At 61.4% G+C, this 230,686-nt stretch carries 178 protein-coding genes, 20 pseudogenes and 1 riboswitch (1 of these 199 cut by a window edge); of the genes and pseudogenes, 106 read left to right on the top strand and 92 right to left on the bottom strand.

Features of this window, described 5'->3' with window-relative positions:
* The 4 genes and pseudogenes from CI41S_RS12510 to tnpA (CI41S_RS12525) form a co-directional block, all read right to left on the bottom strand.
* Window positions 1-483 (bottom strand): annotated as a pseudogene (locus CI41S_RS12510) (integrase); the annotation flags it as partial.
* Between the two features lie 152 nt (window positions 484-635).
* Window positions 636-2,051 (bottom strand): annotated as a pseudogene (gene tnpC, locus CI41S_RS12515) (IS66 family transposase); the annotation flags it as partial.
* Window positions 2,052-2,103: 52 nt separating this feature from the next.
* The gene (gene tnpB / locus CI41S_RS12520) at window positions 2,104-2,457 is read right to left on the bottom strand and encodes an IS66 family insertion sequence element accessory protein TnpB (RefSeq protein WP_139859324.1); all 354 of its coding nucleotides are present in this window, start codon (window positions 2,455-2,457) and stop codon (window positions 2,104-2,106) included.
* Window positions 2,451-2,873, bottom strand: coding sequence for an IS66-like element accessory protein TnpA (gene tnpA / locus CI41S_RS12525; RefSeq protein WP_139859326.1), 423 nt, complete (start codon window positions 2,871-2,873; stop codon window positions 2,451-2,453). Before tnpA (CI41S_RS12525) ends, tnpB (CI41S_RS12520) begins: the two co-directional genes overlap by 7 nt.
* A gap of 98 nt (window positions 2,874-2,971) precedes the next feature.
* Between tnpA (CI41S_RS12525) and CI41S_RS12530 the strand changes: the two are divergent.
* Window positions 2,972-3,507, top strand: a pseudogene (locus tag CI41S_RS12530) (IS3 family transposase); the annotation flags it as partial.
* A gap of 1,000 nt (window positions 3,508-4,507) precedes the next feature.
* Here CI41S_RS12530 and CI41S_RS12535 read toward each other — a convergent pair.
* Window positions 4,508-5,641: an ABC transporter substrate-binding protein gene (locus CI41S_RS12535; RefSeq protein ID WP_172628011.1), complete on the bottom strand. Its 1,134-nt coding sequence runs from the start codon at window positions 5,639-5,641 to the stop codon at window positions 4,508-4,510.
* A gap of 249 nt (window positions 5,642-5,890) precedes the next feature.
* Here CI41S_RS12535 and CI41S_RS12540 point away from each other — a divergent pair.
* Window positions 5,891-6,099: pseudogene (locus CI41S_RS12540) on the top strand (transposase domain-containing protein); the annotation flags it as partial.
* A 361-nt stretch (window positions 6,100-6,460) separates the two neighbouring features.
* Here the strand turns inward: CI41S_RS12540 and CI41S_RS12545 are convergent.
* The 6 genes and pseudogenes from CI41S_RS12545 to CI41S_RS12570 form a co-directional block, all read right to left on the bottom strand.
* Window positions 6,461-7,906, bottom strand: coding sequence for an amidase (locus tag CI41S_RS12545; protein WP_139859331.1), 1,446 nt, complete (start codon window positions 7,904-7,906; stop codon window positions 6,461-6,463).
* A gap of 258 nt (window positions 7,907-8,164) precedes the next feature.
* Window positions 8,165-8,325: pseudogene (locus CI41S_RS45285) on the bottom strand (IS66 family transposase); the annotation flags it as partial.
* A 24-nt stretch (window positions 8,326-8,349) separates the two neighbouring features.
* Window positions 8,350-8,822, bottom strand: a pseudogene (locus CI41S_RS45290) (ISAs1 family transposase); the annotation flags it as partial.
* 871 nt (window positions 8,823-9,693) lie between these two features.
* Entirely contained in the window at window positions 9,694-10,500 is an 807-nt protein-coding gene (locus tag CI41S_RS12560; protein WP_244626491.1) for an enoyl-CoA hydratase, read from the bottom strand.
* 1 nt (window position 10,501) lies between these two features.
* Complete coding sequence (locus tag CI41S_RS12565) at window positions 10,502-12,019, bottom strand: class I adenylate-forming enzyme family protein (RefSeq protein WP_139859335.1); 1,518 nt, start codon at window positions 12,017-12,019, stop codon at window positions 10,502-10,504.
* Between the two features lie 141 nt (window positions 12,020-12,160).
* Window positions 12,161-13,408, bottom strand: a complete 1,248-nt coding sequence (locus tag CI41S_RS12570) for a serine hydrolase domain-containing protein (protein ID WP_139859337.1) — start codon at window positions 13,406-13,408, stop codon at window positions 12,161-12,163.
* 533 nt (window positions 13,409-13,941) lie between these two features.
* Between CI41S_RS12570 and CI41S_RS44260 the strand changes: the two are divergent.
* Window positions 13,942-14,299 (top strand): annotated as a pseudogene (locus CI41S_RS44260) (transposase); the annotation flags it as partial.
* Window positions 14,300-14,420: 121 nt separating this feature from the next.
* Here the strand turns inward: CI41S_RS44260 and CI41S_RS12575 are convergent.
* From CI41S_RS12575 to CI41S_RS12585, 3 genes are all read right to left on the bottom strand, one after another.
* Window positions 14,421-15,770: a CapA family protein gene (locus CI41S_RS12575; protein WP_139859339.1), complete on the bottom strand. Its 1,350-nt coding sequence runs from the start codon at window positions 15,768-15,770 to the stop codon at window positions 14,421-14,423.
* Between the two features lie 235 nt (window positions 15,771-16,005).
* Entirely contained in the window at window positions 16,006-17,454 is a 1,449-nt protein-coding gene (locus CI41S_RS12580) for an amidase (protein WP_139859341.1), read from the bottom strand.
* Window positions 17,455-17,944: 490 nt separating this feature from the next.
* The gene (locus CI41S_RS12585; RefSeq protein WP_139859343.1) at window positions 17,945-19,462 is read right to left on the bottom strand and encodes a porin; all 1,518 of its coding nucleotides are present in this window, start codon (window positions 19,460-19,462) and stop codon (window positions 17,945-17,947) included.
* Between the two features lie 505 nt (window positions 19,463-19,967).
* On the opposite strand from CI41S_RS12585, the gene CI41S_RS12590 reads away from it, so the two are divergent.
* Window positions 19,968-20,450 carry a MarR family winged helix-turn-helix transcriptional regulator gene (locus tag CI41S_RS12590; protein ID WP_139859345.1) on the top strand — a complete coding sequence of 161 codons (483 nt, stop codon included), beginning with the start codon at window positions 19,968-19,970 and terminating at the stop codon, window positions 20,448-20,450.
* A 197-nt stretch (window positions 20,451-20,647) separates the two neighbouring features.
* Here CI41S_RS12590 and tnpC (CI41S_RS12595) read toward each other — a convergent pair whose 3' ends face one another.
* From tnpC (CI41S_RS12595) to CI41S_RS44265, 11 genes and pseudogenes are all read right to left on the bottom strand, one after another.
* Entirely contained in the window at window positions 20,648-22,300 is a 1,653-nt protein-coding gene (gene tnpC, locus CI41S_RS12595) for an IS66 family transposase (RefSeq protein WP_139859347.1), read from the bottom strand.
* 45 nt (window positions 22,301-22,345) lie between these two features.
* Complete coding sequence (gene tnpB / locus CI41S_RS12600) at window positions 22,346-22,693, bottom strand: IS66 family insertion sequence element accessory protein TnpB (RefSeq protein WP_038936775.1); 348 nt, start codon at window positions 22,691-22,693, stop codon at window positions 22,346-22,348.
* Window positions 22,690-23,091: an IS66-like element accessory protein TnpA gene (tnpA, locus tag CI41S_RS12605; RefSeq protein ID WP_139859349.1), complete on the bottom strand. Its 402-nt coding sequence runs from the start codon at window positions 23,089-23,091 to the stop codon at window positions 22,690-22,692. Before tnpA (CI41S_RS12605) ends, tnpB (CI41S_RS12600) begins: the two co-directional genes overlap by 4 nt.
* Before the next feature lie 215 nt (window positions 23,092-23,306).
* Window positions 23,307-23,852, bottom strand: a complete 546-nt coding sequence (locus CI41S_RS12610; protein ID WP_139859351.1) for a tetratricopeptide repeat protein — start codon at window positions 23,850-23,852, stop codon at window positions 23,307-23,309.
* 31 nt (window positions 23,853-23,883) lie between these two features.
* Window positions 23,884-26,001, bottom strand: a complete 2,118-nt coding sequence (gene sctV, locus CI41S_RS12615) for a type III secretion system export apparatus subunit SctV (RefSeq protein WP_139859353.1) — start codon at window positions 25,999-26,001, stop codon at window positions 23,884-23,886.
* Between the two features lie 8 nt (window positions 26,002-26,009).
* Window positions 26,010-26,435: a type III secretion apparatus assembly chaperone SctY gene (gene sctY, locus CI41S_RS12620; protein WP_139481149.1), complete on the bottom strand. Its 426-nt coding sequence runs from the start codon at window positions 26,433-26,435 to the stop codon at window positions 26,010-26,012.
* Window positions 26,436-26,437: 2 nt separating this feature from the next.
* Window positions 26,438-26,974 carry a hypothetical protein gene (locus CI41S_RS12625; RefSeq protein WP_139859355.1) on the bottom strand — a complete coding sequence of 179 codons (537 nt, stop codon included), beginning with the start codon at window positions 26,972-26,974 and terminating at the stop codon, window positions 26,438-26,440.
* A gap of 33 nt (window positions 26,975-27,007) precedes the next feature.
* Window positions 27,008-27,898, bottom strand: coding sequence for a SctD/MshK family protein (locus CI41S_RS12630; protein ID WP_172628012.1), 891 nt, complete (start codon window positions 27,896-27,898; stop codon window positions 27,008-27,010).
* A gap of 116 nt (window positions 27,899-28,014) precedes the next feature.
* Window positions 28,015-28,248, bottom strand: a complete 234-nt coding sequence (locus CI41S_RS12635; protein ID WP_139481146.1) for a nodulation protein NopA — start codon at window positions 28,246-28,248, stop codon at window positions 28,015-28,017.
* Between the two features lie 1,242 nt (window positions 28,249-29,490).
* On the bottom strand, window positions 29,491-31,179 hold the full coding sequence (locus CI41S_RS12640) for an HrpF/NolX family T3SS translocon protein (protein ID WP_139859878.1): 1,689 nt from the start codon (window positions 31,177-31,179) through the stop codon (window positions 29,491-29,493).
* A gap of 1,503 nt (window positions 31,180-32,682) precedes the next feature.
* Window positions 32,683-33,322: pseudogene (locus tag CI41S_RS44265) on the bottom strand (nodulation protein NolW).
* Between the two features lie 481 nt (window positions 33,323-33,803).
* Between CI41S_RS44265 and CI41S_RS12650 the strand changes: the two are divergent.
* Window positions 33,804-34,757: a class I SAM-dependent methyltransferase gene (locus CI41S_RS12650; RefSeq protein WP_172628039.1), complete on the top strand. Its 954-nt coding sequence runs from the start codon at window positions 33,804-33,806 to the stop codon at window positions 34,755-34,757.
* A gap of 13 nt (window positions 34,758-34,770) precedes the next feature.
* Here CI41S_RS12650 and CI41S_RS44270 read toward each other — a convergent pair.
* Window positions 34,771-35,060: pseudogene (locus tag CI41S_RS44270) on the bottom strand (DDE-type integrase/transposase/recombinase); the annotation flags it as partial.
* Window positions 35,061-35,175: 115 nt separating this feature from the next.
* Window positions 35,176-35,391: riboswitch (cobalamin riboswitch) on the top strand.
* Between the two features lie 295 nt (window positions 35,392-35,686).
* Here CI41S_RS44270 and CI41S_RS12655 point away from each other — a divergent pair.
* Both CI41S_RS12655 and CI41S_RS12660 read left to right on the top strand, forming a co-directional pair.
* Window positions 35,687-37,432: a ribonucleoside-diphosphate reductase subunit alpha gene (locus CI41S_RS12655; protein WP_244626493.1), complete on the top strand. Its 1,746-nt coding sequence runs from the start codon at window positions 35,687-35,689 to the stop codon at window positions 37,430-37,432.
* Complete coding sequence (locus CI41S_RS12660; protein ID WP_172626714.1) at window positions 37,423-38,496, top strand: ribonucleotide-diphosphate reductase subunit beta; 1,074 nt, start codon at window positions 37,423-37,425, stop codon at window positions 38,494-38,496. The genes CI41S_RS12655 and CI41S_RS12660 overlap by 10 nt, the downstream gene beginning before the upstream one ends.
* 1,005 nt (window positions 38,497-39,501) lie before the next feature.
* On the opposite strand, the gene CI41S_RS12665 is transcribed toward CI41S_RS12660, so the two are convergent.
* Complete coding sequence (locus CI41S_RS12665; protein WP_139859883.1) at window positions 39,502-40,662, bottom strand: IS630 family transposase; 1,161 nt, start codon at window positions 40,660-40,662, stop codon at window positions 39,502-39,504.
* Between the two features lie 43 nt (window positions 40,663-40,705).
* Here CI41S_RS12665 and CI41S_RS12670 point away from each other — a divergent pair, with 43 nt between their 5' ends.
* Window positions 40,706-41,002: a LexA family protein gene (locus tag CI41S_RS12670; protein ID WP_139481143.1), complete on the top strand. Its 297-nt coding sequence runs from the start codon at window positions 40,706-40,708 to the stop codon at window positions 41,000-41,002.
* Between the two features lie 678 nt (window positions 41,003-41,680).
* Here the strand turns inward: CI41S_RS12670 and CI41S_RS12675 are convergent.
* Complete coding sequence (locus CI41S_RS12675) at window positions 41,681-44,083, bottom strand: site-specific integrase (protein WP_139859361.1); 2,403 nt, start codon at window positions 44,081-44,083, stop codon at window positions 41,681-41,683.
* A 1,015-nt stretch (window positions 44,084-45,098) separates the two neighbouring features.
* On the opposite strand from CI41S_RS12675, the gene CI41S_RS43400 reads away from it, so the two are divergent.
* A complete protein-coding gene (locus CI41S_RS43400; RefSeq protein ID WP_172628013.1) occupies window positions 45,099-45,848 on the top strand; it encodes a hypothetical protein in 750 nt (249 codons plus the stop codon).
* Between the two features lie 621 nt (window positions 45,849-46,469).
* Here the strand turns inward: CI41S_RS43400 and CI41S_RS12690 are convergent.
* Window positions 46,470-47,099 carry a secretin N-terminal domain-containing protein gene (locus CI41S_RS12690; RefSeq protein WP_430650019.1) on the bottom strand — a complete coding sequence of 210 codons (630 nt, stop codon included), beginning with the start codon at window positions 47,097-47,099 and terminating at the stop codon, window positions 46,470-46,472.
* Window positions 47,100-47,339: 240 nt separating this feature from the next.
* On the opposite strand from CI41S_RS12690, the gene CI41S_RS43405 reads away from it, so the two are divergent.
* The 11 genes from CI41S_RS43405 (at window position 47,340) to CI41S_RS12745 (ending at window position 55,767) form a co-directional block, all read left to right on the top strand.
* Window positions 47,340-47,858, top strand: a complete 519-nt coding sequence (locus tag CI41S_RS43405) for a nodulation protein NolB (protein ID WP_244626494.1) — start codon at window positions 47,340-47,342, stop codon at window positions 47,856-47,858.
* Entirely contained in the window at window positions 47,859-48,734 is an 876-nt protein-coding gene (gene sctJ / locus CI41S_RS12700; protein WP_172628015.1) for a type III secretion system inner membrane ring lipoprotein SctJ, read from the top strand.
* A gap of 23 nt (window positions 48,735-48,757) precedes the next feature.
* Window positions 48,758-49,378: a nodulation protein NolU gene (locus tag CI41S_RS12705; RefSeq protein ID WP_139859363.1), complete on the top strand. Its 621-nt coding sequence runs from the start codon at window positions 48,758-48,760 to the stop codon at window positions 49,376-49,378.
* Window positions 49,375-49,998, top strand: coding sequence for a type III secretion system stator protein SctL (sctL, locus tag CI41S_RS12710; RefSeq protein WP_139859366.1), 624 nt, complete (start codon window positions 49,375-49,377; stop codon window positions 49,996-49,998). Before CI41S_RS12705 ends, sctL begins: the two co-directional genes overlap by 4 nt.
* A complete protein-coding gene (gene sctN / locus CI41S_RS12715; protein ID WP_139859368.1) occupies window positions 49,995-51,350 on the top strand; it encodes a type III secretion system ATPase SctN in 1,356 nt (451 codons plus the stop codon). Before sctL ends, sctN begins: the two co-directional genes overlap by 4 nt.
* Window positions 51,326-51,862, top strand: a complete 537-nt coding sequence (locus tag CI41S_RS12720; RefSeq protein ID WP_139859370.1) for an HlyD family secretion protein — start codon at window positions 51,326-51,328, stop codon at window positions 51,860-51,862. The genes sctN and CI41S_RS12720 overlap by 25 nt, the downstream gene beginning before the upstream one ends.
* 113 nt (window positions 51,863-51,975) lie before the next feature.
* A complete protein-coding gene (sctQ, locus tag CI41S_RS12725) occupies window positions 51,976-52,965 on the top strand; it encodes a type III secretion system cytoplasmic ring protein SctQ (protein ID WP_139859891.1) in 990 nt (329 codons plus the stop codon).
* Window positions 52,958-53,623, top strand: a complete 666-nt coding sequence (gene sctR / locus CI41S_RS12730; protein WP_028343882.1) for a type III secretion system export apparatus subunit SctR — start codon at window positions 52,958-52,960, stop codon at window positions 53,621-53,623. Before sctQ ends, sctR begins: the two co-directional genes overlap by 8 nt.
* Window positions 53,624-53,625: 2 nt before the next feature.
* Window positions 53,626-53,901, top strand: a complete 276-nt coding sequence (locus tag CI41S_RS12735; RefSeq protein ID WP_016844749.1) for an EscS/YscS/HrcS family type III secretion system export apparatus protein — start codon at window positions 53,626-53,628, stop codon at window positions 53,899-53,901.
* Between the two features lie 10 nt (window positions 53,902-53,911).
* A complete protein-coding gene (gene sctT / locus CI41S_RS12740) occupies window positions 53,912-54,733 on the top strand; it encodes a type III secretion system export apparatus subunit SctT (protein WP_139859372.1) in 822 nt (273 codons plus the stop codon).
* The gene (locus CI41S_RS12745) at window positions 54,730-55,767 is read left to right on the top strand and encodes an EscU/YscU/HrcU family type III secretion system export apparatus switch protein (RefSeq protein WP_139481136.1); all 1,038 of its coding nucleotides are present in this window, start codon (window positions 54,730-54,732) and stop codon (window positions 55,765-55,767) included. Before sctT ends, CI41S_RS12745 begins: the two co-directional genes overlap by 4 nt.
* A gap of 136 nt (window positions 55,768-55,903) precedes the next feature.
* On the opposite strand, the gene CI41S_RS12750 is transcribed toward CI41S_RS12745, so the two are convergent.
* From CI41S_RS12750 to CI41S_RS12765, 4 genes are read right to left on the bottom strand one after another with little or no spacing between them, the layout of a single operon-like run.
* Complete coding sequence (locus tag CI41S_RS12750) at window positions 55,904-56,542, bottom strand: CpaD family pilus assembly lipoprotein (RefSeq protein ID WP_139481135.1); 639 nt, start codon at window positions 56,540-56,542, stop codon at window positions 55,904-55,906.
* 10 nt (window positions 56,543-56,552) lie between these two features.
* Window positions 56,553-58,007 (bottom strand): type II and III secretion system protein family protein, encoded by a 1,455-nt coding sequence (locus CI41S_RS12755; protein WP_139859374.1) that lies wholly within the window; start codon window positions 58,005-58,007, stop codon window positions 56,553-56,555.
* 28 nt (window positions 58,008-58,035) lie between these two features.
* Entirely contained in the window at window positions 58,036-58,725 is a 690-nt protein-coding gene (locus tag CI41S_RS12760; protein ID WP_139481133.1) for a response regulator, read from the bottom strand.
* A gap of 41 nt (window positions 58,726-58,766) precedes the next feature.
* Complete coding sequence (locus CI41S_RS12765) at window positions 58,767-59,072, bottom strand: hypothetical protein (protein ID WP_139481132.1); 306 nt, start codon at window positions 59,070-59,072, stop codon at window positions 58,767-58,769.
* A 1,104-nt stretch (window positions 59,073-60,176) separates the two neighbouring features.
* Here CI41S_RS12765 and CI41S_RS43410 point away from each other — a divergent pair.
* Entirely contained in the window at window positions 60,177-60,533 is a 357-nt protein-coding gene (locus CI41S_RS43410) for a hypothetical protein (RefSeq protein WP_172628016.1), read from the top strand.
* Window positions 60,534-61,180: 647 nt separating this feature from the next.
* Here CI41S_RS43410 and CI41S_RS44275 read toward each other — a convergent pair.
* A complete protein-coding gene (locus tag CI41S_RS44275; RefSeq protein WP_244626495.1) occupies window positions 61,181-61,750 on the bottom strand; it encodes a hypothetical protein in 570 nt (189 codons plus the stop codon).
* Between the two features lie 686 nt (window positions 61,751-62,436).
* Here CI41S_RS44275 and CI41S_RS12775 point away from each other — a divergent pair.
* From CI41S_RS12775 to CI41S_RS12790, 3 genes are all read left to right on the top strand, one after another.
* Window positions 62,437-62,877, top strand: coding sequence for a VirK family protein (locus tag CI41S_RS12775; RefSeq protein ID WP_139481131.1), 441 nt, complete (start codon window positions 62,437-62,439; stop codon window positions 62,875-62,877).
* A 1,900-nt stretch (window positions 62,878-64,777) separates the two neighbouring features.
* Window positions 64,778-65,467: a 50S ribosomal protein L11 methyltransferase gene (locus tag CI41S_RS12785; RefSeq protein WP_139859377.1), complete on the top strand. Its 690-nt coding sequence runs from the start codon at window positions 64,778-64,780 to the stop codon at window positions 65,465-65,467.
* Window positions 65,468-65,607: 140 nt separating this feature from the next.
* Window positions 65,608-66,891, top strand: coding sequence for an NAD(P)/FAD-dependent oxidoreductase (locus CI41S_RS12790; protein WP_139859379.1), 1,284 nt, complete (start codon window positions 65,608-65,610; stop codon window positions 66,889-66,891).
* Window positions 66,892-67,031: 140 nt separating this feature from the next.
* On the opposite strand, the gene CI41S_RS12795 is transcribed toward CI41S_RS12790, so the two are convergent.
* The gene (locus CI41S_RS12795) at window positions 67,032-67,916 is read right to left on the bottom strand and encodes a radical SAM/SPASM domain-containing protein (RefSeq protein ID WP_244622139.1); all 885 of its coding nucleotides are present in this window, start codon (window positions 67,914-67,916) and stop codon (window positions 67,032-67,034) included.
* Between the two features lie 399 nt (window positions 67,917-68,315).
* Between CI41S_RS12795 and CI41S_RS12800 the strand changes: the two genes are divergently transcribed.
* From CI41S_RS12800 to CI41S_RS12810, 3 genes are all read left to right on the top strand, one after another.
* Window positions 68,316-68,519 (top strand): hypothetical protein, encoded by a 204-nt coding sequence (locus CI41S_RS12800; protein WP_139859382.1) that lies wholly within the window; start codon window positions 68,316-68,318, stop codon window positions 68,517-68,519.
* 433 nt (window positions 68,520-68,952) lie between these two features.
* Complete coding sequence (locus CI41S_RS12805) at window positions 68,953-70,194, top strand: cytochrome P450 (RefSeq protein ID WP_139859384.1); 1,242 nt, start codon at window positions 68,953-68,955, stop codon at window positions 70,192-70,194.
* A gap of 264 nt (window positions 70,195-70,458) precedes the next feature.
* Complete coding sequence (locus CI41S_RS12810; RefSeq protein WP_244626496.1) at window positions 70,459-70,866, top strand: hypothetical protein; 408 nt, start codon at window positions 70,459-70,461, stop codon at window positions 70,864-70,866.
* A 45-nt stretch (window positions 70,867-70,911) separates the two neighbouring features.
* On the opposite strand, the gene CI41S_RS12815 is transcribed toward CI41S_RS12810, so the two are convergent.
* A complete protein-coding gene (locus tag CI41S_RS12815; protein WP_172628017.1) occupies window positions 70,912-71,313 on the bottom strand; it encodes a hypothetical protein in 402 nt (133 codons plus the stop codon).
* Window positions 71,314-71,509: 196 nt separating this feature from the next.
* On the opposite strand from CI41S_RS12815, the gene CI41S_RS12820 reads away from it, so the two are divergent.
* The gene (locus CI41S_RS12820) at window positions 71,510-73,780 is read left to right on the top strand and encodes a hypothetical protein (protein WP_139859388.1); all 2,271 of its coding nucleotides are present in this window, start codon (window positions 71,510-71,512) and stop codon (window positions 73,778-73,780) included.
* 1,147 nt (window positions 73,781-74,927) lie between these two features.
* A complete protein-coding gene (locus tag CI41S_RS12825; RefSeq protein ID WP_139859390.1) occupies window positions 74,928-75,503 on the top strand; it encodes a hypothetical protein in 576 nt (191 codons plus the stop codon).
* Window positions 75,504-75,789: 286 nt separating this feature from the next.
* Here CI41S_RS12825 and CI41S_RS45295 read toward each other — a convergent pair whose 3' ends face one another.
* Entirely contained in the window at window positions 75,790-76,113 is a 324-nt protein-coding gene (locus tag CI41S_RS45295) for a recombinase family protein (protein ID WP_139481276.1), read from the bottom strand.
* A gap of 628 nt (window positions 76,114-76,741) precedes the next feature.
* On the opposite strand from CI41S_RS45295, the gene CI41S_RS12835 reads away from it, so the two are divergent.
* Window positions 76,742-76,948, top strand: a complete 207-nt coding sequence (locus CI41S_RS12835; RefSeq protein ID WP_139859393.1) for a hypothetical protein — start codon at window positions 76,742-76,744, stop codon at window positions 76,946-76,948.
* 327 nt (window positions 76,949-77,275) lie between these two features.
* Here the strand turns inward: CI41S_RS12835 and CI41S_RS12840 are convergent, their stop codons facing one another.
* Window positions 77,276-78,862 carry an asparagine synthetase B family protein gene (locus tag CI41S_RS12840; RefSeq protein ID WP_139859395.1) on the bottom strand — a complete coding sequence of 529 codons (1,587 nt, stop codon included), beginning with the start codon at window positions 78,860-78,862 and terminating at the stop codon, window positions 77,276-77,278.
* Between the two features lie 784 nt (window positions 78,863-79,646).
* On the opposite strand from CI41S_RS12840, the gene CI41S_RS12845 reads away from it, so the two are divergent.
* Both CI41S_RS12845 and CI41S_RS12850 read left to right on the top strand, forming a co-directional pair.
* The gene (locus CI41S_RS12845; protein WP_244626497.1) at window positions 79,647-81,068 is read left to right on the top strand and encodes an ABC transporter ATP-binding protein; all 1,422 of its coding nucleotides are present in this window, start codon (window positions 79,647-79,649) and stop codon (window positions 81,066-81,068) included.
* Between the two features lie 562 nt (window positions 81,069-81,630).
* Entirely contained in the window at window positions 81,631-83,169 is a 1,539-nt protein-coding gene (locus CI41S_RS12850; protein ID WP_172628018.1) for a S10 family peptidase, read from the top strand.
* A 549-nt stretch (window positions 83,170-83,718) separates the two neighbouring features.
* Here the strand turns inward: CI41S_RS12850 and CI41S_RS43415 are convergent.
* On the bottom strand, window positions 83,719-84,015 hold the full coding sequence (locus CI41S_RS43415; protein ID WP_172628019.1) for a hypothetical protein: 297 nt from the start codon (window positions 84,013-84,015) through the stop codon (window positions 83,719-83,721).
* Window positions 84,016-85,502: 1,487 nt separating this feature from the next.
* The gene (locus CI41S_RS12875; RefSeq protein WP_172628020.1) at window positions 85,503-86,810 is read right to left on the bottom strand and encodes an MFS transporter; all 1,308 of its coding nucleotides are present in this window, start codon (window positions 86,808-86,810) and stop codon (window positions 85,503-85,505) included.
* A gap of 904 nt (window positions 86,811-87,714) precedes the next feature.
* On the opposite strand from CI41S_RS12875, the gene CI41S_RS44955 reads away from it, so the two are divergent.
* Window positions 87,715-87,846, top strand: coding sequence for a hypothetical protein (locus CI41S_RS44955; protein ID WP_283813104.1), 132 nt, complete (start codon window positions 87,715-87,717; stop codon window positions 87,844-87,846).
* A gap of 376 nt (window positions 87,847-88,222) precedes the next feature.
* On the opposite strand, the gene CI41S_RS12880 is transcribed toward CI41S_RS44955, so the two are convergent.
* The 6 genes from CI41S_RS12880 to CI41S_RS12905 all read right to left on the bottom strand — a co-directional run bounded on the left by CI41S_RS12880 (window position 88,223) and on the right by CI41S_RS12905 (window position 97,930).
* On the bottom strand, window positions 88,223-89,308 hold the full coding sequence (locus CI41S_RS12880) for a cache domain-containing protein (RefSeq protein ID WP_139859407.1): 1,086 nt from the start codon (window positions 89,306-89,308) through the stop codon (window positions 88,223-88,225).
* A 10-nt stretch (window positions 89,309-89,318) separates the two neighbouring features.
* Window positions 89,319-91,289: a glycosyltransferase family 2 protein gene (locus tag CI41S_RS12885; protein ID WP_139859409.1), complete on the bottom strand. Its 1,971-nt coding sequence runs from the start codon at window positions 91,287-91,289 to the stop codon at window positions 89,319-89,321.
* The gene (locus CI41S_RS12890; protein ID WP_139859410.1) at window positions 91,289-92,494 is read right to left on the bottom strand and encodes an HlyD family secretion protein; all 1,206 of its coding nucleotides are present in this window, start codon (window positions 92,492-92,494) and stop codon (window positions 91,289-91,291) included. Before CI41S_RS12890 ends, CI41S_RS12885 begins: the two co-directional genes overlap by 1 nt.
* Window positions 92,495-93,677: 1,183 nt before the next feature.
* Window positions 93,678-95,300 carry a putative bifunctional diguanylate cyclase/phosphodiesterase gene (locus CI41S_RS12895; RefSeq protein WP_244626498.1) on the bottom strand — a complete coding sequence of 541 codons (1,623 nt, stop codon included), beginning with the start codon at window positions 95,298-95,300 and terminating at the stop codon, window positions 93,678-93,680.
* A gap of 642 nt (window positions 95,301-95,942) precedes the next feature.
* Window positions 95,943-97,331 (bottom strand): GGDEF domain-containing protein, encoded by a 1,389-nt coding sequence (locus CI41S_RS44960; RefSeq protein ID WP_283813105.1) that lies wholly within the window; start codon window positions 97,329-97,331, stop codon window positions 95,943-95,945.
* Between the two features lie 314 nt (window positions 97,332-97,645).
* Window positions 97,646-97,930 carry a hypothetical protein gene (locus tag CI41S_RS12905; RefSeq protein ID WP_139859414.1) on the bottom strand — a complete coding sequence of 95 codons (285 nt, stop codon included), beginning with the start codon at window positions 97,928-97,930 and terminating at the stop codon, window positions 97,646-97,648.
* A gap of 572 nt (window positions 97,931-98,502) precedes the next feature.
* On the opposite strand from CI41S_RS12905, the gene CI41S_RS44965 reads away from it, so the two are divergent.
* From CI41S_RS44965 to CI41S_RS12920, 4 genes are read left to right on the top strand one after another with little or no spacing between them, the layout of a single operon-like run.
* Window positions 98,503-98,793 (top strand): oleate hydratase, encoded by a 291-nt coding sequence (locus tag CI41S_RS44965; protein WP_283813107.1) that lies wholly within the window; start codon window positions 98,503-98,505, stop codon window positions 98,791-98,793.
* Window positions 98,717-100,120, top strand: coding sequence for an oleate hydratase (locus CI41S_RS12910; RefSeq protein ID WP_283813108.1), 1,404 nt, complete (start codon window positions 98,717-98,719; stop codon window positions 100,118-100,120). Before CI41S_RS44965 ends, CI41S_RS12910 begins: the two co-directional genes overlap by 77 nt.
* A 26-nt stretch (window positions 100,121-100,146) precedes the next feature.
* The gene (locus CI41S_RS12915; RefSeq protein WP_139859415.1) at window positions 100,147-100,905 is read left to right on the top strand and encodes a glucose 1-dehydrogenase; all 759 of its coding nucleotides are present in this window, start codon (window positions 100,147-100,149) and stop codon (window positions 100,903-100,905) included.
* A gap of 42 nt (window positions 100,906-100,947) precedes the next feature.
* Window positions 100,948-102,693: an oleate hydratase gene (locus CI41S_RS12920; protein ID WP_139859417.1), complete on the top strand. Its 1,746-nt coding sequence runs from the start codon at window positions 100,948-100,950 to the stop codon at window positions 102,691-102,693.
* Between the two features lie 644 nt (window positions 102,694-103,337).
* Here the strand turns inward: CI41S_RS12920 and CI41S_RS12925 are convergent.
* The 5 genes and pseudogenes from CI41S_RS12925 to CI41S_RS12945 all read right to left on the bottom strand — a co-directional run bounded on the left by CI41S_RS12925 (window position 103,338) and on the right by CI41S_RS12945 (window position 109,010).
* A complete protein-coding gene (locus CI41S_RS12925; RefSeq protein WP_139859419.1) occupies window positions 103,338-103,724 on the bottom strand; it encodes a hypothetical protein in 387 nt (128 codons plus the stop codon).
* 1,194 nt (window positions 103,725-104,918) lie between these two features.
* Window positions 104,919-105,471 (bottom strand): annotated as a pseudogene (locus tag CI41S_RS44285) (transposase family protein); the annotation flags it as partial.
* 62 nt (window positions 105,472-105,533) lie between these two features.
* Window positions 105,534-106,330: pseudogene (locus CI41S_RS12935) on the bottom strand (YopJ family acetyltransferase).
* Window positions 106,331-106,767: 437 nt separating this feature from the next.
* Window positions 106,768-107,319: pseudogene (locus tag CI41S_RS12940) on the bottom strand (NEL-type E3 ubiquitin ligase domain-containing protein); the annotation flags it as partial.
* 386 nt (window positions 107,320-107,705) lie between these two features.
* Window positions 107,706-109,010, bottom strand: a pseudogene (locus CI41S_RS12945) (MFS transporter).
* Between the two features lie 313 nt (window positions 109,011-109,323).
* On the opposite strand from CI41S_RS12945, the gene CI41S_RS43420 reads away from it, so the two are divergent.
* The 3 genes from CI41S_RS43420 (at window position 109,324) to CI41S_RS12960 (ending at window position 114,152) form a co-directional block, all read left to right on the top strand.
* Window positions 109,324-109,647: a hypothetical protein gene (locus tag CI41S_RS43420; protein WP_172628021.1), complete on the top strand. Its 324-nt coding sequence runs from the start codon at window positions 109,324-109,326 to the stop codon at window positions 109,645-109,647.
* A 270-nt stretch (window positions 109,648-109,917) separates the two neighbouring features.
* Complete coding sequence (locus tag CI41S_RS12955) at window positions 109,918-113,325, top strand: autotransporter outer membrane beta-barrel domain-containing protein (RefSeq protein ID WP_244626499.1); 3,408 nt, start codon at window positions 109,918-109,920, stop codon at window positions 113,323-113,325.
* Between the two features lie 632 nt (window positions 113,326-113,957).
* On the top strand, window positions 113,958-114,152 hold the full coding sequence (locus tag CI41S_RS12960) for a hypothetical protein (protein ID WP_139481120.1): 195 nt from the start codon (window positions 113,958-113,960) through the stop codon (window positions 114,150-114,152).
* Here the strand turns inward: CI41S_RS12960 and CI41S_RS12965 are convergent.
* From CI41S_RS12965 to CI41S_RS12985, 4 genes and pseudogenes are all read right to left on the bottom strand, one after another.
* Window positions 114,149-114,556, bottom strand: a pseudogene (locus tag CI41S_RS12965) (PIN domain-containing protein). The gene CI41S_RS12960 and the pseudogene CI41S_RS12965 overlap by 4 nt on opposite strands.
* A 125-nt stretch (window positions 114,557-114,681) precedes the next feature.
* Window positions 114,682-115,570, bottom strand: a protein-coding gene (locus tag CI41S_RS12975) for an IS630 family transposase (protein ID WP_244626514.1) whose coding sequence is annotated in 2 segments (ribosomal slippage) — window positions 114,682-115,288 and window positions 115,287-115,570 — 891 coding nt in all. Because the reading frame shifts where the segments join, the coding sequence is not laid out codon by codon here.
* Window positions 115,571-115,723: 153 nt separating this feature from the next.
* A pseudogene (locus CI41S_RS44290) lies at window positions 115,724-115,866 on the bottom strand (FitA-like ribbon-helix-helix domain-containing protein); the annotation flags it as partial.
* 193 nt (window positions 115,867-116,059) lie between these two features.
* On the bottom strand, window positions 116,060-116,305 hold the full coding sequence (locus tag CI41S_RS12985) for a hypothetical protein (protein ID WP_172628022.1): 246 nt from the start codon (window positions 116,303-116,305) through the stop codon (window positions 116,060-116,062).
* A 246-nt stretch (window positions 116,306-116,551) separates the two neighbouring features.
* On the opposite strand from CI41S_RS12985, the gene CI41S_RS12990 reads away from it, so the two are divergent.
* The 9 genes and pseudogenes from CI41S_RS12990 to CI41S_RS13035 all read left to right on the top strand — a co-directional run bounded on the left by CI41S_RS12990 (window position 116,552) and on the right by CI41S_RS13035 (window position 123,079).
* Window positions 116,552-116,812 (top strand): hypothetical protein, encoded by a 261-nt coding sequence (locus tag CI41S_RS12990; RefSeq protein ID WP_139859427.1) that lies wholly within the window; start codon window positions 116,552-116,554, stop codon window positions 116,810-116,812.
* An 8-nt stretch (window positions 116,813-116,820) separates the two neighbouring features.
* A complete protein-coding gene (gene dcd / locus CI41S_RS12995; RefSeq protein WP_139859429.1) occupies window positions 116,821-117,375 on the top strand; it encodes a dCTP deaminase in 555 nt (184 codons plus the stop codon).
* 305 nt (window positions 117,376-117,680) lie between these two features.
* Window positions 117,681-117,854: an RNA-binding protein gene (locus CI41S_RS13000; protein WP_244626500.1), complete on the top strand. Its 174-nt coding sequence runs from the start codon at window positions 117,681-117,683 to the stop codon at window positions 117,852-117,854.
* A gap of 477 nt (window positions 117,855-118,331) precedes the next feature.
* A pseudogene (locus tag CI41S_RS44295) lies at window positions 118,332-119,120 on the top strand (SDR family NAD(P)-dependent oxidoreductase).
* A 279-nt stretch (window positions 119,121-119,399) separates the two neighbouring features.
* On the top strand, window positions 119,400-119,723 hold the full coding sequence (locus CI41S_RS13010) for a helix-turn-helix domain-containing protein (protein ID WP_139481118.1): 324 nt from the start codon (window positions 119,400-119,402) through the stop codon (window positions 119,721-119,723).
* Window positions 119,698-120,975 carry a type II toxin-antitoxin system HipA family toxin gene (locus CI41S_RS13015; RefSeq protein WP_139859433.1) on the top strand — a complete coding sequence of 426 codons (1,278 nt, stop codon included), beginning with the start codon at window positions 119,698-119,700 and terminating at the stop codon, window positions 120,973-120,975. The genes CI41S_RS13010 and CI41S_RS13015 overlap by 26 nt, the downstream gene beginning before the upstream one ends.
* Window positions 120,976-121,066: 91 nt before the next feature.
* Window positions 121,067-121,755: pseudogene (locus CI41S_RS13020) on the top strand (amino acid ABC transporter permease).
* A gap of 491 nt (window positions 121,756-122,246) precedes the next feature.
* On the top strand, window positions 122,247-122,522 hold the full coding sequence (locus tag CI41S_RS13030) for a hypothetical protein (protein ID WP_139859435.1): 276 nt from the start codon (window positions 122,247-122,249) through the stop codon (window positions 122,520-122,522).
* 8 nt (window positions 122,523-122,530) lie between these two features.
* Entirely contained in the window at window positions 122,531-123,079 is a 549-nt protein-coding gene (locus CI41S_RS13035) for a GNAT family N-acetyltransferase (RefSeq protein WP_139859438.1), read from the top strand.
* Window positions 123,080-123,173: 94 nt separating this feature from the next.
* On the opposite strand, the gene CI41S_RS13040 is transcribed toward CI41S_RS13035, so the two are convergent.
* Both CI41S_RS13040 and CI41S_RS13045 read right to left on the bottom strand, forming a co-directional pair.
* On the bottom strand, window positions 123,174-123,491 hold the full coding sequence (locus tag CI41S_RS13040) for a hypothetical protein (protein WP_244626501.1): 318 nt from the start codon (window positions 123,489-123,491) through the stop codon (window positions 123,174-123,176).
* 168 nt (window positions 123,492-123,659) lie between these two features.
* Window positions 123,660-123,851 (bottom strand): phospholipase effector Tle1 domain-containing protein, encoded by a 192-nt coding sequence (locus tag CI41S_RS13045; protein WP_244622133.1) that lies wholly within the window; start codon window positions 123,849-123,851, stop codon window positions 123,660-123,662.
* A 246-nt stretch (window positions 123,852-124,097) separates the two neighbouring features.
* Here CI41S_RS13045 and CI41S_RS13050 point away from each other — a divergent pair.
* The 11 genes and pseudogenes from CI41S_RS13050 to CI41S_RS13100 all read left to right on the top strand — a co-directional run.
* Window positions 124,098-124,243, top strand: a pseudogene (locus tag CI41S_RS13050) (cytochrome P450); the annotation flags it as partial.
* Window positions 124,244-124,336: 93 nt separating this feature from the next.
* The gene (locus CI41S_RS13055) at window positions 124,337-125,626 is read left to right on the top strand and encodes a cytochrome P450 (protein WP_139859442.1); all 1,290 of its coding nucleotides are present in this window, start codon (window positions 124,337-124,339) and stop codon (window positions 125,624-125,626) included.
* Between the two features lies 1 nt (window position 125,627).
* On the top strand, window positions 125,628-125,936 hold the full coding sequence (locus CI41S_RS13060; RefSeq protein WP_139859445.1) for a ferredoxin: 309 nt from the start codon (window positions 125,628-125,630) through the stop codon (window positions 125,934-125,936).
* Window positions 125,923-126,768, top strand: coding sequence for an SDR family oxidoreductase (locus tag CI41S_RS13065; protein ID WP_139859447.1), 846 nt, complete (start codon window positions 125,923-125,925; stop codon window positions 126,766-126,768). Before CI41S_RS13060 ends, CI41S_RS13065 begins: the two co-directional genes overlap by 14 nt.
* Window positions 126,768-128,111 (top strand): cytochrome P450, encoded by a 1,344-nt coding sequence (locus CI41S_RS13070; protein WP_139859449.1) that lies wholly within the window; start codon window positions 126,768-126,770, stop codon window positions 128,109-128,111. Before CI41S_RS13065 ends, CI41S_RS13070 begins: the two co-directional genes overlap by 1 nt.
* Window positions 128,112-128,262: 151 nt before the next feature.
* Window positions 128,263-129,261, top strand: coding sequence for a polyprenyl synthetase family protein (locus CI41S_RS13075; RefSeq protein WP_172628042.1), 999 nt, complete (start codon window positions 128,263-128,265; stop codon window positions 129,259-129,261).
* Between the two features lie 260 nt (window positions 129,262-129,521).
* Window positions 129,522-131,072 carry a hypothetical protein gene (locus CI41S_RS13080; protein WP_139859453.1) on the top strand — a complete coding sequence of 517 codons (1,551 nt, stop codon included), beginning with the start codon at window positions 129,522-129,524 and terminating at the stop codon, window positions 131,070-131,072.
* Window positions 131,069-131,956, top strand: coding sequence for a terpene synthase family protein (locus CI41S_RS13085; RefSeq protein WP_139859455.1), 888 nt, complete (start codon window positions 131,069-131,071; stop codon window positions 131,954-131,956). Before CI41S_RS13080 ends, CI41S_RS13085 begins: the two co-directional genes overlap by 4 nt.
* A gap of 576 nt (window positions 131,957-132,532) precedes the next feature.
* Window positions 132,533-132,818: pseudogene (locus CI41S_RS13090) on the top strand (transposase); the annotation flags it as partial.
* A 275-nt stretch (window positions 132,819-133,093) separates the two neighbouring features.
* The gene (locus tag CI41S_RS13095; RefSeq protein ID WP_244626502.1) at window positions 133,094-137,713 is read left to right on the top strand and encodes a Ulp1 family isopeptidase; all 4,620 of its coding nucleotides are present in this window, start codon (window positions 133,094-133,096) and stop codon (window positions 137,711-137,713) included.
* A gap of 65 nt (window positions 137,714-137,778) precedes the next feature.
* Entirely contained in the window at window positions 137,779-137,991 is a 213-nt protein-coding gene (locus CI41S_RS13100; protein ID WP_172626705.1) for an IS66 family transposase, read from the top strand.
* Here CI41S_RS13100 and CI41S_RS13105 read toward each other — a convergent pair.
* The 5 genes and pseudogenes from CI41S_RS13105 to CI41S_RS13120 all read right to left on the bottom strand — a co-directional run.
* Window positions 137,958-138,128: pseudogene (locus CI41S_RS13105) on the bottom strand (IS630 family transposase); the annotation flags it as partial. The gene CI41S_RS13100 and the pseudogene CI41S_RS13105 overlap by 34 nt on opposite strands.
* A 186-nt stretch (window positions 138,129-138,314) precedes the next feature.
* A complete protein-coding gene (locus tag CI41S_RS13110) occupies window positions 138,315-139,508 on the bottom strand; it encodes an amino acid aminotransferase (protein WP_139859459.1) in 1,194 nt (397 codons plus the stop codon).
* A gap of 1,173 nt (window positions 139,509-140,681) precedes the next feature.
* On the bottom strand, window positions 140,682-141,062 hold the full coding sequence (locus tag CI41S_RS45485) for a hypothetical protein (protein ID WP_488226184.1): 381 nt from the start codon (window positions 141,060-141,062) through the stop codon (window positions 140,682-140,684).
* 1,500 nt (window positions 141,063-142,562) lie between these two features.
* Window positions 142,563-142,772 carry a hypothetical protein gene (locus CI41S_RS44300; protein ID WP_244622131.1) on the bottom strand — a complete coding sequence of 70 codons (210 nt, stop codon included), beginning with the start codon at window positions 142,770-142,772 and terminating at the stop codon, window positions 142,563-142,565.
* A 233-nt stretch (window positions 142,773-143,005) separates the two neighbouring features.
* On the bottom strand, window positions 143,006-143,425 hold the full coding sequence (locus CI41S_RS13120; protein WP_244622130.1) for a phasin family protein: 420 nt from the start codon (window positions 143,423-143,425) through the stop codon (window positions 143,006-143,008).
* A gap of 315 nt (window positions 143,426-143,740) precedes the next feature.
* On the opposite strand from CI41S_RS13120, the gene CI41S_RS13125 reads away from it, so the two are divergent.
* The 5 genes from CI41S_RS13125 (at window position 143,741) to CI41S_RS13145 (ending at window position 150,697) form a co-directional block, all read left to right on the top strand.
* Window positions 143,741-144,847: a tyrosine-type recombinase/integrase gene (locus CI41S_RS13125; protein WP_139481103.1), complete on the top strand. Its 1,107-nt coding sequence runs from the start codon at window positions 143,741-143,743 to the stop codon at window positions 144,845-144,847.
* 352 nt (window positions 144,848-145,199) lie between these two features.
* Entirely contained in the window at window positions 145,200-145,979 is a 780-nt protein-coding gene (locus tag CI41S_RS13130) for a DUF5131 family protein (protein ID WP_139481102.1), read from the top strand.
* A gap of 190 nt (window positions 145,980-146,169) precedes the next feature.
* A complete protein-coding gene (locus CI41S_RS13135) occupies window positions 146,170-147,429 on the top strand; it encodes a three-Cys-motif partner protein TcmP (protein WP_139481101.1) in 1,260 nt (419 codons plus the stop codon).
* A gap of 302 nt (window positions 147,430-147,731) precedes the next feature.
* Window positions 147,732-149,642 carry a ribonuclease H-like domain-containing protein gene (locus CI41S_RS13140; RefSeq protein ID WP_139859462.1) on the top strand — a complete coding sequence of 637 codons (1,911 nt, stop codon included), beginning with the start codon at window positions 147,732-147,734 and terminating at the stop codon, window positions 149,640-149,642.
* On the top strand, window positions 149,627-150,697 hold the full coding sequence (locus tag CI41S_RS13145) for an adenylosuccinate synthetase (protein ID WP_139481099.1): 1,071 nt from the start codon (window positions 149,627-149,629) through the stop codon (window positions 150,695-150,697). The genes CI41S_RS13140 and CI41S_RS13145 overlap by 16 nt, the downstream gene beginning before the upstream one ends.
* Here CI41S_RS13145 and CI41S_RS13150 read toward each other — a convergent pair.
* Together CI41S_RS13150 and CI41S_RS13155 are read right to left on the bottom strand one after the other, a co-directional pair.
* Complete coding sequence (locus CI41S_RS13150; protein WP_139481098.1) at window positions 150,661-151,410, bottom strand: hypothetical protein; 750 nt, start codon at window positions 151,408-151,410, stop codon at window positions 150,661-150,663. The two genes, CI41S_RS13145 and CI41S_RS13150, sit on opposite strands and share 37 nt — an antisense overlap.
* A 27-nt stretch (window positions 151,411-151,437) precedes the next feature.
* On the bottom strand, window positions 151,438-152,601 hold the full coding sequence (locus CI41S_RS13155) for a dCTP deaminase domain-containing protein (protein ID WP_139859464.1): 1,164 nt from the start codon (window positions 152,599-152,601) through the stop codon (window positions 151,438-151,440).
* Between the two features lie 96 nt (window positions 152,602-152,697).
* Here CI41S_RS13155 and CI41S_RS13160 point away from each other — a divergent pair, with 96 nt between their 5' ends.
* Entirely contained in the window at window positions 152,698-152,946 is a 249-nt protein-coding gene (locus CI41S_RS13160; RefSeq protein ID WP_139859466.1) for a hypothetical protein, read from the top strand.
* Window position 152,947: 1 nt separating this feature from the next.
* Here CI41S_RS13160 and CI41S_RS13165 read toward each other — a convergent pair whose 3' ends face one another.
* Both CI41S_RS13165 and CI41S_RS13170 read right to left on the bottom strand, forming a co-directional pair.
* Window positions 152,948-153,769, bottom strand: coding sequence for a 23S rRNA (adenine(2030)-N(6))-methyltransferase RlmJ (locus tag CI41S_RS13165; RefSeq protein ID WP_139481095.1), 822 nt, complete (start codon window positions 153,767-153,769; stop codon window positions 152,948-152,950).
* Between the two features lie 348 nt (window positions 153,770-154,117).
* Window positions 154,118-154,450 (bottom strand): hypothetical protein, encoded by a 333-nt coding sequence (locus CI41S_RS13170; protein ID WP_139481094.1) that lies wholly within the window; start codon window positions 154,448-154,450, stop codon window positions 154,118-154,120.
* On the opposite strand from CI41S_RS13170, the gene CI41S_RS13175 reads away from it, so the two are divergent.
* Together CI41S_RS13175 and CI41S_RS13180 are read left to right on the top strand one after the other, a co-directional pair.
* The gene (locus CI41S_RS13175) at window positions 154,450-155,592 is read left to right on the top strand and encodes a dCTP deaminase domain-containing protein (RefSeq protein WP_139481093.1); all 1,143 of its coding nucleotides are present in this window, start codon (window positions 154,450-154,452) and stop codon (window positions 155,590-155,592) included. The genes CI41S_RS13170 and CI41S_RS13175 overlap by 1 nt on opposite strands.
* 291 nt (window positions 155,593-155,883) lie before the next feature.
* Window positions 155,884-157,164, top strand: a complete 1,281-nt coding sequence (locus tag CI41S_RS13180; RefSeq protein WP_139859468.1) for a hypothetical protein — start codon at window positions 155,884-155,886, stop codon at window positions 157,162-157,164.
* A 180-nt stretch (window positions 157,165-157,344) separates the two neighbouring features.
* Here CI41S_RS13180 and CI41S_RS45300 read toward each other — a convergent pair.
* Window positions 157,345-158,108 (bottom strand): IS5 family transposase gene (locus CI41S_RS45300; RefSeq protein WP_139859470.1). Its coding sequence is split into 2 segments (ribosomal slippage): window positions 157,345-157,770 and window positions 157,773-158,108, totalling 762 coding nucleotides; the frame shifts between segments, so codons are not numbered across the junction.
* Between the two features lie 849 nt (window positions 158,109-158,957).
* On the opposite strand from CI41S_RS45300, the gene CI41S_RS13190 reads away from it, so the two are divergent.
* From CI41S_RS13190 to CI41S_RS13335, 29 genes are all read left to right on the top strand, one after another.
* Window positions 158,958-160,208, top strand: coding sequence for an ABC transporter substrate-binding protein (locus CI41S_RS13190; RefSeq protein ID WP_139486252.1), 1,251 nt, complete (start codon window positions 158,958-158,960; stop codon window positions 160,206-160,208).
* Window positions 160,209-160,358: 150 nt separating this feature from the next.
* On the top strand, window positions 160,359-161,177 hold the full coding sequence (locus CI41S_RS13195; RefSeq protein ID WP_139859472.1) for a helix-turn-helix domain-containing protein: 819 nt from the start codon (window positions 160,359-160,361) through the stop codon (window positions 161,175-161,177).
* A 133-nt stretch (window positions 161,178-161,310) separates the two neighbouring features.
* Complete coding sequence (locus CI41S_RS13200; protein ID WP_139859474.1) at window positions 161,311-162,321, top strand: branched-chain amino acid ABC transporter permease; 1,011 nt, start codon at window positions 161,311-161,313, stop codon at window positions 162,319-162,321.
* Between the two features lies 1 nt (window position 162,322).
* Window positions 162,323-163,405 (top strand): branched-chain amino acid ABC transporter permease, encoded by a 1,083-nt coding sequence (locus tag CI41S_RS13205; protein ID WP_139859476.1) that lies wholly within the window; start codon window positions 162,323-162,325, stop codon window positions 163,403-163,405.
* The gene (locus CI41S_RS13210) at window positions 163,398-164,180 is read left to right on the top strand and encodes an ABC transporter ATP-binding protein (RefSeq protein WP_139859479.1); all 783 of its coding nucleotides are present in this window, start codon (window positions 163,398-163,400) and stop codon (window positions 164,178-164,180) included. Before CI41S_RS13205 ends, CI41S_RS13210 begins: the two co-directional genes overlap by 8 nt.
* Window positions 164,173-166,386 carry an ABC transporter permease gene (locus CI41S_RS13215; protein WP_139859481.1) on the top strand — a complete coding sequence of 738 codons (2,214 nt, stop codon included), beginning with the start codon at window positions 164,173-164,175 and terminating at the stop codon, window positions 166,384-166,386. The genes CI41S_RS13210 and CI41S_RS13215 overlap by 8 nt, the downstream gene beginning before the upstream one ends.
* Before the next feature lie 3 nt (window positions 166,387-166,389).
* Window positions 166,390-167,223: a phosphoenolpyruvate hydrolase family protein gene (locus CI41S_RS13220; protein ID WP_139859483.1), complete on the top strand. Its 834-nt coding sequence runs from the start codon at window positions 166,390-166,392 to the stop codon at window positions 167,221-167,223.
* Between the two features lie 24 nt (window positions 167,224-167,247).
* Complete coding sequence (locus CI41S_RS13225) at window positions 167,248-170,142, top strand: flotillin family protein (RefSeq protein WP_139859485.1); 2,895 nt, start codon at window positions 167,248-167,250, stop codon at window positions 170,140-170,142.
* A gap of 9 nt (window positions 170,143-170,151) precedes the next feature.
* Window positions 170,152-170,589, top strand: coding sequence for an SRPBCC family protein (locus CI41S_RS13230; RefSeq protein ID WP_139859487.1), 438 nt, complete (start codon window positions 170,152-170,154; stop codon window positions 170,587-170,589).
* 225 nt (window positions 170,590-170,814) lie between these two features.
* Window positions 170,815-171,258 carry an SRPBCC family protein gene (locus CI41S_RS13240; protein WP_139486261.1) on the top strand — a complete coding sequence of 148 codons (444 nt, stop codon included), beginning with the start codon at window positions 170,815-170,817 and terminating at the stop codon, window positions 171,256-171,258.
* Window positions 171,259-171,270: 12 nt separating this feature from the next.
* Window positions 171,271-172,089 (top strand): FAD binding domain-containing protein, encoded by an 819-nt coding sequence (locus CI41S_RS13245; RefSeq protein WP_139859491.1) that lies wholly within the window; start codon window positions 171,271-171,273, stop codon window positions 172,087-172,089.
* Between the two features lie 6 nt (window positions 172,090-172,095).
* Complete coding sequence (locus CI41S_RS13250) at window positions 172,096-172,575, top strand: (2Fe-2S)-binding protein (RefSeq protein WP_139486263.1); 480 nt, start codon at window positions 172,096-172,098, stop codon at window positions 172,573-172,575.
* 12 nt (window positions 172,576-172,587) lie between these two features.
* Window positions 172,588-174,177: a xanthine dehydrogenase family protein molybdopterin-binding subunit gene (locus CI41S_RS13255; protein WP_139859493.1), complete on the top strand. Its 1,590-nt coding sequence runs from the start codon at window positions 172,588-172,590 to the stop codon at window positions 174,175-174,177.
* A gap of 2 nt (window positions 174,178-174,179) precedes the next feature.
* The gene (locus CI41S_RS13260) at window positions 174,180-175,202 is read left to right on the top strand and encodes a xanthine dehydrogenase family protein molybdopterin-binding subunit (RefSeq protein WP_139486265.1); all 1,023 of its coding nucleotides are present in this window, start codon (window positions 174,180-174,182) and stop codon (window positions 175,200-175,202) included.
* A 9-nt stretch (window positions 175,203-175,211) separates the two neighbouring features.
* Complete coding sequence (locus tag CI41S_RS13265) at window positions 175,212-176,093, top strand: AAA family ATPase (protein WP_139859495.1); 882 nt, start codon at window positions 175,212-175,214, stop codon at window positions 176,091-176,093.
* On the top strand, window positions 176,090-177,208 hold the full coding sequence (locus tag CI41S_RS13270) for a vWA domain-containing protein (RefSeq protein WP_139859498.1): 1,119 nt from the start codon (window positions 176,090-176,092) through the stop codon (window positions 177,206-177,208). The genes CI41S_RS13265 and CI41S_RS13270 overlap by 4 nt, the downstream gene beginning before the upstream one ends.
* Window positions 177,205-178,095 (top strand): amidohydrolase family protein, encoded by an 891-nt coding sequence (locus CI41S_RS13275; RefSeq protein ID WP_139859501.1) that lies wholly within the window; start codon window positions 177,205-177,207, stop codon window positions 178,093-178,095. The genes CI41S_RS13270 and CI41S_RS13275 overlap by 4 nt, the downstream gene beginning before the upstream one ends.
* A gap of 45 nt (window positions 178,096-178,140) precedes the next feature.
* Entirely contained in the window at window positions 178,141-178,989 is an 849-nt protein-coding gene (locus tag CI41S_RS13280) for an MBL fold metallo-hydrolase (protein WP_139486269.1), read from the top strand.
* A gap of 16 nt (window positions 178,990-179,005) precedes the next feature.
* Entirely contained in the window at window positions 179,006-180,577 is a 1,572-nt protein-coding gene (locus CI41S_RS13285; protein ID WP_139859504.1) for an isochorismatase family protein, read from the top strand.
* A 10-nt stretch (window positions 180,578-180,587) separates the two neighbouring features.
* The gene (locus CI41S_RS13290; RefSeq protein ID WP_139859506.1) at window positions 180,588-181,214 is read left to right on the top strand and encodes an FMN-dependent NADH-azoreductase; all 627 of its coding nucleotides are present in this window, start codon (window positions 180,588-180,590) and stop codon (window positions 181,212-181,214) included.
* A gap of 372 nt (window positions 181,215-181,586) precedes the next feature.
* Window positions 181,587-181,799 (top strand): hypothetical protein, encoded by a 213-nt coding sequence (locus CI41S_RS13295; RefSeq protein ID WP_139859508.1) that lies wholly within the window; start codon window positions 181,587-181,589, stop codon window positions 181,797-181,799.
* A gap of 169 nt (window positions 181,800-181,968) precedes the next feature.
* Window positions 181,969-182,604 (top strand): HD domain-containing protein, encoded by a 636-nt coding sequence (locus CI41S_RS13300; RefSeq protein WP_139859510.1) that lies wholly within the window; start codon window positions 181,969-181,971, stop codon window positions 182,602-182,604.
* 133 nt (window positions 182,605-182,737) lie between these two features.
* Entirely contained in the window at window positions 182,738-183,829 is a 1,092-nt protein-coding gene (locus CI41S_RS13305) for a mandelate racemase/muconate lactonizing enzyme family protein (protein WP_139859512.1), read from the top strand.
* A gap of 302 nt (window positions 183,830-184,131) precedes the next feature.
* Window positions 184,132-185,550: a M20 family metallopeptidase gene (locus CI41S_RS13310; protein ID WP_139859514.1), complete on the top strand. Its 1,419-nt coding sequence runs from the start codon at window positions 184,132-184,134 to the stop codon at window positions 185,548-185,550.
* A gap of 312 nt (window positions 185,551-185,862) precedes the next feature.
* Window positions 185,863-187,653 (top strand): peptide ABC transporter substrate-binding protein, encoded by a 1,791-nt coding sequence (locus CI41S_RS13315; RefSeq protein WP_139859516.1) that lies wholly within the window; start codon window positions 185,863-185,865, stop codon window positions 187,651-187,653.
* Window positions 187,654-187,896: 243 nt separating this feature from the next.
* Window positions 187,897-188,856 (top strand): ABC transporter permease, encoded by a 960-nt coding sequence (locus tag CI41S_RS13320; RefSeq protein ID WP_139859519.1) that lies wholly within the window; start codon window positions 187,897-187,899, stop codon window positions 188,854-188,856.
* Window positions 188,822-189,745 carry an ABC transporter permease gene (locus CI41S_RS13325; RefSeq protein WP_139859521.1) on the top strand — a complete coding sequence of 308 codons (924 nt, stop codon included), beginning with the start codon at window positions 188,822-188,824 and terminating at the stop codon, window positions 189,743-189,745. Before CI41S_RS13320 ends, CI41S_RS13325 begins: the two co-directional genes overlap by 35 nt.
* Window positions 189,742-190,722: an ABC transporter ATP-binding protein gene (locus tag CI41S_RS13330; RefSeq protein ID WP_139859523.1), complete on the top strand. Its 981-nt coding sequence runs from the start codon at window positions 189,742-189,744 to the stop codon at window positions 190,720-190,722. The genes CI41S_RS13325 and CI41S_RS13330 overlap by 4 nt, the downstream gene beginning before the upstream one ends.
* The gene (locus CI41S_RS13335; RefSeq protein WP_139859525.1) at window positions 190,719-191,687 is read left to right on the top strand and encodes an ABC transporter ATP-binding protein; all 969 of its coding nucleotides are present in this window, start codon (window positions 190,719-190,721) and stop codon (window positions 191,685-191,687) included. The genes CI41S_RS13330 and CI41S_RS13335 overlap by 4 nt, the downstream gene beginning before the upstream one ends.
* A 440-nt stretch (window positions 191,688-192,127) precedes the next feature.
* Here the strand turns inward: CI41S_RS13335 and CI41S_RS13340 are convergent, their stop codons facing one another.
* Window positions 192,128-193,096 (bottom strand): LysR family transcriptional regulator, encoded by a 969-nt coding sequence (locus tag CI41S_RS13340; RefSeq protein ID WP_139859527.1) that lies wholly within the window; start codon window positions 193,094-193,096, stop codon window positions 192,128-192,130.
* A 100-nt stretch (window positions 193,097-193,196) separates the two neighbouring features.
* Here CI41S_RS13340 and bla point away from each other — a divergent pair, with 100 nt between their 5' ends.
* Entirely contained in the window at window positions 193,197-194,096 is a 900-nt protein-coding gene (gene bla / locus CI41S_RS13345; RefSeq protein ID WP_139859529.1) for a class A beta-lactamase, read from the top strand.
* A 277-nt stretch (window positions 194,097-194,373) separates the two neighbouring features.
* Here bla and CI41S_RS13350 read toward each other — a convergent pair whose 3' ends face one another.
* The 6 genes from CI41S_RS13350 to CI41S_RS13375 form a co-directional block, all read right to left on the bottom strand.
* On the bottom strand, window positions 194,374-195,870 hold the full coding sequence (locus CI41S_RS13350; protein WP_139859531.1) for an ABC transporter substrate-binding protein: 1,497 nt from the start codon (window positions 195,868-195,870) through the stop codon (window positions 194,374-194,376).
* Between the two features lie 56 nt (window positions 195,871-195,926).
* Window positions 195,927-196,955: an ABC transporter ATP-binding protein gene (locus tag CI41S_RS13355; RefSeq protein WP_139859906.1), complete on the bottom strand. Its 1,029-nt coding sequence runs from the start codon at window positions 196,953-196,955 to the stop codon at window positions 195,927-195,929.
* A gap of 2 nt (window positions 196,956-196,957) precedes the next feature.
* Window positions 196,958-197,968 (bottom strand): ABC transporter ATP-binding protein, encoded by a 1,011-nt coding sequence (locus tag CI41S_RS13360; protein WP_139859533.1) that lies wholly within the window; start codon window positions 197,966-197,968, stop codon window positions 196,958-196,960.
* Window positions 197,969-197,970: 2 nt separating this feature from the next.
* Window positions 197,971-198,867 carry an ABC transporter permease gene (locus CI41S_RS13365; protein ID WP_139859535.1) on the bottom strand — a complete coding sequence of 299 codons (897 nt, stop codon included), beginning with the start codon at window positions 198,865-198,867 and terminating at the stop codon, window positions 197,971-197,973.
* A complete protein-coding gene (locus tag CI41S_RS13370) occupies window positions 198,864-199,814 on the bottom strand; it encodes an ABC transporter permease (RefSeq protein WP_139482158.1) in 951 nt (316 codons plus the stop codon). Before CI41S_RS13370 ends, CI41S_RS13365 begins: the two co-directional genes overlap by 4 nt.
* 76 nt (window positions 199,815-199,890) lie before the next feature.
* On the bottom strand, window positions 199,891-201,315 hold the full coding sequence (locus CI41S_RS13375; RefSeq protein WP_139859537.1) for an amidase: 1,425 nt from the start codon (window positions 201,313-201,315) through the stop codon (window positions 199,891-199,893).
* Window positions 201,316-201,436: 121 nt separating this feature from the next.
* Here CI41S_RS13375 and CI41S_RS13380 point away from each other — a divergent pair, with 121 nt between their 5' ends.
* Entirely contained in the window at window positions 201,437-202,324 is an 888-nt protein-coding gene (locus tag CI41S_RS13380; protein ID WP_139859539.1) for a LysR family transcriptional regulator, read from the top strand.
* A gap of 24 nt (window positions 202,325-202,348) precedes the next feature.
* On the opposite strand, the gene CI41S_RS13385 is transcribed toward CI41S_RS13380, so the two are convergent.
* From CI41S_RS13385 to CI41S_RS13450, 14 genes are all read right to left on the bottom strand, one after another.
* A complete protein-coding gene (locus CI41S_RS13385; RefSeq protein ID WP_139482160.1) occupies window positions 202,349-203,287 on the bottom strand; it encodes a carbohydrate kinase family protein in 939 nt (312 codons plus the stop codon).
* A gap of 12 nt (window positions 203,288-203,299) precedes the next feature.
* On the bottom strand, window positions 203,300-204,955 hold the full coding sequence (locus CI41S_RS13390; RefSeq protein WP_139859541.1) for an FGGY-family carbohydrate kinase: 1,656 nt from the start codon (window positions 204,953-204,955) through the stop codon (window positions 203,300-203,302).
* Between the two features lie 27 nt (window positions 204,956-204,982).
* On the bottom strand, window positions 204,983-205,756 hold the full coding sequence (locus CI41S_RS13395) for an SDR family NAD(P)-dependent oxidoreductase (RefSeq protein ID WP_139859544.1): 774 nt from the start codon (window positions 205,754-205,756) through the stop codon (window positions 204,983-204,985).
* Window positions 205,757-205,834: 78 nt separating this feature from the next.
* A complete protein-coding gene (locus CI41S_RS13400) occupies window positions 205,835-206,842 on the bottom strand; it encodes an ABC transporter ATP-binding protein (RefSeq protein ID WP_139482163.1) in 1,008 nt (335 codons plus the stop codon).
* Between the two features lie 16 nt (window positions 206,843-206,858).
* On the bottom strand, window positions 206,859-207,689 hold the full coding sequence (locus CI41S_RS13405; RefSeq protein ID WP_139859546.1) for a carbohydrate ABC transporter permease: 831 nt from the start codon (window positions 207,687-207,689) through the stop codon (window positions 206,859-206,861).
* A gap of 4 nt (window positions 207,690-207,693) precedes the next feature.
* Entirely contained in the window at window positions 207,694-208,566 is an 873-nt protein-coding gene (locus CI41S_RS13410) for a carbohydrate ABC transporter permease (RefSeq protein WP_139859548.1), read from the bottom strand.
* Between the two features lie 249 nt (window positions 208,567-208,815).
* The gene (locus CI41S_RS13415) at window positions 208,816-210,129 is read right to left on the bottom strand and encodes an ABC transporter substrate-binding protein (protein WP_139482166.1); all 1,314 of its coding nucleotides are present in this window, start codon (window positions 210,127-210,129) and stop codon (window positions 208,816-208,818) included.
* 591 nt (window positions 210,130-210,720) lie between these two features.
* Entirely contained in the window at window positions 210,721-211,671 is a 951-nt protein-coding gene (locus CI41S_RS13420; RefSeq protein ID WP_139482167.1) for a sugar-binding transcriptional regulator, read from the bottom strand.
* Window positions 211,672-211,683: 12 nt separating this feature from the next.
* Entirely contained in the window at window positions 211,684-212,349 is a 666-nt protein-coding gene (locus CI41S_RS13425; protein WP_139859550.1) for an HAD family hydrolase, read from the bottom strand.
* A gap of 107 nt (window positions 212,350-212,456) precedes the next feature.
* Window positions 212,457-212,867 (bottom strand): thioesterase family protein, encoded by a 411-nt coding sequence (locus CI41S_RS13430; protein ID WP_139859552.1) that lies wholly within the window; start codon window positions 212,865-212,867, stop codon window positions 212,457-212,459.
* Window positions 212,868-212,976: 109 nt separating this feature from the next.
* Entirely contained in the window at window positions 212,977-213,210 is a 234-nt protein-coding gene (locus CI41S_RS13435) for a hypothetical protein (protein ID WP_139482169.1), read from the bottom strand.
* A 49-nt stretch (window positions 213,211-213,259) separates the two neighbouring features.
* Window positions 213,260-213,532 carry a chaperone modulator CbpM gene (locus CI41S_RS13440; RefSeq protein ID WP_139859554.1) on the bottom strand — a complete coding sequence of 91 codons (273 nt, stop codon included), beginning with the start codon at window positions 213,530-213,532 and terminating at the stop codon, window positions 213,260-213,262.
* Complete coding sequence (locus tag CI41S_RS13445) at window positions 213,529-214,431, bottom strand: DnaJ C-terminal domain-containing protein (protein WP_139859556.1); 903 nt, start codon at window positions 214,429-214,431, stop codon at window positions 213,529-213,531. The genes CI41S_RS13440 and CI41S_RS13445 overlap by 4 nt, the downstream gene beginning before the upstream one ends.
* Before the next feature lie 102 nt (window positions 214,432-214,533).
* Window positions 214,534-215,004: a DUF992 domain-containing protein gene (locus tag CI41S_RS13450; protein ID WP_139859558.1), complete on the bottom strand. Its 471-nt coding sequence runs from the start codon at window positions 215,002-215,004 to the stop codon at window positions 214,534-214,536.
* A gap of 219 nt (window positions 215,005-215,223) precedes the next feature.
* Between CI41S_RS13450 and clpB the strand changes: the two genes are divergently transcribed.
* The 4 genes from clpB (at window position 215,224) to CI41S_RS13470 (ending at window position 220,190) form a co-directional block, all read left to right on the top strand.
* Window positions 215,224-217,836, top strand: a complete 2,613-nt coding sequence (clpB, locus tag CI41S_RS13455; protein ID WP_139859561.1) for an ATP-dependent chaperone ClpB — start codon at window positions 215,224-215,226, stop codon at window positions 217,834-217,836.
* 229 nt (window positions 217,837-218,065) lie between these two features.
* Window positions 218,066-219,106, top strand: coding sequence for a Dyp-type peroxidase (locus CI41S_RS13460; RefSeq protein WP_139859562.1), 1,041 nt, complete (start codon window positions 218,066-218,068; stop codon window positions 219,104-219,106).
* Between the two features lies 1 nt (window position 219,107).
* Window positions 219,108-219,923 (top strand): family 1 encapsulin nanocompartment shell protein, encoded by an 816-nt coding sequence (locus CI41S_RS13465; protein WP_139859565.1) that lies wholly within the window; start codon window positions 219,108-219,110, stop codon window positions 219,921-219,923.
* Between the two features lie 72 nt (window positions 219,924-219,995).
* Complete coding sequence (locus CI41S_RS13470; RefSeq protein ID WP_139482176.1) at window positions 219,996-220,190, top strand: hypothetical protein; 195 nt, start codon at window positions 219,996-219,998, stop codon at window positions 220,188-220,190.
* Window positions 220,191-220,199: 9 nt separating this feature from the next.
* On the opposite strand, the gene CI41S_RS13475 is transcribed toward CI41S_RS13470, so the two are convergent.
* Both CI41S_RS13475 and CI41S_RS13480 read right to left on the bottom strand, forming a co-directional pair.
* A complete protein-coding gene (locus tag CI41S_RS13475; protein ID WP_430650017.1) occupies window positions 220,200-221,498 on the bottom strand; it encodes an MFS transporter in 1,299 nt (432 codons plus the stop codon).
* A gap of 241 nt (window positions 221,499-221,739) precedes the next feature.
* Entirely contained in the window at window positions 221,740-222,555 is an 816-nt protein-coding gene (locus CI41S_RS13480; protein WP_139482288.1) for a WecB/TagA/CpsF family glycosyltransferase, read from the bottom strand.
* Between the two features lie 489 nt (window positions 222,556-223,044).
* Between CI41S_RS13480 and CI41S_RS13485 the strand changes: the two genes are divergently transcribed.
* Complete coding sequence (locus tag CI41S_RS13485; protein ID WP_139859569.1) at window positions 223,045-224,178, top strand: GNAT family N-acetyltransferase; 1,134 nt, start codon at window positions 223,045-223,047, stop codon at window positions 224,176-224,178.
* A 225-nt stretch (window positions 224,179-224,403) separates the two neighbouring features.
* On the opposite strand, the gene CI41S_RS13490 is transcribed toward CI41S_RS13485, so the two are convergent.
* Complete coding sequence (locus CI41S_RS13490) at window positions 224,404-225,624, bottom strand: FAD-dependent oxidoreductase (protein ID WP_139859572.1); 1,221 nt, start codon at window positions 225,622-225,624, stop codon at window positions 224,404-224,406.
* A gap of 571 nt (window positions 225,625-226,195) precedes the next feature.
* Between CI41S_RS13490 and CI41S_RS13495 the strand changes: the two genes are divergently transcribed.
* Window positions 226,196-227,545 carry a lipopolysaccharide biosynthesis protein gene (locus CI41S_RS13495; RefSeq protein ID WP_139859575.1) on the top strand — a complete coding sequence of 450 codons (1,350 nt, stop codon included), beginning with the start codon at window positions 226,196-226,198 and terminating at the stop codon, window positions 227,543-227,545.
* A gap of 122 nt (window positions 227,546-227,667) precedes the next feature.
* Here the strand turns inward: CI41S_RS13495 and CI41S_RS13500 are convergent, their stop codons facing one another.
* Window positions 227,668-229,752 (bottom strand): GumC family protein, encoded by a 2,085-nt coding sequence (locus CI41S_RS13500; protein WP_139859578.1) that lies wholly within the window; start codon window positions 229,750-229,752, stop codon window positions 227,668-227,670.
* A gap of 282 nt (window positions 229,753-230,034) precedes the next feature.
* Between CI41S_RS13500 and CI41S_RS13505 the strand changes: the two genes are divergently transcribed.
* Window positions 230,035-230,686, top strand: the 5' portion of a protein-coding gene (locus CI41S_RS13505; RefSeq protein ID WP_139859581.1) for a glycosyltransferase family 4 protein. It continues 539 nt past the right edge of the window; 652 of the gene's 1,191 nt are visible here — the first part of the coding sequence; its start codon is at window positions 230,035-230,037; the stop codon falls past the right edge of the window.

Consider the following 230,686-nt stretch of genomic DNA (forward strand, 5'->3'; position numbering starts at 1 on the left):
GCCCAGAGCGGCGGCGCCGCCGGAGCACACCTCGTGCAGGAACCTGCGGATGACTGGGAGATGGCGGACGATGGACCTCGGGGCCAGGCCGCGCTCTGATCGCAGGTAGGCATCGAACTCCTTGAAGATCTGTTCGTGCGGGGTGAGAGGCGGCAGCACCAACGGCGCGATCACGCCTTCCTCGCGCAGCACCAACAGCCATCGCTTGAGCGCGGCCCGGTCACCGGGTTGGATAGACTGCCTCCCGCCTCGATGTCGGAGGTACCGCTCAACGACCTGCTCATCGAGATCGACCAGCTCATAGCGACGGCCTGCCATCCAACTCAGGAGCCCGCCAACCACGTTGAGGCAACGCCATGTGCCGTGCCGAACGAGCCTCTCTTCGATGAGACGAGCGGCGTAGCGCTCGATGAGTTGTCTGTGCGGCCCGCTTCTGAGACGCCGGCACAGCCGGCTTCTGCCCAAGTACTCTTCAACTTCCATCTTCCTGTTCTCCGCTGTTGAAAGCGGAGGCACAGAACGAACTATGCCGAACCGACCAAACGCCGGTCAGCGAGAAATCTGGGGAAAACGACCCGACTCGGCATAGTTCGGCGGGCGGCATAAACGGCCCTATGCCGCACTCGGCATAGGGCGGTCTCAATCAGCGAAGCCAGCAATGCCCAATTCTCGGCACCCTCGTCGCAACCAGCGAACAGAGCGTTCTTGGCATTGAGCTTGATCGGCCGCATCGCACGCTCGACCGCATTCGTGTCCATTTCGATGCACCCGTCATCAAGGTAGAGCGTCAGGCCGTCCCAATGACGCAGCGCATAGCGCAAAGCCTTCGCTGTCTCACTCTTCTGCGCGAGATCACCAAGCTTCGCCTCAAACCACTGTTTCAAGGCTACGGCCAAAGGCCGGGCATGCGCCTGCCTGCCGGCGCTGTGCTCGGTAGCAGATCGGCCGCGTAGTGCCTTCTCGATCGCGTAGAGCTGGGCGATGCGCTCGAGGGCCTCGCGGGCAACCGGAGCCGGCGCTGGCGCCGCCTCGCGCTCGATCTTCACAAACTGGCGTCGCAGATGCGACCAGCAGAAGGCAAGCGTCCCGGACAGTGCGTCCGCACGCGTCACTCGGGTCATGGTCTTGTAAGCCTCATAGCCATCGCAATGGATGATGCCGCGATAGCCCTCAAGCAGCCTCAAGCCATGAACGGCCCCCCGGCCCGGAGCATAAGCGTAAACCACGCCAGGCGGATCAGGTCCGGCCCAAGGCCTGTCATCACGCGAGAGCGCCCAGAAGTAGCCGGTTTTGGTCCTGCCGCGCCCCGGATCCAACACCGACGCCGGGGTCTCATCGACACAGAGCTTCGAGGACGCGAGCAGAATCTCGCGCAGACGATGCCACAAGGGCTTCAATTCCTGGGCGGCATAGCCGACCCAGAAGGCGAGCGTGGAACGGTCGATGTCGATACCGTGCGTCGCCAGCATCTGCGCCTGGCGATAAAGCGGCAAATGCCAATGATACTTGGCGTCGATCACATGCGCGACGAGCCGCTCGGTGGGCAGTCCACCCCTGATCAGTCGCTCGGGAGCGGCTTGTTGGAGGACGACACCGTGACAGGCGCGGCAAGCCAGTTTGGGCCGGCGGGTGACGATCACACGATATTGCGCCGGTACCACGTCCAGCCTCTGGCTCTCATCGCGCCCAATCTCAAAGAGGACGCCTTTGCAGCACGGGCAGCAGGTTTCAGCGGGCATCAGGGTTTCGACGATGCGTGGCAAATGCTCCGGCAGCTGACCACGATTGGCCCTGCGCTCGGCAGTTCTCCTCTCGCGTATTTTGGGATCGGCGCGATCCTCGGCTGCTTCGAGAGCCGCAACGGCCTCACCGATATCCTCCAGAACAAGCTGTAGCTGATCAGCTTCAAGCTTTTCCGACGATCGACCGAACTGCGCATCTTTTGCAAGCTTGAGTAACCGCTCGAGCCTGGCGCAGCGATCCAGCAGAGCCGCGGCAAAGACACGCAGCTCGGCTGGATCGCTCGGCAGCTCATCAGGCAAATCACTCATTGCCCCGAGTCTGCCATGCTTCGCGCCCCGATGCAGCGAAGATTTTATATCCTTACGCGAGCGCTTTCGGCTGCGGGATTCGAGGTGCGTGCATGCGTGTCCAATCCATGCCAGCCAGAAGCGCCGACAGCTGCGCGGCGTTCATCCGCACCACGCCGTCAACAACAGGAGGCCACTTGAAGCCGCCGCCCTCAAGCCGCTTCCAATACAGCACAAGGCCACTGCCATCCCAGACGACAATCTTCACCCGATCGGTGCGCTTCGCACGGAAGACCACCGCCACGCCCTTCATCGGATCGTGGCCCAGCGCCTCCTTCGCCAAGAGCGCCAGGCCATCCGCGCCCTTCCTGAAGTCCACAGGTCGGGTCGCAACGTAAATCATGAGGCCAGCGGGAGCCGTCAGCATGAACGTGTCCGGCGCAATGCCATGAACACATCACTCAGCACCGCAAGCCCAGGCGTTCCGCGCACCTCTACCCGCGCACCCAGGAACTCAACCGTAACAGTGGCTGCTTCTGGCGATCCGGAGGGCTCCGCAGCCGCCGGTAACGACACTTCCGACACCAAAGGCACGAATGACACTGTGTCCGCCGAAGCCGGCAGCACCAATTGACCTAGACGCGTCCGGCGCCGCCAGTCATGCACCTGCTGGGGCCGGCAGCCATGGCGGCGTGCGATATCCGTGACAACCGCGCCTGGCTCGAGGCTTTCCGCGACAATTTGCGCCTTCAAATCATCCGGCCAGTGCTTTCGACCTACGCCAGCATACACTTCGATGCGCGGCGACAGCGGTCGTCTTATGTCGTCCGAATGGTCGTCCATTGTGAGCACCCTTGCCGAAGATGACTCTTCTAACGGTGCTCCCAAGACTGCGCACAAACAATCTGAAGGGCCTCGGCGCCACGCTTACGCTCGAGACCGTGCGGGCGAACCTCCTTGACCGGCAGTTCGCCGACGAGCGGCCGAACCAGAAGTGGAACTCCGATTTTACGTATCTCTGAACCGGCTGAGGGACTGAGGGCTGGGTCTGTGTCCCAGCGGTGATCGACCTGTCCTCATGCCGGGTGGTGGGCTGGTCGATGAGCGCCGCCATGGCGGCACAACTCGTAGCAAACGCACTTCTGATGACAGTCTGACGGCGGGGTAAGCCCGATGCGCTGTTGCACCACTCGAACCAGGGCAGCCAATACACAAACGAGCAGTTCCAGCGCCTAATAGCCGACCATGACATCGTCTGCAGCATAAACCGTTCTGGCAACGTTTGGGACAATGCGGCGATGGAGAGCTTCTTCTCGCCGCTCAAGACCCAACGGACGGAGAGCAAAAGTACAGGACCACTGACCAGGCGCGAGCCGATGTGTTCGACTCCATCGAGAGATTTTACGAACCGACCCGCAGGCACTCGACCATCGGCTATCTCAGCCCGGTTGAATTCGAGCGCAAGGTGGGATTGGCTTCACCGGTGTCCATCAAACGGGCAGCAGCTCAGTTCTCCCAGATCTTTAGTGGCAAGGGGATCCACTTACCATCGCGAGCCTGTTTGAGCTGCGACGATAGCGTGGAATCGTTGCGTCCAAGCCATGTCGCGCGACGGGGAGTGGCAAGAATCGCTCGATTCCGGGCGGGTAAGAAATTGCACCTGACGCGGCGCTTGCTCTGAGATCGCGAGGACAAGCTGGATCAGCGCGCTATGGACGGGCTCCTCGAAGGCGCGAACCGGGAACAAGAGCGAATGGCTGTCAGGCGCAAGTTGTGCGTCCTGACATTGGAGCCCCGCTTCGTCTCGAGATCGGGGAGGAATACGCAGAATCAAAAATCACCGCGGTCCAGGCCGATGGAGACTTGCGGAGCCGCGCCCGTGGTGATCCTGTCCTTGGCCCTCATGAGGGAAACGAAATCGCAGAGTCGTCGGGCCTGATCTTGGTACTCGCATCTAAAGCCCTTGCGGCGTGCTTGGACGTCCCTCGAGCGCCGATCGCAGAGTAGTCTTTGTACCCTCCTCGGCCACGGCAACAGATGCGCGTCTTGTTATAGCTCTCGTCGTTTCTCACCAATTGGCCAATCTTTGACAGGGTCGCGCCGGATCGGAGAAGCTGTTGGGGCTATGTCGCAAGATATGGGTTCCGTAGTTGGAGGAGCCACGAACGCCAGCGCGCTCCAAGGCGCTCTTGGCGAGCATCGTAATCGCACAACCGATGCAAAGGCGACGTTAGGGGCCAGCGTGCGTAGAAACTGCCGGCGGCACGACGACCTCGGTCGGCGATCACGCAGGTACGCAACGACAGAGCACCAACGTATCGGCACTCGCCCTCGCTGCCGATCTTCGCGAACGGAGAGCGGGACTTTCTCCAACGAACCGCAATCGCAAGAAGGACGCTTCGCGGCAAAAGCAGCCCAGCCCACACTGTGGGCCTGGCAGCTCGTGAACGTTGCGATCACTGGTTAAACGCCCGGAATTATTTCGCCCGCCAAGCCAGCCAACGCTCCTGCAGATGATCGTTATTGGTCTTGCCGTCAGGGCGTTTCGCCAAGAGCCAAGCGTTGTCAGTGATAATGCACTTCCAAGCGTTCTCGGGAGCTATGCTGAGCAGCGGGATCAAGTCCGGCGGCAAGTACTTGAGCTGGTTTGTATTCGGCGCGGGATAGCCCGTGCCCTGAGTAAAAGCGGCAGCAACTTGCGCGCGGTTCAAGAAGGCAATAAACTTTTGCGCATTCGCGGTATTGGGCCCGCCTTTCAGCACAGCAGCGCGAACGAATCCCAAGGCCGCCCCGTCCCAGACCATCTTGATGGGCGCACCTTGGCGGATCGCTGCTAATATACGTCCATCGTACGCGGAAGTCATAGCGTACTCACGATTGATCAGGAGTTGAGGCGCCTCCCCACCGGCCGACCACCATTTCGCAATGTGAGGTTTGATCTCATCAAGCTTCTTAAGCGCGCGATCCACTTTGTCATCTGTAAGCGGCCAGATGTCCGTCTTCGCAACACCATCGGCAAGGAGCGCAAATTCCAGATTACGCGCCGCCTGGGGACCAAGGAACCCACGGGGCTGTGGGAACTTTTTAATATCCCAGAAATCTGCCCAGTTTTGTGGCCCTCCCTTCGGGAAAGCTCGCTCATCATATGCTAACAGCAACGCGACTCCGAATATTGAAACGGCCTCTTCGAGACGAGCGTGTTGGGGGGTACCCTCGATCGATTCTTTGTCCCAAAGGCTGTAATCAATCGGCTCGAATATCCCAGTTCCGCGCAATTGCTCGAAGGTGTCTACGTAGGCAACATCCCAATCAATTCGTCCCGCCCGGCTCATGGCCTTTATCTGCGGCTCAGCGGTGTCCCCCACCACATCAACGACTTTTATTCCTGTGACCTTGGTGAACGGCTCATACACATATCGCCGGATGTTTTCGGTGAAAGAGCCGCCGTAACTAAAAACTACCACCTCGCCACTGCCGGCGAGCCTTTCTTGCGCCCAAGCGCTGTTGGCTTTGGCTACGATTGACGCGCTGGTCAAAGCCGCCGCTGACCGAAGGATCGAGCGCCGATTCACACGACGTAGTGAAACACTAGTGAAACTCCGATCAGTCATAAAACCCTCCTGCTCCCGAGAAATGTCATTTGTTGGCCTATCGTTCCACACCCGCTCGGCAGAAAAATTCCGAAAAGTCGACATGCATCGCACAAATTCTGCGAACTGGACCGGCATTTTAGCTATCTTTGCTGCGCGACTCTCGCCGTCTTGACCAAAAGGCATATTAGTGCCCTTGTCGACGCAAGGCGAAAACTCGACGTACCGCACCTCGCCATATTAATGCCCGCTTGAACTGTGACGAGGACTGCAAACGAACGGCGTGGGGCCGACCGTGCCGCCATCATTCTGACCATGATCGCGACGGTCGTCTCAATGACGTCGATCCAAAGACCTGGCTAGCCGATGTCCTCGCCTGTATCGCCGATCTTCCTACAACACGGCTGCACGAACCACGGCCCTGGGATTGGAAGCTTCTGCGCCGAGCCGGCAACTCCGACGATCAGCAAGCCGCCTGACCTTCACCCAACGCATCATATAGCTCGCCGACCCCGCGCGCACGCGTCAATCCGGCCGCCCTCATCGTAGGCGTACCGACTGTGTCTCCTGCTCCTGTGTGTATACTCCGTCGGAGCAGCGAAGCACGCGAGCGCTGGGTGGGTAAGCTCATGACCGGGAACGCACTGCTGTGCAGAATGCGCGCTGCCCAATGCTCCTCATCAAAGATTCAGCGTTTGGTCCTTGTCTACCCCAATATCGGATTCGCGGCGACTCCGCCGCCGCCGCTGCGGAACGCGTCGCACTGGTCGCAGCGACTCCAAGACTAAGTCTGAATGCGACCTGCGATTATGTAGCCCGACTGATCGATGATCGAGGGGTTCAGGCCGCTCCTGCCAGAACATTTGGCCGCCGACGGCTCCAAGGTCGAGCTTCCTCCAGGTCCCGCGCGACACGGACCAAGTTGGCCTCGTCACCAAAGCGGCCGACGACCTGAACACCAATTGGCAATCCTCTGTGACCATGCTCCATTGGTAAGGTTACAGATGGATGACCAGTCACGTTGAATACTCCAAGGAATTGATATAGCGCCTCGTTTGCTTCCATGAACTCGTGCGCGGAAAGCGTCGGATTGGTTGTCGAGTAGACGCCACTATGCGGCAGTGCGACCGTTGGCATCGTGGGAGTCAATAGAATGTCATAAGGATCTATCGCCTCGCCGATTTGGAAGCGCAATCTCCTGAATGCCTCGTTTACGTCCCTGTGGGGAAATTCCGCCTTTCGACAATGTTCGTAAAGCTTCAGGTTGATTGGCTCCAACGTGTCCGCGTTGATTGCGCGTCCCATAGCCAAGGCGCCGCTTTCGAGCCAAGACGCACTGAGATTGAATCTGCCGAGCAATATTGCCATGCGCAAGTTTTTGCGCTCAGTAGGCTCGCAAGGCGGTCCGACTTCCGTGACCACGTGCCCCATTTCCTCGAGCAGAGCGGCCGTCGAATTAACGGCATGCAGCACTTCCGGCTCGATCTCAACGTCCCCCCATTTGGTGCGCGCGACGCCCACTCTTAACTTACCGGTTGGCTGGGAAAGTTCTTCTTTGTATGGCCGCTTCGGCTGAACGATAATGAAAGGATCGCCAGGGTGCGGACCGGAAAAAACATCAAGAGCGGCCGCCATGTCGCGCACGGTTCGACATAGAACGAAAGTGTAACCGAGACCAAAGCCCGCATCCTGCTTGTCCGGCCCGCCAGAGACACGTCCACGAGATGGTTTTAGCCCGACGAGGCCGCACCAGGCGGCTGGGATGCGAATGGACCCACCGCCGTCGCTGCCATGTGCGATCGGAATGATGCCGGCGGCTACCGCAGCCGCTGCTCCGCCCGAGGATCCACCCGCGGAGCGCGCCAAATCCCAAGGGTTGCGGGTGACGCCATGTAGAATGGATTCGGTGAATCCGGATGTACCAAGCTCAGGTGCCGTTGTTCTTCCGAGAGTCCGGAGGCCAGCTTCCCGAGCGCGACGAAAAAAATAGCTGTCTTTGTTCGGGCAATAGCCTTTGAATAAACGGCTTCCATTTTCCTGTAGACGGCCAGCTTCGGCAGCTCCGGTATCTTTGCGAAGGAAGGGCACTCCGTGAAACGGACCTCCGTCCGCACCCGCGACACTCTCAGCATCTTCGTAAAATTGTATGACAGCATTAATGTGAGGATTGACTTGGTCGTGTGCCTCTCGAGATAACTGCGCCAATTCTAACGGCGTCACTTCGCCTTTTCTCACAAGAAAGGCCAAACCATTCGCATCGTAATTGACATATTCGCTCAATTTCATTTCCAGAATTTCTCCGAGCTGATCTACGATGCTAAACCTCTCCTTGCGATTACGTCATGCGTTTCTTCGACTAAGCCGCAGTATTTCTGCGTCGAGCTGGACAGACCGCACGAAAGTGGCCTGATGCGAGCGGCAGTCGCTCTTAGCATGCCTCGGCTATGCTAGCGCATATCGCCTTGATGAGCCATTCCCCCGATTTTCACAGTAGCAGACGCGGAAACAACGGGCGGGCAAATGCGCCGGAGAGCCTGGCAGGTTGAATGTCAGCGCCAACTGCTCGATCAGGCGGGAAGAACGCTCCGACCGTTGCCCATAGATCTGATGCTTTAGCTTGGCGATCTGCAGCTTCTGTTGTGCGATCAGCGCCTCGTTCCGACGCTTTCTCAACGGATGACAGCGAACTCGGCAGCGACCTCCAAACGCTTCGCGCGCGCCGCAGTCAGCCCGTCCAGATCGAGCAGCGCGAGGACTCCAATAGCCCCGGCGACCTCGTTGCGGTTGGTGGCCTTCCGCTGAGCCAGCTCCATACGAATGCCAGCCGCCCAGACATTGACCATATGCAGCGGCGTGGCCTGGCCACGCGTGGAGGCTCTGCGCAGAGCCTTGCCATCGATGCTGACCACCCCCTTGATGCCAAAGCTTTTGCTGAACTTGCGCAAAACCGCCTCCAGGCCTTCGGGTCCAACGCACGGAAGACGTTGCTCAACGTATCGTGGCTCGGAATCCGCTGCCTGAGCTCCAGAAATCGCAGCAACAGCTCCTCGCGGCCTTGGCTAAAGAACTTGAACTCGGTGCAGGTCTTGGCGCCAGCCAGCGTAGCCGCCAATGCAATGACAAGGACATCCATCAGATCGTGTCGAGCGTTGCTGGCGCGCGGATCCTTGAGCGATCGCAACAGGCGCTTGAGCTTGCGCATTTAGGTCTCCCTCGGGAATCGAGAGATACCCAAAGAATCCAATAACAATCGCTTGGCAACACCTCCGGCGTCATATGCGATTCCTCTACCGCACGGAAGGCCGTTCTCTCGGATCAGGCAACTATGGCGTCTTCGAGAACATTCCTCGTGAGCCAATAAGCGCTTCTGTTGTCGCGTAGCGGCCTACGCCAAGTGAACAGCAGGCTTTGAGCGAGTCCGCACACAATTTCCCCAGACGCAATGCCTCCTCGGCCAGACGAGCCTTCTCGTCGCAAATCCAGCGCCGCCGACTCTCGGAGCCTGACACTTTGACCTGCATTCGCCAGAGACCTTGACGCAAGGGTTTAAGGCCAGATCATGGGGCCTCATCTCAAAATACACAAGGCGCCCGCGGCGGGAGGGATACGATCTGACCGGTCGCTGACGGCGCTGGATGCGACCGGGTGCGACGCGAAGCGCACGATCACCATCCCGCCCACGGAGGGACATACCGGCTGGCCATGGATGCTCCGCTCTGGGAGGGTGTCACTAGCCTAGCCGCCAAGTCGGGACATGCCGCCGTTGCTCTGGCGCCCAGAGACGTTGGTGCAGGAACTGCTGCAAACCAGGAGCCGGCCACACGTAACTAACCCACCCGCCACATCCGCATCGAGCTCTTGTACCCGAAGCTTGGGCGTGGCTCCCTCAGTTTGCACAGTGCGCATAAGCCGGTACGAAACGCGCGATTTTGATACAAGGATTCGTCGGAGCGCTTAGGTGTTCTTCGGCTTGACGCTTGCGCCGCCCGGAGATCCCAATCTGCGTTCACGCTCTCATCTTGTCGCTCAGGCCGAATGGGAACAGTCGCTGCGTCACGAAGTCTAACGAATTCCTAGGTTGCGGCCTTTTTCACCTCGCGACGTGACTCAATGAATTTTCGGAGATACCGCTGTGGCTCGCCCGAAGAATAGGCGTGCGCGAAAAGCGGAATACTGGCAGAAATCGCCTCATCGAGCGGCTGATTTTCCCAACGTCGAAGTAGACGCTTCTGTTCTCGCACGCTTTCGGGACCGCATCGACGAATAGCTGCGACGACATCGGCGATGGCCGAATCCAGTTGCATTTTAGGAGCCACACGGGTTACAAGGCCGCTGTGGAGCGCTTCTTGGGCACTGATCTGCTCCCCAGTGAGAAGAAGCCAATTCGCCTCGCTCTGCCTAGTCAGTCTGGGCAGCAGCGCCGAATGGACCATCGACGCCATGCCGATGCGCACTTCTGGCATACCGAACCTAGCTTCCTCAGCAGCCATGCGGATGTCGCAAGACGCCGCGAGCTGCAGGCCGCCACCGAGACAATATCCGGGCAATCGCGCGATCACTGGGACCGGGCAATGACGCACCGCTTCGCATAGAGCATACAGGTGTGTGATAAAGGGCGTCGCCGACGTCTCATCGAGATCCACCATTTCGTAGATGTCGGCACCCGCAACGAATGCCTCGTCTCCCTCTCCGCGGACAATCAGGACGCGAAGTTTCGCCGCTCTGCCGACCTCCTCGATCGCAAGGCGGAGATCATTCATCACCGCAGAGGTCAGAATGTTGAGGGGGCCAGCGTTCCGGATTGTTACAATCGCGGCATCAGAACTGGGCCAAGCAATCGAAGCGTGTTCCATTTCCAGATCTGTATCCGTTCTCTTCAAGCTAGCGCTCCTCGCCAATCGCAGTAAATTGCTTCAGCAACTTGTGCTTCTCTACTTTTCCCGAGGGCGTTCGAGGCAATGCATCAACGAGGCGGACATACTGTGGCGCCTTATATCGGGCGAGGTGCATACGGCAGGCGGAGCGCACCTGCTCCGCAGAGACCTCAATATCCTTCTTAGGCACGACCAGCGCCAGGCCAACTTCTCCCCATCGCTTATCTGGTACCCCGATGACAGCGGCCTCCGCGATGTTGGGCAACGTGTAGAGGAAGCTCTCGATCTCGGCGGGATAGACATTCTCACCACCCGAGATATACATGTCCTTTAGGCGATCGATGATGAATATGTCGCCGGACTCGTCCCGCATCGCGACGTCGCCGGTACTCAACCAGCCATTCTGAATTGCAGCTTGTGAGGCTTGAGGCCTGCGCCAATAGCCCGGCGTTAAGACCGGACCTCCGATCTGGAGCTCTCCCTTTGCTACACCGGTGAGTTCACGACCATCGCGATCAACGATGCGGACCAGTGCCGACCCGACCGGCTTCCCAACGCAAGTAGGCTTCCTTGTGGCGGTGTTCAGATCAGCTGTGAAGATCATCGGCCCTGCTTCGGTCATTCCGTAGCCTGGTGTAACGACTACACCTTTTCGAGCGAACGCTTCGGCGATGCTAGCTGGAATAGGCGCACCGCCAACCGAGAGATTGCGGAGTCGCGGAAACGTGGCGGCCGCAAAATCGGGATGATTCAAAATCGCAAGATAGATGGCCGGAACGCCGAACATCGATACGACGTCACGCGACAGACGCTTCATCGTTGCTACTGGATCGAAACGCCGCGCGATGATCACCCTACCGCCGCACATGAGGACGGGCAGCGTGTAGAGGTTGAGCCCGGCGGTGTGGAAGAAGGGAAGAACATTCAGATGAACATCTCCCGGTGCGACGTTACCTGAGACGAACGTGTTCATTGCATTGACGAAGACCATGCCGAAGGTCTGCATCACCCCTTTGGGTTGCCCGGTAGTACCCGACGTATAGAGCAGCATCCAAACGTCGTCGCTAGAGCGTGACACTATGGACGACAACGTGCCGGCCGCCGTCGACGTCATCGTGTCATAGCCCTTCGGCTCGTCCAAGGCTATCGGAAGGCAACGCGTCTGTTGCACAAGACATGCCGCGACAACTGCAAAATCGTTCTCGTAGATAAGAACCGACGGTTCGAAGTCCTCAACAATAGCCAGAAGCTCCGATGTCGAGAGCCGCCAGTTAAGTGGAACGGCAACGAGGCTCGCCCGTGCGCAAGCAAAAACCAATTCTATGTGGGCAGCACGATTGTGCGAAAGGATCCCCACACGAGCTCCGGGCGGCAACTTGAAATGTTCCTTGAAAATCCATCCAAGGCGGCCTGCTCGTGCATCCAGTTCGCCATAGGTTCGTCCGGCGCCTGTTTCCAGTTCTTCGAGCGCAATGCGCTCGGGATACTGCTCCGCTGCCCGGCGCAGCCAATCGATCACCTGCATAAGGAACTCTCGTATTCGTTCTAGAACAGTATCGGTCAGACTTGTCTTCAGGATCGCAAGACTTATTCCCAGCCCTCAAGGCAGATCGGTATGTAATGTTACCATTCGGTCCAGGCGGCGCGTTTAAACGAGAGTTGATCGTCACACGGATGACTCGCGCAACATCCGCCCTAGAGCCAGCATCTGCGGCGCCGTGATCGGATAGTGGGCAGCACTGGATGCGATGGGGTGCGATGCGAAGCGCGCTACCACCATGTTTGCTTTTGGCGACACATACAGACGCTGGCCATGAATCCCGATGGCTGTGAACGTCCCCAACTCATCGAACGTTACCCACCACATGTTGCGGTACGAGTAAGCGGGCTGTCCGGCGGGCGCCTCAAATTTCCTGAGATCGTCTCGGCCTATGTCAAGCACGACAGATGCAGGAATGAGCTGCTTACCATTCCACTCGCCTTGACGAAGCATGAGCTCCCCGAAACGAGCAACGTCGCGGAGGCTCGCATTCAGGCCACCGCCGGCGAAAGGCGTACCGGCCGCATCGACAATGACGTACCCACTCTCTTCGCAACCGAGCGGCGCCCACAGGCGCTCTTGCAGCAATTGCGCGAACGATTGGCCGGTCACCCGCGCCATTACCCAAGCCATCACCTCCGTGTTGACGCTCTTGTACGCGAACTCTTCACCGTGCTGCCCCGCCTTACGCACAGTCCGCAGATAATCATACGTCGTCCGCGGACTATCGTGGCCGCCCCAAGGTCGAAGACCGCAGGCGCGCATGCAGGCCCGAACACCGGAGCCCGGATCAGCATAGTCCTCGTCGTAAGCTAAGCCGGTCTGCATATCCATTACCTGACGCAGCGTGGCATCTTCCCAAGCGGTACCACGTAGCTCGGGCAGGTAGTGCTGGATCACTTTGCTATCATCCAGTAGGCCTTCATGCACTAAAGATGCCGTCAACGTGCCCGCATACGATTTGGTGATCGACATACACGCATGCGGCAGGTGCGGCTCGAGCGCCCCGAAATAGCGCTCGTACACAATGTGCCCACGATGCAGCACCACAATTCCATCCGTATAGGTATCGAATAGGGCCTCGTCAAAGCGACGGACGCGCCCGGTCAAGTCAGTGAAGTTTAGCGACTCAATCTCGGCGGTCCTGTCATGCCGCTCAAGATGCGAAGGTGAGCCGCCGCGCCACACATTCACTGTTGGCGTGAGCTCACGCATGTGGGACAGCGACCAACGGATCTGTGGAAAATCGAGAAACGTGTCGCTCTCGAATCTAACTTGCTTGTCTACGGACGGCGTCCCCCCCTGCATCCAACCGAGTTCGCGCGGATCGGAAGCGTGACCGTCGAGGTAGCTACGTCCGTCGAATTCAAGCATGTCTGTTGGCTCCCGCCTTTAGTTGCTCGTAGCAGGCCTTCGAGGACCGTCTGGCATACCTACGGCGAAACTGTTTTCCGTACAGGAGACCATAACCGGTCTCTAGCGCCGGATTTGCCCAAGTATGGGCTCGCCGGGCCGCGATCCTGCGCGAACACGCGAGTTTTCCACGGTCGGCACAGGGGGCGATTCGACAGGTTTGCGCTTGTCTCGACTCACCGGGACGTCAGGCGCGTCGACGTGGGAAACGCAGCTGAAAATGAGAAGCGCGGAAGAGCCTCCAATGATGGAGCTGAATGGCTGAAAGCTGTCGTAGTTCCAACCTACAGTGCTCCCGCGGCGCAGCAATTGTTGAGCCCACCCGAGCGTCAGGTGCGAGTGCCGGCCCTTGCGGAACCGGCAATCGCTCAATGCAGCTCTCAACTGTAAGCCGAAGTTTGCGTCGCCCGCCGATCCGGCGGCACGCTGGATGGTCGCGGATGCTGACCACAGCCGGAACACTGGTGAAACGATGGCGCAACGATGCTTTACCGGCGAGCAAGCACGATTGCACCGACTGCGCCTCGAAGGTTCCCTGCTTCCCGAGGACTTGGTCCGCAAAATGTCTCGCTCGATCTACAAGGGCGCTCGGGGCATGGCGCGCGAGATAGCACGATCATGGGAGAGGTTCACTGCACGCCGGCTGCGAAAGAAGATCGAGATGCTGTTCGCGCACTTCAAGTGCAATTCTCAAGCTCAACCGTTTACGGTTACAAGGCCCAAACGGCCCACGCGACGAGTTCACTCGCAGCCGCCGCGCAGAACCTTCGGACGACGGCCAAGCTGATCGCGATGCCTATCGCAAGTCCAGTACAGGACCACCTCGATCTCATCCCGGCTCAACGATTATAACGAAATGCTGTCGCTCTTTTTTCAATCGAATCGATCCAGATCAGACTCTGCGATATTTCGACAACTACGATTTTCGGAAGACGCAGAGCTTGCTTAATTGAGACGAAGATCTCTGCTACGGTTAAGTTGGTTGAAGCCTCATCACCCCAATCTCGTTCTCGATCGCGATTTGGGTGCCGAATGGCTTCGAGAGCCTCTGAAGACGCTCTAGGATAGCTATTGCTTTCCGCCTGGGAGCGAAACGCGGAATCCCCCGGTTGGCAAGCCTCTTTGAGTGACCAAGTTCTATAGGCAAGAGTCTCAACTCGGCAAGCTGGTTCTGCTCAAATCGGCTGACAGTGACAATGCTCTCATAAAAGATTGGGTCCGAAAACCCTGGACCATCTTCGTATCCGGTTGCCATCTCGTCCGCTGTCACTTCTGGATCAGTATCAACTCGAGGGTCCTTGTTATAGGCATCAAACATGTCAGCCCCCACTGGCGTTCGGAGGTCGTCCATAATGAAGTTTCCAAGGCTATAAAAGATGGGCCTTCCCTTGTAGATTTCTATGCCTCGCAATTGGTGCGGTCCGTGGACGACATAGGCGTCTGCTCCCGCGTCAATCAGTAGATGCGCAAACGACCGCTCATAGTCAGCCGGTTCCTGGCTCAAAGTGCCGGGCTGGTGGCCGTGGTTAGTCGCGATGCAAAAGTCGGCAAGCTGCTTACCCTGGCGCACATTTCTTATGATAGCAGCCACATCGCGGGGCTCGGCCTCGTAGCTGTAACGGACTCGGTCACCGCTCTTAAATGTGACGTCGGCCAAAACGACGCGGTTTTGACCATCGTCGAGATGCGAATCACTTCGCAATGCATTTCTGACCCGCCTTAAGTTCTCAAGCATGTCGGGCAACACTACCACGCTTCGCGTCAAACGAAGGCTATTGACTCCCGGTCTACCGGGCGCCTCTCCTGCGGGATCGGCGGCACGAGATAGCGGCGTAAACGATGAAGCAAACGAAACTAAAGCGACGCGACCGCGGGGGGTCTCCAGAAAGCGGGCGGCAGCCGCCTGTGCGAGATTCTCGCCCGCTCCCGCATGCACGATCCCACTCAGATCGAGAGCCCGACTGGTCTCCCGCATTCCCTCAACGCCCCAATCCAACGAGTGATTATTCGCGCGACTAAGAAGGTTAAAACCCATCGCTTTCAGATCAGGGCCGACTTCTGGCAAACTCACGTGATAAGCACCGCCGTATTCCGCTTGCGGGCTGCCCGTAAACGATCGAATATCAAAGATATTGGTTTCCATGTTGCCGAAGGCCACATCGGCTTCACGAAGACTTTCGACCACAGCGCCAAAGCTTGCGTCTTGGTATTTGGTCAGCGGTCGCGTTATGATTAGGTCGCCGACTGCTACAACACTGAAATTGTCCGCAACATTCGTCGCGATCGAACCAACCATATCGTAGCCATCACTCTTTCGCGTCATTAGTCGCTCCTAGCGCGCAGTTCTACGCTCTTCAGCTGCTCTTACTTACCACTTCACCAGCGCCGATATCGATGTCATAGTACCTAAAGTTACCTGTGCATCGAATCTTCTCGAGGTCAGCTATTTTATTGATGGCTCTCAGTTCGAGCTGGCAGCCAACCAGGTTTGATGGTTGATCATGCACCAATGCATTCAGGGGGCTAAGAAATAGACGTCGGTGCCGGCAAATTAACCGTCAGACCGCTCCGGCTCGGACACTTGCTAGCCGGCCGGTCCACGGTCTTGCTTCCTCCAGATCGCGGGCAACACGGACCAACGTGGCTTCATCACCAAAACGGCCGACAACCTGAATACCGATGGGCAGGCCGCTTTTGCTCTGAACCAAAGGCAACGACACCGATGGTTGTCCGGTGACGTTGAATACTCCAAGATACTGATATAGCGCTTCGTTTGCTTCCATAAATTCCGTGGCAGAGAGCGTCGGATTGGGCGTGGAGTATATACCAGTGTGTGGCAGCGCCGCTGTCGGCATCGCAGGGGTCAGCAGAATGTCGTAGGGATGAATTGCCTCCCCTACGCGGGCCCGCAAAGTCCGCAGCGCCTCATGAAACTCTCCAGCTCGAAACAATGATGGATTTCTGCAATACTCGTGAAGCTTAAGATTGATTGGCTCAAGGGTATCCGCGTTGATTGCGCGCCCCATGGTCCGCGCCGCATCTTCCAGCCAAGACGCTCTGAGATTGAATCTGCCATGCAATATTTTTAGACGCAGTCTTTTGCGCTCAGCAAGCCCGCAGGGCGGCTCGATTTCGGTGACGATGTGGCCCATTTCCTCGAGGAGTGCGGCAGTCGAATCGACCGCTGCCAGTACCTCCGGATCGAGATCGACTTCGCCCCATTTCGTCCTCGCAACCCCTACCCGCAATTCACCGGTGGGTCGCGAAAGCTCCTCTCTATACGGACGGTTCGGCTGGATGATTATGAAAGGATCACCAGCGTGGGGACCGGAAAATACGTCCAGTGCAGCGGCCATATCGCGCACAGTCCGACAGAGAACAAATTCGCGGGGAATCCCAAATGATTCGTCCTGGCTGTCTGGCCCGCCAGAAACACGTCCGCGAGATGGATTTAGCCCGACGAGACCGCACCAGGAGGCAGGGGTGCGAATTGACCCGCCGCCATCGTTACCATGCGCGAGTGGGGTAATACCGGCAGCCACCGCCGCTGCGCTCCCCCCCGAGGACCCACCTGCGGAGCGCTCTAAATCCCACGGATTGCGTGTGATACCGTGGAGAATGGATTCGGTGAACCCAGACGTGCCAAGTTCGGGTATGGTTGTTCTTCCAAGAGTCCTAAGGCCGGAGTCGCGGGCGCGACGAAAGAAATAGCTGTCCCTATTTGAGCGACAGCCTTTGAACAGACGGCTTCCTTCTTCTTGAAGGCGGCCAGCTTCTGCCGCCCCGGTATCCTTGCGAAGGAAGGGCACCCCACAAAAAGAGCCTTCGTCCGCGCCCACAATGGCCTCAGCATCCTCATAAAACTCGATAACGGCATTGATGCGAGGGTTGACCTCGTCGTGCGCCTGTCGGGCTAACCGCGTCAGTTCCAACGGTGTCACTTCGCCTTTTCGCACGAGGGCGGCCAGACCGGTGGCGTCGTGACCGACATATTCGCTCAATCTCATGTTTCGTAGATTCCCTGGCTCAGCGAGTTGCTTCAGAATGCTAAACCTGCTCTTGCGCTGGGATGGTGCGTTCTTTCGGAGGGGTCGCAGTATTCCTGCATCTTTAGGGATGCGGCGCGGCAAAGCATTTGTGCTTTTGATCAGCGCCCCTTAGATGACAGCAAATCTTCATAGCGTCTTTAGTTAGAAGCAAGAGCTGCGAGGCGGCCTCCTATTGGACGTCCGGGGCTGCGCAGTTGTAAAGCGCTATGCTCGGCGGGCTCACCAAAATTGGACATGATTTGCAGAGCCGAACTCGTAAGAACATGGCTTTGGTCTAACTGCTAGCAATGATCGTCAACTGAACTTGCCAGTGTCATACGTCAGTTTTAAATTGGACCTGAACCTTAGAAAAAGGCCTCCGGTGGGCATACCGGAGGCCTTCCTTGGAGCTAACACTTAGATCGTTAGAGCCGCTAATTTTCTCCTTCTGCTAGTCTTTACAGAGATCTTAGAAGTTTTTCTGAGCACGGAGCAGCAGCACAAGGCTGTTCTGGTCTTTCAGCTCATATGTAGCAGCAGGCTTTGCGATACCCGCTTGCAGCGGGAGGGTCACCGTGCTTCCGCCGGCGTATTTCTGGTCAAGCATCATGTAGGCGAGCTCGGCCGAGAAGGTTAGGTCTTTGACCGGAGTCCAACCCGTTCTCGTACCAACAACCGCGTAATTGAAGTCAGGGTTGCAGCCCGGGGCACCGTTGGAGAGCGCGAGAGTTGTGACGAAGGCTCCGCAGATGTAGCCCTTGGCCGTGTTGTTGTACCGCACAGCAGCCCACGCACCGAAAATGGACGTGTTCCAGTATGGATCCCAGTTGTGGGTATAGCCACCATTAAAGCCATACGTCGTGGTCATCTCTTGACCAGCACCCGTTACGAACACGCTGTCCGAGACACCGGCAAGCCCGAGACTTTGATAAGCGCCAGCCACGTTTGTACCCCCGTACATGGCGAACGAGTAGCCGAGGTAATCGTGGAAGTTGTAGCTGCTTGCACCATTCGTGTACACACCCGTCAAGTTGATGCTGTCACCCGCCCCGGTTGGGAGGTTTTTGATCGACAACGCCAACTGTCCAGCCCAGCCCCATTTGTCGCCCGGATGGCCCGTCACTTCGGACGCGCCATAGTAAGCTGCGTGGTTCTCGTGGGCCGCGAATGAAGCCTGAAAGAGACCCCAAGCCTGGTCAACACGAACCCTCGCAACGAGATCTGGAGCTCGGGAGCCACTGATATCGGTAGCGCCGTAAACGCCAGCGGCAAGACCGGCTGCAGTTGCACCGCTCACATTCCAGACGTTGGTCGTGTAATTTTGAACCTGATCCTGAGCGGAGATGGAAGCCGTGATGCCCTGGCCGAAATCGGCAGTGTACGAGATTTGGTTCACAGGATCCCACCCGGCGCTGCCGGGCAGCTCCATGCTATTCGCCGGATATTCGGCCCAGGGCGTCCTGAACTGGGACTCCGCCTTGCCAAACGTGAACCCCCCGAACTGGATGAATGCGTAGTAGAGACCGAGCGAACCACCAGCGACTTGAGAGGCGGCAGCTGTCGTATAGGACGTGGCGCCATTCACGCCAGTTGTGCCAGCGCCGGCATATGTACCGGTCCTCCAGGTGAACACCAGCTCGGCGAAGGTCCGGACCACGCCGTACTCGGTCGCGGTGCGCGTATCGATTTTCAGATCTTGACGGGATTGAGTCGTATAATAGTTGCTGAGACGGTTCTGCGCGCCACCAAGGCCGCGATTTGCCGCGTCGAAGTCGGAGCTACTTCCAAAGACCGCGTCGATACGCATGTAGCCGCCGAGCTTGATACAAGTGTCGGTGCCAGGGATGTAGTAGAAGCCCGCCCCATAAAGCGAGCAGATTTTCACATACTCGATCGCCTTCGCTTTTACGGGAAGGTCGGCCGCTTGCGCCCCGCCCCCCAGAAGCATTGCCGCAAAACCGAGAACAAGAGTCTTCGTTAGTCTCATTGATGAACCCTCCAAGCTGGAAACGCCGTTTCCGTCTTTCAAAGATCCGCCTCTGATAGCCGCGCCAACGGGCGATGCTTGACGGAACGACTTCGAGGCGCCCCTCGCCGTCAGTCGATCCATAGCTCGCCCATATGATTGCATCAATTAATTAATGACAGCAATTATCACAGGGATCTCCGGTGTTGTTTTTCGACAACAGCCCCTACCGAAAAGGTGCGATACTACTCCCGCAAAGCGGAGTTCAAAGTAAAAGAGCCCCTAGGGGGCATCCCGGGGGCTCTTACTTGGAAGTTTCACATGACCGCTGGTGAGGAAATAGAAGAAACGGCCTGCGACCGACATGGCACATTCAATTGCATTAATCAATTGATTTTTTGCATGACCGGTCTGTCTTCTGGGCTCTTTTGCGTACTTCGTGGGCAGTATAGGTAAGGCCGCTGGGTGGAGCTAATCAGCTGGGCACGCCTTATCAGCGGCGCCAAGACTTAGCGGAAAGAGCAACATGGCCGAGAAAGAACACGTCAACAGAGCCGTCGCCGACTTCATGTGGAACATTGTCGAAATTCACTCTCAGCTTGAGGAGATTCGTAAGAGCTGGGCACAGCTCCTGGGCATAAGCGAACCACAGTGGCTGATCTTGATGGCAATCGACGAACTGGACGAAGGTCGCGGCGTTCCGGGGATTGCCGTCGCAAACAAGCTGCGAATCCATCCCGCCTTCGTTACGAACCAAACAAAGAAGCTTGAGCACTCGGGCTTCCTCACGCGTATAACCTCGCCAGAGGACGCAAGGTTCCTACAAATCTCGCTAACCGAAAAAGCGCGCGCGGAAATCGCGAGTCTTTCAATGAAGAGGGAGGCCCTCAACTCGACGATGTTCAGCGGGCTCGACCGGGAATCGCTTGAGTACCTCAATAAGCGCCTAGCCTCTATTGCGAAGAACAGCCGCTTCGCATCTCAGAAGCTGAGCATAGGTATCATGTAGTGAGAGCGATGCGGGCGCCATTGCCGGCGCAACCGCAACGTTAGTTGCTGCCAGCAACGTCCTGTCGCTAAGTCGCCAGCAGCTCGGGCTATCTTCCAAGTAGCGTCTATTAGATCGGCCGTACACATACGATGAAGACCGCCCGATTGACGCGTGCGCGCGGGCCCGGCGAGCTCTATGATGGCGTTGCGTGAAGGTCAGGCGGCCTGTTGACCGGCGGGCTTGCCGGCTTGGCCCAGGAGCTTCCATTCCCAGGGCAGCAGTTCGTGCAGATGCGATGTGGAAAGATCGGCGATACGGGCGAGGACGTCGGCGAGCCAGGCCTTGGGATCGACCTCGTTGAGGCGACAGGTCGTGATCATCGTCAGCATGATGGCGGCACGGTCGGCGCCACGCTGGCTACCAGCGAAGGTCCAGTTGCGCCTTCCCAAGGCGATGCCTCTCAATGCGCGCTCAGCGCAATTGTTGGTCAAGCAGATCCTGCCATCGTCGAGGAAGCGGCCGAAGTCGTCCCAGCGCCTGAGCATGTAGTTCATAGGCTTCAGGACCTCGGAGGAGCGCGAGAGGGTTTCGCGCTCGCGCAACAACCAGGCGTGCATGTCCTCGAGAAGCGGCTTGCTCTTTTCCTGGCGCACGGCGCGCCGCTCGTCGGCGTCGCGGCCGTTGATGGCGCGCTCGATCTCGAACAGCGCATCGAGGCGCCTGACCGCCTCCAGCGCGATCGGAGAGACCGGTTTGCCCTTGTTGCCTTCCCGGGCAGTTTTCTCGATGTCGGCCAGCTCGAAGAAGCCCCGTCGTGCATGGGCAAAGCAAAACGCCGGGGTGATCGGCAGCACCTTCTTCCGCGGGTCGAACAGCGGCTCGAAGCCGTTGTAGCAATCGGCTTGCAGGATACCGGCGAAGGCGGCCAGATGCTTCTGGGGATGCTCGCCTCGTCGGTCGCTCGAGGCGTAATAGACCGCCGCCGGCGGCGCGGGCCCGGCGAAGGGCCGATCGTCCCGCACATAAGTCCAGATCCGTCCGGTCGTGCACTTGCTCTTCGCCAGGATACGGATGGTGGTGTCATCGCCATGAAGGCGCTCGGCCGCAAGCACATGGCGTTCGATCAAGTGGTAGAGCGGCATGACGGCAAAGGTGCCGTGGCCGACCTGGTCGGCCAGGGTCGACAACGACAGGTCGATCCCCTCGGCCTTGAAGCGCGCACTCTGCCGGTTGAGCGGGATATGCATGCCGAACTTGTCGAACAGGATGGTCGCCAGCAATTGTGGGCCGATGAAGCCGCGCGGCGTGGCATGGAACGGCGCGGGCGGCTGGCTGATCTTCTCGCAATCGCGGCAGGTGAACTTCTCCCGTACCGTCTCGATCAACTTGAAGCGGCGTGGGATCTCCTCCAGCGTCTTGGTCACATCCTCGCCGATCTTCGCCAGCCGCGACCCGCCACAGCAGGCGCAGCTCGTTGGGGCCTCAATGACGACGCGCTCGCGTTCGATGTCATCCGGCCAGGGCTTGCGCACCGGCCGCTTGCGCGTGAAGGAACGGACGTTCTGCGTCTTTGCTGCTGCAGCCTGCGCGGCAAGCTCATCCTCGCTCGCCGTGGTGACGAGTTCCTCGAGCTCCAGTTCCAACTGCTCGAGCAGCCGCGCCGTGCGCTCGGAGCGCGGCCCGTACAGTTCGCGTTTGAGCTTCTCGATCCGCAGCTCAAGATGCGCGATCAGCGCCTCGTTGTCCGACAGCTCCGCCCGCACACTGGCAGCCACCGCCTCAGCATGTAGCCGCGCCTCACGCTCGGCCTGCAGCGCCGCCAGGGCACTGGCAAGGTCCGATGGAAGGTCGTCCGGCTTCGATATCATGAAGCCAGTGAATCAGATCAAGCCGCAGATTCAAACCACAAAACGCTATCCGACCCGCGTTGGACGCTGGGTTTCTTGTGGGTTGCGCCAATCGATCCCGGACAACAGATAGCTCAACTGCGCCGGCGAGATCGTTACCGATTCACCGGCAACCGATGGCCAGATGAACCGGCCTCTCTCGAGCCTTTTGGTAAACAGGCATGCTCCCTGGCCATCGTGCCAGATCACCTTCACAAGATCGCTGCGGCGACCGCGGAAGACGAACAGGTGACCGTTGAGCGGGTCTTTGTGCAGCACCTCCTGTACCTGGAGTGCCAACGACGGAAAGCCTCTGCGCATATCGGTGTAGCCTGTTGCGAGCCACACTCGCGCGCCTGTCGGAACCGGGATCATCGGCGCACCAGGGCGTCGAGAACGCGACGCAGCGCGTCTCCATCAACGTCGCCATCGACCCGGATGCGGTGTCCGCTACCAAGGTCGATCTCGATGATGCCCTGGCCCTTCCGTCGACGCGCCGACGCCGTCGTCGATCGTACTTCGGTCACATCCCGCGCCGGCACAGACGGCCCAATCTCGACCGGCACGAACGGCGCCACGCTCGTCTCACCGTGCTCGCAAAGCTCTTTACGCCACCGGAACAGCTGGCTCACATGAAGGCCGGCCATGCGAGCCACCTCGGAAACAGTGGCTCCTGGCTCGAGTGATGCTGCAACTAGCCGTTCCTTCTCATCTCGCGACCACCGCCGCCGCCGCTCTACCGATGTGATCACCTCTGCCCGCGATATCGTCATAGCGCTTCTCCTAGGACTACCCCTAGGACCTGCAGCGCTCGCCTCCGTCAAACAAGGCGGCCGTCAGCGGAGGCGTACCTCTTAGAGGTTTGGTGGCGGTGTATAGTGCGGCAGCTTAGGGCGAGCCCAGCTATCGGCAAGTTGGCGATTCAGGCATCAAGCTCTGCACGCTATTGTTCGCTGCGCCATCTTGCTCGGGCCAAGGCGCAATCTATCTACGGTTGTGGTCCGGCATCCTCGGTCTCCGTCTTACTTTCTAGCGCAAGCGACAGTTTGAGATTGTTGCGCAACATCGCATTTGAGGGCTCTCTTTCGAGAGCTTTGCGGTATAGCCCTTGCGCCTCATGATGGTGCCCCTTCTGATCGAGGACAACACCCTTGGCATTCAGTGTGCGCAGATCGGCGGGAGCCGCCAAGAGGACATTATCGAGAACCTCAAGCGCTTCATCGGGCGATTTGCGGGCCAGCAGGACCCGCGCAAGAGGGATCGCCGCATCGACGTTGCCCGGTTGTTGCTTCAATGTATCGCGCAGAGTTTGCTCATCAGCATCCCGGCCGAGGCTGTATGGAATTCGTTCGCGCACAGCGGGATCGATCGCCTTGGCGTCAGCTAGGTCTGACAAGGGCGTCTGCCGCGATGAAAGGGCCGACCTGTCCGGATTAGCGCAGCCTGCGAGCAGAACGATAGCGAGCGAGCCCAAGCATAAGACCGAGTGAAAAAAGCGCGCGTGTCGCCAGAGGCTTATCTCATAGGAATTCATAGGCTATCTCACGACGAGCTGCTGTGCTCTGTTAGCTTGCGGCGGGAAACAGCCCGCCACGCTCCGGGGAAGGAGCCCTTTCCTTGGCAGCTGGAAGCTTCACGGATCCAATCGGCTGGACTGTGAAATCCGAGGCGAGATCCTGATAGGACAGAACGGGCAGATCGATCCCGTTGCGGGTGAGAAAGCCGCGTACGAAGCGCCGGATATCCATCGAACCGAGAATGACGGGCTGGCTTTGACTTTGTGCGATTGTCGAATGGATCTGACGAAATTGTAAAAGCAGCTTCTCGCTCTGCCAATCGTCCAAAACGAGATATGGTCCGACAGCGGTTTCGCGCACCGAACCGCGCACTATCTCTTCAGTCTCACGCTCGATGATAAAGGCGGCCACAACACGGTGGGCATTGGCGTAGCGAAAGCAGATCTGCCGCTTCAGCGTGCCACGAACATATTCAGTGAGCAGGACGGCGTTCTGCTCGCGTTCACTCCATTCTGCAAGGGCCTCCAGGAGGAGGCGAGTGTTGCGAATGGGTATCCCCTCATCGAGCAGACGGCGCAGGACCTCTGCGATCCGAGGAATGGTCGCCGTACGAAGCACTTCCTTCACCAGATCGGCGTACTCCTGCTCCATTCGGGCAAGCAGTTGACGAGTCTCTTGAATGCCTACCAAGCGCTGTGCGTAGCGTGTCAATGTGGAATGGAGACGTAAAGCAAGAATTTCGACCGGACGGTGGTGTCCGATCCCGGCGGCTTTGAGCGTAGCTGCATGGCGTTCTTCGATCCATACGCGAGCCGTCTCCGGATCTTGCCGAAATGGGATGCCGCTCAGTTCAATGTTCGCAATATCATCGTTGAGCGCGAGTTGCGTCGGATCGATCACATCCCCTTCAACCGGCACGCTATCGACATCTATCCTGAACTGCGACTTAGACAGGGTCTGGTCAATCTGGGCCGGGATACGCGGAACCGTGATTCCAAGGTCTGCCGATACCGACCTTGAAACGCGCGCGATGCTTTGTTCCAACTCGTCTTTGTCGATTGAATGTGTCAGGTTCGGCGCAAGGAATAACGCAATCGGAAGTGCTTCCGCATGAGCGGCTTGCTTCTGTGCCTGTGCTGGAGCCGGTGCCGAAGCGGCCACATTTGTTCCTGTCTTCGCGGCAGGCTTGTCGCCTTTCGCGCCGACCTTGACATAGCTTGCGGCAGCGAAGAGCACGGCCAAGATGACGAACGGGGGCAAGGGGAAGCCAGGAACGAGTCCCATTAACAACAAGACGCAGGCCGCCAGCCGAAGCGCTTGTGTGCTCGCCGTAAGTTGGCTGACAATATCGGCCCCAAGCTTGAGCTTGGAAGGCCCGTTGACCCGTGTGACGATGGTCGCGGCCGTAATCGACAGCAACAGTGCCGGAATCTGTGAAATGAGCGCATCACCTATCGTCAGCAGCGTATAGTGATGCATCGCGGCATCGAGCGACATACCCTTGGAGAGCAGGCCGATGCTGATTCCGCCCAGCATATTGATGCAGATGACGATCAGCCCGGCGATCGCGTCGCCTTTCACGAATTTCATGGCGCCATCCATTGCACCATGAAGTTGGCTTTCTTGCTCAAGTGCCGCGCGCCGGCGGCGTGCTTCCTGTTGATCGATATGGTTGTTGCGCAGCTCCGCATCTATCGCCATCTGCTTGCCTGGAAGTGCATCGAGCGTGAAGCGCGCTGACACCTCTGCGACGCGCTCGGCGCCTTTGGCAAGGACCATGAACTGCACCATGGTCACGATCAGGAAGATGACGATTCCGACAGCGATATTCCCCGAAATGACGAAGTCGCCAAAGGTGTGGATGATGCTGCCGGCGTCGCCCTCCGCAAGAATCAGGCGCGTTGTTGCGATGGTCAGCGCCAGACGGAAAACCGTCGAAATCAGAATGACGCCCGGCAGCGACGAAAAATCAAGCGGCGTGCTGAGATAGAGGGCAACCATCAGCAGCAATATGGCGAAGCCGAGGTTGAAGCCGATAAGCATGTCAATCACGATGATCGGGATCGGCATGATCATCATACCGATCGCCAGAAGTAGCATCAGTGCGACCATGATATCCGGATGTGCCGGTGCGCGGGCGACGAGATTTCGTAGGTGCCTGGCCATGCAAAGCCTTATTGTTTGACCGGAGCCGAGCTGCCCCGCAAGGAAACATAGCGCTTGAAGGTGGCCTGCGCCTCTGCCATGCGGCCAGCGTGACGCAGAGCATGGCTGCGCAGCAGCAGCAATGGCAGACGCGACGATGGCTGATCATCAAGCATGTCCAGCCTGTCCAATACCGATAGCGCTTCCTCGCCGAGGCGCTCTGAGATGAGAGCATAGGCAAGGATGCGAAGCAGCTCGACGTCTTGAGAATGTTCGTGAACGACGAGCCGCAAGAGAGCCAGACTGTGTGCGCTCTGCCCGCACGCAAGGTGGACGTAGGAAAGCGCGCAGAGAAAATCGCGTTCGGGCCCAGAGATCGGAACTACCAGATCGGTTTTGGAAACATTCGACGACTGGGTAGGTGTGAAGTGCTGCACTTCGTGCGGATCTGGCATTGCTAGCCTTGGATCAAGCTGTTGTGATTCTGCCGGAGCAGGATTAACCGCCGCAGCTCCAGCCGCAGAAGCGCGGCCCCTTCGCCTGCCACCGAGCCCTCTGGCGCGGCTGACAGCGCATCGACCAGACGCTCAAGGAGAAGGCCGTGTTGCTCTGGACGTACAACATGCGAATGACGCAGGCGGGGCGTGACGAAGGAGAGCAGGCTATGCGCGAGATTGGCGCCCTTCAGCCAGGCAAGTTCCGAACTCGTTTCGATCCTACCTGCGTGCTCGGTGGCATCGGTGGGATTGATCCGCGAGATTGGATCGATTGACTTGAGCTCGAGCGCGTTATCGATCGGGCTGGCAGCCAACCGCTCCTGCGTTTCGCGCTGTTGGACAACTGACGTGTGACCCTTGCCGTTTCCATGGACCTTGTCGATGCCGATGCTGCTGGCCCGAGGTGTGGCCGGGTCGATGACAGGTGCATGATGCTCGTTGTTGATTCCCTGAAAGGCGATGCCAGGCTCTACGGACCGCTGCGGCAGCCTAGTCATGAAACGTTCCTTCGTTGGCCGCGGGCTAAAACTCTAATAAGACAAAGCCGCAAGCTGGCCATTGCGTGTCAGCAGCACATGTCCGTCGTCGATCTCCTTTACGGTCCATCCATTACTCAAGAGTGCACCCGCGAAGTACTTTTGACCAGCAATGACCAGATAAGGGTCGTTTCCGCGCCAAACTGCCTGGACGGCAATTGCGGGGGGCGCCTTCTCCTCCTTGATGGCGACCGCGCTGACGAGCGTATAAGCACCATTGCTTTGGACATCGAACCGCTGCTGGACTTCTCGCCATTTGGCGAGCGAGGCAGGCGTAATGGTGCCATCGGCGGTCACAACGCCCGGCCCAGAACCGACTTTGATCCCGAGTAGGCCCGCTGCGTCAACTTCCCCTTGCAGCCGTTGAGCCGCTGCGTCGGTGGCCGGAACATCAGGGGCCGCAAGTGCGATTTTGGGGCCAATGTCCGTGGCGGGGGACGAGGTGCTCAGCGTTGCGGCGCTGTCGAACTGGACAAGTGTCGTTGAAAGGGTGCCAACTGCGGCAGAGCTGATGAGGACCAAGGCGAGGGGGATAATCGGTACATGCCAGCGCCCGGTAGAGCCGGCTTGCTGAGTGCCTTCGATCGAGCAGCGAATGGACATCGCGCCCATATGGATGACGGCAGGAAGAGGGACAACAACGGTCTCATTCGGCGAAATTGGGCCGCGGCCCTCGATCGCGACATCCGCGGCAAGGGCCTCGATCTCGATCGAGCTGACATGCCAGCTGACGCGAAGATGGTGCGGTTCGAGGCCTTGCTCGATGAAGACCAAATCAGCATCGAGGCTGCTGCCGATCAAGCAGGAGCCGCTCCCCGCTTTGCCGGTCAGCCCGGAATAACACCCCGACAACACTTCGAATAGCGGGGAAGCTGGTTCATTCACGATCGTCTCCTGAATGAAGAACGAGACCGTACGGCAAAGCCGTACGGTCTGTTGCGACTTCACAGATCATGCGGCCGGCAAAAGCGGGAGGATATAATTTCGTCCCGCTTCATCCGTTACTGCACCCGCTCGTCGGCCACTTTCTTGACGGTCGAGAGCTCTGTCGAGACGACGCGAAGTTCTACATCCCTTTCAGCAGCCTTCGTGCTGCTGGCAGTCAGGGCGGCGAGCTGCCTATTGAATGCCGCTTCTCCCGCAGCTTCAGCAGCGGCGGAACCTGCAGCTGCAGCACCAGTACCAACTGCACCACCCGCCGTCGAGGTATGAGAAGCACCAACCTTATCAGCCATATTGTTTCTCCTGTTTATTTGAAGATTGCCGCGCCTTGCGGCTCCGATTTTCCTGACGCCGCAACATGCGAGGTCAGGAATCCTCCTCTGTCTCGGCCATGGCATCGTCGAAACGACCCATTGCACTACTTACAAACTGGATAGCGACGGCGCCGAGAGCGACGTTGAACGCTTGCTGCATAGCAGCGGCTTGCGAGTCAGCGTCTGGACCAGACGCGCCGCCATTTACGGGAGCTCCTGCACTAGGCGATTTGCCATGATCATCGTGCTCGCCAGGCGCCCGAGATCCCTTTTTGCCGCCGCCAGTCGCGTGGAGGTCAGAATCAAAGTGCCCAGCGGCGCTAGAGCTGGAAATGCGCATCGGGTTCTCCTACTTCAAGACTTCGTTCGTGCGGAGGGAGCGGTCGCCGTCACGTCGATTATGGAAGCGTTAGCTTTCGACAAGCTGACGAGCCTCAGAAATACAGTGAGCCGATCTCTTTGAGGTTGCCTCTGGACAGGCCGCCTCATATTTCGGCAGTGTGTCGGCTAAAGCTGCAGATCACAGCGTTGGTACAAGACCTCGCCTATATGGCACTTGATCAGGCAAGCCGTTGTTCATCAAAGCGCAGCTTTGATAAGCGGAATGTAAGCGCCGGACGGATAAAATGGGCTTAAGCTTTGACGTGGCCCAATCTCGGGGCCCGCCCGGCCGGGACCCCTCGCAGCTCGTTCGCCAATTTAGTTACCTCGAACCACGCAGCGATTTGTCTCGATCCTGCCCCGGGCAGGCGGCAGGTGAAAGTTGCTCATGCGAGTCAGCGAAGAAAGAGCGATCTTCCATTCCCGCTCGTAGCCATAAAAATGGATCACTTTCGTGGACAGCGATCAGGAGGCGCTGGAGACAAGGACCTTGAGCGTCACGTCCGCTAATGGCTCTCGATCCGACGACGTAAACCGGTCAGGTACGCCACTCCATCCGGTTCCGTCGCGGCGTGAAGGCATCAACAAGCTAACCGTCCGTGATGGGTGGCGCAATTGGCCCGTCGAAATCTTCGCGGTGGCCCACGCGATGTGAGAACGCCCGTCGGGCGCTCGAGTGCAGCCGACAAAGCGCTGGTTTAGCTAGCGACAAACACGCTCGTCGGTGTAAGCATCGAATATGCTTGCGCGACCTGCGCGGCGGGGACGACCCTACCGCGTGGTGGCCTCGCAAGCTAGCCTTTCGTCCAGCTTTATCCTGTGTCGATAGCGCCGCTACGACTAGGCGTAGGCACCTGCAGCTTGCGTGCGCTCGGCTTCAATCCGTGCCTTGAGGTTATTCAGATAGTCCTCCACGTAGGACTGGGCCATCGACACCGGCAGGTTGATTCCGGCCGTCGCCGCTTCTTGAATTGCCTGCTTCACCAAGCCTTCTCGAATCGCTATCTTGACCTCGGGGCCGGCGATGCAGCCCACGGCCTGCGCCGCAAGACTGAGCCCGGCTTCCTCCAGCGCCTTCTTCATGTTGCCGCCGCTGATCGCGGTGTGCAGAAGATTTGCAGCTTGCGCTTCGGCCTCGATCACCATTGAAGCAAGATCGGCCAGTTCGCCCAGCCCTGGAATGAAGCCGAGTACACCAACGGCCGTCGCTGTCCAGTCGAGCACCTTCGAGCCTACCTTAAGCACGTCATTAAGTGCGTGCATGAGGGCGCCACCGTTCTTCTTGGGAGACTTGATGTCGGGCTGGTCTGCCACGCCAATCATCATGTCCGCGGTGGCCTCCTGTTCGGCCGGCGTTTGAGCGGCATGCGTTTTCAATTGCGGAGCGGCGCGGTTCGCACCAGACATGTTGTTGAAGAACTGGTTGAAATCGTTTCTGCTGATGTTTCCGGAATCGACCGTATGGCCGCCGCCGAAGTCGAAAAACTTGTGGTGGGTTTTGTAACCAGTAATCGCGTTGTTCATCAATCCGAACAGCACAGGATCCGAGAGCAGCTGGGAAGCCGCGCTTCGCACCTCAGGGGAAAGGCTCTTGTCGTCCACCATACTCACGAGCTTTTCCCGGGTCAGATCGCCATTTCCAAAGAAAGCGTCCTGGTTCTTGTTGACCGTGTTTAGTGTGCTCAGCTCGGGTCGAGTGAGACTCATCGATGACGAAGCGACCTGCAGGAAGTCCTCTTTGTGGACCTTATCTATCGAGCCGCCGTACAACTGCTTCCATTGATCCGGGTGGTCGAGAAAATATTGAGCCGCCGCGAGGACCTGTGGGGGGCATTTGCCAATGTCGGCGTTGCCGACCACGATGCGCTTGAAATCCGCAAGGCTCAAGTTCTTGGGCAGGTTATCGGAATAGCGGTAGAGTTCGCGCACGGCATCGGTCAGTGTCATGACCGATGGCTCACCGTTCCCGGTACCGTCGGAAGGCATGTAGTTCTGCTCGTAGGTCCGCGCCCGCTGCTCCTGGAACGCGGCAACTTGAGGGTGATGGTCGGAAAAGCCGCTGAGATCGCCCGCTTTGATCCTGCCGCCACAGCGGCCGTCGCCTTGCGAACCGATCGCATAGAAGAGCTCCGGGTCCTGTTGCAGTGCCTCGATCGCCGCCTTTAGATCCGGCGGTGTCGAGGGATCGTTGGCCAAATCTCCCAGAGACTTCCAATCAAGCGGGCATTTGTCCTTATGGCGGTTCAGCACAGAGACAATCTGCAGTTCCGCATTAGTGAGCGTGCCGCCGTTCCAGGTGATCCTTGAGCTTTGTACGGGCGCTTCCGCAATGATTGGGCTGCCGGCAGCACAGGACGGCTGTGGGTCATCCTGATATGCATCCAATGCTGCCCTTATCTCTGGTGGCAGGATATTCCGCGCCTCCTGCGTGAGTTGATCAGTCAGTTGCTTGGTTGATTCTGTGGAGGCCGCCACTTGCGGTGCTGAATGATCGTTGGTCGTATCTTTCGAGGAGAGGCTGGCCAGCATCGCCTGAAAGCTGGAAAAGTCCTGCGCCGAAGAGGGCGGGGCGGGCATTCCGGGGAAAGCCACAGTTGAGTTGGCGGTTGGCGATAGGTCGACTGACATTACACGTCCTCCGATGTAAGTGTGCACCACAAGACGGTCACCGGCGCGGCCCGAGATCGCGACGAACAAGGAGTGTTGATCGGCAGAGTTCAACAGGTCCTACCACTTGCACCTGTTGCTCAGTGCGCCTTCAGCGCTCAGTTTCGCGACTATCCATGGGAACACCGCCGTCTAGATATTCACGCCGTATGGTAAAACGGACAACCTTTCGAGAAGCTGACGGCGCTCAGACGATTTCAAGGTGGTTGATGAAATAGCCTTGCCAGCAAGGGCCTGGACGTATTTCAATGCCGGTGCCAGCTTCGTTTGGTTGCGTTCGCCTGGCCTGGTGCCATGTCAGCGAGTTACAGCTTTACGTCTGCCTATCAGGAGCATTCGTTGATTTGGTCCAACAGTCTCGCTAGAGCTCCGGAACATCTTAAGGTGGGCGCTGATTTCGCAGTAGCCACCCCGCGCCTGCGCCAAAAAAGTGCTGGCGCCTTCTGAGCTGCGCATCCAGCATGGTCGGCTCAGATACCGGTCGTCGACTAACTCCTCGAAAAACTCCATCGTCAAACGCGTTGAGCGGACCCAGGTTGCACTGACAAACATCAAAGCTCAGACGCCCCGGCCTTTGTCCTTTATTCGTCCTTGGCCGCCGCGCTCTTCGACCCCGCATCGAATCCACGTCGCGGGCTCAGTACGAGATAACAGTTGGATCACGCGGTTACGAAGGGCGGAGCACTGGCCCCAAGAGCAGGTTTAGCGACTTGTGAGACGAATAAGTCTTCTCCTCGCCATTCGGCCGTGTGCGGCACACCCGCGATGGCGAAAGTTGTTGTCCGGAGGGTGCCTGCCTGACATCACATTGCAGGTTCTCAGCATGTCGATCTAAGAAATGTGGCGGCTTGGCGAGTGAAGACCTGTGGTCCTTGGCGGCACGTCCGGGAACTCGACCGCTCGCCGCCATCCAATGATAGCTCGGCGCGTGACGGCGCCGCTCCCAGCTTCGGCCAAATCAGATGCTAGTTAGTTAGATTCGTTCGCTTCATGCGGTCCCGTCAGTTCCTGCTCAAAGCTCCTTGGATTGGCCGCGCATGTCTGCTTATTGGCGGTTGAGGTCCGTTTACTTCTGACAGCGGAACGTCTCTCATCCTTACTCGTCGAATTTCATCCTTATGACGTATCTTTTAGAGCAGTTCAAAGGTTCGCATCAGAAAGAAATCCGCAAGCCGCGATGTAGGATACCGCTACCTCCCTCCTAGCTCGGACAGCTGTTGCTCGAAGCCTGTGGCGTCGTTGCGATACTGGCTTCGCCGTCTCAATACCGGCCCGCTCATGCCGGGCAGCACCAGCTTTCGAGAACCTGACGAAGAGTATGCACGACGCACTGAATTTCTTCGCAAGCGACTTTTTGTGATCGAGTCATTGTTGACCAGAACTGGTCGCATGGACAGGGCTGTCTTGATGCGGTGCCTGCGGCGAAGCAGGGGCATCCGGTCGGCCGTCGCGAATGACCGTGCCTGAGGATCCCCCAAACAGCATCAGAGCGGACGCGTGTCGCCACTTGTCGACACCGGCCGTACTCTGCCGTGCCTGTGTCTCCGCCAGCAGCCCTTCCAGCGTTTGCACCACAAGTGTGATAAACTGCGGGGGGACCATAAAGCGAAGACCAGACCTTCTCCCGGTGTAGCTCTCACGATTTAACGCTCATCTGAGATGCTGAGTGCATCGAGTGCCGCTTGAATGCATCAAAGCTGATCGGATTCAAGATCAGCAGTCGGCTTTGCGCCTCGTGCGCGTCGGATATGTAAAGCACCCGCCCATCGAAGTACCATTGAAGATTATAGAGATTGATCAAGCGGTCGAGAAACTCTCGCGGTGGGAGTTCCGGTAGCCGCCCGCGAATCCGCCCCTTCACCTCAGTACTTACATTGACCCGGATATTCCGATTGTGACCGAACTCCTGCAGTGCGGTCGCGAGGTCCTGATCCAGAACCGTGTAACTGTAAGGCGTCGATGGCAGCGTCAGCGGCGCGCCGAGCGTGCTGACGACGTCAGTCAGGTGAAAACAGTAACACTTAGCACCTTCTTCAAGACGACAGCCTCCGAGATCGGATGAGTATACCTGCTATTTTTCACGATAGGATCGACACCAAAATTCGTCCCAAATTTGGAGGCCGATGCGTCTTTCCTAAATGGAAGCCCGCCGCGATCATCAGGTAACGAACGCTCGTCAGCTTTCGGTCAGCTCGCTTCTCTAAGGTGCTGGCCCATTCGCGCTCACGAATGCTGCCAATCTTATCACGCGACAGAAACGGTTCTTCTCATGTTGCCTGCCGTTGCCTCGACCGCTCTCAACTCGGCCGAATGTATCTCCAGCGGCTGTTCATCGGTGTGGGACCAGTTTCATGATAGTCTTACGCAGGCGGATGCTCTTGTCCGCTTGCCGCTTCTGCTGTCGCATCGGCGGGTGTAAGACCGACCTGTATACCAATGTGCGGGCGAGTACGAAGGCACCTGCCGTCGACTCGCTTACAAATGAGATGGGAGAAATTGCGTTGCGGATAGATTTTTCGCATATTAATCGGTCTAAAGCTATATTCTATGATATTTATGCTTCTGATGATCCGAGGGCATATTTCTCGATCCTCGGAGACCTGGATTATATGATCCCGGACGTGGCTGAGCCGGTTGTGCGCCAAATCCTGGCAGCGAAAGCTTCGGCAACCGGCCTTAAGCCCGTCGTGCTCGATGTTGGATGTTCATACGGCATCAACGCAGCGGTGCATCGCTTTCCGCTGACCTTCGGGGGCTTGCGTCACCGCTACGCCCGTCGTGAGATGAGAGCGATCAGTTCTGAGACACTGGTGAGTCTCGATCGCAGTTTTTATGCAGCCTGGCCTGATGTCGGGTTGGCGCGCTTTATCGGCCTCGATGTGTCGGCACGGGCGATCAGCTATGCAAAGAGTGTTGGCCTCTTGGAGCAGGGCATCGTGGCTGACCTTGAAAAGGAGGCGCTATCGACGGACAGCGCGCGCATTCTCCGCTCCGTGGATGTTATCTTGTCAACCGGATGCATCGGCTATGTTACCGAGAAGACGTTCAGCGAGATTCTCGATGCGACAGAGAAGCAACCATGGATCATCTCCTTCGTGCTACGAATGTTCCCATTTGAATCGTTGGCCGAGGCGTTTGCAAAGCGTGGTCTTGTGACAGAACGTCTTACCGGCGCGACGTTTATCCAGCGTCGCTTTCGCGATGCTGAAGAGTTTGAAAGTTGTTTGGCCAGCTTGGCGGCCCTTGGCGTGGATGCGACCGGCCTCGAATCAGAAGGGTTGTTTCATGCCGATCTGATCTTGTCTCGCCCAGAGGCGGATGCGCGGGCCACGCCTCTGGAAGACGTTGTCACCGTCGCCAGCGGCAGGGGACGGCCGATTGGACCCCGTTACGTTCATGTTGAAAGCAACGAGGGCTTGCAGGTCGCGCTGGAGCCCTGACAGTTAAGGACCACTGTGCAGCGCGCGAGTCTCTTCGGCGCTGGATCAAGAAGTCGAAAAACAAGGCCATTCTGGTCGAAGGCGCGCCAGAGCCGATGTTGTTCGCCGACGATGGATAACGACTTCGTCCAGATGCCATTTGTCGCGGCGAGCGGGAGCGCTGCGATTCAGATCGGAGAGCGGCCTTGCCGAATTCCCTCTCCACTGACGCGCGGTTTCATAGATCCATCAATGCGACACGTGGGCCAGAATTTCCTCGACTATGCGCAAGCTTAACGGAAACCGGAAAGGCAGCCCAACGGATCTCCAATCATCTGCAGCGGAAGTGACAGCGGCGGTAGAGTGGTCCGGGCGGTCGGTATGTTTTTGCCTTCTAAATCTTGACCTTCTCCAGTTGACGAATCCCGACGGGTAGTGCCTATCTCTAGTTAGTCACGGTCTTCCGTTCCCCACACCTTGTAGGTCGGAAGCTAAGAGGGAACCCGGTGCGCCGAAACGGCTACTCCGGGGCTGCCCCCGCAACTGTAAGCGGCGAGCGGTTGTCATCATGGTCACTGGCGCGACACAGCGCCGGGAAGGCCGACGGCCGCAGTGACCCGTGAGCCAGGAGACCTGCCGCGACTGAACGAAAGTCCTCGGGCGGGGTGCCCCGGTGGTCGCTTGCAGCCGGGACATTTGCCCGGATTCCTCGCAAGTCGTCCGCCCGGCCCGCGCCTAACATCGCGGGGTCGCCGATGTCGCCGTCTTACAATTTCGATCAGCATGGTCATCTCATTGAGCCGTCGGACGTGCGGCCGCGCCCAGCTCAGGCAAGGCCTACCCCGCCTGAGTTGGGTCTTGTGTTGCCATCGCCGGCTCCGCTGCCGCGTCCCCTTGCGCCATCCCCAAGGCCGGCCGATCTCAAGCTCGATCGGAAGCGCGACGACCTGTTGACGCCGTTCGGTAAGCTGACGGCGACCGACCGATATCTGCTCGCCGGCGAAATGCTCCAGGACATGTTCGCGCGGGTGTCTTGCGCCTTCGCGGATGACGTTGCGCATGCCCAACGTCTCTATGATGCGATGTCTCGGCTGTGGTTCATGCCGGCCACACCGGTGCTGTCCAACGGCGGCACCACGCGTGGTCTGCCGATCTCCTGCTTCCTTAACTCGGTGTCGGACTCGCTCGAAGGCATCGTCGGTACCTGGAACGAGAATGTCTGGCTTGCCTCTAACGGCGGCGGCATCGGCACCTACTGGGGCAATGTTCGCTCGATTGGCGAGAAGGTGAAGGGCGGCGTTACCTCAGGTATCATCCCGTTCATCCACGTCATGGACGGCCTGACATTGGCGATCAGCCAGGGCTCGTTGCGGCGCGGTTCGGCGGCGGTCTATCTCGATATCCACCATCCCGAGATCGAGGAGTTCCTCGAGATCCGCAAGGCGTCCGGCGACTTCAACCGCAAGAGTCTCAACCTGCACCATGGAATCAACGTTACCGACGCGTTCATGCGTGCCGTGGGTGCTGGCACCGCGTTCGCTCTGCGCAGCCCGAAGACCAACGAGGTCATCCGCGAGATCGACGCCCGCCAGCTGTGGCAACGCATCCTGGAGAACCGGCTGCAGACCGGCGAGCCTTATCTGCTGTTTATTGACACCGTGAACCGGTCGCTCCCCAAGCACCAGCGCGAGCTCGGCCTCAAGGTCTCTACCTCCAACCTGTGCAGCGAAATTACCCTGCCGACCGGCATCGATCATCGCGACGAGGAGCGCACCGCGGTGTGCTGCCTGTCGTCGCTCAACCTCGAGACCTGGGACCAGTGGAATGAGAAGCCAGGCTTCATCGAGGACGTCATGCGCTTCCTCGACAACGTGCTGACCCACTTCATCATGGTGGCGCCGGACGGCATGAAGCGTGCCCGCTACGCCGCCTTGCGTGAGCGCTCCGTCGGCCTCGGCGTCATGGGCTTCCATTCATTCCTGCAGGCCAAGGGCATTCCGATGGAAAGTGTCGTGGCCAAGTCGTTCAATTTGAACATGTTCCGGAAAATCCGTCGCGATGCCGATGCGGCATCCGTGACGCTCGCGCGCGAGCGTGGGCCGTGCCCGGATGCAATGGAACGCGGCGTCATGGCGCGCTTCAGCCATAAGATCGCGATCGCGCCAACCGCCTCGATCAGCATCATCTGCGGCGGCACCAGCGCTTGCGTCGAGCCGATCCCGGCCAACATCTACACCCACAAGACCTTGTCCGGCGCCATCTCGGTGCGTAATCCGCATCTCGCCAAGCTGCTGGCCGCCAAGAGCGCCGATACTTCGGCGACCTGGCAGTCGATCATCGCGCACGAGGGTTCGGTCGCCCATCTCGACATCCTATCGGAGCACGAGAAAGCGGTCTTTCGCACCGCCTTCGAAATCGACCAGCGATGGATCGTCGAGCTTGCCGCCGACCGCGCCGCGTTCATTTGCCAGAGCCAGTCGATTAACCTCTATCTGCCGGCTGACGTGGATAAGTGGGACCTTCACATGCTGCATTGGACGGCATGGAAGCGCGGGGTGAAGAGCCTCTACTACTGCCGTTCAAAATCGATCTCGCGCGCGGCGTTCGCCGGCAACATCGCTGACGGCGACAAGGCGGCGCCGCCGCAGCCGCCGCAGCAGCGCACTGACTATGAGGAGTGCCTCGCATGTCAGTGATCGATCTCTCATCCGTCGATCCACGCACGCTGATCGGCAAACAGCGCGTCGGCCTCCTCGACTCGACCGGCAGCTATGACGTCGATCGCTACGCCTGGGCTTACGAGTTCTGGAAGCGCCAGCAGCAGACCCATTGGATGGGCGAGGAGGTGCCGCTCGGCGCAGATCTCAAGGACTGGGCGTCGGACCGCGTCACCGACAGCGAGCGCGCGCTGCTCACCCAGATCTTCCGTTTCTTCACTCAGTCGGACATCGAAGTCGGCGACAATTATCTAAAGCGCTACATCCCGATCTTCCAGCCGCTCACCGTCCAGATGATGATGGCGGCCTTCACCAATATGGAGACGGTCCACATCGACGCCTATGCGCTGCTGCTCAAAACGCTCGGCATGCCCAAGACCGAGTTCGAGGCATTTCGCGGCTATGGCGAGATGCGTGCCAAGGCGGACTACATGCACGAGTTCGGTGTCGACACAGTAGCCGATGTCGCCCGGACCTTGGCGATGTTCGGGGCCTTCACCGAAGGCATGGCGTTGTTCGCGAGCTTCGCGATGCTGCTCAATTTCCCCCGCCACAACAAGATGAACGGCATGGGACAGATCGTCAGCTGGTCAGTGCGCGACGAGAGTCTGCATTGTGAGGGCATCATCAAGCTGTTTCACGAATGGAACTGCGAAACCGGCGCAGTGACGCGCTCCGTCCGTGACGATATCGTCGACGTCGCCAAGACCATGGTGAAGCTGGAGGAGAACTTCGTCGATCTTGCCTTCGGCCTCGGCAAGATCGAGGGCATGAGACCTGAGCAGATCCACGCCTACGTCCGCTATGTCGCCGACTGGCGACTGACCCAGCTGCGGATTGCCCCGGTCTTCGGCTTCTTCGAAGCCAAGGAGGGCGGGTTCGCCCAGCTCAAGGCGCATCCGCTGCCTTGGCTCGTCGAGATTCTCAATGGCGTCGAGCACGCCAATTTCTTCGAGCAGCGCGCCACGGAGTACTCCAAGGCGGCGAGCCGCGGCAGCTGGGACGGCGAAGACGGGGTGTGGGCAGCTTTCGGCCGGATGTAGCCAGACGGAGCAGCGCTTTGGAGCGCCCGCCCGCGCATTTTCGGACGTTGCGAAAGTCGGCTCTGCCGCGCCTTGGCGGGGCCGCAGCGGACGTCAAGTGGCATGATCTATGCCGCTCGAAATCATGGTCGCGGCCTTCGGGACAGACCTGCCAAAGTGGAGGTGTTGAGCACAGCTAAGGGTCCGCCAGTATCGGAGTTTATCAAAAACGCTCCGGGCGGGATGAGCAAAGGCAGCGCGGTATCGGGCAACCGATCGAAGAAAACTGCGCCCGTAGATGCGCCGATGCGCAAATGACCTCAATCCCGGTTTCACGAGGCGCGCGAGGTAATCGATGTCCACACGGTTTGCGTCAAGGCCGCCTGCAATGCGGCTTGAGAAGAATTGGTCACACGCTCGCCGTCCTTTTGGGAAGGGCGGACGGTAACCTGACTTGAATGCCGCGGGACGGCGGCTGTGTACGTGACAATCGTGCGTGATGGTCAAGGTGGCCGACTCCGTGACGTCGGTCCATGCAAAGTGCAAGGAGGAGAAGGCAAAAGTGAGAAGAGGGCGCACTGGTGATCGTTTGTCTCGCGCCGTGCGGCTATCTTGACGTGACCAGGTCTCTGCACTGATCGATTGGGCCTTAAAGAGGGAGCTTGGCAATTTTCCGCCGGCCTGGGGCGGTCACCAACTGCTGTTGCCGTCCGCAATTTCAATCTATCGGCGCCAGGGACATGGCCCTGCCGAGGCGCGGGCCATGGTCGCTAACGGGGAGGCGGATCTTCCCCAGAGTCCGCAGGTCGATCTTCAGCCAGCTCTTCGGGCCAAAGGGTTGGGTCCAGCGACGGTGTGAGACGAATGAAGCCCTCTTCTCTGCGTCCGGCTGTGTGAGGCACCCCGAGAAGAGTGAAAACCTTTGTGGGGTGGTCCTTGCTCGGCCTCACTCCGCTGCGCTCCAGCATATCGATCTGATTGCCTGTGGCTGTTTGGCCAACGAAAATCCAGTAATCCTTGGCTAGTCTAGTACCTCGACACAGAGGTTTTGACTCGTTGAAATTGGCCTGATTTGGCTGATGGCTTTGGATAGGCGCGCGCCATTTTGGCGCGCGCCTTTTCGCTTGTGAACATCCATTTGACGCGGGCGCGTTCGGCATTGCGCCGTTTCTCCCAGGCGGCAGTGTCGACGACGAGGCGGGCGAAACTGTCGATGCGTCGATCGAGGCATTGGCGGGCGAGGACGCCGATCTCGATCTCGACCATGTTCAGCCAGCTGGCGTGCTTTGGGACGTAGTGGAACTCCAATCGGCGCAAGACCCGCCGGGCTTCGTCGGCCGGAAAGGCCTGGTAGAGCGCCGCGGCCGAATGGGTTGAGAGATCGTCGAGCACGAGGCGGATGCGCTCGGCTCGGGGATAATGGATGTCGACGAGGTCGCGCATGCAGGCCGCAAAGTCTTCCGCGGTCCGTCGCTCGGTCACCTTCACCTTGCGCCAGGAGCGATACGCGTTGAGGAAGACGAACAGGTTTGCGGTGCTATTGCGCCGATACTCGCAATCGTAGCGCTCGATCTGTCCCGGCGTGGCCGGGATCGGCTGGCGCACCTCGCCGATGAGCTGGATCGGGCTCTCGTCGAAGCAGACCACCGGCCGCTTCGGATCAGGCGCCTCAGCATAGAGATCGAGCACGTCCTCCATGCGGGCGACGTAGTCCGCGTCGATCCGGGGGATGCACCATATGTCCTTGCGCCACGGCTTGAGATCGTTCTCGGCCAAGCGTCGGCGCACCGTCTCGCGCGACAGGCACTCGTGGAGCGTCAGCTTGACGATCGCATCGGCCAACAGGTCCAAGGTCCAACGGGCGCGGCCTGCGGGAGGGCTTGAGCAGGCGGTGGCCACCAGAAGCGCTTCTTCCTTGCCACTGAGCTTACGCTTCGCCCCAGGTCGCGGCTCCTCGCTGAGAGCCGCCTCCAAATTGCCAAGAACAAAACGTCGTTTGGTGCGATAGACGGTGGACCCGCCGATGCCGACGGTTCGGGCAATCTCCTCGTCGCTCGCCCCGGCATCAGTGGCCAGCAAGATCTGCGCCCGCTTGAGCTTGCGGGCCGCGTGCTTGCCTCCGCTCAAGAGCGCTGTGAGTTCGGCGCGCTCGGTTTGGCTGAGTTCGACCCGATAGCGTACATTCATCCGTGCCTCCTCCTGTCGAGGCACGGACGAACAGCTGAATCGGATGGCCAAGGTGAGTCATTCTGCAAAAGCCTTCACGCCCAAGCAGGGCCAGTATCTGGCCTTCATCGATGCCTACACGCGCGTGCATCGCCGACCACCGGCCGAATGGGAAATGCAACGGCACTTCGGCGTCACCCCGCCTTCCGTCCACCAGATGGTGTTGACCCTCGAACGCGCGGGCCTCATCAGGCGCCAGCCCGGTTCGCCGCGCAGCATCGAAGTGCTGGTCCCTCCTGACCAGCTACCCGTCTTGGAAATCCCAAACCAATCAGTCAAAACCTCTGTGTCGAGGTACTAGACGTCCGTCCAGCATACGGAACTCGGAAAGTTCCGATGGTGGGCATCGGAAGGACCTGGCTGAGACGGTCCGGCTTGCAATGGTCGAGCGTGGGAGGGGCCGGCGTGCCACGGCCGAGCGTGCGAAGGGCCGAGCCCGGCATCCACATCCTGCCATATGAGATCCTGATCGATGCCAGGATGAGCCTCGATCGCCTGAGCGATCGTCTGCTGGGAGAGATACTGGGGGGCTTTCCGGTTCTGGCGCGGCGTGCAGCCAGCGTATGCGAATCATCTTCCCAACCCAAGTCGGGCGATGGATGCGCTAAATCCAGGTACGGCGAATAGGGATGGCCTGCGTCCAAATATGGCGAATAGGCATCACCCTGCGGACCGGCATGTTGTGGCGGAGCACTAGGGCGCTGGCGGAGTTCATGTCTAGGACCGTCCGGGCGTTCCCTATTCGCTGGCACGTCAGACCCCAATCCCGTGCGGCTTGCTCGGAGCCAGAAGCATCCGCAGAAGAGCCTCCACGCCCGGCGAGATCATCCCGGAATGGTGGCGAAATCATCTCGGAATGCGCAGGCCGCAGCGCGTCGGCACACGCGCGCGAGATCGTCGGAATTCGCAGTTTCGCTGCCATGGGATGTTGGGCGCATCGAAACGAAGAACTCGGGGACTCCCAGCCCAAGCGCGTTCTTCAGTCACTTTGAGGGTGATAGATGAGATAAACGACGTGGCCGGACCCCAAGATCGCGTTACTTTGCCTGCTCCTCAACTCGGCCGTGTAGAGCACACCGTTTATGGTGAACTGTATGCGTCGGTTCTGCGGGGTCGGAAGTAGGTTCCATGTGTTTAGTATGTACATCATGCCGCTGTGCGAGACCTCTCGGCCCTGGCCTTGATTGTCCCAGCGGCTGTGGTTCCAATCGTCGCCGAGAAAAGGTCCGATATCCGGTAACTCCGCTCGGCGGCGATAGGCCCCTGATGATCCGGGAGACGACGAGCCGGCGCCCCGCACCGGCTGAGCATGGTCACGCAACTCGAACCGTGTGATTGGATTGAGATCAACCAATGATTCAACACTGCCATAAATATCTGAGGGAGCGCTGGCTGACGACGATGACGCAGGCTCGTGGAGCGGCTGACGGGATCTCCGGAATTCACTCATCTGGCTGGCGCGCGGATGATGGACGAGTTGAACGTCCCTGCGTCCTCCCGGTCCCAATGTGGCCGAGTAAAGCTGACTCTCGATGGTGAACTGTGTTGGGCCGAACTGATTCGGCAAGAGACCGACGTTACCGAGTATGTCTATCAGGGCGTCCGAGGCAGGTTGGGAACGGTGGCTCCAGTTGTCGACCATATGTCCGATTTCCGGTAGCTCTTGAGGGGGCAATGATGGCCCGATGAACGACGGGGGTTTTGCGACACCACGCGCCGGCGCAGAGTGCGCATAGTCACGCAACTCAGACACTGTGGGCGCATTCGGATGAGGCACTGGCTCAAGGCCGCCGTAGATATTTGACGCCGCAGCCCTAGTAGACGACCATGGCTCGGGTTGTAGTACCTGTTCGCTAAGCCAGTTCCGATTGGCGGGCCGCGAGCCAGGATACGGCGTGGGCGACGTCGGAGTGGGTTCTTGCATCTGCTCTCTGAACCAATCCCAAGCTCCCGTGCTCGGGGTAGCCGTCGTTGCCGGAAGCTCCTGATACGAGCTGGGCTGCAGGCCACGATGTGGTGTGGACGATGGAGTGGGTTCTTGCATCGCTTCCCTAAACCAATCCCACGCTCCCGCGCTCGGGGTGGCTGGCGTTGCCGGAAGCTCCTGATATGAGCTGGGCCGCAGGCCACGGTGTGGTGCGGACGATGACGGAGCTGGTTCTTGCATCACTTCCCTAAACCAATCCCACGCTCCCTCGCTCGGGGTAGCGGGCGTTGCCGGAAGCACATGAAGCGAACTCGGCTGCGGAGCGCCTTGCCCGGCGAGCGAGCCCGCTTGTCCCGTTGGACCCAAACCCAGCGCTCGGTTCGCCTCGACAGCCTGTTGATATTGCCAGAGCCTTGGCAACGCCGTCCTGAGAAGATTCCGCAAGCGAACGTCATCGCCCGCAAACTCGTCGGCCTCGGCACGTAAAGCCTCTAGATTCTCAATCCGACCGGTGATTGACGGCTTCTGTGTCGCCTGAAGCCAGGCGCTGAACTGGCGAAGTGCCCACAGGTTCACGCCGATGTTCGGGGCCACCTCGTTGAAGCCGAGAAAAAGCGCCTCGTCATCCGCGCTGGCGGAAACTTCCTGAGGCGGGAACGGCTGCGGCGCGTTGGCGCGTTGTCGGTAGTTCTGAAGAAGATTCCACGCGCGTGGAAACTCTCTAAGATAGGAGCCCTTCCCAGAGTTAATATAGCGGTCTCGCTTCTCGGGATCAGCCTGAGTAATACTCACCCCGCGCTTGTTGAGCCACCTACCGAAGCTGTTAAGAGCCCTACGGTACTCCTGCATGGTTACCGGCGCAAAGCCACGCTTAACGCCTTCGTCACACGCAGCGTTGATGAGCGCCTCGTCTTCGGGGAAGAGAGCCTCGACCCGCCGGCCGCCCCGCGGCAATGTCATCACCGACGGTCCGACTGCGGTGACGGGATCCTCAACTGGCCGGCCGCCTCGCGTCAACGTTGTCACAGGCGCTCCGACTGCGAATTGCTCGAGCCTTGTCAACGCTGCCTCGATACGAGCGCCCAAGCGAACATCATTGGCCGCATACTCGATCCCCGCGGCACGCAATGCTTGAAGATTCTCTAGTTGGCTGCTGATTGGTGGCTTCTGCTTCGCCTGAAGCCAGGCGCTGAAGTTGCGCAGTATCTCTTGATCCCTTCGGATCGTGCGATCGCTTGGTCCGCTTTTCTTGGCTTCCTCGCGGATAGTGCCATCGCTGGCTCGGCTTTTCTTTGATGCCTCGCGGAATCTAGAAAAAAGCTCCTCGTCCGGGCCATCGTTCTCGCGGCTTCGCTTGGACGGCACTTCAGCCGAACGGCCGAAGGGGGTATGGGGTATGTCCACGCTTTGGCGCGTGCTGCTGAATGAGTGGCTCTCAATGGACGGCACCTGCATCGAGCCGCCGGCATCAGTGCGCCGAATCGCTTCACCTCCGTCTGCGGTTTGTCCATCAGGCGAACCCGCTTCTGCGGAGCTGCTCTCATAAAACGCAGTGTGTTGCAGCTCGCTCAGCTGCTGCTCAAACCTCGCTTGCTGGCTCGTATTGCCCGGCTCTTGCTCCTGCTGCTCCAGCGGGGCGCCTGAAACTCACCAGAGCTGAATGGGTTGATGTTGTTCCGGTCCACTCTAATCGTCCTTGAGAATGTCGATTGTGCGCAAATCCGCCACTCGGACGTGTGCACGCAGCAAAGCTCGTTGTCCACTCGAAAACAGCAACAAACAAGAAATTGGCGCAGCTGCAAGCCGCGATGCTCCGATTAATCGAGCCCGTCCGACCACACGGAGAACCGCGCGCTGCCACGTCCATTCCATTTGCGCCCGCTAGGCGGCCTCGCCCTCGAGGATCCGGTTCTCATATTAGGATGGTTAGCTTTCTAGAAGCTGACGAGTTCTCAGGATGATTCAACTGTGTGGTTCTGCTTCTTCGTCTGTACTGAAGAGCGGTGACAGCGAAAGGCATAACGGTTTACCCGCGACAAGCCAATCCTACTCGACGATGGCCAATGCGCGATGATCTCGCCTGACGACATATCTATGACGGGAGCTCGCTGCATCGATCAAGCTCGGTCACCAATGGGCGCATCAGGTAAGTGTCACGTCCTTGGACGTATCAACTGAAAATGCGCAGCAGCTCTCGCGGAGGTCAATGCCTTCTCCATTGGCTCATTGCGAATCCTTTTGACGCCCGTCAGCTTCTCGAAAGCTAACTCTCTTAGCATGAGAGAGCGGATGTCTAGAGGGCGATGCCGCCTATCCATCTTAATGGAGATGCACGTCGGGCACCAGATGCTCTGCCGGCAGCTCGGAGGCTGCACTCCACACGAGCCTTCGAAACGGTTCTCTGGAGGTCGCAATGCAAATGGCCTTCGTCGAACTATGGCTCGAGCCAAACTGTCAAAGGAGGAACAGGATGGATTTCAACTCAATCAGCACAACGAACACAAGCCCGCAGCCCGATTCACCATCACCGCCCGCGGGCCCAGCGGGCTTTGAGCGCCAGCTGCGCGAGGTCGAAGACAGTGCTCTGCCACCTGCTGCGGGATCTCCCGTGCAGCAGGGCAAAGCCTACTCGCCATATCCGGACGCCCGGCATCCCTATTCGCAATATTTGGAGTCGGGGTATCCCTATTCATCACTGTTGGATTGGCACGATGATCTATATGCGCCGGCTGCGCGCTCCCCCGGGCCATTGGTGGCCGCCAGAGAAAGCTCCCCGCAGCCCGGCTCGCAGCAGCCAATTGCTCAAGCCATCGCGGAACTCCCAGAGTTTGATCCTGATCTGATTTGGCAGAATGTGGAAGCCGGACCATCGCAGGCTGGACCATCGCAAGCTGGACCGTCTCAGGCCGGACCTTCGCAAGCCGGGCCGTCCTCGTCCGCCGGGGCTGCGCTGCCGGAGCTCACAAATTTCATTCCCGAGAACGAGCGTCTCATAGCCGACCGCTGGGTCTTCCTTCCCCATACGGCCTCGGATGCCCAGATCAACATACTAAGGAGGGCCGGCCGCTTGCCTAGCAATACCTCCCGGACCACAACTTTCACCATGCTGGGTATGCCCCACACAGCCGAATTTCGACAAGAGGGGTTCGTTCGTATCAAACCGTCGATGGACGCGGGCGTTTGGCCTGGACAATCGCGCGGCGACGCGCCCACCGGGTAAGCATTCCATAGCCCAGCCCGCGGAGCGGACATACTCGCGCCGCCAGCAGACCTTCGCGACGTCGCCGACGGCAGGAGCACTTGGCGACGTCCTTTCTGGCCGGCGTCGACGATCTTGGCCATCTTGGCCTCCCGCCAAGATGAGTGTAGTCAATCATGAGTTATGCGTCCTTTCAGAGAATTGGTCAGGTATTGGCGGCTCATCGGAATACCAGGAGTCCGCACGACCTAGCGTGCGCGCCACTGAGCCGCTGCTCAAAGCCGGTCGCGTCCGTAGACGGTTCTGGTGAGTCGGGCTCTCGGCTCATATTCGCTGGACCGATTGCATTGAAATCCATCCTGTCACTCCTTTCCCATAATGAGCGGATCGAACAATACGAAGACTCATGCCCTGCGGCTCCGACGCAGTTGGTTCGGAGGCTCGCGTTGACCTTTAAGCCTCGAGCTCGCTCGCGCCTAGGGTGGCTGGTTGCCCACGTCCGTTGCGTTCGGTAGCAGGCGCCGCTGTCCAGACATCCGCACGCTCATGCTGGGCGCATTAGCTTTCGAAAAGCTGACATCGGACGGATTGAGCGAATGCAGATCGGATCGACCTTGGCTGAAGGTTTCTCGCATCGGTTGGTCACCTCTGGCCCGTGCCAGCTTCGCGCACGGTGCCGTCCGGATGCCCCGCGTCGGGCGAATAATGCCCTTCCGGGCGTCCGTCCCGAATAACCACGCTCGAGGAGCCGCGAAACAACATCAAAACCGAATCCCGCGGCGGCCTTTCGGCGGTGGCGGGATTTCGCCGCGCCTGCGCCTCCGCCACAAGGCCCTTCAGCGTCTGGTCCACCAGCGCGATGAAGCGTGGCGGGCCCGAAGCCAGGACGAGGCCATCTCCCGGGGCCGGTTTCACGATATAGCGCTCATCGGAGATGTTGAGTGCATCGAGCGCGGTCTTGAACGCATCGAAGCTGATTGGGCTCAACACCACCAGTCGGCTTTGCGCCTCGTGGGCCGCGGATATGTAAAGCACGAGGCCGTCATAATACCATTGAAGATTGTACAGGTTGGTCAAACGCTCGAGGAACTCGCGCGGTGGTAGGTCCGGCATTCGTCCGCGAATCCGGCCCTTCACTTCAGTGCTGACATTGACTCTGATGTTGAGATTGTTGCCAAACTCCTGCAGCGCGGCAGCAAGGTCCTGATCCAGAACCGTATAGCTGTAAGGGGTCGATGGCAGCGAGAGGGGCGCGCCGAGCGCCCTGACCATTCCAAGGTAGATGAAACCTCCTGCGTAAAGAATTCTCTTCAATACCATCGTGGATCGGACAAACATTCCTGAAGGCCTTCCGCCTGAGAATTAAACCTGGATTTTCGGTCCAGCCTGGAGGCCAAACGTGATCTTTAAATGACGCAAGGCGGCGCTTCCTCGTCAGGTTTTCGTCAGCTCACCGCTCTACGATCTTGATCCGTTCAGTGTCGACAACGCCTGGTTTCATCAACGAGCGCAATGACTCCTTATATGATGTTAGGCGCAACGCCGATCTCACCCAATTTAGCCGACTGTCTTGCAAATGCCTGCTCGGCGGCAGCTCCCAGCGAGCAGGCGCACTTTGAGCAGTCTCTTGCGCAGGCGGCCTCCAATCCGGGGGGCACCTCATCGGTCGTAGATAGAGCCGCAGTCGTTCCGCCGGTATCGGAAGTGCAGCGCGCGAACACGCTGGCGAATCCGCCGGGCGATCGCATCCTTCAAGTGCTTTCTACCATGTACCACAGCCATGTCGGTGCTCCGGCGGTCGGTAGTGTGTCGTCTGCGCCGAGCGTCATCCAGCCTGGACCCGCCGCGCAGCCGTTGTTGCAGCCGCTCGACATCGGCGCGCATGCGACGGTTAAACCGGTAGCGGTAGATTTCGATTCGATGATGGTGAATCTGCGGAATGTCTACCGGGACGTCGTTCAGGTGTCCCTTGTTTCTAAGAGCACCAGCGCCGTGAGTTCGTCTCTGAACAAGCTGCTATCGGCGGGCTGAATGAAGCTGATGCCGGGTGTGATGTGCAGTGCGGGCAGCGGCAGCCGTCAATCGTGGCGACGGCTTCGCGTTTGCCTTGCTCTACCCCTTCTTGTTCCGTTGATCGGCTGCAAAGCTGATCTTTACAGTAAGATTCAGGAGCGTGAAGCCAACGAGATGCTTGCGCTTCTCCTTGGCAAGGGTGTCGATGCCGTTCGTGTTGTCGCCAAGGATGGGACCAGCACGATCCAGGTCGAGGAAAGGCAACTCGCCTATTCGATTGACTTGCTGAATGTTGAGGGGTTGCCGCGCCAATCTTTCAAGAATCTTGGCGAGGTGTTCAAGGGATCGGGCCTCGTTGCCTCTCCGATTGAGGAGCGGGCCCGTTACGTTTACGCCCTCAGCGAAGAATTATCGCGCACCATTAGCGATATCGATGGCGTCCTTTCCGCCCGGGTCCACGTGGTCCTTCCTAAAAACGATCTGTTGCGGCAAGATGCGACCCCGTCCTCAGCGTCGGTTTTCATCCGACATGGCTCCAACGCAAAGCTCTCGGCGCTGTTGCCTCAGATCAAGATGCTCGTAGCCAACAGCATCGAAGGGCTGTCCTACGACAAGGTGGCCGTGGTCTTCGTGCCGGTTGAGCGAACTCCGCTTGAGCAGCCAGCGTCGCCGGCAGCGGCTTCAGTTCAATCCGCAAAATCTGCTTCAACGCCGTGGCTTGCGCTTGGGGTTGGAGGCGCCGGCGCCGTATTCGTCATTGCGTCTTATCTGTTGTTCGGTGCGCGTCTTCGTCAGTTCGGGCAATCATTGCGCAACCTGATCATGTTCAGCAGGCGTTCGAATGTGCCCGCCGTTCAGGCTGCTGGTAAGAAGATCACGCCTGATGCGACATAGCCAGGACGCTCGTGTCGGTATCAATGTCTCCCACTGAACCCAATCGTTCGTTCACGCTGGCTTCCGATCGATTGCGCGAGCTTACTGCCTCGATCCATCCGAGCCGTTTTGCTGCCTGTCTTGATCCGCTGCTGTCGCATGCCACGTTGCTTCGACTACAGCAGAGTTTTAGGCTGCAGCCAAGACTGGCCGCACTGTTGGTCGGCCACGAAGTCGATGTGAGCGGAGCTGGCTGGAACGAGGATCCTTTGCTCGGGCATGATCCGCGGCGGGCTGCCCTCCTCGCCGGCAGTATCTGGCATGCACGCTCCGTCCTGACGCTGGTTTCAAAGCACGATCTGTCAATTTTGGTCAAAATGATCGGCGCTGAAGCGCATGCTTTCGCCATCCGGCATTTATCCAGTGCGGTCGCAACATCGACCATTGCCGATCCGGAACACCTGTTGCGACAGATTGAACATGATGGACATGCCTGTCTTGGCGCCTGGCTCGACGAGGCTCCAGCGCTCGACCGTATCCGCGTGCTTCTACGCCTGCCCGTTGGGACCGCTGCGGAGAATCCGGCGGCTGAGCACCGTTGTGCCGCAGGCCCGCTGCTCTCCTTGGTTATCGCCCATTTGCGGGCGGAGGCTGTCACGGTATGACAGTCGACGTCCCAGCATTGCCCGTGACCCCGCAGATCTGCCCGCTTGGACCCCTGATCCCGGCAGCCGAGCTCAAGATTTGGTATGACGCCGTAGACGCGCGGGCCGCTGCCGAACGGCACCTGCAGCGTGTTCGCAGCTGGGGACGCAAAGCTTATGAGCGGGAACGGGGGCGCGGCCATGCCGAAGGCGTCAAGGCGGGCGCAGAGGAAATGACGCGGCTGATTGCGCAGGCTGCGTGTGAACTCGCGCAGCGAAAGGCCGTTCTGGAGCAGCAATTGCCCGAACTGGTCATTGAGATCGTGCGCGATTTACTTGGCGCCTTTGATCCGGGCGAGATGCTGGTGCGCAGTGTTCGTCACGCGATCGAGCAAAAATACAAGAACACGGAAGTGTGCCTTCACGTATCGCCCTTAAAGGCCGATCTGCTTGCCAGAGAATTCGCAGCCTACAACGGACAGGATGGCCGGCCCAAGGTCAGGATCGAGCCGGATCCGGCGCTCGCGGCGAACCAATGCGTTTTGTGGAGCGAGTTTGGCAATGTCGACCTCGGACTTGCCGCGCAGCTCCGCGCGCTTCATTTGGGGTTTGGCTTGCCTCCGCAGGAAGGTGAGCCATGACCACGCAACGACCGACGCATAATGCTGCGTCTGAAGAAGGGGCCGTCCACGCCGCACTCTCATCCTTGAGATATTCCGCTAAGCATATCGACACGCGTGCCGTCCGCGGTCGGATCACGCGGGCGATCGGTACACTGCTCCATGCTGTCCTGCCGGAGGCCCGGGTTGGGGAACTATGCCTCTTGCAGGATCCCCGCAGCGGATGGTCGCTCGAGGCCGAGGTGATCGGTCTGTTGCCGGACGGGGTATTACTCACGCCGATCGGTGATGTGGTCGGCTTGTCCAACCGTGCGGAAGTCGTCACGACCGGCCGAATGCAGGAAGTGCCGGTCGGCCCCGATTTGCTCGGCCGCGTGATCGACAGTTTCGGTCGTCCGCTCGATGGTAAGGGCCCAATAAAGGCTGGCGAAGTGCGCCCGCTGCGCGGCAAGGCGCCCAACCCCATGAAACGGCGCGGTATCGAACAGCCTTTTCCGCTCGGCGTTCGTGTCCTGGATGGGCTCCTGACATGTGGAGAAGGCCAGCGGATCGGAATCTATGGAGACGCCGGGTGCGGCAAGTCGACACTGATGTCGCAGATCGTCAAGGGTGCAGCCGCCGACGTCACGATTGTCGCGTTGATCGGTGAACGCGGCCGAGAGGTGCGTGAATTCATTGAGCGCCATCTTGGCGAAGCGCTCCGCCGCTCGGTCGTCGTTGTTGAGACCTCCGACCGTTCGGCCATGGAGCGGGCGCAGTGCGCCCATATGGCGACGGCGCTGGCCGAATATTTTCGTGATCAGGGGCTGCGCGTCGTTCTGATGATGGATTCCTTGACGCGCTTTAGCCGCGCGATGCGCGAAATCGGTCTTGCCGCAGGAGAGCCTCCGACTCGGCGCGGATTTCCACCCTCCGTCTTTGCGCTGCTGCCGGGCCTGTTGGAGCGGGCCGGCATGGGTGAGCATGGCTCCATCACGGCCTTCTATACCGTGCTTGTCGAAGGTGACGGCACAGGCGACCCAATCGCCGAAGAATCACGCGGCATTCTCGACGGGCATATCATTCTCTCGCGTGCGCTAGCCTCGCGAGAACATTTTCCGGCAATCGATGTGCTGTCGAGCCGAAGCCGCGTCATGGATGCCATCGTGTCTGTTCAGCATCGCAAGGCCGCTTCCTTCTTCCGTGATCTGCTCTCGCGCTACGCCGAGGCCGAGTTCTTGATCAAGGTCGGCGAATACAAGCAAGGCTCCGATCCCCTGACCGACCGGGCGATCGCCTCGATCGAGGAATTGCGAACGTTCCTGTGCCAGGGACAGGACGAGGCATGCAATTTTGAGGAGACGGTGGCATGGATGTCGCGTCTTACCGCTTGAACGGTGTTCATGCGTCGAAATTGCGGCTGGTGAAGGACATGAGGGAGCGGAGTGCCCTTCATGAACTGTCCAACATGGAAGCCAAGCGCCGCATCGCAGGTGAGGCCGTCGCACAGGCTTGCGAGCAGCTTGCAAATGCCGAAAGACACCGTGCAAGGGTCGAAGCCGAGCTCTATCGGCAGATGTTATCGGACGATGCGATATCCGTCAGCGAACTCGAGCGCCGCCATCATCTCATCATCGGGCGGCTCACAGAGGACATCGCGGCGGCCCAGCGAATTCTTGACGAGGCGCGCACCGCTCAAGATCAGGCCGAGACAGCAGTCCGTGAGGCGCGGACGCTTTGGGCCAAACGTTCGGCGGCGTGCCACAAATGGCAAGAGATCGAGCGTGACGTTGAGCGCAGCACCAATGCTCATGTTGAAGCCGCGGCGGAAATCGAAGCCGATGATGAGGTGTTGCTTCGCTACCGCAGAGGTGCGCCCAACCAAAGGGGAGGCGAGCCGAGCTGATGGCCGATACTCCTACCTTAGCGCCAGCGTGCCGTGAGGGGCAGGCGCCGCCTGCGACCCAGAGGCCGGATGGATCGGTGCCATTCAGACCGCAACTGACCCTCTCGCATGCTGTGGTCTCTTGGCTCAATGAGATCGCAGTCTTTCGCGGACCTCTGCAAAGCCGTCTCGGCGATAAGCCGCTATCGCTGCGTATAAATCGGCTTGTCTGGCAGGTCGAGCCGACTGAGACATCGATGCTCGATTGCGTCTTTGACGCCGGCGGCGAAATGCTCGTCCTGTCCTTGCCCGTCCCGCTTGCTGAAGCGCTGGTTGCGACCGTACAGAACGGCCTGAGCTTACCTTCCGAGCCGACGCGTTCGCTGGTCCTTGAACTTGCGCTAGAGCCGTTGCTCGCTCCACTGGAGCGACTGATGCAGCGGCATTTGCAGCTTCTCCGCACCGATGAAGCGGCGACATCAGGTCCATACCTGGAATTCGACGTCGCCTATGGTCAGCTCACGAGCAAGGCTCGCCTGCTTTTATTCTCGTCTCTTGACGCTCTGGTTCCACCAGCGTTCAGCGTCCTGGGCGAACTGCTTGGCCGATTGCCGCGACAGACGCCCAAGCTTCGTTCTGAACTGCCTGTCATTGTCGCAGGCCAAGTTGGCTCGCTCCGCATCACGATCGGCCTTGTTCGTCAGGCACAGCGAGGCGATGCGCTGTTGCCGGACGCTATTCCGCTTGCTCGAGGCCAGGTCATCCTCACTGCGGGCGCATTGTGGGCTCCTGCCGAGATCGCCGGCGAAAGGCTCGTCCTGCGGGGGCCATTCCGCTCGCAATCCCACCCCTTGAAAAGTAGACACATGACGACACAACAGCTCCCCTCCGAGGCCGATATCGACAGTCTCGAGATCACGCTCGTATTCGAATGTGGCCGCTGGCCGATGTCGATTGGAACCTTGCGGAGCATCAACGAAGGCCATGTGTTCGAACTCGGCCGTTCGCTTGACGGCCCCGTCGATATTCTTGCCAACGGACAGCGTATCGGCCGCGGCGATATCGTGCGGATCGGCGAGGAACTTGCCGTCAGGTTACGCGGCAGGTTGGCGGTCAATGACTGAGATTCAACCCAGCATCCTGGCGCTTCTTGCGATCACGGTCGGACTCGGCCTGCTCGCCTTCGCAGTCGTTACAACGACCGCTTTCATAAAGGTCTCCGTTGTGCTTTTCCTGGTACGCAACGCGCTCGGAACCCAATCAATACCGCCCAACATTGTCCTGTATGGGGCGGCACTGATCCTGACGGTCTTCATCAGCGCGCCAGTGTTCGAGCAGACCTACAACCGCTTGACGGATCCGCAACTCCGCTACCAAACGTTCGATGACTGGGTGACGGCCGCCAAGGAGGGGCAGGAGCCGCTGCGCGCCCATCTGAAGAAGTTCACCAATGAAGAGCAGCGTCGGTTTTTCCTGTCATCAACCGAACATGTCTGGTCGGAGGAGATGCGCGGCAGTGCCACGGCTGATGATTTTGTGATTCTTGTGCCGTCGTTCCTGATCTCGGAGCTCAAGCGCGGCTTCGAAATCGGCTTTCTTCTCTATCTTCCCTTTATCACCATCGACCTGATCGTCACGACGATTTTGATGGCCATGGGGATGTCGATGGTATCGCCGACAGTAATATCTGTTCCCTTCAAGCTCTTTCTGTTTGTCACCATCGACGGCTGGTCACGTCTCATGCACGGGCTGGTACTAAGCTACACGACGCCCGGAGGTTGACAATGAACGAAGCCAGCATCCTCATGCACCTGAGCCAATCGCTCGTGCTTTTCATGATCTGGGTTCTGCCGCCGCTCCTCGCAGCTTTGATTTCGGGATTGATCATTGGCCTCATCCAGGCGGCAACCCAGCTCCAGGATCAAACCTTGCCCCTGACGGTGAAGCTTCTGGTCGTCGTCGCCGTGCTCGCCGGCTTCTCTCCTGTGCTCAGTGCACCGCTCATCGAACAGGCCGAGCGCATTTTCAGCGAGTTTCCTGCACTCACCGCAAGATACTAGCGGGATCTGGATGGCTGGCCTGTCACCCACCGATGCGCATGCTCTCGTCCAGGGCGGCATCGAACTTGTCGCGGCAACCGGCCTAAGCGCGGCTCGCGCCTTAGGCATCATGCTTGTGCTTCCCGTTTTTACGCGGCCGCGTATCAGCGGCCTGATTCGCGGCAGCCTGACGATAGCGATCGGACTACCGTGCCTCGCGCAGATCAAGCTGGGCCTGGAGACGCTCGACCCGAACACGCGCCTGCTCAATGTCACCATGCTCGGTTTGAAGGAGGTCTTCGTCGGCCTTCTGCTCGGCATCCTGCTCAGCATTCCGCTATGGAGCATCCAGGCAGTCGGCGACATCATCGATACCCAGAGAGGAATCTCGAGCCAGGTCGCGGCGGAAGATCCTGCAACGCACAGCCAGGCGTCGGGAACCGGGCTTTTTCTCGGTGTCACTGCGGTCACGATCTTCGTTCTGGTCGGCGGCCTTCAGACCATGGTGAGCAGCCTTTATGGCAGCTATCTGATCTGGCCCGTGTATCAGTTCCTGCCTGCGGTCACGGCACAAGGGGCAATGGAATGCCTCACCCTTCTCGATCATATCATGCTGACGACGCTATTGGTCGCCGGGCCCGTGCTGGCCCTGCTGTTGCTGATCGACGTGTCGGTCATGATGCTCGGCCGCTTTGCATCGCAGCTCAAGCTGAACGATCTTTCGCCTACGATCAAGAATGTCGCCTTCGGCGTCATCATGGTCAGCTACACCGTCTATCTCCTCGAATATGCGGGAGCTGAAATCCTGACGTCGAACAACGTGCTCGAGCATTTCAAGAAGCTCTTGAAATGAGCGGCACGAGCGAGGAGAAAAAGCTTCCTCCGACACCGAAGAAGCTGCGCGATGCACGCAAGAAGGGGCAGAGCGCGCGCAGTTCGGATTTGGTGAGCGGGGTCAGCGCCTGCGCCGGTTTTTCCTGTCTGTGGTGGAGAGCGGGAGCGATCGAAGACAAGTGGCATGAAACAGTCCGGCTGATCGACAAACTGCAGGAGCAGCCTTTTACGAGCGCTGTTCCGCAGGCGCTCAGCGGCTTACTGGAACTTTCGATCGCAACGGTCGGGCCTTTACTCGCGGCTGCCGTGGCAGCTGCCCTTCTGGCTAATGTTCTGGCCAATGGTGGCTTCATGTTTGCTTTGGAGCCACTCAAACCGAAACTTGAGAAACTGGATCCCTTCAAAGGCTTGGCGCGGATCGCATCGAAACGATCGGCCATCGAGCTTGGCAAGACGCTGGTTAAGGTGGTGCTCCTCGGGACGTGCTTTTTCCTCACAGTGACCGCAAGCTGGAAAGCGCTGGTGTACTTGCCGGTCTGCGGCATGGGCTGTCTCGGAACAGTCTTCACCGAGGTCAAGCTGCTGGCCGGGATTGCGGCCGGGGCGTTTCTCGTCGGCGGATTGACTGATCTTCTGATCCAGCGCTGGTTGTTCCTGCAGGAGATGCGCATGACCGAAACCGAGGCCAAGCGCGAGAACAAGGAACAGCAAGGCAATCCGCAGGTGAAACGCGAACACCGGCGTCTGCGCCAGGAATCCGCGAACGAGGCTCCGCTTGGCGTTCATCGCGCCAACCTGATCCTAAGGGGGGCCACAACCTTGGTTGGGCTGCGCTATGTTCGCGGCGAAACCGGCGTGCCGGTCCTGGTCTGCCGTGGCGAGGGCGAAACTGCTTCCACATTGCTTGGCGAGGCGCGCGCGCTGGGCCTCAAGATCGTGGATGAGGACGTCCTGGCGCGACAGCTGCTCGGCAAAGCAAGGCTCGGCAACCCGGTTCCTTCGCAATATTTCGAGGCGGTCGCAAAAGCACTTTACGCTGGCGGGCTGGTCTAGAGTGCTTTCGAGCGAAGCGGGTACCGGTTCGCGTGAAGAAAACGCGTCAGACCGAAAATCTAGAGAACCGTTCCCAATCCATCGGATCGGAAAAAACGCTAGATCATCTTGACGGTGGCGCTAGGTGGCGGCCCCCTCATCGAGGAGGGGCTTCCAGTGTCGCCCTGTTGCTCGCTCCATCTTCCCCTTTGTCCTTGTTGGGCGGGGCGAAGGTGCCGTAGCTGGCAACAGGAATGGCGGCGCGATCGCCACTACCTGTCATGACAGATCGATTGTCCAGCAAGTCGAGTGGATCGTTGACCATGACTGCCAGGTTGTTTCTGGTCGAGCAGCCGAGCGTCGGATCGAATGAATTGTCGTTTACTGCAGGCCCGACGATGGAAAGCGACGGACAGACAGGAGGATGGGCTTCAAAGGTGATCGCCTCGATCCGTACCCCGAAACGGGCGGGCAGATCGAGCGGGGAGGCGGCCAGGCGGATGTTATAGGGGGCAATGCCCATGGCACGCGCCTCGTGGGCCACTTGTGCAATAAGCCGGGGTGAGCCGCTGACATCGACATGGAGTGCATCCCGCCGGCCGCCACTGGCACTCGCAATGAAACTCCGCAGCCGATGCCTTTCAGAGCCACGAAGGCTCTGCAGGAACAAGACGTTGCTTTTCTGCTCCACCTGGATCGCTTGCTCAGCTGGCTCGGAACGGACCGAAGCGCTATTTGCGCATCCACCTAGTGTTGCCGCCATAACGATCAAATGGCACAGACGTCGCAAGGTCATTTGACGATCCTCATTCGATGATAAAGCCGGCGCTGCCGGTCAATCCTGGTGCGCTGGTGCGGGGCGCATCGCGGTCTTTTGGCGGCCGCGCCAGCGTGTTCGTCAAAATGCGGCCCGTGTCCGACGGCGGTGCGATGCGATCGCTCGGCGCACTAATCCGGCTCGGGTTCGATCCGGGCCGCACGATGTAGGGCGTGACAATAATGACAAGTTCGGTTTCGCGCTTTTGAAACGATGAGGAGCGAAACAGCGCGCCGAGGATCGGCACGTCGCCGAGCCAGGGAAATTCGCCGATGTCGTTGTTGAAGTTGCGCCTGATCAGTCCGCCGATTGCAAAGCTCTGACCGCTGGCGAGCTCGACCACGGTGCTGGCCCGCCGCGTCGAGAGGGCGGGGACTTCCATGCCATTGATCTTGATCTGGCCTTCGCTCGACAGTTCGCTGACTTCGGGCTTCACACGGACATTGATCTGATTATTGTTGAGAACCGTCGGAACGAATTCGAGGCTCACGCCGAACTGGCGGAATTGGACCGAAACCTGGCGATTATCCTGCATCACAGGAATGGGGAATTCGCCGCCGGCCAGGAAGCTTGCGGACTCGCCGGACATCGCCGTCAGATTCGGCTCAGCCAGGATCGAGGCGAGGTGTTCGCTGGCGAGCGCATCGAGAACAGCGCTGAGGTTGGTATTGCCGGCGCTAAACCCGATGCCGATCGTGCCGCCGCCGCCGGCCGCCCCGGACCCGCCATCTTTACCGCTGATCAGAAAAGCGCCGTTCGGGCTAGATGCGGTGAAATGGATATTGAGATCCTTGACGGCGCTGCGGGAGACTTCCGCGACCCGTACGCTGAGGTTCACCTGCAACGAGCCGGCGACCTGGATCTTGTTGACGACCAGCGCCCCCGCCCCAAGAAACTGCTCGGTGACCTTCTTGGCGGTCTCGACGACCTCGGCATTGGGCGCCGTACCGCTTAGGATAGCGCCGCGTGGGGTATAGCTGACCTGGATCGGATAGTCGCCGACCTCGGCTCGAAGCGTTGCTCGCAGGTCCTCGATCGGCTGTGTAACGACCACGCGCAGCTCGGCGAGAGCCTCGCCGTTTTCGTTCAGGGCAAAGAGGCTGGTCCGTCCGGATTTCTTACCAAACACGAAGATCGTCGTGTTCGACGGCGCCTGATAATCCGCAATCGTCGGGTCGGCAACAAAGATGCTCGCCGCCGCAGCGGTCAGATGAACTGTCTTGCCCTGTGAAGAAGTCAGGTTCAGCGTGCCGGAGGTGCCGCCGGGCGCCGCGCGTGGCGGTTCTCCTTTGCCATCCCGCTTGATCTCGGCTGCCGCAGCAGCTGGAAACAGCAGAGCAAGTCCGCACAGGACGTAGCAGAGGCGAGATAACACGGCAGTGCGCGACGCCCTGGCGACCGTCGACGGCTCATCAGCGCCGGCAGCATTGTAGATGACCTTCAAGGGATTGTTGCTTTCAAGTTCGATTTGGTCAGGCAGCCGAGGCTGCGCCAATGAGTTCAAGGGTGTAACCGACGCCGCGCGCGGTCTTGATCCTGAGCGTTGCACCCGACTGGCTCAAATGCGTGCGCAAGCGATAGATCCCGACTTCCAGCGCATTGGTCGAGACCTCATCGTCGAACGCATAAAGGCTATCCTCCAGCGATGCGCGCGGCACGGTGCGTCCGGCACGGCTGAGCAAATGCTCAAGAATGCACACTTCGCGGCGAGCGATCTTCAGTATCCGACCGCCGACCGCGACTTGCCTTGCAATGGGGTCGAAATGCAGATTGCCGAATGTCACGAGCGGCGCCGTCATTTGCGTCGACCGCCGCAGAATGGCCCGCATGCGTGCGATGAGTTCGTCTGTCGACACGGGTTTCGGGAGGAAATCGTCCGCGCCCGCATTGAAAATCGCAATCCGCCGGCCGAGATCATTGAGACTGCTCATCATAATGGCCGGCATCGAGCGTCCCTCGCGCCGCAGCTGCTTCAGCCAATCCAAGCCGTCTCCATCGGGCAGCACCAATTCGAGCAAAAGAATGTGGTAGTTGGCGCAATCCAGCGCGGCCGCCGCCTCATCCAGCGTGCGTGTCACGTCAACGGCGAACCCGCAACAAAGGAGCGCTTCCTTCACAGCACGGGCAAAGTCCGCATGATGATCAACCAGGAGAATTCGCATGTCATCGCCTCTCGTCCATCCACGCCCAGACCTTAAGTGCGTCACGGTTGACCTAGAGGTTCGACGAAACTGACAGACGTTCGCTTTGGCGTGTGCGCCAAAGTGTGGCAGCGATGAAGCGGAGCGTGGTGGCGGGCGATCAATCCCGCTGACTTCCTTTTTATAAGATTGAAAAATGCGATGACCTGACGGCGACGGCATGCGTCGTCGGCGATGCCGAGCAGGCCCCTTGTGACGGGAAGAATCGCGAAATCATTCACGAGGCCGCAAGCAGTTGCAGCAGATCGGCGGATCTGCGCATCGATCGCAGCGATGTCTGCACGCACGGAGTAGCCGTCTTCGATCATAATAGCGCTAGAGCGCGCAATCGAAGCCCAAGCGCAGGAGCGAGCGGATGGATTTGTGGTTGACCAGCCTGGCGAAACCGACATTGTTGGAACTCCCCACCTTGCCCCAGTCTCGCGGTCAATCTTGCTATGCTGTCGAGCCTGTGGCGTCGCCAAGTCACGATAAGGCAAGGTTTTCCGCGTGAATGATAATTTCACGCTAAGCGTCTGGACGATGCCTCCAGAGCCGCGATGTGCGACGAACAGATCGATGCGCCTCCCGGCTATTGAGAAAATCGCTCCCTAGCCGGCGATAGACATGCAGTACGCCAACGATCCCGATGTTTTGCCGCGTCGGATGCTGCGCCCCATCGACAGTAGTGAATGAGAGGCAGATAGGGGCGCCGCTCATCGGGGCTACGACGCCTCTGATTGAGGTCATTGCGCCAACTGCATCTCATCTTGGATGAGCGGCGGCGGAATGATCGAAGCGCGAATTTGTGGTTACGTGGTGCACTCACAGCGCGAGGTAAACATACCCCGCTTTCTGCCCAACTGCTAAATCCTGATCCGGCTGCAGCAGGGGTGGAACCGATTCCTTTGCGCTGAACGTGAGCGGTGTTGAGAACACGCCGTCGACAGGAGTGATCGATCCGCGTGGCGGAGCGAAGCGGCGCGGCGTTGAGTTTGAGAGACGTTCGCAATTCTTGCTACCTGTCAGGAAGTGTTCGCGCGAGCGCTGTTGTGTGTCGCGAGGTTGTCGGAAATCCTACAATCTGACGTTAGGTGAGATTCAAGTGTCTTTAACAGTTGGTTACACGTACCCTCAAACTTGTGCGCGTCTTGAAGCGACGGCGACGCAGTCTGGACACGGTCATAGGTTTGAGGATCGCGGTCGGTCTTACTTTCTCCAACGTCGTGAGCATTTCGTCTCTCCAAATCGTACGAGGCGCAGGCGGACCCGCAACGATGGCGTGAGGCAGTCGTTCTTGCTGCGCGTTAAAGGGGAAGCCATAGCGCGCGTAAGCGTGGGATTGCCGGATCGCCTCACACCCGGCGAGTGGCAGGCAGACTATGGCTGGCGGCAAGATGCGTTGATCTGACCCGTGGGGCTTAGCGTCATGGATGCAGACGCGCGATTGCCAAAGTCGAATTGACCGGCAAGGGATTGAACAGAGAATCGAACGTCACACCACATTCTTGAATGCTGCCTCCAAAGACCGCAACCCTTTATGGGGGCTTCATGCAGGATCGGAAAAATCAATTGTTTTGATGGAACGCATTCAAGCGGCAGATAGGTGTAGGGCGGCTGCGCCGCTTGCCGTGGTTGATGCAGGTGTTTACTGCGCTCAGTCATGCGATCGTGTTGGCGGTCTTCTGATCAAGCGCGCGTCTCGCATCACGCCGAAGGCGTTCTCCGGTTCACCACACGAGTTCGGTATCGAATATGTACGCGGCGATCGGATCGATGTCGGGCATTAGCCGAAGCTCTCCCGAATGAGTGACGTCAAACAACGACTTGGAATGGCTGGTCGAATGGGCGCCACGCGTCGGACCCCGCTCTCGGGATGTTGGCGTCGATTGAGTCATTTGAAGGCCGCTTGATGCGCATGCTGCGGTGGCTGTTGTTCGCGATGTTTGCGCGTATCCTCGAGCTCGCCCTAGGCTTGCTGCCGCGGTGTTTGCACATGGATGCACGTTTTCGCGATAGAGCACGATCGGTAGCTTATCTATTCAGCGCCATCACGCCTGTACGGATTGTCTTCGCGGGCGGTCCGGTAGTCGTCGAGATTGCCGCCTAGAAACAGGCGTTCGGTCTCTCGGGTTGGGGCTCTGCCCAGGGAGCACATCAGATCCACATCTGCATCGATGTTGTCCTGATCCCCGACATTGATTCGAAGCCCAATACTGCTCAGGACGTCGTCTGGCGTCCAAGCCGAGGACTTCGGTACGGTGTAAGTGTGCAACGTGCTCGCATTGTTGGCGATCGCTCGTGCCCAGTGGTCGCGCGAAACGACGAGTTTTGACGGATCCTCAAACTAACGACACGAAAGGAGAATCTTGTTGTCGTGCCGCGCATATGCCATCCAGCCAGGCGCGCAAGGTCCATAGGATATCGTTCCAGAGGATCACCAACGGGAGGAATGATCTCCTGCCGTGTTACGAACATGCGATATTGCGCTCGTGTCGGCTTTCGTGCGCAGCTTGGAATCGCTGTCTTGGTTCTGAAAGCGCCGCAGTGTGACGTATGACGACCCCGCTACACCGTCGAAGATGCGGTCCCGATCGACTCTGGCATCGAAAGCAGCGGTCGCTGGCGACCAACGTGCTGATTGCTGGTCGGCAAGATCGATCTCGCTTCTGAGCGCATCAAGCGCACCTGTCAGCGTTGCGGCAAGCTTAGCGCGGGCGCTGACAAATGATGTGGCTGGATAGCGACCGGTTTCCGTGGCGACCTCGTCCGGCGCAGACGTGGCCGTCCCGGGATTTGCCGCAAGGCAGACTGAATCGGACGCGGGGTTAACCGAATCCAAGTCATTTAGCTGCTGCTCGAAGCTTGCTTGATCCTCGGACCGGTGTGCCGGCGCGTCGGTGTGTGCGTTCAGCTCGGCTGGCTGCCGGTCCACCCGGTGCGGCTGCTGCAAGACGTCGTGAGCCTCAAAGGGAGTATCTGCGGGATTCCGTGGATCAACATTCATTTCTCTTCCATCACCCCTGGAGTGCCGGCCGTTGGCATGGAGTGTTGCAGGTGCAGCTTTCGAGAAGCTGACGGACCAGGAAGGAAGCCAGTATCCGTTTGAGGGGCGCCGGATGAATTCAGTTCAGCGAGGCGAGCGGTCCGCCAGACGGAAGCTGCGCAAAGCGATATAACAAAAGTCGACGCTGCTTTGTGCCATCTGGCATTCCTGTTTCGACGAGGGAGAGATCCGGTGCCTTGACTGAGCTTGTTCGCCCGGCCATCCATTGCCGGCCTATCGTCTGGGTGGCAGAGAGTCCTTGCCAGGTCTCAACGTGGACAAGCTGGCAGATGCGGTTGGTCGACGTGTTCTTTCGGAAATCGTCCGCTTAGGCACATGTGAGAGCCGCATTCTCTCGTTCATATCGGCCTCCGTTGGATTAGCGCGGCCGGTTGCCGTTTGTAGTTCCAAGCGGCCGCCGCTCGATCAAATCGTTCCAGCGATGTTGCATGAGGCCAGGCCACTTTAGCGAACCTGACCTACGAGGTTGTGACGTCGGAATAGCCGTCACAACCACTTGCGCCTGGTTGCGACAGGTTGTTTTTGTCACAAGCGCGGGCGTGCTTGATGTCTGGAATCCGCCAAACGGCTTGCTAGGACGACGTCTGCAACATGCGATCTGTGGTACTTATCGAGGAGAAGAGCATATGAAGTTTACTGGCAGAGGGCTGGCGATCCTGTTGTCCTTGCTTTCGGCCGCAAGCATGAGCACGATGGCGAGAGCCGACGAGCCGTCGCCGAAATACACCGAGGTGCTCAATGCCCTGCAGACCGGAAAGAATGTGAAGCTCATCCTGGACATGAGCCGCTGTGCCACCGCGGAGGGTAGCAAGCCTGCGTCGGCGACGCAGGCTGGTCTGGTCATCAATGCCTTCAGGGTGACGCCCCAGAACGGCATCAGCTTCGCCAATGCGCACCAAACGGTGGACAGTTCCGGGCATGCCGTGACCGAATACATCCGCCATAGCCTTAGCCGCGAAGGCAAGCTCACGGTTCGGGCCTCGAAGCTTGTCGTCGGGACCACCGAACTCGTGAACCAGGGCGAATTCATCTGCGATCTGCCTGATGGCGCAAGGTTCATCTGGTAAACCAAGAGCACTGCCCAGGGACAGCACTTCGAAGCCGTTTCCTTAACGCGTGGATGCTTCACCGAACATGGCACGATAATCTAGATCGTGAAGACGGCCAGATTGTTTTTGACCGTCTTTTCGTCCGGCGCCCGAGTTGTACGAAGTTGCGCCAGTTCGCTCAACGCCGCCGTATGAGGGCTGACGATCCTCATCGGATCTTTGTGATCGGAAGATCGGCAGTTCCGGCTATGCTCGTACGATCAGGAGCCAAGGAGCCTCATTAAACCAAAAAACGGGTCGCCAAAGTACGTTCGCATCATTGTCCGAGACTCTTGTGAGACATTCCTTCCAATCCGATTAATCTGCCGGCCCGCGATGATTGGCGCTTGACCTCGGCCAAGCCATCGTCTTGTAGCGCGTTCGCATCTTGTATCCCGATGGTGCTCGGATCTGGTCGTCTGAAAGATAGATCCTGCTTGAGATCATGCTGTGACTGGCATGGTCAGGTTTGGCGGACAGCGCTGGAACGCAGTTCTAGGACGTCTGGAAGCAAAAGATCTTCGTGGCTTCGGGAGCCCCTTGGGAAGCTGTCCCAACGTGCCGACGAGCCCTTCGTTCAGCCAAATAGCGGCCGATGGAAGAGAAGAACGCCGCCTCCGGGTAGGCTTTCGGCCGTGTAGGGCTGACCGTGGATCAAGAAACGGGTCATTGGGACATCCTGGCTCGGCAGAGAGCTCTATGATGTTACTGAGGAGGACGATCGCCTCATCCAGGCAGCGTCCGGTGCTGCTCTCGAGCGAGGCCCACCGCCGAGCTCTGTCACCATCAGTATTTATGATCGTCGGCTTCGCAAATTGGCTGAGGAGCTGAAACGGTCGGGCAAATCAATGGCTAGCCTGGATGACGATAAGTTACTCAGTTACGCCAGCAAGCTGCTGCCAAACGACAAGATCAAAGCGCCGCTCAGGAAGAGCTTTTCGATGCCGCGACCTGGCAGCCTAGCTCGCGGCCGCAGAATTTCGCCTCTGAAGACTATTTTGGACGGATGATGAACCAAGGCGCTGCGGCCCAGAGCACAGTGGGACTTCTTGCCTGTTGCGGAACATCCGGTCATGAACTACGAGATTGCCGGCGAACGCTACACGGCCATGTTGGGACCGGGAGGACCCAACGACGTTCACTGCGCGGAGGCGCTGCAGCATGGGGCGGGGGCCCCAAAGAAAGTTCGTAACAAAAAAGGGGGACGGTTGAAAAGTTGAACTGCAAGAGGGGTGTGCCGCTCCATTGATGATCGTGGTCCGTCAGCTTTCGATTGAGGCGATCCGCGGTATGATCGCGACGACGGGTATGCCATTCGGCGAGTTTCGATGATCCGAGACCTGCGCAGGGCGAAGTAGCACTCCTTTAGATCAGCTAGATAGTCATTTGGGCGGCATCAAAACCGTGAATAGAGCGGAGTTTTGTCCGTTCCTGACGCGATTTCATCGAAACGTGAATTCTAAAAGACCGTCGAGATTTTTGCGCTCTGGTCGACTGCCCTGAAACTCGCCGGGACACGAAGCCATCCGTACACCAACTCGGTCATACGTGTTCGGAGTCCGACACTCGCGCCGACACGCTCGCCGGGGCGGCAGAACACCCCAGGGCTGCCGGCGCCCGTTCTCCAAGGAAATCAGAAGCCGAGCGCGATTTGAATTCCGATGGCACGGCCGTTGCTATTGAGAGGCAACGATAGTCAGCGAAGGCGCAAAGTGCATCAGACCCGTTGGGACAAACCTGCTCGAAACTTCTTTAAACCAGTAGGCCTTGTACAGTGCACCGAGCGTGAACAGCTGCCGCAGTTGCTCAATAGGGCGTTCCATCGATTGGATGGCAGGACGATGAGGCAAAGCGCGCGCTAGCGAACTGGAGAGTTGAAATGACTGCCCCCCAAGCCATATCGGCGCGACGCCAAACGACCGATGTAGACGCTATGATCGCGGATCTGCGGTCATGCGAACACCCGCACGACGTGGAAGTGTGCGGTATGCTCTTGCACATTCTCCCCGGCGTTCTGTCGCCACGCCTAAGTCACGCTCCCGATGCCTTGATATCGAAGTGGCACATCCAATCTGGAGCAACAATATTGGATCTGGGATGCGGATCAGGCGTCCTGGGGTTGGCGGCACTTCGCGCTGGGGCAGAACACCTGGTGGCTCTCGATATCAATCCGCAAGCCGTTCTCACCACAAAGTTAAACATCGAGCGGTTAGGTTATACCGAGCAAGCAGAAGCGCGCCTCAGTGACATTTATTCTGCCCTGCTGCCTGAAGAAAAGTTCGACCTTATTCTGTTTGCCGCTCCGTACTGGAACCGAAAAGCAAGGGACGACCTGGAGCGTTCTTGTTTTGACGAAGACCACAGAGCGATGGCCACAGCTCTCGGGGGAGCGCATAATTGGCTCAACGCCAATGGCCTGATGTATGTCGTCTTTTCTGATCAGGGAGATATTGGGCACGTCCTGAACTTGATCGAAAACAGCAAGCTGCGTGCTAGAAATATGCATATTTTCCGACCATCGATTCATGGGGGGCATATCCGGATCATCTGGGAGCTAACGGTTCGGTGAAGCCTCTTCCGCTCCTGGATCCCGCCAAGCGCTGCTGCTGGTCAAACTGTTAAAGTGCCGGTTCAGGACTCGTTCGGATCGGTAGTTCGATAACGAAGACCGCCGGCCGAGCCTGATGCGTTGCAGAACGAGTTCGTCGGATGCAAGGCAATCGCAAGTCGCACGGGTTATGGGAGCTGACGGCGCCAGCGCCGCCGTATACCGGCCCTCTCGTGGGTGATTTGCAAGCCGATGTCGTTGTGATCGGCGGTGGATATACTGGACTCTCTGCGGCTATCCACCTCGCGGAGGGCGGCGTGCGCGTCCTCCTGCTGGAGGCATCCGAAATTGGATTCGGCGGTTCCGGGCGCAACGTCGGGCTCGTCAATGCGGGCATGTGGGTCATGCCCGACAAGCTCTCAGACACGCTTGGCCCTCCGTTTGGAGAGCGGCTCATCGAATTACTGGGTGGAGGACCGCAAGAGGTTTTTGAACTGATCGAGAGACATGGGATCGACTGTGAAGTTGAGCGCACGGGGACCCTGCATTGCGCGGTCGGCCGCAGGGGCTTAGAGGAAATCCAGATTCGTGCCGAACAGTGGCGGAAACGCGGCGCTCCGGTCCTGGTGCTTGATGCGAAGGAAACGCGCAGAAAGGTCGGTGGTGGCAACTATACCGGCGCGCTGCTCGACACGCGCGCCGGTACAATACAGCCACTGGCCTATGTGCGCGGCTTGGCACGCGTTGCGCTTGCAGCGGGCGCGAGGATATTCGCGCAGACCGAGGTCCTCACAGTCAGCGACATGGGGTTGCGCTGGAGGGTCGGCACGGCAATGGGATCTGTATGTGCTGAGTGGGTAATCGTCGCCACCGACGCCTACGGCAAAAGACCTTGGCTGCAGGTTCAGCGAGAGCAGATCTGTCTACCCTACTTCAATTTGGCAACGCGGCCCTTACCAGATCGTCTCAGGACCTCAATCTTGCCCGAACGCCAAGGAGCATGGGACACCCGCGAGGTCCTTTCCTCGTTTCGCTGCGATCAGTCCGGCCGTCTGGTGTTCGGCAGCGTTGGCGCTCTGGAGGGTATCGGCGCCTTGGTTCACCGAGCCTGGGCGATCAGGTCGCTACGCAGGCTGTTTCCGCAGCTCGGCGACGTCGAGTTCGAAGCCGGCTGGTTCGGGATGATCGGGATGACTCCCAACCATCTGCCGCGCTTTCACAAGCTCGACCGTAACCTCGTCTCCTTCGGTGGTTACAACGGGCGCGGGATTGCACCGGGGACCGTCTTCGGCCGCGTGTTGGCGTCCTACGTCCTCGGCCGCCTTGCGGAAAAGGATTTACCACTTCCAGCCGCGCCGGTTGAATATCGGCGGTTTCGTGCCGCCCGTGAGGCCCTCTACAGAGCAGGCTCTCAACTGGTTCACCTCACTGAAGCGCGGCTCTGATCCGCCTAGTGTCATCGTATATCCGATCTAGCGGGTTTACCATCGGTTTGGGCATTTGCGGCACGAGGCGAGTGAATTGGCTTTGGTTGTATGTCGTTCTTCAGAGAAGTCTTGACCTCCTCACTCGCGCGATGCGGCCGTCACGACTGTTGGTCGGCATCCATATCGCATCCCGACGGCCGCGGACTGGCAAACTCACACATCCTGCAGAGCAGAAAGCCATTCATTCCGTTCATGCGATCGACGATTTCGTGAAAAGTTGGGCTTTCGAAGAGATATGCGTATTCGTCGCGCAAAAGATTACCCAGGACATGACGGCGCTCAAAATCCATCCCGCACAGAGTAACGTCGCCGTTTGGGAGAAGGACATTCCGATGTTGTTGTTTACCAACACACGTCAAAGTTCCGATGGCCGGCTGTCGTGGTTTGATGATATTCGAATCTAGACATCCTCGCCTGCTACTCAGCGGCCGCAACCGCTCTAGCGTGTTGGCGGGAATGATGTCGGCGAGGTCGGGATGGACTTTGCCCAGGACGATGAATCGAATCGAGGGAATGTTCGCCTCGACGAGTCGGCGCATGACATTGAGATAGGACTTTCCGACGAGCCGGCTGTTCATATAAGTGCCGTCATCAGGAACGTGGACGACGAAAGCCCTGAACTGCAGCATTTGCAAGCGCCGAACGTCACTCCCGTTCATTCCGACGAGGGTCGTGAAAATTCGGATGTCATGGCCACGTGCGAAAGCGTGCTCAACCATCCTGGTGCACTTCGGATGGAGCCAAGGCTCCGAGTAGCCGGCAAAACTGATGTCGGTAGCCGTCGGCACGCGTGCAAGACACCGCTCGAAATCCTGAAGACCTAGGTATTTCGCTTGAGAAACGGGTCTTTGCCGATCGGCGAACTTGTCTTGGGGGCAATAAGAACACCGGACGATGCATCCTGCGGTCGTGGTTATCTCCAATACCCTGCGACCAGGATTGGCGGCGCGTAAGTTTTGTAACACCATGGGATATGCCGTCATATTGTCGGGTCCTTTCAGGCGCCGGAGCAAAAAACTGCTGGAGAAGGAGCGCAGCGTTCGATGAGGAGGCGCTAGCTTTGCTCCTCACGGATTGCAAATACAGGATATGCACGTTGGCGAAATGACCTACACCAAACTTCTATCTCATCGTTGGCAATGCGCCGATCTCGACCATGCGATACCGAAGTTGGGATAGGCCTAGCGTGCCAACCCGGCTCTCTACGCGTTGGCCGCTGCGTAGCACCATTGGCTGTCACTAACATCTTCGTTCCGAGTCGGCGCACGCCGAATGCTGGGCTGGGTGTCCTCGCTAGAAGGATCTGCGCAGATGCTTCCGCAGCCGTAGCGATGCGGAACCAGCGCCGGATCCGCCCAAACGGGACATCCTAAGGCCTCCCGATGGCAGCGCAGGTTCTGGACCATCTTTCTATTTGTCGCGCAAGCGATTGCGCTCGCGAACTGTTCGAGCACCATGAATGCGATGGACAAGCGATCGAGCATCGCAAGCTCTTAGCGGCGATCGTCCGCGAAAGCTTCCTGTTCCGGTTAGATGGCAAGTTGCTGGTCAGGATGATGGATGAAGCAGGCTTCTTGCCATATTGAGGACAAAATGGGCCTTTCTCGGCGGAGCGGTGCTAACCGATTTCGCCGACGACCAGCGCGGCTCGTGCTCTCCGCCCGATTCTGCGGCCAAGGTGCGGCTGTGAGCAGCCGAAGACGTCGCATCTGCCATCTTAAAGAAGTAGGAGGTCGCCCCTCATATTGCACTGTTTGGTGGCTCGAGCAGCGATCTCGCTGGCATTGGGCGACGTCTGTGTAGCGAGGATTGTTCTCATCGATCCACTGGGCAGTTCGAGTTGGAAAGTCAATGCGATCTTTACCTGCAGGAACTGGTAGGGGTGACTGCCCGCGCTTTGGCATATTCTGTTGGGGCGATGATCCGCTCGCAACAAAACGCCACGGCAGCTCGAAACGATGGATCGCGACCTGTGGATCTCCAAGCTCTCAAGAGAGCAAAATCTGCGGAGACACGATCATGAAAACACAATTGGCAGACTACAGAACCGACGGCGCGTGTAAGATCCCGCTGAGCAATCTGGATGTAAGCGAAGGCAAGCGCTTTCAAGATGGTAGCATATGGGGTTACTTCGAGCGGCTGCGAAGGGAAGATCCCGTTCACTACTGCCAAGATAGCCCCTATGGTCCATATTGGTCCGTAACGAAATACCGCGATATCGTGGAGGTAGATACCAATCACAAAACATTCTCGTCGGAGCAGGGCGTCACCATTGTCGACGTGCCTGACAAGCACTGGACGCAGAGTTTCATCAAGATGGGTCCGCCCAAGCACCGCGAGCAGCGTGATACTGTAAGTCCGATAGTCGCGCCGGAAAACTTGACGAAGCTCGGGAGCTTGATCCGTCGTCGCGTCAGGACGATTCTGGACGGCTTGCCGCGTAACGATGACTTCAATTGGGTGGATAGGGTCTCCATCGAGTTGACGACGCAGATGCTTGCCACGCTATTCGACTTTCCATTTGAGGATCGGCGTCTCTTGACCTATTGGTCGGATGTAGCTGTTGCAATGCCGAGAACTGGCCAGCCGATCGACAGCTGGGACAAGCGAAGTGCGATCTTGTCCGAGTGCTTGGCGTGTTTCGCGCGGCTTTGGAACGAGCGCATCAATGCCAAGCCGCGTCTCGACCTGATTTCCATGATGGCACACTCGCCTGCAACTCGACACATGGAGCCGAGTGAGTTTCTTGGCAATCTGATTCTGCTGATTGTCGGTGGAAATGACACCACGCGCAATTCGATTACCGGCGGCCTCCTGTTCATGAACCAGCACCCCTCCGAGCTGCAAAAGCTGCGCGATAATCCCAAACTGGTCTCGAGCGCCGTGTCCGAGATTATTCGATATCAAACGCCCATCGCACATATGCGCCGCAACGCCGCGGCCGATACCATCATCGGTGGGAAAAAAATCAGGAAGGGCGACAAGGTCGTCATGTGGTACATCTCTGGAAATCGCGATGATGAGGTCATCGAGGACGCCGACAGCTTCGTCATCGACCGCAAGAACGTGCGGCAGCATCTTTCGTTCGGATTCGGGATCCATCGCTGTGTTGGTCGACATCTTGCGGAGCTGCAGCTGAAAATCCTCTGGGAGGAAATCTTGAAGGCGCGACTGGAAGTCAAGGTTGTCGGCGAACCCCAGCGAATTGCGTCGAACTTTGTGCACGGTTATTCCGCTCTTCCTGTGCGGATTACAGGTTAGGTCGTGATGCTCCGGCTTGGCAGCCGCCAGCAGCGCGGTTTGGTCTGCCTCTTTGACCTCTCTCTTCGCTGCACAGTCCGCGAAAGCGGTTGATCGGCGTGAAGGAATTTCCGGCACCGGGCTGTCGGCCAAATGCGAGGAGGCCGGCGGCGTCGACCATCTCGGGAGCTGGGCAGCATTCAGCAGGCATTGAGTGCCTGCGAGGGGAATGAACGGGGTGCACGGCCGAGGCTCTTTGCGTTTCCAGCTGTCAAAGGCAGCCAGATGGATTCCAATTTGGAAGCGACCTTTGACTTAGCGTTTTCGGTACGTCAGGCAATGAGCTTAACATTGAAGATTGTTGCGGTGGGGGCGATTTTCCTTGGAGAGGCGCTTTCGATCATCGCAGAGTTGATTGCCTCAAAGCAGTTTGGAAAGGCCGGCGGAGATCTGACAACGCTCCTGCCGATGTGTCTGCTGATATCCGTCGGCGGCATCCTGCTCGTCTTCGGATATGCACTGGGCTACATGCATCTTGAGAACATCTGGATCATCATCGCGATATCGGTAGGAGCTATTTTAGTGGTGGAACCGACTCTAACCCTGCTGCTGTTTCGAGACGTGCCGACGGCAGGCTCGCTGATCGGATTGGCGCTCGGTGCGCTGGGCACGCTCGCTGCGATATTTTTATGAGCGTATTCTAAGTACGCTTGGATGGACGGCGTCTTCAGCGAGATCCTATTTTGGAGTTGCGCAACGTCGGTTCTGCTCAATTTGAATGCAGGAAGAAGATGTTGCTTTGACGAATTGTCCACATCCAGCCGGGATTTGCGCATCGTTGGATCCGTGAACGTTTCGATCGAAGATCAGCATCTCCTGCCCGGAAACAGGACGCTTGCGGCTGCCGAAGGTCTGCCATCCGGCGGTACTTTCGTTCGCCACCAATCTCCAGTCCGTTGCACGATACGGGCATGCTTGTGACGGCTCTTCAGTATTCGGGATAGCCCTTGGCAAGGCTGTTCCATAGACAAAGCCGCCGGCATCGGCCGAGTTCTTAAGCATCGCCGTCACGGCCATTCTGCGCGGCTGGCAGCGCACATGGCTCTCACGGCGGGGTAACGCCAGGCTGCGGCCCTGCACGGCACGGCACTATCCTGCGGCGTCGCGTTCTTCGCTGCGTCGTAGTCTCCCGTGCCACAGCAGCTTCCATGGAATCGGAAACTCGGGCGACTCGGATTTTTCTTGTGCATCCGAAGAGCGCCCTTCGTCAGCCAGTCGTCAGCTAGGCGGTCTATCCAGTCCGGCTGCGCATTGTTGACTGTATCGGAGATGGAACATGACGGGCATAGGCCGACCTGGCGAACCGCACATTGGGGCTGCAGGAGCCGACAGCACGTCGGGATCGAGCAGTTCGCGCTCGGAGTCCGGTCTCATCCCTGCGGAAGGCAGCCAATTTTTCGACTCCGTCGTGGAGCGGATGAGCTCTGTGCCTGAAGATGGAGCGGCGGTGCTCGCGAGCCAGCCGTCCGGTTCTGGTGTGGCAGTCCCCATTTCCTCAGGAGGTGAGGGGATCAACACAGCAAGGCGAAAAATGGACAGCCTGCTTGAGGAACTTGATACTTGCCGCAATGCGGCCATGAACGCCCAGAATTCGTCGGAGGAGCAAGAACTGATCGATCAGTTCGTCAAGGCGGGCTCAGCAGTTCTGGACTACTACACGAACCTGCCCTCACATGTAGCGCGCAGCATTCTGTCTGACGATCAGGCTCGTCGACTTCGTGACGAGACACTCGAGGCAGCGGACCGATGCAATGCGCTAGGCACGCCGACGACCTACGCCCTGGAGGGGAGCAGGAAGAATGCGGCGGAGGTGCTTGAGAGGATCCGCCAATCCAACGCTCCACAAGACCAGCTGATCCGAGCGGCGTCCAGTGTGGCAAAACACTATTTGGCTTGCGTGGAGTGGTGGGGAAAGAAGGCATTGCGCTCGGAACGGATGCAGTCCGTCTGCGCGGCCACTGCCAACTTGCCAATCACAACGGCCGAGATGCGGCAGGCCGAACAGGCTGCACTACGGTTGCACACCGGCTGGGCGCTGTTTACCAAGAACATGCATCTGCAATCGCAGGTGGCTCTCGCGCGGGTCATGATCGAATCGCAGGCGAGCACATTCGAGCCGGCCGTCGGGCAAATCCTCTTGGGTGAGAACGGTCGGGCGCGCCTACTCGGAACCTTCATCCAGGACGTTGTTCCGGCATTTCTCTCGACGGGCGATGCTGTTCTAAACAGCAAAGGACGGGCGCTCGACGCAGAGCCCTGCGCCGTTCTGGAAGGGGTCATGGAGCGGCTATCGGAATTTGCGTCGGCTTTGCACGACATGGTTGCCGAGCTAAGGAATGTCGGAGCAGGTGGGAACCTGCCGCTGCAACTGTTGGATCAGATCGAGGAAGCCGCGTGGGTCACTGCCCATGAGATCATGCGTCTTCTGGCAGTACAGCCGAAGATGCCCGCCGTCATTGCGCCTCCAGCCGAGACTGACGCTGCGCTGCCTGTCAAAACAACCGGCAACGCTGCGGTGGCTGAAGGCACTGCGGCGCGCAGGAAGGGGAAAGGCAAGCGCAGGCCGGCCGCTGGTGCGGGCAGTTCGGCCGTCGGGCGGCCGGAGCTGCAGCCCTCTGGGCCAGACGCCGACACGGCGCCAGCGGCCAAGGTTATCGTGCTTTCGGATCTGGGCACCAAGAAGCTCGCGACTGCAGAGGAGGCACATGCGAGGGCGTCGTCGGCGACGGAACACTTGGCGATGTGGCAGGCCCCGCCATCGAAAGAGGCTCTGACACGACTGCTCCAGCGGTTGGACGAACTCCTGCAATTCGATCTGGCCGGTCAGCAAAGGACTATCTCGCAAGCGCGCCACATGAAACCCGAAGATGCCGGTCACGTCGTGGACATCGTCGTCGAGCGCCTGCAGAGCCATGCCGCCGAGACTGAGGCCTGTGTAGCCGCGCTGCAGGAGCCTCGTCGACGCGGCCTACTCACGCCTGTGCAAGTACCCGAAGTGCACGACAAAATAGTCCGCCTCAAGGCAATGTTGTCCGAGGTGCAGGGGCAGGCAAACGCTTTGAAGGCGCGAAAGGCCATGATCAAGATGGATTGCATGAAAACCTACGCCTTCCCCTCGCAGCAGTACATAGAACGCTTGCAGGCGGCCGAGGAGGTGGCGCCCTTGGAGCCACCGCGCGCGTTGAAGGGCGAGCCAGGGAGGCTGTTCGAGATCAAGCTGCAGCCGAAGGCACTGGGCAATGGTGCAATGCCAAGTCCGATGTGGGTGCACATCCATACGAAGCGGCCGGTATATGCGTGGCAGCTGGCGACATTGGACGACGCCGAATTCGCCGCTAGCCACGTGAAATCCAATGAACAACGCGGCTACAATCGCCTCTGGCAGAATGCCCGAGCTGCAATGGGCCACGAAGACGTCGTGATTCACCGCGGCAAGCTTACGCCGGCGTTCTGCAAGTCCTTGTTGAGCACAGTTGATGGCCAGGCAGGGTATCCCCGTCTCGAGGCGGAGTTCGGCTCGATGCAGCTCGCTCGACACGGGATGTAGTGCGCGTATCTCGTAATAGAGTGCTGCTTGCGCCGACACCACCAATAATGCCTCCGATTCCGGATACCAGGCGGGCCGCTGATCCGCTCCAGGACGTCCGAGGCGTCCACTCAGGCGAGGATGGAGCGAGGAGACCACGCTCTTCGTCCACTGCAGGCTGGCGAGCGGACGGTCCGGATGGTTTTCGATCACCGAGGCGGGGACGTCTTCCGCGATCAGGAAATTCGGCCGATTGCGGCGAAGTCAGCCGCTGGGCGAGAAACTGTGCACCACTGAACGCGGCAGGCGGAACGCGAGGTGTCGCTCGCTCGTGGGCTACCGCGGGGGCACCTCGTCCTGCTTGAGCTCGATCAGGAATTCGCGTCAACATTGGTGCGAGTATGCAAGCATGTCCATTCGGCCCGCGTAGGCGGACCGCTGCGCTGAGTAGTGGTTCGGCTGGCGGAAGCCGACGAATCTCGAGCGATTTCCGAGTGATGGGCATCTCGCGAGAATACGCACCTTGGGCCGATTTGACGAATCGAATTGGCGATGCACAATAAGCTGGCCTGTCCACCTGCTACCCTCGGATATGGCGACGACGGTCCCAGCATCGGTCTCCATGGCCCCCAGAAGGTGCTGGGACCTGTTCGTTCTGTACCCCTCAATCAGGTGAACAGTTCGTTTCTCGCTTGCCGCGGTCTCGTTTGTTCTTTGTCGCGCTGGCCGGGCTGTCCCGCTCATTCGTAGTTGGCAACCCGAGTGTAGGCTCGAAGTGTAAGGCAGAACGACTGGTCGCGGGCTGAGATCGAGATGCACATATGCGGTGCAAGACTGTGCCCGGCGTCTGCCCGCATCGCCTAGACCTCCGAACCATCCACCACCAGATGGAACGCGATGTACCACTCAGACGCGCGCACCGACTGCGAAGGTCAGGCGGAACGAGACTTGGCTCGGAGATGGTCGCCTCAGACGTGGCAGATGTGGCCCGCGGTTTTATTTCCGTTCTTCGACCTTCGTCAGTTTCTCGAAAGCCAGCCTTTTTAGCATTCGAACTTGGCCTCTCGATGACGAAGCCGCACATGTCTGAATTCGTGATGAGCCTCAGCTCACTCGCCGGCAAGATTCTTCAAGAGGCCGTTGTTCTCATAACAGATAGGAGAGCTGAATGGATCCCAATCCGATCGATAATGCCCGCTCACCAGGATCACCGACGGCGCACGTCTGGACACAGGAAGATCATGACTTGTTCAGTCAGATCATGAATGAAGCCGGACCATCATCATCTGCCGCGCCTGAAGCAGCGATAGATGTCTCATTCGCCGTCCCCCAAAGATTTTCCCATGGTTCGCAAATCGCTCCTGACTCAATGGTCGAGCGGCTGTTCCATCGTGGTCTCTTGCCGGATGCGGACCAGCCGACGATGACCTATGAAATCCAAGGTCACCGCTACACGGCCGGTTTGGAGGGGTCCAATCGCGTTCGTCTTGTTCATAACCCTGCGGAGGACCAAGTGGTTGGGGCAGGCCGGGCGGGGATACCGGACTTCGGAGCCTTCTTCACCGTTCATCGGCGCTTCGGAACGCCGCTAGCACAGCAATGGGCCACACCTGCCCTCATGGACAAGTTGCGCGAAGAAGGCTTCATGCCGACCGCAAACAACCCCACAACAATCGAGCTTAACGGAAGGGCTTACCAAGCCGAGTTGGCCGAAGGAGGGTTCGTTAAGCTTACGCGGGTATGAGACGCACCCCACTTTGACCGATCGCGCCGGGCTGGAACCCTGCGATCGCTTCGGTCGTTACCGACATTGGCAATTCATCGCTCTGCAGTGAATTGTTCGCGCCGCCAGTAGGTACGCATCGTCGGACCCGCTGGCAGGCTGCGAGACCCGATCGACGCGCGATTGTGGCAAGCTGCGTCGTTGCGCAAGGCCGAGCATCCCTCGACAGTGCTTTCAACATTCCTATCCGCTGACGGCAAGGCAACCGCAACCGCGTCGCTCCTAGGCGACGTGCGAGTGACCAGCGCTATCGCCGAGCAAGCGGAATGCAGCACAAGCTTTGCCTGTGCGTTCGATCAAGCTCATTCAGCTGGCGGGTGCTGCGGCCGAGCCGGTCCAGCTTCGTCACCAGCACCACGTCACCGGGTTGGAGGCGCACCATCAACTTGGCGAGTTGCGGCCGATCGGCGCGGGCACCGCTGATCTCCTCGCGGTAGATCGAGGTCGCCCTGGCCGCCTTTAGGGCGTCGAACTGGCGGGTGAGATGCCGTTCCTGGATGCGAACGCGGCATATCCGTGAATGGTCATTTGGTGCTTCTACGTTCGCAGCAGCTATCGCCTTGGTGATAATCCGTTTGTTCCATTAATCTTCCCATTCCCGGAGAGCGCCGTGTGGATCTTGCTAGGAGACAACCGCGATCAGGAGCTTCGAGGAAGTCCAACGCTGACGGCTGCAGCCAGCGGCGCCGTCGCTGCGAGACGACGTCGGCCGCGCGCTCAGCAACCATATCGCCCTATGTGGCAAGTTCTGGTCAGGAATGCTCTCCCGCTTCATCGGCAGCATGCCGCCGTACTTGAACGGGTCGAAGCCCTGCGGTGTGGCCTGCAGCGTAGCCGAACAAGCGAATGGATTTCAGCGATCGCCGCAGTCATCCCTCACGAAGAGATCGCTTCTGCACCCATCAGGAATGTGACGGACCGCACGGGCAGCACACATCCGGTATCCAAGCACTGCAAGTCGTTGCGCCGGGACTGTGTAGTCACCGCGTTGTTCGATTGCTTCGATCTATGCGGACCGCTTCGAGGTCGGTGCCGGATCAAAAACGGCTTCTCCGAGCGACTCGTAACCGAGCCCGCGCAGATGTCAAACTCATCCATTCCGTAGATAGACCTGATCAAGAAAATCAATTTTACCACTTATGGCGCCGTCATATATCCATGAGGACGGCTTGGGGCCGAGCTAAGGGAGCGACTCTGGAATGAAAAAATTGCTGTTTGTAACTGCGAGCGCCGTCGCGCTTGCAACGGCGGCAGTGCCGGCCTTTGTTGCTGAGGCCGCCGCTCAACCCGTCGCCGCCAAGGTGCAGGTAGCCGATACGTCATATCCTCAATGCGCGGACGACCCGTTGAATGGTATCTGCGATCTGTTTTTTTGTTTGACCGATCCGGCGTGCGTACAGCACTAACCACGGGATACAAACCAAGCAGAAAATGAGGATCGAGGCCTCGCATCCCGGCCGCTCGAGAGAACAGCGGCCGCGTCCTCTTGCACAACAGATTTGCGACCAGGCTCTGCCGCTCCAGTTTCGTCGCTGGAGCATGATCGCGTGGAAAACTACATAAAGCAAACGGGTAGGCAGTGGCGTCTAGTGTCGCGTTCTCTGCTGAGAGCCCCGTGCCGATGCACGCCGACACTGTCACGTTCCATCGCGCCGATGGGCGAGAACGTCCAATTTTCAACCTTCCTCTGCTGTAGCAGGTGTTCTGACAGGTGATTGTTGATGGTGGCGCGCTCAACAGAGTTGCCGAACGAAGCGCTCCGCCCAGAGGAAGCGAACCAAGGCGCTTGTTGCAGAAAACTCGTGCGTTGTTAACACCCTATTCAACAGCGTCATAACGGACTCTCGCGAAACCAAGCCAAAGTCGGCCAGGGCGCAAGAGGAAAGCTGCGATGAAATTGTGTCTGCACGAGCCGCAATCGCCTCTGGTAACACAAGCGCGAAGGTCTCCTTTACATAACCGTGCGGAAACACATCACAGCCCAGCCGATTACGCAGGTAGGAACGGAGTACCTCCTTGTCCGCGCGAAGTGCAAGCGGAAGCTTCGCTGCAGTATTAATCAATCTCGGATCGCCTAGCGGGCGAACGGGCCAAAGTCCTCGCTTTGCGAGTGGGCGAGCATGACAAAGGCTTGCGAGCAGAAATGTGGACACAGTCGCGCTAAGCGGCGCGCTAAAAAGGAAAGATGAACGAGCCGCGTCGAGCGCGCGCCTTGTCAACAGGCCTTCTGCGAGTTCAACGGCGATCTCCAGGTGACGTGACGACGAAGATCTGGGCTCTCCCTCTTCGGCGGTGGAGCAAGCGCAAAGCTCGTCGCCGCCTATGCCGGACCAGATGAGTTCGCAGCCGTCAGCACGAAACCTGTCCCAGAGCGACTCAAACGCCTCAAGGTAATACTCTGAATTGAGTGGCAGGCGTCGTTCCGGGGCAAGATTCAGATCAATCGCCGGCATGTGGGCGTGCATTTCAAGGGAGTGATCGCGGCAATTCAGTGCGCTCAAAACACGCGCTCGCCGATCGGACTGCCTGGGGCTACTCCCGTCGCCCAGCAGTATGCCGCCACATGTTAGCGTTTCCACGCTTTTGCCAACAGCAATCGCGACGGAAGCGGAATCCATACCTCCGCTCAGTTCCACAGCGCTGGCACAAATGCCCGTTGGCCGCGAAAGAACAACTTCCTGCAAAGTATCCGCAAACTCTAGGAGACCATTGCTCTGCTCCCGCCCAGAGAGCTCGTCGGTAAACGGATTTAATGAACCGTACTCAAAAGAAGTTTCCGCTCTCTCGACGTACAAGGTTGCGCCGGCAGTCAGTAAGTTAATTCCCATGCAGGGCTGCCGCGCAGAGTAAAACGTTCTCATCGACAGGTGATGAGCCATAATCTCTGCATCAATGGCTCGCGATGAACTCAAAAAGTCGACGAAATCCCAGGAGAGCGTAACCGTACGAGTGCGTTCCTCCACGTGGAAGTAGATCGGCAGGCTGCCGATATGGCCAGCTCGTACCCGCAAGCGGGGACCTCGACGGGCGGCCTCGATCACGACAAAGTCGAGCGGCCAGTGCATGCATTGTTGGTAGTGCTGACGAAGCTGATCCGCAGCAGCGTTTTCTGTGGCGATGGAGTGGGTGCCGAACTCGTCTGCAACTCGTTGACGCTCCCGTATGACGAAGAACCATTGCTCAGAGTTCTTCACCAAAGAGCTCTCGAGACTCTTATGCTGGAATGGCCGGATGTAGCTTTCACCAATTGCTATTGAGCAGCCTTTGACGGCAGGATCGAAGTTTTCCAGATTACCTATTCTCAGAGTAGCCTTGAGCATTGTGCTTTATGCAAACTCAAGCGCCCCTCGTGTGAGGGGCGCTAACAGAGAGTGAAGAATGATGCAATCAGTCTTAAAGCCAGCCCTCCGTGGCGCTGTCGTTAGGCAGAGGTCCCTTTGGCGTCTTAATGGTGGGGGGCGGCAGAACTGGTAGGGGAAGGTCAGTTGCATCAGACCCGGGTCGTTTGCGCGTGTCTGCAGTTGCACTCTTCATGTCGTATTCCTTACAGGTCGGGCTTCTCGTCGTCTCGATATCACATGCTTCAGTAAGAAGCCGGATAGTGTGGCGCGGGTGTCGTCGGCCACAACATGACGTATTTCATGTGAGAAGCCGGGCGACAACCTACCAAGACTGGCGGGGCTAAATGACAGCGCTGGACAGAGCCCCTTTGAAGCCTACTGGCGGTAAACGATTAGCAAATTCCGGTGAGCCCGCATCGAGCATCTTTACGCGAGTTCGTTTCAAATCTAGATCCTGCGAACAAGGCCATGCCGCTCTCTGCGCAAAGCAAAGCGCCGTTCCCTCGACTCGTCGCAGATATGTCAAAGTACACAGCGTTGTCGCCGATTTCCGAAATCTTGCATGCGTACTGGCGGTCCGATCGGTGCCTGCTTCTCGTCGTTGCCACGGTGGTGCTGATCTCAAGCGCGAGCAGCGTCGCAGCCCCCTATGTATTTTCGTCTCTGATTGATCGTCTGCCGCGGAGTGAAGGCACGTCGGTGCTCGCCTGGGGTTTCGCTGGCTTATGCGGTCCTGCTTGGCATAGCTTCCGCATTTCAGCGTATGCTGCAGTATCTTTCCTTTATGACAGCAGAGAACCTGGGTTTCATCGCTGCAACTCGCTTTTTCGATCGCATCCTGAGAAAAACCGCAGCCTTTTTTCTTGAGCACAATCCCGTGGAAATACAGAGTGCGGCCGCGCGCGGGCGCAGCGCGTTGATCACGATGGTCCAGCTTGGAACTACGATCTTTTTCCCTGCTGCAGCGCAGCTTTTGCTTACGATCGCTACTCTAGGTGCGCTCGTCAATATTCAGATCGCCGCAATCGTCGTCGCCTATGGGGCTGCCGCGATTACATTGACCTGGAGTTCGACGCGTCGGGCGCGCGTATTTCTGGACCGGGCCGTCGACGCCGGACAGGAGAATGCGCGTTTCGTGGGCAACGTCATGAACGCCATGGACACGTTGCGCCATTTTGGCAGTCATGCCTGGATGAGCCAGCGCTTTACGATGAAAGCGCGGGAGGTGCGCGATAACTGTCGAGCCTACGTGCTTCAACGACTGCCCTACATCGCCGTGCTCGGCTTAGCCGTCGCGCTACAATTCGCCGTCACTCTTCTCCTTCTAGTTCCTGACTACCAGGCCGGCGTGGTCACGATCGGCGACATTGTGCTATTCAACACGCTTATACTCCAACTCAGTATGCCCTTCGAGATGGTCGCGCGCGCGATCTCTGACGCGTCGAGGTCGCGCGCCGACCTCATTCCTCTCACCAGACTGTGGGGCGCACCAGAAGAGCGGCGAACGTCCCATACTCATGATTTCACGCCCTCCGCTGGCCAGCTATCTTTCGAGGACATTGGGTATGCCTACGAAAACGGTCGTGGCGTTACGAACGTCTCGTTTTTGGCTGGACGCGGCGGGATTACCTTTCTGGTCGGCGAAACAGGATCGGGGAAGTCGACAATCTTTAGGCTCGTCCTGAAATCAATCGCGCCAGACTGCGGCCGTATTCTGGTCGACGGAACCGATATAACGGGTATCGATCGCACGGATTGGTATGCTGCAGTTGCGGTCGTGCCGCAGGACGTGATGTTGCTCAATGAGTCGCTGGCCGACAACATTCTGCTAGGTCGGCCCCGCGATGAGGTGCGCCTTCGCGCCGCGTCGGAAAAAGCCGCTATTCTCCCTTTCATCGAGGCGCAGCCGGAAGGATTTGAAACAACTGTTGGAGAACGCGGTTTGAAGCTTTCAGGCGGGGAGCGCCAGCGTATTGCTATTGCCCGTGCGCTCTATGGCGAGCCGGCGATCCTTCTTCTCGACGAGGCCAGCTCCGCCCTTGACGAGCGAACCGAGCGGGACATCATGGACCATATTCGGAGCCTGGCGGAAGACGTGACCGTGCTGGCGATTACGCATCGCAGAGGCGTCATCTCTACAACCGACGTCGTGGTCGATCTGACACCCTGCGCTTGTCAGACATAGGCAAGGCGGATGCTCAGGCCGCGCGTCTGCCGGTCTAAGAATGCCGATTGCGGAATGTCTTCAAGTTAGACGAACCAAGCCACTGCCAACAGCCGGCCGGCGAATCTGGTGGCTAAAGCTGGACAGAACGGGACGTTCGAGCCGTCACGTCGTCTCGAGAATTCCCTGCCAAGGCTCATGTCAGCCGACTTGCGATTCAAAGGCCGCGAAACCCCGGCCTGGAATAGGTAACAGGTGAACAGCTGGTTCAGTCGAGCTCAATTCGATCTGAGTCAGCCGAGTGATGCATCTTATCCAATACTATCCAACGCTCGTTTGAAAAGCCGCTCAAGAGGAAAAAAATAAGGGATTAGCACAAGTGGAAAGAGATCGACTTCAATGGACCGCGGGTGCTGTTAGGCCGCCCAGCTTCCGGAAGAGGAAATCTCCTTCTAGCTCGCGGCACGGTGGCCGCCACTACTGGATTGAGTGGGTTTGCAGTTCCCCGGCATGAGCTACTGGTAAGGCCGTTTTGACGGCACGTCTCGCGTACCAAGGTGCGCGCCGGACCAGGAAAACCCCGATGCAACTGATCGCACTGTACCGTACTTCTCTCGCACTGATTCTGTTTGCCTGCGGGGTAATTGGGAGCGCGCAAGCCGACGATCCACCGCGGCCCGCGCAGGTTACGACGCCGTCCGGCCAAAAGAGTAGCGCCGGCCAAACGCCGAGTATGCCGTCTGCTGCTGAGCCGCATCGCCTGCCGCCGGACTCCAGCACCAGGCACACGCTTGAGCTCCCTGGACGGACGCTCGCTTTCGTCGCGACCGCCGGCTCCATCCGCCTGTTCGACGACAAGGGCGAGCCGCAGGCCGACATCGTCTATACCTCCTATCAGCTCGACGGCACCGATCGCGGCACACGCCCGGTGACGTTCTTCTTCAACGGCGGACCGGGCTCATCATCAGCCTGGCTGCAATTCGGCAATGCCGGACCGTGGCGGCTGCGGATCAATGCTGACGAGGTCACGCCATCGACATTTCCGGAGGCGAGGCCAAACGCGGAAACCTGGCTCGATTTCACCGATCTGGTGTTTCTCGACCCCGTCGGCACCGGCTACAGCCGTTTCGTGGGGACCAGCGATGACGTGCGCAAGCACTTCTTCTCCGTTGAGGGCGACGTCAACTCGCTCGCGCTGGTGGTCCGCCGTTGGCTCGAAAAGCATGACCGGCTGTTGTCGCCGAAATACATCGTGGGTGAAAGCTATGGGGGCATTCGCGGGCCAAAGGTAGTGCACCAGTTGCAGATGCGGCAGGGCATAGGCGTCAAGGGCCTGATCATGGTCTCGCCAAGACTAGACTCCAGCCAGTTTGCCCGCACGAGCTTGCTGCAATACGTCGCAAGACTGCCGAGCTATGTCGCTACCCTGCGTGAAGCAGAGGGTCCGGTCAAGCGAGCCGATCTCGCCGACGTGGAAGCTTATGCACGCGGCGAGTATCTGGTCGACCTTATCAAGGGCCAGGCAGACAAGGAAGCAACCATGCGTCTGGCCGACAAGGCTGCGGCGCTGACCGGCATCGACCGAGCGGTGAGTCGCCGGCTTGCGGGCCGCTTCGACCTAGCCGAGTTCCGCCGTGAATTCGATCGTAAGAACGGAAAGCTCATCGGCAATTATGACGCCTCGGTGCGTGGTCTAGATCCATATCCGGAGTCGGATCTTCACGTTTCCGGGGATCCGTCGAGCGATACACTGCTGGCGCCTCTGACCAGCGCCACTGTCGATCTCCTGACCCGCAAGCTAAACTGGCGGCCCGACGGCTCCTATGAGCTATCCAACCGCACCGTCGTCCAGGCTTGGGACTTCGGCCGCAGCCCTCCCGAATCGCTCTCGGAGCTACGCCAAATCCTGGCAACGGATCGGACCATGAAATTGCTGGTCGGGCACGGCCTGTTTGACCTCGTCACGCCGTATTTCGAAACACAAATCCTGCTCGATCAATTGCCGCCATTTGCCTCGGCTCCGCGCGTCAAACTTGTCGTTTTTCCCGGCGGCCACATGTTCTATTCGCGGGACAATTCGCGGCAAGCTTTTCGTACAGAGGTCGAAGCGATGATGAAGTAGTGCCGGCGACGAACTTGATCACAAGCAAGCTCGTATTCCGGCGCGCGCAGTCACATTCTCTCAACGAGTGCAGAAGAAATCCTAGCGCCGGTTCGAGGTGCGAGATGCCGGCCACGATTCGTCGTATGCGCCGTTACTTACGATGGGGCAAGCACAATGAGACGATATTTCTGACAACAGGCTCTGGACTTGGAAGATTGCACGTTGGGCTTCTATCGCCAGCATTCTTGCAGCCGCAGTCGGCTTTTCATGGAATCCAAGTCCGCTCGCGCAAGCGCTCGCGGCAATCTTCATCGCCTGTGCGCAGATCCATGCCGCTCTTGCCTATGGTTCGGCCGAGCCTCAATTCTGTTTGCTTTGTGCAGCGCGATTGCATTTATGATGGAAGCCTTGGCACCCCTACGGGCATTCCATTTCGGCAGCTATCATTTCGAGCTGAGCGCGGATCTCCCCCATATCGGCCTCGTTCCACTCGTCATCGGACCGTTCTGGTTCGGGCTGGCTTATTTTCGTGACAGTGACGTCGATCCTACTTGATGGCGCCGATCGTCAGCTCGATCGGCCTTTCAACTGATCGCTCTGCCAGTCGTCGTTGCGTTCGTCGTGAGCCAATTGGACAAATTGACCATCGCGCTCGCGGAGAAGTTCGGGCCCGGGGTTTTGCTTTGGCGCCGTCAAGCGCGGGATGGCTAACTGGATCCCCCGGGCGGGCACGGCCTGCGAGCTTGCTCCAAGCAGGATTGGACATGAGGCGTACTTCTGTCCCTGCAGGTTCTTAGAAACGCCTAGATCAATATTCTCGGCAAATGCCTTCCTTGAAGAAAATTCGCCTTGCTGTGCGAGCATTGCGGAATGGCCCAGTTCAGGCGGCTGCCTTCGGCTTGTTCAGATGCGGTGCAAGCTGGCTTCAACGCTTCCGCGTCGTGAGGATTCCAGCCTTGAAGAATATTCTCGATCTTGCGTCCATTCGCCCAGCATCGCTCCAGGGCGAGATGAGAATCGTTTTGTACAGCACTTTCTTACACCACAGCGGCACGATGTCGAAAAATGCACCTACTAGGCGTCGCCATAATATCCGGTCAGCTTGAGTGCCGCGCATTCACACATGCGGCCAATGCGGATTTTGCGATTCGTCCCTGCCTTCAGGCGTGCTGACGAATCCTGTTGTGTGCGCATGCGACCTCGTCCGTGCATCAAGCGAGCGGCGTAAGCATTGCGGCGATAGCGGCTGTGAAGATCCTGTCTTTTCGGGGGCGGTCTGGCTCCATAGCTAGATGTTTGTGCCCCTCATTTTTCTTCTTCATTGGCTGGCCGAGCCTCCAGGTCCTTCGCGGGAGATGTTTCAGTAGGCCGCGCTTTCTTGTGCTGCTCTCTTGCGTTCGGGGATTTTGGCGGCTCGCTGGATCCGGACACATCTTCTTTTGCTTGCGCTGCGTGGCGTCTCTCAGGACGTCGGCGCCGCATGATGCCGATGAGGCCGACAAGCACCAGCGCGAGGCCGGCAGCGATCACGATAACCGGGACTGCGTTTGCCCAATTGAGGCTCAAGGATTTGACCCTTACTAGATTGCGGGCGCCAACCGGGCACCATGGACGACGAAAGACTAAGTTTGGTGGTTGCCCCGAGTATTCGTCAGGCCCTCTTTTATGTGTTCAGCCTGTTCCCTTGTCAGTTTTTCGGCCAGGCGGCTGTCTTTTATCAGCGCTGGCCCCTTGCGTTCTCGATCATAAACCATCCAGCCAGAGGTCCCCATTCGAACGACAAATCTGGCCTGCGCAGGCGTTCCAAAATTCACTGGTGCTCTCCATAAGCTGCAACCCATCAATTAGGCTCGCCATCGGCATGCATGTCAATTGTACTGTGTGAATCTGCGCATCGGGTTGAGCGAGCAGTCTGCCGAGACGTTCGTTGCATCTATCATCCCTTGAAATTCGAAGCCGGGTTTGGAACGATCCTGCCGATCGATCCAATGAACGAGAATGGTCGAAGGGCGTGGCGGTCGCGGTCGATGCGGCAGGAGCCGCGCGGGCTGCCTATGAATTCACCGACATAGCGACGAAGAGGCAAGAAGCGGGCCGAGGGGTATTTAGAGGCCCACGATGCCATCGAGACTTGGATCGACCATAGGTTGGTCGGCAGCTGAAGCGTGGCTAAGTGGGCGGTCAATGCCCTGCTTGCGTCACGCCTTACCCCCATCTGGACCAAAAGCGGACGCCCTCGAGCCCTTTTGCTGGAAGCTGTTGGAAGGTCGTGCAAGGCAATCATGAGGTGAGCCGGACCTGGGTTTTTGGCTAACTGCCCGCAACCAAATCGTCCAGCGCTATGACGGACGTTACCTGAGCGCAGCGTTCTGAATCTTGAGCGGCGCAGTCTCGGGAATCATGAGCATGGCACAGAACCCGGCCGCGCTAGCGACAAGCATGTACCAGGCCGGCGCCAGCGCGCTCCCGGTCAGGTGGATCAGCCACGTGACGATGGGTTGAGCTGTACCTCCGAAGATCGCAATGGCAAAAGCGTAGGTCGTCGCAAAGGCGCCGCCACGAATGTTCTTGGGCAAACGTTCGGCCATGCTCACATAGAAGGCGCTATACGGAATCGTTCCGATCAGGGTGAGCGCGCCGAGGCCTCCGAGAAGTGCGAGAGCACTGCGGCTCTCCGAGATCCAGAAGAACACCGGATAGGTCATCAGCAACGCAGCGATCTGCGGCCAAATCATGGTGTGCCGGCGGCCCGCGCGGTCGGCGAGCCAGCCGCCCAGCAGTGCGGCGGCAATTCCTATCGTATTGCTGATGAGTGTGGCGCCAAAGGCGAGAGGCGCGGAAACCTGCAAGGTGTTCAGCGCATAGGTGGTCATATATCCCGTGACGTAGGTGATGATCGTGCAGCTGGCCAAAATGACAAATCCCAGAGCCATGATGCGGCGAGCGGTTGGCGATCTCCGTACAGGCTGAACGTCGGGGGCCTGCGCGTCGGGGCGGTGCAACGTTTCGGGCAGGGCGCTCCGCAACCAGACACCGAACGGCAGCGTAGCGGCGCCGAGCAAAAGCGCGATCCGCCATCCGTAAGCACTGAGTGCCTCGCTTGTCAGGGTGAGGGAGAGTATTTCTCCCACAAGCGCTCCGGCCGTCGCAGCAATCTGTTGGCTGGCAGGCTGAAACGAGACAGCAAGACCGCGCCGTTCGGCCGGGGCCGCTTCCATCAAATAGGCGGTTGTCGGACCAACTTCACCGCCCAGTGCGAAGCCTTGCACCAAACGTGCGAAAATCACCAGTAGCGGAGCGGCAATTCCTATTGTCTCGTACGAAGGCGTAACCGCCAACAAAAGGATTGCGGCGCTCATCATGGCAAAGCTCGCGGTCATGGCGGGCCGGCGGCCGGCCCGATCCGAATACGAGCCGAGCACGATGGCCCCGATCGGTCTGGTCACAAAACCAGCGCCGAAGGTTGCGAGCGACAGCATGAGGCTGGCGAAAGGGTCGCTTGCCGGGAAGAACGCCCGGCCGATGTGGATAGCGAAAAAGCTATAGGTCCCGAAGTCATAGAATTCAAGAATATTGCCGATGGTTGCGCCCAACACGGCGCGGCTGGTCAAGCGTTCGTCTGCCGCAACGAGGACTGTCTCCGGCTTCTTTCGAGTCATTGGTCTGGCCATCCTCGGTCCGTCTGAAGCGCGATGGCTGACTTGAGCATCTCGATCAGTGAGGCCGCGCGCACTGCACTCCACTTGCTCCATACGCCGTTTAGCATGAGGTGGCCGGCCCGCGTCTTGGTGCTCTGCATGTGCCTGGCCCACCAGGACAAGAGCTCACAACGATGAGTGCAATAAAGGTGAGTGCAATAAAAATGCCTGCCTCTTGCAGCCCCATTCAAAACTTGAACTGATCGCGGCAATCGCCAGCAAGGACGAATGAAAGAACGTCGCGACGTGGTGGTTGCGATCCAGTGCAGTGGCGGCTTTGAGACAACATTGGCGGACGCCGAACAGGCGGAACGTTTTTCACACACAAGGCAGCCACGCGTGGATGCTGCGTTCAGCTGGTTGCGCGTGAACAGACGCATCAGGTGATTGGCCCAGCTTTGCTCTGCGGCTTGTCTGTTGCGCGCGAGCCGCCTGCTTCCTCGGGAGTGGTCCGCTGCAGAATGCAAGATCTATGTGCGATCAAAAGACAATAGGAACTCGCATTGTTGAGGGTACCATCAAAGCGATCGATATCGCCCGGCGCCGCGAGGCAACAGGCGGCAATGTTCGCTCAGGCGAGCCGCGGCTCGGCGGGTTGCAAATGGAAAGCATCACGCGCCAGCGCTTGAGCTCCAGGAATTCGAAACCAAAGTCACCAGCAACGCAGACACTTGAGTGGACTTGGTTTCACCAAGGACGAGCCAAGGAAATACCTTCCTTTCGTAATGAAGTGTTGGCGTCAGGGGGCGTGTCGCTTGCGGTGTAGCTCGGTAGAGGAAAGCCGCCTCCACGTCCGCGGTCGACAGCCAGCTTTGCTGCAGGTTCCAGCGCGTTTGCAGCTTCAGGCGTATCCATTGGAAAGGATGTGGCACTCGTGGAATCCGGCCTGGACTTCCAGCTTTCGAGCAACAGAACCCTTGGCATCGCCTATCAAGGCCAGTTCGGTTCTGGCCTCACCCAGAACGGACTGAATGCCACCTTCAACGTGAAGTTCTGATACGCATGCTCAATCCATCGTGGCCCGGCGCGCTGCGCGCGATGGACCAAGTTGGCTTCGATCCAGATCTCGTGGCCAGAAACCTAGCCGGCGAGGTTGGCCCGCTTGAACGCCGCGCGGGCCTGAGCAAGATATCTAAAGCGAGCCTGCGCCAGGGGACGCTCATCAAACGTGAGGCTCACTAGGACGCACCGGCCGCCCGGCGGAACCGGAACGGACAGCGCGATCGCAAAGCCCTCGTGCTGGCATAGATCGGATACGCTTCCTGGTGGTGCTTGCAGTCGATACAGACCCTATCTTGCCGCCGAGTTGTCAGCGGATCTATGCCGAATAGCCTTCAGCATTTGTTCTGCTGCCTTTTGCCCGGTGCTTGGATTCAATTGCGACCAGAGTGCCCCATCAGCTTCGACTGGATACGAGCTAGCGCGTCACTGAGCCTCGCCGCTTCGTTAAAGCGTGTTTCCGAGTATGGCGGGCGCGCGGATGGATCATGCAAGAGGGACTCCGCTGTGTTCGAGAGCCGGCGGAGCGGCGTTCTCAGCCACTGCGCCGCACAGAAGAGTAGTGCTAGTGTGGCAATGGCACAAACACCGAAGCTACTCCAGAATGATCGGATTAAATTACGGGTGGACGCAAGCGCCTCGTCGGTACTCTGCCGAACCAGAAGAGACCAACCGAAGCTTGGAAGGTTTGCGAAACCGACCGTCGGAACGATTACTGTGAAGTAGTCCCTGCCGTCAGGCCAGCGCTCGCGTAGAGACGCAGTCGTCACGCGACTAGCCGCAAGCGCGGAGCCGATGTTGAGCGGCTTGTTGATGAGATCGGGCGGGCCAAACAGGACGGTTCGATCACCCGAAAGCAGCAGCACGTCAATACCGGGCACTTGTAACGAGTCCATGCCTTCTGCGACCCATTTCCAGTCAAGGTGAGCGCCGATAACCCCGGCAATGGAGCCGGCGTGGCGCAACGGCGCTGCCAGGTCGATAAAACGATAGGGCTCACGAGATGCAGGCAACTGGGTGGCCAGTAGTTGAGCTGCATGCACATCGATAGCCGCCGGCGAGACAAGGCCCCGCCTAAACCAAGGTCGCTGTGCAACGCTTACTCCTTCGAGCATGCCGTTTTTGGCCGCGAGAATGGTCCCTTCGAGATCCGCGACGCCGAGCCAAGTGTAGCGTCGATCAAGCCGGCTCAAGAAGCCGATGTGTTCTCGCGCACTCTTAAGATCTGTCGGGTCAATGAGCTCAGCGGACCGAGCTACATCCATCCAAACTCCATAGAGCCGGCGGGCCAACAGCGCGGAACTCATTTCGCCGCGAATCCTTAGCGCGTCGAATTGCAGCTGCTCTCCCCGTTGCTGTAGCAGGGCTGTGTAGATCGTCGCGGTCACCACGGCAGGCACCAATAAGAGCAAGGCGCCTCCACAGAACACCAAGGAGAGTAGGCTCGGTCTTTTCGGCATCTCACGCTCCTCAACTCGTTAGAGCTCGCGCCAACTCGCGGATCATTTGCAAGATGTTCCCTCGATCGGCCCCTGGCATGGCCGATTCGGTGTGAAGCTTCTTGATAATTTTCGCCCTTTGCTCGGGAGTTGGAGAGAACTTGATTCGATAGCCATCACGAGTAGTCGCAGCAACATGCGCGTCGACTCCGCCAATCCCGGGCAGGTCGAGCTTCCCTGCTGCTCCGGCGGAAAGTCCGGATGGACCGCTGATTCGAGCGCCCCCTCGGCCCAGATTGAGAAGCCATCCGCGGTGCTTCTCACCTTGGATCACCAACGTGATGGGTTCTGGGACCTGGCGCTGAGGTCGGTCGTATCGCGGTCGTTCGATGCACACCACGACTGCCACGAACAGCACCAGAATGTTGTAAACTGTCCAGAACATCACGATCGCCGTGCCGTCGCCCGCTGTTGGGGACGTATTGAAAACGAAATCGGAGTTCAACGGCACGATCAGGCCGCCGATCGTCAGTGTGAGCAGGAGTAGAAACGGTCGCATCAACGCCCATTGAACAACGACCTTGGTGCGGTCGCCGCCTTTGGCCGTCACCGAGAATTTATGCGATCCGCTGGTCAGAAGCCCGAGAGCGGCTGCCCGGCTGATGGGCCAGGCCGCGATCAGTTGAGCCGTATCGTTGAGAAGCGGGACAAACAACCCTTTTGAAAGCCAGTTCAGGGACAGCAGAACCATTAGGTAATAGGGTACATAATAACTGATAATTTCCACCAGCGACGCGTTCACGATGGTGATACCGAACCACCAGTACAACAGTGGGCAAATCAGGCTGGCAAGCCTGAAGGGAAAGGTGCTGAGCCAGTAGAGCAATGAATCGAGGATGCCGATTCGATGCATCAGCCCAAGGCCTCGCATGCCAAAGGGGCTGTATGAGCTGCGGACAATCTGCATCAGGCCAAGGCACCACCGTCCACGCTGAGTAATATATTCTTCCAATCCTTCGGGAGCCAAACCTTCAGTCAATGGCTCGTTAAGGTACACAGTTTGCCAACCGTTTTCCGCAAGCTTAAGCGTGAGCAGGAAATCCTCGGTTACGCTTTGTGTTGGAATCCAGCCAATCTGCTCGACGGCTCGGACCCGCATTACGGATGATGTCCCACAGCAGATGGCAATCCCCCAAGCGTCCCGCGCTGGCTCGACGTTGTCAAAGAAATGACGTTGTTCATCGGGATATGCGGTGCTTATTCCCAGGTTATGTTGGATCGGATCAGGATTGAAGAAGTGCTGCGGGGTTTGCACGAGCGCGACGCCTGGCTCGTGAAACAATGCTAGTGTCCGCTCGATGAAGTCCGCATGGGGAACGAAATCTGCGTCAAGTACAGCGACAAAGACGGGGGGAGCTGGATCGCGGGCGTGCACGCGAAGTGCATGGTTGATGTTCCCCGCTTTAGCGTGCTCCTTATCCGAGCGTGCGAGATACCCGATTTCGTGCAGCTCGCAAAGTTGCCGCACCCAATTCCTGGCGCCGTCGTCGAGAATAAAAATCCGAAGGCGTGGATAGCGGATTTCGGTCGCGCCAATGATCGTGCGCTCAAGCACTTCCGACGGCTCGTTGTAAGTCGTGATGAAAACATCGACGCGCGGCGCTTCTCCAGGCAGCCACCATTCGGAGTACTGGTCTGCTTCTGCCGACCGCTCTTTCACCCGCGACAGTATGAAAAACGCGACGGTGGAGGAAAGCATCGTCAGAGCTTCGAGCATCGCGAATCCCCAACTGAACAGCGCGTCCGCAGTCCAGTCGAGCGGTGCCAGCGTTTCCGTGAAGCGCCAAGCCATATAACGCCAAGACAGTACGGCAGCCGTCCCCAGGAGAAGCGCGCGCCAATACCACTTCATCGGATCAAGCAGCGGAAAGACGGTAAGACGAACCCCAATTAAGAAGGCGGCGCCTGCGAAGGCAGCAACGAGTGGCGACAGCACAAGCATCAGAGTCCGTACCGCGTGATAAAGCGACGGAATTGTGCGATTGGGCCAGCTGTGAAGATAACGCGTCCAGTACGTCCAATCGCGCAGCCGAAATCTGCCTCTCCTGCAAGGTCTGGAACAGTCACGGTAACATCAAAGCGCTGTAGATGTTGTGCACTTGGACCCACAGCAAGATTGGTGTAGAGCGAGGCCGCACCGGATCCGCCAAGGCGGGTTATGGTGCCATTGAAAATACGATCATCTCGAAACAACCGAAATTGCACGGCCGTTCCCACCGAGAGACCATCGTAGAGAGATTCGCTGACGCCCGCGGTGACGATCAGTGTACTGCAGTCGACGATCTTGACGAGATCCTGGCCGCGACGCGCGTATTGGCCATCGTCCACTAGTATGTCCCAGACCAGACCAACGACGCTGGCATTAAGAGTAGCGAAGCTCAAACTATTGACACGAAGGCGCTCGGCATCGATTTGCCCGTCGAGCTGGACAATACGTGCTTTCACCTGCTCCTTGTCGACATTCAGCTCTGCCAGCCGCTGCTCGAGCTCTCGGATACGCTGGGCCGAGGAGGGAGCGTCGTTATAGGACTCCCCGATGAAGACGCCGTCGCGAGCGGAGGTAAGTTCTGTCTCTAGATAGTTTACTCGCTGCTGCGCACTCTCCAGTTCTTGCTGCGCCACGTCGTAAGTTGCGCGAGCGCGATCCAGATTCGCCGCCGTCTGTACACCACGCGTGTTTAGTTCGTTTGCTCGCGTGAATTCTGCGTCCGCTTGACGAAGGCGCGCAGCCGCAGCGTCTTGAGCTGCTTTCGTTTCGGCAATTCGAGCCTCAATCTGCCGAACCCTGCCGCGCTGGTAATCAGTGGATTGAACATCGAAGCGAGACCTGGATACGGACAAGGCCTCTCGCTGGCCGACGAGACGGTTGAGCTCGATCTGCTGGTTTGTGCGATCGCGAACAAGCTCTAGAAGCCTCACCGTATCGAAGCGTTGGTCGTTGATTTCTGCTATGAGTTCGCCGGGACTGATGCGCGCGCCGATACTCTTTACGGCAAGCGTTACCTTTCCTTCGATCGGGGCGCGAACGATGTAGAGTCGAGCATTGAGTGTAGCATCCGCCGATGTTCCAGCGAAGTGCTCACCGATAATAACGTACAATCCAATTGCCAACAGGGCCAAGCCGACGGTTGCACGTACGAGCCTCATAAGAACATTCCAACTGCATTTATGATGGGAAGGTCCCGTAGCTTATTCCCCATCCGGGACAAGCATACACTGAGCAGCCTACGGTCGAATCGTTTTCGCCTAAGCGGACCCTCCGCCCCGCTTTGAATTGCCAGGTCCGGTACCACTCGGATGCAAGTGTTAGCGGCTCAGGCGTCATGATCAGACTAACAGGCTGGTAAAGAATAGCTTCGTGATCTCAGCGGCAGGAGGATCCGTATCGTCAGACGCGGCAACGGTTATAAATTCGTTCCTGCAGTTCCAGCAGCGCCAGAGATCTTGAACTTCCCGCTCACCGATGCGTTCATGCCACTCGAGGTGGACCAATGCAGAACCACATTGAGGGCAGTTTTTGTGACGTGCTATTGAGACCGACTCCATGTGGCAGCCCCGTGTCATTACGCCAAAAGACATAGCCGAAAAAGCATTATTGTAGCCGCCGCTTCGTGGGCGGCTGCGGTGGACGGACCTCTCTGTTCAAACCCTGTGCCAACTGCGACAGCTTGATCAGTAAGGGATATTTTTCAAGGAAGTGTACCAGACCGACTGCATGTCAGGAATCGGACAGCTAGGTCACGTTCTCGCAAATCGGGCTAAGTCTCTCGTTTGGAAGCCTTGGGTGGATCGTTTGGCGTTGAGTAGTGCGGCGGAGGGACGGGACAAGCGGATGCTTGTGGAAGTGTGCTTTGGATCTTGTGCTTCCGGCACTCGCTGGCGCAACCAGGAGCCGTTAGGAGACCAGAACGGTCGGCTCCGGCGCTTCAGTCGGAGGGGCATTGGGGATTTGGTGACGGATCTTCGAGACGATATCCAGACTTCGGATATTTGATCGCCGTTATTTCGCCCCATCGTGTATCTGCACGCCACCAGAGCGAGGAGGAGTAGTTAAAGATCAGGCGCTGGGCCGCTCGCTCACCCTGAGCGCATAGGGCCGTTCGGGGATGCCCCTGTGCGTTGACGTTCGAGCAGGTCAATACGGTGATGCACGACAGGCCGCTGCCAGTGATCTAGCCAATGTAATCTCTCAAGACTCTGCGCCTTGTCCAAGTGAATGCGCCCGCCCCAAGCAACAATGCGGGGGCATGCGTCTAGTGCACCGCGGCAAATTTAGACGCTTTATTCTAATCGAGCGCCTGCCGAGCACGCTTGAAATTGGCGCGTCGACTCATGCATGTAGACTTCTTGCTCCATCTCCAGTAACAGGTCCGTCGCTGGCTTCGCGATCAAGCAGCGCCGGGATGCCGGCGGCTGGAACAGGACCACTGAACAGGTAGCCTTGTCCTTCTGTGCAACCATTGGACACCAGATAAACGAGCTGGCCTTCGTCTTCGATTCCCTCGGCCGTGGTCGTCAAACCAAACCCATTAGCAAGGCCGAGTATAGCACGAACGATCACCCGGCTGTCGGTGCTGTCGTCGAGATGCGAAACGAAGCTGCGATCGATCTTGATCTTGTCAAGACGAAACGAAAGCAGCTGGCTAAGCGTAGCATAACCGGTTCCGAAATCATCAAGCGCGATGCGGACGCCGGCTTGACGAAGCCCGTCAATCACGGTCTTCGCAGCCCCGCTTCTTTCCACGAACGCGCTCTCTGTAATTTCAATCTCCAGGCGGTGTGGACTAAAGCCGGTTTGCTCAAGGATCGATATAAGGCGCTCTCCAAGCGCGGAATCCCGCAATTGAACGGGCGAAATATTGAAGGCGAGCGAGAACGCCTTCGGCCACGCAGTGGCATCAGAACACGCGCGGCGAAAAAGCTGATCTCCAAGAGCGTTGATGAGGCCGGTTTCTTCTGCAATCGGAATAAACACGTCGGGCGGGATATGCCCTAACGTCCTGCTTTCCCAACGCGCTAATGCCTCGAACCCGACGATGCGATTACTTACGAGCGAAACCACCGGCTGGTAATGGGGCTCGATAATATCCGCCGCGATAGCGCTCCGAAGCTCACGCTCAATATTGATGCGCCGCTCGACATGCATGTCCATGTCCGGTTCGAAAAAGCGGACCCGCGACCTGCCGTCGCCTTGGGCGCGATAAAGTGCGCGTTCTGCGCGCCTGACCAATTCGTGGGGAGTGACGCCATCAAGCTGAGCGATGGCGATGCCAATTCCAAGACTGAGCTCGGCTGCGCCAGTCTCAATCGCGAAACTGTCGGCGGTAGACGCCACGATACGGCGCGCCAGATTGGCGGGATCTTCGAGGGAGCTAATGTTGGGCAGGACGATCCCGAATTCGTCGCCTCCGATCCTCGCCAGGAGGCCGTCCTTGCGCAAGATGTCGGCAAGCCTTGTGGCAAATTCGCAGAGTGCCTTGTCCGCCGCTGCATGGCCGTGCGTATTCTTGATCCGCTTTAAGCCGTCGAGGCCGAGCATCAGAACAGCGACTTGATGCGTGTCGGTGGCGAGGCCAACGCAAAGATCAAGTTTCTCATCGAACAGGCGGCGGTTTGGCAAGCCAGTCAATGGATCGTGTCGTGCCAAATCGCGGACTTCTCCTTCGGTAATGGTTCGTGCTTCAGTTCCGCGAGCGAGTTTTCGGTAGCGCCGAACACTAAAGACTGTGAGCCCAATGCTCAGGAAGAATGCAACGAACACGATGAATATGATGTCGTCGAGTACCGAATCCACATAGCGCTGTCCCAGCCGCGCCAAACGAGTGCCAAGCCCATAGAGATGCGCTAAGAGCGAAACGAGAACGATGCCGCCGAAGATGGCAATGAAGTCCCTCGTGGCAGAACTACGCCAATCGAAGTGCAGTACGCGCAATCGTGGAGTTGAAAGTCCCATCTCAGTCGAACCGTCGCAACGCAGATTGGCCCAGGGAGGTTCTTGCCCGCAGCATGATTGTTAGCTGAGAGCCAGATTTTGCGCCAAGCTGCAATAAGCCATCGGGTCGCGATAGTTGTTCCTCGCAAAAGTTGTATTCGAGCGACCGGCAAGTTCGCACTCGTTAGCACGGCCGAAGCAACAAGGTATATCCTGAATATGCCGCTTCAAAACTTTGAACACTCTTGAGCGCGAGCGCCAAGGGGGGGGCGCTAGTTCACGTGCGATAGCAATCAGCGCGACTAGGTTCCTGCCAGTAGTGCCTCCTGATCCGGAACTTCTGCCAAGTGCCTGGCGAGCGGATTGGTGATCGCGGCGCGCGCCAAGGGGCGGCGGCCTTGGCGAGATGAGACGACCGCCAGTTGAGCGCTCGACGGAACGACGGCTGTCAAGCGACGCCGTTGTAGCTAGCAAGGACATTACGGCTCCCGACAGCTAGTGGCCGCAGCCTATTGCGGTGCGAACCTGCCTGCAAACATTGCAATGGATGGACCATGACCGAATAGTTGGTTAGTAGAGTTGCGGTTTTGACTCGGAGAATAACAGCGAGAACGGGCATCGGGGCCCAGAGCACCAGAGACGAAGTGAGCGATTAACGATAACCTAGGCGACAACCACACGGTTGCGACCTTCAAATTTTGCGCGATAGAGTCGCTGGTCGGCGACGTTCAAAAACCCGTCGAGCGTGTTTCCATCGCGCCCGAACTCGGATACTCCAACACTGATGGTGACGCCGATCGACGGTTCGGCTCCGACGTCGAACGCAGTGCGTTCGATAGCCGATCGAAGCCGCTCGGCGACCGCGCACGCCGCGTCGAGCGTCGCCCCCGGCAGCAGTACCATGAATTCCTCGCCGCCCACGCGCGCGACAGAGTCGTAAGGGCGGATCGCCTCCAGACACTTTCGCACGAATACGCGCAGGACCTCATCGCCGACGCTGTGACCACGTGAGTCGTTGATACCCTTGAAATGATCTAGATCGAGCGACAGCAGAGACAACGGAGCTCCGGTCCGCTTGGCCCGTGCGATCTCCGCGCCGATATGCTCGATGAAGTGGCGTCGATTCCCGGCACCGGTTAGTGGATCGGTTGCGGCGAGCCGCTCCAGCCTTTGATTGCTCAATTGCACTTGCTGGAGTGCCTTTTGAGTGTCGGCCATCGATTCGGCCAGGCGAGCGGTCATTTCTTCCTGGCTATAGATGGTCGCGAACGATTGCGTTGTTCGGAAAGCCTGGACGACGCCATAGCTGAGCAGAAAAAATCCGCCAGCAAAGATTGCGTGGGCCAGCCACCACATATGGTTCCACGGCGCGGCCAAAATGAATGCGAGCGACGATAGCGCAAACCATGCGACAGAAACGCCAAAAACAAGCATGAGCGGCGAGTGAATCCGTCGCATGAGCAAGACCGCGACGTTCAGCGCACTAAATAGCAATGCGCCGCCCTCCATGGACAGGCGGACCACCGGGTGCCCAGCATAGGGTGAATAGGCGACCATTGCGACAGCTAGGTCCATCGTAAGGAACAGGCCAATCCACATCAGCCATGCGCGCGTGTCCGAGCGCTTCTCAAGCCCGTCTGACGGCCGGTTGTAGCTGAGTAGCCCGACAAAGAGCAAAATCGACATCGCCAGACGCGACGCTGGCCCATAGAGCAGAAACAGCCAAATGTTGCGATGTGCCATCCCGGTGAAGGCGCCGTGCAGCGTATAGATCAGCACGAAGGCCAGAAAACCAAGGGTCAACCACCGCAACAGGGGCTCGCCTGAAGACCGATAGCAACGCCACGTCACATATGTGACGAACAACCCCTCGAGGGTGGCGACGGCAATGGCGAATTCGTGGAACAGATGGTCTTCAAACTTCAGCGCGGGATCTTGCTGGAAATAGAGGTAAGCGATGAACTGAGTGGGCAGCAGGGCGAAGCCGATAATGAGAAGGCTAGTATACGCCTGTGTGATCAGCCGCAGCGCGTTGGGCGGCTCGTGCAACATTAGATTGGTACTCATATGCTATACCGTCATTCCATGATGATCCCACACGGTCCTTTCATGAACTCGTGGGCCTTTCTTCAGAGCACCTTGGAGTCCTGCTGTACAACCAATGTGAAGGGCATCATGGGTCGTCTTCGCCGAAGGTCATCTAACACCCCGGCACGGGTGATCGCCGCCGCACGGGCGCGGAAGTCACAAGAGTTGCCTTCCCGTCCATCGGCTGCACTCATCCGAGCAGGGCGGCGCCGCCGCGGGATCGGCTTGCCATCCAGGGAGCGGCTAAGTCCCGCCACCGCGGGATCGTCGGTGGTCCGCTAAAGGAAAGGGTATCGTACGTGTTCAGTACAGTATCCCCAGCTGCTGCCCCGAGTCGGCACGATCTGCGACCCGTTCGAAAACGCGCCATCGGAAGATGAGGAAATCACGAGCCCGTTGAGGAAAGGATTCTGCGCATTACCGTACTCAATCGTCTGCTTGCCACCGACCGGTAGCGCCGCTGCGACGATCGGTCCGGACTGGTTCGGCTCTGAGCCAACGCGCGTGATGAGCAACACCGTAAGTGTCAGGCCGCTTTGATTGACGAGTGTCTTGTACGCCATCTGTGACCTCCGTTATCTGCTGGGTGGCCCCACGCCGAATTGCGGGACAGAGGTTCCGCTATATACATAAGCTGGTTGAGCTACGCCCCTGTCAAATCTTGTAGGCGGCCAATATTCGGAACCTGTCAGATAGTTTTCAGCATATAGAGAATGCGGTGCCGCTTCGGTGTAACGCGCTCATGGCCGTGTTGCAGGAATAGGCAACATCCCCGCTTACTCGGCACTGGCCAAACTGGTCGCCTGGAATGTTAGCATAGTAGTCGGCACAGGCCCCACCGGCACTATATGAACTTCCCTTTTGCCCTGTCTGGTTGAAGACGGCGAAGTCAGAAACCCGACATGACGATGCTTCCATTCCGTATTCAAGCAAGGCCTCTAATCGGTTTTTGCGTGCTGCGAAACTCGGCGGGCATGACTTTGATTGGTCTCGGTCAACGCGGCCGCAGTTGCTGCTTATGATCTTTGCAGTGATTGTCCCGGAGCTGTGCTTCGCGAACATTGTTTGCACGCGCCGTTATCGGCGCGCCGATTGCACTGACTGATATTCCAACCGCTACATGCCGGAGAACGTTATGCGCTCTGCCTCTCCCTCTTCCCGCCTGGATTCACCTAAGGCGGCTCCTCGCAACGCCTATTTGATCGGAACAGGCATTGCCGCCTTGGCCGCAGCGGCCTACCTGCTCAAGGAGGGCGGCCTGCCGGGCCCAAATATCGTCCTTTTCGAACAAATGGAGCAGTTCGGCGGAAGCCTCGACGCACATGGCAATCCGAAGGAATGGATATGTCATGCGTGGCGGGCGCATGTTCGAGGAGAAGTTGAACTGCACCCACGACTTGTTGTCCTTCATTCCTTCGATTGCTGACCCGACGAAATCGGCCAAGGACGAACTGATGGAGTTTCATCAGGAATTCTTCTGGAACGACAAGGCGCGCTTGGTTTCCGGCGGCCAGATCGTCGACGTTTCCGATCTGGGTTTCAGCGAGAGAGATCGGCTCGACCTGATCGCCCTTTGCGCGACGCCAGAATCGGTGCTTGGCGTCAGGACGATCCAAGACTGGTTCGAACCCCGTTTCTTCCGCAGCAACTTCTGGCTCATCTGGTCCACGACGTTTGCTTTTGCGCCTTGGCATAGTGCGGTCGAGTTCAAGCGCTACTGTCTACGCTTCCTGCATCTGTTCTCGACGATCGATACGATGGGTGGAATCTATCGCACGCAGTTCAACCAGTTCGATGCAGTGGTCCGCCCGATCGTCGCATGGTTGAAGGCACGCGGCGTCCGGCTCGAGATGTCGGCGGAAGTGACCGATGTTGATGTCGTGGTCGAGAGCGGGCAGAAGACCGCGACCCGTTTGCACTATCGGAAGGGCGGCGAGGATCGCACCGTCGATCTGGCCGAACGGGATGTTGTGTTCGTCACCAATGGGTCAATGACATCCGACACCAGCTACGGTTCTATGGACACGGTTCCGGTGCTGAATACGCAGCGAAGTGGAGGTTCCTGGCGACTTTGGGAGCGCCTGGCCGCTAAAAGCCCAGACTTCGGTCGGCCTGCTGCTTTCATTTCCAACATCGACCAGTCCAAATGGGAGTCATTTACCGTCACTGCAGACGACTCGAGCTTCTTCGACCGACTAGAAGCCATCTCTGGTAGTCGAGCCGGCAAGGGCGGGCTGATAACGATCAAAGACTCCAGTTGGCTCCTGACCGTCGTCCTTAATCATCAACCGCACTATTACCAACAGCCGAAGGATGTCTGGGTCTGGTGGGGATACGGACTTTTCCCGGACAAGCCGGGTCAATTCGTGCATAAACCTATGGCGGAGTGCACGGGGCGTGAAATCCTCACCGAGTTGCTTTCGCACCTGCGATTTACAGAGAGCATTGCGCACATTCTCGACACTTCGCGCGTCATGACGTCGCTGATGCCTTACGTTACGGCCCAGTTCATGCCGCGCGGGAGGTCCGACCGACCGAAGGTCATTCCGAACGGATCGCGCAATCTCGCCTTCATCGGCCAATTCTGCGAGATCCCCGACGACGTAGTCTTTACCGTCGAATATTCCGTGCGCGCGGCGCAGATCGCCGTTTTTGGCCTACTCGACGTGCAGCGTCCGGTCTCACCCTTTTACAAAGGCCAACATGATCCCAGCGTCCTCTTCGATGCCTGGAAGACGCTGCACCGTCACTGATCAAGGGCAGGAAGCAAGGAGCTGCCATGGGACGTGTGAACAACAAAGTCATTCTGGTGACGGGCGGGGCTCGTGGGATGGGTGCGGCTCATGCGCGCCTATTGGTGGCTGAGGGGGCCAAGGTCGTAATCACTGATATTCTGGATACGGAAGGCGGAGCTCTTGCCGCTCAACTTGGCGGATCCGCCGTGTATGTCCGTCAGGATGTTACCCGGTCGGAGGAGTGGGCCGAGACGGTCGCAAGCACCGAACGGCGGTTCGGCGCGCTGCACGGGCTGGTGAACAATGCTGGGATCGTCAACATGGCCTCCCTCGAGCAGCTCGCGCTCGACCAATGGAATAAGACCCTCGCCGTCAATCTCACCGGTGTATTCCTCGGAATGCAGGCGGCCTTGCCGGCCATCAGGCGCGCCGGCGGAGGTTCGATTGTCAACATCTCGTCGGTCGAGGGGCTGCGAGGCAGTGCCGGGCTCCACGCCTACGTCGCTTCCAAGTTCGGCGTGCGGGGCATAACCAAGTCCGCCGCGCTGGAAGCCGCGGCCTCGGGGGTCCGCGTCAACTCGATCCATCCCGGCTTCATCGCCACTCCGATGAGCGAGAGCTTCGAGTCCTCTCTTTTCCCCATTCCGCTCGGCCGGCCAGCCGAGCCGCAGGAAGTGTCCCAGGCAGTCTTGTTCCTACTCAGCGATGAGTCCAGCTACCTCACTGGTTCTGAGATCGTCATCGATGGCGGCCTGACGGTCGGCGTCCCGCGCAAATGCCCGGCGCCCGAGAACATCTTCTGATAAGCCCAACTGATCGTCAATCCCACCCGGACGGAGTGTTCCATGTATCATGGTAGCGGAAATTACGAAGCATTTGCCCGCCCCCGCAAACCTGAAGGAGTGGACAATAAGACGGCGTGGTTCGTTGGTGCAGGCCTGGCAGCGCTTTCCGGCGCAGCCTTCCTGATCCGCGACGGCCATATGCGCGGCGATCGGATCACCATCTTCGAACGGCTCAAGCTACCGGGCGGGGCGCTCGACGGTGGCCAAGACCTGGAAAGGGGATTCGTGATCCGGGGAGGCCGCGAAATGGAGGATCATTTCGAGTGTCTATGGGATTTGTACCGGTCGATCCCTTCGCTCGAAATAGAAGGTGCCAGCGTCCTCGACGAATTCTACTGGTTGAACAAGGATGATCCGAACTACTCGTTGCAGCGGGCGACTGTGAACCAGGGACAGGATGCGCGCACAGACGGCCTTTTCAGGCTGAGCGAAAGGGCGTTCAAGGAATTGATTGCAGTCTTTCTTGCCTCCCGTGAGGAGACGGAAAACAAGCGCATCGACGAAGTGTTCGGAAGTGATTTCCTGAACAGCAATTTCTGGCTTTATTGGCGAACGATGTTCGCTTTTCAGGAATGGCATTCTGCTCTCGAGATGAAGCTTTATCTGCATCGGTTTGTTCATCATATTGGCGGCCTGCCGGATTTCAGCGCGCTGAAGTTTACCAGGTACAATCAGTATGAATCGCTGGTTCTACCGCTGTGCAAATGGCTGTTGGAGCAGGGCGTTAACTTCCGCTACGGCGTCGAAGTCACCAATGTCGATTTCGACATCAAGGCCGGATGCAAGCAAGCCACGGCCATTCACTGGCTGGAGGACGGCGTCGCAGGCGGTATCGGCCTGGGCGCCGACGACCTTGTATTCATGACGATCGGCTCGCTCACCGAAAACTCGGACAAGGGAGACCATCACACGCCCTCTAGGCTCGACCAAGGCCCGGCGCCTGCTTGGGATCTGTGGCGACGTATTGCTGCCAAAGACGCGGCCTTCGGCCGCCCGGACGTCTTCGCCGGCAACATCCCTGCAACCAAATGGGAATCGGCGACCATCACGACTCTGGACGCGCGCATTCCGGCATACATCCGTAAGATCGCTAAACGTGACCCGTTCAGCGGCAAGGTCGTCACGGGAGGGATTGTCACGGCGAAGGACTCGAGCTGGCTGCTCAGTTGGACCGTAAACCGCCAGCCGCATTTCAAGCACCAGTCCAACGATCAGATCGTCGTCTGGCTCTATTCGCTTTTTGTTGATAGGCTCGGTGATTACGTGAACAAGCCAATGCAACATTGCACGGGCGAGGAAATCACGCAGGAATGGCTTTATCACCTCGGCGTGCCAGTCGAGGACATACCGGGACTCGCCGCGACGGCGGCAAAAACAGTGCCGGTGATGATGCCCTACGTCACCTCTCTCTTCATGCCGCGCAAGGCGGGTGATCGGCCAAATGTTGTGCCGAACGGCGCCGCCAACTTTGCTTTCGTCGGCCAGTTCGCTGAGTCGGCGGAGCGCGATTGCGTCTTCACGACGGAATACTCGGTTCGCACGGCGATGGAGGCCGTATACACGCTCATCAACGTCGAACGTTGTGTGCCGGAGGTGTTCAATTCGACCTATGATATCCGCAAGCTGCTCGCGGGAATCCGCGGGCTGCGCGATGGCAAGGAAGTCCAGATCCCGGAACAGGCGTTCTTGCGCAAGCTGATGCTGAAGAATATCGGCGCTACAGAGTCCGGCAAAACCGCTCTATGAATATCATCTGATCGCCGGGTGACCATCCTGCGGTCGCCATGGGTTGATCGCCCGGTCGTTGAAAAGACCCTTCGTGCTGTCCCTACGCTCTGCTCCGGAGGGGCAAGCGCCGCCTCGCCGCGCGCGCCAACCGTCGAGCCCAGCAACGCAAAGCTTGAACCATGAGCGAACTCGCGGACGAATAGCGGCAACCATCACCGCTGCAGGCTGCGAATATAAACCGAAATATAGACAACGTCGATCATTCGCATGATCACCACACCGCCTCAGTGTATCCCTAACGGCTGGCCCACAGAAATCAATGCGCTCATGCCATAGAACCACGCCGCCAGCGGCCTTTAGCTCGCGGCCTCCCGCGTTCTTTCGCCAGCAGCCGCGGCACGGACCGGAACATAAGCGATGCGGTTCTCTATTTCGATCGTGGCCTTATGCAAAATACGGGCACTAATGCCTGGCCGGCCTTGCTGCCTTTACACCCGCATCCGTTTTCAGCAAACGGCGGCAATGAGCTGGCCGCTGGCGGCTCGAAAATTCTTCGCTTCTACCGAAAGCGCATTGCCATCAGAACTGGCCGATCAGACGATCTTGGGGAAGTATTGCGCGACCGCCCCAAGCTCGTCGCTCATATCGATCGACTCGACCGCTCACCGCTGATGTTGTTGTATCTTGAGATTATCCAACAATTTCGAGCCTTCACTGAACGATCTCGACCAGGATCGCTCTGCAAAGTCCAGATAGATTTTCAGCAACTCGGAGGGATTTTTGACCTCGGCAACGACTTTTAGAAAATTGGCCTGATCGTGCAAAGAGGAAGCAGCCAATCTCAATCCGTCTTTCAAAGCCGCCGCGAAGAAGTTTGTCGTTGCTTCGATCGACTTCTGCCATTCTGGAAACACAAATGAGCCGCGCGCGGCTGCGGTCGACTCCTTAGTGTGCTCGGCGGCGCCACCTAGCCCAGCGGCCGATGCCTGGGCCACTTGCGGCCCTTGTTGTGTACGGCGTTTCTCGTCTTCGGCTACACTCGATGCCATTGCATGTCTCCTCACTGAAGGACTGTAACGTTATGATTGGTTTCGCGGCTCAGCTCCCATCAACCGTCAGAGCCTAACACGATCTCCAATATGTGATACCTACCTCTTTTGGTAGCTTCGATCGCAAGGACTGACTTCACGACGACATACAACGCGAGCATGCTAGCGGCGGATTATTTAGCTTGCTGGACTCTGGTAGGCGCCCGACGGCAAATTGCGGCGATAGTATTCGCGAGCAGAGGCGATACAGATCGCTGAGCGCCGGATTGTGTAGGACGCGAACGGCAGGGCCGCCACGATGACGCCATCGCGGTCAATCAGCGATTGGTTCGAAGAGGCGGGGCGCAGAAGTACGATGCGCGTTCGCTTGCATGGTGGCGACTTTGGTCTTCTAGGGGGCTCGATTTGGGCGGCCGAGAGTGTGTGGTGGATTTTGCGACGATAGATGCGCGAGGGGAGATTGCCGGCTCATACGGTCATTGGCCGTGCTTTGAGGTTCCGAGGCTGTATTTCACGAAGAGCAGCTTTTGCAGACCGGGGGAAGCGTCTGCAAATGGCATGTCGCAAAGCCGTTGAAGGGGCTAAGCAGCATCCGGGGTAAAAAAGCAGGTGGATTGAATCGGGAGGTTTTCAAGAGAGCTCGACTATGCCGACCTCACCGAACGCTGTCAGGGTTTGGAGCGCCTTGCACTCGAAACGGCAGGCACGCTTGAGAATAATGCTTAACGTCAAATGTGTGCGTGATGTGCTGGCCCAGAGATCTGGAAGTGATGCGCGATGACTAGCTGCAGTCGCTCCCAACGGAAGCCGTGAAGCTCGAGCTCAATCCGGTCCACCGCAGTCGTCGGGCCACTAAGGGCTTAGGTCTGACCTCAATCAGTAGCGTCCGGCTAATGACACATCTGTCCGGAACCCATCACCACCGTACAGGTAGCCTAGTGTAAAGCGTTCTTTCTTCTCTTTATGGCCTGACTCTCGCACGCTGGTTGCTGATACATGTATGGTTTGGTTGCTTAGATGACGGCACTCGTTAAACAGCCCAGCCGCTTCTTAGCGCACGCTCGTCCGGGTGGCGCCTCGAGCTGTCCGTTTTTCCATGGTGCGACCCTCAGGCGCGATCGGCGTTCCGATATTGGAACGATGCTACCTTGGTCCGCTGACAAGAACGCACGCCGCGTCGAATCCTCTCGCCCTGTTGCCGGTCAGTACAGTGTGGATCTGGTAAGGGACAACTGCCGCCAACTCGTCGAGGAGGGCTCTGGCCGCGGCGCCCGTGGCCTTTCTCACCAGCCATGCAAAGGCATACTTGGCGGTCCGGTCCACCGCCACGAAGAGATAGAGTTTGCCTTCCTCGGTCGAACCTCGGCGATGTCGATGTGGAAGTAGCCAATGGGGTAGCGCTTGAAGGGTTGCCTGGCTGGCTTGTCGCCGGCGATCTCGGGCAAGCGGCTGATCCCGTGGCGCTGCAGGCAGCGGATCGTTGCCTGCAATGCGTAGAGACAGTCATCCAGAGGCAGCAACGTGTGCTTGCGGAAGGCGACGACCATCGCCTCTTCTGCGGTCGAGAGCGCACGGTCTTGGGGCCCATCGGCGCATTGTGGACGAAGGCGCGTTTACGCCACTTGGCGACGGGCTTCTGATTGAGACCGTGCTGGGCGGCTAATTTTTTGAGCGAAGCCTTCGATCGTTGTATCGCCGCTCGGGTGGCGTGCGTGGTCGTGGCGCTGCCATGGAGTATCTGGCCCATAGGTCCTCCCGGAATGAGGACCAGCACGGCTGATTCCCCGCACTCCGGGACTAGGCACCTAATCAGATAGCATGCTGTCCAATGCCCTGCGGATCTTGGTCGCCCGCGACGTCTCGATTAGATGCACTGTAATTTAGAGGGCCGCGCTGGACAGCAAAGGCTTCGCGCCTTTCGGCCAACGATTCCGATTTGGGGGCGCGACTGCTGGTACTCACATCTTCGTCTCTGAAACCAAACCGGTTGCTTGCAGCTTCCTCGATGACTTTGCCCGAGTGGGAGTGCTTGTAAAACAACGCCGGGAGGACCTTTTCCCGTGAAACAGATTGATCTCAGCATGTTCGAGCATCGCGTCCGCCAGTGCAGATTGCATGCTGAACATCAGGCAATCGCTAGCAGATTTCTGCGCGCCAACCCCGATAATGGCCCACTTCGGCTCCGTCCCCAGCTGTTGTAGCGTTTCCCGTCGCGGTTGGGAGTATGGGGCGATGAAGGTGTAAAGGTCGGCCGGCTCCATCACGATGACCGTCGGAGCCGCCGCGGCCCGGGTTCGAACATCAGCAGCAAAATGGTGCGCCTCGCCATCTGCCAACCGCACGATAGCACGCCAGGCACCGGTCGATGATCGGTTTGTCAACGCTTCGAGAAAACTGGCAGGCGAACCCATGTATCTGAGATTAAGATCCGGGTAACGCTTGTTGTAGCTGTCAGCTAAGCGATCAATATTGTCGACATCGAGGGAGAGCAGTTTTTCGTCGGTCTGGATGTTGGCGGCCAGATTGCGAGCGACTTGCTGACCGTAGTCGACTAGGCCGGGCGAAATTCCCGCCTGGCTGGCACGCTGAAGTGTTCGCCTAAGCAACTGGAGTTTTTCGTCAATGCGGGCCGGCCGAATAGGTTGCGACGTGGTTCCGCGATCGGTCTCACGAGATGGCCCGGCCGAGTGCTACCATTCGTCAATGGATCGAGGCGGGTCCGATCGCACGGAATCCAGCTGAGCAGCAAAATCAGCTTCCTGGGTCGGTCCGTCGTCCTGAGAAGTCTCGCGCCGTACGCTCAGTCGTGAAATGCAGCCGCCCATTCTTACCTCTTGTTGAAAGGAACCCGACCGGGCTCGCCACGAGCTCGCCCGCAAGGGCTGATATGAGTCTAAATCGCGCATTGAGCGCCGTCGAAGGTCCGGGATGAGGCTTCTCGCTCGATGGTGCGAGCGCTTGCCACGGTTGACTAAGGTTCCTGAGGATTAATGATGAGAGCTGCATCAGGAGTCCCTGATGTCTCTTAGTTCAAGGGCGCGCTTCATAGCGCGAGGCCGCGGTCTGCGAGCAACTGATGCATCAGTGCGCCCTTGATCTCGCGGGCGATTTCCTTATTGATCTGGGCACCGAGCTCCCGCTCGGCATCGGCGTCGCCGTCAGGCCATGCTCGGCAAGCCGCTGCGCCAGGCGGCTGTTGAACTCGTCGCCCATCGCAGCGAGGAGCCGCTCCTGCATTACTTCATAGGCTCGGGGCGCAATGCGGCTCACCACCGTCTCCCGGGGTTGCCAGCGGGTCGCCAGATAGTCGGCGAATCCCGTCGCCTCCTGGTTTCGCACCGACGTCTCGGCCGCAGCAATGTCGTGCTCGGTGACGTGCGAGACAGCGAACAAGCGCATGTTCGGAGCGATGTGCAGCAGCTGCAGCACATCGCGCAGCTTGACTTGATAGGCGAGATAAACCTCGATCGTCGTCGACGAAGCGGAGCGAGCTGACCTTGTCGCGCGCAATTCCCTCCAACGCGTCCAGGCGAAACATGACGCGGCCCTGCTGCAGGAGCTCGTCGAGCCGCTCGTCATAGGCTCCATTATCCACCGTCAAATCGAGGAGAGATCAGCGGGACCCGTCAGTGTGGATAGGCATGCGACGTTATGAGGCTTAGCTGTCGATAAGCTGACGGGCCTCGGAAGAATTCCTTTGCAGCATGAGCGGGCAATAGACTGTCGAGAATTTTGAGCGCCCAAGACGATAGCGGCGATCTGGGTCGGAAGAGCGCGGTAGGCAGGTTCTTCCGAGTCAACCCAAACCCGACAAGAAGGCGCGGCGCAACACCAGAGCTTCCTTAAAAAGATCGAACGCTTCATCGAGACAACTGTTGCCCATCGCTCAGGCCGATCTACTTCCTTGCCGGAAGACTTGACGCGCGATATGACCGGGGAGTGACCTGTGATCAGATCGTCCAGCGCTGCGATAGGCTTCGCTTATTCGCAGCGCTTTGAATTTTTCGGCGGCGCGGTCTCGAGCATCATCAGCATGGCGCAGAGTCCGGCCGCGTTGGCGACAAGCATGTACCAGGCGGGCGCCAGCGCGTTTCCGGTAACGTGGATGAGCCAGGCGACGACGGGGTTGAGCTGTGCCTCCGAATATCGCTATCGCAAAAGCGTAAATCGTCGCAAAGGCGCCACCGCGAATGTTCTTGGGCAAACCGTCGGCCATACTCACATAGAAGGCGCTATACGGGATCGTTCCGATCAGGGTGAGCGCGCCGAGGCCTCCGAGAAGTGGATGGCACTGCGGCTTTCTACGATCCACAAGAACACCGGATAGGTCATCAGCAACGCAGTGATCTGCGGCCATATCATGATGTGCCGGCGTCCGGCCCGATCCGCGAGCCAACCGCCCAGCAGTGCGGCAGCAATTCCTACCGTATTGCTGACGAGCGTGGTGGCAAAGGCGAGAGGCGCAGAAACTTGCAGGGTGTTCAGCGCATAGGTGGTCATATATTCCCTGATGTAGGTGATAACCGTGCAGCTGGCCAAAACAACGAATCCCAAACTCATCATGCGGCGAGCGGCAAGCGATCTCCTTACAGGCCGGACTACGGGAGCCGGCGCTTCGGCGCGGTGCAACGTTTCGGGCAGGGCGCTCCGCAACCAAAGTCCAAACGGCAGCGTAGCGGCGCCAAGCAAAAGCGCGATCCGCCATCCGTACGCGTGCAGTGCCTCGCTTGTCATGGTGGGGGAGAGTATTTCTCCAACCAACGCTCCGGCGGTTGCAGCTATCTGCTGGCTGGCAGGCTGAAACGAGACAGCAAGACCGCGGGCCTCAGCCGGGGCCGCTTCCATCAAATAGGCGGTCGTCGGGCCAACCTCACCGTCCAGCGCGAAGCCCTGCACCAAGCGTGCGAAAATGACCAGCAACGGAGCGGCAACTCCTATTGTCTCGTACGAAGGCGTAATCGCCAACACAAGGATCGCGGCGCTCATCATTGCAAAGCTGGTGGTCATCGCGGGCTGGCGCCCGACCCGATCCGAGTACGAGCCGAGTACGATGGCCCCTATCGGTCGCGTCACAAAACCCGCGCCAAACGTCGCGAGCGACATCATGAGGCTGGCGAACGGGTCGCTTGCTGGGAAGAACGCCTGACCGATCTGGATAGCGAAAAAGCTGTGGGTTCCGAAGTCGTAGAATTCAAGAATATTGCCGATCGTTGCACCCAACACGGCGCGTCCGGTCAAGCGTTCGTCTGCCGCAACGAGGACCGGCTCCAGCTTCTTTCGAGTCATTTGTCCGGCCATCCTCCATCCGTCTGAAGCGCGATGGTTGGCCTGAGCATTTCGATCGGTGAGGTCGCGCCACATTCCACTTTACCTACTCTTATGCCGTCTAGTTGAGGTGGCCGGCTCCGCGTCTTGGTGCTCTGCATGTGCCTGACGCATGCCGGACCGAAGCTCACGACGGTGAGTGCAGTAAGAATGCCCGCCCTCGCAACCCCATTCAAAACTTGAACTGATCGCGGCAATCGCCAGCAAGGATGAATGAAGGAACATTCCAACTGCCGGAGGGGCGCTCCAATGCAGTGGTGAGTTTGCGACAACAATGGCCGTCGTCGAACAGGGCAGTGTCTGTTTTACACGAAGAGCCGTCGCGCATGTTGCTGCGTTCAGCTGGTTGCGCACGGCGGACGCACCAGGCGATTTGGCCCGACTTTTGCTGCGCTGCTTGTTGGTTGCGCGCAGCCGCCGCCTTGTCGGATTGGGTCTGCTGCAGAGTGCAGGACCTTCGTGCGATCAAAAGACAATAGGAGTTCGCATTGCTGAAGGCACCATGAAATCAATCGATATAGGCGCGGCGCCGCAGGCATCGGGCGGTCATATTCGGTCTGACGAGCAGCGCTCGGCAGGTCGCAAATGGCAAGCGTGATGTGCCAGAGTCTGAGCTCCAGGAATGTGGAATCAAAGTCAGCAGCAATGGGGGCACACCTCCTTGAGTGGACTTGGTTTCATCAAAGCCGCCCCAGGGAAATGGCTTTCCTTTCGTATTGAAGTGCTGACGTCAGGTATCGCGCGCGAACGACGTACGCCGACGTCTGACCAATGACGGTCGCGCTTCATTCGCCCATCTGCGTGCACCGGTGCTCAAGTTAGATGGCAAAGCACGCCTGTAATCAATGCATCGAATAGAATGTGTAGTATGAAGACGAAGACGAAGACAGTTACGGCCATCGTACTTGCGGTTAGTGCGTCGCTGGGTTCGCCCAGTAGGGCCATTGAAACTTTCGATGTCACGGACACGAACGGCGTGACCTTCATGCGAACGCAGATATTCGGACCCGGCGATGGCCCTTATTGGGAAGGTGACGGGGCTTCAACGAGGAATTTGCAGAAATCGGAAATAGATCATTCATTGGCGGGGATTCAGTATTGGGCAGAAATCATCAAGGTTATGCCGGGTCACGCGCCGGCCATTGTCAACTTCGGGGGAAATAGCGAGAAAAACGCATCTGCCTATAGTGGTATGTCCCCCGGTGGCGGCACCAAGGTGCAGGCGGCACTCATGGGCCAGGATCCAGGCGAGCTGCACCACGGCGCGCATGGCATGGTTACAATTGGCCTGATGGGGTTTTCGTCCGAAGCATACATCCCTTCGCAATTGCCGACGACTCCAGAGATTGGTCTTACGCCCGTAGTGATCCATGAGCTCGGCCATGCACACGGTATGCTCAGCACTATCAACTATGAACCATCTCCGTATTTCCCTGGGCCGATATCAACGTATTTCCCTGAAAAGATAAATGCGTGGACGGAGCATTTGCGCGACGACAATGGCAAACAAGCCAAGCCCGGACAGACGATCTATTGCTCCGTCTGCACGAACTTACCAGCTGACGACGTTTTCGATCTGCGCCGCGATCGGGGCTATTTCGCCGGGAAGCACGTGAGTGAAGTGCTGGCCGGTGCCATGCCGGGTATTCCGGTGCGCGTGATGAGCGAGGATGGTCGACGGGATGCGCCCTTCGTCTCGCATAGCGAGCTTAAGAACAGCCTGATGAGCCACCAGGGGTACCGGAACTACACCGCCCTGATGGAGGCGGAGATCGCCGCGTTTCAGGATATGGGCTACAGCATCGATCGGCGCAACCACTTCGGTTACTCCATCTACGGCAATGGTCAGACTCTGGTAAACGACAATCCCTTCTTCGCTCGTAATGCTGACGGCACCGCCTATCTGCCGAATACGTACAATACGGCTACGCTCGGACTTGGGCTGCACGTCTACGGCAGCGGCAATACTGTGGTCCAGCGTGCCGACCTGCTTTCGAGGGGAGCAGGGGGCGCCGGCATCCGCGTCGACGGCGAAAACAACCAGGTCATAATCCCGCCCGGAACCCGCGTGTACGCCGATGGCGCCTATGGGCGCGGCGTCATGTTCGCCTATGGCAAGGATCATACGTTTACTCAGCGCGGGGACGTGCAGGCTCTCGGCGAGCATGGCATCGCAGCAAGTTTCGATTTTGGTAACAATGCGATGGGCAATGACCTTGAATATCGTGGCTCGTATATTCGCACGATTGGCAATAACGCGGCCCCGATGCTGAACGAAATCGACGGTCCCCTCGTCAGCAAGTTCGATCTGACCGGGCGCCTGACTGGCCGTCATGCAGCGATGTACATGTCGAACAATGGCTACGTCAGCGAGATCAATGTGATGCGTGGCGCAATGCTGTCAGGGGACATCCTGTCCGATTACGCCCAGCTTGACGAGAACGGTACTCCCCGCCTGACCAAATTAACGTTCGGTATGATGCCGGATGCAAACGGTCACTCAACGCAGGAGCCCGACGGAAGCTTTGCGACCCGCTATGAAGGAAATATCGTTGGACGCAACCTGTCGCTGCAGCTGTCCGGTGGCGACACTTTGTTGACCGGCAATCACGAAGTGTATGACGCAACTGTTGCGCAAGGCGCAACCTTGTCCGGCAATGGCAGTTATCTGCTCAGTACTGACGGGCGCTTCACCAATAGCGGTGCTGTCGCGCCGCTTATCGGTCGCCTTGATAACAGCATAACGGTGGATGGCGACTATCTGCAGACCTCGACCGGTCGCTTGCAGGTCGCGGTGAATGATAGCGGTGCGTTCAGTCGTCTGGTGGTGAACGGCAATGCGACGCTCGACGGCACGCTCACGATCACCCCGCAGCGCGGCTGGTATGGCAGCGGCTTTAGCTTCTCCTCCAACCAGTGGCTGAATGCAACAAATCTCACGGGCTCGTTTGCGAATGTGACGACATCGTTGCAATCACCAACCTTGCTGGCGAGTGCTACAGCCGAGGGCGGCAACACCTATGCGTTGACGCTCTCCCGCCCATCCGATGCTTACTCGCGGTATGGGGCCGATGCCAACAGCCGCAAGGTGGGCGCGGCGCTCGATCAGGTCGCCGGCAACGCCGCGTCGGGGCTGCACCCGCTCGTCGCGGCACTCGACTTCTCCTCGCCCGACGGCACGGCGGTGACATCTGCGCTGCGACAGCTCTCGCCCTCGATCTATGCGTCCGAACAGGGCAGACGTATCAATGACAGCTTCTATGCGCGATCGGCGGTCTACGACCGCCTGGAACAGGCGTTTGGCGGGGCGCCATCATCAGCGATGGCGGCAATCGGTTATGGTTCTGAGCAGAAAAGGCCAGCTGGCGATTCCGTCCCTGCCATCGGTGCCATCGCCGCGGCGTCTTCTGATCCGCCATCCTATGACCTGCAGGGTTATGCCGCGTGGGCTTCTGCCTTTGGCGGATGGACGACCCAATCAGGTGACGGCAATGCCGCAAGCACCAGATCCAGCATCAGCGGCTTCATGACCGGTATCGACAGGCCGGTATTTGAGGACTGGCGCTTCGGTGTTCTTGCGGGCTATAGCCGCTCCACTTTCAAGACTGGCGCTGCTTCTTCGTCAGGCCGCAGTGACAATTACACGTTCGGGACCTATGCAGGCACCGAGTGGATCCTGCCGGAAGGAACCCTCGCCTTCCGCTCAGGCATTGCCTATACATGGCACGATCTTGAGATGAGCCGCAACGTTCGGTTCCCCGGGTTCAACGACAACTTGATCTCGGATCACGATGCAGGCACTTCCCAGATCTTTGGAGAACTGGGTTACAAAGTCCATCTCGGCAAGTCTTCTGTGATCGAACCCTATGCCAATCTCGCCCATGTTCGCGTCGCGGCGGATGCTTTTTACGAAAGGGGATTGAACGGGGCGGCGCTTGATGTTTGCGCTGACACGATGGATACGACGCTCTCCACGCTCGGGGTCTACGCGACCACCCGTTTTCAACTTGGCCACATTGCCACGACTGCGCGCGCTGATGTTGGCTGGCGTCATGCCCTAGGTGACATTATTCCGCTGTCGACAGCCAGCTTTGCTGCAGGTTCCGGCGCTTTTGCAGCTTCAGGCGTATCCATTGGCAAGGATGTGGCGCTCGTGGAATCCGGTCTGGACTTCCAACTTTCGAGCAACAGCACCCTTGGCATCGCCTATCAAGGCCAGTTCGGTTCTGGCCTCACCCAGAACGGACTGAATGCCACCTTCAACGTGAAGTTCTGATACGCATGCTCAATCCATCGTGGCCCGGCGCGCTGCGCGCAATGGACCAAGTTGGCTTCGATCCAGATCTCGTACCCAGAAACCTGACTCCGGGGTCTCCGTTGTCAATTGTGGTCCTGCCGAGGCCCCGGTCGCCCCGGGAATGTTCTCTGCTTGAATATAAGGGGGAACTTGAACTTTAGGGCTGGCGGAGTGGGCCCGACTGGACCTCGTCGGCGAAAGCGGGAGGAGCACCAGAAGTGAACGGGGGCACACTCGAGGGGGGCGGACGCCTCCAGCCGGTATTCCCGCCGACGGAGTGCCTCGTTACAGGGCCATTTACCGGGAGGCGTGGTGGGCCGGACAGGTGCCGCGTCGGTCCAGAGCGTCGTGCACTTCATCGAGCTTGATGGAGGCCTGCTTCGCGACGAGCTGCCGTAGGAACTCCTCATGATCGTCGATCTGTGACTGGACTGCGAACTTGCGCGGCGCGACGACACCGGTCTTCCGGCAGACCTCGGCCCACCGTTTGGCCTAGCGGTAGGGTAGGTCCAGAGCAGGGTGGGATAATGTCAGGATGGCGAGTGTCCGTCTTACGTTTTGTGGATCTGCCGTGGCCTGGTTGATTTCTCGCCGGGACAGGGGAAGCAATCGTGGACGCCGAGGGCGCAGTGCCAGAAGAGGGGACCGGCTGGACGGCCGAGCAGGTCGCCATCGTGGTCGCCAATTATTTCCTGATGCTCGAGCGGGTAGCGGGCCGGCGAGAAAATCAGGCTATGCGGATCACGGTGTGGAGCAGGTCCAATTCTTCGTTCAATCCGCAGCCGAAGCGTCCGGACGCCTATTAGCTGGTCGCGGTCCAGGGATTGATTGTCGTCAGACCGCCAGCATTGAACGCAACCCGTATCGCGCGATGCCACGGCGAAGGCGTGTGCGGCGGCGATCGCGGCAATGTAGCCATCGGACGTGGGGAAGCCTTTTCCGGCCGCGCGCGCCTTAACGGCGAGTTCGGCATAGCGCCGCGCCGCGGCGGCATCGAAGGGCAGGATGCGGGCCGTGAACAGGTCCAGCACGCCGTCGAGCGCAACTGCCAGCCCGTCTTGCGCCTGCCGCGCCGCAGCGCGCCGATACCGAACAAAAGTTCGGCGACGGTAACGCTAGAAAGAAACACCGTCTCGGCCGCTTGGGCGTCGAGCCAGTGGCGAACCGATGGATGTGGTTCGGGCCTCAGAGACCACATATCGGGCAGCATCACTCGATTTGCATCGGCTCAGCGGGACGCACGTCGCGTCCATGTTCAAGTGCCTCGACATCGGCATTGGTGAGGCCAATCTTGCGGCTCATCTCCGAAAGGGCGGTGCCTAGAGCAGATTCTGATCAGACGCGATCATAGCCGGCAGCGGCGAAGAAGTTCAGACACTCTTGGGGGATGAAGGCGGCCAAGGCGAGGGCGATAGCGTTGACCAAAGCCTCGATAGATCTGGCGGCCGCCTTTCGAAGGGCGGCTTTGAGCTTGGCGAAGGCCATTTCGATCGGATTGAGGTCGGGCGAATAAGGCGGCAGATAGAGGAGCCGAGCGCCCGCTGCATCGATTGCGATGCCGACCTCGGCCCGCTTGTGTGCTGCGAGATTGTCCATCACCACGATGTCGCCGGGCCTGAGTGTCGGCACGAGGACTTGCGTCACGTAAGCCTCGAACGCCGAACCATCCATGGGGCCATCGAGGACCATCGGCGCCGTCATGCCAGTCGCCCTGAGCGCGCCGACGAAGGTCGTCGTCTTCCAATGACCATGCGGGAGCGCTGCAACACAGCGCTGGCCGTACGGCGAACGGCCATAGAGCCGCGCCATCTTGGTCGAGGCTCCGGTCTCGTCGATGAACACCAACCGGTGGATGTCGATCTCAGGCTGGGATGCCTTCCACGCCGCGCGTTCAGCGGCGACGTCCGGCCGATCCTGCTCGCTGGCGTGCGATGTTTTTTTTGAACGTGATGTTGCGGCGATCGAAGAACCGCCAGACCACGCTCGGCGCGAAACGCTCGCCGTGGACTTTGAAGAGATGATCGGCGATCTCGGCCAGCGTCATGTCAGGCGTAGCCTCGACCAGGGAGAGGATCTCTGCAGCATGCCCCTCGATCCGAGCCGAACGCCGGTCGCCACCCTGCGCTCCCGCCTCACAGGCGCCGGTGCTTCGCCACTCGCTGACCAGTTCGATCGCTGTCGACGGCGCCACGCCGAACCGGCCGGCGGCGCCCCGACAGCTCATGCCTTCATCTTCCACGGCCCGAACAATGCGAAGGCGAAGGTCCGGCGAGAGGGTTTAGCCATGGGGGCTGGCCTCCATCACCAGCCCTCAGGGTGAATCACGATTTGCCCCGGAAGGGAATCCCTTTCGATTCCGCCAGGTCGGAAAATGCTCTAGCCGCAGCCGGCCCTGGGGACGCACGGCGGCCTCCAGAATGGCGCGCATTTCCGCTTCCGCGCTGCGATTGTGCTGCGCCGCACGGACTTCAGGGCGCGATGCGCCTCCTCGGAGAGGTTGCCGATGGTGACAGCGGGCATGATAGCGTCCTTCGGAGATTGATTGCGATGATATCAAAATCGAGCTCTTGATGGCATTTTTCAGGGGTGATCGCGGTGCTCACGCGCCGGGCCCGGGAAACCTAAGATGAGCACGGCTGTCCCGACGGCGACATGCCCTCTCTCTGCGGATAATCCGATTTTTTCCAACATCCGGTAGTGTCTCAGTTTGAATTTAGTCCCAGTCGTTATCGCCGATTTTTGTAAAGCCGACGCCGGTACGATCAAAGACGGAATCAAAGACGCGGGCATCAGAGCATCTGGGGCAGTAGTTTTCCCATTTCCCCTCGTGCTCCACGCTCTCCCAACCTTCGGCTCGGCTTAGTAGGTCGACTGCCTGTTGGAACACTTTCAGGCCGGTATTGTGCTTGTTGGGGCAGCGGTCGCAGTAAGCCACTACATTGCCCTTGATGTATCTCATCATTGATGTGCCCTCCGGTCGCCAATGGACCTTTGCCGGTGGAACCTCATATAGGAACTGCTTCAGGGGAGCCCACGTTGCCGGGCGGACTCATCTGGCTAAAAATCTTAACCTTATCCCCAAAATGTTCTTTCTTTGTTCTCATTTGTGCATAAGTTATTAGAGCGTCGGAAGTTTTTCCGACCAAAAATGCAAGGCTAGAGATGATTCGCTATTGATAGCGATACGAGAGCGGGAGATACTTCCATGATGCGCCTTAAAGTCGAAAAAATAGGTCAAGGTCTTCACCCAACTGAGGTTGTGGTGGGCGTTAAGACGACTTCAGGCGTTCAGCAGCTATATATCGACAACGACGTGCTGGCGCAGGATTCAACCGTTAGCGTTGGATGGCCTGTCGCACAGGACAAATCTGGAGCCACGTTGCTGGTGGAACTTCCTGGTGAAACAGCCAATGGCTCTTGGCGGGTTTGGGTCGACCGTGAGGATTTGCAGACCCAAGAGAGATAAAAAGCCGCATGATTCTGACGGATCGTGAAATCAAACTCACTATGGCGGCGGGACAGATTGAGATCGACCCGTCGCCAGAGGCTGCAAGTTTTTCCTCGACAAGCGTGGATCTCACGCTGGCCTCTATAATCCGTGTCTATAAGCCAACTGTGAAAGGGGCTAGCACGGTCATCGACCCGTCAGTTCCTGATTTCAATGCGAAGGAATTAATTGAGGGGCTCACTGAGCAGCGTGAGATTCAAGGGGCGGGTTACGATCTTCCCATAGATGAATTCCTGCTCGCTTGGACGCGCGAGAAGGTAAATCTAAAGGAGCATTCTAGGATCGCTGGACGCGTTGAGGGCAAAAGCTCTTTGGCTAGATTGGGTCTCGCTGTCCATGTTACCGCTCCTACTATTCACGCGGGTTTCCGTGGGCCGATCCAGCTTGAAATCAAAAATCACGGTGCTTTGCCGATCCGTTTGCGGACCGGAATGAAAATCTGCCAACTCATATTTGAAACGACGCTCGGAATGCCTGATCGGGCTTACAAGGGGCAATTCCTCGGCCAATCCGCAACGTAAGCAGCATTGCGAAGCTTACCGCTAAGCATTACTCTTGAGCTGACGATTTAGGGCGGCCAGGAGAACCCTTATGCCTTATGTTATCGAAGTATATCGCGAAGGCGCATTGGTGGCACGTCCAGCGCCCTACGATGTCCACATCGAGAATGCTAAGCACGTAGCTAACAGACTAGGCGTCGCTAACAGGGGTAATTTCGTTCGCGTCCTAGATGAGGATGGCAGGCTTGAGCTTTGGTCGGAACGGTTAGATGCCAAGAGGCCCTAAAGGCGAAAAGCGTCCCGGCGACGTGATCGGCGCTGCCGTCATGATCGGCAAGATCGCCACCGGCGAGATCGTGGAAGGGCAGCCCGAAACAAGGGCTGCGGCTGCCTTGGGTAAACGGGTCGGCAAAGCGCGAGCTGCCAACCTCACGCCGGAGCAGCGGTCAGAAATTGCTCATATTGCCGCAGAAGCTAGATGGAAGAAGGGCGACCGCTAGGCCACCCCTCCTTCTTCATCCGGTGCATTCCGGCGCAATTCGATATCGAAGGTTAGGTCCATCGGTAGCTGAATAGGCTCTTCCGTCGCGTGCACGGAATTCCAATGATCCAGAATTGCCGATCCTGTCATGCTTGATTTTTCCCATTCAGCTTCGAGACGCGAACATGAGGGGGATCGATTTTCGATTGGTTAGCGGCCGGCTCGGAAAGCATCTATGGTTGGCAAATCCTTGCGATTTGAAACCTCTCTGCCCCCTCAACACGGGACGTCTGATTTCCAACCGAAGAATCTTGGCCATGGGCATGGTTGGGTTCTGGATACGGGGCAACTTTTGGTACGTGGCCGAAATAGCCTCACTCGCCATCCACCGCCAGAACGAACGTAGACTGGTTGGAGAAGATCAGCGACGAGCGGTATCGGGAAGTGATGCGTCGGTGCTGTAGAGTGCGCTTCAAAACATCTGCAGGTGCAGCGCATGGCTATCGTATTCATTACCGGCAGTACGGATGGTCTCGGCGGCGCAGTCGCTTCTCGATCAGGGGCATCGATTGGTGCAGCCCGCGCGATCGGCAGATCGCGCCGCAGCCCGCGGAGAACTCGCGTTGCGCTCCGAACGAGCTCTGGTCGGGGACCTGCAGAGCGGCGCCGAGACGAAAGGCATCGCGGACCAAATGAAGGCGATCGGGCGCATGGATGCGATCATCCATAACACCGGCGTCTATACACAGCGGAGTCGTGGTTCAGCTCCGGAAGGCCGTGCTGGAACGCTGGCGATCAATGCTCTTGCACCCAGCTTGCTGACGGCACTAATCGAGCGCCCCCTAGATTGGTTTTCTCAGCAGCGGATTGCATCGCGGCGGGGGAGGCTCGTTGGACGACCTCGATTGGACGAAAAGGTCTTGGGATTCGGCCAGGACCTACGCCGAGAGCAAGCTGCACCTCGTCGCGCTTGCGTCCGCGCTGGCACGATGCTGGCCAAGCGTCCTAAGCAACGCGGTCGATCCAGCTGGGCGCGCAAGAAGACGGGCGGCGCGCGCGCCCCGGTAGATGTCGAATGGGTCAGAAGATCGCAATCCTGGCCGGCCGTGAGCGACGATCCAGCCGCGCTAGTTAGCGGCCGCTACTGGCATCGCCTCCACAGCAGGAGCCGGCCAATGAGGCGACCGATCCGAGCTTTCAGGATGAGCTCATCGATAAATTGGACAGGCCGACCGAGGCAAAACCGCCCGCGGCGGACCGATTGCCTGCACTTAAAAAAATATGAAAAAGTTCCTTGATTTTGGCGTGTCACCGACGCCGTCGAAGACTTCCTCGACGGCCGTTTTCACTCGACGGCGGGAGCCACGGATGTCCATGCGGACGCGAAGGGGGCCCGCGCTGGTCGAGATAGCTGTAGGCCATTGGGGACTCTCTGACCAAGAAGATATGTTTGCGGATCATCTTATCGCTATATGATACGTAAACAGATCTAAACCTTGACGAGATTGGCGGTAAATGATACCTTAGCGTATCTTTTAAAATAGAAAAGATATGTAAACGGATCATGAAGCGGAACTCAGAAGCAACCCAGCAGCTGGGACGCCTCCTCCGGGGTGCAAGGAAGCAAGCGGGCCTAACTCAAGAGCAGGTGGCCGAACGCGCGGGCATTTCCCGGCCGCGTTACCGCGATATTGAGCAGGGCAACGCCGCTGCGCGGGCGACTACGCTGATTAACGTCGCGCGCGCTCTCGGCATGGAGCTGATGCTGATCCCACAGGCCGTGGTACCCGGCGTCAACGCACTCCTTCAGCCCTCCGAAGACGAGGATCGGCCAGCGTTCACCACCGATATGGATGACGATGATGAGCACCCGGGTCCGCGCCCCTAATGCGGTTCAGTCGCTGGACGTATTCCTTCAAGACCTCAAGGTCGGAACGCTCGTGCGTACGCCAGGCGATTTCAACGCCTTCAGTCTTGACCCGGCCTATCGAGCCATCGCGCGGCCCCCGACATTGAGCCTCTCGTTCCGCTCCGCCGATGGTGGCCTTCGCAAGGATCCGAAGCCCGCAGCACACGTGCTGCCCGCGTTCTTCGCGAATCTGTTGCCCGAGGACAAGCTTCGCGAGGCGATGGAAAAGCACCACGCGGGAGCAGTCAGGCAAGGAAATGATTTCGACCTCCTGGCGGCGCTTGGCGAAGATTTGCCAGGTGCAGTGCGCGTCGTGCCGAGCGACGGCAGCACCACGATAGCGGTTCAAGACAATCCACGTGAGATTAAAGCGCGGTTTTCCTTGGCGGGAGTTCAGATGAAGCTCTCCGTGATGAAAAATACGGGCAAGAGTGGCGGACTGAGTTTGCCCATCGGCGACGAGCAAGGTCAGTACATCGCAAAATTCCCCTCGACCAATCTTGTCGGATTATCGGAAAACGAGTTCGCCGTTTTGGCGCTGTCCGAAATCCTCGGAATGGATGTGCCGGAACGCGAGCTTGTCGAAAAATCCGATTTCGAGGGAATTCCCGAAGAATTCAATACACTGTCGACCGGCAAGGTCTTGCTGGTGAAGCGTTTCGACCGTGGACCCAAAGGTACCCGAATTCACATCGAAGACTTCGCTCAGATCTTTGGCCGGCAGCCATCCAAAAAATACGACGACGCATCGTACCACGACATCGCCTCCGCGCTGAACGTGGCGATTTCGACCGACGCCGCACTCGAATTCGTTCGCCGACTGGCACTTGCCGCGCTCGTCGGCAACGGCGACATGCACTTGAAGAATTGGTCCACAATATACCCAGGCGATGGTTGCGCTCCGGCCATCGCTCCCGTGTACGACGTCCTATCAACCACCGCCTATTTTCCGAAAGACGATATGGCTTTCTCTTTGGGAGGAGAGAAATCCTTCAAAGCGCTTACTCTGGACCGCTGGCGAAAGTTCGCCAATCGCGCGCGGCTACCCGAACCGGCGGTGATCTCGGCCGTTGAGGAGGTCGTATCGTTGGTTAACGACCATTGGCGGCAGCTCCCAGAGCGGGATGTCGTGCCGGCCGCTGTTCTCAGTAAGATCGATGCCAAAATCGAGGAGATGAGCCCGGTTCTAGATCCCAGCCATGTTCCGAAGCCTTCCCTGGCTAACCCCTAAGCTTGGTGCTGCCCGGCTTTGGATTCGCGGTAGCGCTGATTTCGCTACCTCAAGGTATTTCGCGTAGGCCTGGCAGTATGGAGGTCTTGAAATGAACAGCCTCGATTTTTCGATTGTCGTGCAGGCATGGCCCTATATGGTCAGGATTGCTATTCTCGCTTTTCTTGACTGCAGCCGCCTTCCTGGTTCGGATGTTTCTTGGAACGCCCTTCGCCCTGCTGCAGCACTTTGAGCTCCGCATTCTGAGCCAACTCGTGCGTAGCTATGTCGCCCTGTTGCGATCGGTTCCGCTCATTCTTGTCCTGTTTTGGTTCCTGGTGCCCATCGTTCTGGGGCATCTCTCAGGCAATGGCCGTCCGATTCCGGTCGGTGCCACCTATATGGCGTTCGTCACGTTCGGCTTGTTCGAAGCCGCCTACTATTCCGAAATCATCCGCGTCGGGTTGCGCGCAGTGAACAAGGGCCAATTCGAGGCTTGCCAGGCTCTCGCCCATGTCGACATTCGATACGTATCGTCATGTCGTCCTTCCGCAGGTGTTTCGGGTCGCCAGCCCGATCATACTGAGCCAGACCATTATTCTTTTTCAGGATACGTCCCTCGTTTACGTTCTATCGCTCACTGATCTTCTTGGTGCAGCTTCGAAGCTTGCGCAACTCAATGGTCGTCTCGTCGAGATGTACCTCGCAGTGGCCGTTGTTTATCTCATCATAAGCTCCGCCGCGTCCCAATTCGTCGCCTTGCTCCGCAAGAAATCCGCAATCGCGGGCGCCCACCGATAGTCAATCGATTATCTGGTGACCCGTTGTTCCTGGGGGCTACAAGCTGGAGATCAGTATGCAACAAGAGCGCAGAGTTAGCCTCTCCGACCAGGCGTCGATGGTTGTCGTCGAGCATCTCGTCAAGCGGTTCGGCAGCTTCAATGCCTTGAGCGACATCAACCTCAACGTCGCAAAAGCCGGCAACGGCGACGCGGCGCCCCGGCCAGCAGGGCGGCATCGGCCAAGCGCCGAGTATGTCATTGGCGGCCGAGCAGCATCACCTACAGCTGGACTCCAGCACCAGGCACGCGCTCGAGCTCCCGGCCAGACGCTTTCTTTGGGCGCGACTGCCGGCTCCATCCGCCAGTTCGACGACAACTGCGAGCCCACGCCGACATCATCTATACCTCTTACAGCTTGCCGGCACCGATTGGAGCACGCGCCGGTAACATTCTTCTCAGCAGCGGGCCGCGCTCATCATTGGCCTGGCTGCAGCTAGGACATTGCCGACGATGGCGCTGCCGATCAATGCTGACGAGGTCACGCCCGATTACGGATCACAGATCGTACTTGATCAATTGCCGCCACTTACCTCCGTACCGCGCCTCAAACTTGTAGTCTTTCCGGGCGAGTCCAACGACTCATGCCGTAACGCGAGCGGGAAACGATATCTGGGCCGGACCACGATTCGGGAGTCGAGCGGCGTGTTGTCCTGCGACGATGGCAGCGATATTTTTCGCTGCGCGCTTGGTAGCGACCGAATCGATTGGACGAATGAGAGGGAATGAGGATAGACGTGAGCAAGCCGCATTGGCGTCCGGCCAGCACGACCGACATTACTGCGATCATCGCGATCGCAGAGCGCATCCATCCCGATCTTTTTGAGCGGCCTGACGTGTTTGCGGAGAAGATGCGGCTTTGTCCCGACGGCTGCCGCGTGCTCGTCGGGGACGAAGGGATAGTCGGCTACGGCCTTGCCCACCCCTGGAAGCAGCATCAGATCCCGCCGCTCGATTGCTTCCTAGCAAGCTTGCCCGACGATGCGGACTGCCTCTACGTGCACGACGTGGCCGTGTTGCCCTTCGCCCGCGGTGGTGTAGCGGCCGCCTATATCCGGACGCTCGAGCAACTCGCACGCTCGTCGGGGGCAGTTCTAGCGTTGGTCTCGGTCTATGCCACGCGGCCGCTATGGGAACAGTTCGGCTTTCGGTCCGTCACGACGAATGCGGAATTGCGCGCAAAGCTAGCATGCTACGGCGAAGCTGCGACCTATATGCTCCGGGATCTCGCTGCAGCGCCGTCTCCTCGCCCTCCCACGCCAAATGACGACATCAGAATCCGCTGATCAGGCACAGACCTAAGCTCGCGAGCAATCGCTTTGCGGACGGATTGTTCGAGTCTTCGAGGGTGGAAGATTTGTTCCTGTATTATGGCAGATCTTACGTTGTAAGCGTGCTGAAAAGGCCCCTCCGGACCTGAGAACCAGGCGTCGAGCGGCCTATTGCGGCGAGGTCCCCGAAAAGGATCTCCAGGTTCTTGTATTCACCAGCGAGCCGCATGGCCGTCGGCAGATGCTCATCCAGCTTCAACGCCGCGTAAAACGCCGGCACGATGCCGGCGATCAGCGCCATGGTAGCCGTGAGGTATTCGTACTTGTTGTCGCCCTTTAAGATTTCCCAGCTTGCAAGCGCGCCGAAGATGATCGGCACTACAACGAACACAATGCGCGTAGTGCGCAGCGCGCGAAGCCAGACCATGAGGGTGCTTGACGTATAGGCACCTATTCCTAGTCATGCTGCACGCCCCGCTTCGCGACGAAGCGCTAAAGTACCGCCGGATGAAGGGCTGCCTAGCTCTGCACTTGACGTAACCCTTCGCTCCACTTGACTTGCCCCCCGCAAGCGACCGAGTTCGCACTCGTCGTGCTACGGTCCAAGCGGATCCGGATTCAGCTTCAGGAATCTATCGTCTAGCTTGATGCCGAAGCCGTCGGGCGTCTTGCCGTCGGGAAAATTCTCAGCCGCATGCGCCATCCAACCCAGCGAGATGTCGGAGAGGCGGGCTTCGTTTTCCGGATAGCTACCGCCGACATCGGAGTGGTTTCCGGCGAACCACACCTGCTGCAGCCAATCCGGATGCGTGAAATATCGCGTTAGAGCTGCCCCGCACATTCAGCGCGAGAGCGGGCCTTTGTCGGCACTTGCTGCGCCGGTTGTCGGCATTGAGACTCAACGCCAGAAACCTGACACTACGCGCCGCTACGGAGTGCCTGCTGGGCCTGCGAATTCACGGCACGCGATTTGCTCTGTTCACGCATCATCACCAATCGCAGTGCGATGGTCTTCGGGACGGACACGGCGCTGGCGCTGGTCAAGCTGGAGCTCAAGGCGGTGTTCGGTTCGATCTTCCTGCGCTTTCCCGCGCTCCGCCTGGCCGTGGCGGCCGAAGAACTGAAGTTGCGCAAGGAGATCATCCTGGCGGGTTCGAGGAGTTCCCGGTGCTCTGGTGATGTGGTGGACGCCGCCGGGGATCGCGATCTTCTCCGCAATTTGCCAGCGCGCATGGCGTGCCGGTCAGATCAGCCGGCCAACAGGTAACCAGGATGGACGTGCAAGAAACCACGGCAGCATGCGGGGACGCCTTCGCTGAACTAGCGTCGCCAGCGCGCATCCACGACCCGTATCCGTTCATGCGCTGGTTGCGCGAGCACGATCCGGTGCATCGCGCGGCGTCGGGCCTCTTTCTGTTGAGCCGCCACGCCGACATCTACTGGGCGCTCAAGGCCACGGGCGATGCGTTTCGGGGACCGGCGCCGGACGAACTGGCGCGCTATTTCCCGCGTGCGGCGACCAGCCTGTCGCTCAATCTGCTGGCCTCCACGCTAGCGATGAAGGACGCATCGACGCATACGCGTCTGCGCCGGCTGATCTCGCGCGATTTCACCATGCGCCAGATCGACGACCTGCGGCCGGGCATCGCGCGCATCGTCGCCGCGCGCCTGGACGGCATGGCGCCCGCGCTGGAGCGCGGGGAGGCCGTGGACCTGCATCGGGAATTCGCGCTGGCGTTGCCCATGCAGGTCTTCGCCGAACTGTTTGGCATGCCCCAGGACGACATGTTCGGGCTCGCCCCCGGCATCGGCGCCATTCTGGAAGGCCTGAGCCCGCGCGCCAGCGATCCCCAACTCGCCGCGGCGGACGCGGCCAGTGCCAGAGTGAAGGCCTACTTCGGCTGCCTCATACAGCGCAAGCGCACCGATCCCCGGCACGACATCGTGTCGATGCTGGTCGGCGCACATGACGATGATGGCGACACGCTGTCGGATGCCGAGTTGATCAGCATGTTATGGGGCATGCTGCTGGGCGGCTTCGCCACCACTGCTGCGACCATCGACCATGCGGTCCTGGCGATGCTGGCGTATCCCCAACAGCGGCACTGGCTGCAGGGAGACGCCGTGGGGGTGAAGGCATTCGTCGAAGAAGTCCTGCGCTGCGACGCGCCCGCGATGTTCAGCTCCATTCCGCGTATCGCCCAGCGCGACATCGAACTGGGCGGCGTGGTGATCCCGAAGAACGCGGACGTGCGCGTGCTGATCGCGTCCGGCAATCGCGACCCGAACGCCTTCGCCGATCCCGATCGCTTCGATCCCGCGCGGTTCTACGGCACCAGTCCAGGCATGTCGACCGACGGGAAGATCATGCTGAGCTTCGGCCACGGCATTCACTTCTGCCTCGGTGCGCAACTGGCCCGGGTGCAGTTGGCCGAGAGCCTGCCGCGGATCCAGGCCCGCTTCCCCACGCTGGCATTGGCCGAGGAGCCGACCCGGGAGCCCTCCGCGTTCCTTCGGACGTTCCGCGCGCTGCCGGTGCGGCTGCATGCGCAGGGGAGCTGAGATGCGCGTCGTGGTCGACCAGGATCTGTGTGGAACCAGCGGGCAGTGCGTGTTGACGCTGCCGGGCACCTTTCGACAGCGCGAACGGGACGGCGTGGCCGAAGTGTGCGTGGCGACGGTCCCGCAGGCGCTGCAGGCCGCCGTGAGGCTCGCGGCGAGCCAGTGCCCGGTCGCCGCCATTCGGGTCATCGAAAGCGACGCTGGCGATGGCGAGCGCCCCGTCGCCGACCCTGCGCCTTCTCCAGCGGAGGGCCGAGCGGCATGCGCGAGAGACCAACGCCATCCAGGAGGACACGATGGGACGGTTTGAAGATAAGGTGGCCGTGGTGACCGGCGCCGGCGCAGGCATCGGCAAGGCATGCGCCCTCGCTATCGCGCGCGAGGGAGGCAGAGTGGTGGTCGCCGACATTGATGGCTCGGCGGCCATCGCCTGCACCGCGCAAATTGCATCCGAAGCGGACCGCGCGCTGGCCTCGGCCACAGACATCGCCGATGTGCACGCGGTGGCAGCGCTGTTCGAAACGGCGGAGCGGCACTTCGGTGGGGTCGACCTGCTGGTGAACAACGCGAGCGCCATGCATCTCACTCCGCGCGACCGCGCGATCCTCGACCTGGACCTAGCGGTCTGGGATCAGACAATGGCGACCAATCTGCGCGGCACGTTGCTCTGCTGCCGGCAGGCCATCCCACGGATGATCGCCCGCGGTGGTGGCGCGATCGTCAACATGTCGTCGTGCCAGGGGCTCAGCGGTGATACCGCGCAGACGTCCTACGCCGCGTCGAAGGCGGCGATGAACATGCTGTCCGCCTCGCTCGCTACCCAGTACGGTCATGCGCAGATCCGCTGCAACGCGGTTGCGCCGGGTCTCATCATGACCGATCGTCTCCTCGCCAAGCTGGACGAGTGCACGCAACGGCATCTGCGCCGGCACCAGCTCCTGCCGCGCGTCGGCCGCCCCGACGACGTGGCCGCGCTGGTGGCGTTCCTGCTCTCCGACGATGCTGCGTTCATCACCGGCCAGGTCGTGTGCATCGACGGCGGCATGCTGGCGCATGTGCCGACGTACGCCGACGGTGGCAACAGCCGCGCCGCGCGGCCTTCCGGCGAGACCGCCGAAGCGAAAGCCTCGCCGCGCTGCTGATGGACATGCTGCTCAACCCGCTGAACCGTCGGCATCGGCTGCGGCACGACATCCCGGTCGTGCCCGGCGCTTTCCCCTTGGTCGGGCATCTTCCCGCCGTCGTCTGCGACCTGCCGCGCCTGCTGCGGCGCGCGGAACGGACGCTGGGCAGCCACTTCTGGCTGGATTTCGGCCCTGCCGGACACCTGATGACCAGTCTGGATCCGGATGCTCTCGCACTGCTCCGGCACAAGGACGTGTCCTCGGCGCTGATCGAAGACATTGCGCCCGAATTGTTTGGCGGAACATTGGTCGCCCAGGACGGCATCGCGCACCGGCAGGCGCGCGATGCGATCCAGGCGGCGCTTCTGCCCAAGGGGCTGACCCAGGCCGGCATCGGCGAGCTGTTCGCGCCCGTCATCCGGGCGCGCGTGCAGAGGTGGCGCGACCGCGGCGACGTGACCATCCTGCGCGAAACCGGCGATCTGATGCTCAAGCTCATCTTCAGTCTCATGGGAATCCCCGCGCAGGACCTGCCGGAATGGCGTCGCAAGTACCGGCAACTGCTGCAGTTGATCGTCGCGCCCCCGGTCGACCTGCCCGGACTGCCCTTGCGGCGCGGCCGCGCCGCCCGTGACTGGATCGATGCGCGGTTGCGCGAGTTCGTCCGCGCCGCGCGCGAACATGCCTCGCGCACCGGGTTGATCAACGACATGGTGAGCGCCTTCGATCGCAGTGACGATGCGCTTTCCGATGACGTCCTGGTCGCCAATATCCGCTTGCTGCTGCTCGGTGGTCACGACACCATCGCCTCGACGATGGCCTGGATGGTGATCGAGCTGGCGCGGCAGCCTGGGCTATGGGACGCCCTGGTCGAGGAGGCGCAACGCGTGGGCGCGGTGCCGACCCGGCACGCGGACCTGGCGCAGTGTCCGGTCGCCGAGGCGCTGTTCCGCGAGACGCTGCGCGTGTATCCGGCGACGCCGCTCCTAGTGCGTCGCGCACTGCGTGAATTGCGACTCGGCCAATGGCGCATTCCCGCGGGCACCGATCTGTGCATCCCGCTGCTGCATTTCTCGACCTCGGCGCTGCTGCACGAGGCGCCTGATCAGTTTCGGCTGGCGCGGTGGCTGCAACGCACCGAGCCGATCCGGCCGGTGGACATGCTGCAGTTCGGTACCGGCCCACACGTCTGCATGGGCTACCACCTGGCATGGCTGGAACTGGTGCAGTTCTGTATCGCCTTGGCGCTGACCATGCACGAGGCCGGGGTGCGGCCGCAGTTGCTGAGCGGCGTTGAAAAAGGCCGGCGCTATTACCCGACCGCACATCCGTCCATGACGATCCGCATCGGATTCTCATGAGCTGCATCGCATGCCCCTGTGGCGAGACAGCGGCGCCGGCGACGCGCGGCATTGCTGCACTCGGCAGCGCGCTCGGTGCGATGCCGACAACACCCTGGCGGCTCGCCGCTCGCGGTGGCGGTCTCCTGTCAAGGACAAGAACATGAACAACATGCAGACCGGATCCACGCCACAGGACGACAGAGCTGATGATTCCGCGCCCGGCGGATCGGGCACGCAGGCGCGCGGCGCATCCGGCACGCTGCTCTCCGAGATCTGGATGCAGGACGGCGCAAAGCGGGTCGAACTGGAGCTGGCGCGTCTTCTCCGCGCCGAACATGACGGTGAGACCGAGCTGATGGCGGCGATGCGCTACGCCACCTTGCATGGCGGGAAGCGCACCCGCGCCTTGCTCTGTCTGGCTGCCGGCGCACTGGCCGACACACCGGCGCACATGCTCGACGACGTCGCCGCCGCCATCGAGATGATGCACGCCTGTACCCTGGTCCACGACGATCTGCCCGCGATGGACGACGACGTGCTTCGCCGCGGCCTTCCGACCGTGCACGTCAAGTTCGGCGAAGCTACTGCGATCCTGGTCGGCGATGCGCTGCAGGCGCACGCCTTCCTGACCCTGGCGAGCCTGGATGCGCCGGGCGACAACCGTATCGCGCTCGTGCGCGAACTGGCGCAGGCGGTGTCCGCCGAGGGTGCCGCAGGCGGGCAGGCCATGGATCTGTCGCTGGTTGGAAAGCACGTCGAGCTGGACAGGATCGTGGCGATGCACCGGATGAAGAGCGGAGCGCTAGTGCGCGCGTCCGTTCGCATGGGCGCGCTATGCGCAGTCGCGGATGATGCCGCGCACGCTGCGCTGTACTGTGCGCTCGATCACTACAGCGCCTGTTTCGGCCTGGCGCTGCAGGTGATCGACGACATTCTCGACGTGACAGCGGATACCGCGACGCTGGGCAAGACCCCCGGCAAGGACGTGGCGGCGCAGAAGCCGACCTGCGCGTCGATCATGGGACTGCAGGCAGCACGCCAGTTCGCGCTGGATCTGTTGCGCGATGCCCGGGAGGCTATCGCGCCGCTGGGGCCGCGTACGGAACGGTTGGCGCAAATCCTACAGCGGGCCAACGCGTATCTGCTCAAGCACGCGCCATCCGCATGAGCGCGCCTGTCCGCATGGAGTCCCCCCTGTGGAGCTGCGATCGGCCGGCGGCAGCGGTGCATGCTGCACTGTGTCCCGAGTCCGCGCCGCGGATCGCAGCGGTTGCCCAGCATTGCCGCGGCGCACGTGGTGCGCTGCGCGCAAGCCTATGCGGCCGTCCGGCGCTGCTCAGGCGCCGGGCCGCGAGGGACCTGCGGCGACGTGCGCGGCGTCTGCCCGATCCTGGTTCCCGTCAATCGTTTGCAGAAGGAACATCCCGCGTGAATGCGCTGTCCGAACAGATTCTTTCCGAATTGCTCCACCTGCTGCGCGAGATGAGCGATGGCGGCAGCGTCGGTCCGTCCGTCTACGACACGGCGCGAGCTCTGCAGTTCCGCAGCAACGTCACCGGTCGGCAGGACGCATGCGCGTGGCTCATCGCGCAGCAACAGTCCGACGGCGGATGGGGAAGCGCGGACTTCCCGCTGTTCCGCCATGCGCCCACGTGGGCGGCGTTGCTGGCATTGCAACGTGCCGATCCTCTTCCTGGCGCTGCCGACGCAGTCCAGGCTGCAACCCGGTTCCTCCAGCGCCAACCCGATCCCTACGCGCATGCGGTGCCGGAAGACGCGCCGATCGGCGCGGAGCTGATCCTGCCGCAGTTTTGTGGCGAGGCCGCATCCTTGCTGGGCGGCGTAGCGTTTCCGCGCCACCCGGCGCTGTTGCCCTTGCGGCAAGCGCGCCTAGCCAAGCTGGGGGCGGTGGCGATGCTGCCGAGCGGTCATCCGTGGCTGCACTCTTGGGAAGCCTGGGGGACGTCGCCGACCACCGCATGGCCGGATGACGACGGCAGCATCGGCATCAGTCCGGCGGCCACCGCCGCGTGGCGTGCGCGCGCCCTGACTCAGGGGAGCACACCGCAGGTCGGACGCGCCGACGCGTATCTGCAGGCGGCATCGCGGGCGACGCGCAGCGGCATCGAAGGTGTCGTTCCCAACGTCTGGCCGATCAATGTGTTCGAGCCGTGCTGGTCGCTGTATACCCTGCATTTGGCCGGGCTGTTCGCACATCCCGCGCTCGCCGAGGCGGTGCGCGTGATCGTCGCGCAGCTCGACGCCCGCCTGGGCGTGCGCGGTCTGGGCCCGGCCTTGCACTTTGCGGCCGATGCGGACGACACCGCCGTTGCGTTGTGCGTCCTGCGCCTTGCAGGCCGCGACCCGGCGATCGATGCGTTGCGCCAATTCGAAATCGGCGAGCTGTTCGTCACCTTCCCCGGCGAGCGCAATGCCTCGGTGTCGACCAACATCCATGCCCTGCATGCGTTGCGACTGTTGGGAAAGCCCGCCGCCGGCACCAGCGCCCACGTCGAGGCCAATCGGAACCCGCACGGTCTATGGGACAACGAAAAATGGCACGTTTCGTGGCTGTATCCCACCGCGCATGCGGTCGCTGCGCTGGCGCAAGGCAAGCCCCAGTGGCGCGATGAGCGCACGCTGGCGGCGCTGCTGCTGGCGCAGCGCGACGACGGCGGCTGGGGCGCGGGTCGCGCGTCCACGTTCGAGGAAACCGCCTATGCGCTGTTCGCGTTGCACGTGATGAACGGGAGCGAAGAGCCGACAGGGCGCCGGCGCATCGCGTGGGCAGTGGCGCGTGCGCTGGAGTGGATGCTCGCCCGCCATGCGGCGCACGCGTTGCCGCAGACGCCACTGTGGATCGGCAAGGAACTGTATTGTCCAACTCGGGTTGTGCGCGTCGCCGAACTCGCCGGGTTGTGGCTGGCGCTTCGTTGGGGACGGCGCATCCCGGCCGAGGAAGCAGGAGCGACGCCATGATCCAGACCGAACGCGCGCTGCAGCAGGTGCTGGAGTGGGGGCGTTCCTTGACCGGGTTCGCTGAGGAGCATGCCGTGGAAGCGGTCAGGGGTGGCCAGTACATCCTGCAGAGCATCCACCTGAGCCTGCGCGACATCAGCGCCCGCACCGGCCGCGATCCGCAGGACGAAACGCTGATCGTGGCATTCTATCGCGAACTGGCGCTGCTGTTCTGGCTCGACGATTGCAACGATCTTGGCCTGATCGCGCCGGAGCAGCTCGCCGCGGTAGAGCAGGCGCTGGGGCAGGGCGTGCCGTGCGCGCTCCCCGGATTCGAAGGCTGCGCTGTGCTGCGCGCTTCGCTGGCCGCGCTCGCCTACGATCGTCGCGACTATGCTCAGCTTCTCGACGATACCCGGTGCTACTGCGCGGCGCTGCGCGCCGGACACGCGCAAGCGGCAGGGGCGGAACGCTGGTCTTACACCGAATACTTGCACAACGGCATCGATTCGATCGCCTACGCGAACATGCTCTGTTGCCTGTCGTTGCTGTGGGGGCTAGACATGGCGACCTTGCGCGCGCGTCCGGAGTTTCGCCAGGTCCTGCGGCTCATCTCCGCGATAGGGCGCCTGCAGAACGACCTGCATGGACGCGACAAGGACAGGTCGGCCGGCGAGGCCGACAACGCGGCGATTCTCCTGCTGCAGCGCTATCCGGCTATGCCTGTGGTGGAGTTCCTCAACCACGAACTGGCCGGCCATATGCGCATGCTGGACCAGGTGATGGCGAAAGAACGCTTTCCCGCGCCCTGGGAAGCGTTGATCGAGGCCATGGCGGCCATCCGCGCGCAGTACTACGAGACCTCGACCAGCCGCTACCGCAGCGACGCTGCTGGGGGAGGCTAGCGTGCGCCGGCTTGAACGCGGGAGGCGGCGGCGTGCGCGCGCTGCCGTCGGTTCGATCCGACGCAACACCGTCGCCCGAAGCGACGGATACCCTCGTTGTCCACCGTGCAATATGCTGTGGTAGAGGGGAAGCGGATAGTCGGCCTACGGATTGCCGATGAAAGGGGCTGCCATCGCTCATCGCGAAATCCCAGAGATGCTGCTTCAGCAGCAGCAGAACTCCGCTTACGTTCTTGTGCGCGCTGTGGTTGTATGCCGCAATACGCGTTGACGATAAGCCCGACAGCCATCATCAGCAGCATCATCGGGGCGATGCCGATCCCGGCTGCCTACTACGTCAAGAGGCATCGTGAGGACTTTACACACAGGGTGGCCGGTGCTTCCTACTGTATTTGCGCGGGCTCTTCTGGTTCCTCTTATGCTTCGCCGTGCTGGGCGGAATCGGCTATCTGTTGGTCCGGTTCGGAGGCCCCGGATCGTAGGATTTCGCTGGACCAAGATCGGTCAGGTTACGGCGTGGAATCGACGGGTTGCTTTGCTGCATCGAGCGGATCCGTGAACCACTTCTTCAACGACCCCCGCGTGCACTTCATGCGCAACGCCCTGGCGCACGCCGGCAAGAGCGGCTGGCGCATCGTCTCCGCCGCCGCGTTTGCCAGGACGACGTTGAAGCAGCGCGTGCCCAAGGCGAAGGGTCGCCGACCAACTGCGGCCCAAATTGCCCAAGCTCGCCAGCTTCCTAGATGAGGCCGAGACCGACGTGCTCGCTTATATGAGCTTCCCGGCCGCACACCGGGTCAAGCTGCACTCGACTAATCCGCTCGAACGCGTCAACGGCGAGATCAACCGGCGGACCGAAGTTCCGGCCATGGGGCAGCCTGCGTGTCCGCTGCAGGAAATCGGCGGCTCCGCGTCAGGTTCTCGACAGATATCGCACATAGAGCAGGGTCTCCAGAGGCGATCATAGCTGGCGATCGCTGCAAAAATACTGGAGGCGCGCGGTCGGAGTGCTTCGACGCGGCATTTTGGGGCGTTCACGATAGTTTCTGCTGGGTTCGATGCTGCCGAGTCGATTCCGTGGCAAATCACAACCGACCTCAGGCTTCAAATTGGCCTATAGTCCGAAAGTGAGAACGAATGAAGTTCGAATCCACCAACTGGGTGCGTCAACAATCGGGCACCGCAGGCCCGCAAGAGAGCTCACCGGCTCCGTCCACAGATGCGGCGGCCTTTGAGCAGCAACTGAGCGAGATCGCTGTCCCGTCTGCTCCCGTGCTCGTGCAGGTCCGCGCCCATCAAGCGGAGGCATCGCGATCTGAGGCGAATGCCGGAAAGGATGAGGCGGTGCTGGACGCCGCAGCGCTCCAGACCGTTCAGTCAAATTGGGTCTTGGTAGGTCGCAGCAAGGAGCCGCTTTATGCTAAGGATGCGCGCTTTATTTCCGGCCTTAAGCAGGCGCTCCTTGGAGCCGCCGAGAGCACCGCCACGAGCTACGTCGGTTATCTGCTCAGCTTGAGCCGCTGGCTCTTTGCAAACGACAAGCCGGGCATTGCTGATCGGCTTCATGACGAGTCGATGGACAAGGATGTCGAGGAGTTCATAACCAAAGGTGGGACGGCGAACGTCCGTTGGGCACTATCTCATCTGCGGACCTCTCAATTGACGGGGGGAGTCGTACCGATCGCAGGCCGCCCTGACCTCACTCCTTATCCCAAGGACGGAACTCTCATCAAAGAATACAGACAGCAAGCAGTGGCGGCCGGAACTTCGAGTACCGCCAAAACCTATGCATCCATTCTCACGGATTTCAGCCACTACCTTCGTGCAAACAACAAGCCTGGCATTGCTGCTCGGCTTCAGGACGAGAAATGGAACGAGCACGAACCGCTCAATGAAGAGATCAAGCGCTACAAGGACGCCGGGGGTAACAAAAGTATCGGCGCGGCACTTGATCATCTGCGTAATGGAGCGAGAAAGCTCAACGGTCCGCCTTTTCATCCCGAAGACGCGCCCTTGATTTCCGGACTTCAAGAAGCACTCGTTAAGGCTGGGTACGAGGAGATCACCGCTAAGACGAATTATGTTCGTCCTCTTCGCAGATTCAGCCAGTGGCTCTTTGCAAAAAACGAGCCGGGAGTGGCTGCTCGGCTTAACGACGAATCGCTCAACAGCGACGCTGCGATCTTCGATCAAAGTCGCAGGCACCTCGTTCTTACCGCACTAGATCGTCTCCGCGCCTCTCAGTCGCCGGGCGGAGTCGCGTCAATCACTGTCCGGGCAGGGGGCATTGAGGCCGCGGCCAAGCAGGGCGGGTCGCAGCCCGCCTTCAGTTGGCCAGCGGCACTCGCTGAGGGGGATGATCGAGATTTATTCTTTGGGACGGTCGACGAAGCCGGTGCATCGTCGTCCCTTCAGCCACCGCGGCATGGCCTGGCATTGAATCCTACAGAGTCCCCTCATCTCGTGAACTGGCGCCACCAGGACGCCGAGCTGACGGATGAACGTCACCGCAACGTCCTCATGCCAGGCGAGCAGATTCCCATCATGCGGGCGAGCGGACACCCATCTACGCCGCCTCCGCACGGTCAAGGCGGTGGAACGATGCTGAATGCCTCGGCGCTACCGCCCGGCCATGCAAAATTGGTTTTCGCAGGTAGCAGCCTAGATCCTGTTTATTGCGAAGATGCTTCTCTTATTGAGGGGCTGAGGCCCGCACTCATCAAAGCTGGGGCCTCCGAGAGCACGGTCGGTCGCAATCTACGTGGTCTTCTCAGCTTGGGGCATTGGCTCGTGAAGAACGACAAGCTGGGCATTGCTTCCCGGCTTTACGACAAGTCGCTGGACAAGGATGCCCAGGAGTTCGCCGAGAAGGAGGAGCAGGCCATCGCTACCCCACTGGATCATCTTCGAGCCTCCCAATCGCCGGGCGGCATCACGCCGTTTGCAAGCCGGGTAGAGCAGAATCCCTATCCCCAGGATGCGGATCTCATTAAAAGGTACAAGGAAGAAGCACCCCCGAGCACCGCCAACACCGCCAGGAGCTATGCAACTCTTCTTATCGATTTCAGTGATTACCTCCGTGAAAACGATAAGCCCGGCATTGCTGCTCGGCTTGGCCACGACTCGCTGGATGAAGATGTCACTCGGTATAAGGAGGCGGACCCCCATGGCCGCAGAAAAGCCGGAGCCGCACTGGCTCATCTCCTGAGGTCGCCGGCGGGTGCTAGAGCGATCGAACTCGTGCGTCATATTCGCCCCCTTCCTGATCTCGAAGACGCGGTTCGCGCCGAGACGACGCCGACCCTCACCGCGACTGCGCACCACAGCGGGTCGAACGGAGCTGTCAGCTGGCCGGAGACTCTGCCCGCGAACCAGCAGGATCTGCTTTTGCAGACGATGGACGGACCCAGCTTCTCGCCGCCTCCGCAGGGCGACGCAGTTGAGCGGCAGCTGATGCAGACCCCATCCCATCAACTGGCGGCGTCACCATCGCACAGGCAAGCTCCGGTGTCGTCGCCAGACGAGCTGATCGCCGAGCAGCTTCCGGCCGAAGACGCGGAGCTCTTGGCGAGGTTTCGTGTAGACGCCGAAGGGCGCAGGCTCACCCCAGGGGCCATCAACAACAGTGTTTCCGGGCTTGGGACTTTTGTCCGCTGGGTCAACGCAAGTCATAGGGGCCCTGTAGCTTCTCGGCTGCGAGACGGTTCATCGCTCGATGAGGAAATAGCGAAGTACAGGAGCTTGGGCCGTGACCCCCAGAACCGCATTAGATCGGCTGTGGACGTTCTCAAGCGGCTGCTACGTGGGGGGGACGATGTCGAAGCACCCGAACCCCGCATTCTCGGTGCCCCCCGTCACCACGTTCCTCATCCAGAAGATGCGCCCTTCATCGAGGGCGCGCTGAGCCAAGCCCTGAGCGATCTTAAAATCCAGATTGCGAAGCTGAGGCAGTCTGCGCAACAGCGGGCGACACGTCTTCGTGCGCTGAGTGCGTGGCTTAGAGAGAATGGCAAAGGGAGCATTATTGGGCGACTAAACGGCTCCAGCAGGCAGCAGTTATCCCTCGACAATGACGTGGTAGCATTCCAACGGACTGGAGGCAGAGTACACGGTCCCGATCTGTCGCATCTTCGCAGCTACTTGAAACTCATCGAGGCGAACCGAGAGCTGGGGCTGCCAGGCCCTGAGCAGCCGAGCTCGCCGGCCGCGCAGGGCGATCGGTTTTCCGGCTCTTCGCAGGATCTTCCCTCAACGCCGGCCAGCCTAAGCGCTGGAGCTTGGGTTTGGTTGAGTGAACAGCTGCAAGAACCAGGATCACCATCCAGGCCCGCGTCAAATGCTAAGGGCAGGCTTGAGCCATTTGTTGATCTGAATGCGCCACCGCCCTCCGAGTTGCGGGACGATGCTCACTTTGCGCCAGCCGATCCTGCCAGGGCTCGCTCAAATTCCTACGCTGGTCTTGAGCCATTTGTTGATCTGAATGCGCCAGCGCCGTCCGAGTTGCGCGACGATGCTCATTTTGCGCCAGCCGATCCTGCCAGGGTTCGCTCAGACACCTACGCTGGTCTTGAGCCATTTGCTGATCTGAATGCGCCAACGCCCTCCGAGTTGCGGGACGATGCTCACTTTGCGCCAGCCGATCCTGCCAGGGCTCGCTCAAATTCCTACGCTGGTCTTGAGCCATTTGTTGATCTGAATGCGCCAGCGCCGTCCGAGTTGCGCGACGATGCTCATTTTGCGCCAGCCGATCCTGCCAGGGTTCGCTCAGACACCTACGCTGGTCTTGAGCCATTTGCTGATCTGAATGCGCCAACGCCCTCCGAGTTGCGGGACGATGCTCACTTTGCGCCAGCCGATCCTGCCAGGGCTCGCTCAAATTCCTACGCTGGTCTTGAGCCATTTGTTGATCTGAATGCACCAGCGCCGTCCGAGTTGCGCGACGATGCTCACTTTGCGCCAGCCGATCCTGCCAGGGTTCGCTCAGACACCTACGCTGGTTCTGTATCATTTGTTGGTCGGGATGCGCCCAGACCGCAGGTGATTGATCTAAATCCGCCCACGCTGCAGGAGCTGCGTGATGACGCTCGTTCTGCGCCTTTCCCGCGCACATCCGCCGATGTTCAAATTGGGGCTATGGATCCGAAGGCCTCCTCCTACGGCCGCAGTAGACTAGAGCTCGGTGCCAAGCAATGGCTGGGCGACAAGCATATCCACAGGGATTACGAGCTCCTGGCCGAGGAGTTGCGGCGGGGCCGTCCGGAACTCGCCGCCCTGACGCAGTTCGTGGACCCCCTGGTAGCTCACTATCAACTGCGCTTTGGCGCCGAGCCCGACATGCTCCGCGCGTTCCAGCGCATCGTCTACGATCCAAATGGTAATGATACGGCCGACTTCCTGTTCCTGCCAGTGAACGGCGCTATGGATCCTAATCGCCTCGGCACACATTGGTCGCTGGTGCTCCTTGATCGCCACACGCGTGAAGAGCCGGTTGCCTATCACTACGACTCTGTCCGGGGACACAACCACGAGGCGGCAACGCAGCTCGCACGACGGCTGCGCGCTCGCCTGGAGTCACCCAGCATGGCCCAGCAGCGGAACAGCTATGATTGCGGCGTCTTTGTGGTGGACGGCACGCGGGCGCTGGTTCGACGATTGGCCCAAGGAGAGCGGCCAGCGCACGAGCCGCTGCACCTTGACAACCTCGTCGCCAATCGGCGGTCCCTCCAGAGTCGACTGGCTCATCCCGGCTTGGGCTAATGGAGCTGGCTGGAGCGGCTCTCCCGGACACTACACCGGGGGGCTCGCCCGAGCGAGCGGCCTGTTTGGCCGCGGAAGCCGAAGCCCAGGGAGCCTTCCTGATCGAGAAGCTCAAACTCACGATCAAGAAGCTCCGCCACGAGCAGTTCGGACAGTGCTCCGAGCGACGCGCATTGCTGGAGCAGCTCGAGCTAAAGCTCGCCAACGTGGACGAGACCGCGGCGCAAGCTAGAGCATTCGCCGATCATGTTGCAGCGTATCCTGCGGTGATGAAGTAGTTGCGGCATTCGGTTGCTGTGAAGCGATCAATGATGCCACCAATCGCGGTCCAGAGGCCTTCGACGGTTCGTTTTGCGGCCTGACGCAAGAGCGCTTTGAGCTTGGCGAAGGCATTCTCGATCGGATTGAAGTCAGGGCGTACGCATCCGGCGACGGCCCTGGTCAGGTCGCTTTGGGCGGATCGCCGATTGCGATTAGGCGGCGTGAGCGATGCTCTGAGGGCGCCAGTTCCAAGGCAGGAGTTCGTGGATACGCCTGGAGGGATGATCTGGCGGGCGGGCCAGTAGGGAATCGAACCTTTGACGGCGGTCTGAGGCCTCTATCAAGGTCCATCTCCCAGTGCGGAACTCACAGCCCCCTTGATCGCGCTTGCGACACGCGCCACATCGTTGCGCTTCAAGCCGGCGACGTTGATGCGGCCTGATGTCGGAATGTAGATGCCGTGCTTTTCCCTTAGTTTCAGCACCTCGGTCTGAGAGAGGGGCAGAATGGAAAACATGCCCTCTTGCGAGCCGATGGCGACGGCATTCGACCATCTTCCTGCCAATGCGTCGGCGAAAGATTTTCGCAACGCGAGGAGGCGATGACGCATCGATTCCAACTCTTCACTCCAGTCCCGGCATAGTTCGGGGGAGCAGAGGATGGTCTTCACGATTGCGGCGCCGTGATCGGGCGGCATTGAGTAGCTGGCGCGGGCGATAGCAACAAGATTGGACCGAGCAGTCTCTGAAGCTGATTGCAAAGACGCGACCGCAAACACCGCGCCCGTACGCTCGCGATATAGTCCAAATGATTTCGAGCAGGACACCGCGATAAGCGCCTCTGGAACGGCAGAAATTATCGAACGAAGCGCGGCGACGTCTTCGTCGAGCCCGGCACCGAAACCCTGATAGGCAAGATCAATCAGCGGCGTAAGTCCGCGCGCAGCGATCATCGCGGTGATCCGACACCAGTCGTCCGCCGTCAGCACAGCGCCGCTCGGGTTGTGACAACAAGCATGGAGTAAAACTGCGTCGCCGGGCTCGGCCCGTTCTAGTGCATTTATCATGCTGTCAACTAGAATGGTCTGCGAGGCAACATCAAAGAATGGATAAGTCTCGACCGGAAGACCGGCACCCGAGAAAATTCCTGCATGATTCGGCCAACTCGGTTGACCTAGCCAGATCTTACCCGTTCCGGTCCCGCGAATCAGATCGGCGGCGAGCCGCAAAGCACCCGAGCCACCGGGTGTCTGCACACCAGAGGCGTGGATGGTTGCCGTATGCCCGCCAACCAACGACCACAGCAGATCAAGGAATGTTTGATCACCCTCCGGCGCCACGTACGACTTAGTGTTCTGGGTCTCGTAAATCAGGTGCTCCGCAGCCTTTACGGCACGAAAGATCGGCGAATGACCCGCCTCGTCGCGATAGACGCCGACCCCAAGGTCGATCTTGTCTGGTCGGGGATCTGCGTCAAAGAGCCCAATCAGCGCAAGCAGGGGATCGTTGGGTTTACGGCTTAGTGTTTCAAACATTGTCGGCTTTCTTGTTCGAGCGGAAACCGGCCGCATTTGACCGGATGGTTGGCTGCATTCAGAAGTCAGAGAGTCGCGGCTCAAAGTCACGCGTCATAGTCGCGCAAGTACTCCTTGGCGCGACGTCCGTTTTGCCGGACGAAATTTCCGAGTTCTGGCCGCCCAGCGCCCGCCGACGACGACGGCCCGGCTCGCGACGGGCCGGGTCTCGATGGCCACCACGCATCAGTTCGGATTCAAGGTGTTGCCAAATCGAATCGCTGCCGCAATCGGAAGCTTCCGCAGCTCGGGATGGCCCTGCCCGCGATGGCGCGGGTGCGATCTCCTGACAAATCCGATCCTGGTCGTAATCGGGGGCTTCGGCCAGCGCCTGCAATGCGCTCAGCTGATGCTCAAAGCCCGCTGAATCGGGGGAGGGTGGTGCGTCGGGCCGTGGGCTCGTGTCCGCTGGGTCTGTTGGGTTAAAATCCATCCTGTCTATCCTCTCAAATGACGGAGCCGCTCGAGCCCTCGTTCGACGAAGGTCGTTCGTGTTGCGACCTGCGGAGAACTATCTCAAAGGCTCGCGTTGAGCGCCGGCCTCCGAGTTACCGCCAAAATGGTGCCACCCTGCTTCCGGTCGAGCATCGAGTACCCAGAAAGGTGCGCGTCCACTGCGTTCACTGGGCGGCATCGCTCGCCGTCTAGGCATCCGCGCTTTCATGGTGTGGCGCTCAGCTTTCCAGAAGCTGACGGGCAGACGGATTTAGGCCGATAGGACTAGACTGATTTTCGTCGTAAACTGCGCAGTGCCGCGGGTGAGTAGGCTGGGGAACTTTCGCCACCAGCACCGGGTCACCGGAGGCGGTCGTCCCGCCCCCGGTTCCCAGAACGTGGCGTACGGATTTCCCGTACCGACGCTCTTCGACAGTTGGGTCACAGCACTGCGAGCGTCTGCAGCTCCCACAAGGGAGGCGTAGCCTTCCGCCACTGGCATGCACGGCGCCGATATCAGTATGGTGCACTCGATCGATTGCAAGAATCGATTTGTTGCACACTTCAATCCCTGATCGCCGCGTAACTAGCCACGGCATCCTGGAAGAGGTGCCGTTCGCGTTTTAGATTCCATTTCGCGGAGATAGATGTTGCGCCTCCTCGTAATCACCGATGCTTGCGATAGCCCAGAGTGCTCCCTCATATTGCCTCAGATGAGAATGTTACCGAAGCGCTCCCTGGTGTCTTCTGGATCGGGTGCCGCGAATCGGAGCGAGCGGCTTGCGAAGCGCGCCCTCCAGAGCGCCGGAGCGAGCGGCTTGCGGTGATTCGGCGAAAGAACCTGTCGGGATTAGATAGTAAGAGACGAAGTTGGACCGATAGTTTGATCTCTGTGCTGCTGATGAGCTGTCGAGCGGCCTTTGATTGCCAGTTCTTCACCAATCGCTGCACCGTACGCCGCTGATGGCGGCCGAACCGACCGGGCGCATGCGCTTGCAGGCGGGATAGAAGATCGACCGCGGACAAGTGCGGAGCGCCGGCGAGCCATTCCTCGATGATGGGAATGTAGGGGTCGAGCATCGATGGCCGACGTGGCGCAGGTTTGCGCCGTACCTAGCGGCGCCGATGAATACCCCGCTGCTCACCCTGTTTTCCAACCATCGCCGAGCTCGCGGGCAAAGCTCGCCAAGTCAGCTTTGCACCGGCGCGACAGCCATCGTTAGCTTTCCAGCCCGCTGATCAACGCGCTTGCCCAGATCATTTTTGAGCGTCCCGCCCGCGTCTGTGCCAGCAATGCCACCGGATCAGGCGTGCGGTAAATCTCCCGCAGCCGACGTTTGAGTGCCTCATCGAGCCGCGGGTAAGCCAATGCTCCCCTATGGGAGTGGAATCGGTTGGTGTTGAATGACGTCGCCTCCTCAAGACCTCTTCAAAGATAATATCAAGGCCTTCTCGAATTGCTCTTGCCCGGTGGCTTGCTCGTCATACTGAATGTGAGGTGCGGGTACTTCTTCATCTTCACATCATCCGCTCGAAAAGATCGGCCGCGAGACGTGGGAAGATGCTCGATATGCACGAAATACCTCGCGCGAACGCGACTTGTATGATGGCTATCAGATCCTGCAGCATCGGCTCAAGCAAATACGGTACAGATCGTACGTAGATCTATCTGGCTCAACGGGACCGAGTCTTCTCTGAGAAGCTCCAATGATACGCCTGCGCTATCAAGATCAACCTTAGAGCTGTCGATTCCGTGTATATTTACTTCTTGCAGGCTAAGTGGACTTCGCAGTGCCGTTGCCCTCGGCGCTCTGCCTTGGCGGCGGCCCTGTCGTGCTCTCTGCACGGCAGGGCCGCTCGCCTAGGTGCTAGCTGCGCTTTTGATGTTGAGGTCAAGCTGCTGATCAAACGGCGCGCGGCGCACTCAATAGCCTCCCGACGCCCAAGTTCTGTGGCCCTCACCGTTGAGAAGTAAGCCTAGGCTGGTCGCCATCCTCGTGGCCACGATGGCGCATTCGCGTTTCACCTCGATCAAAGGGGCAGTTGCAGAATCGCGCTCTATCTTATTTGCCCGACTTCTGGCGCGAAGCCATCATCACAGTACGGGCACACGTCTCCGAGCCGCGACTTTCCGCATTCTTCGCAAAAAACTGTTCCGCAGTTCGGACATTTATGAATAGCATCGTCAGAGCCGCTGTTCCCGCAACGGGGACATTTTGAAAAATAGTGCGTTCCCAGCCTTTCCACCATGCCTACGCGATCTCGACCCGATTGATCCTGCACGAATTGAAGTGTGCCCTATGCGCGCTGATACAATGGCAACATTGAGGGCTTCGCACTCACTAGCACGGTACGCGACGAACGAACTATCTCGCTTCTTACCCGAGTGGGCTCTCCCGGCTTCAAATCGGCACGTTTCGTACAAAGCGCCATGCTGTTCCGTTCGATTGAACGCACTTGATGGATACTCTTGCAACCACAACGATCGACATCGTTGGCGCTAAAGCTGCATGGGAGACTTTTCAGTGCGGGAACCGCTATTCGATCTGACTGTCGATGACATTGCGCCATCGGGTGCGGCTACTTGACGCCGATGCTGAGGGGGCAGATTGGCGGGAAGTTGCGCGCGTTGTTCGCCGCGAGCCTCACGGCGGCGTGCAGCGCCTGCGGGACCGTCGCCACGCACCACTTCGGCCACGTCGTCCGGTTCGCGCTGGCGAAATTCTTCGGGATCACCACGCCACCTAATTCGGTGTCGCGCTGGGCGATACGCGGAATGGAGCTGAACATCGCGGGCGCGTCGCGCGGCTTTTTTGCCGCTGTCGCACCCGGACGGACTCAAAGAAAACGGCCCCGGCGGGGCGGGCCAGGGCCGTCAACTTGGAAGGTGCGTCAGCCAAGTGGGGTCAAGGAAGACGCGAAAACAATTGTAGCGATCAACCGACCTCATGTTCAACTATATCAAGGTTTAGAGCCGGCGTGGAGCCGTAAGCCTCCTGTACCAGCCGGCCTGCCGTCCTTCCTCAGGCGGCGTGATGGAGAGCCCTGTCGAAGTGCTTCTTGACTTGCCCGCGCATGTCTGTCGCAAGCCTCTGGCCGAGCTCCCACAATTCCTTGTTCTGGTCGAAGGCCTTGCGGGCTTGCTCGGTGGACAAGGTCAAGACCTCGGACGCCGACCCGCTGCCAAGCAGATGGGCGAACAAATCGAACGCGAAGGCGGTATTGGCGTGAGAGATTTCGAGCACCTTGAGCCCGTAATCGGTCGCCACGCCCGCGTTGCGCGAGTACGTTTCGCTCAACGCCTCGGCCATCTGTTCAGAGGCTGTGCGCGCGCGAGCAAAGCTCTCCACAGCTAGATCGCCGACCACTCCGGGCAATGCGATCTTCGGGAAACCCAACAACGGCATTCCGAAGATGTTCGTGCCGTTCACCATGACTTTCATTTCACTTTCACTCAAGGCGCAGTCCCCTTCTCGCGCGAAAGCATTCCTCGCAACGCTTGCATGCGTCACGACGGCGCTGACGCTCCGTGTTCGATTCTGAGTTTTGGGTGAGCTTCGATCCCGCCCCTGTGGCACCATTGGCATGGTCCCCAGCTTCCCCCTTTGTTCGCTAATGTGCTAGAAGTGCTTGAATATAAGCGCTTTCTTGTTCGCTGACAATCGCGACCTTCCGCCAGCAGCCGCCGATTTTGTTGGTATCTCTGTTGGTATTCCGTCGGTCACGTGTTGGTAGATTGGACCGTGGGGATCGAATCGATGCCACTTTCGGACGCCGCCTGCCGTTCCGCCAAACCCGCCGAAAAGCCCTACAAAATCAGTGATGGAGGCGGGCTGCATTTGCTCGTTGAAAAGAACGGATCGCGGCTTTGGCGGCAGGCGTATCGGTTCGACGGGAAGCAGAAACTGATCGCGCTGGGCGCCTATCCGGCGGTAGGTCTTGCCGACGCTCGCGCTGGTCGAGACGCGAACAAGGCACTTTTGGCCAAGGGCATTGATCCGTCCGAGCAGCGCAAGTTGGATCGCCGTGCCGCGCGCATCGCGCGCGCCAACACCTTCCGGATCGTCGCCGACGAACTGATCGAGAAATTCGAAGCCGAGGGCGACGACCCGAAGACAATTGAAAAGAAAAAATGGCTTCTCGGCTTCATCAACGCCGATTTGGGCGATCGACCGATCGCCGAGATCAAGGCGTCGGAATTGCTGGATGTGCTTCGAAAGATCGAGAGGCGAGGGCGATATGATACGGCGCGGCGCGCCCGCAGCATAAGTGGTCGTGTTTTCAAGTATGCGATCAGCACCAATCGCGCTGAGCGCGACCCATCGGCCGATCTGGCGGGGGCCCTTATTGCTCCAAAAGTCAATCACCGGGCTGCCATCACCGAGCCGAAGGCCGTTGGCGCGCTTCTCCGCGCGATCGACGACATAGACGGTCAGATGACAACGCGCGCGGCGTTGCAGTTGATAGCCCTTACGTTCGTTCGGCCGGGCGAGCTGCGGCACGCGGAGTGGAAAGAATTCGATCTCCAGGGCGCTGTCTGGAACATTCCGAAGGAAAAAATGAAGATGCCGCGGCCGCACAAGGTGCCGCTATCTCGGCAGGCGATCGCGATCATCAATGACCTTCGCGAAGTCACTGGCACGTCGCGCTACCTGTTTCCGCAAATCCGCTCATGGCATCGTCCGATTTCGGACGGCACGCTGAACGCTGCGCTGCGCCGGCTTGGGTATCCCCTGCGCCTGAAGGTCGATTCGAGTATTCACCCGCGGGTAACTTCAATGCGATCGGCGTGGCTGTCGCTAAGGAAACGCCTACTAATCCGGTATTGGGCGTTTCAGCAGCATTTGGCGACCCAGCCTAGATAGCCGATTCGAGAACAGCATTATGTAGCGCCTGATGTGCTTGGAGTGTCGCCCGGCCACATCCTCGCTACGGCTTAGATCCTACGGAGCGTGGCGGCCGACATCTTGTCGAGGCCGCGGAGGTAATCGGAACGACAGGCCGGGCGCCTTCGCCTTTGGGGTGCTTCTGAGTGGCGTTGAACAGATCGCATTGACGGTCCACCAGCGGCTTGACCGCATGCAAATGTTCTTGATATGTTCTGCAGTGGGTTATTGCCGCGCCCTTTCTGAAGTGCCTCCAACCGGGCGTTAACCATCGCGTTGCTATCACTGGGTTCGGCACGCCGCGCGCTTGCGGTGATATGCGGAGACGGTCATGGCCGAGACACAGATCGAATGGACCGATGCCACCTGGAATCCCGTGGCAGGGTGTTCGATAGTCAGCGCCGGCTGCACCAACTGCTATGCCATGGAGATGGCGAAGCGCCTGCAGGCGATGAGCGTCCCTAAATACAAGGGGCTGACTCGTCGAAGCGGCAAAAGAACCGTTTGGAACGGTGTCGTCCGTGAAGATGCGACGGCACTCGAGATTCCCCTGCGCTGGCGGAAGCCGCGGAAGATATTCGTCAATTCGATGTCGGATCTCTTCCACGATCGCGTTTCAGAGGCTTTCATCCTGAAGGTCTGGGACGTGATGGCTCGCACGCCGCACCACCACTATCAGATCCTCAGCAAGCGCCCCGAGCGCATGGGAAAGTTCGTCGGATCGAAAATCCGGAAGGTGTTGCCGAACGTTTGGCTGGGGACCAGCGTTGAAAACGCTGGCGTGGTTCACCGCATAGATCACCTGCGATCCGCTCCTGCAGCGATCCGGTTCATATCGTTTGAACCTCTGATCGGCTCCGTCGGCCCGGTGAACCTCAGGGGTATCGATTGGGCTATCGTCGGGGGAGAAAGCGGTAAGTCAGCACGCCCGATCCGAGAGGAGTGGATCGACGAAATCTTCGACCGTTGCGCTGTGCATAATACAGCGTTCTTTTTCAAGCAGTGGGGGACTTGGGGGAAGGACAACAAGCGCCGTTCTAAGAAAGCCAACGGGCGTATCTACCGCGACCAAGTTTGGGATCAGATGCCCCTTGCGGCGCCCTTATCTTGACTTCCTGCATGCAATTGCCGCCCGGCGGTAGGGGTTCGAACGGATCGGTTTCGGGCAGGCGGCGGATGAACTGTGGTTGTGCCGCAGGGCGTCTGTGGAAAGTCGGGATGTCCTGAGTCGGGGCTCGGCACGCTAGACGCGAATCGACTAGGTTGATCTTCCGAAAATCCCCGGGAAGAACGTCGGCGATATGAGTGGACAGTACGCCTGGAAGATTGGTCGGCGTCCCCCCATTCTGGGAGAGCATAGCCTCGCCAAGCACGAAATCTTCGAACACTACGTAAAGATCTACATCGATCGCGTCACGCGAAGCCCGGCTCAGACGATGCTCAACCTGACCATCGTCGACGGCTTTTGCGGCGGTGGGCTCTACCGATCGGGATCGAAAGAAGTAGACGGATCTCCCCTCCGGCTTTTGAAAGCCGTCGAAGCCGTGGACGAGGCGCTCGGCTCCGCCCGCTCGAAAGGGTTCAATCTGAGGGTCGACTTCTTTTTCATCGACGAGAAGCGTCACCATATCGAGTTTCTCAACGACGTGCTTCAAAAGCGCGGATACGGATCGAGGCTTGGGCGGGATATCTTTGTTCGCAAGGCCCTCTTTCAGGAGGCGCTTCCCGATATCGTGGCTCACATCCGCAAGAAGGGCACGGCGCAGCGCTCGTTGTTTTTTCTGGACCAATACGGTTGGAGCGATGTCGCTTTGGGGACAATGCGCGAGGTCATGAGCTCGATCGAAAAGCCGGAAATCTTACTGACGTTCGCGGTCGATGCCCTGATCGATTTCCTTTCGGAAAAGACAGGCGAGACGCAGGCGCTCCTCAACGTCGAACTCGAGCGGGAAGATGTCCGCGAGTTGACAGGCATGCGCGATGCCGATGGTTGGCGCTATCTAATTCAAAATGGCCTCTATCGCCACATCCGCGATCGGGCTGGAGCCCGTTTCTACACGCCCTTCTTTATTCGCTCGGTCGAGGCTCACCGATCATATTGGCTATTGCACCTGTCCAACCACCGGCAGGCGAGGGATGAAATGGGAAAGCTGCACTGGCGGCTGAACAACCATTTCCAACATCATGGCGGGGCCGGTTTCCATGCTCTCGGTTTCGATCCGTCGAAGGATTTGCGCCAGGGCATGCTCACGTTCATGTTCGACGATGACGCTAGAAGGCGTTCGGAAGCTGCAGTCCTGGAACAGCTGCCACCCATGATTCATTCAGCCAGCAGGGCGGGGCGCGGCCTCCTTGTGGAGGAGCTATTCGCCGGGAACTGCAATGATACGCCCGTAACTTCGGAAATCCTCCAGAAGCAGCTCGTGCTCCTTCGGGACGAAGGAGAGCTATCGATTATCGCCCCCGACGGCTCCAGAAAGCCGAGAGCAAGAACCATCGGATGGGGAGATCGCTTGTTCTTGCCTGAAGAGCGATCGTTATTCAGTAGGCTGGGTTTCTGAAAAGTTGCGGATTTGAAAAATGCAAGTAATATCAGTGCGTTGTTCTCGCCGGCGCGCCTTCGTCTATATTTCCTGCGGATTGCGCCGATCAGGGCTCGCGGCGCGCGCAAATCCCGGTTAGGAAGCGCAACGCGACGACATATGAGAGGATCGTATCGGAGGCATTTCCGAAGCAATCTCAAACTTCTGTGGAGCCCTTAGGAGTTCCGGGAGTGGGATCAGGAAAGCGACTATCGGCGCAGAACGTTTGGGGATAACTTGACGAAGTCGCGCTGCGGCGCGCGCGAGGGCGGAGCGACATCTTGTTTTCACTATTCGATTCGGAGGGGGTCAATCCGCCGACCTCGCGGACGCGAGCGGTCCTACCCGTCCGCAAGAGTGCCGCGCCCGACGTCAATCTGTCGCCTATCCTCTCGCGGGACGCTCGAGTCCTATTTCTGGACGTCGAGACCACGGGCCTTAGTTGGTTCTACGACGAGATCACGATCATCGGCTGGGCCATCGACGGCACCTACAAGGTCCTGGTGAAGGGCGAGGACCCAGCCCCCCTGCTCAAGGATCTCGCCTCGGCTACCGTTCTGGTGACCTTTAACGGCACTCTGTTCGATCTTCGATTCCTTCAGAAGACGTTCGGCGATCTGGTGCTGCCGGGGATCCATGTCGATCTGCGTTACCTTTCACGCCGGGTCGGACTCGCCGGTGGGCAGAAGAGCATCGAGAGGGAGCTCAAGATCGACTTCCGAAACGATCTCGATGACGTCGATGGCGCTGCGGCCGTGCTTCTGTGGCACGATTACCTGCGCGGAAGCCTGCCGGCGTTGCAGAAGCTCGTCCTGTACAATCGAAGCGACGTCCTTGGTATGGCAGCCATCTTGGACATCGTGATGGCTCGCCTCAATCTGCAGCGTGATTTCTGGCTTCAGCCTCAGGCGTTCGAGGAGATCGCCCGGCGCATCTTCGGTCAACCGGCCCCGATCATCTCGGACCGTGCGCTCCAACCCAGTGTCGTGTTCCGCAGCTTCGCGTCGATCTTCTCTGCTACTCCGGCCGAGCAGGCCCGGATCGTCGGCATCGATTTGACCGGTTCGGAGAAGCGCGGCTCCGGATGGTGTTTTCTAAACGGTGCGGTCGCCGAGACGCTTACGGTGCATACCGATGAGGAAATGGTCGGTCGGATAATCGATCTCAAGCCGGATCTAGTCTCCATCGACTCCCCACTCTCGCTTCCGTTCGGACGCACCGTGGTGACCGACGATGATCCAGGTCGACAGCAGTACGGCATCATGCGCAAGTGCGAACGCGAGTTGAAGCGGCGCGGCGTCAACGTGTATCCGGCGCTGCTGCCGAGCATGCAGGGACTGACAAGGCGCGGCATGTTGCTGGCGGCCAGGATCCGAAGCGAAGGAGTCGCGGTCATCGAAAGCTATCCTGGCGCGGCTCAGGATATCATGGCGATCCCGCGCAAGGGAGCTGGGATCGAATATCTGAAGCGCGGCCTCTCCGATTTCGGTATCGAAGGACGATATGTTTCGGAAGACGTCACGCATGATGAGCTCGACGCAATTACTGCCGCGTTGGTCGGCTCCTTCTTCCTCGCCGGCAAGTACGAAGCACTCTGCGGCCCGACCGAAGGCGCCTTAATCGTGCCGAAGCTGACCGACAGTATCGATGCTCCTCTCGTTGTGGGGATCAGCGGACGCATCTGCTCCGGAAAGACTACCGCCGCCAGGATGCTGGAAGAACAGGGCTTCGCGTACACGCGATTTAGCCTGGTCATAGACGACGAGATCAGGGAAGCGGGACAGACTCCCGATCGCGCGACACGTCAGCAGTTCGGCGAGCGGATCCATAGCGAGAAGGGCCAGAGGTGGCTATGCGAGCGTGTCCTTCAACGCGTGGGAGGCCATAACCTGATCGTGATTGATGGGCTTCGTTTCCCCGAGGACCGGGCGTATTTCGTGGAGACCTTCGGAGCCCGTTTCATCCATCTCCATATTTCCGCATCGGATGAGGTCCGCCGCGACAGATATGCGGAAGATGCATCCGTTTCTTTCGAGTCGGCCGACGATCAGCCGGTCGAGGCCGGTATCGGGCCGCTCGCGAAGTTGGCTCAGATCCATTTGACGAACGAGGGAAGCTTGTCCGAGTTGAAACAGTCGCTAGATCAGGTCATCTCGGAGGTCTCGAAGAGCGGCAAATGCCTGTCTCAGTAATCGTTGGTGGCCAGTACGGTTCGGAAGGAAAAGGCAAGGTCGCGCTCGCGATTGCCCGCGGGAAGGGGGCTCGCTGCGTCATCCGCGTCGGCGGAACCAATTCAGGGCATACGATCGTCGACGAGTGCGGCAAGCCACGTTCCTTCCGTCAGTTGCCAGCGTCCGTCTTCGCAAAGGATACGATCGCGGTACTCCCGCCTGGGGCCCTCATCGACGCCGAAATATTCGAGAGGGAAGTCGCCGAACTCGGGTTGGGGCCGGACCGCGTCAAGGTCAGCCCATTTGCGAGCTTGATCTCCGCGGAGGATCGTGAGGCGGAAAGATCGAGCGGGCTCGTCGATCGGATCGGTTCGACCGGATCGGGAACGGGTGCCGCGCTGGTACGCCGGATCGGCCGGGCCTCAACGGTTCGTCTGGCGGAGGATGAACCGAAGTTGGGGCCCTATCTCGATGATACCGCTCAGCTGATGCGCGACCTTCTGGCCAAGGGGCAACGCATCGTCATCGAAGGATCGCAGGGATTCGGGCTTTCCGTGCTCCATGGAGGCTTCTACCCGCATGCGACCAGCCGGGACACAATAGCCGCCGCGTTCGTCTCGGAGGCTGGTCTGAGCCCATTAGACGTCGACGAGATCGTGCTCGTCTTGCGCGCTCACCCGATCCGGGTAGCAGGTAATTCCGGCCAGCTCGAGGCTGAGATGAGTTGGAAGGAACTCGCGATCGAAGCGGGCCTTGCCGAGGACTATAGAGAGCTTACCACCGCGACGAAAAAAGTCCGACGTATCGGCCGTTTCGAGGTCGACGTCGTACGAAGGGCCGTCGCCGCAAATCAGCCCACCTCGATCGTTCTGAACCATCTCGACTATGTCGATCCTGCCCTCGCCAAAGGCAAGCGAAGCGGCCTTGCGCGCGATTTTGTTGCGCGCGTGGAATCGCGGATTGGAGCAGCGGTGACGATGGTCGGATTCGGACCCGATTCGTTGGAACCGAGATCCGTTCTCGAAAAGGATGGCCGAACTCAACCCACCTCGAGGCAGTCCCTCAAAGCCGTCTGAGAAATCCGTTCGATCGAAGCGGCCAGGACGTGCGCGTGCTCGTTCTGAGCCACAATCCAAAAATGTCGACACGATCCGCGACGCGCCAAGAAATGTCGAAGGAGCGGAGCATCGGGAAATCGCTCGCGGAATTTCGCCTTCAGTATGTCGGCTTGACGCGCGACCGTCGCCGTCCGGTTGAGATGGTGATAGATGATCAGCGAATGTCCGGCATCCCAGAAATCGGCAACTTCGTTCCAGAAAACATATTTTCCGCTCTTTGGAGAGTGCCGTTGGACCGATGCCGTCTCTAGTCCGTTGTCCGGATCGAGAAAGACGAGCTGGTGATCCTTCGCACTGGCCAACGCCTTCCTGAGCCAACTTGCGCGCTGTCGGGCCCTTGCCGCACGAGGAAGTCTAATCTCGCTCTTCCGGTCAGAAATGATCTTGTCGAAGAAGGACGTGTCCGGGGGCAAAATTCGCGATCTGGCGATTGCCCGAACGTTCCTTCGGTTGTTACTCACGATCTTCTCAAGCGCAGCGTGCAGGTCGGGATCCAGCCTGGCGAGACTTGGATCCTTGAGATAACTGACATGGCGACCATCTGAATTATGATCCTCGTCCGAGAACAGATACCAGATCACGGCCATTCGGAGCCTGGTGTGTTCAGCGATCGCGCGAAGCAAGGCGAATTTCGCGAAGTCTCCAACGTCTCCGACGTATCGATTTTGCATGGGTGCGTCTCTAGCAATTCGACCGGACTACGGTCTGCCCGCAGGAACGGTCCCGAGTTGCTTCTTCAAGACGTCGTTCTCCTTCTCCAAAGCCGTGACCCGCTGCTCCAGCGATTTGGCGATCGAAATCGCATCTGATACATCTTTTCCCACTCCGGTCACCTTGGCGACACGCTCGTCCAGGGTCTTGAAGGAGGGCGGCACTATCCACTGCACGGCGACTGCCGCAAGCAGAGCGATGCCGAGGCAGAAGGCTAGACTGCCATACCAATAGTTCCTCAAGAAGCGTCGAACCTCGCGCGCCGTCTGTGCGAGGACCGTCGGATAGCGATCGAGATGCAGCCGGGCCAGGCGAAATTGAAGATGCGCGAAATAAGCCATCAGAAACGCCGCGACGGCGAGGCCCAGCGTTATAGGGCCCAACAGTGTCGCATACTCGTCGAGTGCGTTCGCTCCGGCTTTCGAGTAGATCGCCAAAAGCGTTAGTGCCATGGCGAACACCGCAAAGGATATTTGAGTGAATTGAATGAACCGCCCCTCCAACGTCTTCACAGACTCCTCGAACTCCTCGATCTTTCTACCGGCGCGCGTGAACAAGGCGCTTTGGAAGTCGATGATCTCGAACTCCTCAAGGATCACGCGTTTGGGCGGCTGAGGATATCGGACGAGTTCGTCCTTCGGCTTGCCCGGGTCGAAATGCGTCGTCCGGGAAAAGTCCATGAGCGCCAGCTCTTGACCCTTGTACAATGTGACGGGCTTGTCCGAGAGATTGTAGATGGGGCAGAAGAGGTACCCGGCGTAGCCCGGATCGACCTGTGGTCCTCCGACCCACAGCAGCCCGGCATAGGCATGTTTCACTCGGATGTTCCACCGCGCGATCATGAAGCGCGGTAGCCGCACCCTCTCTCCGGTCTTGATGACCGCTACCTCGAACGGCTGGATCGTGATGTGGCTCTCCAGCGGCAGGTACCGGCCCGACATGAAGTATTCCTCGCCCACCGTGAGCTCGTAGCCGGCGGGCTTGAGCAGCTCTTTCTTGAACGGCTCGATCATGTGGTGGTTTTGGGCGAAATAAGTGATCTGGTCACTCAGAAGGATGCCAGGCGAGCCCTGGATCGGATCCACTTCCAAGACCGGATACTTCGTGATTTCGGCAAGCTCGTCAGCCCGCTTTTTAGCCAGATCTGCCACTAAACCTCCCGTTGATCGGAATCGTCGGACCGGTATACTACGGAGATGGTTATCAGGAGAATATTGACCGCCATAATCGGTCGGACCACCATCGCGATGGACACGATCGAGAAAAATGCTCCGCCCGACCAAGGCGTCTATCATCAACTGCCCCCGAGGACGTGGCGGAGAGCCGCCAGGTTGATCGAGCGTTTTGGCGCGGATGAAGCTCTGGCGGAGCTCGATCGGCGCGCGGAAAGTTGCGTGGATCGACGGGATGTGCCTTCGGCGATACGCTGGCGCAACGTGATGGCGGCCATTCATGCGATAAGTTCGGATGAGGGCGTCAAGAGCCGGATGAACTAGCCTAGCGCGGCCTGACCCACCATTCGGTGGAGTATCCGGATCCGCATTCCTCGAAAACCGGCACGAGAGCCTTGCAGATCGCGTGAACGTTCTTCTCGAATTGCCAAGGTGGATTGCAGATCACCAAGCCGCTTCCGATCAGTCCTTCCCGGCTCTTCGCATATGCGAGGAATTCGACGCAAAACGTCGGGACCGCCTCGCTGAGAAGTTTCTTGAACTTGGCGATCTGACTGCGTCCTGTGATCGGGTACCAGAGGGCGTAAGTACCAGTCGGCCATTTACGGAAGGCCGCATTGAGCGCCGCGGCTGCAAGCGAGAGCTCATCCGGTTTCTCGAACGGGGGATCCAGGAAGACCAGCCCGCGCCTCTCCTTGGGTGGAACGAACGCGTGCACCGCAGCGAATCCTTCTCGCTGGTGGACCCCGACGCGGCCGTCGCCTTCCATGGCTTCCTTGAGCCGCGCGGCTGGTCTGGCTTCCAACTCGCAGGCGACCAAGCGATCTTCGCTCCGAAGCAGATGACGTATGATTGCCGGTGAACCCGGATAAACCTTTAGCCCGCCTGGATTGAAGTGCTCGATGACGCCGAGATATCGTTGCAGGGCTCGCGTCCGCTTTGGATAAACCAGTCGGATTCCACGATCAGCCTCGCCCGTTCGCATAGCTTCGGGTGATTCCAGGTCATAGAGACCAGACCCCGCGTGGGTGTCGACGACGCAGATCGGCTTCGGCTTCAACTGAAGGTGATCGATCAGCGCGCAGAGCAAGGCATGTTTGAAGACCTCTGAATGATTGCCTGCATGAAAGTCGTGACGATAGTTCATGACGTTGCTAACTCTGCCTTTGGATACGCGGGAATCGGGTCGACCGCGTCATCAATTCGACCCTCGGCCTCGCCCTTACCTCGCCAGAAACCGCTCCGCCCGGCAAGACTCTCTTGCGCGACGCTGATGGCAACTTGAGCGATCATCACCAGAGGTCGGACAATGCAGCCCGGGCCGGAGTCGAAACCGATGGAGGGGGCAGAAGGGACCAGCTTCCGGCCGGACGCCGCTTGTCTCATCGGCGTCATCGGGCGAGATAGCCGGGCCAGGGACGATGCGCGTAAGCTCCGCGGGCGAGCCTCTCATCGTGGCGCGAATGCCATCAGCTACGTGGAGCCCCCATTCAGATCAGGGAGACGCCCGCAGAACGGCCGACGCGATGTCGAGCACGCGGGATGAAAGCGAGCAGAGAAGGAAGAAGCCAAAAAGCGCGAGTATCGCTCCGGGGGCGCTCCGGACCAGGAGCAAATGAATAAGCTCGGTCCTCGCTCTCGATCTGTTTTCTTCACGTGCCTCGGCCTTTTCTTCGGCCGCTCGCGTTGGCAAAATCCGCAACATGGCTTCGACGTCATCCCGCACGTTGCGCAGAAGGGTGGCGCCGACGTATGACACCACCGTAGCGCCGACGATGCCGATCGACATCGCGAGAAATAGTGTTGCTTCCTGCATGAGGACCTTCAATGCCGCCTCCTAGCCATAACCCGCCTGCGCCGGACCAGACCGACACGCTGACTTTCATGGCGGAGGTCGAGTTTGCTGACACGGAACCTGTAGCCGAAATTCGCGCGGCTCGATACCGGAAGAAGGACGTGGACATCGATCCATTTCCAGATATCCCGCCGGCGCTTTTGTCGTCCGAGCACGTCAAGGCCTATGTCCGCCAGACCGGGATGATACACCCGTTCTCCGAAGGCCACCTCAAGTCTGCCTCGTACGAGGTCAAGCCAGGCGGACGCTTCATCTATTGGGATGAAAGCGGTAACAAGATATCCACGCTTGTGGCGAAGGACGGCACCATCACGCTGCCGCCAAATTCCATTAGTTTCGTTCAGATCGACACTACATTCCGCCTCCCTCAGTACATCGCAGTCCGTTTCAACCTGCGCATAACGCATGTGCATAGAGGTCTTCTGCTCGGTACGGGCCCGCTCGTCGATCCTGGCTTTCACGGAAAACTGCTTATCCCGCTTCACAACCTAACGTCGGATGAGTACACCATCCGAGGCGACGAGGGACTGATATGGATGGAATTCACGAAAACCTCGCACGAGGCGCAGCGTGGTTTCGTCAAGGACTTCGTTCCCGAGGAGTTCGAGAAGACCGATCCGACCAAGAACTTCCAGCCTCCAGAGTACTACTTTGACCGCGCGAGCAAGAACCGGCCGATCAGAAGCTCAATCCCCGACGTAGTCGCGGAGGCTCGTTCTCAGGCAAAGGAGGCGGTGGACGCGGCGAGGAGAGCTGAGCGATCGAACACAATCTTCGTAGGAGGCGGGTTGCTGGCTGTCGCTGGTCTAGTCGTGGGCTTGTTCTCCTTTTTCGAATCCGTTAAGGCGAATGCGATAGCTGCCTACACTCTCGCGACGACCGTTTCTACCGCCGCGATGCAGGCCGGTACCGACGCGAAAAAAGCGCAAGACGATGTGAAGGACATCCGTAACACCGTCGACGCCAACAGCGTTAGGATTTCCGCGGATGAGGTACGACGCTTGCGCGAGCAGCTCGACGACACCCGGGTAGAAGTCCAGGTTCTACGCCGTGAAATGGATCGCATAATTGAACGGAGCGGGGCCAAGACGAAGGGCGTGGACGAAGCCAAGTAATTGTTGAGAACTTGGCGCCGCTGCGAATCGAGGCCACAGCGGGAGACCTTGGTTATGCAACTTCGAGGCAGGCGGTAGTACCCCAGACGCAAGCCGAACATGACGGGATTGCTCTGCGCAGGGCTGCGGCGGGACAAGCTTCCGCGGTGATCATGTAGCTTGAGGCGGTCTTCCGGAACCGCATTTGGAGATAATAATCGCGCCCTCAAGCGATCCATTGCGACTCAGATGGCTGCCATGGCATTGGCGGAGAGGCAAACTAGGGCGGTTCTGATAGCTGGGCGAGTTTCGATGGCAGATGGTAGCGAAACGACGACCGAAGATTTTGCAGGCAACGAACAAAATACCATCTTCACGATCTCGATCCCGGACCTTCGCGAAGCATCCGACGAGATGATAGCCCAATTCGCGCGTGATCGCGATGGGCGTTGGAGCGCCCAGACCAAGGACTTGCTGCTCCAGTTTCAAACGACGCGACACGATTTGAATAGCTCGTGGGCCTGCACCTGGGCGGGGTGGAGATGTCCGTGTTGCGGACGCGGAAAAGCGCAAATCGCTCGTCTGAGCCCCGGCGGCGTCCTCCTCTGCCGTCTGGAGTTTCATCACGACCATCTTTCCGATCGGGCCAAACGAGTATTCCGCGACGACAATCCCCGAGGCGACGATCGTGAGGCGAATATTCAATCCGACCGAGCCCAGAAAGCACTTATGGTGTTCGTTGAGCGTTTCGAAGAAACACTCATCTGCATCGACTGCAATCTCTCGGAAGGAAAGGCCAAGGTAGAATTGGTCCGTGAGATCGACCCTGATTCTACGTTCACGCCTTCGGAGATCGCCTCGTTTATCGAGGTCGCGCCCAATCGTCTCCACGAAGTCGATTTCGATAGGACCCGTGCGACTTGGCTGTCGGTCAGGGACGACGTCGCAGAGCGTCTAGATTTCGCGTCGCGGATGGCGAAGAGGGTCGCTGCGGGCCGTCATCGCCGTGAGGTAGCCCCTGGGAAAAAGCGTGACGTCGTCTTCTCACAGTTCTTGCGAGCGGCGCCGAGAAGCTATCGCTACGATATCGGATTTGTTCTCGAGGCCCGTTCGACTGCGAATGACAGCGCGGGAACCTCGCCGAGGCCCAAGCAGAAAACTCGGGGAATTGCGCCCTCCGACGAAGAATTCGCAGAGTTCGATCGCGCTCAGCAGCAGCAAAAATCTTGGGCTAGGGTCGGCGAGGATTGGTCCTGCATCGGCTGCCATCGGTCCAAGCGTGAAATTGTCCTCAGATCCAACAGCGGGAGGTGGACTGGACAAATACATATGGTTACTGAGTACGAGCGAGAGGACCGCGAGGAAAGGTTGGCGTCGCCATCGGGGCGCTCCGTCCTGGTTGCCGATGCAACCAGCGACGAACGTCTTGTCCCAGCGCTCGCAACCGCCCCCGATGTGCTGTCGACCAAGATCCACATTGCACGTTGGAGCCCGGACCTCATTGGAGACCGCAACACCCCGGTCCTGGTCAACTGGCTCGCAAAGGCCGCCGAGGACGCAAGCCATGGTGTCTCGAGTGGCTCACCGCCGTGATTCTCACGCAGTCCAATCGGATCATGGCGGCATTCCCGGCAACAACGTCCCGGGGGAACCAACGCAAGACATTTGGCCCACTCGGTAGCCAATCGCTGAGGCCCCTTTCGCGCGAAACGTAGCGTAGCGGCTGTCGTCGTTGGGACCGCGCTCAGGGCCCGCTCTAGGTGGTGTGGACACTTACCGCAGCCAGAGAATGATGGCTGCGAGGGTGACGACCGCCCGATAATTTCGAGCGGTCTTTTCGAAGCGGGTTGCGACGCGGCGGAATTGCTTGAGCTTTGAGAAGCAGCATTCGACGAGGTGACGCTGGGTATAGAGACACTTGTCGAGCGGATGCTTGAGCGCTCGTGGCGGGTTGTTGGGGATGACGGCGAGCGCCCCTTTGGCTGCGATGGCTTGGCGTAAGTGATCGGCGTCATAGGCCGTGTCGCCCATGACCACCTCGGCAGGCAACCCTTCGATCAATTCGGCAGCTTGCGGTGCATCGCCCTTCTGACCCGCGGTGATCGTGAACCGTACGGGACATCCCAAGCCGCGAACGGCCATATGTATCTTGGTGCTCAGGCCGCCGCGCGAACGGCCAATCGCCTGATCTTCAGACCCCCTTTTTTGGCCCCGGCAGCATGCTGATGGGCTCGGACGATGGTGGAATCGACGATCAAATATTCGAAGTCGGGGTCATCGGACATCGCCTCGAAGATGCGGCACCAGACGCCTTTGGCGCTCCATCGACTGAAGCGCCGGAACACGCTGTTCCAGTCTCCGAACGCCTCCGGAAGATCACGCCAGGGAGCGCCCGTACGCACGATCCAAAGCACACCCTCCACGAACATCCGATTGTCGCGGCCGGTCGAGCCCTTCTGGTCAGGCCGGCCTATGATCAGCGGCGCCATCCGCTCCCACGCCGCGTCGCTCAACACCAGCCGATCCATCACACCCAAGACTGCCTCCCCAAAAGCAATCTTGAATCTGATTTGCCCCTAAAAGGGAATCCCTAGAGTCCACACCACCTAGTGGTAGGTGTCTCTCAGTGAGAGGTAGTTCTCTTGCTGATGACGGTGACAACCAAGCCCAGTCTCGCCGGGGCGAGCACGTATAAGCCGTAACCCATCGCGCAGGGAAAGCCGGAGTATCCGGTTTCACCTGTGGTCCTACCCCGGTGCTTTTTGTTGCACCGGGCCCATGGGTGCGATCGGCACCCGGCTTTCCCTGCGCCCTCAGTTCAAGGAGAGGGCGGAACGAGATGCAAAGCTCGGGCGAAACGCGCCGCGAGAATGCGAAACCGTATCCATCCACAGCTGTCATCGCCCGGCTCGACCGGGCGATCCAGTACGCCGCGGCCTCTCGGCTCCATCACCACTGCCTCTGGAATACTGGATCACCCGCCTTCGCGGGTGATGACATCGAGTAGTTGTTTGACAGTTGAATCAGATCGATACCGTCATCCTGAGGTGCGAGCTCTTGCGAGCCTCGAAGGATGAATCGGCCCCGCTGGTGGCCGTCGATCCTTCGAGGCTCGCAAGAGCTCGCACCTCCAGCGACAAAGGCGAAGCCTTTGCGCGGGGATGACGGGACTGATAGTGGCGCGCCGTGCCGGAATGACCAGTCCCCTCACCCGCCGCGACATTGCGCCGCTGACCTCGTTGCGGCGCAACAATCAAAATGAGACTGCCCGTCAAACCACAACGCGGCGACGACATCCGCGCCGTGCCCGCCTTCGGCTAGCCTTGCGCGCAACAACCGGACGTCCGCACTCAAGGCGCACCGGCGACAACACCATGGAGGGAGCGATGTTGAAAGGCAGTGTGGGACTGATTGCGCTGGGCAGCCTGTTGCTTTCGGGAACGGCGTTCGCCCAGGAAAAGATCAAGGTCGGCGTCACCGCGACGCTCGAGGGCACCTACACCGTGCTCGGCGAGGACGGCATCCGCGGCTTCCAGACCGCGCTCAACGTGCTCGGCAAGAAGGTCGGCGACAAGGAACTCGAATTCGTCATTGCCTCGACCGACGCGACGCCGGACTCCGCGGTGCGCGCGGTGCGCAAGCTGATCGAGCAGGACAAGGTGCAGATCCTGCTGTCGCCGCTGTCCGGCGACGAAGGCATCGCGGTGAAGAACTTCGCCAAGACCAAACCCGATCTGACCTTCGTCAACGCCGCCTCGGGCGCGCAGGAGACGACCTACGTCGATCCGGCGCCGAATTTCTTCCGCTACAACATGGACGGCGCGCAGTGGCAGGTCGGCCTTGGCAAATACGCCTATGACACCAAGGGCTATCGCAAGATCGCAACCGTGGGCGAGGACTATTCCTTCATCTACACCCAGGTGTTCGGCCTGGTGCTGGAATTCTGCGGCGCCGGCGGCCAGGTCACCAACCGGCAATGGGTGCCGCTCGGCACCAAGGATTTTGCCTCTGTGATCGCCGCGCTGCCCGACGATGTCGACGCGATCTATCTCGGGCTCGGCGGCGCCGACGCGGTCAACTTCCTCAACCAGTACCAGCAGGCCGGCGGCAAGGCGCATCTGATGGGCGGCTCGATCATGATCGACCAGACCATCCTGTCGTCGAAGGGCAGCGCCAAGAACGCGCTGGTCGGCACCATCGCGGCGAGCGGCCAGGCCGACACCTGGGAGGACCCGGGCTGGCAGAAGTTCGTCAAGGCCTACCAGGACTCCTTCCCGGAGAACAAACGCTTCCCGAGCCCGTCGCTGCTCGCGACCAACTATTACGGTTCGACGATGGCGCTGATCCAGGCGCTGCGCCAGGTCAATGGCGACCTCTCCAACAACCAGGCCAAGCTGAAGGAGGCGCTGGCCAAGATCGAGATCGACGCGCCGAACGGCAAGATCAAGCTCGACTCCAACCGCCAGGCAATCGGAACCAACTTCGTCACCGAGGTGGTCGACGACGGCAAGGGCGCGCTGTTCTCCAAGGTCGTCAAGGTGATCCCGAACGTCAACCAGACCCTCGGCTACGATCCGGCGGTGTTCGCCAAGATCGGGCTGCCGAGCCGCACGGTTCCTGAGTGCAAGAAATACTGACGTATTTTTTGCAAGTTTTTGTGCACGTGCGAGCAGGCCGGCCGTGACAGAGAAGCGCGGTTGCAACAAGCGGCCTGCTCGCCCTTGCTTTCCTCCGGCGGATGTTGAACGCTTGTTGAAAAGACAAGAACATCCCGCGGGAGGGGAGGCATGAGCAGGGCGCTTGCCGTCTTCCACGGCCGCTTCGGTCGCGCGACGGTCTATCAGTTGAACCGTCCCTTCAACGTGCATGCGCACCGCGAAGGGCATCTGATCTTTCATGTCGGCGGCACGCCGGCGCAGATCGACGTCTCCGAGCAGCGCCTGCTGCTCAAGGACGACACCGTGGTCGCGGTCAACCCCTGGGAACCGCACAATTTTCTGCCGACCGACATGGATCACGGCGCGATCTTCTTCGTGCTCTATGTCAACGCCGAGTGGTTCGCGCCCGATGCGGCGAATGCGCAGAGCATGCGGTTCGGCCGCACCTTCTTTCCCCGCACCGAGGCGCTCGACAAGCACATCCGCCGCACCGCAGCTTTGGTGTGCGGCGCGCCGTCGCTGCGCAGCCTCGACAGCGAGCTGAGGCAGCTGATCGATTCCTGCTACGAGGAGAGCTGGCGGGCGGCGCAGGAGGCGCGCACCACGGCCGCGGTCACCGATTTCCGCGTTCGCAAGTCGATCAAGCTGATGTCGGAAAGCCCCGGCGCCGAGATCGAGCTCGACGCGATCGCGCGCGAGGCCGGGCTGTCGCGGCCGCATTTCTACCGGCTGTTCCGCACCCAGACCGGCGTCACCCCGCACCTCTACATGAACACGCTGATCATGGAACAGGCGCTGGACGCGCTGGTCGCGACGGAAGCGCCGATCGCCGACATCGGCTTCGACCTCGGCTTCTCCTCGCAGAGCGGCTTTACCCGCTTCTTCTGCGCCAATGTCGGCATGGCCCCGACCGACTATCGCCGCGCCGCCAAGGTGCTGCGGCCGTGAGGCGAGTTCCGGATAAGCCACAGGAGAATCGATAAAAGATACTCTCGATCAAATCCGCCTGCTTCTCCCCCGATAGGATGGCCGGCACGCGACCCGGCAGACGGTCGCGGCTACCTGAGGGAACGCGACGGAGATGGCCTCCTTCATCGAACGCCATCCGGCCTGGGCGCTGATCGCCATCATCGCGGTCGCGGTGCTGCTGTGGCTGGTGTTTTCGATCTGGCCGCCGGGGCTGGAAGCCGCGATCGGCCGCAAGCGCGTGTTCCTCAACGCGGTCTTGAACGGCATCACGCTCGGCGGGCTGTATTTCCTGGTGGCGAGCGGCTTCACGCTGATCTTCGGGTTGATGCGCAACGTCAACCTCGCCCACGGCTCGCTCTATCTGTTCGGCGGCTATATCGGCTACGCCGTCAGCACCTGGACCGGCTCCTGGATCCTGAGCTTCATCGTCGCCTTCATCGTGGTGGCGCTGGTCGGCGTGATCCTGCAGCTCGCGGTGTTCCGCCGCATGGAGGGCCAGGATTTGCGCCAGACCATGGTGACCATCGGGCTCTCGATCGTGTTCGCCGACCTGATGCTTTGGGTGTTCGGCGGCGATTTCTACCAGATCCAGACCCCGCGCTGGCTGATCGGCCCGGTGCAGCTGCCGCTGCTCACCGCGATCAAATCCTCGGGCGAGCCGGTCTATCTGCAATACCCGCTGGTGCGGCTGGTGATCTTCGCGGCCTCCGTGGTGATCGGCATCGCGATGTGGCTGGCGCTGAACCGCACGCGGATCGGCATGATCGTGCGCGCCGGCGTCGACGACCGCGACATTCTGGCCGCGACCGGGGTGCGCATTCAGCTCGTGTTCGTGCTGGTGTTCGCGCTCGGAGCTGGATTGGCCGGCATCGCCGGCGTCGTCGGCGGCACCTTCCAGTCGCTGTCGCCGGGCGAGGACACCCGCTTCCTGCTGGCCTCGCTCGTCGTCGTGATCGTCGGCGGCATGGGCTCGATCCCGGGGGCGGCGCTCGGCGCCGTCATCATCGGCCTCGCCGAGCAGCTCGGCTCGGTCTACATCCCGACCTACGCCATCGTCGTCACCTTCCTGATCATGGTGCTGGTGCTGGCGCTGCGGCCGCAGGGCCTGCTCGCGAGGCGATGAGATGTCGCTGCTGCAGAGCACCCAGTTCCGCCCCGACCCGTCAGCCACAACGGCGCGCCGCGCCTTCATCCGCGCCTGGCCGGACTTCCAGAATCCGGCCGCGTGGATCGTCGCGCTGATCCTCGTGATCATGCCGCTGATCGCGAGCGGCTTCTTCCTGATCGAGATCTTCGCCACCACGCTGATCCTCGGCGTGATCGCGCTCAGCCTGATGTTCCTGGCCGGCTATGGCGGCATGGTCAGCCTGATGCAGCTCACCATCGCGGGCTTTGCCGGCTACATGGTCGCGGTGTTCGGCGTCAGCGCGAACACCAATATCAGCCTGGGCTGGCCGTGGTGGCTCGCGACCCCGATGGCGCTGGCGCTGGCGACATTGTTCGGCACGCTCGGCGGCGCGCTCGCGGTGCGCACCGAGGGCATCTACACCATCATGATCACGCTGGCGATCGGCGCCGCCTTCTACTATTTCACCAACCAGAACTGGGCGATCTTCAACGGCCACACCGGCATCAACACGGTGGCGACGCCGCATTTCTGGGGCGTCGACTGGCGCGCCGACATCGCCTTCTATTACATCACGCTCGGCGTCGCCGCGATCTGCTACTTCGCGGTCCAGTACGTCTCGCGCGCGCCGTTCGGCCTCGCGCTGCAGGGCGTGCGCGACAATTCCCGCCGCATGGCCGCGCTCGGCTTCAACCCCAATGCGCACCGCATCGCGGCCTACGCCTTCGCCGCCTTCATCGCCGGGCTCGGCGGCGTGCTGCAGGTCTGGAACTATCGGCAGATCTCGCCCGGCTCGGTCAGCGTCGGTGCCTGCATCGACGTCCTGATCATCGCCGTGGTCGGCGGCATCACCCGGCCGATCGGCCCGTTCATCGGCGCTCTGATCTTCGTGCTGCTGCGCACCTTCGCGCTCGATGTGCTGATCAAGTTCGGGCTCGACGGCAACCGCTTCCGCCTGCTGATCGGGCTCGGCTTCCTCGCCATCGTGTTCTGGTCGTCCGACGGCGTGATCGGCCTGTGGGAGCGCTGGCGGCGACGCAATGCATCCTCCGCATCACGTGCTGGAGGCCGCCATGGATAGCGTCGCGCATCGCCTGTCCGCGGTCGGCGCCGGCGCGGCACTGGAGCTGCGCGGCGTGACGCGGCTGTTCGGCGCGCTGGCGGCACTCACCGACGTCACCATCACGGTGCGGCCGGGCGAGCGGCGCGCGGTGCTCGGCTCCAACGGCGCCGGCAAGACCACGCTGTTCAACTGCATCACCGGCGACTTCCCGCCCTCCTCCGGCACCATCCGCTTCTTCGGCGAGGACATCACCCAGTTCCCGCCCTATGAGCGGATCCGCCGCGGGCTGCGCCGCACCTACCAGATCTCCGCGTTGTTCCCCGGCCTCACGGTACAGGACAACGTCTACCTCGCCTGCCGCGGCGTCTCGCGCGGCCGGTTCTCGTTCCTGCGCCCCGGCCAGAACGACGCGCTGATGCACGCCACCGATACGCTGGTGCAGGCGGTGCATCTGTCCGCCGTCAAGGACCAGCGCGTCGCCGAACTCGCCCATGGCCAGCAGCGCCAGCTTGAGATCGCGCTGGCGCTGGCCGGCGCGCCGCGCTTCATCCTGTTCGACGAGCCGGCAGCGGGATTGTCGCCGACCGAGCGCCGCGAGCTGATCGAGATCCTGACCTCGCTGCCATCGCATATCGGCTACATCATCATCGAGCACGACATGGACGTCGCGCTGCGTGTCGTCGAAAGCGTGACGATGATGCACAATGGCCGCATCTTCAAGGAAGGCCTGCCGCGCGAGATCGAGTCCGATCCCGAGGTGCAGGAGCTCTACCTCGGAGGCGGCCATGAGTGACCGCCGCGCCGCGCCTGCGCTCGAGGTCAAGGGCCTCGACGTCTATTACGGCCATTCGCACGCGTTGCAGGGCGTCGACCTCACGCTCGATACCGGCGTGTTCTCGGTGGTCGGCCGCAACGGCATGGGCAAGACCACGCTGTGCAAGGCGATCATGGGCCTGGTCCGCGCCAGCGCAGGCTCGATCCGGATCCGCGGCGACGAGGTCGCAGGACAAAGCCCGGCGCGGATCGCGCGGCTCGGCGTCGGCTACGTGCCGCAGGGCCGGCGGCTGTGGCGCTCGCTGACCGTCGACGAGCACCTCGCGCTGGCCGGCGGCCTGCGGCGCGGCCCGTGGACCATCGAGCGCATCTACGACACGTTTCCGCGACTGGCCGAACGCAAGAGCAACGGCGGCAACCAGCTCTCCGGCGGCGAGCAGCAGATGCTCGCGATTTCGCGCGCACTGCTGACCAATCCGCAGCTCCTGATCATGGACGAGCCGACCGAGGGCCTCGCGCCCGTGATCGTCGCGCAGGTCGAGGAGATGCTGCTGCGGCTCGGCGACGAGGGCGACATCTCGGTGTTGGTGATCGAGCAGAACATCGGCGTAGCGACGGCGGTGTCGCGCAACGTCGCGATCATGGTCAATGGCCGCATCAACCGCATCATCGACTCGGCCCGCCTCGCCGCCGATCGCGAATTGCAGCAGCGGCTGCTCGGCGTCGGCACGCATGGCATGGACGAGACCGACGCCGAGGCAGCAGCCCCGACGAAGACCGATGCGCCAAGTGCCCCGCAGCCGGAACGCAAGGGACTGGTCCGCATCTACGTCTCCAACCCGGTGCTGCCGACGCGCTGGTCGCAGCCGGTGCCGATCGCGCGCATCGAGGCCGCGGCGCGGACGCAGTCCGCCGGCGTGACGCGGCTCGAAGAGGCTACCCGGGCGCGGCGCGAACCGGCACTGTCGAAGACGTCGGGGCCGCCGGTCGTGCTGGTGGTCGGCACGCTCGACACCAAGGGCGCCGAGCTGCGCTATATCCGCGACATCATCGCCGGCAGCGGCCTGCGCACCCGCCTGGTCGACGTCTCGACCAGCGGCAAGCCGGCGAGCTGCGACGTCACCGCGCAGGAGATCGCGCTAAACCACGGCCGCGGCGGATCAGGCGTGTTCGGCACCGACCGCGGCGCCTCGGTGACGGCGATGGCTGAGGCGTTCGAGCGATGGCTGCGCCGCCAGGGCAACGTCGCCGGCATCATCTCGGCCGGCGGCTCGGGCGGCGCCTCGCTGGTCGCGCCCGGCATGCGCGCGCTGCCGGTCGGCGTGCCAAAGCTCATCATTTCCTCGGTCGCCTCCGGCGACGTCGGGCCCTATGTCGGCCCCGCCGATATCACGATGATGTATTCGGTGACCGACGTGCAGGGTCTCAACTCGATCTCCCGTGCCGTGCTCGGCAACGGTGCTAACGCGCTGGTCGGCATGGTCAAGGCGCGGCTCGACGTGCAGGCCAACAGGCAGCACGACACCAGTCCCAGCCTTCCCGCCATCGGCATCACGATGTTCGGCGTGACCACGCCGGCGGTGCAGAAGATCGCCGCCGATCTGCGCGAGGATTTCGAATGCCTGGTGTTCCACGCCACCGGCGTCGGCGGCCGCTCGATGGAGAAGCTGGTCGAGTCCGGGCAGCTCGCCGGCGTCATCGACCTCACCACAACCGAGGTCTGCGACCTCCTGATGGGCGGCGTGTTCCCGGCTACCGACGACCGCTTCGGCGCGATCGTCCGCAGCCGCGTGCCCTATGTCGGCTCGGTCGGTGCGCTCGATATGGTCAATTTCGGCGCGCCCGACACGATTCCCGAGCGCTACCGGCAGCGCAAATTCCACGTCCACAATCCGCAGGTCACGTTGATGCGGACGACGCCGGAAGAGAACGAGCGCATCGGCCGCTGGATCGGCGAGAAGCTGAACCAGATGGACGGCGTGGTACGCTTCTTCCTGCCCGAGGGCGGCGTCTCCGCACTCGATGCGCCGGGCCAGCCGTTCTGGGACCCCGAGGCGGACGCGGCGCTGTTCGGCGCGCTGGAGCGCACCGTGCGCCAGACCAGCAACCGCCAGATCATCCGCGTCAAGCGCAACATCAACGATCCCGAATTCACCGCCGCCATCGTCAGCACGTTCCGTCCGTTGCTCGGGCGCGCCGGTGGGCGGCGGAGAGTGGCGAGGTGACCCATGCCCAGGTTTGAACGCACGGCGCTGCTGAAGAAATTTCACGACATGATCGCGCGCGGCGAGCCCATCGTCGGCGGCGGCGCCGGCACCGGGCTGTCGGCCAAATGCGAGGAGGCCGGCGGCGTCGACCTGATCGTGATCTACAATTCCGGCCGCTACCGCATGGCCGGCCGCGGCTCGCTCGCCGGCCTGATGCCCTATGGCGACGCCAATGCGATCGTGGTGGAAATGGCCGGCGAGGTGCTGCCGGTGGTGACCAAGACGCCGGTGCTCGCCGGCGTCAACGGCACCGATCCGTTCCGCGACATGGACGTGTTCCTCGACCAGCTCAAGGCGCTGGGCTTTGCCGGCGTGCAGAATTTTCCGACCGTCGGCCTGATCGACGGCATCTTCCGCGCCAATCTCGAAGAAACCGGGATGTCCTACGCGCTCGAGATCGACATGATCGCCAAGGCGCATGACAAGGACATGCTGACCACGCCCTATGTGTTCAGCGAGCAGGAGGCCGCCGCGATGGCGATCGCCGGCGCCGACATCATCGTCTGCCACATGGGCCTGACCACCGGCGGCACCATCGGCGCGCAGACCGCGCCGAAGCTGGCCGACTGCCCAGCCCGCATCGAGGCCTGGGCGGACGCCGCGCTCAGCGTCAATTCGAACATCATCGTGCTCGCGCATGGCGGCCCGATCGCGGACCCGGCGGATGCCGATTTCATCATGAAGAACACCCGCAACTGTCACGGCTTCTACGGCGCCTCCTCGATGGAGCGGCTGCCGGTGGAGCGGGCGCTGACGGATCAGGTTCGCAAGTTCAAGGCGATCGGCGCACGATAGGCGCCGTGACCAAGGGAGGAAGATATGTCGGGGATGCTGGTCGGTGAATTGATCCTCTGGCTCATCGTCGCAATCGTCGCGATCGTCATCATCGTTTATGTCGTGAACTGGCTGTACCACCGCTCCTCGAAGGAGGTCTCCTTCGTCCGCACCGGTTTCCTCGGCGAGCGCGTGGTGATCAACGGCGGCGCCTTCGTGCTGCCGTTCATCCACGACACCACGCCGGTCAACATGAACGTGCTGCCGATGGGCATCGTGCGCTCCCGGCAGGATGCCGTGATCACCCGCGACCGCATGCGCGTCGACATCGAGGCCGACTTCTACGTACGCGTCCAGCCGACCCGCGAGGCCGTCTCGATCGCCGCCGCCACCCTCGGCCGCCGCACCATGGAGCCCGAGCAGCTGCACACCCTGCTCTCCGGCAAGTTCATCTCCGCGATCCGCTCGGTCGCCTCCGAAATGACGATGGAGCAGATGCACGAGCAGCGCGGCGACTATGTCGCCCGCGTCAAGGCCAATGCCGCCGAAGCGCTGGCGCAGAACGGCCTCGAGCTGGAGTCGGTCGCGATCACCGATCTTGACCAGACCGATCTGGAATTCTTCAACCCCTCGAACCGCTTCGACGCCGAAGGCCTCACCCGCTTGATGGAGGACATCGAGGCCAAGCGCAAGCTGCGCAACGACATCGAGCAGGACTCGATGATCAAGATCCGCTCCCGCAACCTCGAGGCCGAGCGCCAGGCGCTGGAGATCGAGCGCGAGAGCGAGACCGCCCGCCTCGAGCAGGAGCGCGACATCGAGATGCGCCGCGCGCTGCAGCGGACCGAAGTGACCCGCGAACGCGCCCTGCGCGAGACCGAGGCGGAGCAGGCCCAGATCGCCGCGCGGGAAGCCATCGAGAAGGCCCGCATCGCCAACGAGCAGGCGATCACCGAGGCGCGGATCGCCTCTGAACGCGAGACCCGGCACCGCGAGATCGAGCGCACCCGCGCCGTTGAAGAGCGCGAGCTGCTTGCGCGCGAGGAGATCGAGAAGGCCCGCATTGCCAACCAGCGCTCGGTCGACACCACGCGCATCGCCTCCGAACGCGAAGTGCGCCAGCGCGAGATCGAGCGGATGCGCACGGTCGAGGAGGCCGAGATCGCCGCCCGCGAGGCGATCGAGAAGGCGCGGATCCAGCAGGACCGCGTCGTCACCGACGCCCGCATCGCCAACGAGGAAGAGACCCGCCGGCGCGAGATCGAGCGCACCCGCGCGGTCGACGAGGCCGAGATCGCCGCGCGCGAGGCCACCGAGAAGGCGCGCATCGCCCAGACCATGACGGTCAATGTCGAGCGCATCTCGTCCGACGAGCGCACCCGCGCGCTGGAGATCCAGCAGGTGCGCATCATCCAGGAAGCCGAGATCGAGGCGCAGAAGGCGGTCGAAGCCGCCCGGATCGCCCGCGAAAAGACCTTGGCTGCCGAGCGCATCGCCGCCGACCACACCACGCGAAAGCTCGAGATCGAGCGCAACCAGGCGATCGAGATCGCCGGCATCAGCGCGCGCGAAGCCACCGAAGCGTCGCGGATTGCGCAGGAGGAGCACGTTCGCGCGCTCGAGATCGCCCGCACCCGCGCGATCGAGGAGGCCGATATCGCCTCGCGCGAAGCGATCGAGGCGGCGCGCATCTCGCAGGAAAAGTCGGTCGCCGCGCATCGCATCCGGGCCGAGCGCGAGACCCGCGGGCTCGAGATCGCCCGCACCGAGGCGATCGAGGCCGCCGAGCTGAAGCGGCGCGATGCCATCGAGCGGCAGCGCATCGATGTCGAGCTGGCGCTGGAGAGCGAGCGGATCGCCTCCTCGCGGACCCGCGAGGTGCTCAACATCGATCAGAAGAAGGCAATCGAAATCGCCGACGAGGAGCGCGTGATCGCGCTTGCCGCCAAGCGCTCGGAGCGGATCGACGCCGACCGGCAGGTGAGGCAGGCCGAGATCGTGGCCCGCAAGGAGGTCGAGACATCAGATGTCACCCGCGAGCAGGCGCTGGAAGCGGCCCGGATCGGGCGGCGCCGCGCCATTGAGCAGCTCGAAGTCGCGCGCAACCAGTCGCTGCAGGAAGCCGAGATCGCCGCGCGCGAGGAGGTCGAGCGCGCCCGCATCGCCTCCGACCGCGGCCTCGACGAGGCACGGATCGGCCGCGAGCGCGAGCTGCGCAAGCTCGAAGTGAACCGCGAAAAGGAGGTCGAGACCACGCTGATGGAGAAGGCGATCGCGATCCATCAGAAGTCGCTGGAGGAGTCCGCGGCGCGGGCCGCCGCCGAGGAAGCACGGATGCGCGCCACCGAAGCCGCCGAACGCGTCGTCACCGCGCGCGAGAGCGAGATCGCAAAACGCCGCAAGACCGTCGAGGTGCTGCTCGCCGAGAAGCAGGCCGAGGAGACCCGGATCGCGGCCGAGGCCGAGCGCGTGCGCTCCGCCGTCGAGGCCGAGGCGCAGCGCCTGCTCAACGAGGCCGAGAACGTGCTGACCGACCAGGCGCGCTACTCGCTGTTCCGCCGCAAGCTGCTCGACCGCATCGAGGGCATCGTGCGCGAGAGCGTCAAGCCGATGGAGAAGATCGAGGGCATCCGCATCCTCCAGGTCGACGGCCTCAACGGCAACGGCAACGGCGGCGGCAGCGGCCGCAGCGCCACCGACGAGGTGATCGATTCCGCGCTGCGCTACCGGGTGCAGGCGCCGCTGATCGACTCGATCCTCTCCGACATCGGCGTCGAGGGCGGGAGTCTGGCAAAAATGCCCGGCCTGATCCGCGAGGCGCGCGACATGCAGGGCATCAAGGACTCGGCGCGCAAGAGCGGCGGCGAGGCCAAGCCGGCGGCGCCGGAGGCTGGCGGCGGCGAGCCGCGCCCGGAGCGCGCGCCGCGCAAGAAGGACTGAGCTGACCCCATGGCACGAGTCTACGTTTCCACCGTCGTCAACGCCCGCAACGACCGGGTCTGGGCCCGCGTGCGCGACTTCAACGGCCTGCCGAACTGGCATCCCGCGATCGCCGAGAGCCGCATCGAAGGCGGCGAGCCCGCGGACAAGATCGGCTGTGTGCGCGACTTCCGGCTGCGCAACGGCGACCGAATTCGGGAAAAACTGCTGGGGCTGTCGGACTACGACACGTTCTGCACCTACTCGATCCTGGAATCGCCGATGGGCGTCGAGAACTACGTCGCCACGTTGCGGTTGACGCCGGTCACCGACGGCGACCAGACCTTTCTGGAATGGACCGCCGAGTTCGACTGCGCGCCGGAGCGCGAGACCGAGCTCGTCAACAACATCGGCGGCGGCGTGTTCCAGGGCGGCTTCGACGCGCTGAAGCGGGCGTTTGGAGGATGAAGACGTGATTGCAGCTGCCACGAACGATGCGCGTTGCGCCCCCTCGCCCCGCTTGCGGGGAGAGGGTCGGGGTGAGGGGGAGTCTCCGCAGGGACGGTGTCAGCTTGACTCGTGCAGAGTCCCCCTCACCCGGAATCTGCGCGTTGCGCAAATTCCGACCTCTCCCCGCAAGCGGGGCGAGGTGAAGCGGCCGCCCGTTCGAACCACATCGCTCGAGGTGTAGCCGTGCCGCATATCGTCAAGAGCACGATCCTGGATGCGCCGACCGATGCGGCGTGGGCGGTGCTGCGCGATTTCAACGGCCACGACCGCTGGCATCCGGCGGTCGCGACCAGCGCGATCGAGCGGGCGCAACCGTCCGACAAGATCGGCTGCGTCAGGCGCTTCAAGCTGAAGGACGGCTCCGAACTGCGCGAGCAATTGCTGGCGCTGTCCGACCTCGAACAGTCCTTCAGCTACTGCCTGCTCGATACGCCGGTGCCGATGTTCAACTATGTCGCGCATGTCCGCCTGCTGCCGGTCACCGACGGCGACCGCACCTTCTGGCACTGGGAATCGCGCTTCACGACGCGGCCCGAGGACCGCGACCGCATCACGCACATGGTTGCCGAAGACATCTACCAGGCCGGCTTCGCGGCGATCCGCCGGCATCTGAAGGAGGCCGCGTAAGCGGGGAACGACATGCCAGTTACGGTGAAGACCTTCACCAGCACCCATGACGCGGCGGCAGCGCTGTCGTCGGACCGCGGCGCGCGCTATCTCGGCGGCGGCACGCTGGTGATGCGGGCGCTGAACGAGGGCGACATTTCGATCTCGACCATCGTGCGCGCCAGCGACCACACGATGACGCGGATCGACGCGACCGGCTCGCGGATCACGCTCGGTGCCGGCGTCACCTTCGCGCGCATCCTCGCCGAGCGTGACCTCGGCTTCCTGCACGCCCCTGCCCGCTCGATCGGCGGGCCCGCCGTGCGCAACATGGGCACCGTGGGCGGCAATCTGTTCGCGCCGGTGCCCTATGGCGACTTCACGGTGGCGATGCTCGCGCTCGACGCCGTGGTGTCGGTGCAGGGCGGCCTTGGCGGCCGCGAGATCGCGCTCGACGAATTTTTGCAGTCGCGCGACCGGCAGAGCGGCGCGCTGGTGCTCGCGATCTCCTTCGCAAAACCCGGCAGCGCCGACGCGTTCCGCTACCGCAAGATCGCTCGGATCACGCCGAAAGGCGGCGCCGTGATCACGCTGGCCGCGCATCTGCCCGTCAATGGCGGCCGGATCGTCGGCGCCCGCGTCGCGCTCGGTTCGATGGCGCCGACGCCGATCCGCGCCCGCGCCGCCGAACGTGCGCTGGAGGGACGCTCGCTCGATGCGTCGACGATCAATGCCGCTGCTACGGCGGCCGCCGAGGGAACCACGCCCGGCGACAATGCGCTCGCCAGCGCCTGGTATCGCCGCGAGATCGTCGGCGTGCATCTCCGCCGTCTGCTCTCCGGTCAGGAATAGTTCGTCATGGCCAAGACCGCGCTTCAATTCCAGCACAACGGCCGCGACGTCGCGATTTTCGTCGACGGCGGCACCAATCTTCTCGTCGCGCTGCGCGAGCTGATCGGCGACATGACGCCGAAATTCGGCTGCGGCCAGGGCGGCTGCGGCACCTGCAGCGTCCTGATCGACGGCGAGATTCATCTCTCCTGCCTGACCTTGGCCGAGACGGTTGCCGGCCGCTCGGTCGAGACGCTCGACGGCATCAAGGACGGCCCCAATCTGCACCCGCTGCAGCGCGCCTTTGCCGACAATTTCGCCGCGCAGTGCGGCTACTGCACGCCGGGCATGCTGATGGCCGCGAAGGCGCTGCTCGACCGCAATCCGCAACCGAGCCGTGCCGAGGTAGTCGAGGCGATCTCCGGCAACATCTGCCGCTGTACCGGCTACGAGCCGATCATCAACGCCGTGCTGGCCGCCGCATCCGGCGGCCGGGCACGCGCGTAAAGGAAGAGTGCGATGCTGGAACTCCGCAAGGACCTGTTCGCCGACGAGCGCGACGATAACCTGAAAGAAATCGGCAAGGGCACGCAGCGCCAGGACATGCTCGGCCATGTCACCGGCACCTCGCCCTATTTCGACGATCACAAGCTGCAGGGCATGCTGCATTTGAAGGTGGTCCGCAGCGCCCATGCGCATGCCCGGCTGCGCCGCATCGATACCTCCGAGGCCGAGCGCTCGCCGGGCGTGCGGCGGGTGATCCGTGCCGCCGACGTGCCGCGCAATCTGAACACGCTGCTCAGCCTGATCAATTTCGGCAAGGACGACGAGCCGTCGCTGGCGGTCGACAAGGTACGCTACAAAGGCGAGCCGGTCGTCGCCATCGTCGCCGACAGCCCGCGCGAGGCCTATGAGGCCATCGCGAAGGTGAAGATCGACTATGAGCCGCTTCCGACGGTGTTCGACGTCGAGGACGCGCTGAAGCCGGGCGCACCCGTGGTCAACGAGGTCTATCCCAAAAACACCTTCACCTATCACGAGACCTACGATCACCAGCAGCTGCGTTTCGGTGACGCCGACCGTGCACTGGCCGGCGCCGACCATGTGCTGGAGCAGCGCTACCAGATGTCGCCGATCGAGCACGCGCCGACCGAGACCAACGGCTCGATCGCAGCGCCCGACACCAACGGCCGCTACATCGTCTACACCTCGACGCAGGCGTTGTTCTTCTCGGTCGACACCTGCGCGAAGATCCTCGACGTGCCGTCCAACACCTTCCACTTCATCGGCGGCACGGTCGGCGGCGGGTTCGGCGGCAAGGTCGACACCCTGACCGAGCCGCTCTGCATCCTCGGCGCGATGCTGACCGGACGGCCGGTGCGCTACGTGTTCGGGCGCGAGGAGGAGATGCAATACGGCCCGCCGCGCGGCGCCGAGCGCATCTACATCGAGGACGGCGTGATGCGCGACGGCCGCATCGTCGCCCGCAAGGTGCGCGCCTATTTCGACAGCGGCGCCTATACGCGGTTGTCGAGCTACGCGGCGGTGAAATGCGCCGCGCATCTGCCCGGCCCCTACACGATCCCGAACGTCCATGGCGATGTCTACTGCGTGTTCACCAACCGCACGCCGGCGACCGCGATGCGCGGCTTCGGCGTCACCGCGATGGATTTTGCCATCGAATGCCAGATGGACAAGCTCGCGCATCTGGTCGGCATGGACCCGATGGAGTTCCGGATCCTCAATGCGTATCGCGACGGCGACATGAAGGCGCACCGCCGCGAGGCCAAGAACACGGCGCTGATCGAATGCGTGCAGGTCGCCGCCGAGAAGGCCAAATGGCCGATCCGCGACGAATTCAAACGGATGTCGTCGCGTAAGGATGGCGGCGGCGCGCGCGCTGCCGTAACCCCGACCCCGCGCGAGGTGCCTGCGCCGCCTGCGGCCGCACCCGTGCAGCCGCGCACGACGTATGACCGAGCGCCGGCCGCAAGCCGCGAGCCGCCGCCCCCGCCTCCTCCGCCGGCGCCACCACCGCCACCGCGACCATCGGCGCCGTCGCATGGCGCCACCCGCTTCTCTTCCGTCTTCGGCACCAGGAGGCGCTGACCATGACCAGGCATCGCGGGCGCGGCATCGCGTCGGTCAACTATCCCATCGGCATGAATCTCGGCGGCGATCCGAGCCAGGCGCTGGTGCATTCGAATCCGAGCGGCAAATTCACGGTGGCGCTGTCCTCGATCGATCTCGGCCAGGGCATGAAGTCGGTGACGCGGCAGATCTGCGCCGAGACGCTCGGTGTTCCCGTCGAGGACGTCTATGTCGACACGGCGGATTCCGACACCGGCCCGCACTGCATGGGCTCGTTCGCCTCGCGCGGCACCCATCGTGTCGGCAACGCCGTGATGGCGGCGGCGCGCGAGGCGCGCGGCGTGATGATGGAAGCGGCCGCCGAGGAGCTTGAGGTGAACGCCGCCGATCTCGAGACCGACGGCCGCGGCAACATCCATGTCAAGGGCGCGCCGCACCGCTCGATCTCGACCAAGGACGTCGCGATCGCCGCGCAGTTCAAGCAGGGTAAGACCATCTCGGGCCGCGGCATCTTTCTGGTGCCGCTGTCCGACGTCGATCCGGAGACTGGCGAGATGTCGCCGGCGACGTGCTACGCGCATGCCTGCCTGGTCGCCGAGGTCGAGGTCGATGACGAAACCGGCGAGGTCGCCATGGTCAGGATGGACTCCGCCTATGAGCTCGGCCGCGCGCTCAATCCACGATTGGTCGAGCAGCAACTGGTCGGCGGCGCCTGGATGGGCGTCAGCCACGCGCTCTACGAGACGCCGGAGCCGTACTATCCGGAGCCGGTGCACGGGCCGCGCGACTTCGTCGAATATCTGATGCCGGGTCCGGGCGACATCTGCCCGCACGATATCGCGGTGCTGGAACGTCCCGCGCCCGACGGGCCGTTCGGCGCCAAGGGGCCGGGCGAGATGTGCGCCAATCCGGTGCTGCCCGCGGTCGCGAATGCGATCTTCAACGCGGTCGGGGTACGGATCGACGATCTGCCGATCACGCCGGAGAAGGTGCTGCGCGCGATCAAGGCGCAGGGCGGCGCGCGGCCGCAGCCGCGGCGCTGAGGTTTTGCCATGCCGGTCCGCAGCAACATCGTCGGCATCGACAGCCCGGAGGCGCTGGAGAAGGCGCTGCGCGCGGCCTATTACCTCGCCGACGACGGCATCGCGACCGCGTCCTATCTCTCGCTCGCGCTCGGCAAGCCGCTGCTGCTCGAGGGCGCGCCCGGTGTCGGCAAGACCGAGGCCGCGAAGGCGATCGCCGCCGTGCTCGGCCGCAGGCTGATCCGCCTGCAGTGCTATGAGGGCATCGACGCCTCCGCGGCGCTCTATGAGTGGAATTATCCGCGCCAGATGCTGGCGATCCGCCAGGCCGGCGAGGAGAGCATCGACATCTACGGCGAGTCGTTCCTGATCGAGCGTCCGATGCTCGCTGCGTTGCGGGCGCCCGATGCGACGGTGCTGCTGATCGACGAAATCGACCGCGCCGACCAGGAGTTCGAGGCCTTCCTGCTCGAATTCCTCTCCGACTTCCAGATCTCGATCCCGGAGCGCGGCACGGTGCGCGCCGCAGAGCATCCGGTCGTGGTGCTGACCTCCAACCGGACCCGCGACCTGCACGAGGCGCTGCGGCGGCGTTGCGTCTACCACTGGATCGACTACCCGAACGCCGAGCGCGAGGCGCGGATCGTGATGATGCGGGCCTCCAGCGTCGCCGAAGCCACGGCCCGCGCCGTGGTCGCCGCGGTCGGCCGTCTCCGCCGCGAGCCGCTGAGCAAGGCCCCGGGCATTGCAGAAGCCGTCGACTGGGCTGAGGCCGCAACCCTGCTCAACAAGGGCGGCGCGCGCTGGCCCGACGCGTTCAAGCGCTCGATCGGCGTAGCGCTGAAGGACGAGGAAGACCTGCATTACATCTCGCCCCGGCTCGACGCCATCATCGCGGAGGCGGCCGCGTGAGCGACGATCCCAGGCTGCCGCGCGCCGCGCAAATCTTCGTCTCCTTTGTCGTGCTGCTGCGCGCCAATGGCTTTTCAGTCGCGCCGGAGCAGACCACGAGTTTTCTGGCCGCGATCGAGCTGCTCGGGCCGCGCAGCCTCGAGCACATTCGCCAGGCCGGGCTCGCGACCTTGGCGCCGCCGCCAGAGCGCCGCGCGACCTATGACCGTCTGTTCGACATCCATTTCCGCGGCGCGGAGGCGATCGAGCAGGCCGAGGGCGAGGACGAGGAGACCGTCCGCCTGCAGGAACAAGGCCGCGGCGACGACGAACCGCCGCTCGCTGAGGAGGCCAATGAATCCGGCCTCGCCGCCGCGCGCGCCGAGGCGCTGGTCGAACGCCGCTTCGCGCAGACGTCGATGAGCGACCCACTGCGAAGATTGTCGCGCGAGGCGGCCCGGCGGCTGCCGCGGCGGCGCGGCCACCGGCGGCGGCGGGCGCGCTCCGGCCCGTTCGCCGATCTCCGCCGCACTTTGCGCGACAGCGTCCGCAATGACGGCGAGGTGCTGCGGCTCGGGCGGCTGCGCCGCCGGCCGCGGGCGCGAAAAATGCTGCTGCTGATCGACGTCTCCGGCTCGATGAAGGCGCGCACCGAGGAGAACATGAAGCTGGCGCATGCGCTGATGCAGTCGGCCGGCAATGTCGAGGTGTTCACCTTCGGCACGCGGCTGACCCGCGTCACGGGTGCGCTGCGGCTGAAGCGCCGCGAGCAGGCGCTGAGCGCCGCATCGTTCCTGGTCAGCGACTGGGACGGCGGTACAAGAATCGGCGACGCGCTACAGGCGTTTCTGGCCGTGCCGCGGTTCGGCGGCTATGCCCGCGGCGCCGCGGTCGTGATCGTCTCCGACGGCCTCGAACGCGGCGATCCCGCCGCGCTGCGCGATGCGGTGGCAAAGCTGGCGCGGCGGGCTTGGCGGGTGAGCTGGCTGACGCCGCTGGCGACCTCGCCGAGCTTCAAGCCGCAAACCGAGGCGCTGGTCGCGATCGAGCGCTTCGTCGATGATCTCGTCGACGGCGGATCGAGCGCGTCGATCGTCGCGCACCTGCTGTCGCTTGGACGAAGGAGAGCTGCGTGACCGACATTGTCGACGGCCATCACCACATCTGGCGACAGGCCGATCTCGCCTGGCTGTCGGGCCCGATGCAGCCGCGCATCTTCGGCCCCTATGAGCCGATCCGCCGCGATTATCCGATTCAAGAGTATCTCGACGACCTCAAGGGCACCGGCGTCACCCGCTCGGTCTACGTCCAGACCAACTGGCCGACCGGCCAGTTCGAGGACGAGGCCGCTTGGGTGCAGCAGACCGCCGACGCGCATGGCTGGCCACACGCGCTCGTCGCCTACGCCGATTTTTCCGTCGACGACGTCCGCCCACAACTCGATCGCCTGAAACGCTATCCGCTGGTGCGCGGGGTGCGCATGCAGCTGCACTGGCACGACAACCCGCTGTATCGTTTCGCGACGCGGCCCGATCTCTGCGCCGATCCGACCATTCGGCGCAATATCGGCTATCTCGCCGACTATGGCTGGAGCTTTGATCTGCAGGTGTTCGCGCCGCAGATGACTGATGCCGCCGGCCTCGCCGATGCCTGCCCCGGCGTGACGTTCGTGCTGCAGCATGCCGGCATGCTGGAGGATCTGTCGCCGCAGGGCCGCGCCGCCTGGCGCGCCGGCATGGCGCGCCTCGCGCAATGCCCGAACGTGGTCTCAAAACTGTCCGGGCTCGGCACCTTCATCCACCGCAACGATGGCGCGCATATCGCGGATGTCGTGACCGACACCGTCGCGATCTTCGGCGCGGAGCGCTGCCTGTTCGGCTCGAACTTTCCGATCGAGAAGCTGTGGACCAGCTACCGCGACCTCATCGGCGCCTTCAAGGAGGCGGCTGCGCGCCTCACGCCTACGCAGCGCGAGGCGATCTTCAGTAGCACGGCGGCGCGAGTCTATCGGCTAGGGCCGTAGGCGCGGCGCGCGCAAAACGACACAACAGGAATTGGGAGGGATGTAATGCCGTTGGAGATCAAGATCCTGGACTATGGCGATATCGAGCTGGAATCGAGCTTCCTCGTCCTGGGACACAATTGCGGCCGCACCAAGCGTGTGCTGACGCTCGGCTTCTTGATCCTCGGCGGCCCCTACCCCGTGCTGGTCGACACCGGCTATCGCTCCAACCAGATCATGGAGACGCTCGGCATGCGCGGGCTCCAGTTCCACGAGAACATGATCGAGAACCAGCTCGCCCGCCACGGCGTGCGGATGGGCGACGTCCGCTTCGTCTGCCACACCCATCTGCACATCGACCATGCCGGCAAGGACGATCTGTTCCCGATGAACACCACCGTCGTGCTCAACCGCAAGGAGCTGGAATACTCCGTCTCCGGCCTGATGCACCCGCAGTATCCGGCCCCCGACATCAAGCATTTGATCGACCGCCTGCACACCAAGAGCGCGCTGCGCTTCCTCGATCTCGAGGTCACCGGCCCGGTCGAGCTGATGCCGGGCGTCTATTGCGACGCCGCCAACGCCCACACCGAGGGCTCGATGAACATCCACGTCCACACGGCCGACGGCATAGCGACGATCTGCGGCGACGTGATCTATGACTTCAACGATCAGATCGTAAATCCCTTCAACGAAATTCACGACGCCGAGCCGCGCACCACCGGCAACCACGGTACCAGCAAGCGGGCGGAGAAGGCCGCGATCAAAAAACTGCTCGCCGGCTCGCGCTACCTGCTGCCGGTGCACGATCGCCCGGCGAAGATCGAGGGCGGCATGGTGGTGGGGCGGCTGCACGACCAGGTGCCGGGGCCGGTGGTGCAGAGCCTGCCGCAACGCAGCTGGTTTCCGGCGTAAGTGAAGGATCGACGCGATGACGCATGTCACGCTGCGCAGCGAGTTCGAGGACTTGATCGACCCCTACGCGCCGGTCGGCCAGGTCGGCACGGGCTTTGATTTCACCGAGGGCCCGATCTGGCATCCGCTCGAACACTTTCTGCTGTTCTCCGACATGCCCGGCGACGTGCGCCGGCGCTGGGATGCGCGGCGCGGCGTGGTCGAGGTCCGGCGCCCCTCGAACAAATGCAACGGCATGACCTATGATGCCGACCTCAATCTGATCGTCTGCGAGCACGCGACGTCGTCGCTGATCCGCGAGCGGCCGGACGGACGGCGCGAGGTACTGGCCTCGCATTACGACAACCAGGAGCTCAACAGCCCCAACGACGTCTGCGTGCACTCCTCGGGTGCGATCTATTTTTCCGATCCCTGGTATGGCCGGATGCCGGTCTATGGCGTCGAGCGGCCGCGCCAGCTCGGCTTTCAGGGCGTCTACCGCGTGCCATCAGGCGGCGGCGCGCCGCAGCTTCTCGTCGACCGCTATCTGTTCGAGCAGCCGAACGGGCTGTGCTTCTCGCCCGACGAGCGCATCCTCTATGTCAACGACACCGTGCAGGCGCTGATCCGTGCCTTCGACGTCACCGCCGACGGCGCACTCGCCAATCCGCGGGTGTTCGCCTCCGGCATCCGCTCCGAGCTCGAGCCCGGCCTGCCCGACGGCATGAAGTGCGACCAGCGCGGCAATGTCTGGGTCACCGCGCCCGGCGGTGTCTGGGTCTATTCGCCCGCCGGCAATCTGCTCGGCAAGGTCCGCCTGCCGGAGCTGGTCGCCAATCTCGCCTGGGGCGGACCTGATTTCCGCACGCTCTATCTGACCGCGACCCATTCGGTCTATGCGATCCCGACAAAAGTCGGGCCGCGCCACGAGCCCTATATGAGCGGCAAGCCCGGCGGCGCGGGCGCCGCCTCGTCGACGGCGGTGCCGAACCTCGCTACCGGCGAGATGCGGATCGATCCGCAGCGCTGTGCGATGATCATCCAGGACATGCAGAACGACGTCATCATGGATGGCGGCGCGTTTGCGGATTCCGGCGCGCCCGCGCATGCGCGCCGGCAGCACGTTGTCGAGAACGTCCGCCGCGTTGCCGAGGCGGCGCGCGCCCGCGGCGTCGCCATCATCCATGTCTGGTTCGTCGTCGAACCCGGCGCACCCGGCGTGACCTTGAATGCGCCGTTGTTCGAGGGGCTGGTCGACAGCAAGGCGATGGTGCGCGGCAGCTGGGGCGCCGCGCCGGTCTCCGGCCTCGAGCCGCGTCCGGGCGACTTCGTGGTCGAGAAGATGCGGATGAGCGCCTGGGAAGGCACCCGGCTGGAGACGATCCTGAAAGCCACCGGCCGCGACATGATCATCAACACCGGCGCCTGGACCAACATGTCGGTCGAGCACACCGCACGCACCGGCGCCGACAAGGGCTACTTCATGATCGTGCCGGAGGACTGCTGCTCGACCATGAACGCCGACTGGCACAACGCTGCGATCAATTTTGCGCTGCAGAACGTCTCGGTGGTGACCAACGCCGACACCGTGATCAAGGCGCTTGGCTGAAGGGGCGGTGGTGCCAAAGCTGCTTCACCTCGCCTGCTCGCCCCGCACTGAGTCGGAATCGGCCGACGGTGCGCGGGTCTTCCTCGACGCCTTTCGCACGGCGCGCCCGGACTGGGAGATCGATGCGATGAACCTATGGCGCGATCCGCTGCCGGATTTCGAAGGCTATCTGCTGGAGGCCAAATATTCCCGGATCGGCGGCAAGCCCTTTACCAACTCGCAGCGCGATGCGTTCGCGGTCGCCGAGCGCCTCGCGCTGCGGCTGTCGCTGGCCGATCGCGTGCTGATCTCGACGCCGATGTGGAATTTTTCGATCCCCTACAAGCTCAAGCAGTGGCTCGACGTGATCATCCAGCCCGGCCTGACCTTCCGCTTCGATCCCGCGACCGGCTACCTGCCGCTGCTCAAGGACCGGCCGACCGTCGTGATCGTCGCCAGCGGCAGCGACTTCGTCACCGGCATGAACCGCGGCCGCATCGACATGGCGACGCCCTATCTGCGCGAGGCATTGCGCTTCATCGGCATCAGCGACGTGCGCTTCGTGCCGATCGGCCCGACCACCGGCCCCACCGAGCCGATCCGCGCCGCGCGCGAGGCCGCGCATCGCAGGCTGGCGGAGATGGCGGGAAGGTTTTGACGAACGCCACTGTCAGTCCCGTCACCCTGATCAGGGGTTTGCTCAACTTGCTCGGTGTCATCACCCGGCTTGACCGGGTGATCCAGTATTCCAGAGACGCCGGTGATAGAAGCGAGGGGCCGCGGCGTACTGGATCGCCCGGTCAAGCCGGGCGATGACAACGGTAGATGAGGACAAAGCTTAACAAGCTCTCAGGATGACGGGCAGAGAAGAGCGCCCCCGATTCGCATGTCAAACACCTTGCTCGGTGTCGTCCCCGCAAAATTCCGTCACGCGGCACCGGGCGTTAGACCAATTGCGTAAGTAGTCGTCCGGATACCCGACGGGTTCCCGATCTGGCTATGCAGCCTTCAGCCAACAAAAAGAAACGGCATGAAGAAGCTGATCGATCGCCATCGGGACATCCAGTACACGGTCACCAACATCGAACCGGATCTCTGGAGCTGGTCATTCGAAATCAACGGCAAGATCAAGCGCGGCACCACCCGTGCGCGGCTTGATCTGCTGGCGCAGCGGAGGGTCTGCACCATCATCGACCGCGAGCTGAAAAGCCTCGCGCGCAGCAAGCCGCGCGAGCCCGACTGAGCGCGATCTGCATCGGCCTCAATACCTTGCTGCAGGATATTCATCGCGCAAGGCACTTCCTGTTCAAGGTTCGCGATTTTATCTTGGTCGAGGACGATCCACAGCCAGCGCATCGATTGCGAAACTGTCGGCCGCGTCCAGCGGACACGCGAAGACCAGGAGCACTGCAATGGCCGAGATTTCCGGCATCGTGATTCCCGACAGCAAGATCGCCCGCGAGGCCGCCGAGCTGGTGCGGCAGCACGAATCCGAGATGCTGTTCAACCATTCGGTTCGGGTGTTCGCGTTCGGCGCGCTGAAGGGCATCCGGCAGAAGCTGAAGTTCGACGCCGAGCTGCTCTATGTCGCAGCGCTGTTTCATGACCTCGGCCTCGCCGACGCCTTCCATACCGAAACAAAGCGCTTTGAAGTCGACGGCGCCGACGCGGCGCGCGCCTTTCTCAGGAGCCACGGCATCCCCGAGCCGCAAGCGGACCTGGTGTGGGAAGCGATCGCCCTGCACACCACGCCCGGCATCCCGCAATACATGCGGCCGGAGATCGCGCTCACCAATGCGGGCGTGCTGGTCGATGTCGTCGGGATCGGTTACGATGACTACACACCGGAGCAGCGCGATCAGGTCGTCGCCGCCTTTCCCCGCGGCGATTTCAAGAATGAGTTCATCCAGGTTCAAACCTGCTCGGCACTGAAGAAACCGCAGACCACGTTCGGCACGGTCAACTTCGACTTCATCCAGGAGCACGACCACACATTCCACAAGCCGAACGCCTGCACGCGAATCCGCAATACGCCCTGGCAGAGCTGAGCACACGCGACAACGCTGGCATCATTTGATATGGCTAGCCGCTCAAGGCAGGCATTCAGCCGCTGACGGTTGCAGCCGGCGGCGGCTTTTGGGATCGTGCGTATCGCGCTGCAACTATCAGGGAGGTCCCGACATGGCCATCCTCAAGGACTTCACGATCGGCTTCTACAAGATCCCGCTTCCGGTGGTGCTGAGCGACAGCACGCATGGCGAGATCACGGCGTTCGAGCTGATCACGATCCGTGCCCGCGATGCCGACGGTGCCGTGGGAACCGGCTACACCTACACGGTCGGCCGCAACGGCGGCGCCGTCGCGGATATTCTGAGCCGCGAAATCGGCGAGGTCGCGCTTGAGATGGAAGCCGACGACACCGAGCAGCTCTGGCACAAAGTGTGGTGGGCGCTGCACTATGGCGGCCGCGGCGGGCCGGCGGTGCTGGCGCTCTCGGCGCTCGACATCGCGCTGTGGGACCTGAAGGCGCGGCGCGCATCGTTGCCGCTGTGGCGGCTGCTCGGCGGCTTCGATCGCCGCGTGCCCTGCTATGCCGGCGGCATCGATCTCGATCTGCCGCTGGACGGGCTGCTCAAGCAGACCGACGACAACCTCGGCAAGGGATTTCGCGCCATCAAAATGAAGGTCGGCCGCCCCAGCCTCGCGGCCGACGTGGCGCGCGTCAAGGCGATGCGCGGCCATCTCGGCGACGAGTTTCCATTGATGGCCGACGCCAACATGAAGTGGACCGTCGAGGAGGCGATCCGCGCCGCGCGCGCGCTGCTGCCGTTCGACCTGACCTGGCTGGAGGAGCCGACCATTCCCGACGATGTCGAGGGCCATGCCCGCATCCTCAGGGCGGGCGGCGTGCCGATCGCGGCCGGCGAGAACCTGCGCAGCCTGTGGGAGTTCAAGCCGTACATCGCCGGCGGCGCGCTGTCCTATGCCGAGCCCGATGTCACCAATTGCGGCGGCGTCACCAGCTTCATGAAAATCGCCCGCCTCGCCGAGGCGTTCAACATCCCCGTCACCAGCCATGGCGCGCACGATATCACCGTGCATCTGTTAGCGGCCTGCCCGAACCGCTCCTATCTCGAGGCGCACGGTTTTGGGCTCGACCGCTATATCGAACATCCGCTGGTGCTGGAACAGGGCATGGCGATCGCGCCGGATCGCCATGGGCACGGCGTCGCGTTCGACTGGAAGGGGTTGGACAAGCTCAGCGCGCGCTGAGTTTGTAGTGCATCGATTTGTCCGCGCATTCCGTTCACCTCTCCCCGACGGGGAGAGGTCGATTTGCGCAGCAAATCGGGTGAGGGGCCGCAGCTCCAACGAGAGACCGTAGCCCCTCACCGGGCGCTGCGCGCCGACCTCTCCCAAGGGAGAGGTGGACTAGTGCTGCGGCACCGACCGGATCTCAAGATGTTTCCAGATGTGGCGCTGCGGGAATGCTGCCCTGCCGCTAAGTGCTAGGCGCGCTGATGCCAAGCTGCTAGCGTCCGGCGCTTCAGATTGCCTTGCAAGGACCGGAGCAAATGGATAACCGTAGTGATGTTTGGCGCGGCGTCGACACCATCAAGCCGCGATTCATCGAGCTGAGCGACCGCGTGTGGGCGATGCCCGAGGTCTGCTACACCGAAGCGCGCTCATGCGCCGAACATCTGGCCGAGCTGCGCCATCAGGGCTTTCGCATCACGGAAAACGTCGCCGGGATTCCGACCGCGGTGATCGGCGAATGGGGCGAAGGCGGCCCTGTGATCGCCTTCATGGGCGAATACGATGCCCTGCCCGGCCTCAGCCAGGAGGCCGGTGTCGCCGAGCATCGCCCGGTCGAGAGCGGCGGCCATGGCCATGGCTGCGGGCACAATCTGCTCGGCTCCTCGGCACTGCTCGCCGCCACCGCGGTGAAGGACTGGCTCGCCGAGAACAAGGTGCCGGGGCGCGTGCGCTATTACGGCTGTCCCGCCGAGGAAGGCGGCGCGGCCAAGGCCTTCATGGTGCGCTCCGGCGCATTCGCGGACGCCGATATCGCCATCACCTGGCACCCGCACAGCTTCTGGGAAGTCGCGGTGACGCCGTCGCTCGCCAACACCCGCGCCGATTTCAGCTTCACCGGGCGCACCTCGCACGCCTCGGCCTCGCCGCATCTCGGCCGCAGCGCGCTCGACGCGGTGGAATTGATGAATGTCGGCGTCAACTACATGCGCGAGCACATGCCGAGCGACGCGCGCGTGCACTACGCGCTGCTCGACACCGGCGGGATTGCGCCGAACGTGGTGCAGGCCCATGCCAGGGTGCGCTATTCGATCCGCGCCCGCGACCTGCCCGGCATGAACGAATTGGTCGAGCGCGTGCACAAGATCGCGCAGGGCGCGGCGCTGATGACCGAGACCAAGGTCGAGATGAAGATCATCTCCGCAGTCTCCAACATCCTGCCCAACACGCCGCTGGAGCAGGAGCTGCACCGCATCATGGAGGAGCTCGGCCCGCCGCATTTCGACGATGCCGACAAGGATTTCGCCGGCAAGATCCGCGCGACCCTGACCGACAAGGACATCGCCTCGGTGTATTACGCGATCGGCATGGAGCCGACCGACCGGCCGCTCGCCGACTTCCTGGTGCCGATCGACGCCAAGCGCAATCCGCTGATCGGCTCGACCGACGTCGGCGACGTCAGCTGGGTGGTGCCGACGGTGCAGGTCCATGCACCGACGGTTGCGATCGGCACCCCGTTCCACACCTGGCAGGTGGTGGCGCAGGGCAAGACCCCGGCGGCGCACAAGGCTATGGTGCAGGCCGCGAAGGCGATGGCCGGGCTCGGCGTCAGGGCATTGCTGGATCCCAAGCTGATCGAGGCCGCCAAGGCCGACCTGACCAGGCGGACCGCCCGCACCCCCTATGTCAGCCCGCTGCCGGCGCATGTTGCACCGCCGTTGACAATGTCGGTGGCGTAACGCCGCAGTTTGCCGCGCCCGGCCCGCCGCTTCGGCGAGGCCCGGGCGCGAGAGAAAAAACCGCCTCGGAACAAAGGATAACGAACAAATTTTCCGCAAGTCCGAGGCGCGGAGGGACGGACTTTGGCGCCCGATTGCCGAAGCCGTGTGCGGTCGCGAAAGATTCTGCCCAAGCGATAGCCAAAAGACCTAGGACCTGTGGCGCTGGAGACGTTGACCTTCGCGGTCATTCGGTGTGCCATCCTGCCGCCAAATACCCGGCGGCCCGCTTGTCGTGGCCAGCCGCAATAACCGGAACCGGACGAGGGGACTATGTTCGACAAAGACCTGCGAACCATGATCGACGACGTGAAGGACGGCCGGATGAACCGCCGTGCCTTCGTGCAGCGGATGATCGCCGTCGGCCTCACGGCGCCGATGGCCAACCAGATTCTCGCCATCGGCGGCGTCGCGATGGCGCAGAGCCCCAATCCCTACAAGCCGACCAAGCGCGGCGGCGGCGGTCCGCTGAAACTGCTGTGGTGGCAGGGCGCGACCCTGCTCAACCCGCATTTCGCCACCGGCACCAAGGACCAGGACGGCTCGCGCATCTTCTACGAACCGCTCGCGAGCTGGGACGCCGACGGCCATCTCAACCCGATCCTTGCCGCGGAAATTCCCTCAATCCAGAACGGCGGGCTCTCCGCCGACGCCAAATCGGTGACCTGGAAACTCAAGCCCGGCGTGAAATGGCACGACGGCAAACCGGTTACAGCCGACGACCTGGTGTTCAACTGGGAATACGCCACCGATCCCGCGACCGCGGCGGTCTCGAGCGGCACCTACGCCGACATGACCGTCGAGAAGGTCAACGACCTCACCATTCGCATCACCTTCAAGCAGCCGACCCCGTTCTGGGCCAACGCCTTTGTCGGCGCCTATGGCTGCATCATCCCAAAACACCTGTTCGCGGAGTACAAGGGCGGCAAGTCGCGCGAGGCGCCGAACAATCTGAAGCCGGTCGGCACCGGGCCCTACAAGTTCGTCGAGTTCAAGCCGGGCGACCTGATCCGCGGCGAGATCAATCCCGACTACCACATGGCGAACCGGCCCCATTTCGACACCATCGAGATGAAGGGCGGCGGCGACGCAGTCTCGGCGGCGCGCGCGGTGATCCAGACCGGCGAATATGATTTCGCCTGGAACATCCAGGTCGAGGACGAGGTGCTGCTGCGGCTCGAGAAGGGCGGCAAGGGCAAGACGCTCTATGCGGTCGGCGGCGACATCGAGTTCATCGCCCTCAACTTCACCGACCCGAACACCGAGGTCGACGGCGAACGTTCCTCGATGAAGACCAAGCATCCGATCCTGTCCGACGCCCGCGTGCGCAAGGCCTTGGCGCTGCTGGTCGACCGCGAGTCCGTCAAGAAGGTGATCTACGGCCGCGCCGGCCGCACCACGTCCAACTATCTCAATGGTCCGGAAGAATTCGTCTCCAAGAACACCAAATGGGAATTCTCGATCGAGAAGGCGAGCGCGCTGCTCGACGAGGCCGGCTGGAAGATCGGCGGGGACGGCATCCGCGAGAAGGACGGCAAGAAGCTGAAGCTGCTCTACCAGACCTCGATCAACGGGCCGCGCCAGAAGACCCAGGCGATCGTCAAGCAGGCCTGCCAGAAGGCCGGCATCGACGTCGAGCTGAAATCGGTGGTGGCCTCGGTGTTCTTCTCCTCCGACGTCGCCAATCCCGACACCTATGCGAAATTCTACGCCGACATCGAGATGTTCCAGATCCCGATGACGCAGCCCGATCCGGCGCTGCACATGCGCCGCTATCACTCGCGCGAGGTCGCCACCAAGGACAACAAGTGGCAGGGCCGCAACTTCCCGCGCTGGGTCAACAAGGATTTCGACGCCGCGGTCGATGCGGCGGATACCGAGACTGATCCGATCAAGCGGGCCGACCTCTACGTCAAGAGCAACGACCTGATGTGGCAGGACACGGTGGTGATCCCGGTGATGCATCGCGCCGCGGTAGAGGCCTGCACCAACTCGCTGCGGCCGGCGCTCTCCGGCTGGGCCAACCAGACCGACAATCTGCAGGACTGGTACCGGGAAGCCTGAGCACCGGCCCGGAAATTGCTTCCTCTCTCCCTGTCCTTGCGGGGAGAGAGTCGGGATGAGGGGCTTTATCAGCGAATGCGGTGGACGGTGAGTTCGTGGAGAATCCCCCTCACCCGGAATTCAAGCGGTGCTTGAATTCCGACCTCTCCCCGCAAGCGGGGCGAGGTGAAGTTCGAGCTCGCCTGTCGACTGGAAGCAAAATCATCGTGCCCTATGTGCGAGCGTTAGTTAGATGATCTCCCCATGAGTCAGTATGTCCTGCGTCGCCTGATGATCGCGATCCCGAGCCTGCTCGGGATCTCGCTCGTGCTGTTCATCGTGCTGGCGCTGGCGCCGGGCGATCCGTTCGGCGAGCTCGCGACCAATCCCAACGTGCCGCCCGAGGTGCAGGCGGCGCTGCGCGCCAAGTTCGGCCTCGACGACCCGATCTATCTCCGCTATCTGCACTGGCTCGCGGCGATGGCGCAGGGCGACTGGGGCTTCTCCTTCGTCAGCCGCATGAATGTCGACACGCTGATCCTGCAGCGGCTGCCGACCACGCTCTACGTGATCGGCTCAGCGCAGCTTTTGGCGCTGGCGATCGCCATTCCGGTCGGCGTCTACGCCGCCACCCGGCCCTACTCGATCTTCGACCAGATCGCCAACACCTTCGCCTTCATCGGATTCTCGCTGCCGACCTTCTTCACCGGCATCCTGTTCATTCTGATCTTCTCGGTGAAGCTCGACTGGCTGCCGTTCGTCTATTCGACCGACATCAAGGCCACCGGCATTCCCTGGGTGCTGGAGATGATCCGCCAGGCGATCATGCCGGTGATGGTGCTCGGCCTGTTCCAGGCGGCGTCGATGACCCGCTTCGTGCGCTCGGCGATGCTCGACGTGATCCGTCTCGACTATGTCACCACCGCCCGCGCCAAGGGGCTCGGCCAGGCCAAGGTGATCGTCAAGCATGTGATGCGCAACGCGATGATCCCGGTGGTCACGCTGATCGCGCTGCAGATGCCCGCGGTGTTCGGCGGCGCCATCGTCACCGAGCAGATCTTCCGGATTCCCGGCATCGGCTCGCTCCTGATCTCTTCCATCCTCGCCAATGACACGCCGGTCGTGATGGCCGTGACCTTCGTCTTCGCGTGTCTCGTGGTGCTGTTCAACCTGATTGCAGACGTGCTCTATGGCTGGCTTGACCCTCGCATCTCCTTCCGCTGAACCGCAGCGGCGCGGCTACTCGCCCTGGCGCGAGACCTGGCGGCGCTACCGCCGGCACAGACCGGCCGTGGTCAGTGCCGTGCTGCTGCTGCTCTTGATCGCAGCCGTCGTACTCGGCCCGTTCGCCTGGCGCGTCTCGATCAGCGACATGGACGTCGTCGCGGGCCTGCAGGGGCCGTCGCTGGCGCATCCGTTCGGCACCGACGATCTCGGCCAGGATATTTTGGCCCGCATGATCTATGGCGGCCGGATCTCGCTCGCGGTCGGGCTCGCCGCGATGCTGGTCTCGGTGTTCGTCGGCACCCTGATCGGCGCGCTGGCCGGCATGTCGCGCGGCGCGCTCGGCTACGCGCTGATGTGGCTGACCGACCTGTTCCTGTCGCTACCGCAGTTGCCGCTGCTGTTGATGCTGATCTATCTGTTCCGCGACGGGCTGAAGGCGGTGTTCGGCCCGGAGGGCGGCATCTTCATCCTGATCGTGCTCGTGATCGGCGGGCTGCGCTGGATGCCGGTGGCGCGGCTGGTGCGCGCCCAGTTCCTGTCGCTGCGCGAGAAGGAATTCGTCGAAGCGGCGCGCGCGCTCGGCGCGAGCCCGGTGCGGCAGGTGGTGCGCCACATCCTGCCCAACGCGCTCGGACCGGTGATCATCGCCGGCACCATCGACGTCGCGGCGGCGATCATCGCAGAATCGACGCTGTCGTTCCTCGGCCTCGGCTTCCCGCCTGATACCCCCACATGGGGCCGCATCCTTTATGACGCCAAGGATTTTCTCGACATCGGCCCGCACTGGGCGCTATTCCCCGGCGGCGCGATCTTCATCGCCGTGGTCGCCATCAACTTCATCGGCGACGGGCTGCGCGACGCGCTCGACGCGCGCAAGGTGATTTGATGGCGCTGCTCGACATCAAGGGCCTGAAAACCCATTTCACCACCGACGCCGGCATCCTGCAGGCGGTCGACGGCGTCGACATCTCGATCAATCGCGGCGAGACGCTGTGCGTGGTCGGCGAATCCGGCTGCGGCAAGACCGTCACCGCGATGTCGATCCTAAAGCTGATCGCGATGCCGCCGGGCAAGATCGTCGCCGGCGAGATCATGTTCGAGGGCCGCGACCTGGTGCCGCTGACCTCTCACGAGCTCGACGACATCAGGGCCAAGGAGATCGGCTTCATCTTCCAGGAGCCGATGACCTCGCTCAATCCGGTGTTGACGATCGGCGAGCAGATCGCCGAGAGCCTGCGCCGCCACGAGGCGGTGACCAAGAAGCAGGCGCTCGAGCGCACCGTCGACATGCTGAAGCTGGTGCAGATTCCCAACGCCGCGGGCCGCGTGCACCACTATCCGCACCAGTTCTCCGGCGGCATGCGCCAGCGCGTGATGATCGCGATGGCGCTGGCGTGCCGGCCCAAGCTGGTGATCGCGGACGAGCCGACCACCGCGCTCGACGTCACCATCCAGGCGCAGATCCTCGACCTCTTGCAGGACATGAAGGAACGCTTCGGCATGGCGGTGATGCTGATCACGCACGCGATGGGCGTGGTCGCCGAGACCGCGCAGCGCGTCGTCGTGATGTATGCCGGCAAGGTGGTGGAGGAAGCGCCGGTCGACGAATTGTTCGGCAACCCGCGGCATCCCTACACGCAAGGGCTGATCCGCTCGATCCCGCGCATCGATCTCGACGCCGCGCACAAGACGCGGCTGGAGGCGATCGGCGGCTCGGTGCCGATCCTGATCAACCCGACACCAGGCTGCCGCTTTGCGCCGCGCTGCAAATACGCCATGAGCATCTGCACCGAGCGGGAGCCGCGGCTGCGCGAGATCGCACCCGGCCATCGCATGGCCTGCCACCTCGGAGACGCGTCATGAGCGAGCCGCTGCTGCGCGTCAGCAATCTGAAGAAGCATTTTCCGGTGCTGGGCGGGCTGTTGTCGCGCGAGATCGGCCAGGTCTATGCGGTCGACGGCGTCTCGTTCACGGTTGGCCGCGGCGAGACGCTGGGGCTGGTCGGCGAATCCGGTTGCGGCAAGTCGACCACCGGCCGCTGCGTGCTCCGCCTGATCGAGCCGACCTCGGGCGAGGTGGTGTTCGACGGCCAGAGCGTGATGGGCCTCGGCGGCGGCGATCTGCGCGCCATGCGGCGCAACATGCAGCTCGTGTTCCAGGATCCGTTCGCCTCGCTCAACCCGCGCATGACGGTCGGCGCGATCCTCGCCGAGCCCTTCATCATCCACGGCACCGTCACCTCCCCCAGCGAGCGCGAGGACCGCGTCGCGAGCCTGCTGGTCAAGGTCGGGCTGAAGGCCGAGCACATGCGCCGCTATCCGCATGAATTCTCCGGCGGCCAGCGCCAGCGCATCGCGATCGCCCGCGCGCTGACCCTCGAGCCGAAGCTGATCGTCTGCGACGAGCCGGTCTCCGCGCTCGACGTCTCGATCCAGGCCCAGGTGATCAACCTCCTGGAGGACCTGCAGGCCGAGCTGAACCTGACCTATCTGTTCGTCGCCCACGATCTCTCGGTCGTGGAGCACATCTCCGACCGTGTCGCAGTGATGTATCTCGGCCGCATCGTCGAGCTCGCCAAGGCGAGCGACCTCTACCGCAACCCGCAGCATCCCTACACCCGCGCGCTGCTCTCGGCGGTGCCGGTGCCGGACCCGAAGGCCAAACGCGAGCGCATCCGCCTGAAGGGCGACGTGCCGAGCCCGATGAATCCGCCGAAGGGCTGCCATTTCCACACCCGGTGCCCGATCGCCGAGGAGCGCTGCAAGCAGACCTCGCCGGAACTGCGGGAGGGCAGCAACGGGCATTTTGTGGCGTGTCATCTGGCGTAGCCGGCCAACGCCGCTTCCGCGGGCTCACGTCGCCGGGCGCGCCGCCAAATATCGAAAAAAACAACCCCATGCAAAGTAGCCGGCAGGCGGCGGCCGGCGCCCGACCGGGCACTTGACACGTCGGGCAACTCACCATTATCCTTCTAAAATCCCGAAATCACGAGCTCGTAGCCCGGATGCAGCGCAGCGCAATCCGGGAATCTTGCCGCGGATGCTGACCCCGGATTTCGCAGCGCTGCATCCGGGCTACGTGGGTTATCCCTCACCGTCACCCTGAGGCGGCCGCTTCTTCAGCGGCCCTCGAAGGGTCGACGGCCCGGCTTTTTCCACGAATGTATTGAGACATCGGGGCCGTGCATCCTTCGAGGCTCGCCCAGCGGCGCAATTGCGCCGCAAGGCTCGCACCTCAGGATGACGGGGTGGGCTCGAAGACGCTTGGACTAACGCCGCCGCTTCCTTGCGACCTTCATCTTGCCCTTTGCCTTGGCTTTCGATTTCAGCCGCGGAGCAGGCGCGGCCTCCGCCCGCTCCACCTCGCTCGCATCCGCACGCAGCGTCTCCAGCAGCCAATCGCGGAAGGCGCGCATGCCTGGCGTGGTGTCCTTCGACTTCAGCCAGCTCAGCCAGTACGAGCCGGCCGGAACCTCAGCCGCGAACGGCCGGGCCAGCCGGCCGGTGACGAGCTCGTTCTCAAACATCGCCACCGGCACGAGGCCGACGCCGACGCCGCGCGCGGCGGCTTCGGCCATCGCGACCGAACTGTCGAAGATCGGCCCCTGGATTTTTGGGCACGGGGCGCCGGCAACTGCAAACCACAGCGGCCATTCCTCGGCGCGGTAGGAGCGCAGCAGAAACTCCTGCGCGAGATCGGACGGCTTGCGCAGCCGCTCGGCGATGTCGGGGCGGCACACCGGCGACAGCGGCGCGGACAACAGATGGATCGCTTTGGTGCCGTGCCAGGAGCCGTCGCCGAAGCGCAGCGCGAGGTCGAGCCCGTCGCCGGCGATGTCGACGCGGTTGTTGTTGGTCAGCAGCCGCAGATCGATATAGGGATGCGCGCGCTTGAAGCGGTCGATCCGCTGCAGCAGCCAGCCGGTGGCAAAGGTCGCGACGCAGCCGACGGTGACGACCTCGCTTGTGCCCTTGGCCTCGATGCGGTCGATCGCCGCGCCGATCCGATCGAGCGCGTCGGTGAGCACGGGCAACAACGCGAGGCCCTCGTCGGTGAGCACCAGCCCGCGCGGCAGGCGGCGAAACAGCGACGCGCCCAGCGTGTCCTCGAGCTGCTTGACCTGATGGCTGATCGCGGTCTGCGTCACGCGCAGCTCCATCCCGGCGCGGGTGAAGCTGAGCAGTCGCGCCGAGGCCTCGAAGGCGCGCAACGCATTCAGCGGCAGATGGCGGCGCACGGGATCATGACCACATTTTTCTCATGCCTCGTTGTATAAATGATTGTTTGTCGATCGTCACGCCGCCCGGCAGGTTCGCGCCGCCAACGGAGAATCGGACATGCTGACGAGACGGACATTTGGAACGCGCACGCTGGGCCTTGCGATCGCCTTCGCGCTGCCGAGGCAAAGCGCGGCGGCGGACCGCAACGAGCTGACGCAGCGCCTGCAGCAGGCGTTTTCTCGCATCGAGCAGGGTACCGGCGGCCGGCTCGGCGTCGCCGCGCTCGACAGCGAAACCGGATTGCGCGCCGGCCTGCGCGGCGACGAACGCTTTCCGATGTGCAGCACCTTCAAGGCACTGGCCTCGGCCGCCGTGCTGCGCCGGGTCGACCGCGGCGAATCCAGCCTCGACCAGCGCGTTCGGTTCGAGGCCAAGGATATCTTGGCCAATTCCCCGGTCACCAAGGAGCACGTCGCATCGGGCATGACGCTGGCCGAGATCTGCGAGGCCGCCATCACCCGGAGCGACAACACCGCGGGCAACATGATCCTGCACGAGATCGGCGGGCCGGAAGGCTTGACCAGCTTCTTCCGCGCGATCGGCGACAATGTCAGCCGGCTCGACCGCTGGGAGCTGGCGCTGAACGAGGCCGTGCCCGGCGATCCGCGCGACACCACCAGCCCGACCGCGATGCTGAAGAATTTGCAGCGCGTGCTGCTCGGCGACGCCCTGTCGGCCACTTCACGCAAGACGCTGACCGACTGGATGGTCGCCAACAAGACCGGCGACGCGCGGCTGCGCGCCGGGGTCCCTGCGGATTGGCGGGTCGGCGACAAGACCGGCACCGGCGAACGCGGCACCTACAACGACATCGGCGTATTCTGGCCACCCGGCCGCAAGCCGATCGTGGTCACGGTGTATCTGACCGGCGCGACTGCGCCCGCGGACAAGTGCAACGAGGCGATCGCCAGCGTGGCGCGGGCGGTGGCCGGGGCGAGCGCGGGGCAGAGCGGGTAGTTTTGGCCGCGCGATGCGCCCTGTCGCCGTCATCCTGAGGTGCGAGCCTTGCGGCGCAATTGCGAGGATGAATCGGCCCGGCTGGTGGCCGTCGATCCTTCGAGGCTCGCAAGGGCTCGCACCTCCAGCGACAAAGGCGAAGCCTTTGCGCGGGGATGACGGGTCTATCCCCGTCATTGCGAGGCGCGTAGCGACGAAGCAATCCATTCGTCCGCATACGCGGTGACAATGGATTGCTTCGCTTCGCTCGCAATGACGTGGATAGAGTTTTAGTCACCTACTCCCACGACCACGCCGAAAAATCGTTTTCGAACTGCGGGACTTCCTTCCAGACGCCCTTCAGCTTCTTGGCTGAGATGGTGATCCATTGCGGCTGGAACAGGAAGCCGGCGACCGCGTCGGTGGCCAGCATGCGCTGGGCGTCGCCGAGCAGTTTGGCGCGGCCGGCTTCGTCCGGCGTCGACATGATCTGCTGGTAGAGCGCGTTGAAGGCCTCGGACTTGTAGCCGAGATAGTAGTCCGGCTCGGTCAGCTTGACGAGATCGAACGGCTCGACATGCGAGACGATGGTGAGGTCGAAATTATGCGGACCGTTGCCGGCAAATACCTGCGACAGCCACTGCGCCCATTCGACGTTCTCGATCCTGGCGGTGATGCCGATCTTGGCGAGTTGCGCCGCGAGGATCTCGCCGCCCTGCCGCGCATAGGGCGGCGGCGGCAGTTTCAGGCTCAGTTCGAGCGGCGTGGTGACGCCGGCCTCGGCCAGCAGCTTCTTGGCCTTCTCGGGATCGTAGGGGTTGATGCCGGTGGTATCGACATAGCCGAGCGAGCCCGGCGTGTAGAAGCTGCCGATCGGCGTGCCGAACCCGTCGACGGCGCCGTCGATCATCGCCTTGCGGTCGATCGCGGCGAGGATGGCGCGGCGGACCCGGACGTCATCAAGCGGCTTCTTGCGCTCGTTGATCCCGACGATGGTCTTCGCCTTGGAGCCGCCGACCATCACGGTGAAGCGCGGATCGGCCTTGAACTGCGCCAGGCTGCGCGCGGCGGCGACGCGCGGGAACGCGTCGACGTCGCCCGACAGCAGCGCTGCGACCTGCGCGGCGGGATCGCCGATGAAGCGGATCGTCACCTTGGAGAGCTTGATCGCGGCGGCGTTACGATACTCCGGCCATTTCGTCAGCGTGATCGATGAGCCCTTGGCCCAGGCGCCGAGCGTATACGGCCCGGTGCCGACCGGCTGCGTCACATCTGTCGGCGCGCTCTTCGGCTCGACGATCGAGCCCGACGCCTGCCCGATCAGGAACGGCAGGTTCGGCTCGGAGTATTTCAGCTTCACCACGATGGTCTCGGCATCGGGCGCGGTGACCGACTCGAACGCCTGGTACAGGCTCTTGTCCTTGTTGGTCGAGGTCGGCGCCGCGTTGCGCTCGTAGGAGAATTTCACCGCCGCGGAATCGAACGGCTCGCCGTTGTGGAATTTGACGCCCTTGCGGAGCTTGAAGGTGTAGGTCTTCAGGTCCGGCGAGGCCTGCCAGCTCTCGGCAAGCAGCGGCGACACCGAGCCGTCCTCGTTGATCTTGGTCAGCGTCTCATAGATGTTGTAGAGCGTCACCTCGGCGATCGCCGCAGCCGCCGCGTTGGTCGGATCGAGTCCCGGCGGCTCCAGCGTCATGCCCATCACGACGCTGTCCTTCTTGGACTGCGCAAGGCTCGGCAGCGGCGCCATGGCAAAGGCGGCGGCGACGGCGGCAATGGATAGTTTCTTCAGCATGTGTTCGTTCCCCCGGACCTCTTCTCTAATAGCTTAGGCCAATCCAGCACGGAACGCTAACCCGCCTCGGCCACCGCCGGCGGCAGCGCCATCACGGCTTCGGCGTGGTGGCAGGCGGCGAGATGGGCCGGCCCCACGCTGCGTAGCGCAGGCGCGGTCTCGCGACAATGCTGATCGGCCAGCGGGCAGCGCGGCGCATAGGGGCACCCTACCCCGGCCGACGATTGCGAGGCGACCAATTGGGCTCCGCGGCGCCGGCGCACCCTACCGGCACGGGCGCGCGGCACCGCATCCAGCAATGCGCGCGTGTAGGGATGCGCGCTGTGCGCGAACAGATCCTCCGGCCGCGCCTGCTCGACGATACGGCCGAGATACATCACCGCGATTTCGTCGCAGAGCAGGTCGACCACCGCGAGGTCATGGCTGATCAGGATGTAGCTCAGGGCGAACTGGTCCTGCAGGTCCTGCATCAGATTGAGCACCTGCGCCTGCACGGAGACGTCGAGCGCGGAGACCGGCTCGTCGGCGACGATCAGCTTTGGCTGGGTGATCAGCGCGCGCGCGATCGCGATGCGCTGGCGCTGGCCGCCGGAGAATTCGTGCGGAAACTTGTCCATGTCGGCATCGCGCAAGCCCACCTGGCGCAGCACCGTGGCGACGCGCTCGCGCAAGGCGGCGCGATCGATCCGCCCCAGCGCAGTCAGCGGCTCGGCGACAATCCGCGCGATGGTCTGCCGCGGGTCGAGCGAGCCATAGGGATCCTGGAACACCATCTGGAAATCGCGCCGGGCGCGGCGCAATTCATCCGAGGGGAGTTGATTGAGGTCGCGCCCGAGCAGCGAGACCGATCCCGACGACGGCCGCTCCAGCGCCATCACCAGCCGTGCGAAGGTCGATTTGCCCGAGCCGGACTCGCCGACGACGCCAAGGCTTCTGCCCGCCTTCACCTGCGCCGTGACGCCATTGAGCGCGTTCACCTGCGCCGGCGGCTTGAAGAGACTTTCGCGCGGCAGCGTGTAACGTTGCGCGAGATCCTTCACCTCGAGCAGCGGCGTCTCGCGCGCGGACGGAGCCTGGTCGAGCATGGTCATGCGCCGGCCCTCGGAGCTGATGCCATCGAGACATCGGTCCTGATGCAGCGCACGCCATGGCCGGCGCCGACATCGACGGCAGGAGGCAGTGCTGTGCGGCAGCGCTCCACGACGATGCCGCAGCGGTCGGCGAAGGTGCAGCCGGCCGGCAGGTCGGCCAGCTCCGGCACGGTGCCGGCGATGGTCGTCAGCCGCGTCCCCTTGCGCGCGCCGAGCTTTGGGCGGGCGCGGAACAGGCCCTGGGTATAGGGATGGCCCATCCGCGTGAACACGGCATTGGTCTCGCCGCTTTCGACCACCGTGCCGCCATACATCACCATCATGCGCTGCACGTTCTCGGCGATGACGCCGAGATCGTGCGAGATCAGGATCATCGACATGCCGCGCTCCTCGACCAGATCGGCGATCAGATCGAGGATCTGGCCCTGGATGGTGACGTCGAGCGCGGTGGTCGGCTCGTCGGCGATCAGCACGTCAGGCTGGCAGGCCAACGCCATCGCGATCGTGATGCGCTGGCGCTGGCCGCCGGAAAACTGATGCGGATAGGCATCGACGCGCCTCGCCGCATCCGGCAGGCCGACGCGGTCGAGCAAGGCAATCGCCTGCTTGCGCGCCTCGCCCGTCGCGCAGCCGGTGTGCCGGCGCAGCGGCTCGGCGACCTGCCGTCCGATCGTGTGCATCGGATTGAGCGCGGTCATCGGCTCCTGAAAGATCATGCTGATGCGGTTGCCGCGCAGCTTGCAGTAGCGCGCATCCAACAGGCCGACCAGTTCGCTGCCCTCGAGCCGGATGCTGCCGCTGACGACGGCGCTGTCCGGCAGCAGGCCCATCAGCGCCAGCGCGGTGACGGATTTGCCGCAGCCGGACTCGCCGACCAGCCCGAGCGTCTCGCCGCGGCGAAGTGAGAAGCTGACGCCGCGGACCGCCTGCGCCGGGCCGCGGCTGGTGTTGAGGCGGACGCCGAGGTCCTTGACCTCGATCAGTGGGGCGCTTGCTGAGCCGTTCATGCTCAACGCTCCCGTGCCAACCGCGGATCGAGCAGATCGCGCAGGCCGTCGCCGAGCAGATTGAGGCCGAGCACGGCGATCGCGATCGCGGCGCCCGGATAAACCGCCAGCATCGGCGACTGGAACAGCAGCGTCTGCGCGTCGTTCAGCATGCGGCCCCAGGACGGCTGCGGCGGCTGGGTGCCGAGGCCGAGATAGGACAGCGCCGCCTCGGCGAGGATCGCGAGCGCGAACTGGATGGTCGCCTGCACGATCAGGATCGACAGGATGTTCGGCAGCACGTGCTCGATGGTGATGCGGAACGTGCCCTTGCCGGCGGCGCGCGCGGCGAGCACGAATTCGCGGGCCCAGATCGCGTTGGCCGAGCCGCGGGTGACGCGGACGAAGGTCGGGATCTGAAAAATGCCGATCGCAGTGATCGAGGTCAGCATGCCCGGCCCCGCCACCGCCGCGAGCATGATCGCCGACAGCACGGCGGGAAAGGCGAAGGTGAAGTCGCTGAGGCGCATGATGAGCTCTTCGGTCCAGCCTTTTCGGGCCGCCGCGATCAGGCCGAGGCAGACGCCGAAGGTGAGGCCGATGCCGACGGCGATGACGCCGACCATGATGGTGGAGCGTGCGCCGACCAAGAGCAGCGAGACGATGTCGCGGCCGAGCACATCGGTGCCGAGCCAGTGCGCGGCCGAGGGCGGCCGGAGTTTCGATGCGATGTCGATGTCGTAGGCGGACCACGGCGTCCACAGCAGCGACAGCAGCGCCGAGCCGAGCACCAGCAGGCTCAGCGCTGCGCCAAGCACGAAGCTGCGATGGCGCAGCGCGCGCCGCCAGAAGCCAGTTGCCGGCCGCGCGCCGGGCGTGAGCGGCGGCGCATCGGCGGGAATGGTCAGCGGCGCGCTCACAGATTGGCCACCTTGATGCGCGGATCGATGAAGGCATAGAGCACATCGACCACGAAATTGACGATGACCACCATCGCCGCCAGCAGCATCACGCAGTTGCGCACCACGATCAGGTCGCGATTGGCGATCGACTGGAAGATCAGGCGGCCGAGGCCGGGCAGATAGAACACGTTCTCGATCACGATGGTGCCGGCGAGCAGATTGGCGAACTGCAGGCCCATCACGGTCATGACCGGGATCATGGCGTTGCGCAGCACGTGGCGCCACAGCACCTCGCGCTTGCCGAGCCCTTTTGCGCGCGCCGTGCGCACGAAATCTTCGCGCAGCACTTCCAGCACGGCCGAGCGGGTGACGCGGGCGAGGATCGCGGCCTGCACCACGGCGAGCGAGATTGCGGGCAGCAGCAACGACTTGATGCCGGGCCAGATGCCGTCGTCCCAGCCGGCAAAGCCGCCGGCGGCGAGCAGCTGCAGCTTCACCGCGAACAGCAGGATCAACAGGATCGCGAACCAGAAGTTCGGCAGCGCGATGCCGACTTGCGTCAGCGACATCACGCCGACGTCGCCGAACCTGTTGTGGTTGGCGGCGGTGTAGATGCCGGCGGTGAGCGCCAGCACCACCGTGATCAGCATCGACATGATCGCGAGCGGAATGGTCAGCACCAGCCGCTCGGCGATCAGGCCGGCCACCGGCGTGCCGTAGACATAGCTGTTGCCGAGGTCGCCGGACGCCATGCCCTTGATCCAGAGCAGATAGCGAACGGTGAGCGGCTGGTCGAGCCCGAGCTTGACGGTGAGCGCGCGCACCGCGTCCGGCGAGGCGTCGGCGCCCATCAGCATCTGCGCGGCATTGCCGGGCAGCGCGTCCAGCACGAGGAAAATGATCACCGAGGCGGCGAACAAGGTCGCCACCAGGGTCAAAATCCGCCGTAGCAGGAAGACGCTCATGCGCGCTCGGATTCAAAAAGCCTGGCCGCAGGTTTCAACATGTTCGCCTGCGAATGCAAGCCCTCCGAACGGTGCTTCATGCGTCCGGCCAACGGCCGAGCAGATCGCCGGCCGCCTCGAACAGTGCGGAGACGCGCAGCAGTTCCGCATCGGCCCGGAAGCGGCCGACCAGATGCAGGCCGATCGGCAGGCCGTCGCGGCCGAAGCCGGCCGGCAGGCTGATCGCCGGGTGCCCGGTCATGTTGAACAGCATGGTCCAGGGAAACCAGTGCGGCCGCACGCTGTCAAAGCTGCGGCCGTCGATGTCGACGGTGCCGAACAAATCCTGGTCGATCGGCAGCGCTGATCGGGTCAGGGTTGGCATCGCCAAAAAATCGCCGCGCGCGAGCAGCGCCTGGATGCGGCGGAACAAAGCGGTGCGGTCAAACATCGCCTGCTGGTAGTCGACGCCAGAGACCTTCGCGGCGAGCGCGAGCTGCTTCAGGAAAGTTTCGCTGAGGTCATTGGGGTGATCGGCCGCGAGCTTCTCGAAGCGGGTGCGCCAGACGGTGTGGTTGATGGCGCGCCAGATCGGCTCGATGTCAAAGCCTTCGCCGGAAAACCCTTCCAGCTCGGCCCCTAAGCTCGCCAGCTTGTCGAGACTGGATTTGAACGAAGCGGCGACGTCGGCGGTGACGGGGCGGCCCGGCGGCGAGACGCAGAACAGCACCCGCTTGCCGCGGAGATCGCCGTGCGGCGCGGCAACGCCGAGATAATCCTGCACCGGCACGCCGATCGACCAGGGATCGGACGCGTCCTCGCCGGCCATCGCCTGCATCATCAGCGCAGTGTCGGCAACGGTGCGCGTGGTCGGCGTGACATAGGTCTGGTTGCCGAAGGCGTCCTGCACCTGGCTGTGCGGGATCACGCCGCTGCTCTGCTTGATCCCGACCACGCCGTTGCAGGCGGCGGGAATTCGCGTCGAGCCGCCGCCGTCGGTCGCAACCGCCAGCGGTGCGATGCCGCTCGCCACCGCCACCGCCGCGCCGCCGCTCGAGCCGCCGCTGGAGCGTTCCGCGCTCCAGGCGTTGCGGGTGCGGCCGAACAGCGGCGAGTCGGTCAGGCACTTGCTGCCGAATTCCGGCGTCGTGGTCTTGCCGATCAGGATGCCGCCCTGCGCGCGCAGCCGCGCCACCGCCACGGCGTCGCTGTCGGGCACATTGTCCCGGTACGGCACGGCGCCGAACGTCGTCCGCACGCCCTTGGTGTTGACGATGTCCTTCACGGTGAAGGGGATGCCGTGCAGCAGGCCGAGCGGCTCGCCGGCCATGATTTTCCGCTCGGCGACCCTGGCCTGCGCCATCGCCTCGTCGCCGCACAGCGTGATGAAGCAGTTCAGCCTGCCCTGCAGCCGTTCGGCGCGGGCGAGCACGGCGCTGACGATCTCGACCGGAGAGATCTCCTTGCGGGCGATGCGCGCGCGCAATTCGGTGGCGGGCAGGAAGCAAGGATCGCCGCTCATTCAGACCACGTCTCCCGGGGGCGCCCTCACCATTGACGGCGTTGACAGCGAGAATGACACCCATGTTAACTCGGCGTCCAATACGAATTTGAAGGCCAACCCATACGTTTTCGGTATGCCTATGGATTTGCGTCGGCTTCGTTACTTCGTCGCGGTGGCTGAGGAGCGCAGCGTCGGCAAGGCCGCCGAGCGGCTGCGGATGGCGCAACCGCCGCTCTCGGTGCAGATCCGCAAGCTCGAGGCCGAACTGGGCACGGCGCTGTTCCGCCGCGGCACGCGCGGGATGGATTTGACCGAGGCCGGCCTCGCCCTGATGTCGCGGGCGAGCGAGGCGCTGGCGCTGGCCGAGGAAGGCATCGAGGCTGCCCGCGCGATCGCGTCCGGACAGCGCGGCCGGCTTTCGGTCGGCTACATGTTCGTGCTGGCCAGCGCGGTGCTGCCGCGCCTGGTGCCGGAGCTGCGCCGCTCGCTGCCGGGCGTCGATCTCGATTTCGTCGAGCTCAGCGCGTCGACGCGCGAGACGCTGCTGCTCGACCGCGCCGTCAGCGTCGCCTTGTGCATGCCGGCGATCCATCACCGCGAGATCCAGGTGGCACAGATCGGCACGCAGCCGCTGATGCTGGCGATGCCGAGCCGCTCGCCGCTGGCGCGGCTTGCCGCCGTGCCGGTCGAAAGATTGCACGGACGGCCGCTCGTGGCCTTGCCGCGACCACAGGATGAACCGACCTCCTCCGCAGTCGCGGCGCTGCTGCGGCGGCACCAGGTCGTGATGCCGGTGGTGAGCCGGGTCGAGACCGTGCACTCGGCGCTCAGCCTGGTGCTCGCCGGCGAAGGCCTTGCGATCCTGCCAGCCTGCGCCAAGCTCGGCGCACCGCCCGGTATCGTCTTCAGACCTTTCCTCGAGATCGCCGACGCAATCGAGATCGCCGCCTGCTGGCGGCGGGACTCTTCGAGTCCGCTGATCCGGAATTTCGTCAAGAGCGCCGAGAAGGTGGTCGCGCGGCTGTGACGCGGGATATCGGCCGTCGCTTTCCTACCAGGTGCCGGCGGGCAGCTCGCGGCTGCGCGGCGGATCGGCGCCGGCGCGGGTGCAGGTGAAGGCGGCGCATTTGCAGGCGAACGTCAGCGCGCGCTCGAGCTCGGCAGCAGAGATGTCGCGCAGGCGTTGCCGCGCGATGCGGTCGAGCCGATGCAGCGCCGCCAGCAGCGCGGCCTGAAAGCTGTCACCGGCGCCGATCGTGTCGACCACTTTCACCACCGGCGAGGCGACCTCGATCGGTCCGGCCTGGCGATGCCAGGCGCAGGCGCCGTTGTTGCCGCGGGTGATGACGACGAGGGAGCAGCCTCCCGCCAGCAGTTTGAAAGCCCTGTCGGCATAGGCCTCGTCGCCGAACAGATAGGCGAAATCGACGTCGGACATTTTGACGATGTCCGCTCTGCCGCAGAACGCCAGCATGCGCGCGCGGTAGGCGTCCTTGTCCGCAACCAGGTTCGGCCGGCAGTTCGGATCGAGCGCGATCGTCACGCTTGGCCGCGCATCCTCGATCAAGGCCAGCGTCTCCGACGCGCCCTTGTCATGGACCAGCGTGGTCGAGCCGGTGTGGATGCATTCGACGTCCGCAAGCGCGATCGCGTCGCGCCGATAGGTCCAGTTCCGCGATGCGGTGTCGGCGTCGTAGAAGGCGTATTGCGTCTCGGTGCCGGTGACGCGCGCGAATGCCAGCGTCGCCTGGTGATCGCTGCGGGTCGCGCGGCTGAGATCAACGCCCGAGCTTGCGGCGTGATCGGCGATCATCTTTCCGAACGTATCGGTCGAGATGCCGCCGACAAAGCCGGTGGCAACATCGAGCCGCGCGATGCCGACCGCGATGTTGAGGCAGGAGCCGCCGACCGCCGGCGTCAGCGCCTCGCGCCCGTCCGCCGTCTTCGACGGCAGGAAATCGATCAGTGCATCTCCGCAACTGAGCAGCATTTTGCAAATGTCCTAGCTCGACGGTGCTTCGCCCGGCGCGCGCTTCATGGCCTCGCGCGTGTTGCGATCGAGGTCGCGCAGCATCTTGTGCACGCCGCGCTTCTTGCGGTGGAAATCGGCAAGCTCCGGCCTGGTCGGCTCGCTCAGCCGGCCGAGTGCCGACATGCCGGCCATCGCCGCGTTGATCGAGTCGTGCGCGCCGCTGGCGACCGCACCCAGCATCGCGGCGCCAAGCAGCACCGGCTCCTGGGTCTGCGGCAGCGCCACGGTATAGCCGGTGGTGTCGGCCATGATCTGGCGGACCAGCGGGCTGCGGCTGGCGCCGCCGCCGATCACGATGGTCTTGCCACAGGCGCCGTGCGCCTGCAGTGCATCGATCACGTCGGCGAGGCCATAGGCGAGGCCGCACAGGCCGGCGACGAACAGCCGCTCCAGCGCCGACACGTCGGTGTCGAGATCGAGCCCCGCGATCACCGCGCGCGAGCCCGGATCGGCATAGGGAGAGCGGTTGCCGAGGAATTCCGGCAGTACGTGCACATTGCGCGCGAGCAGCGCGGCGGCGCCGGCATTGCCGGCGCGGGCGAGGATGCGCTTCTCGAGGAATTCGATGACGTCGACGCCGTCGCCCTTCGCCGCGGCCAAAACCTCGGCATGCGCCGGATGCGAGCGCAGCAAATGATCGACTGCGGCGCCGGCCGCGGACTGGCCGCCCTCGTTGAGCCAGAAGCCCGGCACCATCCCTTCGAAATACGGCCCCCAGACGCCGGGCACGAAACAGGGCTCGACGGTCGTGGCCATGATGCAGGCCGACGTTCCCATGATGTAGGCGAGCCGCTTGCAGACATCGACCTCCGTGCCGGAGCCGTCGCGGCCGCCGATCGCGCCGACGCCGCCGGCATGCGCATCGATCAGCGAGGCGCCGACCGCGTTGCCCGGCAGCATGCCGAGATCGCGCGCGGCGGCTTCCGACAGGCCGCGGCCGAGCGGCGAACCGGGCGGGACGATCTCGGTGCCGATCCGGGCAAAACGATCCGCCGCCAGCGCCTCGAGCCCGACTCGCCGGAGGAACGGTTCGCTCCAGCCGCCCTCGCCTGCGACGTAGGTCCATTTGCAGGTCACGGTGCAGGTCGAGCGCGCCAGCGAGCCGGTGGCGCGGAACGAGAGATAGTCGGCAAGGTCGAAGAAATGTCCCGCGGCATCGAAGGTCGCCGGCAGATGCCGCTTCAGCCAGAGGATTTTCGGGATCTCCATCTCCGGCGAGATGGCGCCGCCGACGTAGCGCAGCACGCGGTCGCCGGTCGCGTTGACGAACTCGGTCTCCTCCATCGCGCGGTGATCCATCCAGACCACGACGTTGCGCGCGGGATCGCCGGACGGGCTGACGGTGAGCGGCCGCCCGGCCGGATCGAGCACCACCAGCGAGCAGGTCGCATCGAACCCGATGCCCTTGACGTGCTCGGCTGCGACCGCCGCCTCGCGCATCGCGTTGCGCACCGACGCCACGCAGGCCGCCCAGATATCGTCGGAGGATTGCTCGACGATATCGCCGGGCTCGTGCCAGACCCGGATCGGATGCTTCGCCGCACCCAGCAGTTTTCCGGTCTCGTCGAACACGCCCGCGCGCGCGCTGGTGCTGCCGACATCCACCCCGATGAACGCTTGCCGCATGCCCACTCCGTCAGTTGCGGGCCAAGCCTACCAGCAAGTGTAGCCGCCATCGACCAAAACGATGCTTCCCGTCATCAGGCTCGCCGCCTCGGAGGCCAGGAACAGCACGACGGAGGCGATCTCGTCGACCTGGCCCATCCGCGCCATCGGGGTTCCGCCGATCCAGGCGTCATACATTCGTGGGCTGCTCTTCACAAAGGCGTTCAGCGGCGTCTCGATATAGGTCGGCGCCACCGCGTTGACGCGCACCCCGCGCGTCGCCCATTCGGCGGCGAGCGATTTTGTCAAATGGTGCACTGCGGCCTTGGAGGCGTTGTAGAAGCACTGCTCCTGCGGCTTGTTGACGATGAAGCCGGACATCGAGCCGACATTGACGATGGTTCCCGACTTCGCCTTCAGCATGTGGTTGCCGAAGGCGCGGCAGCACCAGAAGGTGCCGTTCAGATTGACGTCGATGACGTTGAGCCAGTGCTCGTCGGTGACGGTCTCGGCCGGGGTCTCGCTGCGGGCAATGCCGGCATTGTTGACCAGGATGTCGACCTTGCCGTATTTGCCGACCAGCTCGTCGGCGACGGCCGCGACGCGCTTGGAATCCGTCACGTCCATCAGCGCGATATCGGCATCAAAACCCTTGGCCTTCAGCGCTGCCTTGGCGTCGTCAGCGACCTTGGCGTCGCGGTCGCCGATGATGACTTTTGCGCCGGCTTCTGCCAGCGCTTCGGCGCAGGCGAGCCCGATGCCCTGACCGGCGCCGGTGATGATGGCGGTCTTGCCGCCGAGCTTGAATTTTTCGAGGTACATTTTCTTCTTCCTTTGCCTGTGCCGCATTGAGCGGCGTGTCGCCCCGGCCTGAGCGTTTCCGCAGGAATCGTCCGCGTCTTACGCGTGGATCGACTTGCCGCTGTCGTCGAACCGGTGGATGCGCGCCGGATCCGGGATCAGCGACACCTTGTCGCCCGCGCTGAGGCCGAGCTCGCCGACATAGCGCGCCGTCAGCGTTCCCTGCGACCCGGCATCGACATAGAGGAAGGTGTCGCTGCCGAGATGCTCGGCGACCGCGACGGTGCCCTGCCAGCCGCCATGTCCGTCGCGCTCGACCTTGAGATGCTCCGGCCGCACCCCGATGGTGGTGGCGCCCTGCTGCTTCGCCGGCTCGCCGGTGACGAAATTCATCTTCGGCGAGCCGATGAAGCCGGCGACGAACAGGTTCGCCGGCTTCTCATAGAGCTCGAGCGGCGAGCCGTATTGCTCGATCTTGCCGGCGTTCAGCACCACGATCTTGTCGGCCATGGTCATGGCCTCGACCTGGTCGTGGGTGACATAGATCGCGGTGGTGCCGAGCTGCTTCTGCAGCCGCGTCACCTCGAGCCGCATCTGCACCCGCAGCGCGGCGTCGAGGTTCGACAACGGCTCATCGAACAGGAACGCCTTCGGCTCGCGCACGATGGCGCGGCCGATCGCGACGCGCTGACGCTGGCCGCCGGAAAGCTCCCGCGGCTTGCGGTCGAGATAAGGCGTGAGGTTGAGGGTGGCCGCGGCGGCCTCGACCTTGCGGTTGATCTCGTCCTTGGCGACGCCGGCCATCTTCAGCCCGAACGCGATGTTGCCGCGCACGCTCATATGCGGATAGAGCGCGTAGGACTGGAACACCATCGACAGCCCGCGCTTGGCCGGCGGCACGTCGACCACGTTGCGGCCGTCGATCAGGATCGCCCCGCCGGTGACGTCCTCGAGTCCCGCGATCAGCCGCAGCAGCGTGGTCTTGCCGCAGCCGGAGGGGCCGACGAACACGACGAAGGAGCCGTCGGCGATGTCGAGGTCGGCGCCCTTGATGATGTGGACCGGCCCGAACGATTTTTGCACACCCTGCAGCGTAATCTGACCCATTGCAAAAGCCTTTCTGCTACTTGACCGCGCCGAAGGTCAGGCCGCGGACGAGCTGCCGCTGACTGAACCAGCCGAGCACGAGAATGGGCGCGATCGCGAGCGTCGACGCCGCCGACAATTTGGCCCAGAACAAACCTTCCGGGCTGGAATAGGATGCGATGAACACGGTGAGCGGCGCGGCCTCCAGCGTCGACAGGTTGAGGGTCCAGAACGCCTCGTTCCACGCCAGGATCAGATTGAGCAGCAGGGTCGAGGCCAGCCCCGGCACCGCCATCGGCGTCAGCACGTAGATCAATTCCCGCCCGATCGTGGCGCCGTCCATCCGCGCCGCCTCCAGAATGTCCTTCGGGATCTCCTTGAAATAGGTGAACAGCATCCAGATCACGATCGGGAGATTGCCGAGACAGAGGATGAAGATCAGCCCGGTGCGGGTATCGAGCAGGCCGAAATTACGGAAGATCAGGTAGATCGGCACCAGCACGCCGACCGGCGGCATCATCTTGGTGGAGAGCATCCAGAGCAGGACGTCCTTGGTGCGCTTGGTCGGCGAGAACGCCATCGACCACGCCGCCGGGATCGCGATCAGCATCGCGATCAGCGTCGATCCGCCGGCGATGATGATCGAGTTGAGCGCGTGATGCAGATAGTCGCTGCGCTCCTGCACGGTGGCGTAGTTCTCCGTGGTCCAGTGGAAGAACAGGAACGAGGGCGGGATCGCAAACGCCTCCAGCTCGGTCTTGAAGCTCGCCAGCACCATCCACAGGATCGGGAAGAAGATCAGGAAGCCGACCAGCCAGGCCGCCACCGTCGAGATCACCTTGTTCTGTGTCGTGACCATGCGCGCCATGACGTTACGCCTCCAGATTCCGGCCAACGATGCGAACGAGGAAGAAGGCGACGATGTTGGCGAGCACCACCGCGACCAGGCCGCCGGCCGAGGCGCTGCCGACGTCGTACTGGATCAGCGCCTGCGAATAGATCAAGAAGGCGATGTTGGTGGTCTGCAGGCCGGGACCGCCGCCGGTGGTGACGAAGATCTCGGCGAACACCGTCAGGAGAAAGATGGTCTCGATCAGGATCACCACGGTGATCGGGCGCGCCAGGTGCGGCAGCGTGATGTAGATGAAGGTGGAGAGCGCGCTGGCGCCGTCCATCTCGGCGGCCTCCTTCTGCTCCTCGTCGAGCGATTGCAGCGCGGTGAGCAGGATCAGGGTGGCGAACGGCAGCCACTGCCAGGAGATGATCAGGATCACCGAGAACAGCGGCGCATCGTTGAACCAGTCGATCGCCGGCATCCCGAACAGATGCGCGATCCAGGCAAACAGGCCCGACACCGGATGCATCAAGAGATTCTTCCAGACCAGCGCGCTCACCGTCGGCATCACGAAGAACGGCGCGATCACCATCAACCGGACGATCGAGAGCCCGACCACCTGCTGATCGAGCAACAGCGCCAGCGGCACGCCGAGCACGATCGTGATCGCGAGCACCGAGCCGACCAGCACCAGAGTATTTTGCAGCGAGGCGAGGAACGCCGGATCGGTCAGGAAGTAGCGAAAATTCTCCAGGCCGACGAAGGATTCGGAGCCGGGATCCAGCAGATTGTAATGCAACGTCGCAAAGTAGATCGTGAGCGCGAGCGGCACGATCATCCAGATGAACAACAGTGCCACGGCAGGCGTGAGCAGTGTCCGCGCGAGCAGTTGGGTCTGCTGGGTTGCCATCCCCGCCTCCTTTCCCAAAGCGTTTCCAGCGAAATGGACGCCGGTTCGCGTGAAGAAAACGCGTCAATCAAAGAACCGAAAGGGGGCGACCATCCCGTTGCGGGAGGGATGGCCGCCAGTGGCCCAGCCCGGGAGGATTGAGCTGGTTCGCAAACCGGGACGCTTTTTGCGCGCCCCGGCCTTAGCCGATTGTCTTGCGCATGATCGCTTCGGAAAACCGCGACACACTTTTCCGGATCATGCGCTGGGCTATTTCAGGTAGCCCGCGCGCTTCATCTCGCGTTCGGTCGAGGACTGCGCCGCAGCGAGCGCGGCATCGACCGTGGTCGAGCCGGACAGCGCCGCCGAGAATTGCTGGCCGACCGAGGTGCCGATGCCCTGGAATTCAGGGATCGCGGCGTATTGCACGCCCACGTAAGGCACCGGCTTCACCGTCGGCTTGTTCGGATCGGCGGCGTCGATCGAGGCCAGCGTCATCTTGGCGAACGGAGCCGCCTTCAGATAGTCGGGGTTCTTGTAGAGCGACATGCGCGTTCCGGGAGGTGCTGCGGCCCAACCCTCCTTGTCAGCGACGAGCTTGGAGTAGTCCTTGCTGGTCGCCCAGGCGATGAACTTCTCGGCCGCGTCGACCTTCTTCGAGCCGGCGGGGACCGCGAGGCTCCATGCCCACAGCCAGTTGGCGTTCTTGCCGAGCCCGGTGTTCGGCGCCAGCGCGAAGCCGACCTTGTCGGCGACCCTGGAGTCCTTCGGATTGGTTACGAACGACGCCGCCACCGTGGCGTCGATCCACATCGCGCATTTGCCGGCGTTGAACAGCGCGAGGTTCTCATTGAAGCCGTTCGAGCTGGCGCCGGGAGGTCCGGCCTGCTTCATCAGGTCGACATAGGTCGTGAGCGTCTTCTTCCATTCCGGCGAGTTGAACTGCGGCTCCCATTTCTCGTCGAACCAGCGCGCACCGAACGAATTGGCCATCGCGGTCAGGAACGCCATGTTCTCGCCCCAGCCGGCCTTGCCGCGCAGGCAGATGCCGTAGACGCCGCCCGACTTGTCGGTCAGCTTCTTGGCGGCATCGACCACGAAATCCCAGGTCGGGCTGTCCGGCATCTTCAGGCCGGCCTTGTCGAACAGATCGGTGCGGTACATCACCATCGAGCTCTCGCCGTAGAACGGCGCGGCATAGAGCTTGCCGTCGACCGAGACCGCGTCCTTGATCTTCGGCAACAGGTCGCCGACGTCATAGTCGGCGCCGAGCTTGTCGAGCGGCACCAGCCAGCTCTTCTTGGCCCAGATCGGCACCTCATAGGTGCCGATGGTCAGCACGTCGAACTGGCCGCCCTTGGTGGCGATGTCGGTGGTGACGCGCTGGCGCAGCACGTTCTCCTCGAGCGTCACCCATTTCACGGTGATGTCGGGGTTTTTCGCGGTGAATTCGCTGGTGAGCCCCTGCATGCGGATCATGTCGCCATTGTTGACGGTCGCCACCGTCAGCGTGGTCTGGGCGATCGAGGGGGCAGAGATCAAAAGGGCAGCCGCGCCCGCAACGGCGCAAAGGACGTTTTTCAAGGTGACCTCCCATCTGTCACGTTGAGCATATGCCCACGTGTTGAGCGTATGTTCAACCTGTCGTCAAATTTTGTCAAGCGCGCGAACGCCCCGCCACGCGCGATTGTGGGTTCCGGCACACGCTGGAGGGGAGATGTTGCGGGAGCGAAAGAGGCGCTGCTGCGTCCGGCAAAATGAAAACGCAGTGCGGCCGCAACGGGACTGCGCTCCCTCGCCCCGCTCTTGCGGGGAGAGGGTTGGGGTGAGGGGCCTCTATCCGGCGAGCACTTTGGGTCTGTTGAGCAGCGTGCCTGGCCCCTCACCCGGATCGCATCTGCGATGCGATCCGACCTCTCCCCGCAGAAGAGCGGGGAGAGGTGAAGGCGAGCGCACGGCTCGCTGCAAAAAAGCTATCGTTCGAGCACGGCGCGCGCGGCCGCAACGGGACTGCGCTCCCTCGCCCCGCTCTTGCGGGGAGAGGGTTGGGGTGAGGGGCTTCTATCCGGCGAGCACTTTGGATGTGTCGAGCAGCGTGCCCGGCCCCTCACCCGGATCGCATCTTTGATGCGATCCGACCTCTCCCCGCAGAAGAGCGGGGAGAGGTGAAGCCCGCTACCGCTCGAGCACGGCTCGCGCGGTGGCCTCGTCGGTGATCAGGCCGTTGACCACGCGCCCTGCCAGCGCGGCCTTGATCGCCGGCACTTTGCCGGCGCCGACGGCGGCGGCGATCGTGGTGGAGACCGCTGGGATCTGCGGCGGAATGCTGGTGAGGCGCTTGTTGGTACCGCCCTTGATCAGCCGTCCCTTGGCGTCATAGGCCCAGCCCGTCACCTCGCCGATCGCGCCGAGCCGCATCATCTCCAGCAGCTCCTCGCGGGTGACAAAACCGTCGACATGGACCTGGGCCTTCTGATCCATCTGGCCGATGCCGATCAGCCGGAGATCGGCCTTGGCGGCGACCGCCCTCACCCGCGCGATCGGGTCGATGCGGACCATGCGGTTGCGCTCGTCCTCGCTCGACATCAGGAACGGCAGCGGCATCGGGTAATGCCGCGCGCCGGTGCGGTCGGCGAGCCGCCCCACCGTGTCGTAGAAACTCGCCGAGCCGTCGGCAGAGATGTTGCCGACCAGCGAGACGATCTGGTGATCCGGCCGCTCGATCGGCGAGACGCGCTCGACCGCGGCGCGCACCGCGCGGCCGGTGCCGAGCGCCACGATGACGGGCGTTTCCGAGCGCAGCGTCATCTCCAAGAGATTGGCGCTGCGCTCGGCGATTCCCGCGGTCGACAGCGGCGCCGCCGGATCGCTCGGAACCACCTCGCAATGCACCAGCTCGAACCGCTCCTTCAGCCGCGACGCCAGTTCCATGCAGGCCGCAATCGGATGCTCCAGGCGAAACGTGATCAGCCGCTCCGCGAGGCACAGCGACACCAGGCGCTGCGCCGAAGCACGCGACACCTGCAGCATCTTTGCAATTTCATCCTGGGTGTGGCCGGCGATGAAATAGAGCCAGCCGGCGCGCGCCGCATCGTCGAGGCGGGACTTTTCGTTGTCAGGCGCCACCATCGTCGTCCGTCAGCCTTCCGTCCAGAAATCGGTCATCGCCGCAAAGATTCGATCCGCCCCCGCGTCGCGCAGCAGACTATCGCCTTCCCGCCCGCGGTGGTGGGCACCGCCGACAAATCCCCACACTTTCATGCCCGCCGCCTTCGCCGCTATCACGCCGCTGACGCTGTCCTCGATCACCAGCGTCCGCGGCGGCGAGGCTGCCATCTCGCGCGCGGCATGCAAAAACAGATCCGGCGCCGGCTTGCCGTGTTGCACCATCTGGGAGGTGTAGAGCCGCTCGCCGAAATACGGCGCAAGTCCCGTCAGCTCCAGCGAAAATCTGACACGCTCGAGGTCGCTCGACGATGCGACGCAATGCGGCAGCCGCAACTCCGCCAGCACCGCCGCGACGCCGGCGATCGGCTTGAGCTGCGCGCGAAAGGTCTCGCGCACCGCGAGCGCCAGTTCAGCCAGGAAGCTTTCCGGCAAGGGCTGGCCGGCCGCGCGGCAATGCTCGGTCACGGCCGCCGTGCTGCGGCCGAGGAAGAGTTTGAGCGCCTGCGCGGTGCTCATTTCGATGCCGGCCCGGCCGAGCGCCTCGGACAGGCAGCGGCAGCTCAGCTCCTCGCTGTCGACGAGGACGCCGTCGCAGTCGAAGATGACGAGGTCGGTCTCGGGAAGCCGGAGGTCCATCCCGCCATGAGATCATATGCTCAGCGCATGAGCAATAGATCACAATTTATGACCGCCCCGCACGCACCCGCGACCGACCGTGCGGGCGCCGCATCGCACCGGCGATTTCAATCCCTCCGTTGCCGACCGGCCTTGGCATCGAGGCGCTGCGTGAGACGGCGCAGATCGATCACCGTCCGCTCGTGCGTACCCCTGCCGATCTCCTCGACCTCGTCGCGCGCGGTCACCGCGAAGACGATCCGTCGGCCCTCGACATGCGTCACCTCCGCCTCCGCGGTGACGCGCTGGCCGACTGGCGTCGCCGCGAGGTGGCGCACGTCGACCACGGTGCCGAGGGCGCTCTCGCCGGGCTCCAGATAGTCACGAATGGCGTTGAGCGCGGCGTTCTCCATGATCAAGACCATGATCGGTGTCGCCAGCACCGGCGGCAGGATCGCATCCTTAAACCGGCTCGCCAGGTGCTCGGGCGCGACGACGAGCGCAAAGCTTCCCTTCGCTCCCGGGGGTATCGCACGCATGTTTTGCCTCCGTGTCGCCTGCGCGACGAGATTAGGTTGAATCGTCATCGCGCCTTCGCTCTTCAGTTTGAGCATGATCTTTCGGAAAACCGTTTCGCATTTTTCCGGATCATGCCCGGTCGGCGCCAAGGAACGCAGGCGCGAGGTCTTCCTGCACGATGACGCCGGCCGCCTCCGGCGTCAGCTCGCTGCCGACCAGATCGAGATTCCGCGCGGCTTCGAGCAGCATGGCGCGGACGTCGTCCGGCGTGAGCACGCCTTTCGCAATGAGCTTGCGGACCAAAGCCTGCAGGATGAGAACGTCGATTTGGCCGTGTGCAAGCGGCGTCAGCTTTTCGCTCATGATCGTCTCCGGATCGTTGGTTCCGTCACGTGCCGGCCTGGGCGGGCACCTAAGGCCGTCGCGCGATGTCGTCGTGCAGTTCTGCGAATGCCTTGCGCAGGCCGTGCAGCTGATCGACCAGATGCAGGATGACGTCGATGCCCTCGTCGTTGACACCGAAATCGCTCTTCAGATCCTGGATCAGATGGGCGCGCGCCACATCGGTGTCGGAGAACGTCATTTCGTCGGTGGACTGATCCGGAACCAGCCACTGCTGCTCGATCCAGAACTCCAAGGTCTGCACCTCGAGACCCGCGTGGGTGAGGAACTGATGTCTGTTCATGATGCGCCATCCTCCCGCGGATTGAATGCCTTGCGATCCCAGCCCGACACGAACGCTTCGAGCGCGGGATCGGGTCCTTTCGGCAGGACCACCTTGAGCTTGACGAATTCATCGCCATGGCCGCCGCCGACATGCGGCGCGCCCTTGCCGCGCAGCCGCATCGTCGTGCCGGTGTTGGATCCCTTCGGCACCGTCATCGTGACGTCGCCGGTCGGCGTCGGCACCCGAACCTTGCCACCGAGCACGGCCTCGGACAGCGAGATCGGCAATTCCAGCGAGATGTCGTCGCCCTCGCGCGTGAAGCGGGGATCGGGCCGGACCGCAACCTCAATCAGCGCATCGCCGGGGCCGCCCTTGCCGGTGCCCGGTGCGCCCTTGCCGCGCAGGCGCAACACCTGCCCGTCGACCAGGCCCGGCGGAATCGTCACATCGAGCGTGCCGCCGTCGGGCAAGGTCAGGCGCTTGGCCGCACCGGTGATCGACTCGGCGAAATCGATCGTCAGGCTGTAGTGCAGATCGCGGCCGCGCCGGTTGGCGCGCGCCTGCTCGCTTCGTCGCAGCAGCTCGGCGAAGGCGTCGTCGGAATCCATGTAGTCGGCGTAGCCGGATGCATCGGCATAGGGATGCCCCTCATCCGCGGTAGCAAAATCCCGGTAGTAGCGATGCTGCGGCCGCTCGGCGCCGCTCTCGTCGATCTCGCCGGCGTCGAAGCGCTTGCGCTTGTCGGCGTCGCTGAGCAGACCATAGGCCGCGGAGACTTCCTTGAACTTCTCCTCGGCGGCCTTGTCGCCGGGATTGAGATCCGGATGCAGCTTCTTGGCCAGCTTGCGATAGGCCTTCTGGATGTCGGCCGCAGTCGCCGCCGGGGCCACGCCAAGCACTTCGTACGGATTTCTCACGATCTGCTCCGCAACATCGAGAATGCGCCCGAGATCATGAGGGCTCAAAAGCAGGCGATTTGCAAGGCCGCTCGCACCGCCTCCAAGCTTGCAGACATCCGATTATCCGTCGTAGCGCAGCTCGAGGCTACCGAGCTTCTCGGCGATGCGACGGCTGGCCTCGTCCTGCTGACGCGATGGCCGCAGCGCCATCACACCGTTGACGCCGCCGGCGAGGTTGCGCCCGTCGGACGCGGCCGCCGCACCGTAGGTGCCGGCAAGCCGGCCGGGCGTCAGCCACGGCGTCGGTGCGATCACGTCCCAGCTCAGCGCGATTTCCGCTTCGCCGATGTTGATGCCGAAGTTGACGGCGAAGTTCTGGATGGCGGCGAGATAGCGGTCATCCGGCTTGCCGGCGACGTGCAGCACGCACGCCAGATTGGTCACCGACCCCAGGATGAATCCGCTCCCGGCGCCGCCACGGCACGTCAGCGTTCCGACCTGAACCGGCCCGGTCTGCTGCGCGAGGCCGGCGCCGAACGGCGCAGCCAGGACCAGGGCAACGGCAACAGCCGATCCGATCAACCTGTCCATGACGGCACCCTCCGCTCGGGCTGCTCGCAAAATCCTGCGCAAGCCTTACGCGCGAACACGGCATTTGGTTCCGGTGGCCGGTATTTCAGCGATCGAACGGCAATTGACTATCATTTGAAACGACCACACCATCGCATGACGGGTGCCACCATCTGGCGCCGGCGCAGATTGCGTGGCATGCACGGTTTCGGCTCGTTGATATGGCCTTGAGGTGCCGCGATGAACATAGAGAAGTACACCGACCGCGTGCGCGGCTTCATCCAGTCGGCGCAATCGCTCGCGATGCGCGAGGGGCACCAGCAATTCACGACGCTGCATCTTCTGAGGGTGCTGCTCGACGACAGCGAGGGCCTTGCGGCCGGCCTGATCGATCGATCCGGCGGCAATTCGCGCGCGATCCTCAAGGCGACCGAGGATGCGCTGGCAAAGATGCCGAAGGTCAGCGGCGGCGGCGCCGGACAGATCTACCTCGCGCCGGAGACCGCGCGGGCCTTCACTGCCGCGGAGCAGGCTGCCGACAAGGCCGGCGACAGTTTTGTCAGCGTCGAGCGGCTGCTGCAGGCGCTGGCGGCCGACAGGGATAGTGAGGCCGGCAAGCTGCTGGCCAAGGGCGGCGTCACCCCGCAGCACCTCAATGCGGCGATCAATGCGCTGCGCAAGGGCCGCACCGCCGACAGCGCCTCGGCCGAGAACGCCTATGACGCACTGAAGAAGTATGCCCGCGACCTCACGCAGGCCGCGCGCGACGGCAAGCTCGATCCGGTGATCGGCCGCGACGAGGAAATCCGTCGCACCATCCAGGTGCTGTCGCGGCGAACCAAGAACAACCCGGTGCTGATCGGCGAACCCGGCGTCGGCAAGACCGCGATCGTCGAGGGCCTCGCGCTGCGCATCGTCAACGGCGACGTGCCGGAAAGCCTGCAGGACAAGGCGCTGCTGGCGCTCGACCTCGGCGCGCTGATCGCGGGCGCAAAATACCGCGGCGAGTTCGAGGAACGGCTGAAGGCCGTGCTGCAGGAGGTGACCTCGGCCGAGGGCGGCATCATCCTGTTCATCGACGAGATGCATACACTGATCGGCGCCGGCAAGGCCGACGGCGCGATGGATGCGTCGAACCTGCTGAAGCCTGCGCTCGCCCGCGGCGAGCTGCACTGCATCGGCGCCACCACGCTCGACGAATACCGCAAGCATGTCGAGAAGGACGCCGCGCTGGCGCGGCGCTTCCAGCCGGTGTTCGTCTCCGAGCCGACGGTCGAGGACACCATCTCGATCCTGCGCGGACTGAAGGACAAATACGAGCAGCACCACGGCGTGCGCATCGCCGACTCCGCGCTGGTCGCGGCCGCCACGCTGTCGAACCGCTACATCACCGACCGCTTCCTGCCCGACAAGGCCATCGACCTGATGGACGAGGCCGCGGCGCGGCTGAAGATGCAGGTCGATTCCAAGCCGGAGGAGCTCGACACCCTCGACCGCGAGATCATCCGCCTCAAGATCGAGCAGGAGGCGCTGAAGAAGGAGACCGATCTCGGGTCGAAGAGCCGCCTGCAGACGCTGGAGCACGATCTCTCCGAGCTCGAGAAGAAGTCGGCCGACATGACTTCGAAATGGCGCACCGAGAAAAGCAAGCTCTCCGATGCGCAGAAGATCAAGGGCGAGCTGGAACAGCTGCGCACCGAGCTCGCCAACGCGCAGCGCAAGGGCGAATTCCAGAAAGCCGGCGAGCTCGCCTATGGCCGCATTCCCGAGCTCGAGAAGAGGCTCGCCGCGGTCGAGGCCAGCGAGACCTCCTCAGCCAGCGAGACCGTGACCGCCGACAACATCGCGCAGGTGGTGTCGCGCTGGACCGGCGTGCCGGTCGACAAGATGCTGGAGGGCGAGAAGGACAAGCTGCTGCGCATGGAGGAGATGCTGGGCAAGCGCGTGGTCGGCCAGGCGCCGGCGGTGCGCGCGGTGTCGACCGCGGTGCGCCGCGCCCGCGCCGGGCTGCAGGACCCGAACCGGCCGATCGGCTCCTTCATGTTTCTGGGGCCCACTGGCGTCGGCAAGACCGAGCTCGCCAAGGCGCTCGCCGAATATCTGTTCGACGACGAGACCGCGATGATTCGGCTCGACATGTCGGAATATATGGAGAAGCACTCTGTGGCGCGGCTGATCGGCGCCCCGCCCGGCTATGTCGGCTATGACGAAGGCGGCGCGCTCACCGAGGCGGTGCGGCGGCGGCCGTACCAGGTGGTGCTGTTCGACGAGATCGAGAAGGCGCACCCCGACGTCTTCAACGTGCTGCTGCAGGTGCTGGACGACGGCCGCCTCACCGACGGCCAGGGCCGCACCGTCGACTTCCGCAACACGCTGATCATCATGACCTCGAACATCGGCGCGGAATTTCTGGTCGCGCAGCCCGAGGGCCAGGACACCAGCGCGGTGCGCGAGCAGGTGATGAACATGGTGCGCGCGCATTTCCGGCCCGAATTCCTCAACCGGGTCGACGAGATCATCCTGTTCCACCGGCTGCAGAAGAGCGAGATGGGCCGGATCGTCGAGATCCAGTTCACCCGCCTGCAAAATCTGCTAGCCGATCGCAAGATCGAGCTGGAGCTCGAGCCGAAGGCACGCGACTGGCTGGCGGAAAAGGGCTGGGATCCCGCCTACGGCGCGCGTCCGCTGAAGCGGGTGATCCAGCGTGCCGTGCAGGATCCGCTCGCCGAGATGATCCTCGCCGGCGACGTGCGCGACGGCTCGCAGGTGAAGATCTCGGCGACCAAAGCCGGGCTCACCTTCAACGGCAAGCGGCCGGAGACCGCATCCGCCGACGAATTCGAGCCGGTGTGAAGGCGGTGCATGCCGCGCCGGTGCCGCGCGATGTCATCGCAGCGTCGTCAGGCGGAATCATATGTCAAGCAGACCGTCGAATGACGCAGATGCCCTTGCGGGGGCCGGCCATTTCGAGCCCTTGTAAAGGCTTTTGTGGCGTGCTCCTCTGCCCGTGCCTGGCGGTCCGCCAGGCATTCTGTCCCTGCCTTTTGTCCTCGTCGACGTGCCGTTCAGTAAGGAGAGATGCGTGCCATCAGCCGTTCCGCAACCGGTCGCTGCGAAGCTGACGCGCGCGGCCATCTTTCTTGCGGTCACGATCAAGCCCGATCCGAATCATGACGTGGTGGTGCGGTCGCTGTGCGGCGATCTCGCCGCGCTGGTGCGCGCCGTCGGCTTCCGCGACCTCGAGGGTCGGCTGTCCTGCGTGATGGGGATCGGCTCGGAGGCGTGGGACCGGCTGTTCGGCGCGCCGCGGCCGAAGGATTTGCATCCGTTCCGCGAAATCCATGGCGTTCACCATGCCGTGGCGACGCCGGGCGACCTGCTGTTTCACATCCGCGCCGTGCCGATGGATCTGTGCTTCGAGCTTGCGACCCAGATCATGACGCGGCTCGGCGACGCCGTCGCGTCGGCGGACGAAGTGCACGGCTTCAAATATTTCGACGAGCGCGACCTGCTCGGCTTCGTCGACGGCACCGAGAATCCCGAAGACCAGGCCGCGACCGACGCCACCATCATCGGTGAGGAAGATGCGGCGTTTACCGGCGGCAGCTATGTGATCGTGCAGAAATACCTGCACGACCTCGGCAAGTGGAACGAGCTGCTGGTCGAGATGCAGGAGAAGATCATCGGCCGCACCAAACTGTCCGACATCGAGCTGGATGATTCGGTGAAGCCGAGCTACGCCCACAATGCCTTGACCACCATCGTGGAGAATGGCGAGGAGCTCGACATCGTCCGCGACAACATGCCGTTCGGCAATATCAGCAAGGGCGAGCTCGGCACCTATTTCATCGGCTACGCCAAGTCGCCGCACCGCATCGAGCAGATGCTGCAAAACATGTTCGTCGGCAAGCCGCCGGGCAACTACGACCGCCTGCTCGACTTCAGCCGCGCCGTGACCGGCACGCTGTTCTTCGTCCCGTCCGCGACCTTCCTGGAGGACGCCGCGAACGTGGTGCCCGCGCCCGCCCAGCCCGCGCTCGATCCGGCCGACGAGACAACTGCACCAAGATTGCCGCCGACCGATGGCTCGCTCGGGATCGGCTCACTGAAAGGAGAGGCTTGATATGAATAACCTTCATCGGGGACTTGCTCCCATCTCGGACGCGGCATGGGCCCAGATCGAAGAGGAAGCCTCGCGCACGCTGAAGCGGCATCTGGCGGCGCGCCATGTCGTCGACCTCGACGGCCCGAAGGGTATCGACTACTCCGCGGTCGGCACCGGCCATCTCAAGCGGATCGCGACCCCGGGCGACGGCGTCGAGGCCAACCAGCGCGACGTCCGGGCGCTGGTCGAATTGCGCGTGCCGTTCGAGCTGACGCGCGCGGCGATCGACGACGTCGAGCGCGGCGCCAATGATTCCGACTGGGAGCCGCTGAAACAGGCGGCGCGCAAGATCGCGTTCGCAGAGGATCGCGCGGTGTTCGACGGCTATGCCGCCGCCGGCATTCAGGGCATCCGCCAGGGCACCAGCAACCCGGTGCTGACGCTGCCGTCGAGCGTAAAGAACTATCCGAGCGTGGTGGCGCAGGCGGTGAGCCAGCTGCGGATGGCCGGCGTCAACGGTCCCTATACGCTGTTGCTCGGCACCGAGCCGTTTACGGCGATCGGCGGCGCGACCGATGACGGCTATCCGGTGTTGCAGCACATCCAGCGCCTGGTCGACGGCAAGATCATCTGGGCGCCGGCGATCGAAGGCGGCGTCGTGCTCACCACCCGCGGCGGCGATTTCCAGCTCTCGATCGGCCAGGACCTCTCGATCGGCTATCTCAGCCATTCCGCGAGCGCGGTGCAGCTGTATTTCCAGGAAACCATCACCTTCCTGATGCTGACCAGCGAGGCCTCGGTGGTGCTCGCGCCGGAGGCAAAGAAGCCCGCCTGATCGCGGGCGGCACCGATCAATCCGGACTGCTGTTGTGCGGGGGATGTCGTCAAACCGTAATGGAGAAACTCCATGCAGGACTACGATCTCTACATCAACGCCAAGAAGGCATCGGTCGGTCTATACGTCCGCAAGGGCGCAGGTCTGCCCGACCTCGCCGACGCCAAGGACTGGGTGTTCGACGGCACTTCGGCAGAGGCCAATCTGCCGCCACAGCTCGTGAAGGAGATCGAGGCCAACGGCCACGCCTTCCGCGACATGAATTGAGCGCGTAGCTTACCGCGCTCTATCCCCGACCTTGACCGGCGCGGTCTCGGGCATCAGCCCCATCGCGACAAGGCCGACGATCGCCGCCAGCAGCAGGTACCAGGACGGCGCCAGCGGATCTCCGGTCACGTGCAGCAGCCAGGTGACGACGAGCTGCGCGGTGCCGCCAAAGCTCGCGATCGCGACCGCATAGATGGTGGCAAACACGCCGCCGCGGATGTTCTGCGGCAGCGCTTCGGTGAACGCGGCATAGAACGCCGTGAACGGCAACGATCCGATGAACGACAGCACGCCGAAGCCGAACAGCAGCGACCACGCGCCGGGCGCCTGCACGATCCACAGGAACGCCGGATAGGTCAGCACCAGCACGACCAGCTGCGGCCAGACCATGATCGGCTTGCGTCCGAGCCGATCGGCGAGCCAGCCGCCGAGCAGCGCGCCGATGATCTGCAGCCCGTTGCTGACCAGCGACACCGTGAACGCCAGCGACGGCGACACATGCAGCGTGGTCTTGGCGTAGGTCGTCATGTACTGCGTGACGTAGGTCGAGATCGTGCCGCTGGCGAGAATCATCACCGCCAGCACGATGACGCGAAGATGGCGCCGCGCCTGCGCGACATGACCCGAGCCTTCGACGCTGACGGCGGGACGCTCGGCGTGCGAGATCGTCTCCGGCAGCGTGCGGCGCATCCAGATGCCGAACGGCAGGCAGACCGCTCCGATCAGGAACGCGACGCGCCAGCCATAGGACTGCAGCATCTCGGGCGCCATCGTGCTGCTCAGGACGACGCCGACCAGCGCGCCGGCGGTGGCCGCGATCTCCTGGCTGGCGGGCTGCCACGCCACCACGAGGCCGCGATCCCGCGGCGCCGCGATCTCGATCAGATAGGCCGTGGTCGGCCCGACCTCGCCGCCGAGCGCGAACCCCTGCACCATCCGCGCCACGATCACGACGATCGGCGCGACGACGCCGATCGTCTCATAAGCCGGCGTCAGCGCGATGGTCAGGATCGCGCCGCCCATCAGCGCAAAGCTCAGCAGCATGGCCGGCCGCCGGCCGACCCGATCGGAGAAGATGCCGAGCACGATGCCGCCGATCGGCCGCGTCAGGAACCCGGCGCCGAAGGTCGCCAGCGACAGCATGAGACTGCCGTACTCGCTGTGCGCGGGGAAGAAGGTGCGCCCGATCTCGGTCGCGAAGAAGCTGTAGGTGATGAAGTCGTAGAACTCCAGCACGTTGCCGATGGTCGCGGCAAAGGCTGCGCGCTTGACGTCGAATGCCTGTTTCGCCTCGCTATCCGGCAACAATCTCGGTTCCTTGTACGCCTGTTCGGAGCGAATATTATTCGTCGCGCCATGCGAGGCAAGGCATGGCAACACCGCGCGATCGCATGCCGTTCGCAATCGACGGGAGGACAGATGTGATGCCAGCCGACAGTGCTCACGGCGCGCGACAATCGGGTCGTCAAGGCCGCCGACCACGCGTGACGCGAACGGCACGGCGGCTCCGGTCGCTGGGACCGGAGCGAGCAACGGATCGCGGGGTCGCTCAGTCGCGCTTGGTGAGCGAAGGCCGGGTCTGCTGGAACAGCAGATAGAGCGCGCGCGGATTGGTGGTCAGATAGCGCCAGAACAGCCGGCGCGGCTCGAGCCAGAGCCGCCAGGCCCATTCCAGCCCGACGATCTGCATCCAGCGCGGGGCGCGCGGCAGAGTGCCCGAGAGGAAGTTGAACAGTCCGCCCGAGGTCTTGATGGCGCCGACATTGCCAAGCCGCGGCAGGTACTCGTCGACGAACGCCTGCTCATAGGGCACGCCGAGCGCGACCCAGAGAAAGTCGGGCGCCAGCGCGTTGATCTCGTCGACCTTGGCCCGCAGCGCTTCACCGCGCAGGTAACCGTGGCAATGGCCGACGATCTTCAGGGCGGGAAACGCCCTGCGGACATTGGCGACCGCCGCCTTGTTCTCGGCCTCGTTGGCACCGAACATGTAGAATGTCAGGCCGAGCTCTTCGGCCTTGCGTGCGACCACGCCGAACAGGTCGGTTGTCGCGACGCGCTCGGGAAGCGGCTTCGACGACCGCAGCTTCGACACCATGACCAGCGGCTGCCCGTCGGCATTGATCAGGTCGGCGGCTCTGAACAGCCGGTCGGTCATCGGCTCGGTCGCGCAGCGCGACAGCACCTCGCCATTGGCCGAGGTCAGGTACAGCGGCCGGCGCACGCGCCGCTGCGGATGCACCAGATCGACCATGAAGTTCGCGGTCTGCTCAAGATCAAGCACGGCGAGCCGCAACCCGCCGACGGTCGCCCGGTCGACGCTGTCGGTCGCGGCCCGGCCCACCGGATTGACGCGACGTTCGCGCATGCCGGTTGACGGCATACCGGCGGATTTTGCCAGCGTGCCGCGCGAGGTGTTGCAAATCTGGACAGGCGGAGCAGCCGTGTCGGAATTGGTACGCCGGGACACTTCGCGACCGTCGCGCGAGGGCGAAGTTGCGGAGGAAACGCGGGCGTTTTGGCTGTGACTCAACATTTCACCAGGAGCTCCAATGCTTACGGGCTCCCGACTGCAATATCGAGTCCAGACTCGGAGGGATATCTCTTGTCTTAGCGGGTCAACTGGACCGTAAAGGTTCGTTAACGGTAACGATCGCACGTCTGTCCGGCGCACGTTAACCGGCGCGCACGATCGCGCACGAAAGCACGCGCGCCATCAGCAACACTGTGCAAAGATGAAGGCACTATATTAATACAAATCGCATTCCATCGGTGCATGGCCCCGTGGGCCTTGTGCTATAGGTCGCAGCGTCGGATTGTCCCGACACGTTGAAAACGCCCGGTAGCTTGGTCACGCATGAACAAGAATGATGACGCGTTCGATGTCTGCATCGACGACGCATTCGACTTCCTGTCCGAGGAATACGCGGAGCTGTTCAGCGGCTCGGACGCGACCGCTTTTCAGCATCCGCTGTGGCTGAACAGCATCTACCGCCGGCTCGGTCCCGCGATGGCGGCGAAGCCGCTGGTCGTCGTCGTTCGCCGCCGCTCAACCGGCGCGATGGCGGCCGTGCTGCCGCTGCTGCGGGTGCGGCGCGGGCCGATGCGCACCATTGAATTCGCCGATCTGCGTGTCTCCGACTATCTGGCGCCGGTCTGCTCGGTGCAGACCTTCGCCGAGCTGCTGCAGAACAAGGCTGCCTGCGAGAGGCTTCGACAGCTTGTCAGGCCGTTCGACCTGCTGCGCATCCCGAAACTGCTCGACGCGAGGATGCCGATCGAGAATCTGCTCGGTGCGCCGCACCGGGCTTCGATGGACACCAACGCCTATGCAACGGTGCTGTCGGCGCCGTTCGAGCAATGGCAAATCAATGCGCTGGGACGCTCCTATATGAAGGAGCTCGCAAAGAAATGGCGCCAGATCCACAAGAAAGGCACGCTGACCTTCTCGTGGTGCGAGGATCGCGCCTCCATCCTCGAGGCCATGGACGTCATGAGGAAGTTTCGCGGCCCGCGGTTTCAGGCCCATGGCGACGGCGATCTGCTGCAGCGTCCGGAATATTTCGACTTCTACTCCGATGTGGCGCTGCGCCTCGATCCGTTTGCGCGGATCTACACCATGAAGATGGACGGCAATGTGATCGCGACGGCGCTTGGGCTGACGCACCGTGACCGCCTGCTGATCGTCATGACCGCGTTCGACATCGAGGGATACAAGAGCCAGTCGATCGGCGCGCTGACCTTCGAAAGTGTCGCCAGGGATTGCATCGAGCGCGGCTATCAGGTGCTTGACTTCACCATCGGTGACGAGCCCTACAAGATGCAGTTCGGCGGACAGCCCACGCCGATGTCGAGCGTGACGCAGGCCGGCAGCGCCGCGGGCGCGGTCGCGTTGTTTGCGCTGAGGCAGGCGCCCTGGATCAAGCAGGCCGCCAAGCGAATGACCGAGTTCAGGCTGCCGCCCGCCCGGACCTCGACCGGCACACGCTAAGGCAGTATCGGGTCTGACCGTTCGGTCCACCTCTCCCCGACGGGGAGAGGTCGATTTGCGCAGCAAATCGGGTGAGGGGCCGCGGCAATAATGAGGGACCATAACCCCTCACCCGGCGCTACGCGCCGACCTCTCCCAAAGGGAGAGGTCAACTTCCGATGCTGCGCAAGCTCAACTGAATCTCGTCGCTCGCTCCAGCGACGCCGCCGAGTGGCGCTTGTCAAATTATCGCAACGCGCCGCGGACGCGCGTGACCCATCCCGGGTGAATCCGGTCCACCCGATGCGTGATCATGCGCCGCAGGAAGTGCAGCTTGCGCCGCGCGCTCCACCTCGCGTCGTTGTTCAACGTCAGGGCCTGGCGGAAACGCGCCATGTCCAGCGAATGGCGGTCGGCAGCGAGCTTGCCCTGATCGGAATAAAACTGCGCGATCTTGTCTGCGCCCATGCCCTCGGTCTCGAGCCAGCGCGGCACATGGTCGGTGCACAGACGCTCGACATCGACCAGCAGACGGCTGACGCCGGTCCCGGCGGCCGGACAGTTGGTTTGAAACGCGTCGCCGATCAGCACGACGCCTGGCTGCAGATGGCCCTCGACCACGGACAGGTCCATGACCCAGCTCTGCACCTGGCCGACGACATCGAAATCGCCGAGATAGCGCTGCAATCCCGGCATCAGCCGAAGCAGCGTCCGCTTGGTGTCGCGGCGCAGCTCGCGCATGATCGGATCGGTCGGGTCGCGGAACATGAACAGGTTCGCCCGCATGCCGTCCGCGATCGGAAACAGGCTGAGATAATCGACGCCGTCGGCGGTGCGCTCGCCATAGGCGGTCAGCGCGTCGAACTCGAACGGCGCGTTGTCCGGACGCGCGATGGTAAATCCGAATGACACCGAATGGCGTTCGGCGAGCATCCGCCGCTTGATTCCAAGACTGTACGCCAGCGGGCTCGCCATGCCGGTCGCCAGGATGACGAGCCGCGAAGTGACGCGCTTGCCGGAGGCGAGCTCCAGCTGCTGACGATCGTCGCTGCAGCTGATGCCGGTCACCTGATCGATCAGGAAGCTGGTTGGATCGGACAACAGCCCGCGGGCCATGCCGACGAGGCTGGCATAGGACAACCCGAACGCCTGGCCGACGCTGATATCGACCACCTTGCCGTCGCGGATGTTGAGCACCCGATTATACGGCGCGCCGACAGCCTCGAGGTCGTTGATGAAGCCAAGCTGGCGAATGAGATCGAGCTGCCGGCCGCCGATCTTTTCGACACGAAATTCGTCTGGCGGGACCGTGCGCTTGTCGATCAGGACGACCCGGTATCCGGCCCGCACCAGCACGGCGCGCGCGAGCGAGCCCGCTAGCCCAGCGCCGACGATGGCGACGTCCGCTTCGATTGTGTGCGCCTCGCTGGCTGCGATCGGCCTTGCAATGCTTTCGTCAACGATCATCTGTCCGCTCCGAACGGCTTAACTGCCCGCCGAATTGCAATTTCCTTGCCTGCTGTGCCGCGGACCGGACAGCGCGTTCCACGATCGAGGTTAACGGCAGCGCCGGGAGGCACGTGGGGGAGAGCTCGGCACACGCCTTGCCCTGTCATAGGCGGCGTGCAGCGGTATTTTCCGGAGGTCCGGCTGCAGGATGGATGGTTACTGCATCGTCAACGGCGCCAATCGGGGTCTGGGAGCCGCATTGGCGTATCCGCGATGTGTGGAGGCTGCTCCGCCGGTTCGTCACGCCGCCGGCTCGGCCCTGCGTGAAACCTCTGCGCCTTTTGGAGACAGGCGTTTCAGAATGGTGCAAGACGGAAAGGTCGCCGGGGACCAGATCCGCGCGACGCGCGGCCGCTGAAAACGAACGGAATCTTAGCAACAGAACATTAACACTCCAGCATTCGCCAAGTGCTACGTTGGCAGGTGCTACGTTGGCAGGTGCTGCGTGCCAAGTACATCGTTGCCAAGTGCTAGCCGCCCAGATGCTAGGTTCAACGGCCTGACAGGATCCTGAGAATACCCGGTCTCCATGTTTGACTCCCTCCTCCAACTGATGCGTCGTGATGTGACGCGCGGCGTTGCCGGGACCATTTTGCTCAAGGTCGGCAGCGGCGGGCTCGCGTTCGCGATGTTCTCGCTGGCCGCGCGGGCGATGTCGGCCGACGAGTTCGGAGATTTCGCGACCTGGCTGTCGGTCGCCCAGATCGCCTCGGTCGTCGGTCTGGTCGGCCAGGAGCTGCTGCTGGTTCGCTTTCTCAACGAGTACCAGGTGCGCGGTGAGACCGACCTCACCAAGGGCGTCCTGCTGTCCAGCCTGAAGAACTCCGCGATCGGCATGCTGATCTCGATCGCCGCCATCGCCGCGGTCGCCTGGATTCGCGGCGAGTGGTGGCTGCTCATCCTGTCGGTCTCGGCCTTTGCCGCCGTCAATTCCGGACTGATGCTCGGCAGCCAGATCGCGCGATCCCTGGTCAGCATCCTGATGGGCGAAGGCAATCGCGAATTCTTCTGGCGGGTCGCCGTCGTGCTGCTGCTGATCGCGGCGCTGTTCGGTCACCGGCAACTCACGCCCGCCGAATTGTTCGCCGCGATGGCGATCGCGATGTCCGCGAGCCTGCTCGTGCAGATCGCCTCGATCGTGCGCGTGCTGCCGAACCTGCGCAGCGTCGACGCCCGCTTCGAGCGGCCGCGCTGGCGGGCGAGCGCGTTCCGCTACTGGCTCGCTTCGATCCTTGAGGCGGCCAACCAGTACTTCGACGTCATCCTGGTCTACTGGATGCTGGACCCGGCAACGGCCGGCGTCTATTTCGCGGCTTCGCGCCTCGCCAACCTGTTCGCCATGCTCTCGGCGGCGCTGTATACGTTCGGCGCACGGCGGCTGCCCTCGCTGTATTTCAGCAGCAACCATCGTGAGCTCGAGCACACCTTGAAGCTGATGGCGGAGGTGACCGCGATTTGCGTCTTCGTTGGCCTCGTCATCGTCTGCGGCGGCGCTTCCTGGCTGCTCGGCCTGTTCGGGCCGCATTTCGCCGCGCAGCAATGGGTGTTGATCGTGCTCGCGCTCGGAACGGCGTTTCAGGCGGCGGGCGGCCCGTCGGCGGCCATCCTGCAGCTGACCGGCCATGAGCGCGAATATGTTCCCGTGCTCACCGCGAATGTGGTGCTGCGGCTGGCCGGCTTCCTGGTCCTGATCCCCTGGCTCGGCGTGCTCGGCGCCGCGATCTCGGCCACCGTCTCGCTGGTGCTTGCCACCATCGCGCTCAACGTGCTGTGCCGGCGGCGAACCGGCGTCGACCCGTCTGTGCTGGTGCTGTCGCATCTGTCGTCGTCGAAGGACGGCAGCACCTACGCGGTCCGCGTCGCAGACACCAACGACTAAAGCGCGATGAGATTAGGTTGAATCGTCATCGCGCTTTAGCTTCTTGTTTGAGCATGATCTTTTCGGAAAACCGCTTCACACTTTTCCGGATCATGCTCTAGATCTCGTTCGGTCGATGGATGTCAGCTCGCCATGCCCAGGGCATCGCCCTGGACCGGACGGACGGGGCTGCCGACCGGCACGCAATTGACCACCAGCGCGGTCGGCACGGCGGCGAACTTCGACAGGCCGGCCCGCGCCTTGCGCACGGCAGCCGAATTGGCCGCGCCGTCGCGCGCCACCAGGATGATCAGGTCGGCATGATCGGCGAGCGCCGACGCGTCGAATTGCGCGGCCAGCGCCGATGCGTCGACGATGATCAGGTCGAACTCGGATCGAATGTCGTCTGATGACAACGGCTGCGTCTTCTTGCTGGCGCTCAGCAGTTCGACGACGGCACGCAGATCGGCCTTGATGATACCCGCGCCCTGCGCCGGCGCGGCATCGGCGCCATCCGGCGTCATCTCGATCAGGACGCTGAGCATCCCGTTCTTCACGGCCGACCGGTTGAGCGACCGCGCCACCGTGCTGCCGCCCGCACCTAGCTCGACCGACATCAGCAGCGCGACCTTGCCATGCGACCCGGCAAGCTGCTGGATGTTCTCGATCAATAGATGCAGATGCGGACTGAGGTCGGGCTCGGCGGTTGCAGACGCCGGATTCTGCCAGACGCTTCTGACGGATGCCGGCGACGCCAGGTTCGGAATGCGGGCCAGCACCGGCAGGCCCGGCGGCAATGCCGGCTGCAGGACCGGCGCCTCCTCGCGCGGAGCTTTCAGAACCGGCCGCGCCGGAATCCATCTATAGGCGGGGACGGCGACGATGGCGGTCGACATCAGCAGCGATGCGATGGCGAGCGCGGCCAGCAGCAAGGGCAGCGGCGGAAGCGTCGAACGGATCGGCGGCGTCGCGAACGAGGCGACCTTGGTCTGGGAGTTCTGCAGCGAGCGCTGCTCGTCGGTGGTTTTGTACCGCGACAGGAATTGCTCGTAGATGCTCTTGTTGGCATCGGCGTCGCGCTGCAGGTCCTGCAGCTTCACCAGCGCCTGACCGTCGACCAGGATCTGCGATTCGACCGCCTTCTGCTGATCCTCCAGCGCCTTCTGCTGATCGCGCTGGGCCTCGTATTCCGACCTGGCGGTATCGATGTTCTTCTTGCGCTCGATCTCGATCTGCCGGTTGAGATCGTTCAACTGGCTCAGCGACATCACGAGGTCGGGGTGGCGGTCACCGAACACCGCCCGCTTCTGCGCGATCTGATCGTTCAGCGCGGAGCGCTGGGCGCGCAGCGTGCTGAGCAGGTCCTGCTTGATCGGGCCGTCGACATTGGCCTTGAGGTCGCGCTGCGCCTGATCGAGGCGGGACTTGGCCTCTTCGGTGCGGGCCCGCGCAGCGGCCACCTGCTGGGTCAGGTCGGTGACCCGTAGTTGCTGGGTGGTGGATTCCTTGCCGGCATTGACGATGCGATGCTCGAGCTTGAATTTCGCCACGGCATCTTCCGACGCCCGCAAGCGATCGTTCAAGGTCTTGAGCCGGCTCTTCAGCCAGTCGGCCGCCTCGTCGGTCGCAACGGTGCGGGTTCCGCGCTGGCTGGCGACGAAGGCCTCGGCCACGGCATTGGCGTAATGCGCCGCGCGCTGCGCATTGTTCGAGGTGAACTTGATGGCGATAACATAGGTTAATCCACGGCGGGAAATATCCAGCCGATTGCGAAACCGATCGACCAGGCGCGTGATGTCGGTCTTGCCGCCGGCGATATCGTCATCCTCCGCGATCTTGAGCTGCTCGATCAGCGGCCGGAGAAAGTCGTCGGACTTGGCGATTTCGACCAGGCTCTGCAGCGCAGCGGCATCCTGGCCGATCCCCGGCAGCACGTCCTGCTCGGTGGTCACGCGCTGCTCGCGCGGATCGACGACGACCAGCGCGGTCGCCGCGTAACGAACCGGCACCAGCATGAGAACAATGACGCCGAGCGCGAAGATGACCGCGGCAAGCATCAGGATGCGCTGGCCGTTTTCGCGCAGGAACGACGCGATACCGGAAAGGGTCAGCGCGCCCTTGATGGTCTCGGCTTCAGGCCCGTCGGCCGGCGCACCGGCAGCCTCCCACGACGCCGCGGGCTCGGTCGGACCGGACCTTGTCGGGCCTGGGCGGCCACGGAACATCATGGGCTTTGACTCGAATTCAACTGGCACGGTGCAATACCTGCTCCAGCCTAAATATCTATGGTTAATCGGCAGTTACCCGCGCTTTGCGCCGCCGTAACCAATTAGTTAACGAGCCGTTGTATCGTGGCTGTCAGACAGCTTCCTGATTCTTTGACCGGCGCATTGAACTAAATCAGCAGTAACCTCAACACGCGCTCCTCGATGTACGAGCGATCCTCGCGTGATAGATACGGGCTCATAATTATGGGAGGCCAGTCGACTCCTTCATCGGGTGAGGAATCCGTGCTCCACTACACGCCCAGCACAGACCTGCGAGAGGCCCCCACCGCCTCCGGCATCGGGCCGAAGGCGGGCAAGCCGAAGCTGCGCGTGATGCTGGTGCAGACCCAGGCGGAGAACGCCGGCGCCCAGGAGATTTCGCGGCTGGTCGGGGCCGGCCTCGCCGCGCGCGGTTACGAGGTCGCCAACCTGTTCTTCTTCCGCAGATCGGCTTCCTTCGACGAGCCGCCCAATACGTTCTATTGCGCGGACAGCCGTCCGGGCAACCCGCTGGCGCTGCTGCGGATGCTGTGGACGCTCGCCGGTCACATCAGGACCATCCGGCCGGACGTCGTGCTGACCTTCCAGCATTTCGGCAACGTGATCGGCGGCGCCGTGTCGAGCCTCGTCAGCCGCGCCCCCGTCATCGCCAACCAGGTCTCCTCGGCGATGTCGATGAGCTGGCCGGTGCGCGTCGCCGATATCGTGATGGGCAGCGTCGGCTTCTTCCAATGCATCACGCTGAACTCGCAGGCCATGGAGCGCGAATATGCCCGGTATCCGGCGCCCTATCGCGCGCGCATGAAGCACGTGCCGCACGGCTTTGACGACAAGTCGCACGGCCTGTCGAAAGAGGAAGCGCGCCGGCAGTTCAAGCTGCCGCCGGATCATGTCC

This window comes from Bradyrhizobium ivorense (assembly GCF_900696085.1).
Taxonomy (GTDB): Bacteria; Pseudomonadota; Alphaproteobacteria; order Rhizobiales; family Xanthobacteraceae; genus Bradyrhizobium; species Bradyrhizobium ivorense.

Bases quoted from the DNA above. Each gene is read 5' to 3' on its own strand.
- tnpB (WP_139859324.1), bottom strand. From the start codon at position 2,457: ATGCTGACGGCTCCCGCTGGCCTCATGATTTACGTTGCGACCCGACCT.
- tnpA (WP_139859326.1), bottom strand. From the start codon at position 2,873: ATGGACGACCATTCGGACGACATAAGACGACCGCTGTCGCCGCGCATC.
- CI41S_RS12535 (WP_172628011.1), bottom strand. From the start codon at position 5,641: ATGACTGATCGGAGTTTCACTAGTGTTTCACTACGTCGTGTGAATCGG.
- CI41S_RS12545 (WP_139859331.1), bottom strand. From the start codon at position 7,906: ATGAAATTGAGCGAATATGTCAATTACGATGCGAATGGTTTGGCCTTT.
- CI41S_RS12565 (WP_139859335.1), bottom strand. From the start codon at position 12,019: ATGCAGGTGATCGATTGGCTGCGCCGGGCAGCGGAGCAGTATCCCGAG.
- CI41S_RS12570 (WP_139859337.1), bottom strand. From the start codon at position 13,408: ATGCTTGAATTCGACGGACGTAGCTACCTCGACGGTCACGCTTCCGAT.
- CI41S_RS12575 (WP_139859339.1), bottom strand. From the start codon at position 15,770: ATGACGCGAAAGAGTGATGGCTACGATATGGTTGGTTCGATCGCGACG.
- CI41S_RS12580 (WP_139859341.1), bottom strand. From the start codon at position 17,454: ATGAGATTGAGCGAATATGTCGGTCACGACGCCACCGGTCTGGCCGCC.
- CI41S_RS12585 (WP_139859343.1), bottom strand. From the start codon at position 19,462: ATGAGACTAACGAAGACTCTTGTTCTCGGTTTTGCGGCAATGCTTCTG.
- CI41S_RS12590 (WP_139859345.1), top strand. From the start codon at position 19,968: ATGGCCGAGAAAGAACACGTCAACAGAGCCGTCGCCGACTTCATGTGG.
- tnpC (WP_139859347.1), bottom strand. From the start codon at position 22,300: ATGATATCGAAGCCGGACGACCTTCCATCGGACCTTGCCAGTGCCCTG.
- tnpB (WP_038936775.1), bottom strand. From the start codon at position 22,693: ATGATCCCGGTTCCGACAGGCGCGCGAGTGTGGCTCGCAACAGGCTAC.
- tnpA (WP_139859349.1), bottom strand. From the start codon at position 23,091: ATGACGATATCGCGGGCAGAGGTGATCACATCGGTAGAGCGGCGGCGG.
- CI41S_RS12610 (WP_139859351.1), bottom strand. From the start codon at position 23,852: ATGAATTCCTATGAGATAAGCCTCTGGCGACACGCGCGCTTTTTTCAC.
- sctV (WP_139859353.1), bottom strand. From the start codon at position 26,001: ATGGCCAGGCACCTACGAAATCTCGTCGCCCGCGCACCGGCACATCCG.
- sctY (WP_139481149.1), bottom strand. From the start codon at position 26,435: ATGCCAGATCCGCACGAAGTGCAGCACTTCACACCTACCCAGTCGTCG.
- CI41S_RS12625 (WP_139859355.1), bottom strand. From the start codon at position 26,974: ATGACTAGGCTGCCGCAGCGGTCCGTAGAGCCTGGCATCGCCTTTCAG.
- CI41S_RS12635 (WP_139481146.1), bottom strand. From the start codon at position 28,248: ATGGCTGATAAGGTTGGTGCTTCTCATACCTCGACGGCGGGTGGTGCA.
- CI41S_RS12640 (WP_139859878.1), bottom strand. From the start codon at position 31,179: ATGCTGGCCAGCCTCTCCTCGAAAGATACGACCAACGATCATTCAGCA.
- CI41S_RS12650 (WP_172628039.1), top strand. From the start codon at position 33,804: ATGGGAGAAATTGCGTTGCGGATAGATTTTTCGCATATTAATCGGTCT.
- CI41S_RS12660 (WP_172626714.1), top strand. From the start codon at position 37,423: ATGTCAGTGATCGATCTCTCATCCGTCGATCCACGCACGCTGATCGGC.
- CI41S_RS12665 (WP_139859883.1), bottom strand. From the start codon at position 40,662: ATGAATGTACGCTATCGGGTCGAACTCAGCCAAACCGAGCGCGCCGAA.
- CI41S_RS12670 (WP_139481143.1), top strand. From the start codon at position 40,706: ATGGCCAAGGTGAGTCATTCTGCAAAAGCCTTCACGCCCAAGCAGGGC.
- CI41S_RS12675 (WP_139859361.1), bottom strand. From the start codon at position 44,083: ATGCAGGTGCCGTCCATTGAGAGCCACTCATTCAGCAGCACGCGCCAA.
- CI41S_RS43400 (WP_172628013.1), top strand. From the start codon at position 45,099: ATGGATTTCAACTCAATCAGCACAACGAACACAAGCCCGCAGCCCGAT.
- CI41S_RS12690 (WP_430650019.1), bottom strand. From the start codon at position 47,099: ATGGTCAGGGCGCTCGGCGCGCCCCTCTCGCTGCCATCGACCCCTTAC.
- CI41S_RS43405 (WP_244626494.1), top strand. From the start codon at position 47,340: ATGACTCCTTATATGATGTTAGGCGCAACGCCGATCTCACCCAATTTA.
- sctJ (WP_172628015.1), top strand. From the start codon at position 47,859: ATGAAGCTGATGCCGGGTGTGATGTGCAGTGCGGGCAGCGGCAGCCGT.
- CI41S_RS12705 (WP_139859363.1), top strand. From the start codon at position 48,758: ATGTCTCCCACTGAACCCAATCGTTCGTTCACGCTGGCTTCCGATCGA.
- sctL (WP_139859366.1), top strand. From the start codon at position 49,375: ATGACAGTCGACGTCCCAGCATTGCCCGTGACCCCGCAGATCTGCCCG.
- sctN (WP_139859368.1), top strand. From the start codon at position 49,995: ATGACCACGCAACGACCGACGCATAATGCTGCGTCTGAAGAAGGGGCC.
- CI41S_RS12720 (WP_139859370.1), top strand. From the start codon at position 51,326: ATGGATGTCGCGTCTTACCGCTTGAACGGTGTTCATGCGTCGAAATTG.
- sctR (WP_028343882.1), top strand. From the start codon at position 52,958: ATGACTGAGATTCAACCCAGCATCCTGGCGCTTCTTGCGATCACGGTC.
- CI41S_RS12735 (WP_016844749.1), top strand. From the start codon at position 53,626: ATGAACGAAGCCAGCATCCTCATGCACCTGAGCCAATCGCTCGTGCTT.
- sctT (WP_139859372.1), top strand. From the start codon at position 53,912: ATGGCTGGCCTGTCACCCACCGATGCGCATGCTCTCGTCCAGGGCGGC.
- CI41S_RS12745 (WP_139481136.1), top strand. From the start codon at position 54,730: ATGAGCGGCACGAGCGAGGAGAAAAAGCTTCCTCCGACACCGAAGAAG.
- CI41S_RS12750 (WP_139481135.1), bottom strand. From the start codon at position 56,542: ATGACCTTGCGACGTCTGTGCCATTTGATCGTTATGGCGGCAACACTA.
- CI41S_RS12760 (WP_139481133.1), bottom strand. From the start codon at position 58,725: ATGCGAATTCTCCTGGTTGATCATCATGCGGACTTTGCCCGTGCTGTG.
- CI41S_RS12765 (WP_139481132.1), bottom strand. From the start codon at position 59,072: ATGATCGAAGACGGCTACTCCGTGCGTGCAGACATCGCTGCGATCGAT.
- CI41S_RS43410 (WP_172628016.1), top strand. From the start codon at position 60,177: ATGCAGACGCGCGATTGCCAAAGTCGAATTGACCGGCAAGGGATTGAA.
- CI41S_RS44275 (WP_244626495.1), bottom strand. From the start codon at position 61,750: ATGAATGTTGATCCACGGAATCCCGCAGATACTCCCTTTGAGGCTCAC.
- CI41S_RS12775 (WP_139481131.1), top strand. From the start codon at position 62,437: ATGAAGTTTACTGGCAGAGGGCTGGCGATCCTGTTGTCCTTGCTTTCG.
- CI41S_RS12785 (WP_139859377.1), top strand. From the start codon at position 64,778: ATGACTGCCCCCCAAGCCATATCGGCGCGACGCCAAACGACCGATGTA.
- CI41S_RS12790 (WP_139859379.1), top strand. From the start codon at position 65,608: ATGCAAGGCAATCGCAAGTCGCACGGGTTATGGGAGCTGACGGCGCCA.
- CI41S_RS12795 (WP_244622139.1), bottom strand. From the start codon at position 67,916: ATGACGGCATATCCCATGGTGTTACAAAACTTACGCGCCGCCAATCCT.
- CI41S_RS12800 (WP_139859382.1), top strand. From the start codon at position 68,316: ATGGCAGCGCAGGTTCTGGACCATCTTTCTATTTGTCGCGCAAGCGAT.
- CI41S_RS12805 (WP_139859384.1), top strand. From the start codon at position 68,953: ATGAAAACACAATTGGCAGACTACAGAACCGACGGCGCGTGTAAGATC.
- CI41S_RS12810 (WP_244626496.1), top strand. From the start codon at position 70,459: ATGGATTCCAATTTGGAAGCGACCTTTGACTTAGCGTTTTCGGTACGT.
- CI41S_RS12820 (WP_139859388.1), top strand. From the start codon at position 71,510: ATGACGGGCATAGGCCGACCTGGCGAACCGCACATTGGGGCTGCAGGA.
- CI41S_RS12825 (WP_139859390.1), top strand. From the start codon at position 74,928: ATGGATCCCAATCCGATCGATAATGCCCGCTCACCAGGATCACCGACG.
- CI41S_RS12835 (WP_139859393.1), top strand. From the start codon at position 76,742: ATGAAAAAATTGCTGTTTGTAACTGCGAGCGCCGTCGCGCTTGCAACG.
- CI41S_RS12840 (WP_139859395.1), bottom strand. From the start codon at position 78,862: ATGCTCAAGGCTACTCTGAGAATAGGTAATCTGGAAAACTTCGATCCT.
- CI41S_RS12845 (WP_244626497.1), top strand. From the start codon at position 79,647: ATGCTGCAGTATCTTTCCTTTATGACAGCAGAGAACCTGGGTTTCATC.
- CI41S_RS12850 (WP_172628018.1), top strand. From the start codon at position 81,631: ATGCAACTGATCGCACTGTACCGTACTTCTCTCGCACTGATTCTGTTT.
- CI41S_RS43415 (WP_172628019.1), bottom strand. From the start codon at position 84,015: ATGCTCGCACAGCAAGGCGAATTTTCTTCAAGGAAGGCATTTGCCGAG.
- CI41S_RS12875 (WP_172628020.1), bottom strand. From the start codon at position 86,810: ATGACTCGAAAGAAGCCGGAGACAGTCCTCGTTGCGGCAGACGAACGC.
- CI41S_RS12880 (WP_139859407.1), bottom strand. From the start codon at position 89,308: ATGCCGAAAAGACCGAGCCTACTCTCCTTGGTGTTCTGTGGAGGCGCC.
- CI41S_RS12885 (WP_139859409.1), bottom strand. From the start codon at position 91,289: ATGCTTGTGCTGTCGCCACTCGTTGCTGCCTTCGCAGGCGCCGCCTTC.
- CI41S_RS12890 (WP_139859410.1), bottom strand. From the start codon at position 92,494: ATGAGGCTCGTACGTGCAACCGTCGGCTTGGCCCTGTTGGCAATTGGA.
- CI41S_RS12895 (WP_244626498.1), bottom strand. From the start codon at position 95,300: ATGGGACTTTCAACTCCACGATTGCGCGTACTGCACTTCGATTGGCGT.
- CI41S_RS44960 (WP_283813105.1), bottom strand. From the start codon at position 97,331: ATGTTGCACGAGCCGCCCAACGCGCTGCGGCTGATCACACAGGCGTAT.
- CI41S_RS12905 (WP_139859414.1), bottom strand. From the start codon at position 97,930: ATGGCGTACAAGACACTCGTCAATCAAAGCGGCCTGACACTTACGGTG.
- CI41S_RS44965 (WP_283813107.1), top strand. From the start codon at position 98,503: ATGCGCTCTGCCTCTCCCTCTTCCCGCCTGGATTCACCTAAGGCGGCT.
- CI41S_RS12910 (WP_283813108.1), top strand. From the start codon at position 98,717: ATGCGTGGCGGGCGCATGTTCGAGGAGAAGTTGAACTGCACCCACGAC.
- CI41S_RS12915 (WP_139859415.1), top strand. From the start codon at position 100,147: ATGGGACGTGTGAACAACAAAGTCATTCTGGTGACGGGCGGGGCTCGT.
- CI41S_RS12920 (WP_139859417.1), top strand. From the start codon at position 100,948: ATGTATCATGGTAGCGGAAATTACGAAGCATTTGCCCGCCCCCGCAAA.
- CI41S_RS12925 (WP_139859419.1), bottom strand. From the start codon at position 103,724: ATGGCATCGAGTGTAGCCGAAGACGAGAAACGCCGTACACAACAAGGG.
- CI41S_RS43420 (WP_172628021.1), top strand. From the start codon at position 109,324: ATGGCCGTCGTCGAACAGGGCAGTGTCTGTTTTACACGAAGAGCCGTC.
- CI41S_RS12955 (WP_244626499.1), top strand. From the start codon at position 109,918: ATGAAGACGAAGACGAAGACAGTTACGGCCATCGTACTTGCGGTTAGT.
- CI41S_RS12985 (WP_172628022.1), bottom strand. From the start codon at position 116,305: ATGAGATACATCAAGGGCAATGTAGTGGCTTACTGCGACCGCTGCCCC.
- CI41S_RS12990 (WP_139859427.1), top strand. From the start codon at position 116,552: ATGATGCGCCTTAAAGTCGAAAAAATAGGTCAAGGTCTTCACCCAACT.
- dcd (WP_139859429.1), top strand. From the start codon at position 116,821: ATGATTCTGACGGATCGTGAAATCAAACTCACTATGGCGGCGGGACAG.
- CI41S_RS13000 (WP_244626500.1), top strand. From the start codon at position 117,681: ATGATCGGCAAGATCGCCACCGGCGAGATCGTGGAAGGGCAGCCCGAA.
- CI41S_RS13010 (WP_139481118.1), top strand. From the start codon at position 119,400: ATGAAGCGGAACTCAGAAGCAACCCAGCAGCTGGGACGCCTCCTCCGG.
- CI41S_RS13015 (WP_139859433.1), top strand. From the start codon at position 119,698: ATGAGCACCCGGGTCCGCGCCCCTAATGCGGTTCAGTCGCTGGACGTA.
- CI41S_RS13030 (WP_139859435.1), top strand. From the start codon at position 122,247: ATGGCGCTGCCGATCAATGCTGACGAGGTCACGCCCGATTACGGATCA.
- CI41S_RS13040 (WP_244626501.1), bottom strand. From the start codon at position 123,491: ATGGTCTGGCTTCGCGCGCTGCGCACTACGCGCATTGTGTTCGTTGTA.
- CI41S_RS13055 (WP_139859442.1), top strand. From the start codon at position 124,337: ATGGACGTGCAAGAAACCACGGCAGCATGCGGGGACGCCTTCGCTGAA.
- CI41S_RS13060 (WP_139859445.1), top strand. From the start codon at position 125,628: ATGCGCGTCGTGGTCGACCAGGATCTGTGTGGAACCAGCGGGCAGTGC.
- CI41S_RS13065 (WP_139859447.1), top strand. From the start codon at position 125,923: ATGGGACGGTTTGAAGATAAGGTGGCCGTGGTGACCGGCGCCGGCGCA.
- CI41S_RS13070 (WP_139859449.1), top strand. From the start codon at position 126,768: ATGGACATGCTGCTCAACCCGCTGAACCGTCGGCATCGGCTGCGGCAC.
- CI41S_RS13075 (WP_172628042.1), top strand. From the start codon at position 128,263: ATGCAGACCGGATCCACGCCACAGGACGACAGAGCTGATGATTCCGCG.
- CI41S_RS13085 (WP_139859455.1), top strand. From the start codon at position 131,069: ATGATCCAGACCGAACGCGCGCTGCAGCAGGTGCTGGAGTGGGGGCGT.
- CI41S_RS13095 (WP_244626502.1), top strand. From the start codon at position 133,094: ATGAAGTTCGAATCCACCAACTGGGTGCGTCAACAATCGGGCACCGCA.
- CI41S_RS13110 (WP_139859459.1), bottom strand. From the start codon at position 139,508: ATGTTTGAAACACTAAGCCGTAAACCCAACGATCCCCTGCTTGCGCTG.
- CI41S_RS45485 (WP_488226184.1), bottom strand. From the start codon at position 141,062: ATGCTCGACCCCTACATTCCCATCATCGAGGAATGGCTCGCCGGCGCT.
- CI41S_RS44300 (WP_244622131.1), bottom strand. From the start codon at position 142,772: ATGTTCAGCTCCATTCCGCGTATCGCCCAGCGCGACACCGAATTAGGT.
- CI41S_RS13120 (WP_244622130.1), bottom strand. From the start codon at position 143,425: ATGAAAGTCATGGTGAACGGCACGAACATCTTCGGAATGCCGTTGTTG.
- CI41S_RS13125 (WP_139481103.1), top strand. From the start codon at position 143,741: ATGCCACTTTCGGACGCCGCCTGCCGTTCCGCCAAACCCGCCGAAAAG.
- CI41S_RS13130 (WP_139481102.1), top strand. From the start codon at position 145,200: ATGGCCGAGACACAGATCGAATGGACCGATGCCACCTGGAATCCCGTG.
- CI41S_RS13135 (WP_139481101.1), top strand. From the start codon at position 146,170: ATGAGTGGACAGTACGCCTGGAAGATTGGTCGGCGTCCCCCCATTCTG.
- CI41S_RS13145 (WP_139481099.1), top strand. From the start codon at position 149,627: ATGCCTGTCTCAGTAATCGTTGGTGGCCAGTACGGTTCGGAAGGAAAA.
- CI41S_RS13150 (WP_139481098.1), bottom strand. From the start codon at position 151,410: ATGCAAAATCGATACGTCGGAGACGTTGGAGACTTCGCGAAATTCGCC.
- CI41S_RS13160 (WP_139859466.1), top strand. From the start codon at position 152,698: ATGGACACGATCGAGAAAAATGCTCCGCCCGACCAAGGCGTCTATCAT.
- CI41S_RS13165 (WP_139481095.1), bottom strand. From the start codon at position 153,769: ATGAACTATCGTCACGACTTTCATGCAGGCAATCATTCAGAGGTCTTC.
- CI41S_RS13175 (WP_139481093.1), top strand. From the start codon at position 154,450: ATGCCGCCTCCTAGCCATAACCCGCCTGCGCCGGACCAGACCGACACG.
- CI41S_RS13180 (WP_139859468.1), top strand. From the start codon at position 155,884: ATGGCAGATGGTAGCGAAACGACGACCGAAGATTTTGCAGGCAACGAA.
- CI41S_RS13190 (WP_139486252.1), top strand. From the start codon at position 158,958: ATGTTGAAAGGCAGTGTGGGACTGATTGCGCTGGGCAGCCTGTTGCTT.
- CI41S_RS13195 (WP_139859472.1), top strand. From the start codon at position 160,359: ATGAGCAGGGCGCTTGCCGTCTTCCACGGCCGCTTCGGTCGCGCGACG.
- CI41S_RS13200 (WP_139859474.1), top strand. From the start codon at position 161,311: ATGGCCTCCTTCATCGAACGCCATCCGGCCTGGGCGCTGATCGCCATC.
- CI41S_RS13205 (WP_139859476.1), top strand. From the start codon at position 162,323: ATGTCGCTGCTGCAGAGCACCCAGTTCCGCCCCGACCCGTCAGCCACA.
- CI41S_RS13210 (WP_139859479.1), top strand. From the start codon at position 163,398: ATGGATAGCGTCGCGCATCGCCTGTCCGCGGTCGGCGCCGGCGCGGCA.
- CI41S_RS13215 (WP_139859481.1), top strand. From the start codon at position 164,173: ATGAGTGACCGCCGCGCCGCGCCTGCGCTCGAGGTCAAGGGCCTCGAC.
- CI41S_RS13220 (WP_139859483.1), top strand. From the start codon at position 166,390: ATGCCCAGGTTTGAACGCACGGCGCTGCTGAAGAAATTTCACGACATG.
- CI41S_RS13225 (WP_139859485.1), top strand. From the start codon at position 167,248: ATGTCGGGGATGCTGGTCGGTGAATTGATCCTCTGGCTCATCGTCGCA.
- CI41S_RS13230 (WP_139859487.1), top strand. From the start codon at position 170,152: ATGGCACGAGTCTACGTTTCCACCGTCGTCAACGCCCGCAACGACCGG.
- CI41S_RS13245 (WP_139859491.1), top strand. From the start codon at position 171,271: ATGCCAGTTACGGTGAAGACCTTCACCAGCACCCATGACGCGGCGGCA.
- CI41S_RS13250 (WP_139486263.1), top strand. From the start codon at position 172,096: ATGGCCAAGACCGCGCTTCAATTCCAGCACAACGGCCGCGACGTCGCG.
- CI41S_RS13255 (WP_139859493.1), top strand. From the start codon at position 172,588: ATGCTGGAACTCCGCAAGGACCTGTTCGCCGACGAGCGCGACGATAAC.
- CI41S_RS13260 (WP_139486265.1), top strand. From the start codon at position 174,180: ATGACCAGGCATCGCGGGCGCGGCATCGCGTCGGTCAACTATCCCATC.
- CI41S_RS13265 (WP_139859495.1), top strand. From the start codon at position 175,212: ATGCCGGTCCGCAGCAACATCGTCGGCATCGACAGCCCGGAGGCGCTG.
- CI41S_RS13280 (WP_139486269.1), top strand. From the start codon at position 178,141: ATGCCGTTGGAGATCAAGATCCTGGACTATGGCGATATCGAGCTGGAA.
- CI41S_RS13285 (WP_139859504.1), top strand. From the start codon at position 179,006: ATGACGCATGTCACGCTGCGCAGCGAGTTCGAGGACTTGATCGACCCC.
- CI41S_RS13295 (WP_139859508.1), top strand. From the start codon at position 181,587: ATGAAGAAGCTGATCGATCGCCATCGGGACATCCAGTACACGGTCACC.
- CI41S_RS13300 (WP_139859510.1), top strand. From the start codon at position 181,969: ATGGCCGAGATTTCCGGCATCGTGATTCCCGACAGCAAGATCGCCCGC.
- CI41S_RS13305 (WP_139859512.1), top strand. From the start codon at position 182,738: ATGGCCATCCTCAAGGACTTCACGATCGGCTTCTACAAGATCCCGCTT.
- CI41S_RS13310 (WP_139859514.1), top strand. From the start codon at position 184,132: ATGGATAACCGTAGTGATGTTTGGCGCGGCGTCGACACCATCAAGCCG.
- CI41S_RS13315 (WP_139859516.1), top strand. From the start codon at position 185,863: ATGTTCGACAAAGACCTGCGAACCATGATCGACGACGTGAAGGACGGC.
- CI41S_RS13320 (WP_139859519.1), top strand. From the start codon at position 187,897: ATGAGTCAGTATGTCCTGCGTCGCCTGATGATCGCGATCCCGAGCCTG.
- CI41S_RS13325 (WP_139859521.1), top strand. From the start codon at position 188,822: ATGGCTGGCTTGACCCTCGCATCTCCTTCCGCTGAACCGCAGCGGCGC.
- CI41S_RS13335 (WP_139859525.1), top strand. From the start codon at position 190,719: ATGAGCGAGCCGCTGCTGCGCGTCAGCAATCTGAAGAAGCATTTTCCG.
- bla (WP_139859529.1), top strand. From the start codon at position 193,197: ATGCTGACGAGACGGACATTTGGAACGCGCACGCTGGGCCTTGCGATC.
- CI41S_RS13350 (WP_139859531.1), bottom strand. From the start codon at position 195,870: ATGCTGAAGAAACTATCCATTGCCGCCGTCGCCGCCGCCTTTGCCATG.
- CI41S_RS13355 (WP_139859906.1), bottom strand. From the start codon at position 196,955: ATGCTCGACCAGGCTCCGTCCGCGCGCGAGACGCCGCTGCTCGAGGTG.
- CI41S_RS13360 (WP_139859533.1), bottom strand. From the start codon at position 197,968: ATGAACGGCTCAGCAAGCGCCCCACTGATCGAGGTCAAGGACCTCGGC.
- CI41S_RS13370 (WP_139482158.1), bottom strand. From the start codon at position 199,814: ATGAGCGTCTTCCTGCTACGGCGGATTTTGACCCTGGTGGCGACCTTG.
- CI41S_RS13375 (WP_139859537.1), bottom strand. From the start codon at position 201,315: ATGAGCGGCGATCCTTGCTTCCTGCCCGCCACCGAATTGCGCGCGCGC.
- CI41S_RS13380 (WP_139859539.1), top strand. From the start codon at position 201,437: ATGGATTTGCGTCGGCTTCGTTACTTCGTCGCGGTGGCTGAGGAGCGC.
- CI41S_RS13385 (WP_139482160.1), bottom strand. From the start codon at position 203,287: ATGCTGCTCAGTTGCGGAGATGCACTGATCGATTTCCTGCCGTCGAAG.
- CI41S_RS13390 (WP_139859541.1), bottom strand. From the start codon at position 204,955: ATGCGGCAAGCGTTCATCGGGGTGGATGTCGGCAGCACCAGCGCGCGC.
- CI41S_RS13395 (WP_139859544.1), bottom strand. From the start codon at position 205,756: ATGTACCTCGAAAAATTCAAGCTCGGCGGCAAGACCGCCATCATCACC.
- CI41S_RS13400 (WP_139482163.1), bottom strand. From the start codon at position 206,842: ATGGGTCAGATTACGCTGCAGGGTGTGCAAAAATCGTTCGGGCCGGTC.
- CI41S_RS13405 (WP_139859546.1), bottom strand. From the start codon at position 207,689: ATGGCGCGCATGGTCACGACACAGAACAAGGTGATCTCGACGGTGGCG.
- CI41S_RS13410 (WP_139859548.1), bottom strand. From the start codon at position 208,566: ATGGCAACCCAGCAGACCCAACTGCTCGCGCGGACACTGCTCACGCCT.
- CI41S_RS13425 (WP_139859550.1), bottom strand. From the start codon at position 212,349: ATGGACCTCCGGCTTCCCGAGACCGACCTCGTCATCTTCGACTGCGAC.
- CI41S_RS13430 (WP_139859552.1), bottom strand. From the start codon at position 212,867: ATGCGTGCGATACCCCCGGGAGCGAAGGGAAGCTTTGCGCTCGTCGTC.
- CI41S_RS13435 (WP_139482169.1), bottom strand. From the start codon at position 213,210: ATGAGCGAAAAGCTGACGCCGCTTGCACACGGCCAAATCGACGTTCTC.
- CI41S_RS13440 (WP_139859554.1), bottom strand. From the start codon at position 213,532: ATGAACAGACATCAGTTCCTCACCCACGCGGGTCTCGAGGTGCAGACC.
- CI41S_RS13450 (WP_139859558.1), bottom strand. From the start codon at position 215,004: ATGGACAGGTTGATCGGATCGGCTGTTGCCGTTGCCCTGGTCCTGGCT.
- clpB (WP_139859561.1), top strand. From the start codon at position 215,224: ATGAACATAGAGAAGTACACCGACCGCGTGCGCGGCTTCATCCAGTCG.
- CI41S_RS13465 (WP_139859565.1), top strand. From the start codon at position 219,108: ATGAATAACCTTCATCGGGGACTTGCTCCCATCTCGGACGCGGCATGG.
- CI41S_RS13470 (WP_139482176.1), top strand. From the start codon at position 219,996: ATGCAGGACTACGATCTCTACATCAACGCCAAGAAGGCATCGGTCGGT.
- CI41S_RS13480 (WP_139482288.1), bottom strand. From the start codon at position 222,555: ATGCGCGAACGTCGCGTCAATCCGGTGGGCCGGGCCGCGACCGACAGC.
- CI41S_RS13485 (WP_139859569.1), top strand. From the start codon at position 223,045: ATGAACAAGAATGATGACGCGTTCGATGTCTGCATCGACGACGCATTC.
- CI41S_RS13490 (WP_139859572.1), bottom strand. From the start codon at position 225,624: ATGATCGTTGACGAAAGCATTGCAAGGCCGATCGCAGCCAGCGAGGCG.
- CI41S_RS13495 (WP_139859575.1), top strand. From the start codon at position 226,196: ATGTTTGACTCCCTCCTCCAACTGATGCGTCGTGATGTGACGCGCGGC.
- CI41S_RS13500 (WP_139859578.1), bottom strand. From the start codon at position 229,752: ATGATGTTCCGTGGCCGCCCAGGCCCGACAAGGTCCGGTCCGACCGAG.